The sequence below is a fragment of the Streptomyces sp. NPDC032822 genome (assembly GCF_055578825.1).
Genome location: NZ_JBVIOL010000007.1, coordinates 1 through 225,031, shown reverse-complemented (window position 1 = coordinate 225,031; position 225,031 = coordinate 1). Strand labels below are relative to the sequence as shown.

Genomic DNA, 225,031 nt, shown 5'->3' with positions numbered 1-225,031 from the left:
CGGCCGGTGACCGGGCCGCCGCCAACAACCTGGGAGTCCTCCTCCACCAGCGCGGCTACGCCGACGACGCCGCCGGATGGTGGCGGATCGCCGCCGTCGCCGGGTCCGCCCCGGCCGCGCACGCGCTCGGCCGGTACCACCGGGAGCGGGGTGACGAGCCGGCCGCGGAGTACTGGCTCAGGCAGTCCGCCGAGCAGGGGCACGCGCTGGGCGCGTACGCCCTCGCCGACCTGCTGGAGCACCGCGGTGACGCCGGTGCCGAGCAGTGGATGCGGTCCTCGGCCGAGCGGGGGCACCGGGAGGCGGCGTACCGGCTGGCTCGCGCGCTCGATCGCAAGGCGGTCGGCGACGCAGGTGCGGGGGAGGCCGGGGGTGACAACGGTGTCTCCGTACGGGAAGAGGCCGAACAGTGGTACCGCCAGGCCGCCGCGCGCGGGCACCGGCGGGCCGCGCTGCACCTCGGGGCGATCCTGGAGAAGCGGGGCGCGCTCAAGGAGGCCGGGCGCTGGTACCTGACCTCCGCCAAGGACGGGGAGGCGCGGGCCGCCTGCGCGCTCGGGTTCCTGCTGCGCGACGCCGGGGACACCGAGAGCGCCGCCGTGTGGTGGCTGCGGGCCGCACAGGACGGCGACGGCAACGCGGCCAACGCGCTGGGCGCGCTGCACGCCGAGCGCGGTGAGCCGCAGACCGCCGAGCGCTGGTACCGGGCCGCGATGGACGCCGGGGACGACAACGGGGCGTACAACCTCGGGCTGCTCTGCGCCGAACAGGGGCGGACCGCGCAGGCCGAACAGTGGTACCGGCGGGCCGCGTACGCCGGGCACCGGGAGGCGGCGAACGCGCTGGCGATCCTGCTGCTCCAGGGCGGGGACACGGGCGGCGCGGAGCCGTGGTTCTCCAAGGCCGCGGAGGCCGGGAGCGTCGACGCCGCGTTCAACCTGGGGATCCTGTTCGCCGGGCGGGGCGAGGACGTCGTCGCGCTGCGGTGGTACGAGCGGGCGGCGGGCGCCGGGCACACGGAGGCGGCGCTGCAGGTCGGGATCGCGCGGCTGCGGGACGGGGACGATCGGGAGGCGGAGCGGTATCTGCGGTGTGCGGCGGGGGGTGGCAGCGCGGAGGCCGCGTACCGGCTGGCGACCGTGCTGGACGCCCGGCGGCCGCCTGTGCCGGCGCATGAGCTCGGGGAGACGGTGCACGAGAAGAGCGAGTGCGAGGAGTGGTACGAGCGGTCGGCGTCGCTCGGGCATCGGCGGGCGCAGGTGCGGGTCGGGATGCTGGCCGCCGCGCGGGGCGATGTCGTGGAGGCGGCCCGGTGGTACCGGGAGGCCGCCGAGGCGGGGTCCCGGAACGGTGCCTTCAATCTGGGGCTGTTGCTGGCTCGGGAGGGCAGTGAGCCGGAGGCCGCGGTGTGGTGGACTCGGGCGGCTGACGCCGGGCACGGGCGGGCTGCGTTGCGGCTTGCCCTTGTCTACGCGCGGGCGGGCAAGTTGGCCGAGGGGCAGCGGTGGGCCGACCGGGCGGTGGCCCTCGGGCCGGGAGAGGTTGCCGAGCGGGCGGCTCGGTTGCGGGATGCGTTGCGGCAGGAGCTGTCGGCGTGACGTGACGAGGTGACGTCACAAGGTGGGGCGGGGCGGGGGTGCGCGCCGGGTTTTCCTCGCCCCCGCCGCCCCTTCCCGTCCCGTCCCCAGGGGCTCCGCCCCTTCGACCCCGCCCAGGGGCTCCGCCCCTGGACCCCGGGCGGGGACTGCGTCCCCTACACCCCTTACGGGGCTTCGCCCCTGAACGCCGCGGGGATTCCGGCGCCTGCACGGTGCGGGCTGTGCCCTGGACCCCGTGGGACTGCGTCTCCTGCTACCCCTCGCGGGGCTCCGCCTCTGAACCCCGGGCGGGGACTGCGTCTCCTGCTACCCCTTACGGGGCTTCGCCCCTGAACGCCGCGGGGATTCCGGCGCCTGCACGGTGCGGGCTGTGCCCTGGACCTCGCGGGGACGGCGTTCCCTGCTACCCCTCGCAGGGCTCCGCCCCTGGCCCCCGGGCGGGGAGCCGCCCCCGCACCCCGGCGTTGCGCGCTCCTGAAACTGGGCGGGGATTGCGCGCCCCGGGCCTCCGCAGGGCTCCGTCGTGGTGCCCCGTTGGGACTGTGCGGCCCCAGGGTGGGGGTGTGGGCCTCGGGGTTCCTTGTGAGGGTTCTCTGCGTCCGGCTCCTGTGCTCCTGGGGCTGGGCGCGGGCCTGGTGTGGGCGCCGTTGTCGTGACTGTTCGTAGGGGGTTGAGCTGGGGGGATAGTGATTTGCTTCTGTTGGTGTTCTTGACGTAGTGTTGCATTCATCGACGCGGGGTGGAGCAGCTCGGTAGCTCGCTGGGCTCATAACCCAGAGGTCGCAGGTTCAAATCCTGTCCCCGCTACTGAAGGCCTAGGGTCGGAATCCAGAAATGGGTTCCGGCCCTAGGTTTATTTGGTGTTTGGTGTTTACCGGACGTGGCCTACCGCCTCCTCGTAGAGGGTTCTGGTCACCGTCTTCGACTCCGGTAGGGGCGCGCCCTCCGTGACGCCCTGGGCGCCGTACGCGGACTGGAGGCGGGTCGTGGTGCCGCCGCGGATCTCCCAGTCCATGCGGAGGGACGGGGTGGACCGGAGGGTTGCCTTGTCGGCCTTCAGGAGGGTCGCCAGATAGGTGACGAAGGCCGGGTCCTGCTTGTAGTCGGACGCGAAGTACGTGTTGATCGTGCGGATGTAGGCCCGGAGCAGCGCCACTCCCGCGTCCACGTCGTCGTTCAGCAGGCTGCGGCCGTAGAGCATGCCACCGAGGGGCTCGCCGAGGGGCTGGCCGCCCAGGAAGGCGTAGCCGGGCTCGCTGTCGACCTTGCGCCAGACCGGGTCGAGGAGCCAGGCGGAGTCGACGCCTCCGTTCTGCAGGGCGGTGAGGACGTCGGCGGAGCCCAGCTGGGCGTACTGGATCTTGTCGAGGCCGCCACCGTGTTTCTCCAGGGTCTTCTCCATGGGGTACGCGATCACGGAGCCCTTGCCGATCATCGTGCCCATCCTGCGCCCCGCCATGGCCACCCGGTCGGCGCTCTCGCCCTTCTTCAGCCGCACCCACAGTCCGCTCTTCGACGCCGGGTCGGGCGAGAAGTTGCCCGCGACCCACCTGATGTCGAAGCCGCCGCGGACGCCGTTCATGACGGCTGCCTCCGGGGCGGCCCACTGGGCATCGATGTCCCCCTTGGCCAGGAGGGGCAGCGCGTCCGGGGTGGGCAGCACCTTCAGGGTGACGTCCAGGCCCTCCTTCTTGAACTCGCCCTTGTCGAGCGCCACTTGGAGGGGGGCGACATACTCCGCGCTGAGGGTGCCCGTCGCGATCGTGAGTTTGCGGGTCTTGGTGAGAGGCTGCGGGGCAGGGGCGCCGGGTTGGCAGCGGGCCGGCACCCGGGTCGGCGAGAGGTCGGCGGGGTCGGTCCAGGACGTGTCGCCGCAGCCTTCCACGGCGCGGATCGTGCGGTGGTCCGCCGCCGAGTCCGGGGGCGAGCCCGAGTCCGACTCGTACGGCGACGAACAGGCCGCCGACGTGAGGAGTACGGCCGCCACCAGTGCGGCGGCGTACGGAGGTTGCTTCATGACTGTCCCCGTCCTCGGTCTCTCGGAGCCCACGGGGTGAGCAACCTGCCGACGATCCGTACCAGTTCGGAGAAGAGCACGCCCAGGACGGCGACGCAGACGATGCCGACGAACATCACGTCGTTCTGGAACAGCGCGCGCGAGTCGAAGATCAGGTGGCCCAGGCCGTTCGTCGCCGCGATCTGCTCCGAGGCGACGATCACCAGGACCGCCACGCCCGCCGCTATCCGGGCGCCCACCAGGACGGCGGGGAGGGACGCCGGGAGCAGAACGTGGCGGAACATCTGCCAGGGGGATGCGCCGAAGACCCGGCCCGCGTCGCGGTGGCCGGTGGGGACGGCGATCACCGCCGACATGGTCGAGATCCACACGAAGAAGAAGACGGTCGCCGCGACCAGCGCCACCTGCGGGCCCTCGCCCAGGCCGAACATGTTCAGGAAGATCGGGAGCAGGGCCAGCTTGGGGACCACGTACAGGGCGTCGAGGAGGGGTTCCAGGGCGGCTCGGACCAGGGAGAGGGAGCCCATCAGGAGGCCGAGCGCGTAGCCCGCCGCGGTGCCGATCGCGTAGCCGGCCAGTACGCGTTTGAGGGTGGCCCACACGTCCGGCCACAGGTCGCCGGCCGCCGCGCGGTCCCAGCCGTCGGCGAGGATCGTGGACGGGGCCGGGTAGACGCGGTCGTCGATCCAGGCCTGGGCGGCGGCCAGTTGCCAGAGGAGGACCAGGAGGAGGGGGACGGCGACCGCGAGGGTCAGTTCCAGGGCGCGCCGACGGCGGTGGGTGCGTACGGGATGCAGTTCCCGGGGGCCGGGGCGGCGGACGAGGAGCGAGGTCCTGCTCGGGGTGATCGTCGTCATGTCGGCAGCGCCTCCTTTCTGAGGAGGTCCCACAGGTCGCTCTTGAGGGAGGTGAACTCGGGCGTGGAGCGGATGTCGCCGGTGCGCGGGCGCGGGAACGGCGGACGGTGTTCGGCGATGATCCGGCCCGGGCGGGCGGACATCACCAGGACGCGGTCGCCGAGGACGATCGCCTCCTCCAGGCTGTGGGTGACGAAGAGGGTGGTGGTGCGGGTGGTCTGGGTGAGCTCCAGCAGCTCCTCCTGGAGGATCATGCGGAGTTGGGCGTCCAGGGCGGCGAGCGGCTCATCCATGAGGAGGAGTTCGGGCTCGACGGCGAGCGCGCGGGCAATCGCCACGCGCTGACGCATGCCACCGGAGAGAGCCGCCGGGTAGGCGTGTGCGAAGTCGGCGAGGCCCATGCGGGTCAGCCACTCGTCGGCGCGGGCGTTCGCCTCACGGCGTGGGACGCGCTGGATGTCGAGCCCGAAGCGGACGTTCGCGCGGACCGTCTTCCAGTCGTAGATGCCGTAGTCCTGGAAGATCATGGCCGCGGGGCGGGGGCTGCCGGTGCGGATCTCCAGGCGGCCCGTGCTCGGGCGGAGCAGGCCCGCCGCGATGCGCAGGAGCGTGGACTTGCCGCAGCCCGACGGGCCCACGAGACAGACGAACTCGCCGGGGGCGACGGTGACATCGACGGGGCCGAGGGCGTCGACGGCGTGGGGTGCGCGGCCGAAGACGCGGGTCAGCTCGGTGGCGTGGAGTTTTGGGTGCGGGTCTCCCACGGTTGCTCCTCGCGGAGTTCGGTACGGAGTGGGGTGTGCCGCACGACGATATGACGGTCCGTCAGATACGGGAAGGGTGCGGGGAGGGTGTGGGAGGCCCGCGGCGCGAGGGTGGGGAGGGCGCCGGGAGGCCGTGCGCGGCAGAAGGCCCCGGCATCCGTCGATGCCGGGGCCTTCTGGGGAGACGTGGGGGCTACGCCGCCGCGCAGTTCGGGCACACGCCCCGGTACGTCACCTCGACGTCCGAGACGGTGAAGCCGAAGCGCTCCGAGTCGGGGAGGTCGGCCAGCGGGTTGCCGCCGGGGTGGACGTCCCGGATGGTGCCGCACCCGGCGCAGACCAGGTGGTGGTGCGGCTGGTGCGCGTTCGGGTCGTAGCGCTTGGCGCGCTTGTCCGTGGCGACTTCGAGGACCTCGCCGAGGATGACCAGCTCGCCCAGCGTGTTGTAGACGGTGGCCCGGGAGATCTCGGGCAGCTTGGCGACGGCTCGGGAGTGGACCTCGTCGGCCGTCAGATGGACGTGTTCGCCGTCGAGCACCTCGGCCACGACGCGTCGCTGCGCGGTCATCCGCCATCCGCGTCCGCGCAGCCGTTCCAGAAGGTCACTCATGTGAGCCAGCTTAACAGCAAGGTGACCAGATCCCGAACAGGTGTGAAGTTGGACCAGGTCTCGACTTGGATGATGTCGGGCAGGCGGGCCGGGTCGCCCTGGAGGGGCCCGGCCCGCCCGCGCGCTCAGGCCGGTACGTGCTGCCGGGCCGGTGCCCAGCAGCCGATGATGTCGCGGACCGAGACGATGCCGACGGGCTCGTCGCGGTCCAGGACGATGAGGTGGCGGAAGCCGCCGTGTGCCATGGCCTGGGCCGCCTCCTCCAGGGTCCAGGTCGGGGTGGCGAACACGACGTCGGTCGTGGTGTGGGCGTGGACGGGTTCCGTGTCCGGGCTCTGGCCCAGGCCCACGGAGTTGAGGACGTCCCGTTCGGTGAGGATGCCGATGCCACCGGCGTCGGGGTCGTGGACGACCGCCGCGCCGACTCTGCGGGCGGACATCAGGGCGGCTGCCTGGCGGAGGGTGTGGGCGGGGCCGATGGTGAGGACCACCGTGCTCATGGCGTCGCGGACCAGCATGGGTTCCGAGTCACCTCCTAGGAACCGCCGTTGGTTCAACGGTTCACAAGTTCACAAATGAGGGTGTCCTCAGAGTGGCAGGCAAAGCGGAGGTCAACAAGGGGGCGCGTGCGGCCGATTGAGGGCGTGCGCGCTCATCTGTGCTTGCCGGTGGCGCCCCTTGCCCGTCAGTAGCGTTCGTTGAGGTAGCCCAGGAACTCGTCGTGCAGCAGGCCGTTGGACGCGGCCGCGTTGCCGCTGTGCGGGCCGGGGTGGCCGTCGAGGCCGGTGAAGGTGCCGCCGGACTCCGTCACGACGATCGCGGTGGCGGCCATGTCCCAGAGGGAGAGCTCCGGTTCCGCGCAGATGTCGATCGAGCCCTCGGCGACCATCATGTACGGCCAGAAGTCGCCGTACGCGCGCGTGCGCCACACCTCGCGGGTCAGGTCCAGGAAGCCGCCCAGGCGGCCCTGGTCCTCCCAGCCGGTGAGCGAGGAGTACGCGAAGGAGGCGTCGGAGAGCTTCCCGACACGGGAGACGTGCAGGCGGGTCGCGGAGGAGAGGCTGCGCCCGGAGTAGGCGCCGTGGCCCTTCGCGGCCCACCAGCGGCGGTTGAGCGCGGGGGCGGAGACGACGCCGACGACGGGCTGGAAGCCGCCCTCGCCCGCCTCCATGAGGGAGATCAGGGTGGCCCAGACGGGCACCCCGCGTACGTAGTTCTTGGTGCCGTCGATCGGGTCGACGACCCAGCGGCGGGGGCCGGTGCCCTCCATGCCGTACTCCTCGCCCAGGATCGCGTCCCGGGGGCGGGCGCGTTGGAGCTGACCGCGGATGAGTTCCTCCGCGGCCTTGTCCGCTTCACTGACCGGTGTCATGTCCGGCTTCGTCTCGACCTTGAGGTCGAGGGCCTTGAAGCGGGCCATGGTCGCCGCGTCCGCCGCGTCCGCGAGGACATGGGCAAGACGGAGGTCGTCGAGGTAATCGGGCATGTAGCGAACGCTATCTGCACGTGGTGGCGGGGGCTACAGGGGGCCTGGGTGGGTGCGGCGCCGGGTGTCCGCCGGGCGCCCAGCGGCGAGCGGGGCGGTGCCGGGGACCGGGCGGGGGCGGGTGTGGTGGCAGGGCGCGGGGCGGGTGTGGCGGCGGGGCGCGGGTGCCGCGCGCCCTCGCATGCTCTCGCGAACCCTTGACAGTGACTCCGTGCGCGTCAAATCTGGGCGCAGAGCCGATCCCCCCAGGGAGGCGACGATGCCTGCAGCGCGGGAATCCCTGCTGGACGCCGCTTACACGGCGCTGGCGCGCCGGCCTTGGTCGGCTGTGCGGATGGTGGACGTGGCCGCGGCGGCCGGGGTGTCGCGCCAGACGCTGTACAACGAGTTCGGGAGCAAGGAAGGGCTGGCCCGGGCGCTGGTCCGGCGGGAGGCGGACGGGTACCTCACCGGCGTCGAGCGCGCGCTGGCCGGGCACGGCGACGCGCGGGACCGGCTGACCGCCACCGCCGAGTGGACCGCGTCGACGGCCCGGGAGAACGCGCTCGTACGGGCCATGCTCACCGGCTGCTGGAGCGAGCGGCTGCCCTCACCGACCCTGTCGGCGGTGCCGTCCGTCTCCGCCGTGCCGGCGCAGCGCCGCGCGGACGGACCGCTGCCGTCACCCGGCGACTTCGTGGCCCTGGTGCGGGACCGGGCGGTGACCGTTCTCTCCGGGCCCGGCACCCTCAAGTCGGAGGCCCTCGAACTGACCCGCTCCTGCGAACTCGTCGTCCGTCTCGCCCTGTCCTGTGTGGCGGCCCCGCCCGGCGAGGGCGGCATCGCGGATCTCGTCCGCAGCGCGCTCCAGCGGCAGTTGGCGTACTGACCGCCGGTGCCGGGGCCGGTGGGACGAGCCGCTCGGGTCAGTGCGACGAGCCCGACAGCTGGAGGCCGATCACGCCGATGATCACCAGGCTGATCGAGACGATCTTCAGGGTGGAGACCAGGTCGTCGAGGAAGATCATTCCGTAGATCGCCGTCCCCGCCGCGCCGATGCCCGTCCAGACGGCGTACGCCGGACCGACGTCGAGCTTCTTCAGCGCCAGGGTCAGCAGACCGAAACTGCCGAGCGCGAAGACGCAGAACGCGATGGTCGGCCAGAGTCTGGTGAAGCCGTGCGACAGCTTCAGACAGACGGCGAAACCGGTCTCCAGCAACCCGGCCACGACGACCAGCAGCCACGCCATGTGCTGTCCTCCCGTAGGTCCACGTGTCCCAGCGCTTGGTGACCGCTTCATCAGGCTGTGGTCAGGCCTGGATCCGGCTCGGTGCGATTATGCCCTTACCGGACGGGCACGGGGACAAACAACGCGGAGGTCAGCCGCCACTTCCGCGGCCGTCTTCCTCAGTCGCCCTCCTTGCGCTCCCTCGTGGACAGCAGCCGGCGCAGCGAGTACAGCCGGGCCGGGTCCGCGTGCCCCTCCGCCACCCACGCGTCCAGCGCGCAGTCCGGCTCGTCGTGACCGCACGCGCGCGGGCAGCCTTCGGTTCCCGGGACCAGGTCGGGGAACGCGAGGATCACGCGGGAGGGGTCCACGTGGTGCAGGCCGAACGACCGCAGGCCCGGGGTGTCGATCACCCAGCCCGCGTCCCCCGCCAGGGGAAGCGCCAGGGCCGACGTGGTGGTGTGGCGACCGCGCCCCGTCACCGCGTTCACATGGCCGGTCACCCGGCGGCGGTCCTGCGGTACCAGCGCGTTGACCAGGGTCGTCTTGCCGACGCCCGAGTGGCCGACGAAGGCGGTGATCTTGCCGTCGAGCTGTTCGCGTACGCGGTCCGCCGCGTTGCCGTTCTCCAGTTCCTCGCGGCTGGTGACGACGTGCGGGATGTCCAGGTGGCCGTACAGCTCCAGCAGTTTGTCGGGCTGGGCCAGGTCCGACTTGGTCAGGACCAGGAGAGGGGTCAGGCCGCCGTCGAACGCGGCCACCAGACAGCGGTCGATCAGACGGGGGCGGGGCTCGGGGTCGGCGAGGGCGGTGACGATGGCGAGTTGGTCGGCGTTGGCGACGACCACCCGCTCGAACGGGTCGTCGTCGTCCGCCGTGCGGCGCAGGACCGAGGTGCGCGGCGCGATGCGGACGATGCGGGCCAGGGTGTCCTTCTGGCCGGAGAGGTCGCCGACGATGGCCACCCGGTCGCCGACCACCGCGGCCTTGCGGCCCAGTTCGCGGGCCTTCATCGCCATCACGATCCGGTCGTCGACCAGGCAGGTCAGACGGCCCCGGTCGACGGTGAGGACCATGCCCTCGACCGCTTCCTCGTGCTTGGGGCGGGTGTGCGTACGCGGCCGGTTGCCCTTGCGGTTGGGGCGGGAGCGGATGTCGTCCTCGTCGGTGTGCTTGCCGTAGCGGCGCATGGCGTGAGTCCCCTACGCCCCATCGCTCCCGAGCATCCCGGTCCACAGGTCGGGGAAGTCCGGGAGGGTCTTCGCCGTCGTCGCCACGTTCTCGATCTGCACGCCCGGCACCGCGAGGCCGATGATCGCGCCGGCCGTCGCCATGCGGTGGTCCTCGTAGGTGTGGAAGATCCCGTCGTGCAGCCGGCGCGGACGGATGTGCAGGCCGTCGGCGGTCTCCGTCACGTCACCGCCGAGTTCGTTGATCTCCTTGGTGAGCGCGGCCAGCCGGTCCGTCTCGTGCAGCCGCAGATGGGACACGCCCCGCAGGGTGGAGGGGGAGTCCGCGAGGGCCGCGACCGCCGCGATGCCCGGGGTCAGCTCGCCGACCTCGCTCAGGTCGACATCGATGCCGTGGATCGCACCCGAACCGGTGAACACCAGGCCGTACTCGGTGAGTTCGCAGGAACCACCCATCTCGGTGAAGATCTCGCGCAGCCGGTCACCGGGCTGGGTGGTGCGGGCCGGCCAGTCCGGTACGACGACCTTGCCGCCGGTCACCAGGGCCGCCGCCAGGAACGGCTGGGCGTTCGACAGGTCCGGCTCGATCGTCAGGTCCCGGCCGAGCAGCGCGCCCGGCGTGACCCGCCAGACGTTCGGCTCGCCGCCCGACTCCGGGGTGTCCACCTGCGCGCCGACCGAGCGCAGCATGTCGACGGTCATCCGGATGTGCGGCATGGACGGCAGCGCCGAGCCGGTGTGCCGGACCTCGACACCCTGGTTGAAACGCGGCCCGGACAGCAGCAGGGCCGACACGAACTGGGAGGACGAGGACGCGTCGATCTCGACGGTGCCGCCGTCCAGCGCGCCCCCGCCGTGGACCGTCAGCGGCAGCGCGCCGCGGCCGTCGTCGTCGATGCGGGCGCCGAGGACGCGCAGCGCGTCGATCACGCCGTGCAGGGGGCGCTCGTAGGACCGCGGGTCGCCGTCGAAGCGGATGGCGCCGTCGGCGAGCGCGGCGACCGGCGGCAGGAAGCGCATCACCGTGCCGGCGTTGCCGACGTCGACCGTCGCCGGGCCGTGCAGGCCGGTGGGGAGCACGCGCCAGGCCTCGCCGGAGCCGTCCGGGCCCACGCCCTCCTCGATGGCGACGCCCATCGCGCGCAGCGCCCCGGCCATCAGCAGGGTGTCGCGGGAGCGGAGGGGACGGCGCAGCCAGCCCGGTTCGGAGGCGAGGGCGGCGAGGACGAGGGCGCGGTTGGTGACCGACTTCGAACCCGGCACGTGGACCGTCGCGTCGACGGCTCCGCTTGCGTGCGGGGCGGGCCAGAGGGCGGTGTGCGCGGGGTTCGGGGCCATAGGGCCACTTTATAGGGCCGCCGCACAAGGACACCGTGGTCGGGTGCGGAGCCGTCGGGGCTGGTCGCGGCCCGTGGCGGGGCCGCGGATCGCTACGGCCCCGCGCCCCCGGACGCCCGCCCCCCGGGGGGTGCGTCATCCCTCCAGGAGCCAGCGTCCTCCGCCTATCAGCGAGCACAGCGACACTGCGTGGAACAGGAACAGCCACAGGCCCGCCGGCACGTGTGTCAGCCGTGACAGCTGGTCCGCGTCGGAGTCGCCCGCCCCGCCCCTCGACCGCTTCGCCTGCAACTCGAAAGCGGGACGCACGCCCCCGAGGAGCAGGAACCAGACCACCGCGTACGCGAACGCCGCCTGGACCTGTGGCCCCGCGAGCCAGGACACCACCACGAAGGTGCCGCCGCTGACGAGGACCGTGAGGGCGCCGTACGCGTTGCGGATCATCACCAGCATCGCGACCAGCAGGATCGTCGCCAGCCACAGCAGGGCGGTGATGTGGCCGGCGCCCAGCAGGGCGGCGCCGCCGAGGCCCAGGAGCGGGGGCGCGGTGTAGCCGGACGCGGCGGTGAGGATCATGCCGATGCCGTGCGGCTTGCCGCGGCTGACGGTGAGGCCGCTGGTGTCGGAGTGCAGACGTATGCCGGTGAGGGTGCGGCCGGTGAGCAGCGCGACCAGACCGTGGCCGCCCTCGTGGGCGATGGTGATGGCGTTGCGCGCGACGCGCCACAGGACGTGCGGGACGACCACGGCGACCGCGGCGGCGAGGGTCGCGATCACCACCCACAGATCGGGATCGGGCTGACTGCCGAAGATCTCGTCCCAGAGGGACGCGAGCGAGTCGGATGCGGTGATGTGCATTGTCGGCCGTGGCTCCCGTGGGTGTCGTGGGGAAAAACTGGTGGGGAACGTGTGGGGAAACAGACGCGGTCGGTGCGGAGCGCCGTCGTCGAGGGGTGGTGGTCGGGCGGCGGGTGGGCCTGGCAGTCTGGCACGTATGTGCGGACGGTATGCAGCGAGTCGTAGCCCCGAGGATCTCGCGGGAATCTTTGAGGTCGAGCAGTGGGAGCCCGAGGAGACCTTGGCGCCCGATTTCAACGTGGCCCCCACCAAGGAGGTCTACGCCGTCCTGGACCGCCCTCTCAAGGACGCGGACGAGCCGCGGCCGGTTCGACAGCTGCGCAGGCTCAAGTGGGGGCTGGTCCCGTCCTGGTCGAAGACCCCCGAGGGCGGCGCCCGGATGATCAACGCCCGCGCGGAGACCGTCCACGAGAAGCCGTCGTTCCGCCGGGCCTTCGCCACCCGGCGCTGTGTCATCCCCGCCGACGGCTACTACGAGTGGGTCACCGGCACCCAGGAGCGGGACCTGGAGGTCGAGGGGAAGAAGAAACGGCCGCGCAAGCAGCCGTACTTCGTGCTCCCCGCCGACGCGTCGGTGTTCGCGATGGCCGGGGTGTACGAGTTCTGGCGGGACAGGACCCTGCCCGACGACCACCCGCAGGCCTGGTGGGTGACGTGCTCGGTCATCACCACGGAGGCGGAGACCACCCCGCTGGCCGTCGCCCCGGCGGACGGGCCGCACGCGCTCGCCGACATCCACCCGCGGATGCCCCTGATGCTGACGCCGGACCGCTGGGACAGCTGGCTCGACCCGTCCCGCACGGACCCCGACGACCTGCGGGAGCTGCTGGCCCCGCCGCCGGCCGGGCTGCTGCGCGCGTACCCCGTCTCCACGGCCGTCAGCAATGTCCGCAACAACGGACCGGAGCTGCTGAAGGAGCTGGAGGGACCCGAAGAGGGCACACTCTTCTGATGTGACAGAGATCATCGACACCGATGCCGGTCCCGCCCGCATCACCTGGCACCCGGCGCCGAAGCCCCGGTACGTGCTCGCCCTCGGCCACGGCGCCGGCGGTGGCATCGAGGCACGCGACCTTCGGGAACTCGCCCGGGTCCTCCCGGAGCACGAGGTGACCGTCGCCCTCGTGGAGCAGCCCTGGCGGGTGGCCGGGAAGAGGCTCGCACCCGCGCCGAAGACCCTCGACCTCGGCTGGCGGGGCGTGTGGCCCGCCCTCGCCGAGCCCGGCCTCCCGGTGATCTCCGGCGGTCGCAGCGCCGGCGCCCGGGTCGCCTGCCGTACGGCCGTCGAACTGGGTGCCCACGCCGTCCTCGCGCTCGGTTTTCCGTTGCACCCGCCGGGCCGGCCCGAGAAGTCACGCGCCGACGAGCTGCTCGGCGCCGGGGTGCCCACGCTCGTCGTGCAGGGTGGCAACGACCCGTTCGGCAAGCCGGAGGAGTTTCCCGAGGGGACGTACGGGCTGATCGAGGTGCCCTGCGGCGATCACGGCTTCGCCGTGCCGAAGCGGGCGCCCCTGGACCAGTACCAGGCGCTGGAGATCATCACCGACGGGGTGGCGCGGTGGGCCGGGTCACTCGGGTAAAGGCCCGGGAATGTTGCGGAGCGGACCTCTGTTGTGCGGGACAGAAGTGCTGAGGGAAAAGGCACCGACGCCGTAGTGAGAGGAAGTCCGCCGCATGGGTTCGACCATCTGCCCGCCCGTCTCCCACCGCCACCCTGTGGACGGGCTGCGCCCGGCAGAGTCCGTTTCGAGCCGCGGCGGCCGTGCCGACCTGGACTGGACGGTGCTGCACGCGGCCAAGACCGGCCCTATTCGGGCGGCGGGCGGACCGGATCGTGTTCTATCCTCCGATTCTGGTGGGTCCGGTTTCGGGCCTGCCCGGAATCTTGAGGAGGTGGGTCCGGTTCCCGGTACCGACGCAGGGACCGAACACGGCCAGGCGGAGCAGCCCGAGGGCCAGGGCAGCGCGGGTGCGGAGTCGACCGCGGAGCGCAGCGCGCGCTTCGAGCGGGACGCGCTCGAGTTCCTCGACCAGATGTACTCGGCGGCGCTGCGCATGACCCGCAATCCCGCCGACGCCGAGGATCTGGTGCAGGAGACGTACGCGAAGGCGTACGCGTCCTTCCACCAGTTCCGTGAGGGCACCAACCTCAAGGCGTGGCTGTACCGCATCCTCACCAACACCTTCATCAACTCGTACCGCAAGAAGCAGCGCGAACCCCAGCGCTCGGCGGCCGAGGAGATCGAGGACTGGCAGCTCGCGCGCGCCGAGTCGCACATGTCGACCGGTCTGCGTTCCGCGGAGTCGCAGGCGCTCGACCATCTGCCCGACTCGGACGTGAAAGCGGCGCTGCAGGCGATCCCCGAGGAATTCCGTATCGCGGTCTATCTCGCCGACGTAGAGGGCTTTGCGTACAAGGAGATCGCGGACATCATGGGGACACCCATCGGTACGGTGATGTCCCGGCTGCACCGGGGCCGCCGTCAACTGCGCGGCATGCTGGAGGACTACGCCCGTGAGCGGGGGCTGGTCCCGGCCGGTGCCGCAGAGTCGAACGAAGCGAAAGGCTCGGGCTCATGAGCTGCGGAGAGCCGCACGAGACGGACTGCAGTGAAGTACTCGATCATCTCTACGAGTTCCTCGACCGGGAGATGCCGGACTCGGACTGCACCAAGTTCGAGGTCCACTTCGAGGAGTGCTCGCCGTGCCTGGAGAAGTACGGGCTGGAGCAGGCCGTGAAGAAGCTGGTCAAGCGCTGCTGCGGGCAGGACGACGTGCCGACCGACCTGCGCTCCAAGGTGATGGGGCGGATCGACCTGATCCGCTCCGGGCAGGCCGTGCCCGAGCATGACGTGACGGCGAGCCCGGCCACCCCGCAGGAGTCCTGAACTCCCGCCCGGGAACGGGCAGTCGTCACCCGAACGTGCTAATCCGCGGGTAATCGACCCGCGGGCTCCCTCCCGCCGCCCTAGGCTCCCGGACGCTGGACAGTCATGTCCGAGTCCGGGGGAGGGCGTATGGAGGCGATTCCGGCACGGGCCCGTGTCTATGTGGCCTGTGCGGTTCTCGGCGCCGTCTGCTGTCTGCTCCCGCTGCCCACCGTGCGGACGCCCTGGTGGGCGGTGCTCCTGCTCGCCGCGCTCTACGCGTGCGGTGAGCGGGTCGCCGCCCGGTGGCGTTTCGCCGGGACGTTCTACCCCGTTTTGCTCGCCGGTGCCTTTCTGCTGCCCCCGCCCGCCGCCGCCCTGGTGGCGCTGCCGGGGGCCCTGCTGTCCCGGGTCGAGCAGCGGCCCGGCTGGCCCCGCCGGATCTGGCGGGCCGCCCAGCTCGCCGTCGGCGTCTGGGTGGCCGCGCGTGTGCACTGGGCGCTGGGCGGGCGGGACGCCGTCGTCGCCTCCGACTTCCCGTACGCGCTCGCCCCCGCCGGGGCCGCGGTGCTCGCGTTCTGCCTGGTGCTGACCGCGCTGGACGCCGGGATCCTGGCGCTCGCGGTGGGGGCACCGCCCGCGCCTTCGGGGCAGCGGGGGAGGGTGCCGCTGCCCCGGGCCTGGCGCGGTCTGTTCGTACGGTCGCTCGCTCCCGTCGTCGTGCACGGCCTCGCCGGGCTGATGATGGCCGTCCTCTGGCGCAGCCCGTACGGGCCCGTCGCCGCCCTCCTCGTGCTGCTGCCGATGGGTGTGTCCTGGTGGGTGTTCGCCCAGTACCACCGGGAACGGGCCGCCCACCAGGCGACGATCCGGGCGCTCGTGCAGGCCGTCGACATCAAGGACGGCTACACGCGCGGGCACAGCGAGCGGGTCGGGCAGGCGTCGATGATGATCGCCCGCGAACTGGGCATGCCCGACGAGCGCGTCGAGGTCCTGCGGTTCGCCGGGATCCTGCACGACGTCGGGAAGCTGGGCGTGCCCACGCGCCTGCTGCGCAAGGACGGGCCGCTCACCGCCGAGGAGCGGCGGATCATCGAACTGCATCCGGAGTACGGACACGAGATCGTGCGGGGCATCTCCTTCCTCGGGGAGGCCCGGGGGGCGGTGCTGCACCATCACGAACGGCTGGACGGCAGCGGGTACCCGTACGGCCTGGTCGGCGGGCAGATCCCGGAGCCCGCCCGGGTGGTGGCGGTCGCGGACGCCTTCGACGCGATGACGTCGACCCGTTCCTACCGCCGGGCCCGGCCGGTCGCCGCGGCGCTGGCGGAACTGGAGCGCTGCGCGGGCACCCAGTTCGACCCACGGATGGTCGAAGCCCTGGTCCGGGCGCTGGGCCGAGAGGGGTGCCCCCGATCGGGCGAGGCCGGGAGCGAGGGAGGCTGGCGCCCCGCGGTGACCGCCGACGAGGCCCACCCGCCGCGGCCCCGCTCCGCGGCCCCCAGCAGGCCGGAAGCGCACCGATGAGCCCCCGCCGCCCGCCCGTGCTCCTCGCCCTCGTCCACACCGCCGCCGCCCTCCTCGCCGGCCTCTCCCTCGCCATCACCCTCTGGACCGGTATCGACGGACGGGGCATCGCCCTCGCCTTCGGGGTCCTGGTCACCGTCGGCGAGCTGAGCCGGTGGACCGGGGCCCGGGTCCGGGAGGCCGCGCCGCTCGGAGCCGCCGGGGCGCTGTCGTACGCCCTGCTCGGGGCGGACGCCGGGGAGCCGACGCAGCAGGGGGTGCCCCAGGTCGTCACCGTCGTCCTCGCCGCCTCCCTCCTCGGCAGCGTGCCGCACCTCGCGCGCGGGCGGCGCGGGACGCCCGACCATCTCGCCCGGCGGATCCTCACCGTCGGATTCGCCGCCGTCTGCTTCCAACCCCTCTACCACCAGGGCGTGTTCAGCCGCTGGGGCGGTCCCGCGTACGCCCTGCTGCTGCTCGCGCTGCTGGCCCTCACCGCGCTGTGCGACACCGTGCTCGCCGCCGCGCTGGCGCACTCCCGCACCCGGTGGCCCTTCGGCCCGCTGCTGCGGGACGAGCTGCGGGCGCTGCTGGGCATCGGGTCCGCCGTCTGTGCGACGGGGGCGGTGATGGCGCTCGCGGTCGCCGTGGTGGGCCTGTGGGCACTGCCGGTGTTCTCGCTGCCGCTGCTGCTCACCCAGCTGTCCTTCCGGCGGTACGCGGCCGTCCGGGCCACCTACCGGCAGACCATCGCCTCCCTCGCCCGGGCCACCGAGATCGCCGGGTACACCCCGGCCGGGCACGCCCGCCGGGTCGCCGCGCTCGGCGAGGCCGTCGGCCGGGACCTGGGGCTCAGCGAGCGGGAGCTGACCGTGTTGGAGTACGCCGCCCTGATGCACGACATCGGGCAGCTGAGCCTCGTCGATCCGGTGCCGGCGGGTGCCACGGCCGTCCTGCCCGCCCAGGAACAGCGCCGTATCGCGCTGCTCGGCGGGGCCGTCGTACGGCAGACGGGGGTGGACGCGCAGGTGGCGATGGTGGTGGAGCGGCAGGCCGATCCGTGGCGGGAGCAGCCGGTGGCCGCGCGGGTCGTCCGGGCCGTGAACGCATACGAGGAGAAGACCCGGGAAGCAGGTCCCGGCGGGCCCCTCAAGGCACTGGAGGAGCTGCGGCTGGGGATCGCGGAGGAGTACGCGCCCGAGGTCGTGGAGGCGCTGGCCCGCGTCCTGTCACGGGACTGTCTGACCCTGCCCGTGGCTGGGTAACCCATGGGTAATGAGCGCCCTCCCAGCCGCACGTGGTTGGATGCGAAGAAGAGGGTGTCCGGGGGCACAGCCAGCCCACTGAACGGAACTGGCAGGCGGGAATCGTGAGGATCTTCGGCAAGGGACGGCACCGGCCCTCCGCCTCCTGGCGGCAGGCCACCGACCGTGCGTTCACGCTGATCGGGGACGGTCGGTACGAGGACGCGGGAGCGCTGCTGACCCGCGCCGCCGACCTGGAGCCCTGGCTGTCCGAGTCCTGGTTCAACCTCGCCCTGCTGCACAAGTTCCGGCACGACTGGGAGCAGGCCCGGGCGGCCGGCCTGCGGGCCGTGGCCCTGCTCGACCGGGAGACCGGCGCACCTGACTGGTGGAACGTCGGCATCGCGGCCACCGCCCTCCAGGACTGGCCGCTGGCGCGGCGGTCCTGGCAGGCGTACGGGCTGCGGGTGCCGGGCGGTGCCACCGCCGCCGGTGAGCCGGTCGGCATGGACCTCGGCAGCGCTGCCGTACGGCTCTCCCCGGAGGGGGAGGCCGAGGTGGTGTGGGGGCGCCGGCTGGACCCCGCGCGGATCGAGGTGCTGTCCATTCCGCTGCCGTCGTCCGGGCGGCGCTGGGGCGAGGTCGTCCTGCACGACGGGGTGCCGCACGGCGAGCGGACCACCACCGCCGGGCACTCCTACCCGGTGTTCGACGAGATCGAGCTGTGGGCGCCGTCGCCGGTGCCGACCTGGGTCGTGCTGCTGGAGGCCGCCACGGAGGCCGACCGGGACGCGCTGGAGCAGCTGGCGGCCGATGCCGGGTTCGCCGCGGAGGACTGGTCCTCGTCGGTGCGGTTGCTGTGCCGGATGTGCTCGGAGTCGCGGATGCCCTCGGACGAGGGTGACGGGGAGCATCTCGATCCGCACGATCACAGTGAGCCGGGGCATCCCGGGCCGCTGGGGCACCGGACGGACGGGCAGTTGTGGGTGCCGGAGCGGGAGTGCGGGGTGGCCGCGCCGGCCGCGCTGGTGCGGGGGTTGCTGGACGGGTGGGTGGCGGACAGCCCGGATTCCCGTGACTGGCGGGATCTGGAAGAGGTCTGTTAGGTCGTCCTTCGGCTGCCGGTCCGCTGTGGCTGGTCGCGCCCACGCGGCGGAGCCGCGTCCCGGACACGGCCCCGCGCCCTGCAGGGCGCGCTCCCCTTACCCTGTCTCAAGCATTCACCCCTGTTCTTCTAGGAAGGCGTACGTCGGTCATGGCGCAGCAGGACACCGATCAGCAGCACGTGGGCGTGCTCCCCGTGGATGACGAGGGCTTCGTCGTCGACACCGAGGAGCCGGAGGAGCGCGAGAGCGCCTGGCGTGAGCGCGGCACCTCGCGGCCGATCACGGTGGTCGGGAACCCGGTGCTGCACAAGGAGTGCCGGGACGTCACCGACTTCGGCGCGGAGCTGGGGCAGCTGGTGGCGGACATGTTCGCCTCGCAGCGGACCGCCGAGGGCGTGGGCCTGGCCGCCAACCAGATCGGCGTCGACCTGAAGGTCTTCGTGTACGACTGCATGGACGACGAGGGCAGGCGGCACGTCGGTGTCGTCTGCAACCCGGTCCTCGTCGACCTGCCCGCCGACAGGCGCCGGCTGGACGACAGCAACGAGGGCTGTCTGTCGGTGCCCACCGCGTACGCGCCGCTGGCCCGCCCGGACTACGCCGAGGTGACCGGCCAGGACGAGCAGGGCAACCCCGTCAGGCTGCGCGGCACCGGCTACTTCGCTCGGTGTTTGCAGCACGAGACCGATCACCTGTACGGGTACCTCTACATCGACCGGCTCTCCAAGCGCGAGCGCAAGGACGCCTTGCGGCAGATGGCCGAGAACGAGCCCCGCTACGCCGTGGTCGCCAACGACTGAGTGCTTCCGGGCCCCACAACTCCCGTACGTACGGCGCCTGATCAGGAGAACCTTCCCGATCAGGCGCCGTTCGTCTGTGCGTCGTACATTCGATCGTTTGTGCTCGCCCGGTGATCCAGAACCAGTCACAGAGGGGGAGGATCTCAGCACACTGGGGTAGTGAATGGAGCAAATCCGTTCCCAGAACGGTCAGTTGTAGGGCTGAATGGGAAGTGCGGGGATACGCAACGGCGCACGCCCGGCACAGCGGGAGGGGTGTGTGCGCCAACTGGCGGCTGGAAGGGGTTTGTTCGTGCCTGCTTTCCCACACAGCACCACATCGACACCGGTGGCGATCGCGGTTCCACCATCGCTCTCTCTCCCGGTGGTCGAGGCAGCGTTTCCCAGGCAACTGCATCCGTATTGGCCCAGGCTCCAGGAGAGGACCCGTACCTGGCTCCTGGAAAAAAGGCTCATGCCGGCGGACAAGGTGGCAGAATATGCCGATGGACTTTGCTACACCGACCTCATGGCCGGGTACTACATCGGCGCCCCCGACGAGGTCCTCCAGGCGATAGCGGACTACAGCGCCTGGTTCTTCGTCTGGGACGACCGCCACGACCGGGACATCGTGCACCGCCGTCCGGCGGCCTGGCGCCGGCTCCGGTTCCGCCTGCACGCGGCGCTCGACTCCCCACGGAACCATCTGCACCACAAGGACACGCTGGTCGCCGGGTTCGCGGACAGCGTGCTGCGCCTGTACTCGTTCCTGCCGCAGACCTGGAACGCCCGGTTCGCCCGGCACTTCCACGAAGTGATCGAGGCGTACGACCGGGAATTCCGCAATCGCACCGAAGGAATCGTCCCCACCGTCGAGGAATACCTCGCGCTGCGGCGGCTCACCTTCGCGCACTGGATATGGACCGATCTGCTGGAGCCGACCGCGGGATGTGAACTCCCGGACGGTGTGAGGAAAAACCCGGCCTATCGGCGGGCGGCGTTGCTCAGTCAGGAGTTCGCCGCCTGGTACAACGACCTCTGCTCGCTCCCCAAGGAAATAGCGGGAGACGAGGTCCACAACCTCGGAATCAGCCTCATCACACACGAGGGGCTGACCCTGGAGGAAGCGGTCACCGAAGTCAGGCGACGCGTCGAGGGCTGCGTGGCCGAATTCCTCGACGCCGAGAAGGAAGCGTTACGTTTCGCCGAGAAACTCGACGACGGAACGGTACGTGGAAAAGAACTGAGCACCGCCGTGCGGGCCTGTGTCGGCAATATGCGGAACTGGTTCAGCACCGTCTACTGGTTCCACCACGAGTCCGGCCGTTACATGGTCGACAGCTGGGACGACCGGTCCACGCCCCCGTACGTCAACAACGAAGCGGCAGGTGAGAAATGACCGTCGAATCCGTCAGGCCCGCGGCCCCCCAGGTGCGGGAGCCGCACGAACCGCCTCTGGCCGGCGGGGGTGTCCCGCTCCTCGGCCACGGCTGGAAGCTGGCGCGCGATCCGCTCCGCTTCATGTCCGGACTGCGCGAGCACGGCGACGTCGTACGGCTGAGGCTCGGCCCCAAGACGGTGTACGCCGTCACCACCCCGGCCCTCACCGGAGCGATGGCGCTGAGCACCGACTTCATCATCGCCGGTCCGCTGTGGGAGTCCCTGGAGGGCCTGCTCGGCAAGGAGGGCGTGGCCACCGCCAACGGGCCCCTGCACCGGCGCCAACGGCGCACCATCCAGCCCGCGTTCCGCCTCGACGCCATCCCCGCCTACGGCCCGATCATGGAGGAGGAGGCGCATGCGCTGGCGGAGCGCTGGCAGTCCGGCGAGACCGTCGACTGCACCTCCGAGTCCTTCCGGATCGCGGTGCGCATCGCGGCCCGTTGTCTGCTGCGCGGCGACTTCATGGACGAGCGGGCCGAGCGGCTGTGCGTCGCCCTCGCCACCGTCTTCCGGGGTATGTACCGGCGGATGGTGATACCCGCCGGACCGCTGTACCGGCTGCCGCTCCCGGCCAATCGCCAATTCAACCGCGCGCTGGCCGATTTGCATCTCCTCGTCGACGAGATCGTCGCCGAGCGGAGGGCATCTGGTCAAAAGCCGGACGATTTGCTGACGGCATTGCTGGAGGCGAAGGACGACAATGGCGAGCCCATCGGGGAACAGGAGATCCACGACCAGGTCGTCGCCATCCTCACGCCCGGAAGCGAAACCGTCGCATCCACGATCATGTGGCTGCTCCAGGTCCTCGCGGAACACCCGGAACACGCGGACAGGGTGTGCGCGGAAGTCGAATCCGTCACAGGCGGACGCCCGGTGGCATTCGAGGACGTCCGGTCTCTCGGGCACACGAACAATGTCGTCGTCGAAGCCATGCGTTTGCGGCCCGCCGTGTGGATATTGACGCGGCGGGCGGTGCGGGACACCGAACTCGGTGGCTGCCGCATTCCGGCCGGTGCCGACATCGTGTACAGCCCGTACGCGATCCAGCGCGACGGGCGGTCCTACGCGGACAACCTGGCCTTCGACCCCGACCGCTGGCTGCCGGACCGGGCCAAGGACGTGCCGAAACACGCCATGAGCCCGTTCAGCACGGGCAACCGCAAGTGCCCGAGCGACCACTTCTCGATGGCCCAGCTGACGCTCATCACGGCGGCGCTGTCCACGAAGTACCGCTTCGAGCAGGTGTCCGGATCCGACGACACGACCCGGGTGGGTATCACGCTGCGCCCGCAGCGGCTGCTGCTGAAACCGGTTCCCCGGTGAGCGGCTGAGAGGTCAGGCCGCCTCGGGGCCCCGGAAGGTGCGCCGGTAGGCGTTCGGGGTGGTGCCCACCGCACGGACGAACTGGTGACGCAGCGCTGCCGCGTTGCCGAACCCCGTTCGGCCGGCGATCGCGTCCACCGTCTCGTCGGTCGCCTCCAGCAACCGCTGGGCCTGCAGCACCCGTTGGCGCAGGATCCAGCGGTAGGGAGTCGTCCCCGTCTCCTGCTGGAAGCGGCGGGCGAAGGTGCGCGGTGACATGTGGGCGCGGTCGGCGAGCTGCTCGACGGTGACCTCCTCGTCGAGGTGCTGCTCCATCCAGACCAGCACCTCGCCGACGGTGTCGCACTCCGAGCGGGGCAACGGCCGCTCGATGTACTGGGCCTGTCCGCCGTCCCGGTGCGGCGGTACGACCATCCGCCGGGCGATCCGGTTGGCGACCTCGGGTCCCTGCTCCTTGCGCACGATGTGCAGACAGGCGTCGATGCCGGCCGCGGTGCCGGCCGAGGTGATCACCGGGTCCTCGTCGACGTACAGCACGTCCGGCTCGACGATCGCCCGGGGGTGCTGGCGGGACAGTTCCGCGGCATGCCGCCAGTGCACACTGCAGCGCCGGCCGTCCAGCAGTCCGGCGGCGCCGAGCACGAACGCGCCGGAGCAGACGCTGAGCACCCGGGCACCGCGGTCGACGGCCCCGACCAGGGCGTCGAGCAGCTCGGGAGGGTAGCGGCGGGTCACGTACTCGCTGCCGGCGGGTACGGCGATCAGGTCCGCCTCCGTCAGCCGGTCGAGGCCGTACGGCGTGCCGACGGTGAGTCCGCCGACGTGGGTGTTCAGCGAGGGGCCCTCCGCCGAGACGACCGCGAAGTCATAGGTCGGCAGGCCCTCGTCGCTGCGGTCGATGCCGAAGACCTCGCAGACCACGCCGAGTTCGAAGGGATGCACGCCGTCGAGCAGGACGGCGGCCACGTTGGTGAGCATGCTGCCAGTGTGCCTCGGAAGTGGCAGTAAATCGAGGGCCTACGGCAGTCCTGCCACTGTTGGTAAGGAGTCTCCGGAGCGACAGTAGTGACATGACTTCAGCGCAGACAGAAGGACTGATCGGAATGCTCACCGTCCTCGGAATCCTCGCCCTCCTGGTCCTCCCGTCAGTGATCGGGATCGTCCACGACAGGCGTGTCGACCGTCAGATCAGGGAGGCCCAGAAGGGCAGGGCGGGCCGCGAGGCCCGGGAGGATCACGAGGCTCAGAAGTCCTCGTCCAGGTCCACGGTGCCCTCCACCGCGACCTGGTACGCGGACGGACGCCGCTCGAAGAAGTTGGTCAGCTCCTGAACCCCCTGCAGCTCCATGAAGGAGAAGGGGTTCTCCGAACCGTAGATCGGGGCGAACCCGAGGCGCGTCAGCCGCTGGTCGGCGACGCACTCCAGGTACTGCCGCATGGACTCGGTGTTCATCCCCGGCAGGCCCTCACCGCACAGATCCCGCCCGAACTGCAGCTCCGCCTCGACGGCCTCCTTCAGCATGTCGGTGACCTGCTGCTGAAGAAGGTCGTCGAACAGCTCCGGCTCCTCCTTGCGGACGGTGTCGACCACCTCGAAGGCGAAGCTCATGTGCATGGTCTCGTCACGGAACACCCAGTTGGTGCCGGTGGCGAGGCCGTGCAGCAGACCCCGGCTGCGGAACCAGTAGACGTACGCGAAGGCGCCGTAGAAGAACAGGCCCTCGATGCACGCGGCGAAGCAGATCAGGTTGAGGAGGAAACGGCGGCGGTCGGCCTGCGTCTGCAGACTGTCCAGCTTCTCGACCTCGTTGATCCACTTGAAGCAGAACTCCGCCTTCTCGCGGATGGAGGGGATGTTCTCCACCGCGTCGAAGGCCGCCGACCGGTCCTCCGGGTCGGGGAGATAGGTGTCCAGGAGCGTCAGATAGAACTGGACGTGGACGGCCTCCTCGAACAGCTGGCGCGACAGATACAGGCGCGCCTCCGGGGAGTTGATGTGCTTGTACAGCGTCAGCACGAGGTTGTTCGCCACGATCGAGTCGCCCGTCGCGAAGAACGCGACCAGCCGGCCGATCATGTGCTGCTCGCCCTCGGACAGCTTCGCCAGGTCGGAGACGTCCGAGTGGAGGTCGACCTCCTCGACGGTCCAGGTGTTCTTGATCGCGTCCCGGTAGCGCTCGTAGAAGTCCGGGTAGCGCATCGGGCGGAGGGTCAGCTCGAAGCCCGGGTCGAGAAGGTTCTTGGCTTCGCTGGTCATTACTGGCAGGCCTCGCAGGACTCGGGGTTCTCAAGGGAGCAGGCGACGGCCTCGGGGTCGACGGCCTGCTGTACCGGGAGGGTGTTCTCGGGCTGGGCCTGGGCCTGTGCGGCACGGGCGATCCGGGTCGCCGGGCGCGAGCGCAGGTAGTACGTCGTCTTCAGGCCCGACTTCCAGGCGTACGCGTACATCGAGGAGAGCTTGCCGATGGTCGGCGTCTCCAGGAACAGGTTCAGGGACTGGGACTGGTCGAGGTAGGGGGTCCTGGCCGCCGCCATGTCGATCAGGCCGCGCTGCGGGATCTCCCACGCCGTGCGGTACAACGCCCGTACGTCCTCGGGGATCCAGGCGAAGCCCTGCACCGAACCGCCCGACTCGCGCAGCGCCTCACGGCTGCGGGAGTCCCAGACGCCCAGCGCCTTCAGCTCCTTCACCAGGTACGAGTTGACCTGGAGGAACTCGCCGGACAGCGTCTCCCGCTTGAACAGGTTGGACACCTGCGGCTCGATGCACTCGTACACGCCGGCGATCGACGCGATGGTGGCGGTCGGGGCGATGGCGAGCAGCAGCGAGTTGCGCAGGCCCGTCGAGGCGATCCGGGTCCGCAGTGCCGCCCAGCGCTCGGGCCAGGTCTGCTCGACGCCGTAGTGGTCGGGGTGCAGCACACCCCTGGCGGTACGCGTCTTCTCCCAGGCCGGCAGCGGGCCGTTGCGCTCGGCGAGGTCGGCGGAGGCCTCGTAGGCGGCGAGCATGATGCGCTCGGCGATCCGTGTGGACAGTGCCTTCGCCTCGGGCGAGTCGAAGGGCAGCCGCAGCTGGAAGAAGACGTCCTGGAGGCCCATCGCGCCCAGGCCCACCGGGCGCCACTTGGCGTTGGAACGGCCGGCCTGCTCGGTCGGGTAGAAGTTGATGTCGACGACCCGGTCGAGGAAGGTGACGGCCGTGCGGACCGTCTCGTCCAGGCGCTCCCAGTCGATGTCCCGGCGAATCGGGTCCACGAAGGCGCCGAGGTTCACCGACCCCAGGTTGCAGACCGCGGTCTCCCCGTCGTCCGTGACCTCCAGGATCTCCGTGCAGAGGTTGGAGGAGTGCACGACGTGCCCCGGCTCGGCCGTCTGGTTGGCGGTGCGGTTGGCGGCGTCCTTGAAGGTCATCCAGCCGTTGCCGGTCTGCGCGAGGGTGCGCATCATGCGGCCGTACAGGTCGCGGGCCGGGATCGTCTTCTTCGCGAGCCCCTCGGCCTCCGCCTTGCGGTACGCCGCGTCGAACTCCTCGCCCCACAGGTCGACCAGTTCGGGCACGTCGGCGGGCGAGAACAGCGACCACGGCGCGTCGGCGTTCACCCGGCGCATGAACTCGTCCGGGATCCAGTGCGCGAGGTTCAGGTTGTGCGTACGCCGGGCGTCCTCACCGGTGTTGTCGCGCAGCTCCAGGAACTCCTCGATGTCGGAGTGCCAGGTCTCCAGGTAGACCGCCGCCGCGCCCTTGCGCCGGCCGCCCTGGTTCACGGCGGCGACCGAGGCGTCGAGGGTCTTCAGGAACGGCACGATGCCGTTGGAGTGCCCGTTGGTGCCGCGGATCAGCGAACCGCGGGAGCGGACGCGGGAGTACGCGATGCCGATGCCGCCGGCGTGCTTGGAGAGCCGGGCGACCTGGTGGTAGCGGCCGTAGATGGAGTCCAGCTCGTCCAGCGGGGAGTCGAGGAGGTAGCAGGACGACATCTGGGGGTGCCGGGTGCCGGAGTTGAAGAGGGTGGGGGAGGAGGGGAGGTAGTCGAGGCGGCTCATGAGCCGGTACAGGGCCGCGACCTCGTCCAGGGCGCGGGTGCTGTCGTCCTCGGCCAGACCGCACGCCACCCGCAGCATGAAGTACTGGGGCGTCTCGATCACCCGCCGGGTGATGGGGTGCCGGAGCAGATAGCGGCTGTGCAGCGTGCGCAGACCGAAGTACCCGAAGCGGTCGTCCGCCTGCCGGTCGACCAGCGTGTCCAGGCGTGCGGCGTGGACCCGCGCGAACTCGGCCGTACGGTCCGCGATGAGACCCTCGCCGTGGCCCACCACGACCGACTCCGTGAAGGACGTGACGCCCTGGGAGGCGGCCTCGGCGCGGATGCTGATCGTCAGCAGGCGGGCCGCGAGCCGCGAGTAGGCGGGGTCCTCGGAGATCAGGCCGGCGGCGGCCTCGGTGGCCAGCTCGCGCAGCTCCGACTCGTCCGCCCGCGCGGACCGGCCGCGCAGCGCGGCGGCGGCGACCCGGCCGGGGTCGGCGTCGGGGAGGTCGGCGGTCAGCTCGGTCAGGGTCCGCAGCAACGCGGTTCCGGGACCGTCGGTCCCCGCCTCGATGGCCTGGACGACCTCGGCGACCTCGACGGCGTCGATCGTCTCGACGACTGAAGCCGGGTCTGCTGGCGCGATGGTCACGTGGGGCTCTCCCTCGCTCGGCACGGGGGGCCTCAAGGAGGGCAGGGGGCAGCGCACGACCGCACACGGCGTCGCGTCCACCGGCCCATTCCGCGAGGCCCGGACGTCATGGCACCCGGGCCTGGTGGCCGGGCGCGCTGTCGGCAGGTCCTCGGACTGACTCCCATACACGCATATGCGCGCATGAGTACACCGTTGCGGGACAGTTCCGGATTCGCACCGGATTCCCCTGCGACGACAGCGAGCACGAGCATACATCTTGTGCCGGGTGGGGACAGCACCCCCATATGTTGTGTCGCGCTGGTTTCAGAGCGTCAACTGGCAGATGAGGAGCGTGATGCCGCCGAGACACGGCACCCAATACCGGGACACACGACCACGGGCCGCCGGATCGCTCCGGCGGCCCGTGGTCGTGGCGTACGGCTCAGTGCGTGGTGCCCGCCGTGGCCGGGGGCAGCTCCACCTCGACGCCGGGGTCGCCGGCGTCCGCCGTGTAGTCCTGCGGGGACGTCTCGTCGATGCCGTCCGGGGCCTTGAGGGCCTTCAGGACGAAGGTGAGGACCACCGTCACCACCAGGTTGAGGACGAACGCCGTCAGGCCGATGTAGCCGATCTCACCGATGCCGGGGATCTCCTTCGACGAGCCGCCGAAGTGCTTCTGCGTCGGCGAGGCGACGCCGTACGCGGCGACCGTGCCGTAGACCATGCCGACCGCCCAGCCCGCCAGCAGGGCCCAGCGGTGGAACCAGCGGGTGAACAGACCGCCGACCAGGGCCGGGAAGGTCTGCAGGATCCAGATGCCGCCGAGGAGCTGGAAGTTGATGGCGACCGTCTTGTCCATGGTGAGGACGAAGGCCAGCGCGCCGACCTTCACCAGGAGCGAGACCAGCTTGGAGACCTTCATCTCCTGCTCGGGCGTCGCGTCCGGCTTGATGAAGTCCTTGTAGATGTTGCGGGTGAAGAGGTTCGCGGCGGCGATCGACATGATCGCCGCCGGCACCAGCGCACCGATGCCGATGGCCGCGAAGGCCACGCCCGCGAACCAGTCCGGGAACATCGTCTCGAACAGCTGCGGGATCGCCAACTGCCCGTTGCTGACCTTGATCCCGGCCGCGATGGCCATGAAGCCCAGCAGCGCCAGCAGACCGAGCATCAGCGAGTACAGCGGCAGGATGGTGGTGTTGCGGCGGATCACCTCACGGCTGCGGCTGGACAGCGTCGCCGTGATCGAGTGCGGGTACATGAAGAGCGCGAGGGCCGAGCCCAACGCCAGTGTGGCGTACGTCCACTGCCCCGCCTCGCCCGGTACCAGCGCACCGCGTGGCGCGCCCGTCGCCGGGTTGGTCTGGCTGTACGCCTCGCCCGCCTTGGCGAAGATCTCGTCGAAGCCGCCCAGCTTGATCGGGATGTAGATGATCGCCACCGCGATGACGATGTAGATCAGCGTGTCCTTCACGAACGCGATCAGCGCGGGCGCACGCAGCCCCGAGGAGTACGTGTACGCGGCCAGCACACCGAAGGCGATCAGCAGCGGGAGGTCCTTGACGAACCAGTTGGTGTCCTCGCCGCCGCCGACGCCCATCACGTCCAGGACGGCCTGGATGCCGACCAGTTGGAGCGCGATGTACGGCATGGTCGCGAGGATGCCGGTGACGGCCACGGCCAGCGACAGGCCCTTCGAGCCGAACCGGCCGCGCACGAAGTCCGAGGTCGTCACATACCCGTGCTTGTGCGAGACCGACCACAGGCGGGGCAGGAACGTGAAGATCAGCGGGTACACCAGGATCGTGTAGGGCACCGCGAAGAAGCCGGCCGCGCCCGCCGCGTAGATCGCCGCCGGTACGGCGACGAAGGTGTACGCCGTGTACAGGTCGCCGCCGAGCAGGAACCAGGTGACCCAGGTGCCGAACGACCGGCCGCCCAGGCCCCATTCGTCCAGGCTCTGCTCGTCGGACCTGCGCCAGCGCGCGGCGAGGAAGCCCATGACCGTGACGGCCACGAAGAAGAAGATGAAGACGGCGAGTGCGACGCCGTTCACGCCGTCCTTCACTGGGACGCACCCCCCTTGCGGGCACGCTGGTCGCGCTGCCACAGCTTGTACGCGATCATCGTCAGTGCCGTGGAGATCAGCACCCACGCCATCTGGTACCAGTAGAAGAACGGGATACCGATGAAGGCCGGATCGGTCTTGGCGTAGGAACCGACCCACAGCATCGCCACGAAGGGTGCGAAGAGGCAGAGGGCGATGACCACGCGGACCGGTGTCACCACCGGTGGTCTCACTTCAGGCGCTTGCGACATTCCGCGACTCCGTCCCCTCACTGATCACCTGTGTAACGCGCAGGCAATCTAGGCGACGCTGTCGGGAAAGCGAAAGACCTCGTCCGTATATCGGTATGTGGCGGTTCTGTGTCCGCCCCGTACGACCGCGGACCGGCCTTCAGCAGCAGCGGAACCCCTGCCGGGGGTCCGCCTCCTGCCGGTCCGTGCGCATCCGCTCGAAGTCGCGCCGGGAGGGCACGGCCGCGTCCGGACGGTCCCGGCGCAGGTGCGCGACATAGCGGTCGTACGCCGACTCGTCGGTCAGCTCCCGCATGTACCAGCGCACTCCTCTACACGCCCGGAGAAGTGCCGACCGCACGGCGTTCCTCCTCCTTCTCCTTCCCGGTCGGGAACAGCCCGGCCGGAGCGACGATCTTCGACTCGACGTAGGGCGCCTCGCTGAGCGTGGAGAGCGCGGGCCGCCGGACGTGCCGGACACAGACCCGGGCCGCGTCCGCGATCACGATGACGATCAGCACCGCCAGGACGGCCGCGAGGACGCCGTCCACCGTGGAGTTGGTGACCACGGTGTGCATGTCGTCCATGGTCTTGGCGGGCGGCAGCACCTCGCCCCGGTCGATCGCGTCCTGGAACACGGACCGTTGCTTGAAGAAGCCGACCTTGGGGTCACCGGAGAACACCTTCTGCCAGCTCGCCGTCAGGGTGACCGTGGCGTCCCAGGCGAGCGGAACCCCGGTGATCCAGGCCCACTTCAGGCGTCCGGACTTCACCAGCAGGGTCGTGCAGACGGCCAGCGCGACCGCCGCGAGCAACTGGTTGGAGATGCCGAAGATCGGGAACAACTGGTTGATGCCGCCGAGGGGTTCGTGGACGCCGACCCACAGGAAGTAGCCCCACAGCCCGCACACCACCGCGCTGGTGACGACCAGGCCGGGCTTCCAGCCGATGTTCCGGAAGGGCCGGTAGACGTTGCCCAGCATGTCCTGGAGCATGAACCGGCCGACCCGGGTGCCGGCGTCCAGCGCGGTCAGGATGAACAGCGCCTCGAACATGATCGCGAAGTGATACCAGAAGGCCTTGAGGCCCCCGCCGGTCACCTCGGAGAAGATCTGCGACACCCCGACGGCGAGCGTGGGCGCGCCGCCGGTGCGGGAGAGCAGGGTCGACTCCTCGACGTCCCGCGCCGCCTGGGCGAGTTCGGCGGGCGTGATGGAGTATCCCCAACCGGTCACCACCTGCGAGGCGTTCTCGACGGTGGTGCCGATCACGCCCGCGGGGGCGTTCATCGCGAAGTACAGGCCCGGGTCGATGATGCTCGCCGCGATCAGCGCCATCACCGCGACCGACGACTCCATCAGCATGGAGCCGTAGCCGATCATGCGGACCTGCGTCTCCTTCTGGATCATCTTCGGTGTCGTACCCGAGGAGATCAGCGCGTGGAAGCCGGAGAGCGCGCCGCAGGCGATGGTGATGAAGACGAACGGGAAGAGCGAGCCCGCGAAGACCGGGCCGTCGCCGCGGGAGGCGAAGTCGGTCACCGGGTCCATCCTCAGCGTCGGCAGCGCGATGACGACACCGAGCGCGAGCAGGATGATCGTGCCGATCTTCATGAAGGTGGAGAGGTAGTCGCGGGGCGCGAGCAGCATCCACACCGGCAGGATCGAGGCGACGAAGCCGTACGCCACCAGCCAGATGACGAGGGTGGAGGGCGCGAGCGTGAAGGTGTCCGCCCAGGACGACTCGGCGACCCAGCGGCCCGAGACCAGCGCGAGCAGCAGCAGTCCGACGCCGATCAGTGAGACCTCGGTGACCCGGCCGGGCCGCAGGATCCGCAGGTAGAAGCCCATCAGCAGGGCGATCGGGACGGTCATCGCGATGGAGAAGGTGCCCCAGGGCGAGGCGGCCAGCGCGTTCACGATGACCAGGGCCAGCACCCCGAGCAGGATGATCATGATGGCGAACGCGGCGAGCAGTGCCGCCGCCCCGCCGAACGGGCCGATCTCCTCCCGGGCCATCTGCCCGAGCGACTTGCCGTTGCGCCGGGTGGAGAAGAACAGCACCACCATGTCCTGGACCGCGCCCGCGAAGATCACGCCGACGATGATCCAGATCGTGCCCGGCAGATACCCCATCTGCGCGGCCAGCACGGGCCCGACCAGCGGTCCGGCACCTGCTATCGCCGCGAAGTGGTGGCCCAGCAGGACCCGGCGGTCGGTGGGGTGGAAGTCGATGCCGTTGTTCAGGCGCTCGGCGGGGGTCGCCCGGGTGTGGTCGACCTTGAGCACCTTGCGGGCGATGAACTTCGAGTAGAAGCGATAGGCGAGGGCGTACGAGCCGAGAGCCGCCGCCACCATCCAGACGGCCGAGACCTCCTCGCCCCGGGCGAGCGCGAGGACCGACCAGCCGGCGGCTCCGATCAGTGCGACGAGGGTCCAGATGACGATGGTTCGGGCATTCGCTGTGCGCACCGGGTCGTCCTCCCGTCCATGCGATGACGGGAGGACCGTAGGGCAGGAAGAGCGGTTGCGCTACACCGCGTGCAGTACTCGCACGGACGGGTGCCGGGCCCTGAAGACCCCACCCCCGGCCGACCTGCGCGTGCCACCCGGGCCCGTCACTCGACGGGCCGTTTCAGTCGTGCCACGCGGTGTGGTCCCGGGGCCGACTCCCGGGTTCCCGGTCGGCCTGGGGCGTGGCCGGGCCTGCTGCTCGACGGCCGCTTCGGTCGCGCCGCGCGGTGTGGTCCCGGGGCAACCCCGGACGCCTGGCCGACTGTGGGCGTGGCCCGGCCCGCTACCCGACGGGCCGTCTCGCTCGTGCCACGCGGTGTGGTCCCGGGGGCAACTCCCGGACGCTCGGTCGGCCTTGGGCGTGGCCGGGCCTGCTGCTCGACGGCCGTTTCAGTCGTGCCGCGCGGTGTTGGTCTGGGGGCAACTCCCGTGCCCCCGCCGAGTGTGGGCGTGGCCCGGGCCCGTTATTCGACGGGTCGCTTCAAGCGTGCCACGAACTTGTAGCGGTCGCCGCGGTACACGGACCGTACCCATTCCACCGGTTCGCCCTGGCGGTCCAGGGAGTGGCGGGACAGCATCAGCATCGGCAGGCCCACGTCGGTGCCGAGCAGGCCGGCCTCGCGCGGGGTGGCCAGGGAGGTCTCGATGGTCTCCTCGGCCTCGGCGAGATGGACGTCGTACACCTCGGCGAGCGCGGTGTAGAGGGACGTGTACTTGGCGAGTGACCTGCGCAGTGCCGGGAAGCGCTTGGCGCTGAGGTGGGTGGTCTCGATGGCCATCGGTTCGCCGTTGGCCATGCGCAGGCGCTCGATGCGCAGCACCCGTCCGCCGGCCGTGATGTCGAGGAGCCCGGCGAGGCGGTCGTCGGCGGTGATGTAGCCGATGTCCAGGAGCTGGGAGGTCGGTTCGAGGCCCTGGGCGCGCATGTCCTCGGTGTACGAGGTGAGTTGGAGCGCCTGCGAGACCTTCGGCTTGGCGACGAACGTGCCCTTGCCCTGGATGCGCTCCAGGCGGCCCTCGACGACCAGCTCCTGGAGGGCCTGGCGGACGGTGGTGCGCGAGGTGTCGAACTCGGCGGCCAGCGTCCGCTCGGGCGGCACGGGGGTGCCCGGCGACTGGGTCTCCGTCATGTCGAGGAGGTGCTTCTTCAGGCGGTAGTACTTGGGCACGCGCGCGGTACGGACGGTCGCCCCACCCTCGTTCTCCGCACTGCTGACCTCGGTGCTCATGTTCTGCCTTCCCGGCTCCGGATGCGGCTCACCACGTGATCCCCTCTGTATACCGCCGCGACCTCTTTTGGTCTAGTCCACAGAGGTGGGTGGTCTAGCGGACGAGAGTACTCCGGAGCCGGTGTTTTCGCTGGCTTCTTACTTAAAGGTTCCTGCATATGTAGGTCGCATAACAGCTGGTCGGAGGCGTTTCGACCGCTCTTGACAGGCGTCATGGTCTGGTCCAAGCTCCCGGTACTGGTCTACACCATTGGTCCAGTCCCGGCCCCGTGGAAGGTATCGGGGGGGCATCCCTGAGGAGGGTGGCGTGAAGCGCAAGCTGATAGCGGCGATCGGTATCGCGGGCATGATGGTCTCCATCGCGGCGTGCGGGGACGACGGTGGCAGCGGGGGCTCGGGCAAGAGCGGGGCGGACACCAAGGAGCTGACGGTCTGGCTCACCGTCGACGCCCAGAACAACTGGCCGCAGCTGGTCAAGGCCGCCGACGCGGCGGTCACCAAGGCGCACCCCGGCATCAAGATCACCCACGAGTACTACGGCTGGCCGGACAAGAACACCAAGCTCGACGCGGTCCTCGCCACCGACAAGGCCCCCGACGTGGTCGAGATGGGCAACACCGAGATGCTGGGCTACATGGTCAAGGGCGCCTTCGCTCCCCTCGACGCGGCGAAGTTCGACAACTCCTCCGCCTGGCTGGACGGCCTCAAGGCCTCGGTGACGTACGAGGGCAAGACGTACGGCGTCCCCTACTACGCCGGCGGCCGGGTCGCCAACTGGCGCAAGGACCTCTTCGCCTCGGCCGGCGTCAAGTCCACCCCGAAGACGTACGACGAGCTCACCGCCGCCCTGGACAAGGTCCAGGAGAAGGAGGGCGACAAGTTCAGCGCCTGGTACCAGCCCACGCGTGACTGGTACGCGGCCATGTCCTTCGTCTACGACGCCGGCGGCTCCATCGCCGTCGAGTCGGGTGGCCGGTGGAAGGGCAACCTCTCCTCGCCCGAGTCCGTCGAGGGACTGAAGGCGTTCAAGAACGTCGTCGACACGTACATGCACGGCGACAAGACCAAGGACGAGTCCGACCGGTACATCGTCTACGGCCAGGGCAAGTCCGGCATGATCTTCGCCCCCGCCTGGGAGGGCGCGACCGCCGCCGCGAAGGAGAACGACAAGACCGGCAAGCTGGAAGGCAACGTCGAGAACTTCGTGATGCCCGGCCCGTCCGGCAAGAACCTCCCCGTCTTCCTCGGCGGCAGCGACCTCGCCGTCCCGGTGAAGTCGGACGCGCAGGCCGTGGCCGCCGAGTGGATCAACGCCTTCACCGGCTCCTCCGGCCAGAAGGGCCTGATCGCCAAGGGCAACCTGCCCAACAACAAGACCGACCTCGCCACGCTGAAGAACGACCCGGCGACGGCGGTCCCGGCCACCGCGGCCGAGTCCAACTGGTTCGTCCCGATGGCGCCGGGCTGGGGCCAGGTCGAGAAGGCCCAGGTCCTGCAGACCATGCTGCAGTCCATCGGCACCGGCAAGAAGTCGGTCGAGGACGCCGCGAAGGACGCGGACGCCGCGATCGACAAGGTCATCAACACCAAGTGACCACCGGCGGGGCCCCGTCGACAGCGACGGGGCCCCGCCTCTCGTACGACCCCCGCCCGTGCGGGGCGCGGCCGGCGTACGACCTGCCCCGGCGGGGCGTACGAGGGCTTCGGACGACCTGAGGGACCGCTGAGGAGCGCACGGATGAGTGCCGACACGACCACCCCCGCCAAGGTGCCGCCGCCGCGGCAGGCACCGCCACCGCCGACCCCGGCGAGGAAGCCACCCAGAGCGCGGACCTCCGGCGGAGCGGGCACCCCCTGGCTCCTGCTCGCGCCCTGCCTGCTGGTCCTCGCCCTGGTCATGGGCTATCCGCTGGTCCGCCTGGTCACCCTCTCCTTCCAGAAGTTCGGGCAGTCCCAGCTGTGGGGCTTCCAGCCGGCCGAGTCGGTCGGCTTCGCCAACTTCACGGGGGTGCTCGGCGACAGCGAGTTCTGGGCGGTCGTGGTCCGCACCGTCGTCTTCGCGGCCGGCTGCGTGATCCTCACGATGGTCTCCGGCATGCTGATCGCCCTGCTGCTCCAGCGGGTCTCCGGTTGGGTGAAGACCCTCATCAACATCGCCCTGGTGGCCAGTTGGGGCATGCCGATCATCGTCGCCACCACGGTCTTCAAGTGGCTGTTCGACGCGGACTACGGCATCCTCAACGCGCTCCTCAGCAAGCTCCCCGGCGTGGAGATGATCGGCCACAACTGGTTCGCCAGTGGACCGCAGGGCCTGGCCGTGATCATGCTCCTGGTGGTCTGGGGGGCCGTGCCCTTCGTCGTGATCACGCTGAGCGCCGGTCTCACCCAGGTCCCCAAGGAACTGGAGGAGGCGGCCCGCCTCGACGGCGCCGGCGCCTGGGGCGTCTTCCGGTACGTCACCCTGCCCATCCTCAAGCCGATCATCGTGATGCTCACGACCCTGTCGGTCATCTGGGACATGGGCGTCTTCCCGCAGGTCTTCGTGATGCGCAACGGCCATCCCGAGGCCGAGTTCCAGATCCTGACCACCTACTCGTACGACCGCGCCTTCGTCGTCAACGACTACGCCCAGGGCTCGGCCATCGCCCTGCTCACCGTGCTGTTGCTGCTCGGCGTGGTCGCCGTCTACATGCGGCAGATGCTGAAGATCGGAGAGGTCGAATGAGCGCCATCGCCACGGGCGGCCGGCGTCCGGGGAGGTCCCGGCTCGGCTGGAACCTCCTGGGCCTGCTCGTCTTCGTCACCGCGGGCTTCCCCGTCTACTGGATGCTCAACACCGCGTTCAAGCCGGCCAAGGACGCCATCGACCCGGACCCGAGTCTGCTGCCCACCGGCGTCACCTTCTCCAACTTCGGCCGGGCACTGGACATCGCCGACTTCTGGGGCCCGGTCGGCCGCAGCCTCGTCGTGTCCCTCGCGGTGGTCGTGATCGGCATGGCCGTCGGCATGCTGGCCGCGCTCGCCATCTCCCGGTTCGCCTTCCGCGGCCGCAAGATCGTGATCGTGGGCATCCTCGCCGTGCAGATGGTCCCGCTGGTCGCGATGATCATCCCGGTGTTCCTGCTCCTCAACGACCTGGGCCAGTACGACCGGCTGACCGGCCTGATCATCACCTACCTGACCTTCGTCCTCCCCTTCACGGTGTGGACGCTGCGCGGCTTCATCGTCAACATCCCGAAGGAACTGGAGGAGGCGGCCATGGTCGACGGCTGCTCCCGCACCGGCGCCTTCGTCCGGGTCGTCTTCCCGCTGCTGGCCCCCGGCATGGTCGCCACCTCGGTCTACGCCTTCATCCAGGCCTGGAACGAGTACCTGTACGCCCTCATGCTGCTCAGCCAGAAGAACCAGACCGCGACCGTCTGGCTCGGCAACTTCACCACCAAACACGGCACCGAATACGCCCCGATGATGGCCGGATCCACCATGATGGCCGTGCCGATCGTCGTCCTCTTCCTCCTCGTCCAGCGCAAGATGGCCGCGGGTCTGACCGCGGGCGCCGTGAAGGGATAACGCCCGATGACGACAACCGCCGGTGGAACATCCGTGTCCCCTCCTGAGAAGGCCGACCTGACGCGCGACGCGCTCACCGTCCTCCAGCCCGGTTTCCCGGGCACCTCCGCCCCCGACTGGCTGCTGCGCCGCCTCGGCGAGGGCCTCGCCTCGGTCGGCCTGTTCGGCCGCAACATCGCCTCACCCGAGCAACTCTCGTCCCTGACCGCACAGTTGCGCGCCGAACGCGACGACGTGCTGGTCGCGATCGACGAAGAGGGCGGCGACGTCACCCGCCTGGAGAACCGCACCGGCTCCTCCTTCCCCGGCAACCACGCGCTGGGCGCGGTGGACGATGTCTCGCTCACCCGGGAGGTCGCCGCGGAACTCGGCCGCCGGCTCGCCGCCTGCGGCGTCGACTTCAACTGGGCCCCGTCGGCCGACGTGAACTCCAACCCCTCCAACCCGGTGATCGGCGTACGGTCCTTCGGCGCCGACCCCGGACTGGTCGCCCGGCACACGGCGGCCTATGTCACCGGCCTCCAGTCGGCCGGGGTCGCCGCCTGCACCAAGCACTTCCCGGGCCATGGCGACACCGCGGTCGACTCCCACCACGCGCTGCCCCGCATCGACGTGGACGAAGCGGCACTCCACGAGCGCGAACTCGCCCCGTTCCGCGCGGCGATCGCCGCCGGCTCCCGGGCGATCATGACCGCCCACATCCTGGTCCCGGCCCTGGACCGGGACCACCCCGCCACCCTGTCCCGCCGGATCCTCACCGACCTGCTGCGCGGCGAACTCGGCTACGAGGGCCTGATCGTCACCGACGGCATGGAGATGCGGGCCATCGCCGGCACCTACGGCATCGAACGCGGCAGCGTCCTGGCCCTCGCCGCCGGCGCCGACGCGATCTGCGTGGGCGGCGGCCTGGCCGACGACGACACCGTGTGCCGCCTGCGCGACGCCCTCGTCACCGCGGTACGCGTCGGCGAGCTCCCCGAGGAACGGCTCGCGGAGGCGGCGGAACGGGTGCGCGGGCTGGCGCGCTGGACCGGGGCGGCATCGGGGGCGGCGCCGACCGCGGCTGCCGGGACGGACGATGTCGGCCTGCGCGCGGCCCGGCGCGCCCTGCGGCTCACCGGCGCCGAGGACTTCACCCCGCTCACCGCGCCGCCGTACGTCGCCGCCCTCACCCCCGTCGCCAACATCGCCGTCGGCGACGAGACCCCGTGGGGCCTGGCCGCGGAACTGTCCCGGCTGCTCCCCGGCACGGAGACCGGCAGCTACGAGGGGGAGGGGGCGGGGACCTCGGCCCTGGCGGCGGCCGGCCCGCGCCGCGTCGTGGCCGTCGTCCGCGACGAACACCGTCACCCCTGGATGGCCGCCGCCCTCGACGCCCTGCTCATGGCCCGCCCCGACACGATCGTCGTCGAGATGGGCCTCCCGCAGGCGCCGCCCCGAGGCGCCCTCCACATCGCCACCCACGGAGCGGCCCGCGTCTGCGGACGCGCGGCGGCGGAGATCATCGCGGGAAGGTAGCCGTTACGACAGGACAGGCGCCGGCCCCTTCCAAGGGGCCGGCGCCTGTCCTGTCGTAACGGCGAGGGGAAGTGCGCGACGAGCCACGGACGGACCGCACTCCGCGAGGGACCGGACCCGGCAGCCGGGACCGCCCCTAGATCCCCTGCCAGTCAGGCTTGTTGTCATACGTGTACCGGAAGTAGTCCGCCAACTTGAGCTTCGACGCCGCCCCCTCGTCGACCACGACCGTCGTGTGCAGATGGAGCTGGAGCGCCGAGGCGGGGCACACCGCGGCCACCGCCCCCTCCACGGTCGCGGCGACCGCGTCCGCCTTGCCCTCACCCGTCGCGAGCAGCACCACGTGCCGGGCCTCCAGGATCGTCCCGATGCCCTGCGTGATGACGTGGTGCGGCACCTGCTCGATGTCACCGTCGAAGAAGCGCGCGTTGTCGATCCGGGTCTGCTCGGTCAGGGTCTTGATCCGGGTCCGCGAGGCCAGCGACGAGCACGGCTCGTTGAACCCGATGTGCCCGTCGGTCCCGATGCCCAGCAACTGGAGGTCGACCCCGCCGGCCTCGGCCAGCGCCCTGTCGTACGCCTCGCACGCCCCCGGCACGTCCGCCGCCGTGCCGTCCGGCCCCATGAACGCGTCCATCCCGACCCCGAGCGGCTCCAGCACCTCGCGCCGGAGCACCGAGCGGTACGACTCCGGGTGGTCGGCGGGCAGCCCCACGTACTCGTCGAGCTGCGCGATCCGCGCCCGCGAGGCGTCCACGGCACCGGCCCGCACCTTCGCCGCCAGTGCCTCGTAGACGGGCAGCGGCGTCGAGCCGGTGGCCACGCCGAGCAGGGCGCCGGGCTTGCGCCCGAGCAGTCGGGCCATGGCCTCGGCGATGAGCTCGCCGCCCGACCTGGCGTCCGGAACGATGACAACTTCCACGCTGGGCCTGCCGTTCTGAAGGGAGAAACTCGACTCCGAGGAGGGGGACTCGACCGTGACCCACAGGGGCCTGTGTGGTTTAGACCAATCTAACAGAGGCCGGTCCGACGGCCCAGGCTCGCAGAGCCCGCGCGGGTGCGGGTGACGGGTACCCGGCGATGGAGGAAATTGTCGTGGCCAACTGCCCTCGCACATGAACCCACACCGGTTAGGCTGCGTGATGGTTGCCAGGACGGCCTGGTAGTCCCAACAACAAACAGGCTTCAACGCATGGACACACGTAGTGGTCTAGTCCACAATGTGTCGGGACAAGTGAAAAGCACACACTTCCGCCTTCCCCGCACAGGAGGGCGGACCGAGGATCCGAGGCTCTCTGCCCTGACTGCCCCGGCTCCTCATCCTTCGGCCGACCGGGACCGCACACCCCGCGGCCGATGTTGCTCCGGGCTGCGGTGCCGAGAGGGTTGAGGGTCCCTCTCAGGCGCCGCGGCCCGCGGGTGTTCCCGGGCCCGTTCCGCCCCCTGGTGGCTTTTAGGCCCCGCACATACCCCCAGGTACGCTCGCACCGTGCCCTCCATGAACGAACTCGTACGCCAGCACACGGCCCTCGACGACTCCGACCTCGAGTGGCTCCACCTGCTGGTCTCGGAGTGGCAGCTGCTCTCCGACCTCTCCTTCGCCGACCTCGTGCTGTGGGTCCCCACCCGCGACGGCACCCGCTATGTCTCCGTCGCCCAGATGCGGCCCAACACCGGCCCCACCTCGTACCAGGACGACATGGTCGGCCACCTCGTCCCGCGCGGCCGCCGCCCCCTGCTGGACGCCGCCCTCGACGAGGGCCGGATCGTCCGCGAGGGAGACCCGGAGTGGCGCGAGGAGGTCCCGGTCCGGGTGGAGTCCATTCCGGTACGGCGGGAGGGGCGCGTCCTCGGTGTCATCGCCCGCAACACCAACCTCCTCACCGTGCGCACCCCGAGCCGGCTGGAGCTGACGTACCTCCAGAGCGCCTCGGACCTCGCGCAGATGATCGCGGCCGGATCCTTCCCGTTCGCGAACCAGCAGGTCGACATGGACGCCTCGCCCCGGGTCGGCGACGGTCTGATCCGCGTCGACGCGGACGGTGTCGTCCAGTACGCCTCGCCCAACGCCCTGTCCGCCTACCACCGGATGGGCCTCGCCGCCGACCTCGTCGGCCAGCACCTGGGCATCACCACCGCCGAACTTGCCCCGACCCACGGTCCGGTGGACGAGGCGCTGGCCAAGGTGGCCAGCGGGTGGGCGCCGCGCGAGTTCGAGATCGAGGCGGCCGACGGAGTGATCCAGTTCCGCGCGATCCCGCTCAAACCCAAGGGCACCCGGATCGGTTCGCTGGTCCTGCTCCGTGACGTCACGGAACTGCGCCGCCGCGAGCGCGAGTTGATCACCAAGGACGCGACGATCCGGGAGATCCACCACCGCGTCAAGAACAACCTCCAGACGGTGGCGGCGCTGCTCAGGCTCCAGGCCCGGCGCATCGAGTCCGACCGTGGCCGCGAGGCACTCGAAGAGGCGGTACGGCGGGTCGGGTCGATCGCGATCGTGCACGAGACGCTGTCCCAGAACCTGGACGAGCGCGTGGAGTTCGACGAGATCGCCGACCGTGTCCTCGCGATGGTCGCCGAGATCTCGCCGGGCAAGGTCACCGGCCGGCGCACCGGACGCTTCGGCATCCTGGACGCGGAGGTCGCCACACCGCTGTCCATGGTGCTGACCGAGATCCTCCAGAACGCCCTGGAACACGGCTTCCGCGAGGGCGACACCGGCACGGTCGAGGTCTCCGCGGTCCGCGGCGGCACCAGCAAGGAGGCCCGCCTCCTCGTCACCGTCCAGGACGACGGCGTCGGCCTCCCCGAGGGCTTCGACCCGCACACCGCGGGCAACCTCGGCCTGCAGATCGTACGGACCCTCGTGGAGGGCGAGTTGGGCGGCACGTTCGACATGGTCCCGGCGCCGGAGCGGGGCACCCAGGTGATCCTGGACCTGCCGGTGCGGGCGAACAAGTAACGGCCGTACGCGAGCAGGGCCGTGTGCGAGGCGGTGCGGCCCGGTGCACAGCAAAGAGCCCCGGACCTGTTCCAGGTCCGGGGCTCCGTATGCTCGTTGCCAGCGTTTGCTGCGCATCGTGGGGTACTGCGCGCTGCGGCTCGGGGGCGGGAGATGCGTACTCGCTGTACGCGCCGCCAAGCCAGGCTGTCGCGGGGCGGGTGTGTCAGGCAGAAGCCTGACGGGCCCGGTTGCGGGCGGCGCGGCGCTTCATGGCGCGGCGCTCGTCCTCGCTGAGACCACCCCAGACGCCGGAGTCCTGGCCGGACTCAAGCGCCCACTGCAGGCACTGGTCCATAACGGGACAGCGACGGCAGACGGCCTTGGCTTCCTCGATCTGCAGCAGCGCAGGACCGGTGTTGCCGATGGGGAAGAAGAGCTCGGGGTCTTCCTCGCGGCAAACGGCGTTGTGACGCCAGTCCATGGCTGCTACCTCTCCTTGGTATTACGTGCGGGTTGCTTGTGAATGTGAACGCTTTCACGAATCCCTCAACAAGTGAAGGGCCGACTACCAGGTTTCCCTGACGTGGTCCTGTGGATTGAAGAGGGGTTCCGGTGATCCGTTGCGGCCGGTGTTGCGGGCCGTCTCGATCGCCACGTAGAGACTCGCAAACCTCAGCGGCGGATACAACCCCTACTGGAAAGTTTTTTTTGATTCCTCGGTGTCGACTAGGTCACAGCCGTACTTCCATGGGGTGGACCCTGGCCTAAACGTTCGAGTGAAAGGACTTCAGCCCTTTCTGCTCACACAATCACACGCAGTGCACGGCGAACGCCTGTGAACGTCACGCTCGTACGCAGTCCGAGGTGGTCGCCGTCCATCTGGAGGGGGAGTGGCACCTTCGAATGCAAGGTGAACTGGTCCAGGTCGTGCAGGGAGACCGCGTGCTTTCCGTGCGGTCCGCGTTCGGGGGACGAAGTGAGCAACTGGGTGCCATACCGGGCGACCGCGGGCGTCGTCATTCGACTGAGGCCGAGTACGTCGAGGCCTTTATCGAACGAGGCCTTAGGCGACGCGTACATCGGGTGATTACCCAGGAAGGTCCACGGAGAGGTGTTCGAGACTATGGAAAGCACCAGATCGGTCACCGGTTCCGTGTCCGGCCGTTCCAGTGTGATCGTTCCGTGCCGCCGGTGCGCCTCGCCGAAGAACTGGCGCATCGCCTGGCGCACATAGAGCGCGTGGGTGGACTTCCGGCCGCGTTCGCGCTGTTGCTCGACCCGCCCGACCACCCCGGCGTCGAAGCCGAGACCCGCGTTGAAGGTGAACCAACGTGAGGGCACGGCCTCGTCGTCCGAGCCGGGGGTGCCCGAGGTCAGCCCCAGGCCGACCGTACGCTCACGGCCCTCGCGCAGGGCGTCCAGCAGGGCGCCGGTGGCCTCCACCGCGTCGTTGGGCAGCCCCAGGGCGCGTGCGAAGACGTTGGTCGAGCCGCCGGGGACCACCGCGAGGCCGGGCAGGCGCTCCGGGTCGGGGCCGTTGTGCAGGAGGCCGTTGACCACCTCGTTGACCGTGCCGTCGCCGCCCAGGGCCACGACCAGGTCGACGTCCGAGCTCTCCGCGGCCTGCCGGCCCAGGTCGCGTGCGTGGCCGCGGTACTCGGTGGTGACCGCTTCCAGTTTCATCTCGCTCGCGAGGGCGTGGATCAGGACATCGCGCGTACGTGCGCTTGTGGTGGTTGCCGCCGGATTGACCACGAGAAGTGCACGCATGGGTTGCAGCGTACCTACTGGGTGGTACCGGGCACAGGGGAGATAGGGATCAGGTAAGACTTCCGGGCGTGAACCTCGCCACGGCGGATGCGGGCCGAGGGCTACCCTTCAGGGGTGAGCGCTGAGCAGAACCCCACCCCCGAAGCCGCGGAAGCCGCCCCCGAGGAGGGGCCCCGCCCCGGCCGGCTGACCGCCGCGGCGGCGCTGGCCGCGCTGGAGGGCCTCGCCCTGGCCGCCGGCGGCGTCTGGATGCTGGTGGAGGGGTTCGCGGGCGACCCGGACGACCGTCGGTCGGCCGCCACCGGGGGCATCACCCTGATCGTGCTCGCCCTGCTGCCGCTGCTCGCCGCGCGCGGGCTGCTCGCCCGGCGCAGCTGGAGCCGGGGGCCGGCCGTGATCACACAGATCATGGCGCTGCCGGTGGCCTACAACCTGCTGCGGGCCGACAGTGTGGCGATCCCGGCGGGGATCGCGCTCGCGGTCGTCGCGCTGGCCGCGCTGGTCCTGCTCGTCAACGCGGAGACGACCCGGGCCCTCGGGATCCGGGGGCCCGGCAACGCCCGGGAGTAGGAGCCGAGGCGGAAGCCGCCGGCGTTACTCCTCCACCAACAGCTTCTCGCGCAGTTGCGCGAGTGTCCGGGCCAGCAGCCGGGACACGTGCATCTGCGAGATGCCGACCTCCTGCGCGATCTGCGACTGGGTCATGTTGCCGAAGAACCTCAGCAGCAGGATCCGCTTCTCGCGCGGCGGCAGGTCCTCCAGGAGCGGCTTGAGGGACTCCCGGTACTCGACGCCCTCCAGCGCCTCGTCCTCGGAGCCCAGGGTGTCCGCGACCGCCGGGGACTCGTCGTCGGTGTCGGGGACGTCCAGGGACAGCGTGGAGTACGCGTTGGCGGACTCCAGGCCCTCCAGGACCTCCTCCTCCGAGATGCCCAGCTTCTCGGCCAGCTCGTGGACGGTGGGGGAGCGGCCGTGCAGCTGCGAGAGCTCCGCGGTCGCCGTGGTCAGGGAGAGCCGCAGTTCCTGGAGCCTGCGCGGGACACGGACCGCCCAGCCCTTGTCGCGGAAGTGCCGCTTGATCTCGCCGACGACCGTCGGGGTCGCGTACGTCGAGAACTCGACCCCGCGCTCCGGGTCGAACCGGTCGACCGACTTGATGAGGCCGATCGTGGCGACCTGGGTGAGGTCGTCCAGCGGCTCGCCGCGGTTGCGGAAGCGGCGCGCGAGGTGCTCGACGAGCGGCAGATGCATCCGGACCAGCTGGTTGCGCAGCTCCGCGTACTCCGGGCTGCCGTCCTTCAGGGCGCGCAGCTCCACGAACATGGCACGCGCCCCGCTGCGGTCCTGCGGGTTGTGGTGAGGCGCGCGTGCCGCCTGCACCGCCTGTGCGGCCGGTGCCGCCTGCGCGGGCTGCACCGCCTGTTCCGGCTGCGCGGCCATCTCGTCGTCTCGCTCGTGCTCGCTCATCGTCCCGCCCGTAGCCCTTCCCCGAGCCCTCGCCTGCGCTCGGACAGGGGACACCCCGATCCGCCCGTCCAGAGGCGCGCTCTGTACGGCATCCTCCCGATCACGCCGCCCGTCGTCCGGGAAGCCCGGCTCCGAGGAGTCGTCCTCCGGGTGTGGGCGGGCCTGCTCGGGGATGCCGTCGATGCCGTCCGCCATGCGGCGGGAGGTGCTCGGGCCGCCCATGTCGTCGGCGGCCGGCAGCTCCCGTGTGCCGCGCTCTTCGTCCCGCACCGGCCCGTCCCCGTCCCTCACGCCGGCCCGGGTCCCGCGCCGCGCTGTTTGTAGAGGCTGATCGAAACGGTCTTGTCCTCGTCGACGGCCGACGAGACCTTGCCCGCGAGGGCCGACAGCACGGTCCACGCGAAGGTGTCCCGGGCCGGGGCGTGACCGTCCGTGGTCGGCGCCGAGACGGTGACCTCCAATGAGTCGTCGACCAAGCGGAAGACGCAACTGAGGACGGAGCCGGGCACGGCCTGCTGAAGCAGGATCGCGCAGGCCTCGTCCACCGCGATGCGCAGATCCTCGATCTCGTCGAGGGTGAAGTCCAAACGGGCCGCGAGACCGGCCGTGGCCGTACGCAGCACCGACAGGTAGGCACCCGCAGCCGGCAGCCGGACTTCCACGAAGTCCTGGGTCGCGGGCTCGCCTGCGATCTGGGACACCCTCACCTCCAAGGTGGTACAAGCATGTCGGGGCCGAGGGTCGCCCCCCGGGGTAACGCGATACGTGGTTCAGCGGTGACGCTACCGCGCTCTCAACTTTCCTGTCCCCGGGACCCCAACCCCTTGCTGTCACTCATAGTAAACATGTGACCACGCTCCGTGGCTAGGGGGTTCGCGGGCCCAATTGGGAAGAGCGCGCGCCGGGTTGACGTACCCAGACGTCAGACGGTCGAACCGTCCGGATCAGGGCTCAATCGGGGGTCATACGAGGACGTGGTCGACGAAGCACCAGCGCCAGGTCTCTCCTGGCTCGAAAGTCCGCATGATCGGATGTCCGGAGTCCTTGTGGTGCTCCGTGGCGTGCCGGCCCGGTGAGGAGTCGCAGCAGCCGACATGACCGCAGACGAGGCACAGCCGCAGCTGTACGGGATGCGTGCCGTGCGCCAGACATTCCAAGCACGTCTCGCTCAACGGCTCGGGTTCCGGGTGCGGCAGCGCGTCGGCATGCGTGCACTGTTTCATGATTGCCAGGTTACGACGGGTGTGCGGACGACCGCGCGGAAAACCGAGGGCGGGCCGACGACGATGGACGAGGGTGGGCGAGGACCATGGACGTGATGCCCCTGTTGCTGCTGGTGGCGGGCAGCGCGGTGATCGCCGCGGCCGCCCGGCGGACGCCGGTGCCGGCCCCCCTGCTGCTGGTGGCCGCCGGGCTGGTGATCTCGTACGTCCCCGGTGTCCCGGAGTACACCCTCGACCCGCACGTGGTCCTGCCGCTGATCCTGCCCCCGCTGCTGTACACGGCGGCCACCGACAGCTCGTACCTCGATCTGCGGGCGCAACTGCGGCCCGTGGCGCTCCTGTCGGTCGGCTACGTCCTGTTCGCGACCTTCGCCGTGGGCTGGGCCGCCTATCTGATCGTGCCGGAGCTGCCGCTGACCGCCGCACTGGTGCTGGGCGCGGTCGTGGCGCCGCCGGACGCGGTCGCGGCCACCGCGGTCGCCCGCCGGGTCGGGCTGCCCTCCCGGGTCACCACGATCCTCCAGGGCGAGTCCCTGGTGAACGACGCCACCGCGATCACCGCCTACCGGGTGGCCCTCGCGGCGGCGGTCGGCGAGGGCGCCACCTGGGCCGGCGGGATCGGGGAGTTCCTGCTCGCCGCGGTCGGCGGCGTCGGCTTCGGCCTGGTCCTCATGGTCCCCCTGCACTGGCTGCGCACCCACCTCAAGGAGGCGCTGCTGCAGAACACGCTCTCCCTGCTGATCCCCTTCGTCGCCTACGCGGCGGCCGAGCAGGTGCACGCCTCCGGTGTCCTCGCGGTGGTGACCGTCGCCCTCTACCTCGGACACCGCGCGTGGGAGGTCGACTTCGCGACCCGCCTCCAGGAGGAGGCGGTCTGGAAGATGGTCGCGTTCGTCCTGGAGTCGGCGGTGTTCGCGCTGATCGGGCTGCAACTGCCCCTGATCCTCAAGGGACTCGGGGAGTACGAGGGAGTCAGTGCCGCCTGGTACGCGATCGCCCTCTTCCTCGTGGTCGTCGTCTCCCGGTTCGTGTGGGTGTATCCGGCGACCTACCTGCCCCGATGGCTGTCGGCCCGGATCCGGGAACGCGAGCCCGACCCCACCTGGAAGGGGCCGTTCGTCATCGCCTGGGCCGGCATGAGAGGCGTGGTCTCCCTGGCCATCGCCTTCTCCATCCCGCTGACGATGCACGGCGGCGAACCCTTCCCCGAGCGCAACCTCATCCTCTTCCTGACCTTCACCACGGTCATCGGAACACTGGTCCTCCAGGGCCTCACCCTGCCCCCGCTGATCCGCCTCCTGAAGCTCCCCGGCCGGGACATCCAGGCCGAGACCCTCGCCGAGGCGAACGCCCAGGCGCAGGCCTCCCGGGCCGCGGAGCGCCGCCTGGACGAACTCCTCGCCGATGAGCGCAACGCCCTCCCACCGCCCCTCGCGGACCGTCTCCGCAGCGTCCTGGAGCGCCGCCGCAACGCCGTCTGGGAACGCCTCGGTCAGGTCAACCCCCTCACCGGGGAGACCGTCGACGACGCCTACCGCCGGCTCTCCCGCGAGATGATCAGCGCCGAGCGGGCGGTCTTCGTGAGACTGCGCGACGCCCGCCACATCGACGACGAGATGCTGCGGACGCTGCTGCGCAGGCTGGACCTGGAGGAGGCCGCCGCCTATCGAGAAGCGGCGTGAGCCGTCGCCGGACGGTCAGCCGGCGAAGGGGCTCCCGGTGATCACCGCGATCACGGTGGCCCCCTCCCGGAACGCCCCCTCCTCCACCGACACGACAAGGCCATAGAGCAACTTGGCGACATAGAGACGTTCGACGGCCATCGCGTGCCGTTCCTCGAAGTCCTCGGCGAAGGTGTGGAGTTCCGGGGGTGTACGGCCGTAGCCCCCGAAGTGGAAGCGGTCGTCGAGGGTCCAGTCGCCGCGCCGACCGCCGAAGGCGTCCCTCTGGAGGCCCTCTGTGTCGGCCGTCAGGAAGCCACCCTTCAGGACGGGGATCCCCAGGGCCCGCTGCCCGGGAGCCAGTCCTGCGGCCAGGCCGGCCAGGGTGCCACCGGTGCCGCAGGCCAGGGCGACGACGTCCGCCCGCCCCCGCAGCTCCTCGCCGAGCACCCGGCAGCCGCGCACGGCGGGCGCGTTGCTGCCGCCCTCCGGGACGACGTACGCGCCCTCCGCGCCGGCCGCCCGGAGCAGGCTCGCGAGGGTCTTCGGGTCGTCCTTGCGTCGATACGTCGTCCTGTCGACGAAGTGCAGCCGCATGCCGTCGGCGACGCACCGGGTGAGGGAGGGGTTGAGGGGGCGGTCGGCGAGTTCCTGGCCACGGACCACGCCGGTCGTGGACAGGCCGAGGAGACGGCCGGCCGCGGCCGTGGCGCGCAGGTGGTTGGAGTACGCGCCGCCGAAGGTGACGATCGGCCGGCCGGCCGCGGCGGTGAGATTGGGGGCGAGCTTGCGCCATTTGTTGCCGATGAGTTCCGGGTGGATCAGGTCGTCGCGCTTGAGCAGCAGCCGGACGCCCCGGCGGGCGAAGCGGTCGTCGGTGACCTCTTGCAACGGCGACGGCAGCCGCGGCCCGAGAGCGGCGAGGGCGTCGGGGCCGGGGACGGCGTCGGGGCTGGTCACGGCTCCATTGTCACCGGCCCCGGTACTCCCGCGCCCGCCGTCACTTCAGACGGTCCCGGATCCGCTCCCGCATCGCCGCCATCGTGAAGCCGCGCGGGTCGACCTTGCCCGGCTGCCACTCCAGGTGGCCGATGACCGACCGCTCCGTCCAGCCGTGGTGGCGGCAGATCGCGGCGGCCGCTCTCTCGATCGCGTCGAGCTGGGCCGCGGGCCAGGGGTCGTCGCCGTCGCCGAGGTTCTCGCACTCGAAGCCGTAGAAGTGACGGTTGCCGTCGGTGTTGGCCTCGTTGTCGTGGGGGAGTGCCTTCTCGGCGATCACGGCGCGCAGGACGTCGTCGTCGCCCAGGCCGGCGTGGTTGGCGCGGCCGTAGCCGACGAGATGGATCCTGCCGTCCTTGGTGATGACGCCGTGGCACAGCGGGCCGGGAAGGGCCTCGTAGCCCTTGCGGCAGAGCTCGACCGTGCGCGCGCTGCCCCGGGTGACCGTGTGGTGGATCATCACGCCGTGGACCGGCCCCCAGGGGCCCTTGTGGTTGCGGTTGTGGTGTTCCCAGTCGCCGACCTCGACGACTTTGACTCCCTCGGCTTTCAGTCCGGCCAGAAAAGCGCCCGCGGACATGGGTGAGGCCATGGCCGCCTCCTTCGTACTGCGCGCCGGCCGCCGTGCGCCGCCGACTCGTACCGCTTGCTTGTACCGGAAGCGGAGGATCCGGACTACTCGTTCGCACGACGTGCGAGCCGATTCGGACAACATGCGGAACGGCCGCCCGGGCGCCGCCGACCGCCGCCGCGCACACCCGTCGGAGCGGGTTCTTCGAACAGGATTCCTCGCACTGCCCAGTCGATCGGTGATCCATTCCCGCTCTTTCGTGTAATAGCACCAGCACGGTGTGTGATGGAAGGCTTGCGCGGGAGATCGATGCCCGGCGTAGATCAGCGCCGGGCATAACTGGGAGGGCAATTCCATATGTCGGTAGGCGAAGAGGTCCGCACCGAGCAGGACAGGCCGCAGCAGAGTCTCGGCACAGCGGCAGCGCGGAACCTGGCCACCACGACCAAGTCCGCACCCCAGATGCAGGAGATCAGCTCTCGCTGGCTGTTGCGCACACTGCCCTGGGTGAATGTGCAGGGCGGCACGTACCGCGTGAACCGGAGGCTCAGCTACGCCGTGGGGGACGGCCGGGTGACGTTCGTGAAGACCGGTGACCGCGTCGAGGTGATCCCCGCCGAACTGCGCGAACTGCCCGCACTGCGCGCCTACGAGGACGAGGAGGTGCTCACCGAGCTCTCCCGGCGCTGCGAGCAACGGGAGTTCGCGCCGGGGGACGTGATCGCCGAGTTCGGCAGCCCGACCGGCGAGGTCTACCTGCTGGCACACGGCCGCGTGGAGAAGGTCGGCACCGGCCCGTACGGCGACGACGCCGAGCTCGGAGTCCTCGCCGACGGCGCGTACTTCGGCGACCAGGCGCTCCTCGACCCGGACGCCATCTGGGAGTACACGGCCCGCGCGGTCACCGCCTGCACGGTGCTGGTCCTGCCCCGTCAGCATGTCGAGCAGGTCGCGGAGCGCTCCGAGTCCCTGGGCGGACACCTCCAGGAGCAGCGCGCGATCCCCTCGCAGCGCACCAACAAGTTCGGCGAGCAGGAGATCGACCTTGCGGCGGGACACGACGGCGAGCCGGACATCCCGCACACCTTCGTCGACTACGAGGCCAGGCCCCGCGAGTACGAACTGAGCATCGCCCAGACCGTGCTGCGCATTCACTCCCGTGTGGCCGACCTCTACAACCAGCCGATGAACCAGACCGAGCAGCAGATCCGGCTGACGGTCGAGGCGTTGAAGGAACGCCAGGAGCACGAACTCGTCAACAACCGTGAGTTCGGGCTGCTGCACAACTGCGAGTACGACCAGCGGCTCCAGCCGCACGACGGCGTGCCCAGCCCCGACGACCTGGACGAACTGCTCACCAGGCGGCGCGGCACCAAGCTGCTGCTCGCCCACCCGCGCGCGATCTCCGCGATCGGGCGGGAGTTCAACAAGCGCGGACTGGTCCCGGAGACCATCGACGTGGCCGGCAACCGGATCCCCACCTGGCGCGGGGTGCCGATCTACCCGTGCAACAAGATCCCGATCACCGAGGCCCGTACGACCTCGATCATCGCCATGCGTACCGGCGAGGCCGAGCAGGGCGTCATCGGCCTTCAGCAGGCCGGCATCCCTGACGAGATCGAGCCGAGCCTGTCGGTGCGCTTCATGGGCATCAATGAGCAGGCGATCATCAAGTACCTGGTGACGGCCTACTACTCGGCGGCGGTCCTCGTGCCGGACGCGCTCGGCGTGCTGGAGAACGTCGAGATCGGCCGCTGGCGGTGACGTTTCCGCACCTGAACGCCGTGTCCCCGCCCTTCGGGGCGGGGACACCCCGGTCGTACGCGCCCCGCCGCGGCGGAAGCGCCACCGTCCGCGGACGCTCCGAGGGGGACGCCGTGACCGAGTTCATGACGGGCACCGAACAGTTCAGGACGGACATCGAAGAGGCGGACGCGGACACCGAGGAGGCCGGCGCGGACATCGGGCGGAGCGCGGACACACCTCCTGTCGGGGGGCGTTCCCTCGACGGGCACGAGGCGGGGGTGATCCTGGAGCGGACCCGGGCCTCGGTCGACCCCGCGCTGCGTGCCGCCCTGGAGTCGCTGCCCGGTTCCATGCGCCGGATCGCGCTCTACCACTTCGGCTGGGAACACGCGGACGGCACTCCGGCGGCGGGCAACGCGGGCAAGGCGATACGTCCCGCGCTCGTCCTCACCGCGGCCGCCGCGCTCGGCGGACCGGCGGCGCGGGCGGCGGCCGTGCGGGCCGCCGCGGCGGTGGAGCTGATCCACAACTTCACGTTGCTGCACGACGACGTGATGGACCGGGACACCACCCGGCGGCACCGGCCCACCGCGTGGACCGTGTTCGGTGACGCCGACGCGATCCTCGCCGGGGACACCCTCCAGGCGCTCGCCCTGCGGCTGCTCGCCGAGGACCCGCATCCGGCGTCCGCGCGGGCCGTCGCACGGCTCGCGGACTGTGTGGTCGAGCTGTGCGCCGGACAGCACGCGGACACGGCCATGGAACGGTGCCGCCCGGACGAGGTCACCCTCGACGAGGTGCTCGCCATGGCCGAGGCCAAGACGGGCGCGCTGCTCGGGTGCGCCTGCGCACTGGGGGCGCTGTACGCGGGGGCGTCGGAGGAGGACGTCGAGGCGCTGGACGCGTTCGGCCGGGAGGCCGGACTCGCCTTCCAGCTCATCGACGACGTGATCGGCATATGGGGCGACCCCCGGTCCACCGGCAAGCCGGCCGGCGCGGATCTCGTCGCCCGCAAGAAGTCGCTGCCGGTGGTCGCCGCGCTCACCTCCGGCACGCCGGAGGCCGACGAACTGGCCGAGCTGTACGGCGTTCCGTACGAGGAGGGAGACCTGGAACGGACGGTGCTCGCCGTGGAACGGGCGGGCGGCCGGGACTGGGCGCAGGTCCAGGCGGCCGACCGGATGGCCCGCGCCATGCAGGAGCTGGCCCGTGCGGTGTCCGACCCGGAGGCGGCGGGCGGCCTGCTGGCGCTGGCGGAGTTCGTGACGCGGCGCAGCAGCTGAGGTTCACGGCGCAGCCGAGTTCAACGAGACCCCGGAGCCGCCGGGGCCGTGCGGTCCTGACCCGCGCGGCTCTCCGGCGGCTCCGGTCGGGCGGGTCCCGCACATCCCCACGGTGTGCGGGCCTCGCCGGTCGGCCCCTCCCGGGACAGCGGCCCCACCCCTACCGCTAGGCTCAACGCCCGTACGATCAACGACTGTTGACGCGAGGGGGCGGACCATGGGTGTGGTGATCCGGACGGCGGGGGCGGACGACCGGGAGCTGGTCGTCGGGCTGCTGGACGCGGCTTTCCAGGACGATCCGGTCAGCGGCTGGGTGTTCCCGGGCGACGAGTACCGCCGTGCGACGCACCACCGGCTGATGGCCGCGTTCACCGATGTCGTGCTCGCCGAGGGCCGCGTCGACCTGGCCGCCGACGGTGGGGCCTGCGCGCTGTGGCTGACCGTACCTGCGGCGGACGACCACACTCATGACGGGGACGCGGCCGGGGACACCGGTGAGGACGACGGTCCCGCCCAGTTGCGTGCCGCCGTCGACCCGGAGAACGAGCGCGTCGAGCTGATCGGCCGGCTCACCGCCGACATCCATCCCTCCGGCCGTGCCCACGCCTACCTGTGGATGATCGGCGTGGACCCCGCGCGTCAGGGCGAGGGCCTCGGGACCGCGCTCATCACCACGGTCCTCGACCGCTGCGACCGCGAGGGCCTGCCCGCGTACCTGGAGGCCAGCAACGCCCGCAGCCGCCAGTTGTACGAGCGCCTCGGCTTCGAACTCGTCGACCGCCCCCTCGACCTGCCGGACGGCGGCCCGCGGATGTGGCCGATGTGGCGCGAACCCCGCGCCTGAGCCAGGCCTGCCGGGCCTGACGGACAGACCCGGTCCGTGGGCCACGACCCACGGGCCCACCCCGCCTGAGCCGGACCCGCCGGACCCGCGGGCCCGCCTCACCGCCTACACACCCGGCTCCGGCACCACCGTCGCCACGATCCGCTCCACCAGCCCCTCCGGCACGCTCACCCCGGGCAGGATGCCCTCCAGGACGCCCGGCAAGGTGAGGTGCTCCAGGATCAGGCCGAGCATGGCGAGACAGAGCACGGCGACGGTCTCGTCGCCGCCGGGGGGCCCGGCGTCCCGGTGGAACTCCATGCCGTACTCCAGGTCGCCGCGCATCGACTTGGTGTAGGAGGCGCGCAGTTCGGGGCGGCGGGTCGCTTCGAGGCGCATCTCCAGGAGGGCGAGACAGCCGGTGCGGTCGCCGGTCGCGCGGGCCATCAGGTCGTGCATGAACGCGGTGACCAGCAGGCGGTCCTTCGGTCTCGTCATCAGCTCGGCGAGCTGGTCGGGGTCGGGCGCGAGCCGCTCGTGCAGCCGGGCGTCGATCTGCCGCAGCAGGTCGTCGCGGCCGGTGAAGTAGTTGGAGGCGGTGCCCGTCGGCACCCCCGCCTCGGTGTCCACCGCGCGGAACGTCAGCCCGCGCGCCCCCTCGCGCGCGAGCACCTCCACCCCCGCGTCCACGAGTGCGGCCCGGCGCTCCGGATTGCGGGCCATTCGGAACCCTCTCTCCCGCTTGACTCCGTGCCCCGAAATCCCCTTGCGACCACTACAGAAGGAGTACTACAACTGAAGCACTACGCCAGAAGTTGTTCACATGGCAGACCACGGAAAGAGACCGGCTTGCGAAAGCTCACCTACTTCATCGCCTGCTCGATCGACGGGTTCATCGGTGACCCGGACGGCGACGCGACGACCATGTACCGCTTCGTCGACGAGGAGTTCTTCGACTTCCTCAAAGCCGAGTATCCGGAAACCCTCCCGACCCCCGGCCGTCGGCCCCTCGGCATCGACGACCTGGAGAACAAGAGGTTCGACACGATCGTCCAGGGCCGCGCCAGCTACGACGTGGCCCTGAAGGAGGGCATCACCAGCCCGTACGCCCACCTCCGCGAGTACGTCGCCTCACGCACCCTCGGACCGTCGCCGGACCCGAACGTCGAGATCATCGCCGACGACCTGGTCGGCAGGGTGCGCGAACTCAAGGCGGAGGACGGCGGGTTCGGCATCTACCTGTGCGGCGGCTCGGTGCTCGCGGGCGAACTGCTCGACGAGATCGACGAACTGGTCATCAAGACGTACCCGGTCGTGCTGGGCACCGGCATGCCGATGTTCGGGTCCGCCCACGCGATCGCCGACTTCACGCTCGACTCGGTGCGCACCTTCCGGAACGGGGCGCTGGTGCGGACGTACAGCAGGAAGCGCTGACGCCCTGTTCGCCCTACCCTGAAGGCATGGACAGCGACGCGCATGCCTGTCCCGCCTGCGGACAGTCCGTCGACACAGTCGTCCGGCGCCACAAGACGCTGGGCGCGTGGGTCCCGGTATGGGTGGCCGGCCCGTGCCGCAACCCGACGTGCGAGGTGTACGTCGACCGGGCCGCGGAAGCGGCCGAAGCCGACGGGAAGCAGAAGCACCACCACCCCGCCCACGCCCCGACCACCACCACCCCGAAAAAAATCTGAGCCGGGTTGTCGAGAACCCGCGACCGGCTCCGACGTCCCCTGTGAGAGCCGCCCACCGAGGGCGGGCCGGGGCGAAGACGCCGAAGACGTGAAGGAGCGGACTCATGAAGTACCTGGTCATGGTGCAGGGCAGCCAGTCGGACTACGAGGCGATGCGCGGCAAGGCATCCCCGGACTCGCCGGCCTGGAACGAACAGGAGCTCCAGGCGATGTACGCCTACATGGGAGCGATCAACGACGACCTCGCCGAGACCGGCGAGATCATCGACGGACAGGGCCTGGCCGAGCCCGCGAAGACCCGCACGGTCACGCTCGGCGACGACGGCAAGGCGGTCATCACCGACGGTCCGTACAGCGAGACCAAGGAGCTGATGGCCGGCTACTGGGTCCTGGAGTGCGCGAGCCTGGAGCGGGTCACCGAGATCGCCGACCGCGTCACCCGCTGCCCCCAGCCCGCCGGAGCCCCGAACCACGCCGTGGTGATCCGGCCCATCCTGGACGGCTCCGGGGACATCTGATCCGACCGTGAGCACCGGCCGTGAGATCGAGGACCTGCTGCGCCGCCACGCGCCGCAGGTCCTCGGCGCGCTGGTCAGACGCTACGGCCATTTCGACGCCGCCGAGGACGCCGTACAGGAGGCGTTGCTCGCGGCGGCCGGGCAGTGGTCCTCGGCCGGACTGCCGGACAACCCGCGCGGCTGGCTGATCAAGGTGGCCTCGCGGCGGCTGACCGACGCCCTGCGGGCGGAGGAGGCGCGGCGGGCGCGGGAGGAGAAGGCTGCGGCGCTGACCCCGCGCGACACGTTCACCGCACCGCCACCGGGCGCGGACCGGGCGCCCCGCGAGGACGACACGCTCTCGCTCCTCTTCCTGTGCTGCCATCCGGACCTGCCCGCGCCCGCGCAGATCGCGCTCACGCTGCGCGCGGTCGGCGGTCTGACGACGGCGGAGATCGCCCGCGCGTACCTGGTACCCGAGGCGACCATGGCCCAGCGCATCAGCCGGGCCAAACAGAAGGTGCGGGGTGTGCGCTTCGGGCGGCCGGACCACTGGGCCGACCGGCTGCCCGCGGTCCTCCAGACCCTCTACCTGATCTTCAACGAGGGCCATACGGCGACCTCCGGCCCCGCCCTCCAACGGCGTGACCTGGCCGGCGAGGCGATCCGTCTGACCCGCACCGTCCACCGGCTCCTCCCCGACACCGGCGAGGTGGCCGGACTGCTGGCCCTGATGCTGCTCACCGACGCCCGCCGCGACGCCCGCACCGGACCGCACGGCGAGCTGATCCCGCTCGACGAACAGGACCGCGACCGCTGGGACAAGGCCGCGATCGAGGAGGGCGTCGCCCTGGTCACCCGCGCCCTCGGCAGCGGACCGGCCGGCCCCTACCAGGTACGGGCCGCCATCGCCGCCGTGCACGACGAGGCACCGTCCGCCGAGGCGACCGACTGGCACGAGATCCTCGGCCTGTACGACGTCCTGGTGCGCCTCGTCCCCGGTCCCGTCGAACGCCTGGGCCGTGCCGTCGCCGTCGCCATGGTCCGGGGCCCGCGGGCCGGGCTGGCCGAAGTGGACGCGCTGGAGGGCGAGTTGCGGACCGGCCACCGGCTGGACGCGGTCCGGGCGCATCTCCTGGAACGGGCGGGCTCCCCCGACGCCGCCCGCGCCGCCTACGAGTCGGCCGCCGCCAAGGCCCTGAGCCTGCCGGAACAGCGCTATCTGCAGGCGCGGGCGGCCCGGTCGAGGTCGTAACGTGACCCCATGACCAGCAGCTTCACGCCCCTCCTGCATCTCACCGAACGCTCCCTCTGGGAGGCCGCCCGCGCGCGCGGCACCTACGAGATCTCGACCCGTGGCCGCACCCTCCAGGAGGAGGGCTTCATCCACTTCTCCACCCGCGCCCAACTGCCGGGCACGGCCGCCTTCTACGAGGGGGTCGACGATCTCGTGGTGCTCGTCGTGGACCCCGCCCGCCTCGACGCGCCGGTGAAGTACGAGGCGGCGAAGCCCGGCGGCGAGGAGTTCCCGCACCTCTACGGGCCGCTCCCGGTGGACGCCGTGGTCGACGTGGAGGAGTGGCGACACGACCGGTGACAGAAGGGGGGGGCAGAACCGGTGACCGGACGGTCCTAGGCGGCCGGCAGCCCGCCCGTCTCCGGATCACGCCCCGTCAGGCAGTACGTCCCGCCCGCCGGGTCCCGCATCACCGTCCAGTGGCGGCCGGGGGCGACGAGCTGCGCGCCGAGCCGCTCGTGCGCGGCCCGCGTCGCGCCGATGTCCGCGCAGGCCAGGTCCAGGTGGGCGGAGAGCGGCCGTTCCTCGCCCAGCCGCTGGAGGAGGACACGGACCGGCAGCCCGGGCGGCGGCTTGACCACGTGGAACTCGGGAAGCGAGCCCGGCAGGGACTGCCAGTGGGGCAACAGCCCGCCCCAGAAGGCGACTTCGGCGTCGTACCGGGACGGCGGGACGTCCAGGCACACCTGGTCGAGCCGGCTGCCCCGCACCACCGGTGGCCGTACCGACTCCCCGTGCCAGGGCCCCGCACAGAACAACTGCCCGCCGGGCGACCGCAGTACGGCCCACCCCTCGTGCCCGGCGGCGAGTGAGGCCCCGCTGCGCAGCGCGGCCTCCACGAACTCCGGCACGTCGTCCACGGAGAAGTCGAGATGCGCGCCGCCGGCGCCGTCCATGACGCCCTGGATCTTCACGCAGGCGTCGGCCCCGTCCGCCAAGAGGGTCGCGAACTCGCCCTGCTCACCGCGGGGTTCGGACAGCCGCGTGTCCGTGACGGCCGTCCAGAAGTCCTGGGCCGGACCGAGGAGCCCGGCGGGCCGGTCGATGAAGGCGTACGTCCAGCGGATGTTCATGCGGTGATCGTAGGCGGGGGAGCCCCGGCGCCCACCCGGATTTCAGCGCCACCGGGCCCGCGAGCCCCGCTCGGCCTCCGCGCGCGGCGCCAGGCCTCCGGAAGCCCCCTGCTCGGCCTCCCTACACCGAACTCGGCCCCCGTAGGCCCTGTTCACCGCCGGTGCGTCGCGCTCAGCCCCGCTCCATGAACCGCAGCAGGTTCCCCGCCGGGTCCCGGAACGCGCAGTCCCGCATGCCGTACGGCTGGTCCATCGGTTCCTGGAGGACCTCCGCGCCCGACTCCTCGACCCGGGCGAACAGCGCGTCGCAGTCGGGGGTGGAGAAGATGACCCCGCGCAGCATCCCCTTGGCCAGCAGGCGTGCCATCGCCTCCCGGTCGGCGGGCGAGGCGTCCGGGTCCGCGCCGGGCGGCTCCAGCACGATCTCGACGCCCGGCTGCAGCGGTGAGCCCACCGTCACCCACCGCATCCCCTCGAAGCCGACGTCGTTGCGGACTTCGAGACCCAGCACGTCCCGGTAGAAGGCGATGGCCTTGTCATGGTCGTCGACGGCGATGAAGCACTGCGCGAGTTTCACATCCATGCCCGCACACTAGGACCTTTCCGGCAGGTTCCAGGGCCGCCGGGGCCGGGTGTACTTCCGTGCCACGCACGCCGGGATCACCGCGCCCGGCTCGTGCGAGCGGGCCCGGTAGGCGCTCGGGGTCTCGCCGACCAACTCGGTGAAGCGGGAACTGAAGGAGCCCAGCGAGGTGCAGCCGACCGCCATGCACACCTCTGTGACGCTCAGGTCGCCGCGCCGCAGCAGGGCCTTGGCGCGCTCCACCCGGCGGGTCATGAGATAGCCGTACGGTGTCTCGCCGAAGGCGGCGCGGAAGCTGCGCTGGAAGTGGCCCGGCGACATCAGGGCGGTGCGGGCGAGCGCCGGGACGTCGAGGGGCTCGGCGTACTCGCGGTCCATCCGGTCGCGGGCCTGCCGCAGCCGGACCAGATCCTCAAGGGTCACCCCGCCAGCATGGCACGCCCTCCTTCGGCCGCGCGCGTGGACCTGGGACAGCCTTTGCCTCCAGTTCGCCGGGGATTGGCTTCGGCTTGTTTGCATCGAGGAATGGACCACATCACGTTCCTGGTGGCCGTCGTCATCGTCACGGCGCTCGCCTTCGACTTCACCAACGGGTTCCACGACACGGCCAACGCGATGGCCACCTCCATCGCCACCGGGGCGCTGCGGCCGAGAACCGCCGTACTGATCAGCGGAGTCCTCAACGTGGTCGGCGCCTTCCTGTCCACCGAGGTGGCCAGGACCATTTCCGGCGGCATCGTGGACGACACCCTGGTCACCCCGGGGATGATCTTCGCGGGGCTGGTCGGGGCGATCCTGTGGAATCTGCTGACGTGGCTGGTGGGACTGCCGTCGAGCTCCTCGCACGCGCTGTTCGGCGGGCTGATCGGCGCCGTGTGGGTCGGCGCCGGCTCGCACGGCGTGCACGTCGACAAGGTGGTCGAGAAGATCCTGATCCCGGCGGTGGCCTCGCCGGTGGTGGCCGGGGTCGCGGCGCTCGTCGCCACCTACCTCGCCTACCGGATCACCGCCCGCGCCCGCAAGGACTCGGTGACCAAGGGGTTCCGGCTCGGCCAGATCGCCTCCGCGTCCCTGGTCTCCCTCGCGCACGGCACCAACGACGCGCAGAAGACCATGGGCGTCATCACGCTCACCCTGATCTCGGTGGGGGCGCTCGGGCACGACGCCGGTCCGCCGGTGTGGGTGATCGCCTCGGCGGGGCTGGCCATCGGCCTCGGCACGTATCTCGGGGGCTGGCGGATCATCCGCACCATGGGCAAGGGCCTGACCGAGATCCAGTCACCGCAGGGCTTCGCCGCGGAGACGGCCTCCACGACCGTCATCCTCACCTCCGCACACCTCGGCTTCGCGCTGTCCACCACCCAGGTCGCCTCCGGGAGCATCCTCGGCGCGGGCCTCGGCCGGCGCCTCGCGGAGGTGCGCTGGGGCATCGCGGGCCGGATGGTGCTGGCCTGGCTGGTCACGCTGCCCGCCGCGGCACTGGTCGGCGGCGTCTCCGCGAGCGTGGTCAAGCACGGCGGGAACGTCGGCACGGTCGTCGTCGCCCTCGTCGGGGTGGCCGTCGCCGCGGGCATCGTCGTCCTCTCCCGCCGCAATCCGGTCGGTGCGCACAACGTCAACGACACCCACGAGGTCGCCGTCCGCGCCACCGAGCCGGCCACCGTCGGTACGGCGGCCTGAACCAAGGGAGTTCACCCATGAGCCTCGACTGGACCGCCCTCGGCCAGGTCACCGCCGTGAGCATCGGCGTCACCGTCGCCGTGGTCACCGTCTTCGCCCTCGGCATCCTCGGCCTCGCCCGCTTCGAGGGGGCCCGACAGGACGACGGCACCACCCACGCGGCGGGCCTCGCCCAGGCCGGCCTGTGCTTCGTCGCGTGCGCGGCGGTGGTGGCGTACGGCATCTGGCTGATCGTGCCGCGGTTCCACTGATCCGTCCGATCCACGGAACCCGGCGCACGCCGTCCGGCACGCGGGCCGGGTATCCGGGTGCCCGCCCTGCCCGCCCCGGGCGTACTACGGCGACCGCCGGCCGCTCACGGTGTACGGGTACGACCCCGCGGGGGTGGCGCGGCCTTGCGGGTGCGGCCGGTTCTCAGCCGCGCGTCGGCGGTGATCACGCCGCGGATCCACGCGCACCCGCGGCCGGATGAAGAAGACCGCACCCGCTCCGTCATGGACGCCGTTCTCGGCGACCCGCGGACCGGGTGCGGACAGGTAGGCGATACGACCCACGAAACCGCGGGTCGGACGGCCCGGCTGAAGGTCAGGCCTTCTTGGTCTCCCAGAAGATCTTGTCGATCTGGGCGATGTAGTCCAGGGCCTTCTGGCCCGTGGCCGGGTCGGTCGAACCCTTGGCGGCCGAGAGGGCCTTCAGGGCGTCGTTGACCAGCTGGTGCAGCTCCGGGTACTTCTCGAAGTGCGGGGGCTTGAAGTAGTCGCTCCACAGCACGGAGACATGGTGCTTGGCGAGCTCGGCTCGCTGCTCCTTGATGACCGTGCCGCGGGCCTGGAAGTGCGGGTCGTCGTTGGCGGCCAGCTTTTCCTGTACGGCCTTCACCGACTCCGCCTCGATGCGGGCCTGGGCCGGGTCGTACACACCGCAGGGCAGGTCGCAGTGCGCGCTGACCTTCACCTTGGGGGCAAACAGGCGGGAGAGCATCTGAGCTGTCCTTCCTCGTGATCGTCTTCTCAGGTGCGACATTACTCCGTAGGAGACGCCTTTTCGCGGGTGCCCCCATGGGCTTAGGACAAAAGTCCGGGGTCAGACTGAGACTGGTGGAGGAACGGACCGGGGAGGTGCCGGGGATGCCGGAGCTGTCGCAGGAGACCGAACGCAGGGGGGCCCTGCTGCCGTTCGGGCTGGCCGAGGTGACCGGGCCGTCCATGGTGCCCACGCTCCGTCACGGCGATCAGCTGGTGGTCCAGTGGGGTGCCAGGATCGGGCCGGGTGACGTGGTCGTCCTGCGCCATCCGTTCCAGCAGGACCTGCTCGTCGTCAAACGGGCCGTGGGGCGCCGCGAGGGCGGCTGGTGGGTGCTGGGGGACAACGCGTACGCCGGTGGTGACAGCACCGACTACGGTGCCGTGCCCGACGATCTGGTGCTCGGCAAGGTCCGCTTCCGCTACCGGCCGCGCAGGCCGGATCAGCGCTCGCCGTTCGCCGCGGTGCGCTGGGCGCTGTCGACCGCGAGGCCCGTCTTCTGCGACCGGTCGGCCTCCAGGCGCTTCCGGGCCCGGTAGGCCGCCACGTTGGCCCGGGTCGCGCAGCGGTCGGAGCAGTAGCGCCGGGAGCGGTTCGTGGAGGTGTCCAGGTAGGCGTTGCGGCACGGCGCCGCCTCGCACAGGCCGAGGCGGTCGACGCCGTACTCGGTGAGGTGGAAGGCGAGGCCCATCGCCGCGATCGCCGCGTAGCCGGCCGTCGCGTTCGACGGGTGGTCCGCGAGGTGCATGTGCCACAGCGGGCGGCCGTCGTCGTCCCGGAAGTCGTGCCCGGAGATCTGCGGGCTGACCGGGAACTCCAGCAGCAGCGAGTTCAGCAGGTCCACCGCGAGGGTCTCGTCACCGCCGTCGGCCGCCTCGAAGACCGCGCGCAGCCGGCCCCGGACCGAGCGGAACCGGGTCACGTCCGCCTCGGCGGCGCGGCGGGCCGCCGAGGCATTGGCGCCGAACAGGTCCCGGACCGCCTCGACCGAGGTCAGCGCATCCTTGCCCCGGACCGGCTCCTCGCTGTTGACGAGGCGTACGGCGTAATCCGAGTAATAGGCCAGTTCCACTTGTAGTCCTTACGGAGGCGTTCTATGGTCGTGGTGCGGTCGGGTAACAGCCGGTCGTGCATCCAGGGTATTACGTGACAGCCATGACGTGACATCGCGTGACGGAGGAGCTCGATGACGGACACGGACACCACCACCGCCGGAACCGACTGGCAGGCCTGGCAGGAGAGCTGGGACCGGCAGCAGGAGTGGTACATGCCCGACCGGGAGGAACGCTTCCGGATCATGCTCGACATGGTCGAGTCCCTGGTCGGCACCGCGCCGCGGGTCCTGGACCTCGCCTGCGGCACGGGAAGTATCACGGCCCGGCTGCTCGCGCGGTTCCCGGAGGCCACCAGCACCGGCGTCGACCTCGACCCGGCGCTCCTCGCCATCGCCGAGGGCACCTTCGCGGGCGACGACCGGGTCACCTTCGTCACCGCCGACCTCAAGGACCCGGAGTGGCCGTCGACGCTGCCGTATGACGCGTACGACGCCGTCCTGACCGCCACGGCCCTGCACTGGCTGCACAGCGAACCCCTCGCGGACCTCTACGGCCGGATCGCGGGACTCGTCCGCGACGGCGGTGTCTTCATGAACGCGGACCACATGATCGACGACACCACGCCCCGGATCAACGCGGCCGAGCGGGCGCAGCGGCACGCGGGCATGGAACGGGCGAAGACGAACGGCGCGGTCGACTGGGCCGAGTGGTGGCAGCTCGCCGCCCAGGACCCCGTCCTCGCCGCCCCCACGGCCCGGCGCTTCGAGATCTACGGCGAACACGCCGACGGCGACATGCCGTCCGCCGCGTGGCACGCACGCGTGCTGCGCGACAAGGGCTTCGGGGAGGCCCGGCCGGTGTGGTGCTCGCCCTCCGACACGCTGCTGCTGGCGCTCAAGTAGCCCCAAGGCAGACGAAGGGGAAGACGCAAGGGGCGGTACGGGAGACCCGTACCGCCCCTTGTTCGCGTACGTACCGCTACAGCACCTTGGACAGGAACGCCTGCGTCCGCTCGTGCCGCGGGTTCGTCAGGACCTCCCGCGGGTCGCCGGACTCGACGACCACACCGCCGTCCATGAAGACCAGACTGTCGCCCACCTCGCGGGCGAAGCCCATCTCGTGGGTGACGACGATCATCGTCATGCCGGACTCGGCGAGGTCGCGCATGACGTCGAGGACGTCACCGACCAGCTCCGGGTCCAGGGCCGAGGTCGGCTCGTCGAAGAGCATCAGCTTCGGGTCCATGGCCAGCGCCCGGGCGATCGCCACCCGCTGCTGCTGACCGCCGGAGAGCTGCGAGGGGTAGCTGCCCGCCTTGTCGGCGAGGCCGACGCGGTCCAGCAACTGCTGTGCGCGCTCCCGGGCCTGGGCCCTGCTGATGCCCTTGACCTGGACCGGGGCCTCCATGACGTTCTCCACGGCCGTCATGTGCGGGAACAGGTTGAAGCGCTGGAAGACCATGCCGATGTCCCGGCGCTTGACCGCGACCTCGCTGTCCTTCAGCTCGTACAGCCTGTCGCCCTTCTGGCGGTAGCCGACCAGCTCGCCGTCGACGTACAGCCGGCCCGCGTTGATCTTCTCCAGGTGGTTGATGCACCGCAGGAAGGTCGACTTGCCGGAGCCGGAGGGGCCGATGAGGCAGAAGACCTCGCCGGACTTCACCTCCAGGTCGATGCCCTTGAGGACCTCGACCGGGCCGAAGGACTTGTGGACGCCCTCGGACTTCACCATGGCGGTCATGCGGTGCCTCCCGTCGAGGACGAACGGTTCGACAGGGACAGCAGGTTCGCCCTGATCTTCTGCAGCGGGGTGGCCGGCAGGCTACGGGTCGACCCGCGCGCGTAGTAGCGCTCCAGGTAGTACTGGCCGACGCTGAAGACCGAGGTCAGCACCAGGTACCAGGCCGCCGCGAGGAACAGCATCTCGGCCGGGGCACCGGAGGTCTGCCCGATGTCCTGGGCGACGCGGAGCAGCTCCGAGTACTGGACGACCGACACCAGCGAGGTCGTCTTCAGCATGTTGATGACCTCGTTGCCCGTGGGCGGCACGATCACGCGCATCGCCTGCGGGACGACGATCCGGCGCAGCGTCTTGCCGTGGCTCATGCCCAGCGCGTGCGACGCCTCGGTCTGGCCCTCGTCGACCGAGAGCAGACCGGCCCGGCAGATCTCCGCCATGTACGCCGCCTCGTTCAGGCCGAGGCCCAGCAGCGCGGTCAGGAACGGGGTCATGAAGTCCGACCACTCGTTCTTGTAGAACGGCCCGAGGTTGATGTACTCGAAGACCAGACCCAGGTTGAACCAGACGATGAGCTGGACCAGGACCGGGGTGCCGCGGAAGAACCAGATGTAGAACCACGCGATGGACGACGTCACCGGGTTCTTCGACAGGCGCATCACCGCCAGCAGGATGCCGCCGACGACACCGATCAGCATGCACAGCACGGTGAGCATGAGCGTCTTGCCCACGCCGCCGAGGATGCGGTCGTTGAAGAAGTAGTCCGGGATCGCGCCCCAGTTGATCCTGCCCTGGGAGAACGCGTAGACGATGCCGCCCAGCACGGCGAGGGCGAGTACGGCGGAGACGTACCGCCCGTAGTGCCGGACCGGGATGGCCTTGATGGCCTCCGGGCCGGCCGGCGGGGTGTCCGCCGGCCCGCCCGTCTTGTCGATGTCAACAGTCACGGGTGTTGCCTTTCAGTGTCCGCGGACCGCGCGGTCACTTGCCGCCGTTGATGGTGGCTTCCTTGACGGCGCCGTCGGCGACGCCCCACTTCGCGATGATCTTGTCGTACTCGCCGTTCGCGATGATCGCGTCCAGCGCGGCCTTCAGCGCGTCCCGCAGCTCGGTGCTGTCCTTGGCGACCGCGATGCCGTACGGCGCGGCCTCGACCTGCTCGCCGACCAGCTCGAAGTCCTTGCCGCCACCGGAGGTCTTCACGGCGTACGCGGCGACGGGGAAGTCGGAGGAACCGGCGTCGGCGCCGCCCGCACGCAGGCGGGTCTGGGCCTGCTGGTCGTTGTCGAAGGCCTGGATGGAGATGGTCTTGCCGCCGGCGCACTTCTTGGCCTCGGACTTGGCGAGGTCCTCGGAGACCGTGCCGCGCTGCACGACGATCTTCTTGCCGCACAGGTCGGACCAGGTCTTGATGCCCTGGTCGTCGCCCTTCTTGGTGTAGATCGAGACACCGGCGGTGAAGTAGTCGACGAAGTCGACGCCCTCGCCGACCTTCTTGCCGGTGTCGGAGTCGACACCCTCCTGGCGGTCCTTGGTGTCGGTCATCGCGGACATCGCGATGTCGTACCGGTCCGAGCGCAGACCCGTGATCAGCGTGTCGAACGTGCCGTTCTCGAAGGTGAACGTCACGCCGAGCTGCTTGCCCATGGCGGCCGCGAGGTCCGGGTCGATGCCGATCGTCTTGCCGGCGCTGTCCTTGAACTCGACCGGCGCGTACGCGATGTCGGAACCGACCTTGACGACCCCCGCGTCACGGATCGCCTTCGGCAGCTTGTCGGCCAGCGGGGCCGTGCTCGACGAGGCGGAGTCGGTGCTGTCGGAGCCGCCGCTCTCGGTCTGGTCACCGCAGCCGGTGAGCAGCAGGGCGCCGGCGACCGCGATCGCACCGACCGCTGTTAGCCGGGTGCGCGCGGCGGTCGTACGACGGGTGGAGCTTGCGGTCATGGTGGGTTCCTCCGGCGGATGGGTGGAGTTGCCGATGGGGCGGGCAGCCGCCGACGGGTTCGGCGGGTGCCTGGGGACCTGGCGGGTGCCCGGATCAGGGCTCGGTGCCCGGATCCTGAGTCCTGGGTCGACAAGAGCACACGTCTTCGAGTGTCGCGACCTCGTGTGATGACGGCATCTTGCCATTCGGACCGGGGCATTCTGGGGGGCAGTCATGTCAAAATCGGATAACGGGCCACCCCCGAACCGCACCAGGTCGGTACATCCTGACCGCACCATCTGCGGGAATCCGTCCTTCCGGCCGCAAGATCTTCGGCTCATTCCGGGATGCGGACGCCGCCCCCGCACGGGTCGAGGGCCGGTGGAGCGCTGTTCGTACGGCCGTCAAGCCGATCTTGAGAGCTTGTGCCGGTATGTCCCATGATTCATGTCACCGGTCATGTGGATGTTCGCGTTCCGCCATGTGACCTTGGACGTATGGGACTCGTCCTCGGTACGGGTCGTCCGGTAAGAAGGTTCTTTACACCCCTCATCCGGGGCTCAGGGCGCGTGTGCGGCGCGCCCGTCGCGTAGGGCTCATACGCACCCCCTCGCGGGTGCGTCCCCATCAGGCGCTCTACGCGGTGCCCGCCCACTTCTCAACCAGGAGTGGCCACCCTCAAACCATGAAGACCTAAGGGGTAAGACAAAGTGGCAGCGGAGATCGTCAATCCTCGCAGCGACAGCAGTACGGACCAGGAGGGCGGGGCAGAGCCCCTCGATTCCTTCGATCCGGCGTTCGCGCTGCACCGCGGCGGCAAGATGGCCGTGCAGGCCACCGTGCCGGTCCGCGACAAGGACGACCTGTCCCTGGCGTACACGCCCGGCGTCGCGAAAGTGTGCAGCGCGATCGCCGAGCAGCCGGACCTCGTCCACGACTACACCTGGAAGTCGTCGGTCGTCGCCGTCGTGACGGACGGTACGGCGGTCCTCGGACTCGGTGACATCGGTCCCGAGGCCTCCCTCCCCGTCATGGAGGGCAAGGCGATCCTGTTCAAGCAGTTCGGCGGCGTGGACGCCGTCCCGATCGCGCTCGCGTGCACGGGCGTCGACGAGATCGTCGAGACCGTGGTCCGGCTCGCCCCGTCCTTCGGCGGCGTGAACCTGGAGGACATCTCGGCGCCCCGCTGCTTCGAGATCGAGCGCAAGCTCCAGGAGCGGCTGGACATCCCGGTCTTCCACGACGACCAGCACGGTACGGCGGTCGTCACGCTGGCGGCGCTGCGGAACGCGGCGAAGCTGACCGGGCGGGGCATCGGGGAGCTGCGGGCCGTCATCTCGGGCGCCGGCGCGGCCGGTGTCGCCATCGCGAAGATGCTCGTCGAGGCGGGCATCGGGGACGTGGCGGTGGCGGACCGCAAGGGCATCGTGTCCGCCGACCGGGACGACCTCACCTCCGTCAAGCGGCAGCTGGCCTCCTTCACGAACAAGGCGGGCATCACCGGCCCCCTGGAGGCGGCCCTGGAGGGCGCCGACGTCTTCATCGGGGTCTCCGGCGGTACGGTGCCGGAGCCGGCCGTGGCCTCCATGGCCAAGGGCGCCTTCGTCTTCGCGATGGCCAACCCGAACCCCGAGATCCACCCCGATGTCGCGCACAAGTACGCGGCGGTCGTGGCGACGGGGCGGTCCGACTTCCCGAACCAGATCAACAACGTGCTGGCGTTCCCCGGGATCTTCGCGGGGGCGCTCCAGGTGCGGGCCTCCCGGATCACCGAGGGCATGAAGATCGCGGCGGCGGAGGCGCTGGCCGCGGTGGTCGGCGACGACCTCGCCGCCGACTACGTGATCCCCTCGCCGTTCGACGAGCGGGTGGCCCCTGCGGTGACGTCCGCTGTCGCGGCGGCGGCCCGGGCGGAGGGCGTCGCACGACGCTGAGCGCTCCGCCGAGCCGAGCTGAACCGGACATGGTCCCGCCCGAACGGGCGGGACCATGTCTTTGCCCACCTGCCCACCCGTTCGGGTGTCTTCGGGGATGGGCAGCGCCGGTGGGGGCGGGAGTTCACCGGCGGGTGCGGGTGCGGGTGCGGGTGCGGGCGGGTCCGGGTCCGGGCATGGGTTCGAGTGCGGGCATGGGTTCGGGGGTCTGGGGGCGGAGTCCCCAGGGGTGCTCACCCCGACGCCGGGTGTCCTGGCAAGAGGGCGTGTGTCACAGCGCCCCCTTGTTCCACCCACCCGCACGGCCACCTATCGTCGATTCCATGTTCGCCGTCTACGCCGCCCGAATCGACCGCGACCAGCCGCTCTCCGGCCTGGAGTCGGGGGAGCGCCCGGCTCCCGAACCCCGCCCCGGCTGGAGCGTCGTCGACGTCAGGGCCGCCTCCCTCAACCACCACGACCTCTGGTCCCTGCGCGGCGTGGGCCTCGCGGAGGACAAGCTCCCGATGATCCTCGGCTGCGACGCCGCGGGCGTCGACCAGGACGGCAACGAGGTCGTCCTGCACTCCGTCATCGGCCAGACCGGCCACGGCGTCGGCCCGAAGGAACCCCGCTCCATCCTGACCGAGCGCTACCAGGGCACCTTCGCCGAGCGGGTCGTCGTACCCACCTGGAACCTCCTGCCCAAGCCCAGGGAGCTCTCCTTCGAGGAGGCGGCCTGCCTGCCCACGGCGTGGCTGACGGCGTACCGGATGCTGTTCACGAACGCCGGCGTACGTCCCGGCGACTCCGTCCTCGTGCAGGGCGCCGGTGGCGGTGTCGCCACGGCGGCGATCGTGCTGGGGAAGGCGGCGGGGCTCAGGGTCTTCGCGACCAGCCGCGACGAGGCGAAGCGGAAACGGGCCGTCGAGCTGGGGGCCGTGGAGGCGGTGGAGCCGGGTGCGCGACTGCCCCAGCGGGTCGACGCCGTGATCGAGACCGTCGGCGCGGCCACCTGGTCGCACTCGGTGAAGTCGCTGCGCCCCGGCGGCACGCTGGTCATCTCCGGTGCCACGAGCGGTGACCGCCCCTCGCATGCCGAGCTGACCCGCATCTTCTTCCTCGAACTCAAGGTCGTCGGCTCCACGATGGGCACCAAGGACGAGCTGGAGGACCTGCTCTCCTTCTGCGCCGTCACCGGCGTACGCCCCGTCATCGACGAGACGTTCCCGCTCGACCGGGCCCGGGAGGGCTTCGAACGGCTGGAGTCGGGAGAGCAGTTCGGAAAAATCGTCCTCACGAACGGCCGCTGACTTCTTCGACTTCTACCACTCCTGCCGGTCCTGCAACTCCTGCAACTTCTGTAGATCCTGCGGGGCGTGACTGCCGCCGGTCGTGTCAACTTTGATTGACATGTGGGGCGCGTCAACGTAGGTTGACGTCATGACCGAAGCAACGGATCTCGCCGAGCGCGCGGGCGACCGGGACCCCCGGGTCGGCCTGCGGGCCGTCGCGGCGCTGCGCAGGCTGCTGGAGCAGTTGGAGGCGGTGCAGGTGCGCAACGCGCGCAATCAGGGCTGGTCGTGGCAGGAGATCGCCGCGGAACTCGGTGTCAGCAGGCAGGCCGTGCACAAGAAGTACGGGAGGCATTGATGTTCGAGCGGTTCACGAAGGACGCCCGGGACGTGGTGCGGGGGGCGGTCGAGCACGCCGACGCGGCGGGCGCGCGCTCCGTGGCGGCGGAGCGCATGCTGCTCGCCCTGCTGGAGCGGGGGGCCTCCCGGGCCTCCTTCGCGCTGGCCGCCCTCGGGCTCGACGCACACAAGGAGTCCGTACGGCGCTCCCTGGCCGACGCGCGGCGCCGCGCGGGCCTCTCCCAGGCCGAGTCCGACGCCCTCGCGGGCCTCGGCATCGACGTCTCGGAGATCGTCGCCCGGGTGGAGGAGGTGCACGGAGTCGGGGCGATGTCCGGCGACCGCAAGGACAAGGGCTGGTGGTCGGGGCGCCGCACCTTCGGGCGGGACGCGAAGCAGGTCCTGGAGAGGGCCCTGCGCATCGCCGTGTCCCACCGCGACCGCCACGTCGGCGACGAGCACCTCCTCCTGGCCCTGACCACCCGCCCAGGCGCCCCGGCCGAGATCCTCGCCGACCACGGAGTGACGTACGAGTTGCTGAGCCGGATCCTCTACGGCGGCAGCGGCAGCGGCAGCGGCAGCGGCAGCGGCGAGGCGAAGGCGGGCTGAGGGGAGCCCCGGCCCGGCTCCCCTCCGAGGGGGGTCCGGTCGGTCTCGCCCTCCTCGGTGGGGAGCGTCGGTCAGGCCTTCGGCACCCGCAGCAGCGCGGTGATGTGGGCCGCCGCCGTCGAGAGGTGCCTGCGGGTGTCGCGGAGTTGGTCCTCCGTGACGCCGTGGTCGCGGGCGCTGTCGCGGACGTCGTCCCGGAAGCGGTCGAGGAGCCGGTCCAGGTCGCGGGCGGGGTCTCCGGTGGGCGCCTCATGGGCCCAGGTCGGTTCGTACCCGGCCGGGAAGTCCTCCGGGGTGTCCGCGTACTCGGGGGCGGGTGCCGCCTTCTCGGCGTTGCCGTGTCCGCCCCGGCCGAAGCCGAAGTCCTTCCCGAACTCCTTGCCGAAGTCCTTTCCGAAATCGCCGAACTCCTTGGCCAGTTCGGTCAGCCCCTCGCGCACCCCGGTCGGCCAGTCGCCCCGGGAGAAGTGGTCCTGCACCTGTTCCTGGACCCGTCGGGCGATGCGCTGCACCTCCTCCTGTGCCTGCTCGCGGGCGTGCTCTTGTGCCTCCTTGGCCTGGCGGCGGGCCCGCTGGGCCTCGTCCCGCGCCCGGCGGCTCTCGTCCTTGGCTCGCCGGGCCTGCTCCTTCCACTCCTGCTTGACGCGCCGCATCTCCTCCTTGGCCGCGCGCCACGCCTCCCTGTCGGTGTACTCCCCGAAGTCCCCGAAGGGGCCGGTCTGTTCACCCCCGCCGGTGTCGGCGCCGGTGCCGCCCGCCCCCGCGCCTCGGCGCGCCTCGGAGGCCGCCGCCCGCATCTCGCGTCGCAGCTCGCCCGCCGCGCCGCGCACGTCGGCCCGGATCTCGGCGGCGAGTTCCGCGACCGACTCCCGGATCTCCAGTTCCAGGTCGGCCAGTTCACCGCTGCGGTCGGCCAGCTCGGCGCGGCCCGCGTCCGTGATCGAGTACACCTTGCGGCCACCCTCGGTGGCGTGGGTGACCAGCCCCTCGGCCTCCAGCTTGGCCAGCCGCGGATACACGGTGCCCGCGGACGGCGCGTACAGGCCCTCGAAGCGCTCCTCCAGGAGGCGGATCACCTCGTAGCCGTGGCGCGGGGCCTCGTCCAGCAGCTTCAGCAGATAGAGGCGGAGGCGGCCGTGGGCGAAGACGGGGGGCATGTCAGAGCACCTTCTTGTCGGTCGTACCGTCGGCCGGGGCGCTCGGCGAGCCGCCGTCCTGGCCGGAACCGGAATTGTCCCCCGAGCCGGGCGGAGAACTGTCCGCCGGGTTGTCGTCGAGGGACTCGGCGGCCTTGGCCTGCTGTTCTCCGCCGTCGGAGTCCGTGGTCTTCTCTCGCGGCCCGGCGGTACCGGAGTCCGCGACCGCACCCTCCGGTGCGTCAGCGGTGACGTCCGTGGGCGCTTCCCGCGGCCCGTCGGCCCCCGTGTCCTCGACGGCGTCCCACGGTTCGTCCTCCCGGGGTGGCCGGCGCAGCAGGGCGATCGAGCCGGAGACGGTGGTGGCCCGCAGCTTGCCGTTGCCCTGGCCCAGCCGGCCGGTGATCTTGTGCGCGCCCCACTGGCCGTGCACCCGGAGGCCGTCGAAGGCGTTGGAGATCGTGCCGCTCGCCGTGTTGGCCTCGACCTCCGCGTCCGCCGGCTGGGGCAGCCGGATCGCGATCTCGCCCGAGACACTGGTCAGGCGGATGTCGGTCGGCCCGCCCGGATCGAGGTCGACGATCATCGAGCCGCTGACGGAGTCGGCCCGCACTGAGGAGCCCGAGCCGTCGACGACGGTGAGGTCGCCGGAGACGGAGTTGAACCGGAGGTCGCCGGTGACGGCCTGGGCCTCCAGGTTCCCGGAGACGGTGTCGGCGCGGACCTGGCCGGAGACCCCGACGAGAGTCGTGTCGCCGGTGACCCCCTTCACGACGGACGGCCCCCGCATCCCGGAGACGACGGCCCCGGCGCTGACCACGCCCACCTCGACCTGGGTGTCGGCCGGCACGGCGAGGGAGACGACGGCACTGCGGCGCCACCCCTTCCGGTCGAGCCACTTGAGGAAGCCCTTCCAGGGGAGGTCGTCGTACGCCACGGTGAGGGTTCCGTCCTCCTGGGTGACGGTCAGGGGCGGCCCCTCGATGTGGGAGACCTCCAGGCGGGCGGAACCTTCGTCGGTGCCCACCACGTTCACCGTTCCGTCGACGAGGCGTACGCGGAGGGTGGTGACGGGATCGTCGAACGTGAGCTTCGTGGGCTCGGTGACAGACCACTCGGACATCGGTGCGGACCTCCCCGTAGTAACGCGCCATATCGCGTCTCGTACTCATTCACGATATATCGCGGACCCGGAAAGTCAAGACACTCGTTCTGGGGATCCTCGGGCTGTCGAAAATCCTCGAATGGCTTGAATGGGGCGAATCGCCCTCAGGTGTGAGCAGGTCGACGGACGCTCCCCGCACCGGCCGGGCCGGTCCCGCAGGTCGAGCCCCCGCCGCTCCACCGCCCCGCCGCTCCACCGGGCGCAGCCCGATGCCGTCGCCACCGCGGCCCGCCCGCCGCGCGATCCCGTGCTGCTCACGCGGGCGGGCGAGGACCGGACGACCGTCCTGGCCCCGAGGCCGAGCCCTTGATGCGGGACGGCGACCCCGTCGACCGCGTCCCGACCGGCCGGGCCACCGCCCTCAGCGTCGGCGCCTCCGGCCCCGTACTCGCCCTGTGGCGGGACGCGAACCGCCGCCGACTGCACCCTTGCCCCGGCGACCCCGCGGGCCGCCCTACGAGGCGGCCCGTGCCCTGTCGGACGTCCGCCCCGTCGACACGGGTCCCGGCCCGCTCGACGCCGGTCTCAGGGAGTTCGAGCCCACCACCCACCCGCACCTGGGCCCCTGGCTTCGCTGTGGCGCCGACACCCTCCCGCTCGCCGCCAGCGGGCTGCGGGCCGCAGCGGCGGCCGGATCACGGCAGGAGCACTGCTGCCGGCGCACGGCACGCTGGGACCGGCGTACGCCCTGGCCTCTCCGCGCGACTGACGGACATGACAAACGGGGCGCCTGTCAGACGCCCCGTGCACCGACCGATCGACGGACGGCCTACGCCCGCTCGACCTGTGCGCCCGGCTCGATCCGAGCGCCCGACTCGACCTACTCCTCGTCGTCTTCGTCGTCCAGCCGCGCCAGCCACGTCGCCAGCCGCTCCACCGGTACCTCGAAGTCCGGGTTCAGATCGACGAACGTCCGTAGCTGCTCGGCGAGCCACTCGAAGGTGACTTCCTCCTCGCCTCGCCGCTTCGCCAGCTCTTCGATGCCACGGTCCGTGAAGTACATGTGCTCAAGGATAAGTGGGCGGAAACGGCAGGGCCGCACCCCCTGGAGAGGGGGTGCGGCCCTGCCTGTCGTGTACGGCGTGCGAGACGGTTACGCCTCGAACACCTCACGCACCAACTGCTCCTGCTCCGCCTGGTGCCGCTTCGCGGAACCCACCGCCGGCGAGGAGCCGTGCGGGCGGGAGATGCGGCGCAGGCGCCCCCCGTGGGGGACGTCCGCGCCGACCGCCAGGTCGAGGTGGTCGATCAGGTTGAGGGCGATGAACGGCCAGGCACCCTGGTTCGCCGGCTCCTCCTGGGCCCACAGGTACTTCTCGGCGTTCGGGTACTTGGCGATCTCGGCCTGGAGCTCGGCACCCGGGAGGGGGTACAGGCGCTCAAGGCGGATGATCGCCGTCTCGGCCGCGGCGGCGTCCGTGGCGCCACGCTTCTGACGCTCGGCCTCAAGGTCGTAGTAGACCTTGCCGGCGCAGAAGACGACCTTCTTGACCGCCGCCGGGTCGGCCGACGAGTCGCCGATGACCGGGCGGAACTGGCCGCTCGTGAACTCCTCCGCCTTCGAGGCCGCGGCCTTGAGGCGCAGCATCGACTTCGGGGTGAAGACGACCAGCGGCTTGTGGTGCGGGTTGTGCACCTGCCACCGCAGGAGGTGGAAGTAGTTCGACGGGAGGGTCGGCATCGCGACCGTCATGTTGTTCTGGGCGCAGAGTTGCAGGAAGCGCTCGACGCGGGCCGAGGAGTGGTCCGGGCCCTGGCCCTCGTAGCCGTGGGGGAGGAGGAGCGTGACGCCGCTCGTCTGGCCCCACTTCTGCTCCGCGGCCGAGATGTACTCGTCCACGACCGTCTGCGCGCCGTTGACGAAGTCGCCGAACTGCGCCTCCCACATCACGAGGGCGTCGGGGCGGGCCAGCGAGTAGCCGTACTCGAAGCCCATGACCGCGTACTCGGACAGGAGGGAGTTGTAGACGTTGTAGCGCGCCTGCTCCTCCGAGAGGTAGAGCAGCGGGGTGAACTCGTCGCCCGTCGCGCGGTCGATGAGCACCGCGTGGCGCTGACCGAAGGTGCCGCGCTGCGAGTCCTGGCCGGACAGCCGGACGGGGACGCCCTCCAGGAGGAGGGAGCCGACCGCGAGGGTCTCGCCCATGCCCCAGTCGATGGTGCCGTCCTCGACCATCGACGCCCGGCGCTGCAGCTGCGGCAGCAGACGCGGGTGGACGGTGATGTGGTCGGGGATGTTGACCTGGGACTCGGCGATCCGCTTGACGACCTCCGAGGAGATCGCGGTGTTGACGGCGACCGGGAAGTCCGCCTGCGGGTCCGAGACGGGGGCCGCGGCCGGGTTGGCCGTGGCCTCGCGGACCTCGGTGAAGACCTTCTCCAGCTGGCCCTGGTAGTCCTGGAGAGCCTGCTCGGCCTCTTCCAGGGTGATGTCGCCCCGGCCGATCAGCGACTCGGTGTACAGCTTGCGCACCGAGCGCTTCTTGTCGATCAGGTCGTACATCAGGGGCTGGGTGAAGGCAGGGTTGTCCGACTCGTTGTGACCGCGGCGGCGGTAGCAGATGAGGTCGATCACCACGTCCTTGTTGAACGCCTGGCGGAACTCGAAGGCCAGGCGCGCGACGCGCACGACGGCCTCCGGGTCGTCGCCGTTCACGTGGAAGATCGGGGCCTCGATCATCCTCGCCACGTCCGTCGCGTACATCGACGAGCGGGACGACTCCGGGGCGGCCGTGAAGCCGACCTGGTTGTTGATGACGATGTGGACCGTGCCGCCCGTGCGGTAGCCGCGCAGCTGAGACATGTTCAGGGTCTCGGCCACCACGCCCTGGCCCGCGAAGGCCGCGTCGCCGTGCAGGGCCACCGGCAGGACGGTGAAGTCGGTGCCGCCCTTGTTGATGATGTCCTGCTTGGCGCGGCTGATGCCCTCGATGATCGGGTCGACCGTCTCCAGGTGGGACGGGTTCGCGGCCAGCGAGACCTTGATCTGCTCGCCGTCCAGACCGGTGAAGGTGCCCTCGGCGCCCAGGTGGTACTTCACGTCGCCGGAGCCGTGCATCGACTTCGGGTCGAGGTTGCCCTCGAACTCGCGGAAGATCTGCGCGTACGACTTGCCGACGATGTTCGCCAGGACGTTCAGGCGGCCTCGGTGGGCCATGCCGATGACGACCTCGTCGAGGCGGGATTCGGCCGCGCTGTCGAGGACCGCGTCCAGCAGCGGGATGACGGACTCGCCGCCCTCCAGGGAGAAGCGCTTCTGGCCGACGTACTTCGTCTGCAGGAAGGTCTCGAAGGCCTCCGCCGCGTTCAGGCGGCGCAGGATGCGCAGTTGCTCCTCGCGCTCCGGCTTGCTGTGCGCGCGCTCGATGCGGTCCTGGATCCACCTGCGCTGCTTGGGGTCCTGGATGTGCATGAACTCGACGCCGGTGGTGCGGCAGTAGGAGTCACGCAGCACACCGAGGATGTCCCGCAGCTTCATCAGGGACTTGCCGGCGAAGCCGCCGACCGCGAACTCCCGCTCCAGGTCCCACAGGGTGAGGCCGTGCTCGGTGATGTCCAGGTCGGGGTGCTTGCGCTGGCGGTACTCCAGCGGGTCGGTGTCGGCCATGACGTGGCCCCGGACCCGGTAGGAGTGGATCAGCTCGAAGACGCGGGCGGCCTTGGTGACGTCGTCGTCGTGGCTGGCGTCGATGTCCTTGAGCCAGCGGACCGGCTCGTAGGGGATGCGCAGCGCCTCGAAGATCTCGTCGTAGAAGCCGTTCTCGCCGAGCAGGTAGTTCGCGACGACGCGCAGGAACTCGCCGGACGCGGCGCCCTGGATCACCCGGTGGTCGTAGGTCGACGTGAGCGTCATGACCTTCGCGATACCGAGCTTGTTCAGGGTGTCCTGGGAGGTGCCCTGGAACTCCGCCGGGTAGTCCATCGAGCCGACGCCCATGATGACCGACTGGCCGGGCATCAGACGCGGGACGGAGTGGACGGTGCCGAGGCCGCCGGGGTTGGTCAGGGAGACCGTGACCCCGGTGAAGTCGTCCATCGTCAGCTTGCCGTCGCGGGCGCGGCGGACGATGTCCTCGTAGGCCTGCCAGAACTCGAAGAAGTTCAGCGTCTCGGCCTTCTTGATGCCGGCCACGACGAGCTGGCGGTCGCCGTTCGGCTTGACCAGGTCGATGGCCAGGCCGAAGGTGACGTGCGCGGGCTTGACGAGGGTGGGCTTCCCGTCCTTCTCCGCGAAGTGCCAGTTCATCGACGGCATGGCCTTGATGGCCTGCACCATCGCGAAGCCGATCAGGTGCGTGAAGGAGATCTTCCCGCCCCGGGCGCGCTTGAGGTGGTTGTTGATGACGATGCGGTTGTCGAACAGCAGCTTCACCGGGACCGCGCGCACGGACGTGGCCGTGGGCAGTTCCAGCGAGGCGTTCATGTTCTTGGCGACCGCGGCGGCCGGGCCGCGCAGCGTCACGAACTCCGGACCCTCCGACGACGCGGCGGCCGGCTCGGCAGCAGGCTTGGCGGCGGCGGGCTTCGCGGCCGGAGCCGCGGCCTTGGCCGGCGCGGGGGCCTGGGCCGGCGCCTGAGCGGCGACCACGGGCTTCGGGGCCGCGGGAGCCGGGGCCGCCGCGGCAGGAGCCTGTGCGGGCGCCTGGGCCTGTGCGGGCGGGGCGGCGGGCGCGGGCTGGGACGGTGTGGACGGAGTGGTCCCTGCGGCCCCCGCGGCCGCAGTACCCGCCGGAGCCGAGGCGGCAGCCGCGCCCGGCTTGTAGTCGGCGAAGAAGTCCCACCAGGCTCGGTCTACGGAATTCGGATCCTGGAGGTACTGCTGATAGATCTCGTCGACGAGCCACTCGTTGGGACCGAAGGCCGCTGCGGGGTTCTTGCCCGCTTGGTCTGCGTCGGTCGAGATGCTCGAGTTACTGGGGGACTGTGGCGACACGGCGGCAACCGCCCTCTTCCGCTTCACAAGGTGATGGACAGCGGGAATAAAGGCTACGCCTCCAAGACCGGGTAGGTCAGGCCGGGCCCGTCCATCGTCGTGTAAGTCACATCGAACAGCGTGTTTCAGGGCTGGAAATGGCGGGAAACAAGCGTGGTTCCGCTTCGTCCGGCATGGGTTGAGCGGGCCCAGGCGCGACAACGGCGCGGGCCTCTTCCTGATCACACGTGTCCGTCAGTGCGGACGCCCGTGGATCTTGTGGCTCCGCCTCGAACTTTACGTCAACTTGGCAGAGATGGAAGTCCCGGAAGGGTGACAAGAATCCGGCAGCCCCGCTCGGATTCGGCCACACCGATCCGGCCTCCGTGCAGATCCACCGCCCAGCGGACGATCGCCAGGCCGAGACCCGTGCCGCCGTCACTGCCCGGACCGTGCGGCCGGTTGACACTGCCGCGGTTGAACCGCTCGAAGACCCGGTGCCACTCCGAACGCGGAATGCCGGGGCCCTCGTCGAGGACTTCCAGCTCCAGCGACTCGTGGGTGGTCCCGCGCCGCGCCTTGACGGTGACCCGGCCGTGCGGCGGGCTGTGCTTGACCGCGTTGTCGATGAGATTCGCCACCACCTGGTGGATCCGCTCGGGGTCCGCGTGCGCGGTCAGCTCCGGCGGGGACACGTCGAGGTGCAGATGGACGTCCGTACGCGTGTGGCTGCCGGAGCCGGACGCGATGCCCGCGCGCGCGGAGGCGACCATGTTGGCCTCCTTCAGCACGCCCGAGAGATACGGCCACACCTCGAAGCGCCGCTTGCGCAGCGGGACGACCCCGTTGTCCAGCCGGGACAGGTCGAGGAGCGTCTCCACGAGACGCCCCAGCCGCTCGGTCTGCTTCAGGGCCGTCCGCATCGTCTCGGGGTCGGCCTCGGTGACGCCGTCGACGATGTTCTCCAGGACCGCCCGCAGACCCGCGATCGGCGTGCGCAGCTCGTGCGAGACATTCGCCACGAGCTCCTTGCGCTGCCGTTCCTGCGCCTCCAGGTCGTCCGCCATGTGGTTGATCGTCTGGGCCAGGTCACCCAGCTCGTCCCGGCGGTTCTCCCGCACCCGGCGGGTGTAGTCGCCGTGCGAGATGGAACGGGCCACCGCGTTCATCTCGTCCAGCGGCGCGGTGAGCGAATGCGCCACGAACTGCGTAATCAACAGTGTGGCGATCATCGAGAAGACCGTGATGAACCGCAGCTCCGTCTTGGTGTGCACCGCGATCATCAACAGACCCGTGGTGATCAGCACCGAGATCACGACCAGCGCGCCCAGCTTGGTCTTGATCGAGAACGGGCGTACGCCGCCCCAGGGGTCCCCAGGGCGTCTTGGTGCGGCCGGCCCCTCGCTCATGGCGTCGGCGTCTCCAGGGCGTAGCCCACGCCGTGCACCGTGCGGATCCGCTCGGCGCCGATCTTCCGGCGCAGTGCCTTGATGTGGCTGTCGACGGTCCGGGTGCCGGAGGCGTCCGCCCAGTCCCACACCTCGGCCAGCAGCTGCTCCCGGGAGAGCACCGCGCGCGGGGTGTTGGCCAGGCAGACCAGCAGGTCGAACTCCGTGGGCGTCAGATGGACGTCCTCGGAGCGCACCCGTACCCGGCGCTGCGCGTGGTCGATCTCCAGCTCGCCGAGCCGGAGGATCCCGCTGCGCGGGGTCGAGGCCGCGATGGCGGCCCGCTCCACCCGGCGCAGCAGGACGTGCACGCGGGCGGCCAGCTCCCGCATGGAGAACGGCTTGGTCATGTAGTCGTCGGCGCCGACGCCGAGCCCGACCAGCATGTCGGTCTCGTCGTCCCGTGCGGTGAGCATCATGACCGGCACCGGTCGGGCGGCCTGCACACGCCGGCAGACCTCCAGGCCGTCGAAGCCGGGCAGCATGATGTCGAGGATCAGCAGATCGGGCTGCCAGGCCTCGGCGGTGTCGACCGCGGACGGGCCGTCGCCCGCTGTTTGCACGAGGAATCCCTCGGCGCGCAGGCGGGTCGCGATGGCGTCCACGATCGTCGGATCGTCTTCGACGACGAGCACCCGGCGCTGTGCGCCCGGGGTCGCCGCCGTGCCGTTGTGGGAGGTGTGTGTCTGCTCCATCGCCCGCCCCTGAGGTGTGCAATTCCGGAACCAGTGGGGTGATCCCTTGTCTGCGCATGACTGCGCTTGACGCTTGAATGATCGGCGTCAGGGAAGCAGAGTACGGGGAGTCACCGTGGCTTTGCTATCCAGGTCGGACCGCGAGATGCACGACGTCCGGAACTCCCCGGGCAACCGGGATCTCTTCGGTACGCACCTGTTGGAACCCGGCATTCCATAGGGATCCTTCAAATTCCGGAGAGGGCCGGGCGGACCACACCGCAAGTACCCCACCCGGACGCAACGCCCTTGCGCAGCTTGCCAGTCCGGCCGCGGAGTACAGGTCGCGGTTGCCCTCGGTGACCGTCCAGCCGGGCCCGTTGTCCACGTCCACGCACAGTGCGTCGAACGTGTCGCATCTCTCATTGACGAAAGCGAAAAGGTCCGTTTCCACAATCTCCGTGCGCGGATCCGCGAGAGCGTCCGCCGAGAGCGCGGACAGGGGACCCGCGAGGTGCCAGTCGATGATGGCGCGCTCGCGTTCGACGACGATGATGCGGACCCAGCGGGGATCGGCCGCGGCGTGTGCGAGCGAGAAGCCGACGCCGAGACCGCCGATGAGCACACTCGGCTCGCGGCGACCGCCGAGCGCGTCCAGCGCCGCGTCCACGAGCAGCCGCTCCGAGCGCCCGTCGGAGGTGTCCATCAGGAAGCAGCCGTTGGCGATGATCTGCAGTAACTCGCCATGCCGCCGCAGAACGACCTCGCCGTGCGGACCGTCGCGCCGGTCCAGGACCTGGGGAACGTCGTACGAGGTGGACATCGGCCCATCCTGGCAGGAGGGAGGGGGCGGGCCGGGCGACATCGCGCAGGGTCGGCGCCGCCCGGCGCTCCTTGAGAAGTCCCTGTGAATCGGCGCCTGGGTGGCGCAGGTCACAGACAGGGTCCCGTGGTGCGTCGAGGGTGGGGTGAAAGGGGAAGGAGCGCCTCACCTTGGAACGGACCGAGACGGCCGACCGGCCCGACGTGCACGAGCTGCTGGACGGGATGCCGCGCCAGCGAGGCACGTCGACGGCCGTGCCGGACGCGCCTGACGTGCCCGTCGCGTCCCCCGCGGTCGGGCCTTCCCGGGCATGGCTCCGCCTCCGCCCCTGGCGGCTGCTCCCGACGCCGACCGGGACACCGTTCACCTTCGGCTACGCCACCGTCCTCGCCGTCACCTCACTGGTCACCCGGTACGCCGACCCCGCCCTCGTGCACCAGCTCCACCAGGCGTCCAGCACCGATGTGGCGCACCTCGTGCGGATGCCGATGTTCGTGCTGCCGGCCAGTGCGCTGTGGGTGGCGGGCGGGATCCTCTCGCCGTTCGCGATCGGCCTGCTCCTCGTGCTCACCGCGCTGGAGCGGCGGATCGGCGGTCTGCGCACGGCCGGTGTCTTCCTCCTCGGCCATGTCCTCGCCACCCTCGCGACCGAAGTGCCCATAGGGCTCGCGGTCCTCGCCGGCCGGCTGCCGGAGAGTTCGCTGCACCGCCTCGACTACGGCGTCAGCTTCGGCGTCGCCGCCGGGGTGGGGGCCCTGGCCGGTCTCCTCACCCCGTGGCTGCGCTGGCCGCTGCTCGCCCTGTTCGGCGGGATGCTGGTCCAGGACCTGCTGGCCTTCACCGACCCGATGACCAACTGGGGCCACCTGCTGGCGTTCACCATCGGCATCGGGACATGGCCACTGGTGAGACGCCACGCTCAGCCGAACCGGTCGCGTTCGGATCAGCCGGGTTCGGACCGGTCGCGTTCGGACCAGTCGGGTTCGGACCAGTCGGGTTCGGACCAGTCGGGTTCGGACCGGTCCCGGCCGGACCGGACCATGTCCGACCGGACCACGGCCTCGTAGCCGCCGGCCGAGTCGCGACGGTCTGGGCGAACTCCGACACGCTTCTTCGTCCCGCCGGACAGCATCCGCGGCCGGTCTCCCAGTCGGTCGGGGAGTCCGACGGCCTCCGCCGCGCGCGCCACGGCCGCCGGGGCGAGCCCGCCCGGCAAGTCCCGCGACCAGGCGGTCTACGACCGGAACTCCCGGACCGGACAGCCGGACCGGACAGCCGTGGAACACCCCGAACCTCTACGGGAGACAGCGCCCGGCCGGCGCCGGATCTCCTGTCGCCGGAGCCGGAGCCGGAGCCGGAGCCGGAGCCGGAGCCGGAGCCGGAGCCGGAGCCGGAGCCGGCGGGGCGACCGTGCCCTCGGTGGCGGTGGCGGTGGCGGTGGCGGTGGCCGTGGCCGTGTCGGTGCGCCAGCCGCGCCGTGCGGACGCCGGACGCCGGGCCGGTTCGGGGACGCCGAGACGGCTCTCGTCCTCCGAAGTCGCCCCCACGGGCTGTGAACCGGGGCCGTGAACGGGCTCGCGGTGTGTGGGCTCTCCCTGTGAACGCCGTCGCGGATTCATAGCGGTGGGCCAGCGGTGCTGTGGCGGTCGGTCGGTTCCTCTTCTGGAGGGCTGGTCAGTCGTCGCCCCGCACGCGCGCGTGCGGATGCTGGTCGTGCCACCTGTCCGCGTGCAGGAGGGAGCCGCGCATGGTGCCCTCCAGCGGGAAGCCGGCCTTCTGGGCGACTCGGCAGGACGCCTGGTTGGCCGCCGAGTGGCAGAGGGTGAGCCGGTGCAGGCCGAGGTCGTCCAGGGCCCAGCGGGTCAGGCGGCGCGCGGCCTCGACCGCGACACCGGCGCCGCGGCCCGCGGGCAGCATCCAGTAGGCGATCTCGCCGTGACCGCGCTGGAGGTCGACGCCGATCCAGGCTGCCAGGCCGAGGGCCTCGCCTCCGTCGGGGCGGGCGACGGCCCAGACCGCGCCCGTCTCCGTCGTCCAGCGGTCGTGCATGCGCGCGATACGCGCGCGTGCCCCGTCCTCGGAGACGGCGGGCAGAAGGTTCCAGTGGCCGATGGCGGGATCGTGGCTCGCCGCGACCAGCGCGTCGGCGTCCGCGAGCCGCCACGGCCTGAGTTCGAGACCGGTGCCGGGAAGGTCGAGCACGGGTTGGGTGTTGTCGCACATGCGGCCCGCGGGGACCACCGGGGGTATGGGAGCGATCACCCGCCGCATCATGACAGACCTGGTCAGTGGGCGAACAGTGGCCGGTCAGGGGCTGGTCGGGGCGTGATCGCTCACAGCGAACGCGGCCGGGGGAACAATCAAGGGCTCACATGCATTGAGTCGGCATAGCTCAACTTGAATGCCGAAGGGGAGATCATGGCTACTGAGTCCACAGCGTTCACTCTGCCTGTGTTGCCGCTCGACGACGAGGTCGTGCTGCCCGGAATGGTGGTGCCGTTGGACCTGAACGACGCCGAGGTGCGGGCCGCGGTGGAGGCCGCCGAGGCCGCCGCGCGGTCGGAGCCCGGCAAGCCGAGGGTGCTGCTGGTGCCGCGCATCGACGGCGCGTACCCGAGTACCGGCGTGCTCGGCACCGTGGAGCAGGTCGGCCGGCTGGCCGACGGCGACCCGGGCGCGCTGATCCGTGGACGCGGGCGCGTGCAGATCGGCGCCGGGACCACCGGTCCGGGCGCGGCGCTGTGGGTCGAGGGGACGCGGATCGACGAGAGCGTGCCCGAGCCGCTGCCGGGGCACGTCGGCGAACTGGTCAAGGAGTACAAGGCGCTGGCGACCGCCTGGCTGCGCAAGCGCGGCGCCTGGCAGGTCGTGGACCGTGTGCAGGCCATCGACGGCGTCTCCGCGCTGGCCGACAACTCCGGTTACTCGCCCTTCCTGACCACCGGCCAGAAGGTGGAGCTCCTGGAGACCGCCGACCCGGTCGCCCGTCTCAAGCTCGCCACCCAGCAACTGCGTGACCACCTCGCCGAGCAGGACGTCGCCGAGACCATCGCCAAGGACGTCCAGGAAGGCGTCGACAAGCAGCAGCGCGAGTTCCTGCTCCGCCGCCAGCTGGAAGCCGTACGCAAGGAACTCCGCGACCTCAACGGAGAGGCGGAGGGCGAGGAGTCCGACGACTACCGGGCCCGGGTGGAGGCCGCCGACCTGCCCGAGAAGGTCCGCGAGGCCGCCCTCAAGGAGGTCGACAAGCTGGAGCGGTCCAGTGACCAGTCGCCCGAGGGCTCGTGGATCCGGACCTGGCTCGACACGGTCCTCGAACTGCCGTGGAACGAACGGACCGAGGACGTGTACGACATCCCGGGCGCCCAGGCGGTCCTGGACGCCGAACACGCCGGTCTGGAAGACGTGAAGGAGCGGATCACCGAGTACCTGGCGGTGCGCAAGCGCCGTACCGACCGGGGCCTGGGTGTCGTCGGCGGCCGGCGCGGCGGTGCCGTGCTCGCGCTCGTCGGCCCGCCCGGGGTCGGCAAGACCAGCCTCGGCGAGTCCGTCGCGCACGCCATGGGCCGCAAGTTCGTCCGGGTCGCCCTCGGCGGCGTCCGCGACGAGGCGGAGATCCGCGGCCACCGGCGTACATACGTCGGCGCGCTGCCCGGCCGCATCGTCCGGGCGATCAAGGAGGCCGGGTCGATGAACCCGGTGGTCCTGCTCGACGAGATCGACAAGGTGGGCTCGGACTACCGGGGCGACCCGGCCGCCGCCCTCCTGGAGGTGCTGGACCCGGCGCAGAACCACACCTTCCGGGACCACTACCTGGAGGTGGAGCTGGACCTGTCGGACGTCGTCTTCCTGGCGACGGCGAACGTCCTGGAGGCCATCCCGGAGGCCCTGCTCGACCGGATGGAGCTGGTCCGCCTGGACGGCTACACCGAGGACGAGAAGGTCGTCATCGCCCGCGACCACCTGCTGCCGCGTCAGCTGGAGCGGGCGGGCCTCGAAAAGGACGAGGTCGCTCTCGACGAGAGCGCGCTGCGCAAGCTCGCCGGCGAGTACACGCGCGAGGCGGGCGTCCGCACCCTGGAGCGGTCGATCGCACGGCTGCTGCGCAAGGTCGCGGCCCAGCACGAACTGGGCGAGCGGAAGCTGCCGTTCACCGTCCGGGACGAGGACCTGCGGGCCCTGATCGGACGGCCGCACCACGTGCCCGAGTCCGCGCAGGACCCGGCGGAGCGCCGGACGGCGGTCCCCGGTGTCGCCACCGGCCTCGCGGTCACCGGAGCGGGCGGCGACGTGCTGTTCGTCGAGGCCTCGCTGGCCGACCCGGAGACGGGCGCGGCGGGCCTGACCCTGACCGGCCAACTGGGTGACGTGATGAAGGAGTCGGCGCAGATCGCGCTGAGCTTCCTGCGGTCGCACGGGGCGGAACTGGAACTCCCCGTGGCCGACCTGAAGGACCGGGGCGTGCACATCCACTTCCCGGCGGGCGCGGTCCCCAAGGACGGCCCGAGCGCGGGCGTCACGATGACGACGGCGCTGGCGTCGCTGCTGAGCGGCCGGCTCGTCCGCACGGACGTGGCGATGACCGGTGAGGTCTCGCTGACCGGCCGGGTCCTCCCGATCGGCGGTGTGAAGCAGAAGCTGCTCGCCGCGCACCGGGCGGGCGTCACCACGGTCGTCATCCCCAAGCGCAACGAACCCGACCTGGACGACGTCCCGGCCGAGGTGCTGGACAAGCTCGACGTCCACGCCGTCACGGACGTCCGCCAGGTCCTGGAGCTGGCGTTGTCCCCGGCGGAGAACGGGGCCGCGTCGGAGGTTCCGGTCGCGGCGTGACGGACGCGACCGGAGAGGCAGGGCCCGGGTCCCGTGAGGGAGGCCCGGGCCTTCGTCCTGCCCGCGGCGGGGTTCAGCCGCGGGCGAGCGCGGCGACCCGGTCGAGGGCGCCGTCGAACCGGTCGTGGTCGCCGACGGTCGGGCCGGAGGACGTGTACTGCCACATGGTGTAGTTGCCCCAGCCGGCCGGCAGGGTCCCCACGGCGGACGCGTACCGCGCGATCCACAGAGGGTTGGCGGCGAACCCGGCGTAGTCGCCGGTGCACTGGGTCCACCAGCTGGTGGCGGTGTAGATGACGGCGTTGCGTCCCGTGCGCGCCCGGTACTGGTTCAGGAAGTCGCGGATCCAGGCGACCATCGCGCTCCGCGACTTGCCGAAGCAGGCGTCGCCGTACGGGTTCCACTCGATGTCGAGCGCGCCGGGCAGCGTCCTGCCGTCCTTGGACCAGCCGCCGCCGTGGTCGACGAAGTGGTTCGCCTGGGCGGCGCCGGTGGTGGTGTCCGGGGTGGCGAAGTGGTAGGCGCCACGGACCATGCCGACGTTGTACGAGCCGTTGTACTGCTGGGCGTAGTAGGGGTTCGAGTAGTACGTCCCCTCGGTCGCCTTCGCGTAGGCCCATCTGACCCCGCTGCCCCACAGGGTGGACCAGTCGACGTTGCCCTGATGGCTGGAGACGTCGACGCCCTCGGTCTGGGCGGCGCGGGTGCGGGCGGGCACACCGTCCTGGCCGTCGTGGGCGAGGACGCCCATGCCCATGTGGGCGGTGCCGCGGGCGGGAGCGGGGGCGGTCTCGGCGGAGGCCGGGACGGTGAGGGCGAGGGGAACTATGAGGGCGGTGAGCAGGAGGCCGGCGAGGAAGCGGCGCCGGGCGCGGTGGGGGTGGGGCGAACCGGTTCTGTACACGAACCCAGCGTGCCCGCGACGGCTCGGTGCCGCTCGGTGGAACCCGGGCGGGGGAGAGGGAGGCGGGGCCCGTCGAGTGGAGGGAAAGAAGCCCGGATGCTGCCGTTGGTCCAGCCCTGCGAAATACTGGCCGAGCTGCGGCGATGGGGCCATTTGGCGGAAACTTTCAGGATCGGGAAACCGAGGCAGGGGCTGACGTGCGCGAAGACGGAAACGGCGACGGACGCGGAGTCGCATCCGGCGTGTCCGCGAGCGGTGTGGACCAGCCCGCGTTCCTCGCCCTGGAACGCGAACTGACCGTCCTGCTGCGACGCGCCCGCGCCAACCAGGGCGAGATGGCCCGCGAGGTCCACCCCGACCTGGAGTCCGCGGCCTACGGCCTCCTGATCCGCCTCGACGAGCTCGGCCGCCAGCGGGCCACGGAACTCGCCGGGTACATCGGCGTCGGCAAGGCGACGATGTCCCGCCAACTGCGCGCCCTGGAGGAACTCGGCCTGGTGGCCCGCGAACCCGACCCGGCGGACGGCCGCGCCTGGCTGGTCACCCTGACCGAAGAGGGCCGGCACCGGGTACGCCGGGTCCGTGAGGCCCGCCGGGCCCGGTACGCGGGGCGACTGGCCGACTGGGACGCGCGCGAGGTCGGGGAACTGGCCCGGCTGCTCGGTCAGTTGAACCAGGGGATGGAAAAGTAGGGACTGGCGGAACAGGCCGGAGAAGCAGGTCTCCGGCGTCTTCCTCGACACGGGCCGGACATCCGCCTCACACACGAGTGCCGCGACGGCGTGACGGCCGGCGCGGCACATGGCGTGGTGATGCATCCGGTGACGCATTCACCCCGTGACGCTTCACCCGGTGAAGACGAACGCCGATGATCCGGCCGTGGTCGCCGCCCTGTGCCCGGAGGCCCGGTCCTCCTGCTGTCCGTCACCGCCTGGACGTCGTTCATACGGGGAGCCGTCCGCCAGGTCACAGCTCCACGAACACCACCGTCGCGTCGTCGTGCGTCTTGCTCCGCCCCAGGAACTCCCGAGCCTCCGCGTCCGCCCGCTCCAACTCCCGCACGCGCGCGACCAACGCCCCCGCCCCCTCCTTCCGGACGAAGGTGAGGCAGTCCCCCCAGTCGCCCTCGCGGAACCGCTCCACCCACCGTGTCGCCCCGTCCGTCAGGGCGGCCAGCGCGCGGACGTCCGGGCGCGGCAGGGTGCCCGTCACCGCCCGCTCCGCCACCGTCGGATCCGCCGCGGCCGTGAAGAAGCCGCCCTCCATGTTGCGGACCGTGGAGTCGACCAGGGCGTCCGTCGCCAGGGCGGCCCGGGACAGGCGGGAGAGGCGGTCGTCCAGGATCGCGGTCACCGGGCCCGCCGGGGACTCGACGAGCAGCGCGGAGTCCGACAGGACCAGGTACTCCAGCGTCCGAGGCGACCAGCGGGCCAGAACCACCGTGGCCTGCGGGGTGCGTGGGTGAGAAAGGTCACAAGTGGCTTGATGTGCCTCGGCTGTTCGACGGATCGCCCGGGAGAGGATCTCCTCCAGCGTCAGATCTCTACAGGAAACGGTCAGTTCGGTCAGGGCGCCGCCCAGTCGGGACACGAACCAGGGGACCGAATGCAGACAGCCCGTCGCGGTCCTCGGCGGTGTCACTCCGTCCAGGACGACGAGCACACCGCCCAGTCCGGAGGCCGGTAGCGCGACACCGGCGAAGTCCTCGTCGAGGCGGCCGGGATCACCGGGTTCCGAAACAAGTTCCGTACGCATCCGGCCAGTCTGCACGAGCCCTTCACCGAGATCACAAAAGGCCGACATCGGTTACGGGATGACCGCAGCCGTGCAGGTCAGGCGCCTGGTTTGGGGTGGAATGGTTTGCTCCGGGCGGGCGTGGTGGCGAATAGTGCCACCGGCCGACGCCGACGTCCAACCGGCCCGCGGCGCAGGGGTGTCGCGCGAGCCTCGGGAACTTGCCCGCCAACTCCCGTCCGATGTTCACTCCTTCGGGTGGCGGGTCGAGCGATGCGCGGCCACCGCCCACCGGCACTGGGAGGGTCGGGGACCGTACCAGGTGTACGCAGAGTCGACACCTGGTGACGGAGCGTTATCCGGTCCATGGGTACTCACGAGTCAGGAATGCGAGCACCGGTGCAGAAGACGCGGCCTCGTCGTACAGGCAAGAAGGCGGCCTCCGGGAAAGGCGCGGAGGGCACGCCCGGCACCGCCGTCCCCGGTCCGTCCGGCGCTCCCGGCACGCCGAGCGCCCCTGTCGGCACGGGCCGGCGCACCCATGTACGCACGCGGCTCATCCTCGCCGTCACCGTCGTGGCCGCCGCCATCGCCGGGGCCGGAGCACCCTCCCTGATCACCGCCTCCGGCGAACTCAGCGACTCGCAGGACCTGGTGACGCTCGCCGAGCAGACGCAGGACGCCCTCGCGCTCGCCCACTCGCTCGCCGACGAGCGCGACGAGGTGACGCCGTACATCGCCGCCGGCCGCCCCAAGACCAAGGCCCCCGACGAGCAGCGCAGCGCCCGCGTCGACCGGCAGGTGGAGGAACTGCACGCCGACTCCGACCTGCCCGCCGCCGTACGCGGTGACCTCGACGGCATCGCGGCCGTCCGCCGGGCGGCGCTCACCGGCAAGAGCAGCGCCCTCGAAGCACACCAGGCGTACTCCGCGGCCATCACCGACCTGCACCGGCTCGCCGAGGAGCTGGCCGAGCGACTGCCGCCCCGCGCGGGCTCCGGCGGCTACGCCCTCGCCGAACTCGACTCCGCCGTCCAGCAGGCCGCCGCGACCCGCGGGCTCCTCCTGGCGGCGCTCGCCGTGCCGACGAGCACCCAGACCGTCGTGGACCCGATCACCGGCCTGCCGTCCACCGAGACCAGCTCCTCGAAGGCCGACACCGCGCAGCGCGACGCCCTCAGCGCCGCCGCCCAGCAGGCCCGCCTGCGCTCCGACGCCGCCCTCGCCGACTTCGCGGACACCGCGCCCACGGCGGCCAAGGCGAGCTACGACTCCACGGTCACCGGCCCCGAGGTCAACTCCGCCGACAAGTACCTCGCCGCCCTCACCGACCAGCCGACCCTCTCCGGCGGCGAACTCGGCACCAGCGCCACCAAGGTCGACGCCACCCTCTCCGCCCGGATCGACGCGATGCGCGGCGCGGAAGCCGCCCTCTACGAGCGCCGGGTCAAGGACCTCGCCCAGCTGCGCGACGACGACGTCACCGCGCTGGAGCTGCGGATCGCCGTCCTCGGCGCCCTGATGCTGCTGGCCGTCGGCATCGCCACCGCCATGGCCCGTACGCTCACCCGGCCGCTCTCCGTGCTGCGTCGCGGCTCGGCCCGGCTCGCCGAGGCCGAGGACGCCACCGCCCAGGAACCGGTCACCTTCACCGGCCGCAACGACGAGTTCGCCCAGGTCGTCCGCTCGGTCAACACCCTGCACGCGCACGCCGTCGCGCTCGCCGAGCGGGTCGCCACCCTGGAGTCCGACCGCAAGCACCTGGTCGGCCAGCGGCAGAAGATGGCCGACGCCCGCGAGCAGCTGAAGGGCGAACTCACCGAGTCCGCCGCCCAGCTGGAGCGGCTGCGCACCAGCATCGGCGCCACCTTCGTCAGCCTCGCGCTGCGCACCCTCGGCCTCGTCGAGCGGCAACTCGCCGTCATCGAGGGCCTGGAGGAGCGCGAGCAGGACCCGGAACGGCTCGCCACGCTCTTCAAGCTCGACCACTTCGCCACCGTCATGCGCCGGCACAGCGAGAACCTCCTCGTCCTCGCCGGCACCGAGCACGTCCAGCAGAGCGCGGGCCCCGTCCCGCTCGTCGACGTCGTGCGCGCCGCGGTCAGCGAGATCGAGCGGTACGAGCGGGTCCGCATCGCGGCCCTGCCGCCGCACGCCCACATCGCCGGGTTCGCCGCCGACGACCTCTCCCACCTGCTGGCCGAACTCATGGAGAACGCCACCTCGTTCTCCCCTCCCGACCTGCCCGTCGAGGTCTCCGCCTGGCTCCTGGAGAGCGGCGAGGTCATGCTCTCCGTCCAGGACGAGGGCATCGGCATGACCGTCGACCGGCTGACCAAGCTCAACACCCGCCTCGGCGACTTCGACCCCGAGACGACGTACGACTCCTACGACCAGGACGGCGAGGACGGCCTCGGGCTCGGCCTGTACGTCGTCGCCCGCCTCGCCCACCGGCACGGTGTGCGCGTCCAGTTGCGTGAGCAGAAGCAGGGCGGTGTCGCGGCGGTCGTCGTGCTCCCGAAGACCCTGCTGGCCGCCGCGTCGACGGCCGCCGTCCCGACGGCCTCGACGTCACCCGCCGCGGGCGGCACCCACACCTTCTCCCTTCCGGGCGCCGACGCGGAGGTCAACTCCAACGTCCTGTACGGCCGTTCCGAGGGCGGCGACCCCCTGGTCACGCTCGCCGAGACGGCCGTACGGCAGTCGCAGGCGGACGAGAACGGTGACGCGGACGCCGACGGAGACGGAGGCGAGGGCGAGTCCTCCGCGCCGGAGGCGGCGGCCGAGACCACGATGGAGCTGCTGGTCCCGGAACCCGAGGAGCCCCAGCAGGCCGGAGAGGCCCGGGAGCCGGCCCAGGACCCTTACACCATCGGGCCCGACACCCATGAACGTGTCCCCGACGCAGATGACCGCGTCCCGGACCAGCCGGAGGAACCTGTCACCGACAAGGGCCTCCCCAAGCGCACACCCAAGATCGCCGCCGCCGCACCGCCGCAGCGGCAGAGCAGCGGCTCCGTCGACGCCGAAGCACTCCGCCGCCGCCTCGGCGGCTTCCGCCGGGGGGCGGAGGCGGGGTACCGCGACGTGGAGGCGGAGATCGCCGAACAGACGGGCCGTAACAACGTGCCCGTCAGGGAATCCGCAGGATCCGAAGAAGTCACGGGGGGCACAGCCGAGGAGGCAAGCAGTTGACCGCGCCCAGTACCTTCGGACTGAGTCGTGAGGCACGCAATCTTCACTTTCTGCTGACCAATCTCGTCGAGGAGGTGCCCGGCATCCAGTCGGTCGCCGTCGTCTCCTCCGACGGGCTGCTCCTGCTCTCCTCCGACCCCGAGCGGAACGCGGAGGCACGCGAACCGCGAGACGAGAAGCCGTCCGGCCCGCGCGGCTCCGCCGCCGACCTCGCCACCATCGTCTCCGGCATCGGCAGCCTCACCGTCGGCGCCGCCAAGCTGATGGACTCCGGTCCGGTGAAGCACACGATGGTCGCGATGGACGAGGGCAGTCTGTACGTGATGTCGATCAGCGACGGTTCGCTGCTCGGCGTGCACGGCTCCGCGGACTGCGACATGAGCGTGGTGGCATACCACATGGCGCTCTTCGTGGGCCGCGCCGGCCACGTCCTGACGCCGGAACTCCGCAGCGAGCTACGGCAGTCCCTGGAGGACGAGTCGACGGGGAGCGCCCCATGAGCGGCGGCAACGGCACCCGCAGCGACAGCGGGAACGCCGGCGGTACGCCGCGGAAGCTGCCCGTCCGCGGCGGCGACCGCAAGTCGGCCCGGGTGCGCCCCTACTCGCTCACCGGCGGCCGTACCCGCTTCGGGCACGTCCTCCTCGTGGAGACGTTCGTGGCGAGCACCGCCGCGATCGAGGCCGCCGAGGAGCGCAGGGAACTGACGAACGGCGTCCTCGACAGCCGGGTCATGCCGGAGATGCGGGCCATCGTCGAACTGTGCCGCCGGATGCGCACGGTGGCCGAGATCGCCGCGCTGCTGAAGATGCCGCTCGGCGTGGTCCGGGTGCTCCTCAGCGACCTCGCGGACCAGGGAAAGATCCGGGTGTACGGAACGGGAACCGGTCACGGCACGGGCCGCCCCGACCGCGTTCTGCTGGAAAGGGTGCTGAGTGGACTCCGTCGTCTCTGACGCCGCTCGCGGTGTCTCCCCGCGCCCCGCACCGGGGCGCCGCGAACCGGGGTTCGGCGAGCAGGGCCTCGTCGAACCCGACGAGCCGCTGCGGCCCTGGCAGTCGGACCGCACCCGCGCGCCGATCGCCACGAAGATAGTCGTGGCGGGCGGCTTCGGCGTCGGCAAGACCACCATGGTCACCGCCCTCTCGGAGATCACGCCCCTGGAGACCGAGGCGCTGATGACCGAGGCGAGTGAGGAGCACGACGACCTCACCGCCACGCCCGGCAAGCTGACCACCACCGTGGCCATGGACTTCGGCCGCCTCACGCTCGACGACGACCTGGTGCTCTACGTCTTCGGCACGCCGGGCCAGCAGCGGTTCTGGTTCATGTGGGACGACCTGGTGCGCGGCGCGATCGGGGCGGTCGTGCTGGCCGACACCCGCCGCCTGAAGGACTGCTGGCCCGCGCTGGACTACTTCGAGAGTTGCGGGCTGCCGTACGTCGTGGCGGTGAACCACTTCGACGGCAGTGAGCGGTTCGAGCCGGAGGACGTGCGGGAGGCGCTGACCATCCCCCGGCACATACCTGTCATGATCATGGACGCGCGGCGGAGGATCTCGGTGATCGAGACCCTGCTGTCCCTCGTCGGCCACGCGCTGGACTTCACCCCCGAGTAATCCCGAGCAGTCGCGAACTAGGAGCCACCACCCGCATGCGGAAGATACTCGTCGTCGGAGCCGGTCAGGCCGGTCTCCAGCTCGCCCTCGGCCTCCAGTCGCACGGGTACGAGGTCACCCTGATGTCCAACCGGACCGCGGACGAGATCCGGTCCGGCCGGGTCATGTCGACGCAGTGCATGTTCCACACGGCACTCCAGCACGAGCGCGACCTCCAGTTGAACTTCTGGGAGTCCCAGGCTCCGAGGATCGAGGGACTGGGCGTCTCGGTCGCCGCCCCCGGCTCCTGGGACGAGGGCCCCGCGGCCCGCGCGATCGACTGGGTGGGCAAGCTCGACGGGTACGCGCAGTCGGTCGACCAGCGGGTGAAGATGGCCGGCTGGATGGAGACGTTCGCGCAGCGCGGCGGCCAGTTGGTCATCCACGGCGCGGCGGTCGGCGACCTCGACTACTTCTCCCGTACGTACGACCTGGTGCTGGTGTCGGCCGGCAAGGGCGAACTGGTGTCGATGTTCGGCCGGGACTCCGCGCGTTCCCCGTACGCCGAGCCGCAGCGTGCCCTCGCGGTCGCCTACGTCCACGGACTCGGCCCGCGCCCGGAGCACCCGGACCACGAAGCGGTCCGCTGCAACCTGGTCCCCGGCGTCGGTGAACTCTTCGTCATGCCGACGTTCACGACCTCCGGCCGCGCCGACATCCTCTTCTGGGAGGGCGTCCCCGGCGGCCCGCTCGACGTCTTCAACGGCGTCAAGGACCCGGCGCGGCACCTCTCCCTGACCCTGGAGCTCATGGAGAGGTACACGCCCTGGGAGTACGCGCGGGCCACGAAGGTCGAACTGACCGACGCCGGCGGCACGCTGGCCGGCCGGTACGCCCCCACGGTCCGCAACCCCGTCGGCCGCCTCCCCGGCGGCGGACTCGTCCTCGGCGTGGCCGACGTGGTCGTCGCCAACGACCCGATCACCGGGCAGGGCTCCAACTCGGCGTCCAAGTGCGCGGCGGCCTACCTCGCCTCGATCCTGGAGCACGAGGACCGGGAGTTCGACGAGACCTGGATGCGGGCCACGTTCGACCGCTACTGGGACACCGCCCAGCACGTCACCAAGTGGACGAATGCGATGCTCGGCCCGCCGCCGGAGCACGTGCTGAACCTGATCGGCGCGGCGGGTCAGCTCCCCCCGGTGGCGGACCGTTTCGCCAACGCCTTCGACGACCCGGCCGACTTCGAGAACTTCTTCTACGAGCCGGAGAAGACCGCCGCCTATCTGGGGTCGGTCGCGGGCGCCTGACGCTCGTCCGGGCGTACGACCCCCAGGATCGGGTGGGACGCGACGGGGGAGATCCTGACCTTCTCGCCGGTCCGCGGGGCCTGGACCACCTCGCCCTCGCCCAGATACATCGCCACATGGGTGGCCTCGGGGTAGTAGACCACCAGGTCACCCGGCCGCAGTTCGTCGAGCGGGACCCTCGGCAGCCGGGCCCACTGCTCCTGGCTGGTGCGGGGGATCGGCGTACCGGCATGCCCCCAGGCCTGGGACGTGAGCCCGGAGCAGTCGTACGACTTCGGGCCCTCCGCGCCCCACTCGTACGGCTTCCCGATCTGACGGAGGGCGTACCGCAGCGCGCGGTCGCCCTCCCGGGACGGCTCACGGTCCTCACCGAGGGCGCCGGAGGTCACGAGTTCCCGCTGCGCCCTGTCGACGCCCTCCTCCTCGAACTCGGCCAGCGCGGCCAGCTGTTCGGCGGTGAGCGAGGCGAGCAGCTCCTCGACGTCCTCAAGACGCTTCCGTACGGCGTCCCGCTCCTTCTTCTGCCGGGCGGCCAGGGTGAGCCGGGCGTCGAGGGCCTCGCGGGCGTCGCGGGCCAGGTCGTCGGCCTTCTTCTCGCTGCCGGTCAGCCGGCCCACCGTCTCCGCCCGCTCGCGCGCCAACTGGCCGATCACATGGCCCTGGTCGAGCGCGTGCTGCGGGTCGCGGGCCAGGAGCAGCCGCACGTACGGGGAGATGTCGGTGCTGTTCTGGTACTGCTGCCGGGCCAGCCGGCCGGCCGCTCCCCGGCTGTCGTGCAGCGAGAGCCGGGCGCGGGACAGCGCGGCGTCCAGCCGGGTCGTCTCGCCGCGCTGCTTCCTCAGCCGTTCCTCGGTGGCGTTGTACGTCTCGGTGGCCTCCTCCGCCTCCTGGTATAGCCGCTGAAGGTCCGTCAGCAGCTCGGCCACGGACCGCTCGCCGGGCTCCCCGGGCTCCGGTACGGCCACCGAGGGCAGCGGCGCGAGGACGGTCGCGGCCACCATCGCCGCCGTCGCCGTCGTACAGACGAGACGCAGAAGCCTTCCTGACACGTCATCACCTCCGGTGCGGGGCAGCGCTTCCGCTCCGCATCGTGAGCATCAGACGTGGCGGCCGGGCCCGCGCGCCGGGTGTGCGCGGTTCGGCGCAACGGCGTCACCCTTCGGTGGCGTCCGGTTTGCCGCCCGGCGTGGCGTCCGGCCTGGACCACGGCCACCTGCGTCGGCCCGTCCGTCCGGTGGGGTCGTACGCGTACTTCCAGCCCTGGTGCAGTGCGAGCTTCCCGCTCCGCGCGCGCGGGACCCGGCGGTAGACCAGCACGGTGGGCGGGCCGCCGGCGGCGTCCGGGACCGGGATACGGTACGTCTTGGGCGGGTGCCCGGTGGCGCCCACCAGGACGGGCAGGACACGTCCGTCCATGGGGCCGCCCTCGAAGGGGGTGTCTTCGCTCTTCACGGGACCAGTGTCGGCCATCGGGCGCGGGGGTCAGCCGTCGGTCAGCACGGCCTCGATCAGCTCCGAGGTCTGCGGGTCCCGCCGGGCCGTCACCGACAGGACCGCCACGAACTGCTCGACCAGCCAGTCCCGCAGTTCGTCGGCCGGCGGCTGCTTGTCCTCGTCCAGCCAGATCAGCGAGGCCGCCTCCACGGCCGTGATCCACATCCGTACGGTCATCCGCAGCCGGGGACCGGGCTCGGTGACCTCCAGGTGCCGCATGATGTGCTCCGCGGCGGCCCGGCGCACCCCGTCCACTATGGCCGTCGTACGGGACGTCTCGACGACGCTGCCGCCCTGGAGCAGGGCGCTGAAGCCGGCGTCGTGCTGGTCGACGAAGGCGAGATAGCGGTCCAGGGCGCGGGCGAGGCGGGGGAGGAGCGGGCCCTCGCGGGGCTCGTCGAAACAGGTCCGCAGTTCCTCGGCGGCGGACCGGAGGGCGGCCTCGTACAACTGCTGCTTGCCGCCCGGGAAGTACCGGTACACGAGCGGGCGGGACACCCCGGCCGCCTCCGCCACGTCGTCGAGCGACACGTCCTCGGGCACCCGGTGCGCGAAGAGGCCGAGGGCGGCCTCCAGGAGCTGGCTGCGTCGTTCCTCGACGCTGAGGCGGCGGTAGGCGGGCGCGGCGGGGGTCATGGGTGCAGCGTAGTCGGGCGTCCACAGGAGCGTCGTGGCTGGTCGCGCGGTTCCCCGCGCCCCCGGGTGGGCAGGGTCGGCCGGCGTTCGGTCCCCCCAGGGGCGCGGGGAACCGCGCGACCAGCCCCCGCCGGCCCGCGGTCCGCGGTCCACGTCAGGCCAGCAGCCCCGATGACCTCCACAGACGCCTGCCCACACCCCGCAGCACCCCGATGTCGTCCAGGAAGTCCGTCAGCCGTTTCGCGCCGGTCTGCATGACCTCCCGGCGGTGTCCGCTGGCCTGTACCTGGGCCATGGCCTCGCGCCGGTCGAGTCCCACGTTCGGATAGACGTCGGGGTTCACGAACGCCACCGAGAACACCCGGGCGAACTCACCGGAGGTGACCCGCGTGAACTCCTGCGACCACCTGGGCGCCGTCACCATCTGGCGCCGCAGCTCCTCGCGGGCGTACCGCACATGACGGGCCTCCTCGACCACGTGGATCCGGGTCACCCCGCGGATCAGCGTCTGCACCCGCTCGTCCGGGAAGGTCAGCCGCTGCATCCAGTCGAGGACCTCCTCGCCGAGCAGGGTGGCCGTGAAGGAGCCCGGGGTGGTGGAGATGGTCTTGAACAGCCGGCCGAGGTGCTGATGGGCGCGGCTCACCGGGTAGTAGGGCGTCTCGCCGCGGGAGATCAGCCGGGCGAACATCTTGGAGTGGCGGCACTCGTCCTCGATCTCGGTGAGTGCGTACCGCACGTGGGCGCTCGTCGCCGCCTTGTCGTAGATGTGCCGGACGAGCAGCTGCATCAGGATCAGCTCGAACCAGATGCCGAGCGAGGCGAGCGCGGCGGCCTCGTGCTGCGAGAGCAGGATCCGCTGCTCCTCGCTCATCCGCTTCCACATCGGGGTGTCGTAGAGCGACACCAGTTCCGGCGGCCAGAACCACTTGCCCTCCTCGAAGGGCGCGTCCCAGTCCAGTTCCTTGTCCGGGTCGAAGGAGTGCTTGGCCGACGAGGCGAGCAGCCGCTCGGCCACCTGCTCCCGGTCCTTGAGCAGTCCGAGCGCGTCACGCAGTCCGTCGAGCGCGTCGGTATCGGTCAGGGTCGTCATGACTGATCCACCTCGTCGTCCACCTCATCGTGTGTTACCGGCGGTTCACTCCCGCGCATCTTATGAGACTGCCTGTCAGCAAGCACGTCAATCCCTTCCGCGTGACTTGTTGGCCCGGCGTCCGCCTGTACGACGCATGCAGTAGCGTTCCGGCGTGTCCACGCCCACTCCGCCGCAGAGTCCGTTTCCCCCGCACGGCCCGTACGCCCAGCAGCCGCCCCAGGGGCCGTACGGCACGCCGTACCCCCGGCAGCCCCACGGAACTCCGCACCCTCAGCAGCTCTACGGACCCGCGTACGCCCCGCAGCCGAACGGCTGGGTTCCGCCGGCCCCGAAGAAGACCCGGACCGGGCTGGTGGTCGGTGTCGTGGGCGGGGTCCTCGCCGTGCTCGTGGTGGGACTCGGCGTGCGGGCCACCACCGGCTATCCCGCGGCCGAGTACTCCCTGACCCTGCCCGGGACCCTGCTGGACGGCCGCTACCGGCTGACCGAGGACCTCTCCGACTCCCGTGGCCAGGAGGTCCAGGACGCGGCGGACGGCGCCTCGGGGTCGAAGGTCGTCGACGCCAGGGTCGGCAACTACGGCGTGGACGGCGACGCGACCAAGGGCGCGTTGCTGCTGTCGGGCATGTACGGCCGGTTCAAGCACCCCGACGACGACCGCGACAGCATGCTGAAGGGTGCCACCGAGGTCCAGGGCGCGACCCTCGCCGTGGCGCCCGAGGACTTCCGGCCGAGCGGCGCGGACACCACGGTCACCTGCCAGGTCGTCACCCAGGAACGGCTCGGCACGAGGCTGACCTACCCGGTCTGCGCCTGGGCGGACGGCAACACGGCCGCGGTGATCGCAGAGGTGGGCGCGGAGGCCTCCACCCGAAAGGCCTCCGCGATCGACCTGGAGGCCGCCGCCGGGACCGCGCTCCGGATCCGCTCCGAGACCCGCAAGCCGATCGGCTGACCCGCCTCAGGCCGGGCACCCCAGATCCTCGGGAATCGCCCCGGCGGCCGGCTCCACCGCCTCGACCGGCTCCACCGCCTCCGCCGGAAACGACTTCCGCAGCGTGAAGACGTACGGGCCGAACGGCAGGTCGGCAGGTCGAGGGCGGCCGGACCGCGTCTCATCAGAGGAGCGGGAGCGGTCGGTTGGACAGGGGCGGTCAGTCGTCGGCCGCCGGGCCGAGCACCGCCTGCATCACCGCCCGCGCGATCGGCGCCGCGTCCCCGCCCCCGCTGATCTCCCCCCGGTCCGCCTCCGCGTCCTCCACCACCACCGCCACGGCCACCTTCGCCGTCATGTCCCGCTCGCCCTGCGCCCAGGAGACGAACCAGGCGTACGGCGTCCCGGAGTTGCCGATGCCGTGCTGGGCGGTGCCGGTCTTGCCGCCGACGGTGGCGCCGGGGATCGCCGCGTTGGTGCCGGTGCCCTCGGTGACCACCTCCGTCATCAGCTCCTTGAGACGGACGGCGGTCGACGGGTACATCGCCTGCCGCACGGGGCGCGAGCCGGGCGTCGACACCGTGGCGCCGCCCGCCCGGGTGGTCCGCTCCACCAGGTACGGCTGCCGCACCTGCCCCCCGTTGGCGACCGCCGCCGACACCATCGCCATCTGCAGGGGCGTGGCGCGCGTGTTGTACTGCCCGATCGACGACAGCGCGAGCTGCGCCTTGTCCACCGAGGTGTCGAAGGTGCTCCGCGCCACCGAGAAGGGGATCCGCAGGGCCGTGTCGTTGAAGCCGAAGGCCTGCGCGGTCGCCGTCATGTCGCCGACCCCGACGCCCACCCCGAGCTTCGCGAACACCGTGTTGCACGACCACTTGAACGCCTCCCGCAGGGAGAGGTCCGCGCAGCCGTCCGACGCGTTGGTCAGGCTCGTCGTCGTCCCGGGCAGCGTGTAGGGGGCGGGCGAGTCGGTCGGCGCGTCGATGTCCGTGACGACCCCCGCGTCCAGCGCCGCCGCCGCGGTCACCACCTTGAAGGTCGACCCCGGCGGATACGTCTGCCGTACCGCCCGGTTCAGCATCGGCCTGTCCGCGTCGCCGTTCAGCCGGGCCCAGGACCGGCCCACCGAGGAATCGTTTCCCGACAGCGCCGCCGGGTCGTACGACGGCGTCGACACCAGCGCCAGGATCCGCCCGGTCGACGGCTCGATCGCCGCCACCGCGCCCTTGCGGCCGTCGAGACCGTCGTACGCCGCCTGCTGCGCGGCCCGGTTCAGGGTGGTCTCCACATGGCCGCCCGGGGGCCGGGAACGGGTGAGGTCGTTCCACAGCGGGAGGGGCGACAGCATCGGGTCCGTGCCGGACAGCACACCGTCCTCGGCGTGTTCCAGGAAGGTCGCCCCGTACTCCTGGGAGGCGAAGCCGGTGACGGGGGCGTACAACGGGCCGTCCTGGTAGGTCCGTTCGTAGCGGAGCTGCTCGCCGGTGTCCCGGGAGCCGGTCACCGGCCGCCCGCCGACCAGGATGTCGCCGCGCGGCTGGCCGTAGAGGGCGATGCTGCCGCGCCGGTTGGCCGGGTTGTCGTCGTAGGAGCGGGACTGGAAGGCCTGGAGGCGGGTGGCGTTGACGAGGAGCGCCACGAGGAGCAGGGCGCAGAAGCAGACGGCGCGGCGGATGTACCGGGTCACGGCGCCACCTCCCGGCCGTGCCTGCCCCCATCGCCCGGGTCTGCGTCGTCCTGGCCGCGGGCGGAGTCGCTCACCCGGATCAGCAGCGCCACGATCACCCAGTTGGTGACGACCGAGGAGCCGCCCTGCGCGAGGAACGGCATCGCCATGCCGGTCAGCGGGATCAGGCCGGTCACCCCGCCCGCGATCACGAACACCTGGAGCGCCACGATCGAGGAGAGCCCGACCGCCAGCAGCCGCCCGAAGGGGTCGCGCAGGGCGAGGCCCGCCCGGTAGCCGCGCTCCACCAGCAGGGCGTAGAGCAGGAAGATCGCGGCCAGCCCGGCCAGGCCCAGCTCCTCGCCCGCGGTGGCCAGGATGAAGTCCGACTTGGCGGCGAAGCCGATGAGGACGGAGTGGCCGAGGCCGAGACCCGTGCCGAGGGCGCCTCCGGCGGCGAACGCGAACAGCGACTGCGCCAGCTGGTTGGGGCCCCGGCCCGCCTCGATCGACGCGAACGGATGCAGCCAGTCCTCGACCCTGCTGTGCACGTGCGGCTCCAGCCAGCCCACGGCGACCGCCCCCAGCGAGGCCAGCAGCAGACCGACGGCGATCCAGCCGGTGCGGCCGGTGGCGACGTACAGCAGGACGACGAACAGGCCGAAGAAGAGCAGCGAGGTACCGAGGTCCCGCTCCAGGATCAGCACCCCCACGCTCAGCAGCCACACCGCGAGGATCGGGCCCAGGACCCGGCCGGTGGGGAGCCGGAGCCGCCGCACACGGCGGCCCGCGTACGCCAGCGCGTCGCGGTTGGCCGCCAGGTACGCGGCGAAGAACACCGCGAGCAGCACCTTCGCGAACTCGCCCGGCTGGAGGGAGAACCCGGCGATCCGGACCCAGATCCGGGCGCCGTTCACCGCCGGGAAGAAGATCGGCAGGATGAGCAGGACCATCGCGGCGGCGACACAGGCGTACGCGTAGCGGGTCAGGACCCGGTGGTCGCGCAGCAGCAGGACGACCACGATGAACAGGGCGATCCCGACGGTGGACCACACGAGTTGGGTGGGCGCCGCCCGGTCGCCGGGGGTCTCCAGGTCGAGCCGGTAGATCAGCACCAGCCCCAGGCCGTTGAGCAGCACGCCGATCGGCAGCAGCAGCGGGTCGGCGCAGGGGGCGCGCAGCCGTACCGCGATGTGCGCGAGCAGCGCGAGCACGCCGAGCCCGGCGCCGTAACCGGCGGCGCCGGGCGGGACGGTGCCGTTCTTGGCGAGGCCGACGCCGCAGTAGCCGTACACGGAGAGCAGGACGGCGAGGACGATGAGGGCCAGTTCGATGCCACGGCGACGGGGGAGGCGTACGGCGGGAGCGGGGGCGTCCGCCTGTACGACGGTGGTTCCGGCCTGGGTCATGTCCGGAACCTACCCAAATAGGGCGTCTTGGTTGCGTCCGGCGTCAGCACCAACGCGGCGCGGGCCCGATGTTGTCGATGTACCGGGCCGCACCCCACGCCCAGGTGCCGTCCGCGAGGAGGTACCAGAGGGGGTTGCCCTGGATGGTCTGGCCGCCGGTCTTGCAGTAGATCTTCACGATCTCGCCCTTGTGGGCGTACCGGATGATCTGCGAGCCCCGGTTCGGAGCGCTGCGCAGCGCGAGGGTGCCCGCGGTGACCTTGCCCTTGTAGTAGCGCGGGTGGTCGTGGTGGTTGCCCCAGTCGCCGCGGGAGTCCCAGTCGTCGTTGGCGACGGCGGGGGCGGCGGTGGCGGCGGTGCCGAGGAGGGCGCCGGCGGCGACGGCTATGGCGCAGCGGGAACGCAGGGACATGGGGAGTACCTCCATGAACGGGGGCGGGTGGACGGCGTGAAGCCGATGTGGGTCCAGCCGATGGGGGTGAAGCCGACTTATCGCCACATTAGGAGCGCCGATCGGCCTCCGCCCGTCACGCTGGTCCATAGGAGAACCCGGCCCGGGGAGAGACCGGAGGCCTAAGCCAGCGTCAGTACGGCGACCGCCCCGCCGTCCGCCGCGTTGCCGAAGGCGAGCCGCGCCCCCAGCACCTCCGCCTGCCCGAGCGCGATGGTCAGCCCCAGCCCGTGCCCCCGCGCACCCCCCTCGGTACGGAACCGCTGCGGCCCGTGCTCGACCAGGTACGCCGGATACCCGTCCCCGTGGTCCCGCACGGTCACCACCGGCCCCTCACCCGTTCCGTCGGCCGGCCCGTCCACCGTCAGGACCACCGGCCCCCGCCCGTGCGCGTGCGCGTTCGCCACGAGGTTGCCGAGCACCCGCTCCAGCCGCCGCCGGTCCGTCTCCACCGCCACCTCCCGGACGACGACGATCTCCGTGTCGGTCCCCGACGCCCGCACCACCCGCTCGGCCAGCGCCCCGAGCGGCTCCCGGTCCAGCTCCAGCCGCTCCCGCCCGGCGTCCAGCCGGGAGATCTCCAGCAGGTCCTCGGTGAGGGTGCGCAGCGCCGCCACCCGGTCCCGGACCAGCTCGGTCGGCCGGCCCGCCGGCAGCAGCTCGGCCGCCGCGTGCAGCCCGGTCAGCGGGGTGCGCAGCTCGTGCGCCACGTCCGCGGTGAACCGCTGCTCGGCGAGCAGCTTGCCCTGGAGGGAGGCGGCCATCGAGTCCAGCGCGGCGGACACCGCGGCGACCTCGTCCTCGGGGCGGGTCGGATCCTTCGTGCGGGGGTCGTCGACGCGGGCGTCCAGGTCGCCCGCGGTGATCCGCCGGGCCACCCGCGCGGTGGTGTGCAGCCGCCGGGTCACCCGGGTCACCGCGAAGGCACCCACCAGCAGCGTGGTCCCGATCGCCAGCCCCGACGACCACACGATGGCCCGGTCGAGACCGTCGATCGTGCGCCGGCCCTGCGAGTGGTCGACCTCCACGGCCAGCGCCCGTCCGCCGTCGACCGGCCCGGCCGCCCACATCGTGGGGCGTCCGCGGTGCTCGCCGACCATCGTGCCGCGCTCCCCGGCCGCCGCCAGTTCCCGCAGCGGTGCGGGCAGACCGGGCGGATCGACACCGACACCCCGCGGCAGCGAGTCCCCCGCCTCGAAGGCGGCCGTGGACTCCGTCAGCCGGTCCAGCGCGCGTTCCCGGGCCTGGTCGACGGTCTGGTTCGTCACCGAGACATGCACGAGGACGCCGAGCAGGGCGGCCAGCGCGCAGCACATCACCGTGATGAAGACGGCGGCCTTCACGGCCAGGGCGCCGGCCCACCGGGGGAGCGCGAGCCTCATCGGCCACTCGCGGACGGGGACACGGACGGAGTCACGGACGGGAACGGGGACGGGGATGCGGACGCGCGGGTCGTCGGGCGTTTCGAGGGTTTCCTGCCGCCCGTGCGCAGCATCTCGTCGTGCGTCAGCAGCATCAGACGCTGGTCCGGGTCCCAGGTCCACTGGAAGCGGTACTCGTAGCCCGCGATGTCGGACGGCGAACGGATGATCACGGACCGGCCGGCCAGCTCCACCCCGGCCACCGCGTCGTCGTTGGACATCACCCGCACCAGCCGGCCCGACTCGAAGGTGTAGACGCGCACCGCCGTCTGGTTGCCGGGCAGCAGGGCGAACCCCAGCGTCAGATCGTCGCGGCCGTCGCCGGTGAGATCGCGGTAGTACGGATCCAGCACCGGACACCGGCCCTTGGCGACGCCGTCCGCACAGTCCGCGATCCGGCGGGCCGTCTCGGCGTACGGCGCCTTCGCGGCCGTGTACGCGTCCGGGTGCTGGGCGATCTCCGCGCGCACCACGGCCACCGGGTCCACGGCGTGGATGTCGTCGCCGGGAGCGGTGAGGCCCCGGATCGGTTCGGCCTCACCGTCGTCGTAGTCCCAGGCGGGGCTGGCCGCCGGGGTCAGATCCGGCCACAGCCGGTCCGGGCTCATCGCCGTCGAGGTCGGGCCCGCGCCCTGGAGACCGCCCGCGTCACCGCAGCCCGCGAGGATCGCCGGCAGCAGGGCGACGGCGAGGGCGGCACGGACCGGCGTACGGGTCGGCGTGCGGCGCGGCGGACGGATCGTCGTGCGGGTCGGCGTGAGGGGCACGCCGACACCTTATTCCGCGGGAAGTCCTTTTTGCGCAGTGGTCGGCCGGGGAGAAGCCCCGGCCGGAGGGCCGAGAGGAAACGATTACTCGGCCAGCTCCTCCAGCAGTCGTGCCGTCGGCAGCCCCGTCTGCAGGTACTCGACGAACAGGTCGTTGTGAAGGGCCCAGGGCGAGCGCCGGGACCGGATCAGCCGGATCGCCTCGTCCGTCGAGTGCCCCCGGCGGACCAGGGCGTGCGCGACCACCAGCCCCGAGCGGTTGTAGCCGGAATAGCAGCGCACGAGCACCGAGCGGCCCGCGTCCAGCGCGTCGCACGCGGCCTGCGCCAGCCGGATCACGCCCGCGAGCTGGGTACCGTCCAGCGGCCCGTCGGGAATCGGCCACACATGGTGCTCGACACCCGGGTCCGGGCCGTGCCCCGGCAGCCTCAACAGGGTCTGCACGACGTCGAACTCGTCCCGTACGACGGCGAACTCGACCTGCCCGGACTGGCTCCTGAACTCGTGCCCGCCCATCCAGAGCCCCGGCACGACCTCGTCCCACCGATGGTCCGGAGCGGGTACGTCGGCCTGTTTCCTGCGCGTTCGCAACGGCGCCTCCCCAAGCCCCTGCCAACTCACCCCGAGGACCCGGGCCCACCATTAGTACCCGGGTCAACTCCCCTTCAAAGGTGACCGGCAAAGACAGCAGGCTTCTTGCCCCTGGAGCGCCCCGCCTGTTCCCATGGTCGTGGGGTGATGGTGCATGAGCGGACTACGTGTCGTACCGGCCTGGCGCCACGGCCGGGAACGGTTGTACGTCTGCCTCACGGACGGCAGGAACATCGCCTGGTACGACCGTGAGGCATCCCGGGTCAACCTGCTCAGCGAGGACCGCAGAGAGGATGTCCTCGACGTCCTCGGTCCCTTCCTCACCGGACCGGTGGCGGTCGGCCCGCCCCCGGTGCCGACACCCGCCGAACTGGCCCGGCTCTCCCTCCACCCGGACGACGACCTGGCGCCCAACCGCCCCGGCGAGGCCCTCCAGGTCGCCCTGGACCGGGACCCCGGCCCCACCCACCGGTTCCGCCCCGACCCCCGTCGCCGGGCCCTCGTGGCCGAACAGACGGTCGGGGCGGCCCTCGACCTGCTCGACGGTGCCGGCTGGCACGCCCTGCACTCGGTGCCCCTGCCCGGCGGCGACCGCGTCCACCACCTGGTGATCGGCCCCGGCGGACTCTTCGCGATCCACACGCTGTACGCCCGCAAGCAGCGGGTCACGGTCGCCGACCCCATGGTCGCGCTGGGCCGCCGCGAACCCCTCCCGCTGCTGCGCCGGGTCCGCGCCGACGCCGCCCGCGTCTCCTACGCCCTGACCGCCGAGGTCCACCCGGTCCTCGCCCTGGTGGGACCCGCCGACGTGCGGATCACCGCCCCGCCGCGCGAGGTCAGGATCATGACGGACACGGAGATCGAGGGCCTGGCCCGGCTCGGGGGAGTCCTCAAGCAGGCGGACGTGGAGGCCCTGCACGCGATGGCCCGGGATCGGCAGGCGTGGGTGCGGGTGTGAGTCCGGACATGGGCGGGGTGTGAGTCCGGACATGGGCGCGGGTGCGGGTGTGAGTCCGGACCGGGATCCGAAGCCCGCGTTCAGGACCCGGCCCGGCGGGCCTCGTTCCCGTCCCGGCGGATCTCGTTCCCGCGCCGGCGTTCAGGGCAGCGCTCCCGCCGCGTCCGGGTCGAGAAGCGGGCCCAGCAGGTCGCCGTGGTCCCGCACGCGGGGTGCGATGTCCGGGGCCTGGAACGCCAGGTGTTCGGGCGCCCCGCACTCCTCGACCTCGCCCCAGGTCACCGGCGCCGACACCAGGGGCAGCGCGCGGGCCCGCAGGGTGTAGGGCGTCGCCGTGGTCTTGCGCGCGGCGTTCTGGCTCCAGTCGACGAACACCTTCCCCGGCCGCAGGCTCCGCGTCATGCGGTGGACGACCAGCCGGGGCAGCGCCTTCTCCGCCTCGACGGCGAGCCGCTTGGCGTACTCGGTGACGCTGTCGCAGGAGACCGGCCGCAGCGCGGCCAGCAGATGCAGCCCCTTCGACCCGGCGGTCTTCGCGTACGCCTCGATCCCGTCCGCCGCGAGCCGCTCCCGCAGCCAGAGGGCGACCTCGCAGCACTCGACGACCGTCGCCGGCGCCCCGGGGTCGAGGTCGAGGACCAGCCGGTCGGCCTCGCCGGGCGCGTCCAGGACCCACTGGTGCGTGTGGAACTCGGCGACGAGGTTCGCCGCCCACATCAGGCTCGCCAGGTCCTGCACCAGCACCATCCGGGCCGGCCCCTCCGACCGGGGCACCTCGGCGGTGGTGACCCAGTCGGGCGTACCCGGCGGCACGTTCTTGGTGAAGAACACCTGCCCGTCGGGCCCGTCCGGGTAGCGCAGGAAGGACACGGGGCGATCCCGGAGGTGCGGCAGCAGGACCTCGGCGGTGGTCGCGTAGTAGTGCAGCACCTCGCCCTTGGTGAACCCGGTCGCGGGATACAGCACCTTCTCCAGGTTGCTGAGCGCGAGCCTTCGCCCCTCCACCTCTGTGATCGGCGTCATACGATGAGAATCCCAGAGATTCCGTCGTAAGTAATGACAACTAATGACAAGTGGCGGCAAGCCGATCGAAAGGGTGCTGCACGTGCGATCCATATGGAACGGCGCCATCTCGTTCGGGCTGGTCAGCATCCCGATCAAGCTGGTGAACGCGACCGAGAGCCACTCGATCTCCTTCCGCCAGATCCACCTGGAGGACGGCGGCCGCATCCGCTACCGCAAGGTCTGCGAGCTGGAGGAGCGCGAGGTCAGCGGCTCGGAGATCGGCAAGGGCTACGAGGACGCGGACGGCACGATCATCCCCATCACCGACGACGACCTCTCGCACCTGCCGCTCCCCACGGCCAGGACGATCGAGATCGTGGCGTTCGTGCCGGCCGACCGGATCGACCCGCTCCAGATGGACGCCGCGTACTACCTCGCAGCCGGTGGCGTCCCGGCCGCCAAGCCGTACACACTGCTGCGCGAGGCCCTCAAGCGCAGCAACAAGGTGGCCATCGCCAAGTACGCGCTGCGCGGCCGTGAACGCCTCGGGATGCTCCGGGTCGTCGAGGACGCCATCGCCATGCACGGCCTGCTCTGGCCGGACGAGGTCCGCGCCCCGCAGGGGGTCGCCCCCGACACCGAGGTCACCGTCAACGACAAGGAACTCGACCTCGCGGACGCCCTGATGGACACCCTCGGCGAGATCGACCTCGACGAACTGCACGACGAGTACCGCGAGGCCCTGGAGGAGGTCGTCGCCGCGAAGGCCGCCGGGGAGAGCCCGCCACAGGCCCCCGAACCGGCGAAGGGCGGCAAGGTCCTCGACCTGATGGCCGCGCTGGAGAAGAGCGTGCGGGCGGCGAAGGAGTCGCGGGGCGAGGAGGAGTCCGGGGAACACGCGGAGGTCAGACCGCTGCCGGCCAGGAAGTCGGCGCGGGCCACGCCCAAGCAGACCGGCGGCAAGAAGTCGACGTCCACGGCCGGCACGGCGAAGAAGACCGCGCCGAACAAGGCCACGACGAGCAGGACCGCGACGAAGAAGACCGCCGCGAAGAAGACGACCGGGACGGCGGCCAAGAAGACCGCCGCGAAGAAGACCCTGGCGAAGAGCGCCCCGGCCAAGAAGGCCCCGGCGAAGAAGGCGGCGCCCCGCAAGAGGAGCGCGTGACCTGCGTACCGCGCGGGCCGGGCGGCCCCCGCAGCCGCAGGTCCCGTCGGACGGCAGGCGGCAGAGGCCGGACCGTCCGCGCTCGTCGGACGAGCGTCAGTCGAGAACCTTCGCGCCCTCGATGATCACGGGCTGGGTCGGTACGTCCCCGTGCCCGCGACTGCTGCCCGTGCGGACCTTCCTGATCTGGTCCACGACGTCCTGACCCTCGACGACCTTGCCGAAGACGGTGTAGCCCCAGCCGTTCGGGGTCTTCGCCGTGTAGTTGAGGAAGTCGTTGTCCGACACGTTCACGAAGAACTGCGCGGTCGCGGAGTGCGGGTCGCTGGTGCGCGCCATCGCCACGGTGTAGGCGACGTTCTTCAGCCCGTTGTCGGCCTCGTTCGGGACCGGCGCCAGGGTGGGCTTCTGGACCATGTCCGCGGTGAATCCGCCGCCCTGGGCCATGAAGCCGTCGATCACGCGGTGGAAGATGGTGCCGTCGTAGTGCCCGTTGCGCACGTACGTGAGGAAGTTCTCGACGGTCTTGGGTGCTTCGGCGTCGTGCAGTTCGAGAACGACTCGGCCGAAGTTCGTGGTCAGCTCGACCCTGGACATGGGATTCGTCCCTTTCTGGTGGGGCATGGCCGCAGCATCTTGTCACACAGCCCTCCCGCGGCCCGGTGGCCGGGCCCGCCCACCGGGCGTCAGGCCGCCTCCTCCAGGGCGTCCTCGGCCCTCGCCGCCCGCGCTCCGCCCGGCCACCGGCCGGGGAGCGTGACCAGCGCGATGCCCAGGCCGAGACCCACGGCGGGCCAGACCGGGAACCGCCCGTCGGGGGCGAACCCCCGCACGGCGAACCGGCTCAGCGCGCCGGCACACACCACCAGGCCGAGCCACACCGCCCAGGCCCACCGCGGCCGGGCCGGCGGCCGTATCCGCTCGTACAGCGCGCCCACCCTCCGCTCCCACGGCCGCAACCCGTACACGACCCCCGCCAGCACCCACCCGAGCAGCACCAGCCACGGCACCCGCAGCGCCCACCAGGCCCCGGACCCGAAACCGGGCTCGGGCGCGAGACCGGGCAGATAGAGGACGGCGGCGAGGATCAGCACGGGCACCATGTGCCACAGGTACAGCGTCATGCTGACCCCGCTCACGGCCCGCACCCGCCGCCACACCCGCTCCCGCGCCAACACCCGCCGCAGCACGGGCGCGAGCAGCAGACACAGCCCCGCCTGCGCCACCACCCAGGCGAGCATCGCCGCCGACGGCGGATCGGTGTTGCCCGGGTCCTGCCCGGTCACGAGGATCAGACTGACGGGATACGGGCCGAGGCCGACCAGCAGCGCGAAGGAGAGCGCACCGCCCGCCGCCATCAGCGCCGGGACCGCCGGCCGTCCGCCCAGCAGACCGTCCCGCCAGCAGAACCCCAGCTGGTAGGCGAGGCCCCACACCAGCGCGTAGTTGAGCAGCCCGACGCCGAGGACACCGGCCCCGAGGGCCAGGGCACCCATCGCCACGGGGACGAGCACACCCCACCGCCGGTGCGCCGCGTGCAGCGACGGCGTCAGCGCACCGAGGACGAGATACACGGGCAGGAACCAGAACTGCATGGCCAGGGCCCAGCCCACCAGCTGGAGGGTGGCCGGATCCACACCGACGGCCGCCGACACCCCTACGCCGGCCAGCACCGGCCCGCAGTACACCGCGGTCGGCAGCAGCAACCGCAGCGCCCGGCGCCCCACCCATCCCGCGGCCGTGACCCCCGCACCCCGGTCCCGCTCCCAGGAGCCGCCCGCTCCGTGCCCGCCGGCCAGGAAGAACAACGGCATGACCTGGAAGCCCAGCGTCAGCCACTGGGTCCACGGCACCACCGCCAGCAGCTCCGGCGCCCCGATCTCCCCGCCGTCACCGCGCACCAGCCCGGTGATCAGCCAGTGCCCGCACACCACCGCGCCGATCGCCCAGGCCCGCAGGAAGTCGACGTACCGATCTCTGTCCAGACCCCTCATGCCTCGCGATGCTGCCGCAGGACCCGAACCCTCGCGCCGAAGACCCCGTGCCGCAACCAATCCGTGCCCGGTACGACACCCGGCCGGGCAGGGATGTGCTGCCATCGGGGCATGGACACCGCCCGACACGTGCTGATCGTCGCCTACGACGACGCCCAGATCCTCGACATCGCCTCGCCCGGCGGCGCGTTGGACATCGCGAACCGGCTCGGCGCCCGGCCGCCGTACGTCGTCGAGGTGGGCACGGTCGGGGGCCGCGCCGCGCGGAGTTCGGCGGGCATCCGGATCGGTGCCGGACAGGAGCTGGAGACCGTGACGGGCGGCCTGGACACGCTGCTCGTCGTCGGCGGCATCGGCTGCGAGACCGCCGCGGCCGACGAGCGGTTACTCGCACAGGTCCGGCGCCTGGCCGGCCGTAGCCGCCGGGTGGCCTCCGTGTGCACGGGCGCCTATGTGCTGGCCGCCGCCGGGCTGTTGGACCACCGGCGGGTGACCACGCACTGGCGGTGGGGAGAGCGGCTCGCCGAGCGCCATCCCGAGGTGGCCGTGGACGTGGGCCCGCTGCGCATCCGCGACGGCAACGTCTACACCTCGGCCGGTGTCACCAGCGCCCTGGACCTGACGCTGACCCTGATCGAGGACGACCACGGACCCACTCTGGCCCGGGCGGTGGCCAGAGAGCTGGTCACCTACCTCCACCGCCCCGCCGACCAGGCGCAGATCTCCCTGTACCTGGCCGCCCCACCACCCGAGGACCGTCTCGTCCGGGACCTGACCGGCCACATAGCCGGCCACCTGGCCGAGGACCTCACCCCCGCGGCCCTCGCCGCCCGGGTGGGGGTCAGCCCCCGCCACCTGACCCGCCTGTTCACCGCCCACCTCGGCACGACCCCGGCCCGGGCGGTGCGCGCGGCCCGTACCGAGGCGGCGGCCCATCTGGCCCGGTCCAGCGCGCTGCCGATGGCGGCCATCGCCCGCCGCTGCGGCTTCGGGTCGGCGGAGACCCTGAGGCAGGCGCTGCTGGACCGCTACGGGGTCACGGGGGACAGGCTTCGCAGGATGCCGGACATGCCCGCCGCGCGGGACACCCCGAGCCGCAAGACTGCCCGGCCATGAGACACGCGACGACCACACGCAGAAACGTTCTCCGCGGCACCGTGGCGACCGCCGCACTGGCCACCACGACCGGCACGGCCCAGGCCGCCACCACCGCGCAGACCGCCCCCGGGTCCGGCGGCACCGGCCCGCACATCGGCATCCTGCTCTACGACGGCTTCAGCATGCTCGACCCGACCGGCCCGGCCGAGATCCTCTCCCGCCTGCCCGACGCCACCGTCACGATGATCGCCGAGCGGCGCGGCCCGGTCCGCACGGACACCGGGGACGTCGCCCTGGTCGCCGAGCGCTCCTTCGCCGAGACCGACCGCCTCGACGTCCTGCTCGTCCCCGGCGCGGGCAACCGCGGCACCACCGCGGCCCTCACCGACCAGCCCCTGCTGAACGCCGTCCGCCGACTCCACCGCCACACCCGCTGGACCACATCGGTCTGCACCGGCAGCCTCGTCCTCGCGGCAGCGGGCCTCCTCGACGGCCGACGGGCCACCACCTACTGGGCCAGCGCCGGCTACCTGGAGACCACCTTCGACGTGACCTACGTCCCCGAGCGCTACGTCCGCTCCGGCAAGATCATCACCTCGGCCGGCGTCTCGGCGGGCATCGACATGGCCCTCCACCTCGCCGCGCTCCTCTCCGACGACGACACCGCCCGAGCCCTCCAACTCGCCGTGGAGTACGACCCCCAGCCCCCCTTCGACTCCGGCAACGCGGCCGAGGCAAGCGACGAACTGAAGGCACGGGCCCTGCGGTTGCTGGCGGATTCCGAAGCCCCCGCACCCTGACCCGGCCGGACACGGCATCCGCGTCCCGGCCCGGCGTCCACCGCGCAAACGACGGAGAGCCGGACCCAGCAGCACTGGATCCGGCTCTCGATGTCCGGCACTTCCCCAGACCAACGGAATACTCACGCTGCCCCGAACAAAGTGCCCCCGGCAGGATTCGAACCTGCGCACACGGCTCCGGAGGCCGTTGCTCTATCCCCTGAGCTACGGGGGCGTGTCGGCTGCGGTGTTCGCTGCGACGGGTAGAACCCTACCAGTTCCCTCGGGGTGTTCATGAACGGGTTTTGCGGGGTCAGGGGAGGTCGGGCCGGGTCCCCGTGGAGGGGGCGGGGTGTCCCTGTGAGGGGATGGGTACCCCGCACGGGGTGGAAGTGGGGAAAACCCGGACGCGGTGGCCGGTCCCGACCTACTCTCGGAGTTGTGCCAGGCGCGTCGGGCCGGGTGCTTGTTGTGGACGACAACAAGGTCATCCGGCAGCTGATCAGGGTCAATCTCGAACTGGAGGGTTTCGAGGTCGTGACCGCGGCCGATGGTGCCGAGTGTCTGGATGTCGTTCATCAGGTACGGCCGGATGTGATCACCCTGGACGTGGTGATGCCGAGGCTGGACGGGCTCCGGACCGCCGCGAGGCTGCGTGCCGACGCCCGGACCCGTGATCTTCCCCTCGCGATCGTCAGCGCGTGTACGCAGTACGAGGTCGAGGCCGGGCTCGATGTGGGCGTCGACGCCTTCCTCGCCAAACCCTTCGAGCCCGCCGAACTCGTGCGGCTCGTACGGCAGTTGATCGAGAACAAGCAGGGCGGGGAGCCCGGGGGAGCGGACGGGATGGTGTTCGGGAGCGTCCTCGGGGGCGGCGAGGCCGAGCGGGCCGGCCGAACCGGCGGCTGAGCGACCCCGACAGGCGGCGTGACGCCGTGGCGTGACGCCCGGCTCGGACTCCGTGGCTCCGGGGCTTTGTCCTTCACGGTTCCGCGTCCGCGTCCCCGGCTCCGTCCACATCCCGGACCCCGCCCAAACCGACTCGCCTAGCCACCCCCCTCCTCGCCTACGCTTGTCCCTGTGACCCCCGTCGAGCTCTCCCGTACCGTGCTGCGCGCGGTGCGTCGTGCTGTCGACGCGGGGGAGCTGAGCGTGACCGTTCCGGGGCGGGCCGTCGTGACCGCGCCCGGTCCCGGTGGCTGTGGTGACTACGCCACCAACATCGCCCTCCAGCTCGCCCGCCCGGCCGGACAACCCCCGCTGCGTGTCGCCGAGATCCTCGCCTCGCGCCTCGCGGACGCGGACGGCGTCACCGACGTCGTCGTCACCGGCCCCGGATTCCTCAACATCAGCCTGCGCGGTACGTCGTCCGGCGCCCTCGTCGAGGAGATCCTGCGGCGCGGACGGCGGTACGGGTACGCCGACGGCCCGACCGGGCAGGTGGTCCAGCTCCACGCGCCCCACGAGGTCCGTGCCGTCGTCGTCATGGACGTCGTCGCCCGGCTGCTCCGCTCCCAGGGAGCCCTCGTGCGCACCAGCTGCGAGGCCCGCCCCGAGCCGGCGTGGGAGGACGTCCTCGGAGTGCGGGTCGACGCCTACGGCAGGCCCGGCGCCCCCGCCCCCCTCGACGTCGACGTACGTCCCGTACCGGCCGACCCCGCCGGACCCGGACCCGCCCGCCTCGGCCGTGACGCCGCCCGCTGGGCCCTGCTGCACCCCGCCGCCCACGACCGGCCCCGGATCGACGACGAGCACCTCGCCCAGCGGGAGAGCAACCCCCTCTTCCGGGTCCGGTACGCCCACGCCCGCACCCGGGCCCTGGGCCGCAACGCCGCCGACCTCAGCTTCCACGCCGAACCCGGCGAGGTGCCCGACGGAGTGGCCGACGCTCTGATCCTCCTCGCCGACCACCCCCGCGTCCTGGCCCGAGCCGCGGCGCACCGCACTCCCGATCTCCTCGCCCGGCACCTCGTCTCCGTCGCCGATGCCGTGCTCCCCTTCCTCCCCACCGTCCTTCCGCGCGGCGAGGAGAAACCCTCGGCCGCCCACCGTGCCCGGCTGGCTCTCGCCGAAGCCGCCGGGGCGGTGCTGGCCGGTGGCCTGTTCCTGCTCGGCATCGACGCACCCGATCACCTCTGAGAAAGCCCCGAACACGTCATGAGTCGTTCCGCACACCCCGCCGGGCCCCGCCACGCCGATGTCTTCGCCGAAGGCCACTACTCGGCGCCGCCCGCAGACCTCAACTCCCTTGACCCCAAGGTGTGGGCCCAGACGGTCGGCCGTGACGCCGACGGAGTCGTCACCGTCGGCGGTATCGACGTGAAGGCCCTCGCCGAAGAGCACGGCACCCCCGCCTACGTCGTCGACGAGGCCGACTTCCGGGCCCGGGCCCGGGCGTGGCGTACCGCCTTCGGGGGCGACGCCGACGTCTTCTACGCCGGCAAGGCGTTCCTGTCCCGTGCCGTCGTGCGGTGGCTGCACGAGGAGGGGCTGAACCTCGACGTCTGCTCCGGTGGCGAACTCGCCACCGCGCTCTCCGCCGGGATGCCCGCCGACCGCATCGCCTTCCACGGCAACAACAAGTCCGTCGCCGAGATCACCAGGGCGATCGAGACCGGGGTCGGGCGGATCGTCCTCGACTCCTTCCAGGAGATCGTCCGCGTCGCCCACATCGCTCAGTCGCTGGGCAGGCGGCAGCGCGTGCAGATCCGTATCACCGTCGGGGTGGAAGCCCACACGCACGAGTTCATCGCCACCGCCCACGAGGACCAGAAGTTCGGCATTCCGCTGGCCGGCGGGCAGGCCGCCGAGGCCGTACGGCGTGCGCTCCGGCTCGACGGACTCGAACTGATCGGGATCCACTCCCACATCGGGTCGCAGATCTTCGACATGTCCGGCTTCGAGGTCGCCGCCCACCGGGTGGTCGGCCTGCTCAAGGACGTCCGTGACGAGCACGGCGTGGAACTGCCCGAGATCGACCTCGGTGGCGGCCTCGGCATCGCCTACACCAGCGAGGACGACCCCAGCGAGCCGCACGAGATCGCCAAGGCGCTCACCGAGATCGTCACCCGTGAGTGCGAGTCCGCCAAGCTGCGCACGCCCCGTATCTCCGTCGAGCCCGGCCGCGCCATCGTCGGCCCGACCGCGTTCACGCTCTACGAGGTCGGCACCATCAAGCCCCTCGACGGACTGCGCACCTACGTCTCCGTCGACGGCGGCATGTCCGACAACATCCGCACCGCGCTGTACGACGCCGAGTACACCGTCGCCCTGGTCTCCCGGACGAGTGAGGCCGAGCCCATGCTCGCCCGCGTCGTCGGCAAGCACTGCGAGAGCGGCGACATCGTCGTGAAGGACGCGTTCCTGCCGGCCGACCTGGCACCGGGTGACCTGATCGCCGTACCGGCGACGGGCGCGTACTGCCGGTCCATGGCCAGCAACTACAACCACGTACTGCGTCCGCCGGTCGTCGCGGTGCGCGACGGAGAGTCTCGGGTGATCGTCCGCCGCGAGACGGAGGAGGACCTCCTGCGCCTCGACGTCGGATAGCCCGGCGGTGCCCCCGGACACCGGGGGTGCGCCCCGCCTGCCGGGGGGCGGAAGATCTCCTGTGTTCCGCCCCCGCGCTGATGAAATAGATGTCTCACGATCCGGACATGGGACAGAAAGTCCCGTCCGGTGAGTGAGACTGGTCCCACCGTGACGGTATGAGGAAACGAGGTCGGATGATGCGTACGCGTCCGCTGAAGGTGGCGCTGCTGGGCTGCGGAGTGGTCGGCTCAGAGGTGGCGCGCATCATGACGACGCACGCCGACGACCTCGCCGCCCGGATCGGGGCCCCGGTGGAGCTGGCGGGCGTGGCCGTACGGCGGCCCTCCAAGGTGCGCGAGGGCATCGACCCCGCCCTCGTCACGACCGACGCCACCGCCCTCGTCAAGCGCGGCGACATCGACGTGGTGATCGAGGTCATCGGCGGCATCGAGCCCGCCCGCACCCTGATCACCACCGCCTTCGAGCACGGCGCCTCCGTCGTCTCCGCCAACAAGGCGCTGCTCGCCCAGGACGGCGCCGCCCTGCACGCCGCCGCCCACGACCACGACGCGGACCTCTACTACGAGGCCGCCGTCGCCGGCGCCATCCCGCTGATCCGCCCGCTGCGCGAGTCCCTCGCCGGTGACAAGGTCAACCGCGTGCTCGGGATCGTCAACGGCACCACCAACTTCATCCTCGACAAGATGGACTCGACGGGCGCCGGATATCAGGAGGCCCTCGACGAGGCCACCGCCCTCGGGTACGCCGAGGCCGACCCGACCGCCGACGTCGAGGGCTTCGACGCCGCCGCCAAGGCCGCCATCCTCGCCGGGATCGCCTTCCACACGCGCGTGCGCCTCGACGACGTCTACCGCGAGGGCATGACCGAGGTCACCGCCGCCGACTTCGCCTCCGCACGGCGGATGGGCTGCACCATCAAGCTCCTCGCCATCTGCGAGCGGGCGGAGGACGGCGGCTCGGTCACCGCGCGCGTGCACCCCGCGATGATCCCGCTGACGCACCCGCTCGCCTCCGTACGCGGCGCGTACAACGCCGTGTTCGTCGAGTCCGACGCCTCCGGACAGCTGATGTTCTACGGCCCCGGCGCCGGTGGCGCCCCCACCGCCTCCGCCGTCCTCGGCGACCTGGTGGCGGTCTGCCGCAACCGGCTCAACGGCGGCACCGGGCCGGGCGAGTCCGCGTACGCCGCGCTGCCCGTGTGGGGCATGGGCGAGGTCGTCACGCGCTACCACATCAGCCTCGACGTGGCGGACAAACCGGGTGTTCTCGCCCAGGTGGCCACCGTGTTCGCCGAGCACGGCGTATCCATCGATACGGTTCGCCAGCAGGGGAAGGACGGCGAGGCCTCTCTCGTCGTCGTCACGCACCGCGCGTCCGACGCCGCCCTCACCGGCACCGTCGAGGCGTTGCGGAATCTCGACACCGTGCGTGGTGTCGCCAGCATCATGCGGGTTGAAGGAGAGTAACCAGCAATGACCCACCAGTGGCGCGGAATCATCGAGGAGTACCGGGAGCGGCTGCCGGTGTCCGACACCACGCCGGTCGTGACGCTCCGCGAGGGCGGCACGCCCCTCGTACCCGCGCAGGTGCTCTCCGAGCGCACCGGGTGCGAGGTCCACCTCAAGGTGGAGGGCGCCAACCCCACCGGGTCCTTCAAGGACCGCGGTATGACCATGGCCATCACGCGGGCGAAGGAGGAGGGCGCGAAGGCGGTCATCTGCGCCTCCACCGGCAACACCTCCGCCTCCGCCGCCGCGTACGCGGTGCGCGCCGGCATGGTGTGCGCCGTCCTCGTCCCGCGGGGCAAGATCGCGCTCGGCAAGATGGGCCAGGCGCTGGTGCACGGCGCCAAGATCCTCCAGGTCGACGGAAACTTCGACGACTGCCTCACCCTCGCCCGCGGTCTGAGCGACAACTACCCCGTGGCGCTGGTGAATTCGGTCAACCCGGTGCGCATCGAGGGCCAGAAGACGGCGTCCTTCGAGATCGTCGACATGCTCGGCGACGCGCCCGACATCCACGTCCTGCCGGTGGGCAACGCGGGCAACATCACCGCGTACTGGAAGGGGTACAAGGAGTACGCCGCCGACGGCGTCGCCACCCACGCCCCCCGTATGTGGGGCTTCCAGGCCTCCGGCAGTGCCCCGATCGTGCGCGGCGAGGTCGTCAAGGACCCCTCGACCATCGCGACCGCCATCCGGATCGGCAACCCCGCGTCCTGGCAGTACGCGGTGGCGGCGCGGGACGAGTCCGGTGGCTTCATCGACGAGGTGACGGACCGTGAGATCCTGCGCGCCTACCGGCTGTTGGCCGCTCAGGAGGGTGTTTTCGTCGAGCCCGCCTCCGCCGCCTCGGTGGCCGGTCTGCTGAAGGCGGCCGAGCAGGGCAAGGTCGATCCCGGCCAGAAGATCGTGTGCACGGTCACCGGGAACGGCCTCAAGGACCCCGACTGGGCCGTGGCGGGCGCACCGCAGCCCGTCACCGTCCCGGTCGACGCGGCGACGGCGGCCGAACGCCTGGGCCTCGTCTGACCCGTACACCCGGTCCGACCTGCACGACGACCTCCGGGAACCGCCGGTTCCCGGAGGGGGTGCACAGGGGGCTTACGACACGCATCGTGCGCCTCCTGTGCGCCCTATGTCGCCACAGAACCTTCCTTCGATAGGCTGTACCGAACCCGCCCGCCGCATATGCCCGCGCATACGGCCGGGTGCCGCGCCGTCTCCGCGGCCCGGAAGCGGTTCCCCCCGGTGTTCGTGCCTCGGGGAACCTCACGTACGTATCGAATGTCTTCGACAGTTCCGCAGCTCAAGGAGAGTCATCGAGCGATGGCCGGTCCAGCCTTCCGCGCCGCCGCCGTCCGGGTGCGCGTCCCCGCCACCAGCGCCAACCTCGGTCCGGGCTTCGACGCCCTCGGCCTGTCGTTGGGGCTGTACGACGACGTGGTCGTCCGGGTGGCCGACGCCGGGCTGCACGTCGACATCGCCGGTGAGGGCAGCGAGACCCTCCCGCGCGACGAGAACCACCTGCTCGTACGGTCCCTGCGCACCGCCTTCGACCTGCTCGGCGGACAGCCGCGCGGCCTGGAGATCGTCTGCGCGAACCGCATCCCGCACGGCAGGGGCCTCGGCTCCTCCTCGGCCGCCATCTGCGCCGGCATCGTCGCCGCGCGCGCGGTGACCATAGGCGGCGAGTCCAAGCTGGACGACACGGCCCTGCTGGAGCTGGCGACCGAGATCGAGGGCCACCCCGACAACGTGGCGGCCTGTCTGCTCGGCGGGTTCACGCTCTCCTGGATGGAGTCCGGTGCCGCCCGGGCGATCAGGATGGAACCCGCCGATTCCATCGTTCCGGTGGTCTTCGTGCCCGGCAGGCCGGTCCTGACGGAGACCGCGCGCGGACTGCTCCCGCGCTCCGTGCCGCACGTCGACGCGGCCACCAACGCGGGCCGTGCCGCACTGCTCGTCGAGGCCCTGACCAGGCGTCCCGAACTGCTGCTGCCGGCCACCGAGGACCGTCTCCACCAGGAGTACCGCGCACCGGCGATGCCGGAGAGCGCGGCGCTGGTGGAGCGGCTGCGGGCCGACGGCGTCCCGGCGGTCATCTCCGGCGCGGGCCCCACGGTGCTCGCGCTGGTGGACGGCGAGAGCGCCGACAAGGTCGCCCATCTGGCGGGCGAGGGCTGGGCCGCCAACCGGCTCGACCTCGATGCCAAGGGGGCGAGCGTGCTGCCGCTCGCGCCCTCCGGTGATATCTGACAGTGACAACCGGCAGTGACAGCCGGCAGTGACATCTGAAATCCGGTGGCGGCGCCGCCGCTCGCCGGATTTCGAGAGGGGGAATGTTTGTTGGATCCGGTAGTGTTAACCTCAAGTCTGCACCCGACCCCACCATGGCGAGGTGCATCGCGTCCCCGTCCGGGACAGACATCCTTCCGGGAGCCTCCCAAGCCGCATTGTGTTCCGTACGACGTACGCGGGCAGTACGCCGTATGCGGGCGCTGAGCGACCTGCCGGGCACGCTCCGGAACCGGTGCGACCGAGCCACGTGACACAGACACTCAGTGCCACGGCTTTGGGAAGCGCCGCAGTCACCACATTCCTCCGCCGTTCAGGCGGACCACCGCCCCGGCACGGTCCACACAGCAAGGACCACTGTCGGACAGCACAACCGGTCGCCGAGCCAGACAGGCCGACGTCCGCTCCAGGGAAGGACCCTTCGTGAGCGACACCACCGATCTGATGGGCGCACGTGTCGAGGAGACCGCTGCCGCGCCCGCCACGGACGCCTCCGCGCCTGCCAGCGGTGCCGGCTCCCGGCGGCGCCGCGGTACCGGCCTCGACGGCATGGTGCTGGCCGAGCTGCAGCAGGTCGCATCCGGCCTCGGCATCAGGGGCACCGCGCGCATGCGCAAGAGCCAGCTGATCGAGGTCATCAAGGAGGCGCAGGCGGGTGGGGGCGCCGCTCCGGCCAAGGCCGAAGCCGCCACCGAGACCAAGCCCAAGCGCCGCGCCACCTCCAAGGCCCGTACGGGCGACGAGGCCGCTCCCGCCGCCGCGAAGAAGGCGGCCGCGAAGACCGAGGCCCCCGCCGAGGCGGCCGTGGCCCAGCAGCAGATCGACATTCCCGGCCAGCCCGCCGGCGGCCCCTCCCGTGCGAGCGCGGCCGAGCGTGGGGGGGACGACGCCCCCACCGAGCGCCGTCGCCGCCGCGCCACCGCCGAGGCCGGCAGCCCCGAGACGGTCACCGCCGAGGCGAAGAACGAGCCGAAGGCCGAGACGCCCGCCCCGCAGGCGCAGGGCGAGGCCAAGGGCGACACCGACGGCGGCGAGAACCGTCGTCGCGACCGTCGTGAGCGTGGTCGTGACCGTGACCGCGGCGACCGTCGCAAGGGTGACGAGCAGCAGGGTGGTCAGGGCGGCCAGAGCGCTCAGGGCGGCGGCCAGCAGCAGCGTCAGGACCGCCAGGACCGTCAGCAGCAGGGCGGCGGTGGTCGTCAGGACCGCCAGGACCGTCAGGACCGCCAGCGCGACAACGGCCCGCAGGACGACGACGACTTCGAGGGCGGCCGTCGTGGCCGTCGTGGCCGCTACCGCGACCGTCGTGGCCGTCGTGGACGTGACGAGATGGGCGGCCCCGAGCCGCAACTCGCCGACGACGACGTCCTGATCCCCGTCGCGGGCATCCTCGACATCCTCGACAACTACGCGTTCATCCGCACCTCGGGCTACCTGCCGGGTCCCAACGACGTGTACGTCTCCCTCGCCCAGGTCCGCAAGAACGGCCTGCGCAAGGGTGACCACGTCACCGGTGCCGTGCGTCAGCCCAAGGACGGCGAGCGTCGCGAGAAGTTCAACGCGCTGGTCCGCCTCGACTCGGCGAACGGCATGGCAGCCGAATCCGGGCGCGGGCGGCCGGAGTTCAACAAGCTGACGCCCCTTTACCCGCAGGACCGGCTCCGTCTGGAGACCGACCCGGGCATCCTCACCACCCGCATCATCGACCTCGTCGCGCCGATCGGTAAGGGCCAGCGCGGTCTGATCGTGGCCCCGCCGAAGACCGGCAAGACCATGATCATGCAGGCCATCGCCAACGCGATCACGCACAACAACCCCGAGTGCCACCTGATGGTCGTCCTGGTCGACGAGCGTCCGGAAGAGGTCACCGACATGCAGCGGTCGGTGAAGGGCGAGGTCATCTCCTCGACCTTCGACCGCCCGGCCGAGGACCACACCACGGTCGCCGAGCTCGCCATCGAGCGCGCCAAGCGTCTGGTGGAGCTGGGCCACGACGTCGTCGTCCTGCTCGACTCGATCACGCGTCTGGGCCGTGCGTACAACCTCGCGGCCCCGGCCTCCGGCCGCATCCTGTCCGGTGGTGTCGACTCGACCGCCCTGTACCCGCCGAAGCGCTTCTTCGGTGCGGCCCGCAACATCGAGGACGGCGGCTCGCTGACCATCCTCGCCACCGCGCTGGTGGACACCGGGTCCCGCATGGACGAGGTCATCTTCGAGGAGTTCAAGGGCACCGGCAACGCCGAGCTCAAGCTCGACCGCAAGCTCGCCGACAAGCGCATCTTCCCGGCGGTGGACGTCGACGCGTCCGGTACCCGCAAGGAAGAGATCCTGCTCGGCAGCGACGAGCTCGCCGTCACCTGGAAGCTGCGCCGGGTGCTGCACGCGCTCGACCAGCAGCAGGCGATCGAGCTGCTTCTCGACAAAATGAAGCAGACGAAGTCGAACGGCGAGTTCCTGCTGCAGATCCAGAAGACGACGCCGTCGCCCGGCAACGGCGACTAGGCACTCCGCCGGGAGAGCCGAAGAAACGGCCGGTTGTCTGTCGGCCACGGGTCTTCCGCGGCTGATCGCGCAGTTCCCGCGCCCCTCGGGGTGCGAAGGGCCGCCCCGTACGCGGGGCGGCCCTTTCCGCGTTCCTCGGCCGGGTCAGGATCACGCGTTCGGTCACCTATTCGACCGCGAACTCATGATCCCGAGGGGGGACTTGCGTGGGTACACCCATGTCCGGGGGCAGCCGTCGGCACAGACGTCGGATACGGATCGCCCTGCCCGTCGGCGCGGCCGGTGTGGCCGCCGCCGTGGCCGCCGCGCTGCTGACGTCGTCCGCGGGCGCCGCCACCGCCGTCACACCGACACCGCCGGTCAGGGCCGCCGTGGCGCAGCCCTCGCTCGCCGAACTGCGCCAGCGCATCGCCGCCGCCATGGCCGGTGACGACACCCCGGGCGCCACGACGAGCACCACCTCGTTCGGTGCGAACACCGCCGGCACGAGCACGTCCACCGTCGACCCGAAGGTCATCGGCGGCACGACGACCACCCTCACCAAGGCCCCGTGGATGGCCCAGCTCTGGTACACCGACGACCAGGGCACCGCGGACGAGAGCGACGACACCGGCTTCTTCTGCGGCGGCGCCGTCGTCGCGCCGACGAAGATCCTCACCGCCGCGCACTGCGTGAAGGGCTACGACTGGAACGCGGGCGGCGCCGTGGTGACCGGCACCTCGCAGCTGCCCTCCGAGGGCGACCCGCACGGCGGTACCGTCAGCGGGGTCCTGCGGCAGTGGTACCACCCGTCGTACAACGCGCGGACCATCGACAACGACCTCGCCCTCCTCACCCTGGCGAGCCCCGTCAAGGCCACGCCGATCCGTATGACGACGTCCGGCGACACCGCCTCGTACGCCGCCGGCAAGAGCGCGAAGGTCTACGGCTGGGGCCGTACCAGCTCCACCACAGAGGACATCTCCGAGACGCTGAAGACGGCGACACTGCCGATCCGGTCCGACGCCACCTGCGCCGGCTACTACGGCTCCGAGTTCGTCAAGGGCCACATGGTCTGCGCGGGCCAGCCCGCCACCGGCAGCGACACCGGGACGACGTCCGCCTGCAACGGCGACTCCGGCGGCCCGCTCGTCGTGAACAACCGGATCGTGGGCGTCGTCTCCTGGGGCGTGGCGAACTGCGTGAAGAAGGGCGCGTACAGCGTCTTCACCAAGGTCAGCACGTACGCCGGCGCCGCCTATCCGCGCGTCGACGACACCAACCTGAGCTTCGACCACAAGGCCGACCTGTGGGTGCGCAAGTCCTCCACGAAGACCGGCTACGAGAAGGACTCCAAGGGCACCTCCTTCGGCGCCCGGCAGTCCTGGGGCGACTGGAGCGGCGTCGACGTCGTCCTGCAGAGCGACCTCGACCGCGACGGCTACCAGGACTTCGTGTACCGGGTCGCGTCCACCGGCGACGTCTACTGGTGGCGGTACGTCCCGGCCACCGAGAGCTGGGCCGACCCCCAGCGGATCTACGGCGACTGGAAGTCCCGCACCCGCATCGTCGCCCCCGGTGACGTCACCGGCGACTACCTGCCCGACCTGCTGTCGGTCGACTCCGCGGGCACCCTGTGGATCTACCCCGGCAAGGGCAACGGCACCTTCGGCGCCCGTACGAAGGTCGGCACGGGCTGGAACCGGTACAACTCCCTGCGCGGCCACGGCGACTTCACCGGCGACGGCAGGGCCGACCTGATCGCCCGCGCCAAGGACGGCTCCGTGTACCTCTACAAGGGCACCGGCAAGTCCGGCACCGGAGCCTTCTCCGCCCGCGTCAAGGTGCGCACCTGGAGCAGCTCGACGTACAACGCCTTCGACGCGGTCGGTGACGTCTCCGGCGACGGCAAGGCCGACTTCCTGGCCCGTACGCCCGGCGGGAAGCTCTATCCGTACAAGGGCACCGGCAAGGCGACGAGCGAGATCTTCGCCACAAGGATCTCCGTCGGCACCGATTTCGAGCAGTACGACATCTTCGGCTGAAACCGCTGGTGAGCGGCGTTCGCCCCGAATAGTCCGTCACGCGCTGTGGCCACCGCCGCACAGGGTGGCCACAGCGCGTTGTGCAACCCTTTCCCAGGTTTCGCCGTCTGACCAGGCGGAGCGACGATGGTGCGGTATGGGTTCGCCACGACCGCGCCTGACCCTGAAAGCAGGGGGTAACCGAGACCGGACGAGATTCGAGGAGCACATGTCCGCCGAGAGCACGCCGGAGTCCGGCATACCGGACGAGTCCGGCACCACGGGCCGCCACCGGACCAAGGGCAGCCGCCGCAAGCCCCGAGGCAAGCGCCGCAAGGGCATCCTCATCATGGCCTGGACCGCGGCGGGCATCGTCGTCCTCGGCGGCACCGGAGCCGGCTACCTGTACTTCAAGCTCAACGGCAACATCAAGAGCGTCGACATCGACCAGGTCCTCGGCAGCGCCCGGCCCACGAAGGTCGACAACGGCTCCGAGAACATCCTCGTCCTCGGCTCGGACACCCGCGCCGGCAGCAACAAGAAGCTCGGCGGCGGCGCCGACGACGGCAGTGCCCGCTCCGACACCGCGATGGTCGTGCACGTCTACAAGGGCCACAAGAAGGCCAGCGTGGTCTCCATACCGCGCGACACCATCATCGACCGCCCCGAGTGCACCGACCCCAAGGGTGAGACGCACGACGCCGCGTCCGGCGTGATGTTCAACTCCGCCTACTCGACCGGGGGCGCCGCCTGCGCGGTGAAGACCGTCGAGTCCCTCAGCGGCATCCGCATGGACCACTACCTGGAAGTCGACTTCAGCGGCTTCGAGAAGATCATCGACGAGCTCGGCGGCGTCAAGGTCACCACGACCAAGGACATCAAGGACCCCGAGAGCCACCTGAACCTGAAGGCCGGCACCCACCAGCTCGACGGTGAGCAGGCGCTCGGCCTGGTCCGCACCCGGCACGGCGTCGGCGACGGCTCCGACCTCGGCCGCATCCAGCTCCAGCAGGCCTTCATCAAGGCGCTGCTCAACCAGGTCAAGAGCATCAACCTGTTCGGCGACCCGACCAAGCTCTACGACCTGGCCAACACCGCCACCAAGACCGTGACCACCGACTCCGACCTCGGCTCGGTCAACAAGCTCTCGTCCTTCGCGAGCGGCCTCAAGGGCATCAGCTCCTCCAAGATGCACATGGTCACGATGCCGGTCCAGTACGACCCCGCGAACCCGAACCGCGTGATCGTCCAGGAGGCCAAGGCCAAGAAGGTGTGGACCGCCCTGGAGAACGACCGGACGATCCCGAAGTCGGCCACGGAGGGCAACGCCACCGGCGAGGCCGAGGGCGTCGTCAGCGCCGGTTAGCGGCGTCACCGAGGGGCCGGGACGGCCCCGGGGAATAGATATCCCCGGCCCCCGGTTTTGGGGGATGGCACCAGTGCTGGCAGACTGGTACGTCGGCTCCGGTTCACGCCTCCGCAATCCGCGGCTGCGACCCGGCGCCCTCCCGAAACTAGGAGACACCTTGAAGCGCGACATCCACCCCGAGTACGTCGAGACGCAGGTCAGCTGCACCTGTGGCGCGTCGTTCACCACCCGGAGCACCATCGACTCCGGCACCATCCGTGCCGAGGTCTGCTCCGAGTGCCACCCGTTCTACACGGGCAAGCAGAAGATCCTCGACACCGGTGGCCGCGTGGCCCGCTTCGAGGCCCGCTTCGGCAAGGCTGCCGCCTCCAAGAAGTAGCGAGCCCCCTGGAGCCTGTCCGCCGGACGGGCTCTCTCGCCGGTCCACGGTCGCGCCCCTTCTCCGGGCGCACCGGGACCGGCGTTTTTGGTCGCTCGCCTTCCCCTCATTCCAGCAGTACAGGCAGTACAGGAGCCGAAAGATGTTCGAGGCCGTCGAGGACCTCGTCGGTGAGCACGCCGACCTGGAGAAGAAGCTGGCCGACCCGTCGGTCCACTCCGACCAGGCCAACGCGCGCAAGCTGAACAAGCGGTACGCCGAGCTCACCCCGATCGTCGCCACGTTCCGCTCCTGGAAGCAGACCGGCGACGACATCGAGACCGCGCGCGAGTTCGCCGCCGCCGACCCGGACTTCGCCGCCGAGGCCAAGGAGCTGGAGAAGCAGCGCGAGGAGCTGACGGAGAAGCTGCGCCTTCTCCTCGTTCCGCGCGACCCCAGCGACGACAAGGACGTCATCCTGGAGATCAAGGCGGGCGCGGGCGGCGACGAGTCCGCCCTGTTCGCCGGCGATCTGCTGCGCATGTATCTGCGGTACGCCGAGCGGGTCGGCTGGAAGACCGAGATCATCGACGCCACCGAGTCCGAGCTGGGCGGCTACAAGGACGTCCAGGTCGCGGTGAAGACCAAGGGCGGCCAGGGCGCCACCGAGCCCGGCCAGGGCGTGTGGGCGCGAATGAAGTACGAGGGCGGGGTGCACCGCGTGCAGCGGGTGCCGGCGACCGAGTCGCAGGGCCGTATCCACACCTCCGCGGCCGGTGTCCTGGTGACGCCCGAGGCGGAGGAGGTGGAGGTGGAGATCAACCCCAACGACCTCCGCATCGACGTCTACCGGTCCTCGGGCCCCGGCGGCCAGTCCGTCAACACCACCGACTCCGCCGTGCGCATCACGCACGTGCCGACCGGAGTCGTCGCCTCCTGCCAGAACGAGAAGAGCCAGCTGCAGAACAAGGAGCAGGCGATGCGTATCCTGCGCTCCAGGCTGCTTGCCGCGGCGCAGGAGGAGGCGGAGCGGGAGGCCGCCGACGCCCGCCGCAGCCAGGTCCGCACCGTCGACCGCTCCGAGAAGATCCGCACCTACAACTTCCCGGAGAACCGCATCTCGGACCACCGGGTCGGCTTCAAGTCGTACAACCTGGACCAGGTCCTGGACGGCGACCTTGACGCGGTGATCCAGGCCTGCGTCGACGCGGACTCGGCGGCGAAGCTGGCGGCCGCGTAAGCGGGTAAGGACGTACCCACGCACGAGTACGACACGGAGGACTTGCGTGAACCTGCTGCTCGCAGAGGTGGCCCAGGCCACCCAGCGGCTGGCCGACGCCGGCGTGCCCTCGCCGCGCAACGACGCGGAGGAGCTCGCCGCGTTCGTGCACGGCGTGAAGCGGGGCGAGCTGCACTCCGTGAAGGACTCCGACTTCGACGCCCGCTACTGGGAGGTCATCGCCCGGCGTGAACAGCGCGAGCCGCTGCAGCACATCACCGGGCGGGCCTTCTTCCGGTACCTGGAACTCCAGGTCGGGCCCGGGGTGTTCGTCCCGCGTCCCGAGACGGAGTCGGTGGTCGGCTGGGCCATAGACGCCGTCCGCGCGATGGACGTCGTCGAGCCGCTGATCGTCGACCTGTGCACGGGCTCCGGCGCCATCGCGCTCGCCCTCGCCCAGGAGGTCCCGCGCTCCCGGGTGCACGCCGTGGAGCTGTCCGAGGACGCCCTGCGGTGGACCCGCAAGAACATGGCGGGCTCCAGGGTCGACCTGCGCCAGGGCAACGCCCTGGACGCCTTCCCCGACCTCGACGGCCAGGTCGACCTGGTCATCTCCAACCCGCCCTACATCCCGCTCACCGAATGGGAGTACGTCGCTCCCGAGGCGCGGGACTACGACCCCGAACTCGCCCTGTTCTCGGGGGAGGACGGCCTCGAACTGATCCGCGGCATCGAACGCACCGCGCACCGGCTGCTGCGCCCCGGCGGCGTCGTCGTGATCGAGCACGCCGACACCCAGGGCGGCCAGGTGCCGTGGATCTTCACCGAGGAGCGGGGCTGGGCCGACGCGGCCGACCACCCCGACCTCAACAACCGCCCGCGCTTCGCGACCGCCCGCAGGGCGATGCCGTGAGCACCCCCCAGACCGTTTCCCGGAAGTACGTGTACTTCGTGTACGAGGAGGCCCGCTAGACATGGCACGGCGATACGACACCAATGACGCGACCGACCGTACGACCGGTCTGCGCGAGGCCGCGTCAGCCGTCCGCCGTGGCGAGCTCGTGGTCCTGCCGACCGACACGGTGTACGGCATCGGAGCCGACGCGTTCTCCTCGGAAGCGGTGCACGATCTGCTGGAGGCCAAGGGCCGGGGCCGCGCCATGCCCACCCCTGTCCTCATCGGCTCCCCGAACACCCTGCACGGCCTCGTCACGGACTTCTCCGAGCTGGCCTGGGAGCTGGTCGACGCCTTCTGGCCGGGCGCGCTCACGCTCGTCGCCAAGCACCAGCCGTCCCTCCAGTGGGACCTGGGGGACACCCGGGGCACCGTCGCCGTGCGCATGCCGCTGCACCCCGTCGCCATCGAGCTGCTGACCGAGATCGGCCCGATGGCCGTCTCCTCGGCGAACCTGACGGGACATCCGGCGCCGGAGGACTGCGACGCCGCGCAGGAGATGCTCGGCGACTCGGTCTCCGTGTACCTGGACGGCGGCCCGACGCCGGGCAACGTCCCCTCCTCCATCGTCGACGTCACCCGGGAGGTCCCCCTCCTCCTGCGCGCGGGCGCCATCTCGGCGGACGAGCTGCGCAAGGTCGTCCCCGACCTCGAGGTGGCGAATTGACGGCCCCTGACGCGGGGCGTGGCATAGGCAACGGGGAAGAGACGGGGAACCTGTTCGATCGGGGCCTCCCCATGGACACCTTCCGCATCCTCCACGTCAGCACCGGCAACGTGTGCCGCTCGCCGATCACCGAGCGGCTGACCCGTCATGCCCTGGCGGACCGGCTCGGCGACCCCCTGTGGGGCGGGCTGATCGTGGAGAGCGCGGGAACCTGGGGCCACGAGGGCGCACCTATGGAGGCCAACGCGGAGACCGTGCTGGCCGACTTCGGCGCGGACGCCTCCGGCTTCACCGGCCGCGAACTGCTCGACGAACACGTCATCAGGGCCGACCTGGTCCTGACGGCGACCCGCGACCACCGCGCCCAGGTCATCTCCATGGGCCACTCCGCGGGCCTGCGCACCTTCACGCTGAAGGAGTTCACCCGCCTGGTGAAGGCCATAGACCCCGCGACCCTGCCGCCCCTGGAGGACGGCATGGTGGCCCGCGCCCGTGCCCTGGTCCGCGCCGCGGCGGCGCTGCGCGGCTGGCTGCTGGCCCCCACCGCCGAGGCCGACGAGGTCTTCGACCCGTACGGCGCCCCGCTGCCGTTCTTCCGGTCGATCGGGGACGAGATACACGAGGCGCTCGATCCGGTGGTCACGGCGCTCACCGGTGTCCCCGCGAAAGCGTGAGGACCGAGCACCCCACCCGTACCGGGCCTACATTGGACGTACGTCACCGTCGACGCCCGGAGTCCACCATGTCGGTCACCCATGCCCCCGAGACAGTTGCCGACGTCCTGCGGCGGCAGGACCCCGAGCTGGCGGAGATCCTGCTCGGGGAGGCCGACCGGCAGTCGACGACTTTGCAGCTGGTCGCCGCCGAGAACTTCACCTCGCCGGCCGTGCTGGCCGCCCTCGGCTCGCCGCTGGCCAACAAGTACGCGGAGGGCTATCCGGGGGCCCGGCACCACGGCGGCTGCGAGATCGTCGACGTCGCCGAGCGCATCGCCGTGGAGCGGGCGAAGGCGCTGTTCGGGGCCGAGCACGCCAATGTGCAGGCCCATTCGGGCTCGTCCGCGGTGCTGGCCGCGTACGCCGCCCTGCTGCGCCCCGGCGACACCGTCCTCGCCCTCGGCCTGACCTACGGCGGCCACCTCACGCACGGTTCGCCCGCCAACTTCTCCGGCCGCTGGTTCGACTTCGTCGGGTACGGGGTGGACGCGGAGACCGGCCTCGTCGACCACGAGCAGGTGCGCGCCCTGGCCCGCGCCCACCGCCCCAAGGCGATCGTGTGCGGCTCCATCGCCTACCCCCGGCACATCGACTACGCCTTCTTCCGGGACGTCGCCGACGAGGTGGGCGCCTATCTCATCGCGGACGCCGCCCACCCCATCGGCCTGGTCGCCGGGGGAGCGGCACCCAGTCCGGTGCCGTACGCCGACGTGGTGTGCGCGACCACCCACAAGGTGCTGCGCGGTCCGCGCGGCGGCATGATCCTGTGCGGCGCGGAGCTGGCGGAGCGGGTCGACCGGGCGGTGTTCCCCTTCACGCAGGGCGGCGCGCAGATGCACACCATCGCGGCCAAGGCCGTCGCGTTCGGCGAGGCGGCGACACCGGCCTTCACGGCGTACGCCCATCAGGTGGTCGCCAACGCGCGGGTGCTGGCGGCCGGGCTGGCCGCCGAGGGGCTCGTCGTCACCACCGGCGGCACCGACACCCATCTGGTGACGGCGGATCCGGCGCCGCTCGGGGTGGACGGACGGACCGCGCGGGGCCGGCTGGCGGCGGCCGGGATGGTCCTCGACTGCTGTGCGCTGCCCCGCGGCGGAGCCGCTCGGGTCACGGGCGCGGACGCCCGTGGCCTGAGGCTGGGTACCGCGGCGGTGACCACGCAGGGCATGGGGGAGGCGGAGATGGCGCGGATCGCCGTACTCTTCGCGGGGGTGCTCAGAGGCGAGGTGGAGAGTCAGCGGGCCCGTGAAGATGTGCGGGAGCTGGTCGGTGGATTTCCCCCGTATCCGGCCTGATCGGGGGTAGGCGGATCAGGGTGCACAGCCACTCGTGCAACCATCGTCGCTACCCGGAAGTCCCCAACCATATGCATCCGTCGCTAGGGTGTGGGGCTGAGATGGCCAGCGAGACCTGTGGGGAAGCCTGTGCGTGAATACCTGCTGACGCTCTGCATCACGGCCGCGGTGACGTATCTGCTGACAGGGCCGGTGCGGAAGTTCGCGATCGTGGCCGGAGCGATGCCGGAGATCCGGGCCCGTGACGTGCACCGGGAACCGACTCCGCGGCTCGGCGGGATCGCCATGTTCTTCGGACTGTGCGCGGGTCTGCTGGTCGCCGACCACCTGACCAACCTGAACGAGGTCTTCTCCAAGTCCAACGAGCCGCGCGCCCTGCTCTCCGGGGCGGCCCTGATCTGGCTGATCGGCGTCCTGGACGACAAGTTCGAGATCGACGCCCTGATCAAGCTGGGCGGCCAGATGATCGCCGCCGGCGTCATGGTCATGCAGGGTCTGACGATCCTGTGGCTGCCGATCCCGGGCGTCGGTTCGGTCGCGCTGACCCAGTGGCAGGGCACCCTGCTGACGGTCGCGCTCGTCGTCATCACCATCAACGCGGTGAACTTCGTCGACGGCCTCGACGGCCTCGCGGCCGGCATGGTGTGCATCGCCTCGGCGGCGTTCTTCCTGTACGCCTACCGCGTCTGGGTCTCGTACGGCATCGAGGCCGCCGCCCCCGCCACACTGTTCTCGGCGATCCTGATGGGCATGTGCCTCGGCTTCCTGCCGCACAACATGCACCCCGCGCGGATCTTCATGGGCGACTCCGGCTCGATGCTGATCGGGCTGGTGCTGGCGGCCGGCGCGATCTCCATCACCGGCCAGGTCGACCCGGACGCGTTGAAGGTGTTCGCCAAGTCCGAGCAGGCCGCGGTGCACCAGACGGTGCCCGTCTACATCCCGCTGCTGCTGCCGCTCACGATCATCGCGATCCCGGCCGCCGACCTGGTGCTGGCCATCGTGCGCCGCACCTGGCGCGGTCAGTCGCCGTTCGCCGCGGACCGGGGGCATCTGCACCACCGTCTGCTGGAGGTCGGCCACTCGCACAGCCGCGCGGTGCTGATCATGTACTTCTGGTCCGCGCTGATCGCCTTCGGCACGCTCGCCTACTCGGTGAACTCGGCGTCCATGTGGATCGTGCTCGGTGTCGTGTTCCTCAGCGCGATCGGGCTCATCATGCTGCTGCTGCCCCGCTTCACCCCGCGTGCCCCCCGCTGGGCCGAGCACTTCGTACCGCCGCGCTACCGGCGACGCCGGGCGGCGGAGGAACCGGCTGCCGCCCTGGAGGAGAGCGCCCCGCTCGAAGCGGAGCCGCGTACCCCGGTCGGCGCCGGGGTGGCCGGGGTCAACGGGGCGACCGCGCTCGGTTCCCGTTCGCGCTCAAGGTAAGAATCTGACTAAAGCATTGCCAACGCGTGGTGTGGAGCTGGGGGCGCAAACGCCCCCAATACCAGACAACTCGGCCGTGATTCTGCACAGACGTGCAGGTTCACTCTCATGTGTGACAGCGAGCACACCCCGTAGGTAAAGACCGCATCAAATAGTTTGTGATACGGTTCACGAGAACCCCGGATAGAGCCGAAGGGCCGCAGTGCGACGGTCTCTTGGCGTGAGGTGCACCCTCAGTCCGGGACTACGCTCGTCCATGACGACACCCCTGCCCCCCCCCTGTGAAAGCGGAGCTGCCGCCATGCCGTCCAACGACGTCCGGATCCTGCTTCAGGCCGCTGTGCCCACAGCTGTCGCCGGCGCTGGTGCCGCCGTCGTCAGTGGTGTGGTCGCCGGTGGCGAGGGGGCGATCGGGGCGGTCGTCGCGACGGTGGTCGTGCTGCTCTTCATGGGGCTCGGTTTCTACGTTCTGCAGCGCACTGCCAAATCGCTTCCGCATCTTTTCCAGGCGATGGGCCTCATGTTGTACGCGGCGCAGATCCTGCTGCTGTTCATCTTCATGGCCGCGTTCAAGAACACCACGCTGTTCCACCCCAAAGCTTTCGCGTTCACACTGCTCGTCGGCACTCTTGTCTGGATCGCCGCGCAGACCCGCGCGCACATGAAGTCCAAGATCCTTTATGTCGAGCCCGAGTCCACGACCTCGTCGGGTTTCTCGTCCTCGGGCGACAAGCCCGAGAAGACGGGGCACTCGTCGTGAGGGGTAGGGCCGGGATAAAGGCACGCGAGATCTCCTGCTATCGTCCGGTGCCAACTGCGGCATCGCGGGCGCGGGCATCCGAGCTGACGCCTGCTCAATCGCGAGGCGAGATGCCCCCCAGCCGCCCCCACATCCGTAACACCAGTCCAGTGCCGAACCGCGGCTTCGCGCCGCGCCGACACAACGAGGTTGCCGTACCTATGCGCCACGCTGAAGGAGCCCGCGGTGAGTGCTGACCCGACGCAGGTGCTCGCCTTCGACACCAATTGCCACCTGTTCGACGGGTGCGGCTTCGCCGATGTGTCGCCGGGCCTGCACTCGTTCCTGTTCCAGCCCCTACTGGGTGACGGGGACAGCAACCTGTACTTCAACAAGACGATGCTGCTGGCGCTTCTCGGCTCGATCATCATCGTCGGATTCTTCTGGGCCGCCTTCCGCAAGCCGCAGGTCGTGCCCGGCAAGCTCCAGATGGTCGCCGAAGCCGGTTACGACTTCATCCGGCGTGGTGTCGTCTACGAGACCATCGGCAAGAAGGAAGGCGAGAGGTACGTACCGCTCATCGTCTCGCTGTTCTTCTTCGTCTGGATGCTGAACCTGTGGTCGATCATCCCGATCGCCCAGTTCCCGGTCACCTCGATCATCTCGTACCCGCTGGTCCTGGCGCTGATCGTCTACATCCTGTGGGTGTCCCTGACGTTCAAGCGGCACGGTTTCGTCGGCTTCTGGAAGAACGTCACCGGCTACGACAAGTCGCTCGGTGCGGTGCTGCCGCTGGCCATGCTGATCGAGCTCTTCTCGAACCTGCTGATCCGGCCGTTCACCCACGCCGTGCGACTCTTCGCGAACATGTTCGCCGGTCACACCCTGCTGCTGCTCTTCACGATCGCCAGTTGGTACATGTTGAACGGCGCGGGCGTCGCCTACGCGGGTGTCTCGTTCGTCATGGTCATCGTGATGACCGCTTTCGAGCTGTTCATCCAGGCCCTGCAGGCGTACGTGTTCGTCCTGCTGACCTGCACCTACATCCAGGGCGCCCTCGCCGAGCACCACTGACCAGGCGCATCTCCGACCCTCAAGTCGTCCGGTGGCCAACCCCCACCGGTCCGTAAAGAAAAGGAAGAACTGGCATGTCCCAGACCCTTGCTGCTGTCGAAGGCTCCCTCGGTTCGATCGGTTACGGCCTCGCCGCCATCGGTCCCGGCGTCGGCGTCGGCATCATCTTCGGTAACGGCACCCAGGCTCTCGCCCGCCAGCCCGAGGCGGCCGGCCTGATCCGCGCCAACCAGATCCTCGGCTTCGCCTTCTGTGAGGCGCTGGCGCTGATCGGTCTGGTTATGCCGTTCGTCTACGGCTACTGAGCGACGACACCAGTCCAGCCGACCAGACGAAAGGCACACACATGAGCCACTTGCTCATCGCGGCGAGTGAGGGCGAAAACCCCCTCATTCCGCCGATCCCCGAGCTTGTCATCGGCTTGCTCGCCTTCGTCATCGTCTTCGGCTTCCTCGCCAAGAAGCTCCTCCCGAACATCAACAAGGTTCTGGAAGAGCGTCGCGAGGCCATCGAGGGCGGTATCGAGAAGGCCGAGGCCGCACAGACCGAGGCCCAGAGCGTCCTTGAGCAGTACAAGGCACAGCTCGCCGAGGCCCGCCACGAGGCCGCGCGACTGCGCCAGGAGGCGCAGGAGCAGGGCGCCACGCTCATCGCCGAGATGCGCGCGGAAGGCCAGCGGCAGCGCGAGGAGATCGTCGCCGCCGGTCACGCCCAGATCGAGGCCGACCGCAAGGCCGCCTCGTCCGCGCTGCGCCAGGACGTCGGCAAGCTTGCCACCGACCTGGCCGGCAAGCTCGTCGGCGAGTCCCTTGAGGACCACGCCCGGCAGAGCCGCGTGATCGACCGCTTCCTCGGCGAGCTTGAGGAGAAGGCCGAGGCCGCCCGATGAACGGAGCGAGCCGCGACGCCCTGGCAGCCGCACGCGAGCGTCTCGACGCGCTGACGGACTCCACGTCCGTGGACGCCGGCTCGCTCGCCGACGAGCTGGCCTCCGTCACCGCGCTGCTCGACCGCGAGGTCTCGCTGCGTCGGGTCCTCACCGACCCGGCGCAGTCCGGCGAGGCCAAGGCCGAGCTGGTCCAGCGCCTGCTCGGCGCCCAGGTCAGCGGCCCGGCCGCCGACCTGGTGTCCGGCCTGGTGCGTTCCCGCTGGTCGCGCTCGCGCGACCTGGTGGACTCGCTGGAGGAGCTGGCGGACCTCGCCGACCTCACCGCCGCCCAGCAGGCCGGCACGCTCGACAGCGTCGAGGACGAGCTGTTCCGGTTCGGCCGGATCGTCACCTCGAACACCGGACTGCGCGCCGCGCTGACCGACCGCAAGGCCCCCGCCTCGGCCAAGGGCGAGCTGCTGCGCAGCCTGCTCGGAGGCCGGGCCGCCGCGACCACGGAGCGTCTGGTGACGCGCCTTGTCGCCGCGCCGCGGGGACGTAGCCTGGAAGCGGGACTGGAGTCCCTGACCAAGCTCGCCGCCGAGCGCCGGAACCGCATGGTGGCCGTCGTCACCTCGGCGGTACCGCTGAGCGACCCGCAGAAGCAGCGCCTGGGCGCCGCCCTCGCGAAGCTCTACGGCCGCACGATGCACCTCAACCTCGACGTGGACCCCGAGGTCCTCGGCGGAATCCGGGTGCAGGTCGGCGACGAGGTCATCAACGGCTCCCTCGCGGACCGCATCGAGGACGCCGGCCGCCGCATGGCGGGCTAGCACAAACTTCATAGCAGTACGTACGTGTACATGCGGCCCGGTTGGGCCGTGCAGAGGATTCACCTCTTTCAGGGGGGAGTCCCCATCCCCCCAAAGTGAAACTTCGGGCCCAACAAGGAGAGCAGGGAACCCAGATGGCGGAGCTCACGATCCGGCCGGAGGAGATCCGGGACGCGCTGGAGAACTTCGTCCAGTCGTACAAGCCGGACGCGGCCTCGCGCGAGGAGGTCGGGACGGTCACCGTCGCCGGCGACGGTATCGCCAAGATCGAGGGTCTGCCCTCGGCCATGGCGAACGAACTGCTGAAGTTCGAGGACGGCACCCTCGGTCTCGCACTGAACCTGGAAGAGCGCGAGATCGGTGCGGTCGTCCTCGGCGAGTTCAGCGGTATCGAGGAGGGCCAGCCGGTCACCCGTACCGGCGAGGTCCTGTCGGTGGCCGTCGGCGAGGGCTACCTCGGCCGTGTTGTCGACCCGCTCGGCAACGCGATCGACGGCCTCGGCGAGATCGAGACCAGCGGCCGACGCGCCCTTGAGCTGCAGGCCCCGGGCGTCATGGCCCGTAAGTCGGTGCACGAGCCGATGGAGACCGGCTACAAGGCCGTCGACGCGATGACTCCGATCGGCCGTGGCCAGCGTCAGCTGGTCATCGGTGACCGCCAGACCGGCAAGACCGCCCTGGCCGTCGACACGATCATCAACCAGCGTGACAACTGGCGTTCGGGCGACCCGAAGAAGCAGGTCCGCTGCGTCTACGTCGCCATCGGTCAGAAGGGCTCGACCATCGCCTCCGTGCGTGGCGCCCTCGAAGAGGCCGGCGCGCTGGAGTACACGACCATCGTCGCCGCCCCGGCGTCCGACCCGGCCGGCTTCAAGTACCTGGCGCCGTACACCGGTTCGGCCATCGGCCAGCAGTGGATGTACGAGGGCAAGCACGTCCTGATCATCTTCGACGACCTGTCGAAGCAGGCCGACGCCTACCGCGCCGTGTCGCTGCTGCTGCGCCGCCCGCCGGGCCGTGAGGCCTACCCGGGTGACGTCTTCTACCTGCACTCCCGTCTGCTGGAGCGCTGCGCGAAGCTCTCCGACGAGCTGGGCGCGGGCTCGATGACCGGTCTGCCGATCGTCGAGACGAAGGCCAACGACGTCTCGGCGTTCATCCCGACCAACGTCATCTCCATCACCGACGGCCAGTGCTTCCTGGAGTCGGACCTGTTCAACGCCGGTCAGCGCCCCGCGCTGAACGTCGGTATCTCCGTCTCCCGAGTCGGTGGTTCCGCGCAGCACAAGGCGATGAAGCAGGTCTCCGGCCGACTGCGCCTGGACCTCGCCCAGTACCGCGAGCTGGAGGCGTTCGCCGCCTTCGGTTCCGACCTGGACGCCGCGTCGAAGTCGCAGCTGGAGCGCGGTCAGCGTCTGGTCGAGCTGCTCAAGCAGGCTCAGTACCAGCCGATGGCCACCGAGGACCAGGTCGTCTCCGTCTGGGCCGCCACCACCGGCAAGATGGACGAGGTGCCGGTCGCCGACATCCGTCGCTTCGAGAAGGAGCTCCTGGAGTACCTGCACCGCAAAGAGCAGGGCCTCATGACCTCCATCAAGGAGGGCGGCAAGATGTCGGACGACACCCTCACCGCCATCGCGGACGGTATCGCGGACTTCAAGAAGCAGTTCGAGACCTCGGACGGCAAGCTTCTCGGCGAAGACGCCCCCGCCGCGGCCAAGTGACGACGGAAGGGACCTGACTCATGGGAGCCCAGCTCCGGGTCTACAAGCGTCGCATCCGATCCGTCACCGCGACCAAGAAGATCACCAAGGCGATGGAGATGATCGCCGCCTCGCGCGTCGTCAAGGCGCAGCGCAAGGTGGCGGCCTCCTCGCCGTACGCGACCGAGCTCACCCGCGCGGTCACGGCGGTCGGTACCGGCTCGAACACCAAGCACCCGCTGACCACGGAGACGGAGACGGCGACCCGTTCCGCGGTGCTGCTCCTCACGAGCGACCGTGGACTGGCCGGCGCCTTCAACTCCAACGCCATCAAGGCGGCGGAGCTGCTGACCGCCCGTCTTGAGGCCGAGGGCAAGGAGGTCGACACGTACATCGTCGGCCGCCGTGGTCTGGCCCACTACAACTTCCGCGAGCGCAAGGTCGTGGAGTCGTGGTCGGGCTTCACCGACGAGCCCACCTACGCGGACGCGAAGAAGGTAGCGGGTCCGCTGATCGAGACGATCGAGAAGGACACGGCTGAGGGCGGCGTGGACGAACTCCACATCGTCTACACCGAGTTCGTCTCGATGATGACGCAGAACGCGATCGACAGCAGGCTGCTGCCGCTGCGCCTCGAAGAGGTCGCGGAGACGGATCAATCCGGGGCTGCCGCCGCGGGGCCCCAGGGCGAGATCCTTCCGCTGTACGACTTCGAGCCGTCGGCGGAGGACGTCCTCGACGCCCTGCTGCCGCGCTACGTCGAGAGCCGTATCTACAACGCGCTGCTCCAGTCGGCCGCTTCCAAGCACGCCGCCACGCGACGCGCGATGAAGTCGGCCACCGACAACGCGGGAGAGCTCATCACCACGCTCTCCCGACTTGCAAACGCGGCCCGCCAGGCCGAAATCACCCAGGAAATCAGCGAGATCGTCGGTGGCTCCGCAGCCCTGGCCGACGCGACCGCGGGGAGTGACAGGTAATGACGACGACAGTTGAGACGGCCGTTGCCACGGGCCGCGTCGCCCGGGTCATCGGCCCGGTCGTCGACGTGGAGTTCCCCGTCGACGCGATGCCGGAGATCTACAACGCTCTGCATGTAGAGGTGGCCGACCCGGCCCAGGACGGCGCGAAGAAGACGCTGACCCTGGAGGTCGCCCAGCACCTGGGTGACGGCCTGGTCCGCACCATCTCGATGCAGCCCACCGACGGTCTGGTCCGCCAGGCCGCCGTCACCGACACCGGCAACGGCATCACCGTTCCGGTCGGCGACTTCACCAAGGGCAAGGTGTTCAACACCCTCGGTGAGGTGCTGAACGTCGACGAGCAGTACGAGGGCGAGCGCTGGTCCATCCACCGCAAGGCCCCGCGCTTCGACGAGCTCGAGTCGAAGACCGAGATGTTCGAGACCGGCGTCAAGGTCATCGACCTTCTCACCCCGTACGTCAAGGGTGGAAAGATCGGCCTGTTCGGCGGTGCCGGCGTCGGCAAGACGGTGCTCATCCAGGAGATGATCTACCGCGTCGCCAACAACCACGACGGTGTCTCCGTGTTCGCCGGTGTCGGCGAGCGCACCCGTGAGGGCAACGACCTCATCGAGGAGATGTCCGAGTCCGGCGTCATCGACAAGACGGCGCTTGTCTTCGGTCAGATGGACGAGCCCCCGGGCACCCGTCTCCGTGTGGCGCTGGCCGGTCTGACCATGGCGGAGTACTTCCGCGATGTGCAGAAGCAGGACGTGCTGTTCTTCATCGACAACATCTTCCGCTTCACGCAGGCCGGTTCCGAGGTCTCGACCCTGCTCGGCCGTATGCCCTCCGCGGTGGGCTACCAGCCGAACCTGGCCGACGAGATGGGTCTCCTCCAGGAGCGCATCACCTCGACCCGTGGTCACTCGATCACCTCGATGCAGGCGATCTACGTCCCCGCGGACGACCTGACCGACCCGGCCCCGGCCACCACCTTCGCCCACCTCGACGCGACGACGGTTCTCTCCCGTCCGATCTCCGAGAAGGGCATCTACCCGGCCGTGGACCCGCTGGACTCCACGTCCCGCATCCTGGACCCCCGCTACATCGCGGCGGACCACTACGCGGCCGCGATGCGCGTCAAGTCGGTCCTTCAGAAGTACAAGGACCTTCAGGACATCATCGCGATCCTCGGTATCGACGAGCTGGGCGAGGAGGACAAGCTCACCGTCCACCGCGCCCGTCGCGTGGAGCGCTTCCTGTCCCAGAACACCCACGTCGCCAAGCAGTTCACCGGCGTCGACGGTTCGGACGTTCCGCTGGACGAGTCGATCGCGGCCTTCAACTCGATCATCGACGGGGAGTACGACCACTTCCCGGAGCAGGCGTTCTTCCTGTGCGGTGGCATCGAGGACCTCAAGGCCAACGCCAAGGAGCTGGGCGTCTCCTGAGCCCTGTGCTCTTGAAGAGGGGCGGGCGCGTCCCGCCCCTCTTCGTACGCCCACTAGACTTGTAACCAACACCCGGCACATTCGCCGGGTGGTGACCCGAGGAGCCACCTTGGCTGCTGAGCTGCACGTCGCGCTGGTCGCGGCCGACCGAGAGGTCTGGTCCGGTCAGGCCACCCTGGTCGTCGCGCGCACCACGTCCGGCGACATCGGCGTCATGCCCGGTCACCAGCCGCTGCTCGGTGTGCTGGAGTCGGGCCCGGTGACCATTCGTACGAGTGACGGTGGAACGGTCGTCGCCGCGGTGCACGGCGGTTTCATCTCCTTCGCCGACAACAAGCTGTCGCTGCTGGCCGAGATCGCCGAACTGTCGGACGAGATCGACGTCCAGCGCGCCGAGCGCGAGCTGGAGCGTGCGAAGGCGGAGGGCGACGCCTCCGCCGAGCGCCGCGCGGACGTACGCCTGCGGGCGGCGGCAGGGCGCTGACCCGCCCCGTCACGCGATGACGTCACTCAGCCGCGGCTGGTACCGGAGCGATCCGGTACCAGCCGCGGCTGAGGCAGATGTGGGTGTTTTTTCCATTCCGTTACCGAGAAATCCGTAACCGAGGAGACGAGGAGGTCGGTGTCGATGGTCCTCGCTCTGACTGTGTGCGGATTGGTCGTGGCCCTGGTCGTGGTGGGGCTGTTCGTCTTCGGCCTGCGCCGCAGGCTCATCCAGCGCTCCGGTGGCACCTTCGACTGCAGCCTGCGCTGGGACGTGCCGGAGAAGAGCGACACCAGTGGCAAGGGCTGGAGCTACGGCGTCGCTCGCTACAACGGCGACCGCGTCGAGTGGTACCGCGTCTTCTCCTACGCCTACCGTCCGCGCCGTGTCCTGGAGCGCTCCGCGATCGAGGTGGCCGGCCGCCGGCTGCCCGAGGGCGAGGAGGAGCTGGCACTGCTCTCCGACGCCGTCATCCTGACCTGTGTACACCGGGGCACGCGTCTCGAACTCGCCATGAGCGACGACGCGCTGACCGGCTTCCTCGCGTGGCTGGAGGCGGCCCCGCCCGGACAACGAGTGAACGTGGCGTAGTCACGGTTCACTCGCTGTCCGGGGGAGCGTCGATGGTGCCTGACGGCCTTACTGCAGACCGCTGTTGATGGCGCTCACCAGTTCGCCGTTTCCGGTGTCGCCGCTGAACTCCCAGAAGAACGCGCCGCCCAGGCCCTGGTTCTTGGCCCAGCTCATCTTGCCGGCGATGGTCGCGGGAGTGTCGTAGGACCACCAGTTGTTGCCGCAGTACGCGTAGGCCGTCCCGGCGATGGTGCCGGTGGCGGGGCAGGACGTCTTGAGGACCTTGTAGTCCTCGATGCCCGCCTCGTAGGTGCCGGGTGCGGCGCCGGTCGCCGAGCCGCCGGGGGTGGCCTGGGTGACGCCGGTCCAGCCGCGGCCGTAGAAGCCGATACCGAGGAGCAGCTTGGCGGCGGGGACGCCCTTCGCCTTCAGCTTGGCTATCGCGTCGGCGGAGTTGAAGCCCGCGGCCGGGATGCCGGAGTACGAGGTCAGCGGCGAGTGCGGGGCGGTCGGGCCGTCCGCGTCGAAGGCGCCGAAGTAGTCGTACGTCATCACGTTGTACCAGTCGAGATGGGCCGAGGCGCCACCGTAGTCGGCCGCGTCGATCTTGCCGCCGGAGGAGCCGTCGGCGGTGATGGCCGCGGTGACCAGGTAGGTGGGGCCGAACTCGGTGCGCAGGGCCTGCGAGAGGTTCCTGAAGGCCGCTGCCCCGCTGGTGTCACAGGTCAGGCCGCAGGCGTTCGGGTACTCCCAGTCGATGTCGATGCCGTCGAAGACGTCCGCCCAGCGCGGGTCCTCGACGACCGCCTTGCAGGAGGCGGCGAACGCGGCCGGGTTGGCGGCGGCCTGGGCGAAGCCGCCGGAGTAGGTCCAGCCGCCGAAGGAGTACAGCACCTTGATGTGCGGGTACTTGGCCTTGAGCTGGCGGAGCTGGTTGAAGTTGCCGCGCAGTGGCTGGTCCCAGGTGTCGGCCAGGCCGGACACCGACTGGTCGGCGGTGTACGCCTTGTCGTAGGCGGCATAGGTGTCGTCGACGACGCACTTGCCGTCCTTGACATTGCCGAACGCGTAGTTGATGTGGGTGATCTTGGAGGCGGAGCCCGAGGTCACCAGGTTCTTGACGTGGTAGTTGCGGCCGTAGACGCCCCACTCGGTGAAGTAGCCGAGCTTGACCTTGTCGCCGGTGGGCGGTGGGTCGGTGGTGCCTCCGGTGGTCTTCACGGCGACGGCGCCGCTGACCGGGCCGGTCTGGTCGGCGGTGTCGCGGGCCTGGACCGTGTACGAGTAGCTGGTCCCGGCGGTGAGGCCGGTGTTGGTGTACGACGTGGTGGTCACCGTCGCCACCTTGGCGCCGTCGCGCAGGACGTCGTAGTTCTTGATGCCCTTGTCGTCGGTGGCGGCGCTCCAGGACAGCTTCACCGAGGTGTTGGTGACGTCGGAGGCGGTGGGGGTGCCGGGGGCGGAGGGGGCGGCGTCGCCGGGGACCGAGGTGCCGTCGCAACCGCCGCCGTTGAGCTTGCAGTTGGACGGTGAGCCGGAGCCTGTGCCGTTGAAGCCGAAGGAGACGGAGGCGCCGGCGGCGAGGGTGCCGTTCCAGGGCTTGTTCCTGGCGGTCCAGTGGGTGCCGGAGGAGGTGACGTCGGCGTCCCAGGCGGAGGTGACGGACGTGCCGGAGGGGAAGTCCCACTCGACGGTCCAGGAACTGAGGGACGTGGTGCCGGTGTTCTTCACCGTCCACCTGCCCTCGAAGCCGGTGCCCCAGTCGGAGGCCTTGGTGTAGGTGGCGGTGGCGGACGTCGCGGCCTGGGCGGGGCTCGCGAGGCCGACCAGGCCGGCGAAGGGGAGCAACAGTGTCGCGAACCCTGCCGCGGCTCTGTGTCTGAAGCGCATGCTGCGCCTCCTCGGGGGTTGGGGGCGCGACTGAGCCTTCACGCCCACGGTGCCGCGAGAATAGAAAGGTCTGGACCATAGGTCAAGAGGTCTGGACCACTCATCTCCAGGTGGGTTTCACACCCCCAACTCCTGCGCCAGCACCGCCGCTTGCACCCGGCTGCGCAGCTCCAGCTTCCCCAGCAGCCGGCTGACGTGCGTCTTCACCGTCGCCTCGGCCATGTCGAGCCGGGTCGCGATGTCGGCGTTGGACAGGCCCTCGCCGAGGCAGGAGAGGACCTCGCGTTCGCGACGGGTGAGCTGCTCCAGCACGGTCGGGTCGGCCTTCGGTGCCCGCACCGGCTTGGCCGCGAACTCGGCGATGAGCCTGCGGGTGACGGCCGGTGCCACGATGCCCTCGCCGCGCGCGACCGTCCGTACCGACTCCAGCAGATCGCGGGCGTCGGTGTTCTTCAGCAGAAAACCGGACGCGCCCGCGCGCAGCGCGCCGAAGACGTACTCGTCGAGGTCGAAGGTGGTGAGGACGAGGACGTCGGCCAACTCCTCCGCGACCACCTGCCGGGTCGCCGACACCCCGTCCAGGCGCGGCATCTGAATGTCCATCAGCACCAGGTCGGGCAGCAACTCCCGGGCCAGCGCCACCGCCTGCTCGCCGTCCGCGGCCTCGCCGACCACCTCGATGTCGGGGGCGCTGCGCAGGATGAGGACGAGCCCGGCCCGGACGGCGGACTGGTCCTCGGCGACGAGAACCCTGATGGGCCGGCTCATGCGGTCTCTCCTTCGGTGACGGGGAGTGTGGCGCGGACGGCCCAGATCTTGCCGTCCGCCGAGTCCTCGGGTCCGGCCGCCAGAGTGCCGTCGAGCAGCGTGGCGCGTTCCCGCATGCCGACGAGCCCGGCGCCCGAGCCCGGCGCGCGCGGCGCGTCGCGGTCGCCGAACGGGCTGGTCACGGCGATGGCCAGCGAGCCGTCCCGGTGCCGCAGCACGACCGCGACCGGGCCGGGGCCCGCGTGCTTGAGGGCGTTGGTCAGGGACTCCTGGACGATCCGGTAGGCCGCGAGCTCCACCGGCGCCGGCAGCCCGGCGGCGTGCTCGGCGTCGAGGGTGACGTCGAGGCCGTTGGCGCGGGCGGTGTCGAGAAGGGCGCCGAGACCGTCGAGGGTGGGGGTCGCGGCCGGCTCGGTGTCGCCGCTGCCGTCGCGCAGGATGCCGATCAGACGGCGCATCTCGGCCAGACCCTGCACGCTGTTCTCCCGGATCACCACCAGGGCGTCCTGGGAGGTCGCGGGATCGTCGAGGGAGAGGGCCGCGGTGGAGTGGATGGCGATCGCGGAGAGGTGGTTGGCGACCATGTCGTGCAACTCGCGTGCCATGCGGGCGCGTTCGGCGGTGATGGCCTGGGTGCGGTCCATCTCGGCGAGCAGCGCGGTCTGTTCGGCGCGCAGTCGGGCGGCATCGGCGGCGTCCCGGTGGTTGCGGACGATCAGACCGGTGGCCGCGGGCGCGAACGCCACGATCCCCACGGCCAGACCGATGAGCAGCGACTCCGGCACCTGCCAGAGGGCGAACGGCAGGATGGCGCCCGCCACCGAGAGCAGCCCGGTGATCCGGGGGATACGGCGGGCCGAGGCGGGGGTGCCGTAGAGGACGGCCGCGTACATCACGTCGGTGTACATCAGGATCGTGGCCACATTGCCCTGGGTCATGGTGTCCAGGACGAGCGCGGCCGTGGCCACCAGCAGGGCCGTGCGCGGGGCGGTCCGGCGCAGCATCTCGCAGCCGGCCGTCACCACGAGCGGCACCAGGAGCGGCCATTTCCCCTCGAAGAGCACCATCGGCTCGCCGGCCGGCCGGGTGGCCAGACCGATGCCCCACACCAGCAGCCCGAACAGCAGTCCGGCCGACGCGATGAGCACGTCGAAGCGGGACGGTCGGGCCGGTCCGGGCAGTCGTGGGGACATGACTCCATCCAACACGGGACGGACGCCCGGCGCCTGATGCCGGGGAACGGTCCCGGACTGCATCTTTCGATGTACCGCGAGTTCGTCACCGCCGACGACGAACGACGCCGGTCCCGGCGCGAGCCTGGAAGGGAGAGCGAGAGGAGTACACCGTGATCGTCGCGTTGATCATCGCCTGCGAGGTCGGGTTCTGGGTGCTGCTGGCACTGGGACTGGGCGCCCGCTACCTGCTGAAGTGGCGCCGGACGAGCGTCGTCCTGCTGCTGTGCGAGCCGGTGCTGGAGCTGGTCCTGTTCGTCGCCACGGCGGTCGACCTGAGGAACGGCGCCGAACCCGGCTGGGAGCACGGGGTGGCCGCGCTCTACATCGGCTACACCGTCGCGTTCGGCCACTACACGATCCGCTGGCTCGACGGCCACGCCGCGCACCGCCTGGGCGGCGGCCCGCCCCCGCCGAAGCCGCCGCGGTACGGCATGGCCCGCGCCCGCCACGAGGGCCGGCTGTGGCTCCGGGCGGTGTTCGGGGGAGTGGTCGCCCTGGGCCTGCTCCAGCTCGCCGTCTGGTACGTCGGCGACTCCGGCGACACCAGCTCCCTGCGCACCTTCCAGTGGGTGGCCCTGCGCACGGTCGGCATCTACGGCCTGATCGCCCTCTCCTACACGATCTGGCCGAAGAAGGGACCCACCGGGTCAGTGCTCCCCGCCAGGGACCCAGAGCACGTCCCCCACAGCGACGTTCGCGGTCCGCGCCAGGATGCTGTGTCTCCCGGGGGACAACCCCCGGACCCCCGGCCGGGGGTCGTCTCCTCAGCGCTCCCCGCCAGGGACCCAGAGCACGTCTCCCACAGCGACGTTCGCGGTCCGCGCCAGGATGAAGAGCAGGTCCGATAGCCGGTTCAGGTAGGTCGCGGTGAGGGGGTTCATGTTGCCGTCGGCTTCCTTGGAGCCGTGCACCTCCAGGGCCGCCCAGGTGGAGCGTTCGGCCCGGCGGACGACCGTGCAGGACTGGTGGAGCAGGGCCGCGCCGGGCGTGCCGCCGGGGAGGATGAAGGAGCGGAGCTTCTCCAGCCGTTCGTTGAAGCGGTCGCAGTCCGCCTCCAGCTTGTCGATGTAGAACTGCTCGACCCGCAGGGGCGGGAACTCCGGGTTCTCCACCACCGGCGTCGACAGGTCCGCGCCCACGTCGAACAGGTCGTTCTGCACCCGGGAGAGGACCTGGACGATCTCCTCGTCCAGCCCGCCCAGCGCGATCGCCGTGCCGATCACCGCGTTCGCCTCGTTGGCGTCGGCGTAGGCGGAGATCCGCGGGTCGGTCTTCGGGACCCGGCTCATGTCGCCGAGGGCGGTGGTGCCCTGGTCGCCGGTCCTGGTGTAGATACGCGTCAGATTGACCATGGGGCCAGCGTAGTTTCGCCGCCGCCGCACGGCATCCACGGGCCGTCCGGACAGGGGGAGCGGGCCCCAACTGGGCCGTCCGGGGCGCGTAATGGGCCGTGCCGGTGTGATGTCCGTCAGATGAGACGTGACGCGCATTACTTACCGGCCACACAGCCCCTCACCTTCGCTAGGGTCCGCCGGAGAGGCAGTTGTCAACAGCGTGTGAGCGCTCGTGTGCGGTCATTCGGTGTGTGCAGTCATTCAAAGGGGAGTCGCACAGTGTCACGGAAGCTTGCCGTCATCGGCGCCGGCTTGATGGGTTCCGGGATCGCCCAGGTCTCCGCGCAGGCGGGCTGGGACGTCGTCCTGCGGGACGTCACCGACGAGGCGCTCAAGCGTGGCACCGACGGCATCAAGGCTTCGTACGCCAAGTTCGTGAGCAAGGGGAAGCTGGAGGCGCACGACGCCGACGCCGCCCTCTCCCGGATCACCGCGACCACCGACCTGGACGCCGTCGCCGACGCCGACATCGTCGTCGAGGCCGTCTTCGAGAAGCTCGAAGTCAAGCACGAGATCTTCCGCGCCCTGGACAAGATCGCGAAGTCCGACGCCGTCCTCGCCTCCAACACCTCCGCCATCCCGATCACGAAGATCGCGGCCGTGACGGAGCGTCCGGAGCGCGTGGTCGGGGCGCACTTCTTCTCACCGGTCCCGATGATGCAGCTGTGCGAGCTGGTGCGCGGCTACAAGACGAGCGACGAAACCCTCGCCACCACGCGGGAGTTCGCCGAGTCCGTCGGCAAGACCTGCATCGTCGTCAACCGTGACGTGGCCGGCTTCGTGACGACCCGTCTCATCTCGGCGCTCGTCGTCGAGGCGGCGAAGCTGTACGAGTCGGGCGTGGCCACCGCCGAGGACATCGACCTGGCCTGCAAGCTGGGCTTCGGGCACGCCATGGGCCCGCTCGCCACGGCGGACCTCACCGGCGTCGACATCCTGCTGCACGCCACGAGCAACATCTACACGGAGTCCCAGGACGAGAAGTTCGCCCCGCCCGAGCTGATGCGCCGGATGGTTGACGCCGGTGACATCGGTCGCAAGAGCGGGCAGGGCTTCTACAAGCACTGAACCAAGCACGGCACCAGGCACGGAAACCGCACACGCCCCTGGGGCATCACCCCCCTGGGTGAATTCGGTATCGGTTCGCTTACGGACGGCAACTTCTGACCGCCCAACGCAGTCAGAGGTTGCATCACCGGCCTTTCACTTCCGCGGAGCACGAGACGACGCACGGGGAGCGCATATGTACATCAGGGGCGACCACGTCGAGCTGGTCGTCGGGGGCCGCCTCGACGTCCGCAGCGCGGCGGACGCCCGTACGGTCCTGCACACGGCCGTCGACGACGGAGTCGGCGACCTCGTGCTCGACCTGTCCGAGCTCGACTCCTGGGACGCCACCGGCCTCGGGGTGATCATGGGGGCGCACCGGCGTGCCGGCCGCTGCGGCCGACGCCTCGTGCTGCGCGACGTACCAGCACAGATGCAGCGTCTGCTGGTCGCCACCCGGCTGCACCGGATCCTCGCCATCGAAGGCGGCATCGGGGTGGAGTCACTGCCCCGCGTGTGACCCCCGGCACGGCTGGGGCCAGGCAGCAGGGCGTTCCGGTTGCGAAGCACACGACGGGTGCAATCCTCACGAGACTGTGACGTCTCGGGCGGCGCGGGACCCCGGGCTGTCGTAGATACTGTGCAAAGGTTTAGGGTTCGGTCGCCCGCAGCTGACAACCCTCACGCGGGCCCGGACCGGAGGCGACAGCGCGGTGTGCAACAGGCCGGGAGGGGCCGGAGCCGGCACACGACGCTTTTTGGGGGCTTGAACCTATGGACCCGAACAGTCGGGAGTCCGGGGAGTACGGCCACGACGGTGACGCCCAGGCGCCGAACCGACGGCCGCCCCGGGACGCCCTGACATCGGACTTCGCACAGCAGGCGCCCGTACTCGCCCGCACCGTGCAGCTGGTCGCGGGCGACTACCTGCTCACCGTCAACCCCGTCGACGGCAGCGAGATCGAGGCCTGCCCGCCGGGCGAGCGCCCCGGCAGCCCCGCGAAGCTCGGCGCGGCCGAACGCGCCGAGGTCGCCCGCGCGGCCGGCCCACCGGTCCCACCCGGTCCCGCCCAGCCCGAGCGGCCGCTGCTGGCCCGCCAGGAGGAGCGCGAGCGGCTGGTACGGCTGCTCGCCCGAGGCCGTTCCGTACGCCTCACCGGCCCCGCCGGCTCCGGCCGCACCAGCCTCCTCGACGTGGTCGCCGAGGACTGCGCGGACCTCGCCCCCGACGGCGTGATCCGCCTCAGCGGCTTCCACCGCACGTCGAGCGATCTGCTCTACGACCTGTTCTACGCCGTGTACAGCGCGCCCCTGCACCGCCCGGACCGGGCGGAACTGATCTCCTTCGTCCGTGAGATCGGCGCGGTCGTCGTCCTGGACGACGTCGAGTTCGGCGGCGCCTCCCTCGACGAACTGCTCGACGCCACACCCGAGTGCGCCTTCCTGGTCGCGGCCACGCCCGACGTGCCCGCCCCGAGCGCGGACTCCGCACTCGAAGAGGTCTTCCTCGGCGGACTGGAGCGCGCCGACGGCGTGGAGCTCCTGGAGCATGCCGTCGGCCGGGTCCTCACCGAGGAAGAGGCCAACTGGGCCGGAGACCTCTGGTTCGAGTCCGAGGGCCTGCCGCTGCGGTTCGTCCAGGCCGGGGCCCTGCTGCGGCAGCGCGACCGGCAGCGGGCCGGGGCCGGCGCCGTCGACGCGTTCGGGGTCTTCGCGGGTGCCACCCCGGTGGACGCGCCCTTCGACGCACCGTTCGACGCGCCCTTCGACACCGCTCTCGAACCGGACGAGGACGACAGCCCGCCGCTGCCCGCGCTCGGCGAGGCCGCCGCGCCCGCCCCGCTGCTCGCCGCCCGGCTCGGCGACTCGGCGCGCGCCACCCTGCGGTTCGCCGTCGCGCTCGGCGGCGAGGTGCCCCACCAGGCGCACCTGCCCGCCCTCGTCGGCGACACCCACGCGGACGCCGCCCTCGGTGAGCTGGCCGCCTGCGGTCTGGTCTCCCCGGTCGGCTCCCGCTACCGCCTCGCCGCCGGCGTCCAGACCCAGCTGGAGGCCGCCGGCTACGGCGACGACATCGAGGCCCGCGCCCTCACCGCCGCCCGGCACTACGCCTGGTGGGCCGGACATCCCTCGGTCACCCCGGAACGGGTGTGCGCCGAGGCCGACGCCCTGCTCGCCGCCCTCCGGCTGCTCGTGCCGGGCACCACACCGCCCGCCGAGGACGAGGAGAGCGCCACCGTGGGGCTGGCCCGCACGGCGGCACCGGCGTTCGCCGCGGGCGGGCACTGGGGCGTCTGGGAGGCGGCGCTGCGCTTCGGCTCCGAAGCCTCCCAGCTCGCCGGCGAGGTATCGGAACAGGCCTACTTCCATCACGAGTTGGGCATCCTCGCGCTCTGCGGCGGACAGTTCGACCGGGCCCGTGCCGAACTGGAGGCCTCGATCGGCCTGCGCGGCGCCCTCGCCGACAAGCGCGGCACCGTCGCCGGCCGTCGCGCCCTCGCCCTGGTCGCCGACCGCTCGGGCACCGTGCCCGGCCTCGCTGCGATGGCGGGGGAGGAGCTGCCGGACGCCCGGTCCGAGGAGTCGCAGTCGCCGCCCGGTGGCGTCCCGGCCGCGTTCCCGCAGCTTCAGCGGCCCACCGACAGCTCCACCCTGGTCAGCTACCAGACGGCTTCGCCGTCCCCGGCGCCCAGGTCGTCCCCCGCCTCGCACAACAAGGCCAGGGGCGGCCTCATGGGCCTGGCCCGCCGCAACCTGGTGGCGGCCGGCGCCGGCGCGCTCCTCGTGGCGGTGCTCGGCACGGTGGTGACGCTCGGCGCCACCTCCGACAACGACCCGAACAGCCCCTCCGACCAGGTCGGCGTCAACCCGTCGGCCAGCCAGGGCCTCGACGACGGCAGCCTCGGCGCGGACGTCCCCAAGAACGACGACGGCAAGGGCGACACCGGCTCCCCCGCCACCGGGCCCACCGACCCCGGCCCGGACGGCACGTACGGCACCTCCGACGACCCGACGCCCACGGGCTCGGGCGGGCCGTCGGACGACCCGAGCGGGACGCAGGGGCCGAGCAGCGGCACGTCGACCTCGCCGAAGCCGACGACGACCAAGCCGACCACGCCCAGGCCGTCCCAGTCCTCGCCCACCAAGCCGCCGTCGACCACGCCGACCCCGACCCCGACACCCACGCCCACGGACACCGGGCCGTCGACCACGCCGACGGGCGCCCCGTCGACCGAGCCGTCGACCTCCGACTCGGCCGGCGGCCCGGAGCCCACGCCGGTGGAGACCAGCAGCACCGCCGGCGCCCCGGAGAGCGGTGGGGCCGGGTCGCCGGGCAGCCCGCAGCAGGTGATCTGACGCCCCGTGCGGGCATCACGCGTGAAGGGCCCGGTCCGAGGAGACGGACCGGGCCCTTGGGCGTCGTGGGGGAGTGGGCGTCAGAACAGGCGCAGCTTGTCGTCCTCGATGCCCCGCATCGCGTTGTAGTCGAGGACCGTGCAGCCGATGCCGCGGTCGGTCGCCAGGACACGGGCCTGCGGCTTGATCTCCTGGGCGGCGAACACGCCGCGGACCGGGGCGAGATGGGGATCGCGGTTCAACAGCTCCAGATAGCGGGTGAGTTGCTCGACGCCGTCGATCTCCCCGCGCCGCTTGATCTCCACCGCGACGGTCCCGCCCTCCGCGTCCCGGCAGAGGATGTCGACCGGGCCGATGGCCGTCATGTACTCGCGGCGGATGAGCGTGTAGCCCTCGCCGAGGGTCTCGATGCGGTCCGCGAGGAGCTCCTGGAGGTGTGCTTCCACGCCGTCCTTGATCAGGCCGGGATCCACGCCCAGTTCGTGCGAGGAATCGTGGAGAACTTCCTCCATCGTGATGATGAGCTTCTCGCCCGCCTTGTTGATGACGGTCCAGACGCCTTCCGCGCCGTCGGGAAGGTCCCCGGACTCCTCCTTCAACGTGCAGGGCGGTGACATCCAGTTCAGGGGCTTGTAGGCCCGGTCGTCCGCGTGGATGGAGACGCTGCCGTCCGCCTTCACCAGGATCAGCCGGAGGGCCGAGGGAAGGTGGGCGGTGAGCCGGCCCGCGTAGTCGACGGAGCATCGGGCGATGACGAGACGCATGGTCGGCAACGCTACTCGACGGGCGCAGGTGCACGCGATTCGGCCCGGAACACCCCTGTTCGGTTGTGGCCGGTTGTGGGCCTAATGAGGCCTGGCTATGTACGCATTCTCCTGGTGCCGTCACCGTCCGTTGCTTACCGTAGTAGACGGGAGGTCGCGAACTGTGTACGGAGCGTGTTCGACATCGCGAACTCCCTCTATCTGTCCGGCAACCCCTGCGCCTCGGGGGTGCGAGAGGAGAACCCATGTCGCTCGACGTCTCACCGGCCCTACTTGAACAGGCCGAGCGAGGCGAGGTCGACGAAGCTGCCTTCGTCGACTGCGTCCGGACCTCCCTGCCCTACGCATGGGGGATGATCAGCTCCCTGGTGGCCCAGCTGAAGGTCGACGGCGGACCGTTCGCCGACAACCAGACGCCCCCGCCGGACGAGCAGGCACGCGGCCAGCTGCTGCGTGCGCTTGCGAGTGACGCGATACGCGGCGCGCTGCAGCGGCACTTCGGCGTACGGCTGGCGTTCCAGAACTGCCACCGGGTGGCGGTGTTCCCCCTGGACGCCTCCGTCGACGAGACGCTGGCCCGCTTCACCTCGGCACGCAACCAGCTGCTGAACCAGTCGCCGGAACTTCGGGACTGCTGATGCGGTGAGCCGCTTGCTTGCCGCTCCGTACGCGGGAGGTGCATCAGTACCGGGGCGGCAAGCTCCCTGCCGGACAGGCCCGTTGGCAGTCCGGTGGTCGAGGTGGTGGACGGGTGTCCGGGTCTGTCTCAGCCGAGGTGCGGGATGACGTCGACACCCAGCCGCCGGATGTTCTCCTCGGTGGCGGCAAGGTCCCCGGAGCCCTCCGTGAGCAGGGCGAACCGGGAGACGCCGGTCCGCTCGGCGGTCGCCGCGAGCCGGTCGGCGCACAGCCGCGGAGTACCCACCGGGTGCAGTCCGCAGAGCAGTTCGGTGTACGCCAGCGGGTCGCGCATCCGACGCTCCCGCCCGTCGACCGTGACATGGGCGCCGAGCCCCTGCCTGAGCCAGCCGGGCATCGCCTTCGTCAGCGCCTCCACCGCGTCCTGGCGCCGGTCGGCGATCTGACAGACGCCGGCCGACACATGGGCCGCGCCCAGGACCTCCTCCGGGGAACGGCCCGCCGCGCGCGCGTGCCGCCGCCACAGGGCGACCATCTCGGCCTTCTCCTCGTCCCCCACATGCATCCCGAGCAGCATCGCCAGTCCGCGCTCGGCGGCCATCCGCACACTCGCCGGCGAGGTGCACGCCACGACGACCTCGGGACCCGCGGCGCCCGACAACGACTCCGAGGGCCTCGGGACGACGGGGACCTCGCGGAAGGCGAACCGCTCGCCGTCGGCCCCGACGGACGGTTCGCGCAGCCAGCGCACCAACAGATCGAGTGATTCCGGGAAGCCCGACTCGTAGGCCGCCAGGCCCGAACCGAACACCTCCAGGTCGACCCAGGGCCCGCCGCGCCCCACGCCCAGGGAGAAGCGCCCGCCGCTCGTCAGGTGCAGCAGCGCGGCCTGTTCGCCGAGCGTCACGGGGTGGGTGGTGGGCAGCACGCTGACCGCCGTGCCGACCCGGAGCCGCCGGGTGCGTCCGAGCAGTAACGCCGCCAGCGTGATCGCCGACGGACAGGTGCCGTACGGCACGAAGTGGTGCTCGGCCAGCCAGACGGCGTCCAGACCGGCTTCCTCGGCGACCTCGGCCGAGCGGACCGCCCGGTGCAGCGCCTCCCCCTGGCCCTGCCCCGGGAACTGGGCCGCCAACACGAAACTTCCTACGTGCATAGCTTTTCCTGCTTCCTTGGCTCCGAGCGGAGCTCCCCCACCGGGCATAACCGTCTGACACGTGCCGAGGACACGGCCTGGCGAAGGGATTTGCGGATTGTCTGCAGAATGGGCCGTAATGGTGGGGGACTTGTGGGGGTTGGTTCCCCACGTCTACCCCCGCTCCCGCCGCGTAGGCTGGACAAAGCCCTTGCTTCCTGTATAGCCCCGTGAGGTGTCCCGTGTCCCCGCGTCGCAACCGACCCAAGGGAGCTGGTGCGTCAGGCGCGTCCGGCCGGAGCGCCGAGGAGGACCGTTCGGGCCGCTACGGCGGCTTCCAGTCCGCCGAGAACTGGCAGGGCGAGCAGTGGAGCGTGCGGCACGTGGCCGGGGCGAGCGCCCAGGGCAAGGCGTACCGCTGCCCGGGCTGCGAGCAGCTGATCCCGGACGGCGTCCCGCACGTCGTGGCCTGGCCCGAGCACTCCGGCGTCGACGAGCGCCGGCACTGGCACAAGGCCTGCTGGAACGCGAAGGACCGCCGCACCACACGGGTGCAGCGGTCCAGGAACGCGCCGAGGTTCTAGAGCCCCCGCGAGTCGTCCCGCGGGTTCACACGTCCCGCTTCTCCAGCAGGGCGAAGGCACCGGCGAACGCGACGGCCGTCACACCGAGGGCGATCCACAGCGGGTCCCAGCCGGCCGGGCCGGACTCGGTGAGGGAGTTGGAGTAGAAGACGCTCAGCTGGTTCGGGATGGAGTACTCGAACAGGGCCTGGCGCAGGCCCTCCAGCGACTCCGAGAACATGAACAGCGCGATGACCAGCGGGGCCAGCAGCGCGCCGATCATGATGGTGATCGCGCCCGCCGAGTGCCGGATGATCGAGCCGATCACCAGCGAGATCAGACCGAGCAGCGCCATGTAGAGCGAGATGCCGACCGTGCCCTTCAGCCATTCCTGACCCGAGGGCTCCCGCGCGCCGTCCAGCATCGCGACGTCCGCCAGGGCGACCACCAGCACCGACACCAGCGTCACCACGAAGGCGACCGAGAAGAACACGATCGCCTTCGCCGCGAGGACCCGGCCGCGCGAGGGACAGGCCACCATCGTGGTCCGGATCATGCCGGTGCCGTACTCCGAGGCCGTGGTCAGCACGCCGAGCGTGATGAGGCACATGCTGCCGACCAGCAGCCCGAAGAAGCCGAACGACAGCGGGTTCTCGCCCCTCAGGTCCTCCGGGCCCGCGGTGGCGGCCACCAGCGCGCCGGTCCCGATGCCGATGCCGACGACGAGCAGCACGAACACCCCGAGCGTCCACATCGTGGAGCGCACCGAGCGGATCTTCGTCCACTCGGAGGCGATCGCGTGGCCGAGGTGCGTGCGCACCACCGGGATCGGCGAGGAGTACGTCGGGAACGACGGTCCGGGCGCCGCCTGCCAGGTGGCTGCGGCCTGCGGCATCTGGGGCTGCGGGGTGCTCATCGGGCGTCCTCGGGCTTGTTCGGGTCGGCGGCGACGACGGGGGCGGAGGCCGGGGCTCCCGGGGCCTGGGCGGGCGCGACGGGCTGCGCGGCGGCCGGAGCCTGCCCCTGCGGCGCGTACGGGGCCTGCGGGGCGTACGGGTTGCCGGGGGCCGGGGCCGCGCCCGGAGCGCCGTAGGGGCCCGCCTGAGGCTGCCCCTGCGGGGCGAACGGCTGCCCGCCCTGCTGGGGCGGCGGCGGGGCGTACCAGCCCGGCTGACCCTGCCCCGGCACCGGCATGGGCGGCTGCGCGCCCGGCGGCGGCTGCTGCTGGAGCCCGGCCTTCTCGTCGATGGTCGAGCGGTAGTCGACGGCGCCCTGCGTCATCCGCATGTACGCCTCCTCCAGCGAGGCCTGGTGCGGAGACAGCTCCCACAGGCGTACGTCGCTGTCGTGCGCGATGTCGCTGATGCGCGGCAGCGGCAGCCCCGTCACCCGCAGCCCGCCGTCGTGCTCCGACATGACGTGCCCGCCCGCCTCGGTGAGCGCGGCGGACAGCTTCTCGCGCAGCTGCGGGTCGGTGTCGGGCGTACGGACCCGCGCGAAGTCGGCCGAGTTGGCCGAGATGAAGTCCTTGATGCTCATGTCGGCGAGCAGCTGGCCGCGCCCGATCACGATCAGATGGTCGGCGGTCACCGCCATCTCGCTCATGAGGTGCGAGGAGACGAAGACCGTACGGCCCTCCGCCGCGAGCGCCTTCATCAGGTTGCGCACCCAGAGGATGCCCTCGGGGTCGAGGCCGTTGACGGGCTCGTCGAAGAGCAGCACCTGGGGGTCGCCGAGCAGCGCGGCGGCGATGCCGAGCCGCTGGCCCATGCCCAGGGAGAAGCCCTTGGAGCGCTTTCGCGCCACGTCCTGGAGGCCGACCACCCCGAGCACCTCGTCCACCCGGCGGGCCGGGATGCCGGAGAGCTGGGCCAGACACAGCAGGTGGTTGCGGGCGGCACGACCGCCGTGCACGGCCTTGGCGTCGAGCAGCGCGCCGACCTGGCGGGCGGCGTTCGGCAGCCTGCGGTACGGGTAGCCGCCGATCGTCACCTGGCCCGAGCTGGGGTTGTCCAGGCCGAGGATCATCCGCATCGTCGTCGACTTGCCCGAGCCGTTGGGCCCGAGGAAGCCGGTGACGGCACCGGGCCGCACCTGGAAGGAAAGGTTGTACACAGCGGTCTTGTCGCCGTAGCGCTTGGTCAGGCCGACTGCCTCGATCATGCTCCGCACCCATCGCAAGGTTCAGGACAGCGGGGCACACGCCCCCCGTAAGGGTTAGGAGCTTATCGGGGCGCTGACGGTTCCGCTCAAATGAAAGCAAAGCCCAGGCTTCACGCGTCCCGCTTCTTCAACAGGACATAACCACCGATCAGCGCCACCGCCACCCACAACGCCATGATGCCGAGGCCGCCCCAGGGACCGTACGGGGTGTCGTCGTCGAGCGGCGGGACCACCTGCATGATCTTGCTGCCGGCCTGGTCGGGCAGGAACCGGCCGATGTCCTTGGTCGCCGAGACATTGCCCAGGATGTTGGAGATCAGGAAGAAGAACGGCATCAGGATGCCCAGCGACAGCATCGGCGAGCGCAGCATCACGGCGACGCCCATCGAGAACATCGCGATGAGGGTCATGTAGAGGCCGCCGCCGATCACCGCGCGCAGCACACCCGAGTCGCCGATCTCCGCCTTGTGGGTGCCCAGCATCGCCTGGCCCAGGAAGAAGGTGACGAAGCTGGTGGCCAGGCCGACGACCAGCGAGAGCCCCGTAGCGACCACGATCTTGCTGAACAGGAAGGTGCCGCGCCGCGGTACGGCGGCCAGCGAGGTGCGGATCATGCCGGTGCTGTACTCGTTCGACACGACGAGCACCCCGAACACGATCATCGCGAGCTGGCCGAGGCTCATGCCCGCGAAGCTGATGTATGTCGGGTCGAAGGAGAGCTGGTCGCCGCGGCTCATCTTGTCGAACTCGCTCTTCGACAGCGCCGAGATCAGCATGCCGAGGGCGATGGTGACGACCACGGCCAGGGAGAGCGTCCACACGGTGGAGGCCACCGACCGGATCTTGGTCCATTCGGACCGGACGATCTGGAGCGCCGCCATGGTCAGTTCCCCTTCCAGCCGTCGCCCCACTGCGGCCCAGGCTGTGCCTGCGGCTGCTGCGCGGTGGGGGTGTCGGAATGCGCGTGGTACTCGACCGACTCCGCGGTCAACTGCATGAACGCCTCCTCCAGGGAGGCCCGCTGCGGGCTCAGCTCGTGCAGCACGATCTGGTGCTGCGCCGCGAGCTCGCCGATCTGCTCGGACTTCGCGCCGTCGACCTCCAGCGTGCCGTTGCCGGTCTCCACGACGGTGATCCCGGCCTCGTGCAGGGTGTCGAGCAGCCGCTCACGATGGGGGGAGCGGATCCGGACGTAGGACCGCGAGTTCTGCGCGATGAAGTCGGCCATGGAGGTGTCGGCCAGCAGCCGCCCCTGTCCGATCACGACGAGATGGTCGGCGGTCAGCGCCATCTCGCTCATCAGGTGCGAGGAGACGAACACGGTCCGCCCCTGCGCGGCCAGCGCCTTCATCAGGTTGCGGATCCAGTGGATGCCCTCGGGGTCGAGGCCGTTGACCGGCTCGTCGAACATCAGGATCCGCGGATCGCCGAGCAGCGCGCCCGCGATGCCCAGACGCTGCCCCATCCCGAGCGAGAAGCCCTTGGCCTTCTTCTTCGCGACCGAGGTGAGGCCCACCGTGTCCAGCACCTCGTGCACCCGGCTCCTGGGGATGCCGTTGCTCTGCGCGAGGCACAGCAGGTGGTTGAAGGCGCTGCGCCCGCCGTGCATGGCCTTCGCGTCCAGCAGGGCGCCGATGTACGTCAGCGGGTCCGCGAGCTGGTCGTAGTGCCTGCCGTCGATACGGACGTCCCCGGCCGTGGGCCGGTCGAGCCCCAGCATCATCCGCATGGTCGTCGACTTGCCCGCGCCGTTGGGCCCGAGGAAGCCCGTCACGATGCCCGGTCTGACGGTGAACGTCAGGTTGTTGACCGCCACCTTCTCGCCGTACCGCTTGGTCAGCCCCTCGATCTCGATCATGCGCCCCACGCTAGGACCGGCCCTCGCCCATTGCCACCCGAATGGGCAAACAGAGACCGAAGAGGACGGCAAGAAAGGTGAAAGCCGTCGCCGGAGGCGGGAGCGGCCGGCTCCCGCCCCGGCGCCGTGCACGACGAAGGCCCGCATCCCCTGCGTGGCGGATGCGGGCCTTCGTCGTCCTACGTCACACGCCTACCGGGACTGCTGAGCCGGGACACCCCGGGAGATCGGCTCGTCGTCGACCGGCGTGCTGGCAGCGGCCACCGCGGCGCCCGTGAGCGTGGCGAGCATCTCGCGCACGTTCGTCAGCTGGGCGTTGATGGAGTCGCGGCGGTTGGTGAGAGCCGCCAGCTCGCGCTCGGACTCCGAACGGATGCGGTCCGCCTTGGCGTTGGCGTCGGCCACGATGTCCTCGGCCTGGCGCTGAGCCGTCTCGACGGTCTGACGGGCACGGCGCTCGGCGTCCGTGCGCAGCTTCTCCGCCTCCAGGCGAAGCTGCTCCGCGCGGTGCTCGATCTCCGCGAGACGCTTCTCCGCCTTCTGCTGACGGGACGCCAGGTCGCGCTCCGACTGCTCGCGGCGCTTGGCGAGGTTCGTCTCGAAGTCGGCGGCGGCCTGAGCGGCCTTGGCGCGGGTCTCCTCGAAGAGGGCGTCCGCCTCCTCGCGCTTCTGCTGCGCGTCCTTCTGCGCCTCCTGGCGCAGCTGGGAGGAGTCGCTCTTGGCCTTCTCGACAATCCGGACGCCCTCGTCCTCGGCCTTGGACTTGCGCTCCGCAGCGAACGATTCCGCGTCGTTGCGGACCTGCTGGGCCGACGACTCGGCAAGCTCGCGGTGCTGCTCGGCGGCGCGACGGGCCTCCTCACGCAGATCCTTCGCCTCCTCCTCGGCGAGGCGGAGGATCTTCTCGACGCGCGCGCCGAGACCGGCGTACGACGGCTCGGCGTCGCTTACCTGGGCCTGGGCGTTCTGCGTCTCAAGGTGCAGTTCCTCGATGCGCTTTTCAAGAGCAGTGATACGGGCCAGAGCGCTGTCACGGTCGGAGACGAGCTTCGAAATGCGTTCGTCCACCTGAGCGCGGTCGTACCCACGCCGCACAAGCTCGAAGCCGTAGGGGGAAGTGTCGCTCATGGGGTTCCTGTCGAATGAGACCGGTGAGGTGATAGGTGGAATCCTAGGGGCCGAAGCGGTGTGTCATCGAGCGGATGCGTGTTTGATCTGGAGAATGACACCCCTTTTGGGTGGCTAACCCGCGGACCACTTGCCAAAGACTTGGTCAAAGGCCCCAGAACACACCCGAATCCGCTCGCCGCTCGTACGGCGTTCCCGGACCGGCCTAGCCGTCCGACGGCTTGCCACCCGAACGAGGGGCACCGACCGAGGCGCCCGCCTTGACGCCGTCCTTGCCTCCCACGGGGGCCTCGAAGGACTCCAACGCCTCCAGGACGTCCTGGACACGGGAGATCTCGGCGTTGATGTCCTCGCGCCGGCGCACCAGGATCTCCAGCTCGCGCTTGCCCTCCTCGACGGTGCGTTTCGCCTCGCGGATCGCCTCCGCCTTCAGCTCCTCGGCCTCCCGGACGAGCGCCGCCTTCTTCTGCTCGGCCTCCTTGAGGAGACCCTCGGCCTTCTTGACGGCGGCGATACGCACCTTGCCGGCCTCGGAGTTGGCCTCCGACACCAGCTCCTTCGCCTTCGCCTCGGCCTTGGCGAGCTGCTCCTCGGAGGCCTTGATGAGCGCGTCACAGCGGTCACCGGTCGTCTTCATGGTCTCGGCGGCCTCGCGGCGGGCCCGCTGGTGCAGGCTCTCGATCTCCGCCGTGATGCGGTTGCGCAGCTCCTCGGAGCGCTCCCTTATCGCGGTGGCGTCCCGGCGCGCGCCGACGAGCAACTCGTCCGCGTCCGTACGGGACTTCTCCACCCGCGCGTTGCCCTCGACCGTCGCCTCGGACACCACCCGGTCGGCCTCGGTGCGGGCCGCGCCGACCATGCTGTCGGCCTGCGCCTCCGCTTCCGCGGTGGTCTTCTGCGCCTGCTGCTGTGCCTCGGTGAGCAGCTTGTCGGCCTCGGCGGCGGTCTCCGTGATGAGGGTGTCGACCTGCTCGGCCGCCTCGGAGCGCCGCTTGTTGGCGTCCTTGCGGGCCTCGTCGAGGGTGCGCTCGGCCTCCTCGCGCGCCGCCGTGGTGACCCGCTCGGCCTCCGACCGGGCCTGCGCCTTGACCCGCTCGGACTCGTTGCGGACCCGCTCGGCGTGCTGCTGGGCCGCGCCGACGGTGTCGGCGGCCTCGGCGCGCAGCCGCTCCGCGTCGCCGGTGGCCTCCCCGAGCAGCCGGTCGGCCTTGGCCCTGGCCTCGGACCGGACCCGCTCGGCCTCGGCGACCGTCTCCGACCGCAGCCGCTCCGCCTCGGCGACCGTGTCCTGGCGCAGCCGGTCGGTGTCGTTGATCGTGTCGGTGGTGAGCCGCTCGGCCTCGTTGCGGGCCTCGGTGATGAGGGTGTCGGCCTGGGTCGCCGCGTCCGACCGGAGACGGTTGGCGTCCTCCCGGGCGTCCGCCCGGGTCCGCGCCGCCGCCTGGTCGGCCTCGGCGATGGCGTCCGACGCCTCCGTGCGCACCCGCTGGGCGTGCTCGGACGCGTCCGACCTCAGGCGCTCCGCGTCCGAGATGGCCTCGGACACCGTGCGCTCGGCGAGCGCCTTGGCGGCGTCCGTCTCCTCGGCCGCCTCGCGCCGGACCCGGTTGGCGTCCTCGGTGGCCCGCTCCCGCTCGGAGTAGGCGTCGGCACGGACCCGGTCCGACTCCTCCTCGGCCTCCCGGCGGGTGCGCTCCGCCACGTGCTCCGCGGCCGAGCGCAGTCCGGTGATCTCCTCCTGGGCCTGCTCGTGCAGCCCCGCGACCGCGTCCCGTACCTGCTGGGCGTGCTGGTCGGCCGCCGACACCATCTCGTTGGCGCGCCGGTCGGCCTCCTCGACCAGCCGGACGGCCTCGGTCTGCGCCTCCTCGACGCGCTTGCGCGCCGAGGCCAGCAGTTCCTCGCTCTGCTCGCGGGCCCGCTCGCGCTCCTGGCCGGCCTCCTCGCGGGCCGAACCGAGCAGCTCCTCGGCCTCGCGGCGACGCCGGCTCGCCTCCTCCTGCGCGGCGGCCAGCGTCTCCGTGGCCTCCGTCGCCAGCCGCTCGGCGGCGGCCTGCGCCTCCGCGCGCAGCCGGTCGGCGGTGTCCTGCGCCTCCGACTTCAGCCGCTCGGCCTCCGCGGACGCCTCGGACCGCAGCCGTACGGCGACGGACTCGCCCTCCGCACGGGAGGCGGAGGCGTCGGACGCGGCCTCGGTGCGCAGCCGTTCGGCCTCCGCCTCGGCCTGCTGCTGGAGGGTGCGGATCCGCTCGGCGGCCTCGCCGCGCAGCCGCTCGCTCTCCTCGGCGGCCTCGCGGCGGATCCGCGTGGCCTCGTCCCGGGCGTCGGTGAGCGCCTGTTCGGCGGCGGCGAGGCGCTCCTCGGCCTCGGTGTGCAGCCGGGTCAGTGCCTCGGCGGCCTCCACGCGGCGGGCCTCTATGGCCCGCTCGGTCTCCTCGTGCAGCTCGCGGGCGGCCCGCTCGGCGTCGGCCGTGATGGCCTCGGACTGCTCGACCGCGTCGGCGCGGTGCCGCTCGGCCTCCTTGCGGGTGCGCTCCAGGGTCTCCTCGGCCTGCCGGCGCAGGGTCGTCGCCCGCTCGATGGCCTCCGTACGGACCTTCTCGCTGTCCGTGGTGGCCTTCTGGCGCAGCTCGTCCGCGTCCTGGCGGGCCTTGCCGAGCAGTTCCTCGGCGGTCCGGGCCGCCTCCTCGATCTGCTGGACGGCCTCCTTGCGGGCCTCCGCGCGGATCTTCTCGCCCTCGGCGACCGCCTCGGCACGCAGCTGCTCGGCCTCGCCGCGCAGCCGACGGGCCTCCTCCTGGAGCTCGACCGTCTTGGCGCGGTACTCCTTGGTGTCGTCCTTCGCCGTGCCCTTGAGCTGCTCGGCGATGTCGTGCGCCTCGGCACGCAGCCGGTCCGCCTCGGTCTCCGCCTCGGTGCGGATCCGCTCGGCCTCCTCGGCGGCGGCCTTGGTGGTGTTCTGCGCGTCCTCCTGCGCCCGGTTCAGGACGTCCTCGGCCGTCTTGGCCGCCTTGGACAGCTGGGTCGCGCTCTCCTCGGCGGTGAGGGTGCGGGCCTTCTCGGCCGCCTCGTCGAGCACCTTCTCGGCCTCGGCGCGGGCGTCCGCGACGATCTGCTCGGCGGACTCCTTGGTCGCCTCGGCCTCCTTGGTGGCCTCGGTGACCAGCCGGGCGACCTGCTCCTTGGCCGTGCGGGTGCGCTGCTCGTTGGTCGACTCCGCGCTCGACAGCGCCTTCTCGGCGGCGGCCTTGGCCTCGGCGACCAGCTTCTCCGCCTCGGAGCGCGCCTCACGCAGCGCGGTGTCGGCCTCGGCGAGGCGCTGCTCCGCGGTCCGGCTCAGCTCCTGCGCCTCACGGCGGGCCGAGTCCGACTCGGAGAAGGTGGAGGTACGCAGCTGCTCGGCGTGGTCGGTGGCCTCCTGGGCCTGCGTCGAGGCCGCGTTCAACAGGCGCTCGGCGTCCGTGCGGGCCCGGCGCAGCAACTGCTCGGCCTCGGCGCGGGCCGACTCGGCCTCGCTCTGCAGCCGCTGGCGGGCCTCGGAGGTCACCCGCTCGGCCTCGGTGCGGGCCCCGCTCATGGCCTGCTCGACCTCGGCACGGGACTCGTCCAGGAGCCGGCGGGCCTGCTGCTCGCTGCGGGCGCGGAGCTGCTCGGCCCAGGCCACGTTCTCGTTGACGTGCGACTCGACGGTCTGGCGGCGCTCCGACAGCTCCTGGTCGAGCTGCTGGCGGCGGGTGACCGCCTCCTGGTGCAGCTCCGCCTGGAGCCGGGCGGCCTGTTCGGCGTGCTCCTGGAGGATCCGCTGGGTCTGCGCCCGGGCCTGGCTCAGCTCGCGCTCGGCCTCCTGGCGCAACTGGTCGGCCTGGACCTGAGCGTTCCGCAGCAACTGCTCGGCCTGGTAGCCGATGTCGCCGCCGTCGAACGCGGGCCGGGACATGATGGTGCGCCGCGCCTCGTGCAACTTGGCGCGCAGCACCTCGACCTGGTAGCCGAGGTCCTCGGCATGCTGGATCGCCTTTTCCCGCTCGGTCTTCAGCCGCTTCATCTCGGCTTCGAAACGAGTGAGGTGGTCGACGTCAGCCGCCGGTTCCCGCTCCTGGCTCTCGTAGCCCCGCACTGCGCGGTCCCATCCGTCCCCTGGTCGCAAGTCTCTCCGTACGAGCTCCGTCCGACCGACGGACGGGGCTCCCGGGGAATGGTGTCAGATCAACGGCGGAGCATGGGCTACTGCCCCGACGCTCGTCCCCCGAAACCCGGACCCCGGCCGGGTCCCGCCGTCATGGCAGGACCCTGGTCGCCCTGGCAGGAGCGGCAACCGCCACCAACCCTACCGGCCCATATGTACGAGGGTCAGTGCTCAGGTGACTCAACGGGCGCCGAAGTGACCAGTTCTGTCAGTACGCCGTGGCAATCCTTTGGGTGCAGGAAGGTGATCCGTGACCCCATGGAACCGATTCGCGGCTCTTCGTACAGAACGCGTACGCCCTTCCCGCGGACGTCCGCGGCCTCGGTGTCCACATCCGCCGTACCGAAAGCGATGTGATGCACCCCCTCGCCGTTCTTCGCGAGCCACTTCGCGACGGTGGAGTCCTCCCGGGTCGGCTCCAGAAGCTGCAGGTAGGAGGCCCCGCCGTCGGACGTCTCGTTGATCTTGAGCATGGCCTCGCGCACGCCCTGCTCCTCGTTGACCTCGGAGTGGTACACCTCGAAGCCGTACGTGGCCCGGTAGAACTCGACGGTCTTGTCGAGGTCGAAACAGGCGATCCCGATGTGGTCGATTCGCGTCAGCATGGATTCAGTGCAGCGCGGCCGGGATGGTTACGCAACGTGCGCGCGATCACACCGACGGCCCGGTGACGGCACGGAGTGCCACTCAGTACATTCGAAGTAAACCCTCGTTCACTCCTCGGCCTGTGCAGGCCGGTAAGGGGATCGCACCTCATGACTGGTTCGAACAGCACGACCTCGGTGATCGTCGCGGGCGCCCGGACGCCCATGGGACGCCTGCTGGGCTCGCTGAAGTCCTTCTCCGGAGCCGACCTCGGCGGCTTCGCGATCAAGGCCGCCCTCGACCGTGCGGGAATCGGTGGCGACCAGGTGCAGTACGTGATCATGGGCCAGGTGCTCCAGGCCGGGGCGGGGCAGATCCCGGCACGCCAGGCCGCGGTCAAGGCCGGCATCCCCATGAACGTCCCGGCGCTCACCGTCAACAAGGTGTGCCTGTCCGGCCTCGACGCCATCGCCCTCGCCGACCAGCTCATCCGCGCCGGCGAGTTCGACGTGATCGTCGCCGGCGGTCAGGAATCCATGACCAACGCCCCCCACCTGCTCCCGAAGTCCCGCGAGGGCTTCAAGTACGGGGCGATCGAGATGCTCGACGCCATGGCGTACGACGGTCTCACCGACGCCTTCGAGAACATCGCCATGGGCGAGTCCACGGAGAAGCACAACACCCGCCTCGGCATCCTGCGCCCCGAGCAGGACGAGATCGCCGCCCTGTCCCACCAGCGCGCCGCCGCCGCCCAGAAGAACGGCCTGTTCGAGGCCGAGATCACCCCCGTGGAGATCCCGCAGCGCAAGGGCGACCCGGTCGTCTTCAGCAACGACGAGGGCATCCGCGGGGAGACCACCGCGGAGTCGCTCGGCAAGCTGCGCCCCGCGTTCACCCGGGACGGCACCATCACCGCGGGCTCGGCCTCGCAGATCTCCGACGGCGCCGCCGCGGTCGTGGTGATGAGCAAGACCAAGGCGCAGGAGCTCGGCCTGGAGTGGATCGCCGAGATCGGCGCCCACGGCAATGTGGCGGGACCGGACAACTCGCTCCAGTCGCAGCCGTCCAACGCCATCCTGCACGCCCTGAAGAAGGACGGCCTGGAGGTCTCCGACCTCGACCTGATCGAGATCAACGAGGCCTTCGCCGCCGTCGCCGTCCAGTCAATGAAGGACCTCGGGGTGTCCACGGATCGGGTGAACGTCAACGGCGGTGCCATCGCCCTCGGCCACCCGATCGGCATGTCCGGCGCCCGCCTGGTCCTGCACCTGGCCCTGGAGCTGAAGCGGCGCGGCGGTGGCGTGGGCGCGGCGGCGCTCTGCGGCGGCGGCGGTCAGGGTGACGCGCTGATCGTGCGGGTACCCAAGGTCTGACACCTTCCGTACCCCCGTACCCTCGGCACGCGAATTCTCCGAACGGAGCTGTGATGCAGGACGTCTCCTCGCTGGTCGCCCAGGCCAGGGAAGGCCGGCCGCGGGCCGTGGCCCGGCTGATCTCCCTGGTGGAGGGGGCGTCCCCGCAGCTCAGGGAGATCATGGCGACCCTGGCCCCGCTGACCGGCGGGGCGTACGTGGTGGGGCTGACGGGCTCGCCCGGCGTGGGCAAGTCCACGTCGACCTCCGCGCTCGTCACCGCCTACCGCAAGCAGGGCAGGCGGGTCGGCGTCCTGGCCGTCGACCCGTCGTCCCCGTTCTCCGGCGGCGCCCTGCTCGGCGACCGCGTCCGGATGTCGGACCACGCCTCCGACCCCGGTGTCTACATCCGCTCCATGGCCACCCGAGGCCACCTCGGCGGCCTCGCCTGGGCCGCCCCGCAGGCGATCCGCGTCCTGGACGCGGCCGGCTGCGACGTGATCATCGTCGAGACCGTCGGCGTCGGCCAGTCCGAGGTCGAGATCGCCTCCCAGGCAGACACCTCCGTCGTCCTCCTCGCCCCCGGCATGGGCGACGGCATCCAGGCCGCCAAGGCCGGAATCCTGGAGATCGGCGACGTCTACGTCGTCAACAAGGCCGACCGCGACGGCGCGGACGCCACCGCCCGCGAGCTCAACCACATGCTCGGCCTCGGAGAGTCCCGCGGCCCCGGCGACTGGCGCCCGCCCATCGTCAAGACGGTCGCCGCCCGCTCCGAGGGCATCGACGAGATGGTCGAGGCACTGGAGAAGCACCGCGCCTGGATGGAGGAGCGGGGCGTCCTGGCCGAGCGCCGCCGCGCCCGCGCCGCCCGCGAGGTGGAGACCATCGCCGTCACGGCCCTGCGCGAACGCATCGGCGACCTGCACGGCGACCGCCGGCTCGACGCGCTGGCCGAACGGATCGTGGCCGGCGAGCTCGACCCGTACCGGGCGGCGGACGAACTGGTGGCGGGCCTCACCGAGAGCTGACCGCCCCCGAATCCCCTCGCCGCCCCGCCCGACCCGCTGCTACGTTGAGCCACATGTTCCTCCCCCTGGCTTAGGCACGCCCGAGCCCGCGACCGCACCCGGCACCCGCCGTGGCCGTCGCGGCACTTCGGCGTCCCTTCTCCCGCCTCCCCGTAGAGGAACTCTCCCCGTGTCCACCGTCGTGCCTCCGCGGCCTTCGTATGCCGCCGTACTCCGCACCCCGCACGCCCGCCGCACCTTCGCGTCCGCCCTCGCCGCCCGGCTGGCGTACGGCGTCGCACCCCTCGCCGTGATGCTCTGCGTGACCCGGGCGACCGGGTCGTACGCCGTCGCCGGTGTCGTCATGGCCGTGTTCGGCGCCACGGTCGTGCTCCTGTCGCCGTACCGGGCCGCGCTGGTCGACCGCCACGGTCCGCGCCGGGCTCTGCCGCCCATGGCCCTGCTGTGCGCGGCCCTGCTCGGCGCGCTGGCGGTCACCGGCCGGCATCCGGGCTCGCCCGCGCTGCCGCTCGGCGTCCTGGCCGCCCTCGCCGGTGCCTGCGCGCCGCCGCTCGGACCCACGATGCGCATGGTGTGGGGCCGACTCGTCGAGGACCGGCTCCTGCTGCAACGCGCGTACAGCCTGGACGGGGTCGCGGAGGAACTCCTGTTCGTCACCGGTCCGCTGCTGGTGGGCGTCCTGGTCGGCGTGGCCCCGCCCGCCGTCGCGGTGGCGCTGGGCGCGTGCCTCATGGCGGTGGGCACCCTGGCCTTCGTCAGGTCACCGGCCGTCTCCGCGGTGCCCGGGAGCGGGTCCGTCCGCAAGGACCGACGGGCATCCCTGAGGCCGGGGCGGGCGCTGCTGCAACCGATCGTCGTCGCGGCCGGAGTCGGCCTCTCCCTCAGCGCCGTCGACCTGCTCGTCGTCGCCTTCGCCGGGGAGCGGCACCTCGGGGACGAATCCGTCGCCTGGGTGCTCGCGGCCCTGTCGGCGGGCAGCGCGGTGGGCGGCCTGCTCAACGGGGCGGTGGACTGGCGCACCCCGGCCCGGATCCGGCTCCCCCTGTCGGCCGTGGGCCTCGGCCTCACCCTCGCCGCCGCCGGACTGGCCCCCGGGCTGCCCGCCCTCGTGGCAGCGGCGGCGCTGGCGGGCCTCTTCGTGGCCCCCGCCCTGACCACGGCCTACCTGATCGCCGACGCCGCCGCCCCCGCCGGCTTCCGTACGCAGGCGGGGGCGTGGGTCAACACGGCCGTCAACGCGGGGAGTTCGACAGGGGCGGCGACGATGGGGGTTCTGGTCGAGCGACTCCCGCTCGGGGCGTGCTTCGCGGTGGCGGGCGGCGTGGCGGCAGGAGCGGCGCTGATCGCCGCGGTCACCTCCAGCCCGTCCGGCGTCTGAGGACGAGACCGTTCAGGGCCGAAGCGGAAGTCCGGGACGCCGGCCCTCAGGCACGGGAAAGGCCGGAGGGGGCGGCCCCTTCCCGGGCCCGCCCCCTCCACTCGCCGCACCGTACGTCAGCTGTCGGAGTCGTCGTCGCTGTCGTCAGCGTCGTTGTCGTCGGCGACGTCGGAACGGTCCGCCGTGACCTTGCCGGTCTTCAGGTCGACGTTCCAGTCCTGCTCGGCCTTGCCGGAGGCACGCGTCTCCACGTCCCAGCCCTTCGAGGTGCCGTCCTCGTCCAGGTCCACGGACGTCACGGTGCCCTTGCCGGCCCCGGCCTCGGCAGCCTCGACGGCCGTCACGGACGCGCCCTTCAGCGCGGCCCGCACCTCGGCGGTGTCGTCCTGGTCCCGCTCGGTGTGGGAGCCGAGGACCTTGCCGGTGGCGGGGTCGATCCGCACGCTGGTCCAGTTGTTGCCGCCGCCGAGCACGTCGACGTCCCAGACGAGCGGTCCGGCGTCGTCCTGGTCGTCCAGGTCGACGGAGACGGCGGTACCCGACGTGTGCTTCAGCGCGGCGCGGATGGCCTCGGCCGCCGTCACGTCACCGGACACACGGGCGGCGTCGTCGGTGTCCTTGTCGTTGGCGTCGTCCTTGTCGTCGACGTCATCCGCGTCGTCGACGTCGTTGGCGTCGTCGTCCTGAGCAGCCGTACCGGCCGCCCGGACGTCCGCCTGCCGCGCCGTTCCCTCGCTGTCCCCCGACACCGCGAGGGCCGTGGCCGTACCGCCCCCGACCAGAGCCGCGGCCGTGACGGTGGCGATCACGATGTTGCGCTTCATGAGGTTCCTCCAGAGTCGTACGGCTTCGTCATGCTTGGTTACCGCTTCGAACGCTTCGTTTCGCTTTCGACGTTCACCAACATGGCCGATCGACGCTGAGAGGAACCTGAAGCCCCCTGAAGACATCTTCAGCTTCACTTTGCGAATCTTTACGCATGCGCCTGTTGATCGTGGAGGACGAGAAGCGGCTGGCCCTGTCGCTCGCCAGAGGCCTGACGGCCGAGGGGTACGCCGTGGACGTGGTCCACGACGGCCGGGAGGGACTGCACCGGGCCACCGAGGGCACGTACGACCTGGTCATCCTCGACATCATGCTGCCCGGCCTCAACGGCTACCGCGTCTGCGCGGCCCTGCGCGCCGCGGGCCACGAGGTGCCGATCCTGATGCTCACCGCCAAGGACGGCGAGTACGACGAGGCGGAGGGCCTGGACACGGGCGCCGACGACTACCTGACCAAGCCGTTCTCCTACGTCGTCCTCGTCGCCCGGATCAAGGCCCTGCTGCGGCGCCGCGCCCAGGGCGCCGGGGCCTCGCCCGTGTGGGTGCACGGCGACCTGAAGATCGACACCGCCGCCCGCCGGGTCTTCCTGGCGGAGGAGGAGATCGCGCTGACCGCCAAGGAGTTCTCCGTCCTGGAGCAGCTCGTGGTGCGGGCCGGCGAGGTGGTCTCCAAGTCCGAGATCCTGGAGCACGTCTGGGACTTCGCGTACGAGGGCGATCCGAACATCGTCGAGGTGTACGTCAGCGCCCTGCGCCGCAAGCTGCGCGCCGAGCTCATCCGCACGGTCCGCGGCGTCGGCTACCGGCTGGAGACGGAGCAGCGATGAGCCGTCTCTTCGGCTCCGTACGCTCCCGGGTGACCTGCGCCGCCACCCTCGTCGTCGCGATGGCCCTGGTCGCGGCCGGGGCCGCCGTACTGCTGTCCCTGCGCTCCAACCTGATCGGGCAGGCCGGCACCCAGGCCGAGCGCGCCGCGCGGTCGGTCGCCGGACAGCTGTCCGTGGGGACGACGGCCAGGCGACTGGACCTGGACGAGGACGAGGAACCGGTCCAGGTGCTCGACGAGAGCGGCACGCTCCTGGCGTCCACCAAGGACCTGGAGCGCATCAGCGGCACGGCGACGACCGCGGTGAAGCCCAGAACGAAGACCACGCCCGCACCCTCGACGGCGACGGCGACGGCGACGGCGACGGCGACTGCGACCGAGGCCGACGACGACGACCCGACCGACCCGGACGCCTCGACGGACGCTGCCGACTCCGACTCCGACTCCGACTCCTACGGCGACGCGAGCGACTCCCTCGACATCGGCGAGATCGACGACAAGACCACCTTCACCAACGGCTCGGCGACGATCGACCAGGACAGTGGCGACTACCGCTTCGCCGCAGTCCACGTGGAGACGGAGAAGGAGGGCACGCTCACGGTCTACGCCGGCGCCCCCCTGTCCGCCGAGCAGAGCGCGGTGGGCACCGCGACCACCGTCATGCTGATCGGCTTCCCGCTGCTGCTCGGTGTCGTCGCGGGCGTCACCTGGCTGGGCACCCGGCGCGCGCTGCGCCCGGTGGAGGGCATCCGCGCGGAGATGGCCGCGATCACCGCCTCCGAGGACCTCGCCCTCCGGGTACCGGTGCCGGACACGCGCGACGAGGTGGCGCGCCTGGCCCGCACCACGAACGAGACGCTGGCCGCCCTGGAGGCCTCCGTGGAACGGCAGCGCCGGTTCGTCGCCGACGCCTCGCACGAGCTGCGCAGCCCGATCGCGTCCCTGCGCACCCAGTTGGAGGTGGGTGCCGCGCACCCCGAACTGCTGGACGTGCCGGGGGCGGTCGAGGACACCGTACGGCTTCAGCGGCTGGCCGCCGATCTGCTGCTGCTCGCCCGGCTCGACGCGGGGGAGCGGCCCGTCGCCGACGCCCGTCTCGACCTGGCCGCGCTGGTGCGGGAGGAGACCGAGGGACGGCCGGGCGTGCGAATGGAGACATCCGACAAGACGGAAGCGACGCCCGCGGCGCAGGCGTCGGACGTGCCGGAAGCCGTGGAAATGGTGGAAGTCGCCGGCTCCCGGAGCCAGTTGGAGCGCGTATTCACCAACCTGCTGGACAACGCGCGGCGGCACGCCCGCTCGACGGTCACGGTGAGCGTGCGCCGCGAGGGCCGGTGGGCGGTCGCCGGGGTCGCCGACGACGGGGACGGCGTGCCCGAGGGCGACCGGGAGCGGATCTTCGAGCGGTTCGTACGGCTCGACGACGCCCGGAGCCGCGACGAAGGCGGTGCCGGGCTCGGGCTCGCCATCGCCCGGGACGTCGCCGTACGGCACGGCGGCACGCTCACGGTCCGTGACGCGCCGACAGGCGGAGCCCTGTTCGAACTCCGCCTGCCGCTCCTCTAGAAGCCCTTCAGGCGTGGGACGCCCGGGTCACGGACGGCCGCGGTGCCCCCGCAGGTGCTCCGCGATCGGCTTCAGGGACTTGTCGAGTTCCACCAGGGACTCGGGGGAGATCAGATCGATGAAGTGCCTCCGCACCGACGCCACATGATGCGGCGAGACCTTCTTCATCGTCTCCATGCCGTGCTCGGTGAGCACCGCGAACAGACCGCGGCGGTCCGACTCGCAGTTCTCGCGCCGCACGAGGTCCGCGTTCTCCATCCGGGTGATCTGGTGGGAGAGGCGGCTCTTCGACTGGAGGGTGGCCGCCGCGAGGTCGCTCATCCGCATCCGGACGCCCTCCGACTCGGAGAGATTGACCAGGATCTCGTAGTCGTTCATCGTCAGGCCGAACGGTTGCAGGTCCTTTTCGAGCTGGTACGTCAACAGCCTGTTGACCTCCAGGTGGGTGCGCCAGGCGCACTGCTCCGCATCGGTCAGCCAGTGGGTGGCCGTCTCGGTCTCCATGAATGAAGTCTACCTAAGAAGTTGAAAGGTGAACTAGTGAGGGTGGCGTGACGGCGGCGCGCACACGTTCGACGTCACACTCCGCAGACTACCGCTCACAGCCCGAAGCGACGCTGGAGGTCTCCGAGCTGTCCGGGAAGACGCGGTGCGCCGGCTTGCTGTCCGGGGCCTGTGGGCGCCCCGTGGGCGCCGGGTACTCCCGCCTGCTGCGGGACCGCTCCGGTGGCCTGCTCGGCCATCAACGCCTCCGACGACTGGAGCAGGACCGTGCCCGCCCCCACGAACTCGAACTGGTGCTCCTCGCCGGAGGCCCCGCCGAGGCCCGTCATCGCACGTAGGCCGCCCATCAGGCCGGTCATGTACCCGTGGTCGTAGTGATGGCACGGGGAGGGGCAGTCGGCCCAGCCGACGAGCGCCTGCGGGTCCACCCGGATCGGGGGTTCCATGAACACCACCGGCCCGTTGGATGCCGCCACGAACTTTCCGGTTCCGATGAGCGTCAGGAAACCCGGCACGATTGATTGCTTGAGGGCAAGAGTTGGCTGAAAAGCGAGCAGGTTGCCCGAGCGAATGGTCAGATTGCCGTTCTCCAGGTCGTACGAGTTCACGTCGAAGGCCCGGTCGGCGAGCAGCATCTTGCCCGAGCCCTCCGCCACGACCCAGTCGCTCGCGTGCAGAGGCGAATGGAAGGACGTACGGACAAGACGGTCGAGTCGGCCGTGCCCGATGCCGTTGAACTCCATCGAGCCGTAGTAGGCGATCATCTTCCCCTTCTGCAGGAACCACTGGCTCCCCTTGAGCTCCACGCAGAAGGTGTAGTTGTTGACGTTGTCGTCGACCGGCAGCGTCATCGGGTCGTAGACCGTCGGGCCGCCGCCCGGAGCCCCGTACATGCTCACAGCTTCTCCTCCGAGGCCTGGACGTACACCGCACCGCTGCCGCTTAGCTCCAGCTGGAACGCCTCGCCGGAACCGCGGCCCACCATGTCCCGCCAGCCCAGTGCGGTGGACAGCTTGTTGCGTACGTCGCCGTGGTGGGCGACGTACGCCTGCGGGTCGACGTGGACGGGGCGCTGCGGGGTGATGGGGACCTCGATGACCCCGCCGTGCGCCATCACCGCGACCGAGCCGCGTCCGCGGAGCGTGGTGGTGAACAGCCCCTGACCACTGACCTGGCCGCGGACCATGCCCATCACGCCGCCCTGGGAGCCCATGAACATGGTGCCCTGCTCCAGGGTGCCCTCGAAGGCGAGCAGCCGGTCCGCCTCCACGAACAGGGTGTCGCCGGTGAGGTTGATGACCTGGACGTGGTGGCCGCCGTGCCCGAACAGCACGGTGCCGCTGCCCTCGACGGACATCAGGGGCGCGGCCTCGTTCGCCACCCGGCGGCCGAGCATCGACATGACGCCGCCCTGGCCGCCCTGCATGTTGGGCGTGAAGGACACCTCGCCCTTGTAGGCGAGCATCGCCCCGCGCTGACTGAACAGCCGCTGCCCGGGTTCCACGGTCGCCTCGACCATCTTCGAGTTGATCTCACGGAAGGCCATGTCACACATCCCCCGCGATCGTGTTCCGCTCGCTCGGCTGGACGTAGACCAGGCCGTCGCCCTCGAAGCGGATCTGGAAGGCCTCGCCGCCGCCCTCGCCCATGAACGTACGGAACGTCACCCCGGACTGGTAGGACTGGTTGAGGTTCCCCTGGTGGGCGATGTAGGCGCCCGGGTCGACCGTCAGCGGGTACTGCGCGCTGACCCGCAGCACCACCGCCGGCCCGTCCGACATGATCGCGGCCTGGCCGTGCCCCTCGATCGTCGTCGTGAACAGCCCGTTGCCCTGGGTGGCCCCGCGCAGCCCGGTGAACGAGGTGCCGGTCCTGAGGCCGGAGTCGGTCGCGAGCAGGTTGCTCGACTCCACGTACAGCTTGTCGCCCTGGAGCGCGACGAGGTTGATCTCCGAGGCCCGGTCCGCGAACCAGCACGTGCCGTGCCCCTTCACCTCCATCAATGTCATCTGCTCACCGGTGATCCGCCGGGTGACCATCCCTCGGATGCCCTCGCCGCCGCCGCTGAGCTTCTTGAAGTCCATCTGCCCGTCGTACGCGACCATCGAGCCGTTCTTCGCCTTCACGGCGTCCCCGGTCATCTCGACGGCGAGCACCTTGCTGCCTTGAAGTCGAAACATCGCCACGTTGTGAAGGTAGCCCCAGGCGGGCCCTCACCAACAGGTCCCAGGGGTGGAGACGGACCCTGATCACACCCTTAAGGGGGATGACTCGCCGACCTTCCGGGACTCCTGCCGCCCCGGAAACCCGCACGACGACCTTCCCGCCGCCCCGGCCGCCCCACGAGAACGGCTGACCGACGAAGGACCACCACCCCCGCCAGGCCCATCTAAGGAAGACGAACGCCCCCCGCACTCCTCGCCTGGCCACGACCTGGCCGCCGCCCTCCGCCCCCTGCTTCCGGCCCCCAGCCTCCTGCGGATCCCAGCCCTCCAGCCCTCTGCGGACCCCGGCCCCCAGCCTCCTGCGGACCCCGGCCCCCAGCCTCCTGCGGACCCCCGGCCCCCAGCCTCCTGCGGATCCCAGCCCTCCGCCCCTCCACCCCCCCTGCGGACCCCCGCCAAGGCGGCCGCTCAACCGTTTGCCACAATGGACGAACGTTTGTGCTCGCATTCACAAACCGCATTCACAGCCCGTCCGAGCCTCTCCCACCGAAGGTGACCCGTGGACATCAAGACCGCCACCGCCCTCCGACGCCTCCGCCTGGTCTCGGCCCCCGAGGCGATCTCCTTCCTTCTGCTCCTGGTCTGCTCGGTGCTGAAGCGGACTACGGACTTCAACGCGGTGCCCGTGATGGGAATGATCCACGGCGTCCTCTTCATCCTGTACGTGATCTTCTGGGCCGACGCCTGGAACCGTACGAAGTGGCCCCTGAAGACCGGCGCCCTCTACTTCGTCCTCTCCGTGCTGCCCACCGGCGGCTTCTTCGCCGAGCGCAGGCTCCGGCGCGAGGCCGAGGACGCGGTCATCGCCTCCCGCGCCCGCCAGGAAAAGGTCGTGGAGGCATGATCGTCGCCTTCTCCGTGACACCGCTGGGTGTCGGTGAGGACGTGGGGGAGTACGTCGCCGAGGCCGTCCGGGTCGTCCGGGAGTCGGGTCTGCCGCACAGCACCGACGCGATGTTCACCTCGATCGAGGGCGAGTGGGACGAGGTCATGGACGTCGTCAGGCGGGCCGTCGCGGCGGTGGAACAGCGGGCGCCCAGGGTGTCGCTGGTCCTCAAGGCGGACATCCGCCCCGGAGTGACGGACGGCCTCACCTCCAAGGTGGAGACGGTGGAGCGCTATCTCGCCGAGTAGCCCCGCCCGTCCCGCAGCAAGCGCAGACCCCGGTCCCTCGTGGACCGGGGTTTTCTCGCACCCACTGTTTGAGCGTTCGCTCAAAACCCGGTACCCTCCCCCTCAGAGAATTTGAGCATTCGCTCAAAAGCTGGCTGACCTGGGAGATGCGCATGGGTGGTCTCTATGTGGAGGCACGCATCCGTGCCGACCTCGACGACCTCTGGAACCGCACGCAGGAGCCGTCCCGGCACCAGCGCTGGGACCTCCGCTTCACCGAGATCGCCCACCTCCCGCGCGCGGAGGGCGAACCGCAGCGGTTCCGGTACGCCACACGCGTCCTGCCCGGTCTGACCGTGGCCGGCACCGGGGTCTCCGCGGGCGAACGGGAACGCCCCGACGGCACCCGCACCTCCGCCCTCCGCTTCGCCTCCCCCCACCCCCTCTCCCTGCTCGCCGAGGGCAGCGGCTACTGGCGGTACGTCCCGGACGGCGACGGCGTCCGCTTCCTCACCGGCTACGACTACCGCCCCCGCTGGGGTGCCTTCGGCGCGCTGGCCGACCGCGTCCTCTTCCGCCCCCTCATGGGCTGGGCGACGGCCTGGTCCTTCGACCGCCTCCGCCTGTGGCTGGAGCGCGGCATCACCCCGGAACGCGCGCTGCGGAACTGGCTGGCCGAACTCCTGATCCGCACCCTCGTGATCACCATCGGCTGCACCGGCCTCGGCCTGGAACAGCTCCTGCACCTCTTCGGCCCGCTGGCGGCGTCGATGGCCTACGTCTCGCCCCTCTTCCTGGCCGTCGCGATCTCGCTGGCCGTGTTCAAGGCACCCCTGCCCTGTACGCCCGCCGCCCGCCGCTGCCTGCGACAGCCACCCGTCCACATCCGCGCACCCCGACTCCTGCGCACCCTGGAGAACCCGCGATGACCTCGATCTTCCGCACGGTGATGGGCGCCGACTTCGACCGCCTCCACCCCCAGCTGCAGCGCCGCTTCTCCGTCGGCCTGACGTCCGGCGAGGCCTGCACCGGGCACGGGGTGATGGACCGCATCTGGCACGGCGGGACCTTCGTGAAGCCGTTCCTCGCGCTCGGCGCCACCCGCAACATCCTGGTCCCGCGGACCGGCCGCCATGTCCCCTTCACCATCGAGAACGTGCCGTACAGGGACACCCACGGCCGTGAGACGGTGACCTTCGTGCGCACCTTCCACCTGCCCGGCCGGCCCCGCCGCTTCGACGCCCAGATGGTCCTCGGCCCCCGCGGCGACCGCATCCTCGACTACCTGGGCACCCATCAGCACCTGGCCAGCGACCTCCACCTCGGCGCCGAGCCCGACGGCTCGCTCCTCATCCGCTCCGGTGAACACCGGTTCCGGGAGGGCCCGGTGGACGTACGCGTACCCGAACTGATCGGGGCCACGGCCGAGGTGCGCGAGTCCTACGACGACGAGACCGGCCGCTTCCGTATCCGGGTCCGCGTCGTCAACGACCACTTCGGCCCGCTCTTCGGCTACGAGGGCTCCTTCAAGGCGACGTACACCGACATCACGACCTGCGGGGTACGGCCCGGTCTGCGGCCGGTCCGCGAGGAGCGCCGCGCATGAACCCGAAGCGGCCCCCGGAGACGGCGAAGTCCCTGGAGACCAGGACCAAACTCCTGGACGGTGCGCTGCGGACGCTCACCGAGCAGGGCATCGCGAAGACCTCGGCCCGCACGATCGCGGCGACGGCCGGGGTCAACCAGGCGCTGGTCTTCTACCACTTCGGCTCCGTCGACGAACTCCTCGCGGAGGCCTGCCGCTACGGCGCCGAGCGGACCGTCTCGCGATACCGGGTCCGCTTCGCCGAGGTGACCTCCCTCTCCGAACTCCTCGCCGTCGGCCGCCGGATCCACGAGGAGGAGCGTGCCGGGGGGCACGTCGCCCTCCTCGGCCAGCTCCTCGCCGGCGCCCAGACCCACGAGACGCTCGGCCCCGCCACCGCGGCCGGACTCCAGCTCTGGATCACCGAGATCGAGGACGTCCTCACCAGGGTCCTAGTGGCGACGCCGTACGGGGAGTTCGCGGACCCGGCGGGGTTGGCGAGGGCGGTCGCGGCGTCCTTCGTCGGCATCGAGCTGTACGAGGGGGTGGACGCGGCGGGGGCGACCGCGGCGCTGGACGCCCTGGAGCAACTCGGGCTCCTCGTCGCCGCGTTGGAGGACCTGGGCCCCGTAGCCCAGCGAGCAGTACGCCACCACCTACGCCGCACCACCCGCCGAACCCCCTAGCCCCAGCCCCCGGCACGCTCCCACCCCAAGGACTCCACCCCAGCCCCCGGCCTTCGCCCATCCACTCACCCCACCCGACTCGCTAGGCCAAGAGGTGCCCACCCCTGGGGGCTGCGCCCCCAGACCCCGAACCTTTACCCACCCCCCACCAGACTCGGCGCATCGAGAAGTGACCGCCCTGGGGGCTCCGCCCCCAGACCCCCGGGCCTATGCCCACCCACCGCCCGACTCGGTAGGCCAAGAGGTGGACGTCGCCTCGACCGCCACCGGCACAGCACAGCACAGCACAGCACAGCACGGCACACACACCCGCAGTTCCGTCGTACGGCGGCAAGGGGACGCGGCGGGGGCAACTCGGTCGGCCAAGAAGTAGACGTTGCCTCGGCCGCCACCGGCGCGGCAAGGCACACACGCCGGCAGTCCCGTCGTGCGGCGGCAAGGGGACGTGTCGCGGGGTGTCGGGGGTGTCGACTCGGTCGGTCAAGAGGTGGACGTCGCCCCGACCGCCACCGGCGCAGCACGGCACACACGCCCGCAGTCCCGTCGTACGGCCGCAAGGGGACGTGTCGGGGGGTGTTCGCCCGCAGTGGACTGCGCGGTCAACGCCGGCACCCCATCGAGAAACAGCCTCCGCGCCGTTCCGAGGACGGACACCCCCCGACGCGGCCCCGACCCCCCACCTGGACGCCCCCAGTTCGACACGCCCGGATATCTCCACTTTTGTATGGGTATCGGCCCACTTCGCCGATCACTCCTCACTCACTGGAGGGCGCTGTGCGGCCGGAGGGCTACGACTACGACACCTACAGCCGACTGGCCGGACCGCTCACGGAGCCGTCCGGCTCGGCCTACCAGGTGCAGTACACCTCGCTCCTCTCGCGAGAGCCCCACCGAATACGCGCCATCCTGCTGATGACCCTCGCGCCGCTGCTCACCGGCCTGCTGCTGGTCTACCTCGTATGGCCCACCCACTGGGTGGAGCGCGAGGGCGGGGACACCTGGCTGGTCGGTCTCGACATCACCATGCTCGTGGCCATCGGCCTCATCGAGCTCTTCATGGTGGTGAACGTCGCCTCCGTCGCCCACGCCACGATGGTCGCCCGCGACCCCGTCCCGGTCACCCCCGAACCCGGCACCCGCGTCGCGTTCCTCACGACGTACGTCCCGGGCAAGGAACCCCTCTCCATGGTCCGCGCCACCCTCGAAGGCGCCACGAAACTCACCCGCCCCGCAGGCGCCGGTGTCGTCGACGTCTGGCTCCTCGACGAGGGCGACGACGTACAGGCCAAGGTCCTGTGCGCGGAACTCGGCGTACGCCACTTCACCCGCCACGGCGTCCCGGAGTGGAACAGGACGAAGGGCGTCCACAAGGCCCGCACCAAGCACGGCAACTACAACGCCTGGATCGCGATGCACGGCGACGAGTACGACTTCTTCGCCTCCGTCGACACCGACCACGTCCCGCTCCCCAACTTCCTGGAGCGGATGATGGGTTACTTCCGGGACCCGGATGTCGCCTTCGTCGTGGGCCCGCAGGTGTACGGGAACTACCACAACCCCGTCACCAAGGCCGCCGAGTCGCAGCAGTTCCTCTTCCACGCGCTGATCCAGCGCGCCGGCAACCGTTACCGCTCACCCATGTTCGTCGGTACGAACAACGTCGTACGGATCGCGGCGGTCAAACAGATCGGCGGCCTGTACGACTCGATCACCGAGGACATGGCCACGGGCTTCGAGCTGCACCGGCACCGCAACCCGGTGACCCACCACCACTGGCGGTCCGTCTACACCCCGGACGTGCTCGCCGTGGGCGAGGGCCCCGCCTCCTGGACCGACTTCTTCACCCAGCAGATGCGCTGGTCGAGGGGCACGTACGAGACGCTGTTCAAGCAGTACTGGAAGGCACCCTTCACCATGCCGCCGGGGCGTCTCTTCTCGTACACGATGATGCTCGTGTACTACCCGATGACAGCGGTCAACTGGCTGCTGGGCATCCTGAGTTGCGTCCTGTTCCTCTGGTTCGGCGCTTCCGGCACCCAGGTCGCCGCCTCGGTCTGGCTGATGCTGTACAGCGACGCGGCCGCGCTCCAGATCGGCCTGTACCTCTGGAACCGCCGGCACAACGTGTCGCCGCACGAACCGCAGGGATCGGGCGGTCTGGCGGGCATGGCGATGTCGGCGCTCTCGGCGCCCATCTATCTGAAGTCGTTCGGCGAGGCCCTCATCCGCCGGCCCAGTCGCTTCGTGGTGACTCCCAAGGGCGGTGACACCAGCCCGGACCGGCTGCTCACCTTCCGGATCCACCTCTTCTGGGCGGTCCTCCTCGGGACCTCGCTCGCCGCGTCGGTCGTCCTCGACCACACCCATGTGGCCATGCGCACCTGGGCGGTCCTCGCCATGGCGATCTCCCTGGCCCCGGTCGGGGTGTGGGCCGCCACGACGCTCAAGGAGCGCCGGGAGCGGCAGTCGCTGCACGCGACCGCGCGCCCCGTCGACAGCGGTGAGCCCGCGCTCGCCACCACAGGGGCGTCCTCGTCCGTCTCCGGCACCACGACAGGAGGCAGCTAGGCCATGGCCTACCAGCCGTCGCAGAAGACCAAGAAGACCGTCCTGGGCATCGGGGGCATCGCGATCCTGGCCGGCCTCAACGCCCCGGCCGCACTGGACTTCGCGGGCGAGAAGTACCACGCGTACAAGATCGCCCAGCCCGAGTACCAGGCGAAGTACGGCAGTTGGAGCCGGGTCGACATCCCGGAGGAGTACCGCACCAACGCCATCCACGCGGCGCTGCTGCACACCGGGAAGGTGCTGATCGTCGCCGGGTCGGGCAACGAGCAGAAGAAGTTCGACAAGGGTTCCTTCGACACGGTCCTGTGGGACCCGACGGCCAACACCTTCAAGAAGATCGCCACCCCGGACGACTTCTTCTGCTCAGGGCATGCCCAACTCCCCGACGGCCGCCTCCTCGTGGCGGGCGGCACCGCCCGCTACGAACTGCTCGACGGCGAGGTCGACCGGGCCGGAGGCGGGATGCGGGTGAAGAACGAGAACCCCGACAAGGCGATGGTCCTCAAGAAGGGCACCCGTTTCCGTTCGCCCGCCGGTGTCGAGTACGTCAGCAGGTTCGACGTCACGATCCCCAAGGCCAAGCGCAGCCACAAGGTGACCTACAACCGGGCCGGCGTGATGCAGCCCTGGCGGACGAAGGTCGTCGCGAGTGAGCGGCGGGTCTTCGTCGAGGCGTCGGAGGCGGGCCCGATGTCGGTCACGGACCAGCAGGCCCAGTACGACATCGTGGGTCTGAAGGGCAAGGACGCGAACAACACCTACGGGCTCTCCGAGAAGATCACCCTGGACAAGCAGGACTTCCAGGGTATCCGCGCGGCCTACGAGTTCGACCCGGTCGCGGAGCGGTACATCTCGGTGGACCCGATGGACAAGGCCCGTTGGTACCCGACGCTGGTCGGTCTCGACGACGGCCGTGTCCTGGCGGTGTCCGGCCTGGACGACGTCGGCGTGATCGACCCGGGTGACAACGAGATCTACGACCCGAGGACCAAGACGTGGTCGCCGGGCCCCAAGCGGTACTTCCCGACGTACCCCGCGCTCTTCCTCACCAAGGGCGGCAAGCTCTTCTACCCGGCCTCCAACGCGGGTTACGGTCCGGCCGAGATGGGCCGTGAGGCGGGCCTGTGGGACCTGAAGTCGAACACTTTCCAGAAGGTGCCCGGTCTGCGTGACGCCGACGAGACGGAGACGTCGGCCTCGCTGCTCCTGCCGCCCGCGCAGGACCAGAAGGTGATGATCCTGGGCGGCGGAGGGGTCGGCGAGTCCAGCAGGTCGACGCCGCGCACCGCGGTCGTCGACCTGAAGAAGGACAACCCGGTCTTCGAGGACGGCCCCAACCTCCCGCAGGGCACCCGCTACCTGAACAGCGTGATCATGCCGGACGACACCGTCTTCACGTCGAACGGTGCCGAGGACTACCGGGGCCGCAGTGCCAGCAACATCCTCAAGGCACAGTTCTACGACCCGAAGGCCAACGTCTTCCGGGAGGCCGCCGCACCCATGGTGGGCCGCAACTACCACTCCGAGGCGCTGTTGTTGCCCGATGGCCGGGTCGCCACCTTCGGCTCGGACCCGCTCTTCGACGACCAGCAGAACACCAAGCTGGGCCACTTCGAGCAGCGCATGGAGATCTTCACCCCGCCCGCCCTGCACAAGAACGCCGAGAACCGGCCGGTGCTGCGGGACGGCCCGGAGGTCCTCGACGGACAACACCGTGTGACCTACCGGACCGACCACCCGGAGCGGGTCGTGAAGGCCCGCCTGATGCGGCCCAGCGCGGTCACGCACACCACCGACGTCGAGCAGCGCTCGATCGAGCTGGCGCTGGCCAAGGACGCGGACTCGGTGACGGTCGACGTACCGAGGGACCGGACGTTGGTGCCGCCCGGCTGGTACATGCTGTTCGTGACGGACGAGGACGGCACTCCGTCAGAGGCGAAGTGGATCCACGTCCAGTAAACGATCCCAGCCCGGCCCGAACCACCCGAACCACCCGAATCACCCGACCGAACCACCCACCCGAACCACCGAACCTGAACGCCCGCACTACGCCTTGGAGTTGCGAGCCAGAGCCAGGGCGTACTCCGGCCACCACTGCCCGGCGTCGGGCCCGCCCTCGCAGGTCCCGTCCGACTCCCCGGGCCGCTTGATCCACAGGTAGGCGTCGAGCGCGGGCTCGCCGGTATCGGTCGTGGGCCGGGTGCCCAGCGCCCGGCCGGGCGGGTTGCACCAGGCGCCGGTCAGCGGGCCGTTGCCGTTGCGGCTGCTGTCGACGACGAAGTGCTTGCCGCCGAGGTCGCCGGAGAGCCGGAGTCCGTACGTCTTGGCGACGGCGTCCGTCTGGAAGTTGGAGACGTTCAGGGAGAAGCCGTCGGCCTGTTCGATGCCCGCCCGCTTCAGCGGGTCGACGAGCTTCCCGGGATCCCGGATCCAGGCCGGGTTGCCGGCGTCGAGATACACCTTGGTGTTCGGCTGCTGCTTCAGCCGGACGATCGCCTCGTTCAGCAACTGCTCGCGCTCGGCCTCGTTCTCGGCGGGCGTGCAGCCGTCCACGAGGTGGGCGACCGCGTCGGGTTCGAGCACCACCAGGGACTTGGCCTGGCCGATCGCGTCGGCGAACTTTCCGATCCAGGCCCGGTAGGCGCCCGCGTCGGCGGCGCCGCCCGCCGAGTGCTGGCCGCAGTCGCGGTGCGGGATGTTGTACGCCACGAAGACCGCCGTCCGGCCTTCCTGGGTCGCGGCCGAGGTGGCCGCCCGCACCATCGGCGTCGGGTCGATCTCGCCCGCCGGCCAGAGCGCGACCGGCTGGTCGGCGATGCGCCGGAGCAGGTCGGCGTCCTGGGTACGGCCCTCTCGCCGCCACACCTGGATCTGCTGGGCGGCGGGGCTCGCCGGGTCGACCCAGAAGGGCGAGCCGGACGCGGAGCTCGACTTCATGGAGGCGGCGCCGGCGACGGACGCCTCGTCGACACCGGGCGAGGGTGTGCAGCCCGCGGCGAGTCCGAGCACCGCGAGTGCCGCGAGGGTGTGGATCAGCCGGGACATGCTGCCCCCTTGGGCGAAGGTGACGTTCGGTAACGTGATGTCACCCATCGTGACACGAATCACAGAAGTGCCCCGGGCACGACACCGCCCCCACCCTCGGCACCCAGCCGACCCCGGCCCACCACGCCCACCTCCCACGACCCCGGCGCATCACCCCCACCTCGCACCGCCCCCACCGCCCCCGGCCTCCCACCACCCCGCCTCCCTCCGCCTCAGCCACCCGCCGCCAACGCGATGCCGAGCGGAGTCCGCTCGTAGAGCACCTGATGGCCGTAGCGCCGCGCGGTCAGCAGTCCGGCGTCGCGCAGGACCGTCAGATGTGCCGAGACCGACGAGGGCGCGAGGTCCAGTCGGTGGGCGAGGGCGGTGGTGGTGGCGGGTTCGTCGAGCGCGGTGAGGACGGCGGACCGGCCGCGGCCGAGGAGGCGTGTCAGTGTCTCGGGGGTGCGGTCGCCGGGCTCGGCCCACAGGCCGCCGATGCCGCGGGCCGGGTAGACGAGGGTCGGCTGCCAGGGCGGATCGAAGCTGCTGACGAGGTCCGGCCAGCTGAAGACGCTCGGCATCAGGACCAGGCCCTGCCCGTCCAGGTTCCGTTCGTGCCGGCCGTTCCACTCGACGGTCAGCGTCCCCGCGCTCCAGCCGCAGCGGCGGTTGATCTCCGGCAGCAGTCCGCCGAGGCCGACCTCCGCGAGCCGACGGGAGTGGAACACCACGTCCGCCTCCAGCAGGGCGCGCAGCCGCGGCCAGTCCGGAGCGACGAGGGTGTGCCAGACCTCCTCCAGCGCGTCGGCCAGTTCCCTCACCATCCGCTCCGGATCCGCCAACCAGGCCCGGCCTCGCGGTGATTCGAGCGCGCCGGGCGTGTCCGCGAGCGAGCGGGCGGTGTCCTCGCGGGCGACCCGCGGGTCGATGGCACGGACCGCGGCGATCTCCTCCTCGAAACCGGCCACGGGCCCGGTCGGCGACGGGCACAGCCAGTCGGGGCAGTGGCCGCGCCGGGGCATCAGCAGCCACAGCGGAGTGAGGTCGAGTCCGGCGGCCGTCGTACGGATCCGGCGCAGCCAGCGCGCGTGGTAGCCCTGCCGGTCGGGCCGTTTGAGCGTGCGCACCACTTCCTGGGTCTCCCAGAGCGGCGATATCGCGAACCGGCAGCGGAGGAAGTCGTCCTCACCGAAACGCAGGAGCGACGGCACGGCTGCTCCCCTCCTCTGATCTGCCGAATCTTCCGATCGGCGAGGAAGATTCGGCTGGAGCCGAAACTCTAGAACGCCAGTCCCCGCACAGCCAGGCTGCGTCCATGCCGGAAAACACAGAGACCAACCCGCACCCACCCCACTCACCCAGCCCACCACAGCCGCCCCACTCACCCCAGCCACCCCACCCACCGCACTCATCCCCACCGCACTCACCCCCGCCGACCGGCTACGCCCGCCTCTTCACGGTCCGCGAGTTCCGGGCGGTCTTCGTCGCCCACGCGCTCTCCCTGCTCGGCGTGGTCGTCAGCGAGGTCGCGCTGTCCGTGCTCGTCTACGAGCTGACCGGCTCGCCCCTGATGAGCGCGCTGACGTTCGCGCTGGGATTCCTGCCGTACCTGGCCGGCGGGACCCTGCTCGCGGGGGTCGCCGACCGGTTCCCGGCCCGGCGGGTGCTGGTGGTGTGCGACCTGGTGTGCGCGGGGTGCGTGGCGCTGATGGTGACGCCGGGCGCCCCCATCGCCGTACTGCTGCTGCTCCGCTGTTGCCTGGCCGTCGTCTCGCCGGTGTTCCAGGGGACACGGATGGCCACGCTGGCGGACATCCTGGGCGACGGGGACCTGTTCGTGCTCGGGCGCTCGCTGCTGCGGATCGTCTCGCAGAGCGCGTTGCTCGCCGGGTACGGGCTCGGTGGCCTGCTGCTGGTCGTCGTATCGCCGCGGCACGCCCTGCTGATCACCGTGGGCACCTTTCTCGCCTCGGCCGTGCTGCTGCGCTACGGCACCCGGCGGCGGGCCGCCCGAACCGGTGCCGGTAGCGCGCTGGTCAAGGACTCCCTCAAGGGGGCCCGGCAGGTGCTCGCGGACCGGCGGACGCGGGTGCTGCTCCTGCTGTTCTGGCTGCCGCCGATGTTCTCCGTCGCGCCCGAGGCGCTGGCCGCGCCGTACGCCGACGCGCTGGGCGTCGGCTCCGTGGGCCTGGGCCTGCTGATGTGCGCGTTGCCGGTCGGCACGATCGCCGGGGAGCTGTACGCGGGCTCCCGGCTGCGCCCCGCCACCCGCGAACGGATCGCGCTCCCGCTGGTCTGCTGCACGCTGCTGCCCTACGTCGGCTACGCGCTCCGGCCCGGTCTCGCCGTCTCGCTGCTGCTCCTGGTGGTCTCGGGTGCGGGGGCGGCGTACACGCTGGGGCTGGACCAGTGGTTCGTGCGGGCGGTGCCGGAGCAACTGCGCGGGCGGGCCATGACCCTGCTGACCGCCGGGCTGATGACGATCCAGGGGGTGGGGATGGCGTTGGCGGGCGTGGCCGCGGAGTTCGTCGGGGTGGGCGTGACGGTCACGGGAGCGGGCCTGTTGGGGACGGTGTGCTGTGTGCTGCTGGCCGTGGAGGCCCGGCGGACCGAAAGGCGAGACGGGGCTGACCACGATGTGACCGGCCGGTAAGGTCTTGTGCCGTGCCGAAGCCCCTCAGTCTCCCGTTCGACCCCATCGCCCGCGCCGACGAACTCTGGAAGCAGCGCTGGGGAAACGTCCCGTCGATGGCCGCGATCACCTCCATCATGCGCGCCCACCAGATCCTGCTGGCCGAGGTCGACGCGGTGGTCAAGCCGTACGGACTGACGTTCGCGCGGTACGAGGCGCTCGTCCTGCTCACCTTCTCCAAGGCCGGTGAGCTGACCATGTCCAAGATCGGCGAGCGGCTCATGGTCCACCCCACGTCGGTCACGAACACCGTCGACCGGCTGGTGAAGTCGGGCCTGGTCGACAAGAAGCCCAACCCCAACGACGGCCGCGGCACCCTCGCCGTCATCACCGACAAGGGCCGCGAGGTCGTCGAGGCGGCCACCCGCGACCTGATGGCGATGGACTTCGGACTCGGCGTGTACGACGCCGAGGAATGCGGCGAACTCTTCGCGATGCTGAGACCACTACGGGTGTCGGCACACGACTTCGCCGAGGACTGACAAGGCCTGACGAGGACCGAAGAGGCCTGGCGACGTCAGTCACCTGAGGGCGGATCCCACCTGAAGGTGATTTCGTCCCCGCGCGCTCCGCAGGAACGATCAACCTCACCGTTTCCCCTGCCATCCTGTTGATCTTCCGCAATCCGGATGATCGGAGTCCGGATGCGTCGAGACCAGGGGACACCGTCTTGTTAGTTGTTCGAAATATCGCTCGCCGGATGCCGGCGGCGGGAAGCGCGGCCGTCATGGCCGTCGTCGTGACCGTGGCGGGTGGTGGCGCCGCCCACGCCAGTGCGACGGGAACCACCGCGATCGGAACCTTCAGCTACGACCTGCGCGGGGCCGGTGTGAAGGTTCCGGTGGGCTGCTTCCTCACCCACTCCATCAAAGGGGCGGGCAGGCGCATCGACAGCCAGTTGGCGGGCGTCGACTGCATGGGACTCGCGGTCACGTTCACCAAGTTCTGCAACTGGAGGATCGACTTCACCTACGCCGACACCGGAAACAGGACGTACAAGACCTCACGTGGGAAGACCCATCTGGAGTGCAAGGGGGACCCGCTGCGCCGCAACGCGGCGCAGACGCTGCCGAGGTACGGCAAGGCGTGCGCGAGGTTCTATGTGAACGGCAAGCTGCGTGGTACGCAGTGTCACTTCGTCACGAAGTGAACCGGGCCGGGGTGTGATCAGACCGCGGCGGCCTTGGCCGGGGCGTCGTCCGTGATGAGCGGCTGGACCTCGCGTGTCACCTTGCGCTCCACGAAGAAGGCGGCCGTCGGGACCGTTCCGGCGAGGAGGACCCAGGCGAGGCGGCCCAGCGGCATCTTCGCCTTGGTTCCGAGGTCGAAGGCGAAGATCAGGTAGAGCACATACAGCCAGCCGTGGGCGATACCGACGACCGAGACGAACCCGTCGAACCCGTCCAGCCCCAGTACGCGCTTCCCGATCACGCCGATCGTCAGCAGGACGAGGAGGACGGCGGTGACGTAGGCCATCACCCGGTAGCGGGTCAGGACGCTCTTCTTCATGCCGTCGAGACTAGCGGGTGGTTCACCGTCGACATTTACTAGGACGTCCTAGTAAATTTGAAGCATGGACGCTGACGCCATCGAAGAGGGCCGCCGACGCTGGCAGGCCCGGTACGACGCCGCGCGCACGCGTGAGGCGGACTTCACCACGTTGTCCGGGGATGCCGTGGAGCCGGTGTACGGGCCGCGGCCGGGGGACCGCTATGAGGGCTTCGAGCGGATCGGGTGGCCGGGGGAGTACCCCTACACCCGGGGTCTGTACGCGACCGGCTACCGGGGACGTACCTGGACCATCCGGCAGTTCGCCGGGTTCGGGAACGCCGAGCAGACCAACGAGCGGTACAAGACGATCCTCGCCAACGGCGGGGGCGGACTGTCCGTCGCCTTCGACATGCCCACCTTGATGGGGCGGGACTCCGACGACCCGCGCGCGCTCGGCGAGGTCGGGCACTGCGGGGTCGCCATCGACTCGGCCGCCGACATGGAGGTCCTGTTCCAGGGCATCCCGCTCGGTGACGTGACGACCTCCATGACCATCAGCGGGCCGGCCGTGCCCGTGTTCTGCATGTATCTGGTCGCCGCCGAGCGGCAGGGCGTGGACCCCGGGCTGCTCAACGGCACGCTCCAGACCGACATCTTCAAGGAGTACATCGCCCAGAAGGAGTGGCTCTTCCAGCCCGAGCCCCATCTGCGCCTGATCGGCGACCTGATGGAGCACTGCGCGGCCGGGATCCCCGCGTACAAGCCGCTGTCGGTGTCCGGCTACCACATCCGCGAGGCCGGTTCGACGGCCGCGCAGGAGCTGGCGTACACCCTGGCGGACGGCTTCGGATACGTCGAACTGGGGCTGAGCCGCGGGCTCGACGTGGACGTCTTCGCGCCCGGGCTGTCCTTCTTCTTCGACGCGCACCTCGACTTCTTCGAGGAGATCGCCAAGTTCCGTGCCGCGCGCAGGATCTGGGCCCGCTGGATGCGGGACGTGTACAAGGCCAGGACGGACAAGGCGCAGTGGCTGCGGTTCCACACCCAGACCGCCGGTGTCTCGCTGACCGCCCAACAGCCGTACAACAACGTCGTACGGACGGCCGTCGAAGCGCTGGCCGCGGTGCTCGGCGGCACCAACTCGCTGCACACCAACGCCCTGGACGAGACCCTCGCACTCCCCTCCGAGCAGGCCGCGGAGATCGCGCTGCGCACCCAGCAGGTGCTGATGGAGGAGACCGGGGTCGCCAACGTGGCGGATCCGCTGGGCGGTTCGTGGTACGTCGAGCAGCTCACGGACCGGATCGAGGCGGACGCCGAGAAGATCTTCGAGCAGATCAGGGAGCGGGGGCTGCGGGCGCATCCCGACGGGCGGCACCCGATCGGGCCGATCACCTCCGGCATCCTGCGCGGTATCGAGGACGGCTGGTTCACCGGCGAGATCGCCGAGTCCGCCTTCCAGTACCAGCGCTCCCTGGAGAAGGGCGACAAGCGGGTCGTGGGGGTCAACGTGCACCACGGGTCCGTCACCGGGGACCTGGAGATCCTGCGGGTCAGCCACGAGGTGGAGCGGGACCAGGTGCGGGCGTTGGGATCGCGCCGGGAGGCACGGGACGACACGGCCGTACGGTCCGCGCTGGACGCGATGCTCGCCGCCGCACGGGACGGCTCCAACATGATCGGGCCGATGCTGGACGCGGTCCGCGCCGAGGCGACCCTCGGGGAGATCTGTGACGTGCTGCGGGACGAGTGGGGGGTGTACACCGAGCCCGCCGGATTCTGACGCTAGCCGGTGCCCGTGCCGGCACCGGTGTTCACGTCCGTGTCCCTGCCGGTGCCGGCCAGGCCCAGGAGCAGCACGCGTGTGAAGCTGCGTACCCACTCCTGGTCCGCCGGTTCCGCGCTCACCAGGGTGCGGTGCACCACCGCGCCCGCCACGATGTCGAAGATCAGGTCGACGGTGCGGGCGGCTTCCTCGGGGTTCGGCTCCGGTGGCAGCTCGCCGCGGGTCTCCGCCCGGGTCCGGCCCTCCAGGACCAGCCGCTTCTGGCGCTCCACGATCGAGGCCCGGATGCGTTCGCGCAGCGCGTCGTCCCGGATCGACTCCGCGACCACCGCCATCAGCCCGCTCTTGGCCTCCGGGCGGGCCAGGATCGCCGCGAACTGGAGGACCACGCCCTCGATGTCGGCGGCCAGGGTGCCGCTGTCGGGGAGTTCCAGCTCGTCGAAGAGTTCGGCCACCGCGTCGACGACGAGTTCGTTCTTGCCGGCCCAGCGGCGGTAGAGGGTCGTCTTCGCCACCCCGGCCCGCGTCGCCACGTCCCCCAGGGTGAGTTTCGACCAGCCGAGCTCGACCAGGGCCGCCCGCGTCGCGGCCAGGATCGCGGTGTCCGCGGCGGCGCTGCGCGGACGCCCGGTACGGCTGGCGGGGGTGCGGCTCTGCATTCCCTGACCATAACCGGCGGGTCCTGTGGGGCAGAGGGGTCGCAGTGAGGGAGATCACCGGATCCCGCTGTTCGGCGGGCACTCGGTGCCATTACGCTACGGGTCGTAGCGAAAGCTCGTGACGGACGTACACGAGCGGCGATACGCGAGGCGTGGGGTGGGGACCCCGGCGCCGGGGAACAACAGAGTACGACCGGCTTCCACAGGGCTTTTCACTCACGCGCGGGAACGGGGGAGGATAGACGCATGCAGCCACGGAACATGTCCATGAGCGGAGTCGTCGACCTCGCCGCGGTGAAGGCGGCCCAGGAGGCCAAGTCGAAGGCGGAGCAGGCGCGAGCCGAAGCCGCCCGGCAGGGTGGCGGGGCCGTCGCCGGCGCCGTCTCGCCGGCCGATCTCGTCATCGACGTCGATGAAGCAGGATTCGAGCAGGACGTCCTGCAGCGGTCCGCCGAAGTGCCCGTCGTCATCGACTTCTGGGCCGAGTGGTGCGAGCCCTGCAAGCAGTTGAGCCCCGTCCTGGAGCGGCTGGCCGTCGAGTACAACGGACGCTTCGTTCTCGCCAGGATCGACGTCGACGCCAATCAGATGCTGATGCAGCAGTTCGGGGTCCAGGGGATCCCGGCCGTCTTCGCGGTGGTGGCCGGACAGGCCCTTCCGCTCTTCCAGGGGGCGGCCGGCGAGGCGCAGATCCGCGAGACCCTGGACCAGCTGGTGCAGGTCGCCGAGCAGCGCTTCGGCCTCACCGGCCTGGCCGTCGACCCCGGCGCCGAGGCGGGCGCCGTCCGCGAGGCCGCTCCCGCGACGCCCGAGGGCCCCTACGACGCCCTCCTCGAAGCCGCCGTGCGCGCCCTGGACGCGGGGGACTTCGGCGGTGCCGTACAGGCGTACAAGAACGTACTGAGTGACGACCCGGGCAACAGTGAGGCCAAACTGGGCCTCGCCCAGGCCGAGTTGCTCCAGCGCGTGCAGGGCCTCGACCCGCAGCAGGTGCGTCAGGACGCCGCCGCGGCCCCCGCCGACGTGCGGGCGCAGATCGTGGCCGCCGACCTGGATCTGGTGGGCGGACATGTCGAGGACGCGTTCGGACGGCTCATCGAGACCGTGCAGCGCACCGCCGGCGACGACCGGGATGCCGTACGGCTTCGGCTGCTGGAGCTGTTCGAGGTCGTCGGGGGCGATGACCCGCGGGTGGCGGGGGCGCGCAGGGCGTTGGCGCGCGCCCTGTTCTGACCGGGGCGCGGGGCCGGTTCTGACCAGTCCCTAAACGCGATGGCGTGTGGTGCCTGAGTGAAAAATTGGCCGATGAGGGGCCAGTGCGGCCGCGCTTTACCAAATCTTGGTAATCGCGGCCGCTGTTACTTGTAGTAAGCCCAGGGCGTTGATCTGTCGGAATCTGTCCAGCGATCAACAGGTTTGTCCGCCCCTTCTCTGCCACCCAGCGTTGTCGGCCGAGACCAGCGGGTCGTTGTTCGGTTATCCGCCCGTTACTAGCCAGTAACGAACCCCCTTGTGTCAGCGGCGAGAATGCACCACGATCGGCGACGCTCGGTCCATTCCCGTACCCCGGCAGCCGGTTGGGGCGACGGGATCACATGGGTCCCCACCGAGCAGGGTCGACGGCAGTGGAGTCGGCCCTTGGGCAGGGGGGTCTTCGCCGTCCGGCGGAGCCTGTCCAGCAAGGTTGTGCGTGATGCGTGTCAGGCGCGACCAGTGGTTGTCGCTCGGGGGTGATCGCCGGTGATTCGGGCGCGGTTTCGCGCCTCCGAGTGCGGGCGCTCCCCTACCCGAGGACGTAGCACTTCTCCCATCCCTGCCCGGCTGAGCCGTCGCGTGACTGGGGCAGTCAGGGCCAGGAGATGTACGTCCGAGAAGGAGGAAATATGGAGTCCCAGGTGCGTGGCGGGACCAGATGGAAGCGGTTCGCTGTGGTCATGGTGCCCAGCGTCGCCGCGGCCGCGGCTGTGGGTGTCGGGCTTGCGCAGGGTGCGCTGGCCGCGTCGTTCAGCGTGTCCGGCCAGGAGTTCAAGGTATCGGCCGACCACCTTGAGGGTCAGGGCTTCGCCCAGTACGGCGGTATCGACAGCGGCTACACGTCGACTGACGGCAAGACCAAGACGGTTCGCCCCGTCGCGATCTCGTCCTTCGACACGGCCCAGATCACCAAGATGTGCCAGTCGGTCAAGACGGAGATTCCCCTCATAGGGAAGACGATCTACCTCCGTCTCGACGCCGGACCGGACGCGAACCACAAGGTCGAGGCCAAGAACCTCTACATCGACGTCGCCCAGCTCGACGCCGATGCGACGTTCACCAACATCGACATCGGTGTTGCGCTCAAGGACAAGACCAAGGGACCTGCCGTCAAGGCGGGCGACAACGTCCTGCCCGGCGGCTTCGCCCAGCAGGCCGACTCTGCCGACCTGACGAAGGTCGAGCAGACGGCGTGGGCGACCACGGCCGGCACCTTCAAGCTCAGTGGCCTGAAGATGCGTCTCGGTACCGACTCCAAGATGGAGTGCTTCTGACGGCTTCGGCCGCAGGGGCGTCCTTGGACAGCTGAGCTGCCCATGGGGGCGGGGGAGTTCGTCGCTTCTCCGCCCCGTTCGCCCCGCCCGACGTTCCGCGTCGGGGATGTGCACACACTCAGACTTCCGGCTTCTCCACGCCTTCGGCCGAGCCGGTACGTACATCACCGGACCCAGGGAGCTGTTTTCCATGAGTGCCGAGACACCGGTCCAGAGCGCCGGGACGTTCGCCCGGTTGCGTCTGCGATTCCGTGACTGGCGGGGCACCCGGCCGTTCTGGGCAGGCCTTTTCACCCTGCTCGGCGGGGTGCCGATCGCCTACTTCCCTTACGCCACACTCAAGCTGGGCACCATGTCGATCGCCATGGCGACCACGGCGGGTGCCGGCTCCCTCATCATCGGTGTACTGCTGGTCACGCTGGGCCTGACCATGTGGTTCCAGCAGGCCACACGGGTCTTCGCCGGTGTCGCCGCGATCGTCCTCGCCCTGGTGTCCCTGGTGGTCTCCAACATCGGCGGCTTCATCATCGGCTTCCTGTTCGGGATGCTCGGCGGTGCGCTCGCCATCTCATGGGTGCCGGGCAAGGCGGACACGGCGGGCGCCGGACACGGCGACGCGGCCAAGGGCCCCTCGACCGAGGGCGCCACGCCGGTCGGCAGCGCCGCGGACGAGTCCGGTGAGCCGGTGGAACCGCGCCACGCGCAGGACCCCGTGACCGGCGAGCCGACGGACCGTACGCCCGAGAGTGCCTGGGCCGACAGCGGGAACGGGGGGTACCGTGCTGTCTGACGACATCGACGGCGACAAGCCCACGGCTTCCGCACGGCTCAGAACGGGACCTCGTCACGCGGCCCCCAAGAAGCCGCTGTTCACCAGGTTCCATGTGCCGGCCGGCAAGGCGATAGCCATGGCGGCGATGCCGACGGCGGTCCTCATGGGCATCGGGTTCACGCCCACGCTCGCCCTCGCCGACGAGCAGCCGTCCAGCAAGAGCCTGACCGCCGACGAGTACAAGGACTGCCTCACCGCCCTCAAGGACGACACGTCCGCGTCGGGCACGCCGTCGCCGTCCGCCTCGTCGAGCGACGACGCGTCGAAGGACGACGACAAGGGTGACTCGGCGGAGCCGACCCCCTCCGCTTCGGCGTCCTCGGACTCCGGCTCGGACTCGGACGACTCCTCTTCGCCGGATTCAGGTTCCGACGACACGGCCGACCCCACCCCGACCGCCTCGGCGTCGCCGGGCAAGGAGAGCGACTCCTCCTCCGGCTCCGACGACACCGCCACGGCGAGCCCCTCGCCGTCCGACAGCGGGGGCGGCCTGCTGGAGGACATCGGCGACGCGATCACCGACATCTTCACCGGTGGCGGCGGCGCCGAGGAGAGCGCGAGCCCGACGCCTTCGGCGACGCCCTCCGCGTCCGCGTCGGAGAGCACCGGCACGGGCACCTCCGACGCCGTCAAGGAGACCACCGAGAAGGTCACCGACACGGTCGACGACACCGTGAAGGACACCACCGACTCGGCGTCCAAGACGGCCGAGGACACCAAGAAGACGGTGGAGGAGGCGGCCGAGGACGCCGCCGACGCCACGGCCACGCCCAGCCCCTCCGCGAGCGCCACCACGGATGCCGACGACTGCCCGGTGGCCACCGAGGCCGAGGGCGACGTCGACAACAAGGTGCGGGTGGCGGACGACCCCTGGTACCTGGAGGCCAGTTCGCTGTGGCTGAAGGGCGCGGACTACCAGGGCATCGTCGAGGTGAAGACCGCCAGCGGCACGACCAAGCAGGTCCTGAAGTACGTCGTCTCCGGCGGTACCGACATCGGCGACCTGCACCAGATGGTCAAGGAGAACGACAAGACCTACCACGTGCAGGCGGCCAAGGGCTCGACCTCCACGATCACCGACGGCGACACGGTGATGTACACCGAGAGCATCTCCGGCAACCTGTTCGGGCTGATCCCGGTCACCTTCACCCCGGAGCACCCGCCCCCGCTGAACATCCCGCTGATCTACTTCACCAACGTGAAGATCACCCAGGCCGCCCAGTTCGGCGGGACCCTGCACGTCCCCGGTATGCAGCAGTACTCCACCGAATAGGCCCCTCGCAGAAGCCCGTCCGGGAGCCGCAACACAGCACTGTGGCCCGGTCCTCCACCCAGGTGGGGACCGGGCCACAGTGCTGTGCGGGGCCTCCGACGGTGACCACGGCAACGACTTGTGCTTCCGGTACGGCCAGTAATTCCGGTACGTCAGGTACTTCCGGAAAGGACGCCGCCGTCGGCGCCGCGACCGCGGCAATGGCGGCCGGCCAGGCCGTGGAGGCCACCGAGGCGGTCACCGACGCCCGTGAGGCGGCCTCCAAGGGCCAGAGGGCGGCCAAGTGCGCCCAAGCTGCCCAGGTCGCCGCAGACGCCGCTCAGCGCGATCACCGGGAAGGCCGAGGCGGTGCCGCGGTCCGGGCCGCCGGTGAGGCCGCCGTCGGGCAGGGCGGCAGCCGGTGTCGCGGGGTGGGGCTCGACGGGATCCTGGAGCTCCGGATGATCCGACGGTCGCTCGCCACCGTGAGGCCACTGGCCGCGCTTCTCGCGGATCATCCCCGCTGGGGTGAGGTCGAGGAGTGGGCGCGGGTGGCCGAAGGGCTGCCATAGTCCCCAGCCTCCGGCGACGCCCGAGGGCGCCCCCTGTCACAGGGGGCGCCCTCGGTGCCGTACGGGATCGCGCGGGACGCCTACTGCTGGGCGCCGCCCATGTGGTGGACGCGGAGCATGTTGGTGGTGCCGGCGACGCCGGGGGGCGAGCCGGCGGTGATGATGACGATCTCGCCCGGGTTGAAGCGGTTGATCTTGGCGATCTCCTGGTCGACCATGTCGACCATCTCGTCCGTGGTGTTCACGAACGGCACGACGTGCGACTCCACGCCCCAGCTGAGCGTCAGCTGGTTGCGGGTGGACTCGTCGGTGGTGAACGCGATGATCGGCTGGACCGCGCGGTAGCGGGAGAGGCGGCGGGCGGTGTCACCGGACTGGGTGAAGGCCACCAGGCCCCGGCCGCCGAGGAAGTCGGCGATCTCGCAGGCGGCACGGGCGACCGAACCGCCCTGCGTACGCGGCTTCTTGCCGGGGACCAGCGGCTGCAGGCCCTTCGACATCAGTTCCTGCTCCGCGGCCGTGACGATCTTCGACATCGTCTTCACGGTCTCGATCGGATACGCGCCCACCGAGGACTCCGCCGACAGCATGACGGCGTCCGCGCCGTCCAGGATCGCGTTGGCCACGTCGGAGGCCTCGGCGCGCGTCGGGCGGGAGTTGGTGATCATCGACTCCATCATCTGGGTCGCCACGATCACCGGCTTGGCGTTGCGCCGGCACAGCTCGATCAGGCGCTTCTGCACCATGGGGACCTTTTCGAGCGGGTACTCGACGGCCAGGTCGCCACGGGCCACCATCACCGCGTCGAACGCGGCGACGACGGCCTCCATGTTCTCCACCGCCTGGGGCTTCTCCACCTTGGCGATGACGGGGACGCGGCGGCCCTCCTCGTCCATGACCTTGTGGACGTCGTCGACGTCCTTGGCGTCCCGGACGAAGGACAGCGCGACCATGTCGCAGCCCATGCGCAGCGCGAAGCGCAGGTCCTCGACGTCCTTCTCGGACAGCGCCGGCACGTTCACGGCCGCGCCCGGCAGGTTGATGCCCTTGTGGTCGGAGACGACGCCGCCCTCGATGACGATCGTCTTGACCCGGGGGCCCTCGACCGCGGTGACCTTGAGCTCGACGTTGCCGTCGTTGATCAGGATCTGGTCGCCCTCGGTCACGTCACCGGGCAGGCCCTTGTAGGTCGTCCCGCAGACGGTCTTGTCGCCCGGGACGTCCTCGACGGTGATGACGAACTCGTCACCGCGCTCCAGCTCCACCGGACCCTCGGCGAAGGTCTCCAGGCGGATCTTGGGGCCCTGCAGGTCGGCGAGGACGCCGATGGCGCGGCCGGTCTCCTTGGAGGCGGCGCGGACACGGTCGTACCGCCCCTGGTGCTCGGCGTGCGTGCCGTGGCTGAAGTTGAAGCGGGCCACGTTCATCCCGGCTTCGATCAGGGACACGAGCTGCTCATGGGAGTCGACCGCGGGGCCGAGAGTACAGACGATTTTCGAACGGCGCATGGGGCGATCCTATCGGTTTGTTTCGCTACGGAATATTCCGTCTGGCGGAAGATACAAATGGGCGGGCGGGCGCTCAGTTGCTCTTATCGACCAGTGCATCCGGTGCGACGAGTGCATAAGTCTGAGTGGCGATTTCCAGTTCTTCGTCCGTCGGAACCACGGCGACCGCCACGCGCGCGTGGGCGGGCGAGACCAGCCGCGGTTCGTCACCGCGCAACGCGTTCAGCTCGCCGTCCACCACCGGGCCCAGCTCCTCCAGGCCCGCGACGGCGGCCTCCCGCACCGGCGCCGCGTTCTCGCCGACCCCGGCCGTGAACGCGATCGCGTCCACCCGGCCGAGCACCGCGAAATAGGCGCCGATGTACTTCTTCAAGCGGTGAATGTAGATGTCGAAGGCCAGCTGTGCCTGTTCGTCACCCGCGTCGACCCTGCGGCGGATCTCCCGCATGTCGTTGTCACCGCACAGACCGATCAATCCGCTCTTCTTGTTGAGAAGAGTGTCGATCTCGTCCGTGGACATTCTGCCAACACGCATCAAATGGAAGATGACGGCCGGGTCCACGTCTCCGGAGCGCGTACCCATCACCAGCCCCTCCAAAGGCGTCAGCCCCATGGAGGTGTCGACGCACCGGCCGCCCCTGACGGCCGAGGCGGACGCCCCGTTGCCGAGGTGCAGCACGATCACGTTCACCTCTTCCGGTGACCTGCCCAGCAGTTTCGCCGTCGCCCGGGACACGTACGCGTGCGAGGTGCCGTGGAAGCCGTAGCGCCGGATCCGGTGCTCGTCGGCGGTCTTCACATCGATCGCGTAGCGGGCGGCCGACTCCGGCATCGTGGTGTGGAAGGCGGTGTCGAACACGGCGACCTGGGGGAGGTCGGGCCGCAGGGCCTGCGCGGTGCGGATGCCGGTCAGGTTGGCCGGGTTGTGCAGCGGGGCCACCGGGATCAGCCGCTCGATCTCGGCGAGCACCCTCGCGTCGACGACCGTCGGCTCGGTGAAGGACTGCCCGCCGTGCACCACCCGGTGCCCGATCGCGGCCAGTTCCGGCGAGTCGAGGCCGAGCCCGTCCCTGGACAGTTCCTCCGCCACGGCCTTCAGGGCGGCCTCGTGGTCGGCGATCGGGCCGGTCCACTCGCGCGCGGCGCCCGTGGCGAGCGGCGTGTGCTTCAGCCGAGAGGTCTCCTCGCCGATGCGCTCGACGAGCCCCACGGCCAGCCGGCTGCTGTCACGCATGTCGAGCAGCTGGTACTTGACCGACGAGGAGCCGGAGTTGATGACGAGGACGCGGGTGCCGCGGGTGGCGCTCACTGGGCGGTGGCCTTCTCGGTCGGGGACTGGACGGCGGACTGTGCCTGGATGGCCGTGATGGCGACGGTGTTGACGATGTCCTGGACGAGGGCACCCCGGGACAGGTCGTTGACCGGCTTGCGCAGACCCTGGAGCACGGGGCCGACGGCGATGGCGCCGGCCGAACGCTGCACGGCCTTGTAGGTGTTGTTGCCGGTGTTGAGGTCCGGGAAGATCAACACGCTGGCCTGGCCCGCGACTTCGGACTCCGGCAGCTTGGTCGCCGCGACGCTCGGCTCGACGGCCGCGTCGTACTGGATGGGTCCCTCGATCCTGAGATCGGGACGCCGTGAACGCACCAGCCCGGTCGCCTCGCGCACCTTGTCGACGTCGGCGCCCGAGCCGGACGTACCGGTCGAGTACGACAGCATCGCGATCCGCGGCGCCACGCCGAACTGCTCGGCGGTGGCGGCCGACTGGATGGCGATGTCGGCCAACTGCTCGGCGTTCGGGTCGGGGTTGACCGCGCAGTCGCCGTAGACGAGGACCTTGTCGGTCAGGCACATGAAGAAGACCGAGGAGACGATGTCGGCGTCCGGCTTCGTCTTGATGATCTCGAAGGCGGGGCGGATCGTCGCGGCCGTGGAGTGCACCGAACCCGAGACCATGCCGTCGGCGAGGCCCTCCTGGACCATCAGCGTGCCGAAGTAGTTCACGTCGGAGACGACGTCGTAGGCCAGCTCCACCGTGACGCCCCGGTGGGCGCGCAGGGCCGCGTACTTCTCGGCGAAGGAGTCGCGCAGGTCGCTGGCGGCCGGGTCGATCAGCTGGGCGTCGGCGAGGTCGATGCCCAGGTCGGCGGCCTTCTTGCGGATCTGGTCGACCGGGCCGAGCAGGGTGAGGTCGCAGACCCCGCGGCGCAGCAGGACCTCGGCGGCGTGCAGGACGCGCGGCTCGGTGCCCTCGGGCAGCACGACGCGTCGGCGGTCCACGCGGGCCTGCTCCAGGAGCTTGTGCTCGAACATCATCGGGGTGAGACGGTCGCTGCTCGGTGCGGAGACCCGCCGGTTCAGTTCGGCGGTGTCGGCGTACCGCTCGAAGAGACCGAGCGCGGTCTCCGCCTTGCGTGGCGTCGCCGCGTTCAACTTCCCCTCCAGGGAGAAGAGTTCGGCGGCGGTGGGGAAGCTGTTGCCGGGCACCGAGAGCACCGGGGTGCCGGGTGCGAGACGGGCGGCGAGGGTGAGGACGGCGTCGCTCGGCACCTCGTTCAGGGTGAGGAGGACGCCCGCTATCGGCGGGGTGCCGGCGCTGTGCGCGGCCAGCGAGCCGACGACCAGGTCGGCGCGGTCGCCGGGGGTGACGACCAGGCAGCCGGGGGTCAGGGCGCTCAGGAAGTTCGGCAGCATGGCGCCGCCGAAGACGAAGTCCAGCGCGTCCCGGGCGAGCCCCGAGTCGTCGCCGAGGACGACCCTGGCGCCGAGGACCTGGGCGACCTGGGCGACGGTCGGCGCGGAGAGGGCGGGCTCGTCGGGCAGGACGTAGCAGGGCACCGGCAGACGGGAGCCGAGCTGCTCGGCGATCTTGTCGCGGTCCTCGCGGGCGACCCGGTTGGTGACCATGGCGAGGACGTCGCAGCCGAGACCGTCGTAGGCCCGGTAGGCGTTGCGGGTCTCGGCGAGCACGGACTCGACGGTCTGTCCCCGACCGCCGACCACCGGGATCACGGAGGCGCCGAACTCGTTCGCCAGGCGGGCGTTGAGGGACAGCTCGTCGGGGAACTGGGTGTCGGCGTAGTCGGTGCCGAGGACGAGGACGACGTCGTAGTCCCGGGCCACCCGGTGGAAGCGGTCGACCAGCGTCGACACCAGCTCGTCGGTGCCGCGCTCGGCCTGGAGGGCGGACGCCTCGTGGTAGTCCATGCCGTACGCGGTCGCCGGGTCCTGCGCGAGCCGGTAACGGGCACGCAGGAGATCGAACAGGCGATCGGGGCCGTCGTGGACGAGGGGGCGGAACACTCCCACCCGGTCGACCTGCCGGGTCAGGAGTTCCATCACTCCCAGCTCGACGACCTGACGGCCGTCGCCGCGGTCGATACCGGTCACGTACACGCTGCGCGTCACGCGTGCTCTCCGTTTCGTCTGTCGGGTAGGTCTTCGTCTGTCGGGTGCGTCTGGAGGTCATAAAAATCGCCCACCGAGGTGAGCGGAACCCTCTTGACAATACCTCTGGCGATATATAAGGCGCCCGTCAGTAGTGGAGGCGGCACCCTCCTGTGGGGCATGAAACAATCGGACCTGGCTCACCGGTCTCAACAGCGAGCAGGAGACACAGCACGATGCGTATCGGAGTGCTCACCGCAGGCGGCGACTGCCCCGGCCTGAACGCCGTGATCCGGTCGGTCGTGCACCGAGCGGTCGACAACTACGGCGACGAGGTCATCGGCTTCGAGGACGGATACGCCGGCCTGCTCGACGGCCGCTACCGCTCCCTCGACCTCGAATCCGTCAGCGGCATCCTCGCCCGCGGCGGCACCATCCTCGGCTCCTCCCGGCTGGAGCGCGACCGGCTGCGCGAGGCGTGCGAGAGTGCCGCCGAGGAAGCCCGTGACTTCGGCATCGACGCCCTGATCCCGATCGGCGGCGAGGGCACGCTCACCGCGGCGCGCATGCTGTCCGACGCGGGCCTGCCGGTGGTCGGCGTCCCGAAGACCATCGACAACGACATCTCCTCCACCGACCGCACCTTCGGCTTCGACACCGCGGTCGGCGTCGCCACCGAGGCCATGGACCGCCTCAAGACCACCGCCGAGTCCCACCAGCGGGTGATGGTCGTCGAGGTCATGGGCCGGCACGCGGGCTGGATCGCCCTGGAGTCCGGCATGGCCGCCGGCGCCCACGGCATCTGCCTGCCCGAGCGCCCCTTCGACCCGGGCGACCTGGTCAAGATGGTCGAGGAGCGCTTCTCCCGCGGCAAGAAGTTCGCCGTGATCTGCGTCGCCGAGGGCGCCCACCCCGCCGAGGGCACCATGGACTACGGCAAGGGCGCGATCGACCAGTTCGGCCACGAGCGCTTCCAGGGCATCGGCACGGCCCTGGCGTACGAGCTGGAGCGCCGCCTCGGCAAGGAGTCCAAGCCGGTCATCCTCGGCCACATCCAGCGCGGCGGCACCCCCACCGCGTACGACAGGGTGCTCGCCACCCGCTTCGGCTGGCACGCGGTCGAGGCCGCCCACCAGGGCGCGTTCGGGCGGATGACCGCGCTGCGCGGCACCGACGTCGTGATGGTGCCGCTCGCGGAGGCCGTGACCGAGCTGAAGACGGTGCCGAAGGACCGGATGGACGAGGCGGAGTCGGTCTTCTAGGCCCCGCCCCCGCTAACTCGTGTTGTTCCGGATCGTGGACCAGAACCGGTCCACGATCCGGTCGAGGAACTCCACCCCCGCCTCGTCGGAGAGATCGTCGCCGCCGCCCCAACTGAGCGTGGCGACCATCTGCCCCTGGTACTCGCGGTGCAGCTCCTGAAGGGTGTCCTCCACCAGCCGCCGGTCCAGCGGCACGATCTTCGCGACCGGACGGACGTACCCCTGCCAGCGGCTGGTGACCGCGCTGCGCAGATGCTCGGAGAGCCGCGCCTCGCGGCCCGTGACGGTGACGAAGTCCGGCAGTGACAGGCCGAGCAGTTCGGCGAGCGCGGCGGACTGCCGGTCGGTGCCGCGCCACTCCGCGTGCTCCTCCATGTGGAGATAGACGAGGAGTTCGAGCCCGACGACCCGCGCGACGTCCTCGGGCGCCAGACCGCGGGCGATGCGGTGCTCGCGCAAGGTCCGCGGGCGGTCGATGAGTTCACCGGGGGAACACCACAACACGGCGGCGAGCGCGGTGAGTTCGGGACTGGTCGGGGTGGCGGCCCCGCGTTCCCAGGCGATCACGAGATCCGGGGTGACGTAGCGCAGTCCGTACGAGACGCGCATCCCGTAGGCGACGTGCTCGGGGCCCATGTTGAGGGCGGAGCGGATTCGGCGGGCGGCGGGGGCGTTGAACGGGGGTCCGGGCTGGTTCGGCAGAGCTGGGGGTCGGCGCACGGGGCACAACGTAGGGCCGCCGGTCCACGCTGACTACGGCCTGTTCGGCCAGGAACACGGATTGTAGGAACGTACGGTTCCGGCCGTGTGTTCGGGGTGGCCGGAGATCGTCTGTCGGTCCCGGGCGGTACTGGTGAGGATGGCGGCGGACCGCCCGGACGGGCGGTCCGGGAGGAGCGCGGCTTTCGTGTACGAGGTGAATGGCAAGGTAGAGGGGCATATTCGCGAACGGCTGCTGGCGCCGAACTTCTGGCATCTGGCGACCGTCGGCCCGGACGGCACTCCGCAGATCTCGCCCATGTGGGCGGACCTCGAAGGTGAGTACGTCATGGTCAACACGGCGATCGGCCGTGTGAAGGAGGAGAACCTGCGGCGCAATCCCAACGTTTCGCTCTCCCACCACGACGCGGAGAACCCGTACGACCGGGTCGAGATCCGGGGGCGGGTCGTCCGCTTCGTGGAGGGGGAGGAGGCGGAGCGGTCGATGGACCGGCTCACCCGGAAGTACATCGGGGAGGAGCGGTACCCGTGGCTGCTGCCCGGCGAGCGGCGCGTGATGTTGCTGATCGAGCCGGTGCGGGTGCGGAGGGTGGTGGGGGTGGAGCCGTTCCGGGCGGGGGTGTTGGCGGGGGAGGCGCAGTGAGGTCGGGGCCGGTGGCGTGGGTGCGGCGTCGGCCCCGTCACCCCTTGACCGCCCCACCCAACGCGAACCCCCCTCCCAGCCGCCGTGAGATCAGCACGTACAGCAGGATCACCGGCGTCGAGTAGACGATCGAGAACGCGGCGAGCTGGCCGTAGGCCACCATGCCCCGGTTGCCGAAGAACTCGTTGATGCTGACCGACGCCGGCATCTGGTCCGGGGTGAGCAGCAGCATGAACGGGACGAAGAAGTTGCCCCACATCATGACGAAGGAGAACACCGTCACCACGGCGACCCCCGGGCCCATGAGGGGCAGCACGATCCGGACCAGGGACTGGAACGAGGAGGCGCCGTCGGTCCAGGCCGCCTCCTCCAGTTCCTTCGGCACGCCGTCCATGAAGTTCTTCATCAACCAGATGGCGAAGGGGAGTTGGGACGCGGCGAAGAAGAAGATCGTGCCCTGCATGGTGTCGATCAGGTCGACCTGAACGAACAGCGCGTACACCGGGACCATGATCGCCGTGATGGGCAGGCTGGTCGCGAAGAGGATGGTGAGGAGGAAGGGCCGGTTCAGCCGGGACCGGAAGCGGGACAGGGGGTAGGCCGCGAGCGCCGCGGACGCCACCGTCAGCAGGGTGGCGCCGCCGCACAGGATCAGGCTGTTCAGCAGCGGGGTGAAGGTGATCTCCGGTGTGAGGATCGCGTCGAAGTTGTCCAGGGTGAGGCCGTCGGGGGCCTTCACCCTGAGGTCGGCGCGCGGGTCCAGGGACGACAGGACGACCCAGACCAGTGGCAGCGCGAAGGCGGCGGCGAACGCCAACAGTCCCGCGTCGGCGGCGAGTCGGCGGCTGCGGCGGCGGTCGTGGTGACGGGGGTGGAGGAGGGTGCGGCGGCGGTCGGTGATTCCGGGTGTCATGTCCGTCAGACCTCCGTGCGCAGCAGCCGCAGATACACGAGGGAGAACAGGGAGCCGACCAGCAGCAGGAGGAGCGCGACGGCCGTGCCGTAGCCGATCATGCTGTTCTGGAAGGCCTGTTCGTACATGAAGAGCGGCAGGGTCTGGCTCTTGTCGCCGGGGCCGCCCCGGGTCATCACCCAGATCAGCCCGAAGACGGAGAGGGTCTGGAGGGTGTTCAGCATCAGGTTGGTGCCGATGGACCGCCGGATCATCGGCAGCGTGATGTGCCACATCCGCCGCCAGCCGCCGGCCCCGTCGACCTCGGCGGCCTCCGTGACCTCCTTGGGGATCTCGTTCAGCGCGGCGGAGTACACGAGCATCGAGAAGGCGGTACCGCGCCACACGTTGGCGAACGACACCGCGAGGATCGGCAGCGTGAACAGCCAGTTCTGGGACGGGAGATGGAGCCATTCCAGGAGGGCGTTCAGGGTGCCCTCGCGGCGGAAGAAGGCGTAGAGCAGAAAGCCCGCGACCACCTCCGGCAGCACCCACGCGGTGATCACGATCCCACCGGTCAGCGTGCGCACCGGCTTCGAGGCCCGCTGCATCAGCGAGGCGAGCGCCAGACCGAGGGTGTTCTGCCCGATCAGCGACGACAGCACGGTGAACACCAGTGTCAGCCATACGGCGTTGAGGAACTCCGCGTCCCCGAACGCCGTACGGAAGTTCTCGAAGCCCACGAACGACGACTGCGCCTGCCCGGTGAGCTGGAGGTCGGTGAAGGCGATGTAGGCGCAGTAGGCGATCGGACCGGCGAGGAAGAGGATCAGCAGGACGAGGGCGGGGGCGACGGGGAGGGCGCGGGTGAGGACGCGGTGGAGTCCCGGCTTCGGCGAATCGGTTCCCGGCCGTGAAGTGGGCGGGCCCGAGGGGGACTTCGCCGCCCCCGGGCCCGTCGCGTGCGGTGCGGCGGTGGTCACTTCTGGATCACCTGGTCGTCCGTGGCGCTCTTCAGCTCCTCGTCGTACCCCCGCGCGGCCTCCTGGACGGACGCGTCGCCCGTCGTCACCCCCTCCATCGCCTCCTGGATCGCGGTGGAGACCTTCGGATACGCCGGGTAGGCGGGCCGGTAGTGCGTGCTCGCCACGAGATCGGTGAAGAACCTGATACCGGGCTGGGCCTCGACGTACGCGGGATCCTCGGCGACGTCCTCGCGTACGGCGATCCCCGAGTTGGCGATGTACCACTTCTGCGCGTTGGCCTTGGTCTGCATGGTCTTGACGAAGTCGAAGGCGAGGTCGGGGTTGGCCGCCTTGGCCGGGATCGACCAGGTCCAGCCCCCGGACATGCTGACCTTGCCCGGGGCCTGGCCGTGCTGGGTGGGCATCGCGGCGAGGCCCAACTCGTCCGACCACTCGGGCCATTCGTGGCCGCTGCCCTGCTGCCAGTCCTGCGGGAGCCAGGAGCCGTCGAGGGCGATGCCCAGCTTGCCCTTGGGGAGCCACTCGCCGCGGACATGCGTCATCACGTTGGGGTCGAGCGCGTTCTCGACGTCCGGGCCGAGCTTCTCCTTGTAGACCGTCTCGACGAAGGCGAGGGAGTCCTTGAAACCCTGGCCGCCGGCGATCCACTTCTTCGACGCCGAGTCGTAGAGAGGATCCCCGCCCTTGGCGTCGTCGGTGCCGTAGAGCAGCATCTCGAAGGTCTGCATGGTGGCGGCCTCGCCGACCGCCTTGCCCGTGTAGACGTTCAGCGGGATGACGTCCGGGACCTTCTCCTTGATGGCCCGGGCGGCGGCCAGGACATCCGCCCACGTCTTCGGCTGCCAGTCGGCGGGCAGACCGGCCTTCGCGAAGACGTCCTTGCTGAACCAGAGGCCCCGGGTGTCGGTCCCGTCCGGGACGCCGTACGTCTTCCCGTCCTCGGCCTTCGCCGCCGTCTTCGCCGTGTCGACGAACTGGTTCCAGTCCGGCCACTTCGCGAGATACGGGTCGAGGGGCTTCAAGTACCCGCTCGTGATGTCCGAGTTGATGAGGAAGGTGTCCTCGTAGACCAGGTCGGGGGCGGTCTTCGCGGAGCGGAGCATCTGCTGGAGCTTGGTGTAGTACTCCGAGTCCGGCGCCTTGATCGGGACGATCTCGACCTTCTTGCCGGGGTTCTCCTTCTCGAACTGCTTCTTGATACCGGCGAGGTAGTCGTCCATCACCTGGATCGAGTTGTCCGTGGACTGCTTGAAGGAGATCTTCACGGTGTCGGGATCACCGCCCGAGCCGCCTCCGCAGGCGGTGAGGGCGGTGGCGGCGAGGGCCAGGGTCAGCAGCGGGGGGAGTACGGCGGTGGGGCGCACGGGCATGACCTCCTGCGGGCTCACTTCGTTGTGGCGCCGGGATGACTGCCCGTGGAACCTAGGAGGAGTGGTCTAGTCAGGTCAATGCGTGTGCGGTGGATATTGGGAGGGGACGGTCGCGACGCGACGGGGGCCGCGGCTACAGGAGGTGGTCGGCCTTGCCCGCCTTGATGTCGCGGATGAGGGTGCGGAGCGCTTCGCGGGTGTCGGTGAGGGGGTGGTCCTCCTGGCCGGCGACGGCTATGTAGGCGTTGCCGTGGGGGTCGGTGCCTATGCGGAAGCAGTTGGCGCCCTCGCCGCAGAACGGTTCTTCCCAGCTGATGTCGGCCATGGGGGCGCTCCTAGAGGTCGTCGGCGAGGGTGCGGATGAAGTCGCGCGAGACGTGTGGTGTGAGTGCGACGGCTCGGGCGGCATCCAATTGGGCGCGGTACTTGCCGAGTTGGGCCTCCGCGTCGATGAACTCCGGACCGTGTGTGCTGTCGAGTTCCACGGTGTCGAGGCGCGGTACGGCGCCCTCGGCGTAGACGACGGACTGGCCGGCTCCGGGGAAGCCACCCGCCTTGAACGGGATGACCCGCAGGGTCACGGCCTCACGCTCGGACATGCGCACCAGGTGTTGCAACTGGCGTCGCGCGACCACGGGACCACCGAACTCCATGCGGAGGGCGGCCTCGTGGAGGATCACGTCGAGGTTCGGAGGGGTTGGCCGGTCGAGCACCTGCTGCCGGTCGATCCGATGGGCGACGCGGACGTCGACGTCGTCCGAGGACAGGCGTGGGATCACGGCCTCGAAGACGGCGCGGGCGTGTTCCTCGGTCTGGAGCAGCCCCGGCAGGTGCACGGTGACGGCGATACGCAGCCGGGTCGCATGCCACTCCAGTTCGGCGATGTCCAGGAACCCGTCCCGGAGTTGCCCCCGGTACGCCTCCCACCAGCCCTTCTCGCGCCCGGCGGCCATGGCGGCCAGGGCCTCCACGAAGGCCTGGTCCGTACAGCCGTAGTTGCCCGCGAGGGTGCGCACGCGCTCCGCGCTGATGCCGGAGCGCCCCGACTCCATGTTGGGCACGTTCGTGCGCGGGACGTTCAGCAGCCCGGCTGCGTGCTCCGTGACCATCCCGGCCGCTACGCGCAGCTTGCGCAACTCGGCACCGAGCCGTCGCTGACGCTCTGTCGGAGCGCTCCTCGGTGGCATCCGTCCTCCTGTTCGGCCGTGTGACGGGGCCAGTCTGCCGCCGGTGTGACGGATCGGTCCAACAGGGAGTTCGGCGAAGAGTAGTACACGTACTCCCGATTGCCCTACAGTCGGTCATGAGCTGCTTACGGAACGACGTCATCGGAAGCGCATCGCGCGAGCCTGCCCGCGTACTCCTTCTCCGGGAGGGGCGGGGTCGTGCCGGGGAGACAGGCCACCGGGCGTCGGTCGAGTCGTCGGCTCAGTTCATTCGGCATCACACGTACCTGAACCCGCGAAGGAGTCGTCCATGTCCGCACCGGTCACCGTCTCGGCCTGCCCGCTCTCCACCGACGAACGCCAGACACTGCCACCGTCCCCCGACACGCTCACCTACAGCTTCACCCTGCCCGCCGGGCTGACCAGTCCGCGTGTCGCGAGGGCGGCCACCCGGGTGGCCCTCCAGACGCATGGGTTGGCCGAGGGGGTGGATGCGGTGGTGCAGGTGGTCTCCGAACTGGCCGCCTGCGCTTGCCGGTTCACGCCCGACAGCGAGGTGTACGTGTCCCTGCGGTACCGGGACGGGGAGGTTCGGGTGATCCTCTACGACGGACATGCCCGGCACTCCCATCCCCGGCTCGCCGCGGCCTGCGATGCGCGGAGGCGGGCGGCGTTGCGGGTGCTCGGGTGCGTGGTGCGGGCCTGTGAGGGGGAGTGGGGGTTCGGGGAGGCTCGGGAGCCCGGGGGTGGGACACGGATGTGGGCGGTGGTGCCTTGGCGGGGGGCTCGGGGGTATTTGGGGGTGGGGTGAGGGTGGGTTATTCCGGTAGTTCGGCGGCGCGGGTGCGGGCTTGGGCGGCTTCGGTGGGGGCGTTGGCTTGGGTGTAGGCGTCGGCGGCCTGGAGGTAGTGGGCGCGGGCGTCGGTGGGGCGGTCGGCGGCCTCGTGGGTGAGGGCCAGGTTGTAGAGGGTGTCGCCGGTCCCGTACCAGTCCTCGAACTCCCGGCGAATCTCCAGAGGCTTGGCGTATGCCTCGATCGCTTCCTCCACTCGGCCCACCTTCTCAAGGGAGGTGCCGAGGTTGTTCCACGCCATGCCCTCGCCGTGGCGGTCCCCGGCGGCCTGGATCAGGGCGCGGGCGCGGATGCGGGCGTCGATCGCTTCCTCCACCCGGCCCGCGTCCTCCAAGACGTTGCCGAGGTTGTTCCACGTCGTGCCCTCGCGGTGCTGGTCCCCGGCGGCCTGGTGTAGGTCGCGGGCGCGGGTGTGGGCGTCGATCGCCTCCTCCGTCCGGCCCGCTTTCTTCAGGTCGAGGCCGAGGTTGTTCCACGCCATGGCCTCGCGGTGCTGGTCCCCGGCGGCCTGGTGTAGGTCGCGGGCGCGGGTATGGGCGTCGATCGCCTCCTCCGCCCGGCCAGCCTCCCCCAGGGCGATGCCGAGGTAGGTCCACGCGGCAGCCTCTCCGGTGCGGTCCCCGGTGCGGTGGGCGGCCTCCCGAGCGGTACGGGCAACGGTGACCCCGTCGTCGAAGTACCGCCGCCACCTCAGGTACTCCGCCAGAGATTCGGCCAGTCGCACCGCCCGCTGCGCGTACCGCTCCTCCCCCGCCCACTGCACCGCCGCCACCAGCCCCGACCGCTCCCCGTCCAGCCACGCCAACGCTTGCCCCCGGTCGGAAAACCGCTCCGGCACCGGCCGCCCCGGCAGCCACCGAAGCCGGTCATCGGCCGCACTCGCCCACCGCCAGTAAACTCCAACACCCGCTCCCGCGCCGCCTCCCCCTCCTCCCTCAACCCCGCATCCCCCGCCACCACACCCACCCCGAACGCCCGAACCAAGTCATGCACCCGCCACCGCATGGCGGGAGCCGTCCCGTCGACGCACCGCACCGGCATGACGAGATGGGTGGCGGCCAACTCCTCCAACAGGCACAGCGCGGCCTCTACGCGGAGGTCGACCAGAGCGGCGATCGCCTCCGCGCCGGTCTCCGCGCCCGGTGCAACGCAGAGCAGACGCAGCAACCGGGCCTGTTCGGGCGGCAGTCGACGATAGGAGGTCTCCAGCACAGGGCGTAGGACGAGCGAGCGGCCGTAGAGGTCAGTGCCAGGACTGCCGTGGTCGAGAACGGTGGTCGGGTCACCGGCGTTCCGGATCTCGGTCACCAGAGAGGCGATGTCCCGATGCCGTCGCCGACGCAGCATCCCCGCGGCGATCTGGAGAGCCAGCGGCAAATGGCCACAGAGGTCGGTCAGTTCGCGCAGGGCTTCGGGTTCGCGCCCCGGTCGCTCGTCGCGGTCGTCGGTGTCGTGCAAGGCACGCGTCACCAGGTCGACGGAGTCGTCCGGGGCAAGTGTTTCGAGGTCGATGAGGCGTACCGGGAGCGCGTCGGGACGGTCCCGGGAGGTGATGAGCACCCGATGGTGGTCCGTGCCGGGCAGCAGTGGCACGTACTGCGACGGATCCGACGCGTTGTCCAGGACCAGCAGCATCCGGTCCCGGCGTTCGGCTAGGACCGCACGGTACGCGTCGTACTGGCGCGCGGCGGTCGGCGGCAGATCCCCGTCCCGTACACCGAGCGCGTCCAGCAGAGCCAGTACCGCCTGATCAGCAGTGACAGGGTCGTCGTCGTACCCGCGCAGGTCCACGAAGAGCGTCCCGCCCGGGAACCATCCCTCCGCACGAGCCCGGTGCGCCGCCTCCACGGCCAGCGCGGTCTTGCCGATGCCTCCCATGCCGGTGACCGCGAAGATGAGGAGCGCCAGCGCGGAGGCGTCTTCCTCGTCGGGTGCGAGGTGGGGGAGTAGACGGTCGAGCTCTGCCCGCCGACCTGTGAAGCCCAGTGGGCGCGGCGGCAGGGTGGACGTCGCGCGGGGGGCCGGGCCGTGGGTGGTGCCTCTGCCGATACTCCCGCTACTGCCGTCCGGTCGACTTGCCGGTGACCGGACCGTAGAAGGTGCCACCGCTGAAGTCGACGTGGTCTCCGCCGTACGTCGCCCCGTCGTCCCCGCGTCGATGGGGACGCTCCTCGGAGTCGGAGGAACCCTCACGCGGCCGGTGTTTGCGCAGCACCGCCACCATCACCGAGGCCGCCTGCTCGGCCGCGCGTTTCTGCGAACCCGAGGCGTCGGCCTTGTGTTTGCGTGCGTCGGCGCGGTCGCTGATGCCCCGGATCACCAGGGCGTCCAACCCGCCGCTCAGGTGGGCCGCCTGGAGTGCTCCCGAGCCCTCCATCTCGATCGCGCCGGCGTCGTTGTAGTGGGTGCGGATGAACGTGGCGATCTCGGACTTGGCGTCCGCCAGGACGACATCGCCCGTGGCGATCGGCATGAAGTGCGCCTGTACATCGGGCATGTCCCGCGCGGCCGAGCGAGCTGCCTGTTCCAGCGCATGCGAGCCCGACAGGGCCTTCGGCCGGACGAGGAAACCCTCGGGTGTCTGCTTGCCGCCATGGATCTCGTACACCTGCGTGCCCACGACCACGTCGCCGATCTCGACGTCGGCCTTCAGGCTCCCCGCGACCCCGACGAAGAAGACCGCCTCCGGGCGCAGCCAGTTGATGAGCTGCGTGGTGAGAGCCGCGGCCCGCTCCGCGCCCATGCCCAGCTCGGCGAGGGCAACATGCCAGGATGTGCCGGGCAGTTGACCTTGCTCGACTCGGGTTCCGTCCCGGTGGACGAGCTCCTCGCGCTTCTCGATGTGCGCGCGGACCGCGGCGTATTCGAGGGGGAGCGCGGTCAGGACGAGAACGCTGGGCTGAGTCTCCGGCACACTCACAAGGTACGCCGGGGGAGGGGAATAGAGAGTGCCGGAACGAGATGTCACCGTCGGAGAGTTGCTGCTCGCCGAGTACCAGAGCGTCAAGGACGAGCAGAAGGCGCGCATCGGGTTCCGGGACAACCTGCTCTACGTGACGCTGGCCGTCGTCGCCGCCGTCATTGCCGCCGCCGCCCAGGCCAAGCAGGCGTCGATGCTGCTGGCGCTGCCGCCGGTGTGTGTCGTGCTCGGGTGGACCTACCTGGTGAACGACCAGAAGATCTCGGCGATCGGGGCGTATGTGCGGGGCGAGTTGGGGCCACGGCTTGCCGCGCTGGCCCAACCGGGTGGTGGCTTCGAGGCGTTCGGCTGGGAGAGCGCACATCGCGGGGACGCGCGACGCAAGTCCCGGAAGGCCGTCCAGATCGTCGTGGACCTGACGGCGTTCTGCGCGGTGCCGCTGGCCGCACTCGTGGTGTTCTGGGCGGACGGTGACGGGGGAGGGCTCCTCGTCGCCCTGTCCGTGCTGGAGGCACTTGCCGTGGCCGGGCTTGGCTCACAGGTCGTGTGGTACGCCAAGGCAGGGTGAACTCCCCTCTGACGCCTTACCGTTGACGTACGGTCACGAGTGGTCTGTCGGGGACAGGTGCGGGGTGGGGAACGAGCGGATGAAAACGGCGCTGCTGGTGGCCCTGGGGGAGGGCGCGGGCGGGGACGGCGGACGTCGGGCGTTGGAGAAGCTGGCGCAGGCCGTGGGGCTGGACTCCCGCGCGTCCGCAGCGGAGATCGCCGAGGCCGCGACCGACCCGGCCCGGCGAGATGCCCTCCGGGAGTGGGGCGAGACGGTGGCCGGCCTGCTCGCCGCCGATCCGCAGGGAGCCGGTGCCGTCGCGCGGGCCATGGAGCGGTATGCCCCCGGCAGCGGAGCGTCCTGGTACGACGGTGACCACACCGACTTCCGGGGCGGGGTCTTCCTGCGCGAGGTGGTCGGCGTCCAGGTGGTGATCCAGCAGGGCGGGGCAACCGCCGTACCCGAGGCGATGGCCGGCCTGCCGCCGAGGCCCGGCGGATTCAGCGGCCGGGAGGACGAGACGGCGACGTTGCTGCGGGCGCTGGACCCGGACCGAGTGCGGTCACCCGCATCTCCGGCGGTCCTCGTCGCCGCCGTGTCCGGCCTCGGTGGTATCGGCAAGACCGCGCTCGCTGTCGAGACCGCGTATCTGGCGTGCGAGCGAGGCTGGTTCCCCGGTGGGGTCCTCTTCATCGACCTGCACGGATACGACCAGGAGCCGGGCACCGCCGACCGTGCCCTCCAAGCCCTGCTGCGTGCGCTCGGTACCCGGCCGGAACACATTCCCACCACGGCGGACGAGCGAGCGGCGCTGTATCGCTCCACGCTGGCCCAGCGAGCGCGGGACCGTGGCCCGGTGCTGGTCCTGGCCGACAACGTGTCGTCTCCGGATCAGGTACGGCCCCTTCTGCCGGGCGACACCCGGCACCACGTCCTGGTGACGTCCCGCGACCGGCTGCCTCAACTCGGGGCACGGCTAGTCCCCTTGGACCAGCTCACGCCGAAGGAGGCGTACGAACTCCTCGACCGTGCCTTGAGGATCGCCGACCCGGACGACACCCGGGTCATCCACGCACCCGAAGCGGCTGAACAACTCGCCGGTCTCTGCGGGCACTTGCCGCTGGCCCTGCAGATCGCTGCCGCTCTGCTCGCGGAGGATCCGGGCCAGCCGGTGACCGAACTCGTGGCGGAACTGGCCGAGTCGCACGACCGCCTCGACCATCTCGTCGACGGCGAACGCAGTGTCCGCGCGGCCTTTGAGCTCTCCTACCGCCGTCTGCCGCCCGACCAGGCTCGGTTGCTGCGCCTGATCGCCCTCGCACCGGGGCCCGAGGTGAGTGGCGAGGCCGCCTCCGCGCTGGTCGGTGCCGAGACGCCTCCGGTACGGGGCCTGAAGGCGTTGGCTCGCGCGCACCTGGTTGAGCGGGGTGGCGGGCGCGGGTGGTGGCGGTTGCACGACCTGGTGCGCGTGTTCGGGGCCGGTGTGGTGGCGCAGGACGCGGGGTTGCGGGAAGAGGGAGAGGCGGCTCGGGAGCGGCTGCTGGATTTCTATGGCCGGTGGACTTATGCGGCTGACGATCGGTTGCGGTGGCTGCCAGGTGCACGGGAACCCGAGCGGTTCGCGGACCGGGGCCAGGCGTTGGCCTGGCTGGACGGCGAGCGGGCGGGTCTGGTGGCGGTGGTGGGGTGGGCGCGGGAGGAGCGGTTCGCGGAGGGGGCGATGCAGCTTGCTCTGTGCCTGGCGGTGTATCTGGAATGGCGGCGGTATGTCGACGACTGGGTCGCCGTCACGGAGGTCGCGCGGGATGCCGCCCACCAGTCCGGCTATGGGATGGTCGAGGTCATCGCGTGGAACAACCTCGGCAACGCCCTGGTGAAGGCGGGCCGGGCGGAGGAGGCGATCGATGCTCACAGCCGTGCCCGCGACCTGGCTCAGGCAGCGGGGGACTCGCGCCGCGAGGCCAGCGCGTGGAACAACCTCGGCCTCGCCCTGCTGGGGGAGGGCCGTGCCGAGGAGGCGATCGATGCTCACGTTCGGGCCCGTGACCTGCACAGGGCCGACGGAAATCGCCACCGCGAGGCGATGGCGTGGAACAACCTGGGCAGCGCTCTGAGGGAAGGAGGCCGGGATGAGGAGGCGATCGAGGCCCACATCCGTGCCCGCGACCTGTACCAGGCCACCGCGGACCGCCACCGTGAGGGCACGGCGTGGGGCAACCTGGGCACCTCCCTGAGAGAGGCGGACCGGGCGGAGGAGGCGGTGGAGGCCTACGGCAAGGCCCTTCGGATTTTCCGCGAGTTCGACGACTGGTTCGGCGAGGGGCATATCCTCTACCACCTCGCAGTCACCCACGACGACGCCGATCGCCTCGCAGAGGCCCGCAGCGCCTTCCTCCAGGCCGCCGACGCCTTCACCCGCGCCGATGCCCCCACCGAGGCCGCCGAAGCCCGCAGGTGCGCAGCCGAATTCGACGACATCTCTCCCTAACGCCCCCGCCCCGCCACCCCCCGCACCCACCGATACACCAACTCCGGCCGTCCCACCTGCCCGTACACCGGCGCCCGCTCCGCCCGCCCCGCCTCCACCAGGTGCTCCAGATACCGCCGGGCCGTGATCCGCGAGATGCCCACCACCTCGGCGATCCCCGCAGCGGTCAGCCCTGCCTCGACCTCCCGCAGCGCGCCCGTCACCCGCTCCAACGTCGGTCCGCTCAACCCTTTCGGCAGCGCGGCCGGCCCAGGCGCCCGCAAGGTCGCCAGCGCCCGGTCCACCTCGTCCTGGCCACTCGCCTCACCCGCGGACGCGTGGAACTCGGCGTACCGCACCAGCCGGTCCCGCAAGGTGGCGAAGGTGAACGGCTTCAGCACGTACTGGACGACCCCCAGCGAGACCCCTTCCCGCACCACCGTCAGATCCCGCGCCGACGTCACCGCGATGACATCCGCCTGGTGCCCGGCGGCCCGCAGCGACCGTGCGAGCTGCAGCCCGTGCACGTCAGGCAGGTGCAGATCCAGCAGCAGCAGATCCACCGGCGTCCGCTCCAGCGCGCGCCGCGCCTCCGCCCCGGTGTGGGCCTTGCCGACGGCCGTGAAGCCGGGGACCCGGTTGACGTACATGACGTGCGCGTCGGCGGCGACGGGATCGTCCTCGACGACCAGGACACGGATGGACTGCTCGGTCGTCATACGTCGCCTCCGGAAGCCACTCTGCCCCCAGGACCCGCACCGACCTCGGAACCCGCACCGGCCCCAGAACTCGCACCGACCTCAGAACCCGCACCCCTAATACGGCCGCCACCGCCACCGCCCCCGTCCCCCAACGGCAACCGCACCTCGAACTCCGCCCCGCCCTCCTCGGCGACCGCCACCGTCAGCGCGCCCCCGTGCCGACCCACCGCCTGCCGCACCAGTGCCAACCCCAGCCCCCGCCCGCCCGGCCCCGCCGGCTTCGTCGAGAAGCCTCGTTGGAAGACCGCGTCCGTATGTGCGGGGTCTACGCCCGCCCCCGTGTCCGAGACCCGCAGCACCAGCTCACCGTCCGCCGTGTACGCCGTCACCGTGACCCGCGCCCGCACGCTTCCCTGGGCCGCGTCCACCGCGTTGTCGATGAGGTTGCCGAGGATGGTGACCAGGTCGCGGGCGGGGAGGGAGGCCGGCAGCAGGCCGTCGTCCAGGCTGCTCTCCTCCGACACCACCAGCTCGACGCCCCGCTCGTTCGCCTGGGCGGTCTTGCCGAGCAGGAGCGCGGCCAGGACCGGTTCGCTCACCGCCGCGACCACCTGGTCGGTGAGGGCCTGTGCCAGTTCCAGTTCGGCGGTGGCGAAGTCGACCGCCTCCTCCGCGCGGCCCAGTTCGATCAGTGAGACGACGGTGTGCAGCCGGTTCGCCGCCTCGTGGGCCTGGGAGCGGAGGGCCTGGGTGAAGCCGCGTTCGGAGTCCAACTCACCCATCAGGGACTGGAGTTCGGTGACATCGCGCAAGGTGACGACCGTGCCCCGGTGCTCGCCCCCCGACACCGGGGAGGTGTTGACGACCAGTACGCGGTCCGCCGTCAGATGGACCTCGTCCACCCGTGGTTCGGACGCCAGCAGTGCGCCCGTCAGCGGCGTCGGCAGTCCGAGGTCGGCGACGGACCGGCCCACCACGTCGTCCGTCACGCCCAGCAGCTCCCGTCCACCGTCGTTGATCAGCGCCACACGGTACTGCCCGTCGAGCATGAGCAGCCCCTCGCGTACGGCGTGCAGAGCCGCCTGGTGGTAGTCGTGGACGCGGCTGAGTTCGGCCGCGTTCATCCCGTGGGTGTGGCGGCGCAGGCGGGCGTTGATGACGTACGTGCCCACCGCGCCGAGTGCGAGTGCGCCGGCCGCGACCCCGAGCAGGGCGGTGAGCTGGCCCTGGACCCGTTTGCTGATCTCGTCGACCTTGATGCCGGCGCTGACCAGGCCGACGATCCGCTTGTCGTCGTCCTCGATGGGGGTGACCGCGCGGACGGACGGGCCGAGGGTGCCGGTGTACGTCTCGGTGAAGGAGGCGCCCTTCAGCGCGCGGTCGATGTGGCCGCGGAAGGGCTGGCCGATCTCGTCCTCGTCGGGGTGGGTCCAGCGGATGCCCTGCGGGTTCATGATCGTGATGAAGTCGACCTCGGTGTCCCGCATGACCCGCAGCGCGTACGGCTGGAGCTCGGCCGTGGGGTCGGAGGTGGCGAGCGCCTCCCGTACGGAGGGGGAGTCCGCGACGGAGCGGGCGACCGCCATCGCCTGCCGTCCGGCCGCGTCCTCGGCCTGGCTGCGGTCGCTGACGTAGGTGAACAGCGCGTACCCGGCGACGAGCACCGCTATGAGCACGGCCTGCATGGCGAAGAGCTGGCCGGCCAGGCTGCGGGGTCTCGGGACGGGGATGCGCATGTCGTCAGTGTGCCTCCGAGGTTAAGCATGAACTAAATGAACGGAAGGGTGACCGCGCTCACACGGCGGGGGATAGTCACGACATTCCCCAATAGCCACCCCCGGACGTGAGCCGCACGCCGGTGATGCCGACGACGTCGTCAAGGAGGGCCGCTGTGACCAGCGCAGCCGAGAAGGCACCTGCCGCACCCAAGGCCAAACGGGACCGCACGCACTACCTCTACATCGCGGTGATCGTGGCGGTCGCCCTCGGTGTCACCGTGGGTCTCGTCGCCCCCGACTTCGCCGTCGAGCTGAAGCCCATCGGCACCGGCTTCGTGAACCTGATCAAGATGATGATCTCGCCGATCATCTTCTGCACGATCGTGTTGGGCATCGGCTCGGTACGCAAGGCCGCCAAGGTCGGCGCCGTCGGCGGTATCGCGCTCGTCTACTTCACGATCATGTCGCTGGTCGCGCTGGGCATCGGCCTGGTCGTCGGCAACATCCTGGACCCGGGCACCGGCCTCGCGGTGACCGACGCCGTCAAGGACGTCGGCCACGCACAGGTCGACGCGGAGGCCAAGGACACCACCGAGTTCCTGCTCGGGATCATCCCGACCACGATCGTCTCCGCGTTCACCCAGGGCGAGGTGCTGCAGACCCTGCTCATCGCGCTGCTCGCCGGCTTCGCGCTGCAGGCCATGGGTTCGGCCGGACAGCCGGTCCTGCGCGGTGTCGAGCACATCCAGCGCCTCGTCTTCCGCATCCTCGCCATGGTGATGTGGGCCGCCCCGCTGGGCGCCTTCGGCGCGATGGCGGCCGTGGTCGGCTCCGCCGGCATCGAGGCGCTCAAGAGCCTCGCCGTGCTGATGCTCGGCTTCTACGTCACCTGTTTCCTCTTCGTGATCATCGTGCTCGGCGTGATGCTGCGGGTGGTGGCGGGCCTCAACATCCTCACGCTCTTCAAGTACCTGGGCCGTGAGTTCCTGCTGATCCTGTCGACCTCGTCGTCCGAGTCGGCGCTGCCGCGGCTCATCGCGAAGATGGAGCACCTGGGCGTCAGCAAGCCGGTGGTCGGCATCACCGTCCCGACCGGCTACTCCTTCAACCTCGACGGCACCATGATCTACATGACCATGGCGTCCCTGTTCATCGCCGACGCCATGGGTACGCCGATGTCGATCGGTGAGCAGATCCCGCTGCTGCTGTTCCTGTTCGTCGCCTCCAAGGGCGCGGCCGGTGTCACCGGTGCCGGTCTCGCGACCCTGGCCGGCGGCCTCCAGTCGCACAAGCCCGCCCTGGTGGACGGCATCGGCCTGATCGTCGGCATCGACCGCTTCATGAGCGAGGCGCGCGCCCTGACGAACTTCGCGGGCAACGCCGTCGCCACGGTCCTGATCGGCACCTGGACCAAGGAGATCGACCGCGAGCGCGTCGACCAGGTCCTCGCCGGCCATCTGCCCTTCGACGAGAAGACCCTCCTCGACGACGGTCACGACGGCGCCGCCGAGGACGCCCAGGCGGACGTCCCCGATCAGGGCGGCGACAAGGAACTGGCCAAGGCCTGAGCCCCACCGTGCAGGCTCCGAGCCCCACCGTGCAGGCTTCCGAGCCCTCCGCACAGTCTCTGAGCCCCACCGCACCGGCTCGGCTCGGATTCCCACTCCACGGGTCCTGAGCCCCACCCCACCGGTCCAGAGCCCCACCTCACGGCCCTGAGCCCCACAAGCCGGTCGGGCCCGGCCTGAACCCGGGCCCGGCCGAACGCCTCCGGGCGGCTGAGTACTCCCCGTAGCTCAGCCGCCCGGTCGGTTTTCCGGGAGCGCCCGCGTCGCGCTCCCGGTCGTCACAGTTCCGCCACCAGCCCGGTGGCACGCGAGGCGGGCACGCCCGCCGCGGTCAGTACGGCGACCGCGGCCGCGTGGCCCGCCTCCTCCGTTGCCAGCAGACCGTCGTTCACCGCGTCCATCAGCGCGAACACGGTCTGCTCCGTCACGTACGCGAGCGCCTCCGCCGGCAGCGGCGAGCTGAAGACGCCCTCCGCCAGCCCCTGCCGCAGCTGCTCCACGCTGGCCCGGCGCACGGGCGTGAGCCGCTCGCGGATGCCCTGCATGGTGACGCTGCGCTGGGCGAGCGCGACCAGGATGCGATAGCGGTCGGCGACCTCCCAGACCGCCAGCACCGAGCGCGCCACGGCCCGTGCCGGGTCCTCCACGCCCTGTCGGGCCGCCGTGTGGGCGGCCATCACCGACTCCACGGCGTCGTCGACGAGCGTGCCCACCAGCGCCTCGCGGCTCGGGAAATGGCCGTAGACCGTCCGTCGTACGACACCCGCGGCGCGTGCGATCTGGTCCATGGAGGCGTCGGGGTCGCGCAGCAGCTCGGTGAGGGCGACGTCGAGGATGCGGCGGCGGTTCGCGTCGGCGCGACGGCCGGGACCGGTGTTCATGGCTGCCATTCTGCACATCGCCTGGTTCTCGCCCGGTTCCCCCCGGCCATCCTCCTCGACTTGCACAGTGCTGTGCAACAAGCGTACATTGCACATGGCTGAGCAATTGCTCAGTGCTGTGCAAATCGATCAGGAAGGCGCCCCGAGCCATGCGACTCGTCGTGAACGAACCGGTGGAGAGGACGGACCGCCCCTACGCCCGGCGCTGGTGGGCGCTCCTGGTGCTCTGCCTGAGCCTGCTGATCATCGTGATGGCCAACACGGCCCTCACCGTCGCGGCCCCGGGCATGACCGAGGACCTCGGCCTGACCAGCGCCGACCTGCAGTGGGTCATCGACGGCTACACCGTCCCGTACGCGGCGCTGATGCTGCTGCTCGGCGCGATCGGCGACAAGTACAGCCGTCGCGGCGCCCTCGTCCTCGGACTGGTCGTCTTCGGCTCGGGGGCGGTCGCCGGCTCCCTCGTCGACAGCGCGGGCGGGGTCATCGCGGCCCGCGCGGTCATGGGCGTCGGCGCGGCCATGATCATGCCCGCGACCCTCTCCCTCCTCGCCGCCACCTTCCCGCGCGCCGAACGCGCCAAGGCGATCACCCTCTGGACCGCCACCGCGGGCCTCGCCATCGCGGCGGGACCGCTGCTCGCCGGTGCGCTCCTTGAGGACCACAGCTGGAAGTCCACGTTCCTGATCAACGTGCCCATCGCCGCGCTCGCCCTGATCGGCGCGCTCGTCCTCGTGCCGCCGTCGAAGGCCCACGACAAGGGGCGGATCGACTACGTCGGCGGTCTGCTGTCCGTCGTCTGGATCGCCTCGCTCGTCTACATGATCATCGAGGGCCCGCACTTCGGCTGGGGCGTCAAGGCGATCACCGCCGCCGTGGTCGCGGCCGTCGGGCTGGTGCTGTTCGTGGTGTGGGAGCTGCGCCACCCGCGCCCCGTCGTCGACGTGCGCCGCTTCACCGAACGCCGGTTCGCGGGCTCCAACCTCGCGGTGGCCCTGTTCTTCCTCGCCGTCTTCGGCGCCTTCTACTACCTCACCCAGCAGCTCCAGTTCGTCCTCGGCTACAGCGCCCTGGAGACCGGTCTGCGCATGCTGCCCCTGGCCGGCGCGGTCTTCGTCGGCTCCGCCCTCACCGGCTACCTCACCCCGCGCGTCGGCATGAAGCTCACGGTCACCGCGGGCATGGTCGCCGGCACGGCCGCCCTCGCCCTGCTCACCCAGGTCGACGCGGGTTCGACGTACGGCGACTTCGTCCCGCCGCTGGTCATCCTCGGCCTCGCGATCGGGCTCGCCCTCTCGCCCTGCACGGACGCCATCATGGGCGCCTTCCCGGAGTCCGAACTCGGCGTCGGCGGCGCGGTCAACGACACCTCGCTGGAGCTCGGCGGCTCGCTCGGCATCGCCATCCTCGGCTCCCTGCTCGCCACTTCGTACGGCGACCACCTCGCGGACGCGACATCGGGCAGCAAGCTCCCCGCCGCCTCCCTGTCCACCGCGCAGGACTCGGTCGGCGCCGGATACGCGGTCTCCCAGGCCATCGCCGACCAGGCCGGGACGGTCGCCGCCCAGGCCGCGAAGGCCACCGACGCCCAGCAGGCCGCCCAGTTGAAGGCCCAGGCCGGGCAACTCACCGAGAGCGCCCGCCAGATGGCCGACGCGGTCGGCTCCTCCTTCTCCGACGCGGTCGCCCACACCAGCCTCGTCGGCGCGGTGGTCCTGGGCCTCGGGACCCTCGTGGTCGCGGTGCTGCTGCCGCGGGGCAGGAGCGAGGAGCGGGCCGAACAGGCGGAGGAGCGGCAGGAGGAGAAGGCGCGGGAGCTCAGCGAGGTCGGCTGAGCCGAGCGGGCGGGACCGGTCGTCCCCTTGGCGGGGGGCCGGTCCTGCCCCGTCCCGCGCCGTCCCCACTCCGGTCCCGCGAGGTCGCGCTCAAGGGTCAGTCACCTCGCGCGGCAGCGTCGCCGCGCTCGCACACCTGCTGCATGCGCCGCCCGCCGGGATCCTTCCCGGCCTCCCCCTCCCGCTCGGCCTCGACGGACAGGGGCATCGCACCGACGCCGACGGGGCTCACCCGCAGGTCACCGGGTCCGTGGCACCGCATGCCGGTCGCCGTCCGTTCCGAGGGTCTCGGCGACGGCCCGCGGCAGCCACCGATGTACGTCGCCGAAGGCGAAACCGAGCCGGGTGGCCCGGGAGTTGTCCATGCCGTAGGAGCGGGCGAAGGAGAACGGCGAGACCGCGCCGACGTCGACGGGCCTGAGGACCGTCCGGCCGCCCGGGAGGTGCGCGGCCACCGCCGCGCACAGTTCCTCGGTGCCGAGCAGGCCGTCGGAGGCCGCGTTGACCGGCCCGGTGAAGTCCTCGCCGGCCGCCCAGGCCAGGAAGTCGGCGATCTCCTCGACGTGGACGTAGGTGGCGGGCCGGTTCACGGCCGGCACGGAGATCGGCTCGCCGGCGCCGATCCGGTCGGCGTAGTGCCACAGCCTGCCGGTGAAGTCGTCGGCACCGCCCAGCACATGGGCCACCCGTACCGCCGTGTACGGGAACGGGGGCCCGGCCGCGAAGACCGCCTCGGCCTGCCGCTTGCCCTCGCCGTAATGGCTGTCCCGGAACTCCGGGTCGTCCCAGGGGAGTTCGAGGTCGACGGGCACGGCCGACGCGTCGACGGCCTCCTCCCGTACCGGTGTGGCCGAGTCCTCGTACTCGTACACCTCGACGGTCGACGTCATCACATAGCGACGGGTGCGGCCGGTGAGGACCCGGCGGGCGATGTCCGCCTGGCGCGGGGTGTAGCAGACCTGGTCGACGACGACGTCGAAGGTGCGGGAGGCGAGTGCCGCGGTGAGGGACCGTTCGTCGTCGCGGTCGGCGACGAGATGAATTACTCCGGGCAAAGGGGCCGAAGAGCCGCGGTTGAGAACCGTGACCCGGTCTCCGGCGGCCAGCAGCCGCGCGATCAACCGTTTGCCGAAATAGCGGCTTCCGCCGATGACCAATACCTCTCGCGCCTTTTCCATGGCGATAATTCTCCCGGCACGCATATCCGTACTGAAGGGGGAACCATGGGAGTTCAGGCCGCCGTACCGAAAGAACCACGGCAGTGGCGCGGTGCCGCCGACGAAACGTCGGTGGCCTTCGACGCGCTGGACCGGCAGATCCTGGAACTCCTCCAGACCGACGGCCGGATCAAGTTCAGCGAGCTGGGCCGCAGGGTCCGGCTCAGCCCGGCGGCGGTGACCGAGCGGGTGCGCCGGCTGGAGGCCGCGGGCGTGATCGGCGGCTACGGTGCGCGGGTCGTACCGGCCCGGCTCGGGTACGGCATCCAGGCGTTCGTCCGGGTCGACCCGCACGGCGGCTACACCCTGAAACACCCGAGGACCCTGGAACTGATGGAGCGCCCCGAGATCATCGAGGTGCACCACGTGGTCGGCGAGGACTGCTGGATCCTCAAGGTCGCCGTCCGGGACACCGTCCACCTGGAGGACGTCCTCGAAGCGGTCTCCGCGCTGGGCCGCACCACCACGTCGATCGTGCTGACCTCCCCGGTGGAGCGGAAACCGCTGCTGCCCTGAGGTGTCGCCCGGAGCCGGCGCTTTGAGGTGTTGCCCCGAGCTGTTGCCTTGACGTCGGCGTCAAGGCTTACGTTCGTACGCATGCGAATCGGTGAGCTGGCCACGCGGGCCGGAACGACGACCCGGACGCTGCGCTACTACGAGTCGCGGGGGCTGCTGCCCGCGCGGCGGGGCGGCAACGGATACCGGACGTACGACGAGGACGACCTGAGGCTGCTGCGCCAGATCAGGACGCTCCAGGACTTCGGGTTCGACCTGGAGGAGACGCGGCCGTTCGTGGAGTGTCTGCGGGCCGGGCACCCGGAGGGCGACTCGTGTCCGGCGTCGCTGGAGGTCTACCGGCGCAAGCTGGCGGAACTGGACGAGCTGATCGGCGAGTTGGGTGCCGTGCGGGCCCAGGTCGGGGCGCAGTTGCTGCGTGCCGAGCGGGCCCGGGACGCGCTGGCGGCCGAGGCGGAGGTTCCGGGGGGTCCGGAACCGGTGTGCGAACTGGAGAGGAACATCGAGTGATCAAGGCAGCGGGTGTGGCCGAGGTGACGGACGCGGACTTCGAGGCGGAGGTGGTCGGTTCGGAGCTGCCGGTGCTGGTGGAATTCACCGCCGACTGGTGTCCGCCGTGCCGGCAGATGGGACCGGTGCTCGCGGCTCTCGCCTCCGAAGAGGGCGGGCGGCTCAAGGTGGTTCAGCTGGACGTGGACACCAACCCGGTGACGACCCAGGCTTATCGGGTGCTTTCCATGCCGACTTTCCTGGTGTTCCGAAACGGCGAGCCGGTGAAATCGATGGTGGGCGCCCGCCCCAAGCGACGGCTTCTCGAAGAACTGTCGGATGTGCTCTGACCCACTTATTTGACTACCGCCAGGTAGTTATCTGTTGAATTCACCCATTGCTCGGCCTTGGAGGAGCGGTCTGCGGCGGGTCCGTCGTCGAGGTGGGTCTGCCGTCGCCGAGCGCGACTCCCTCTGCCACAGCTCCAGCACCGCCTCCGCCCCCGCGGCCTCGCACACGGTCGTGCACCTGGCCCGTGGCGGGTTCTCGCAGGGCGCGAGCCGGAGCTCCAGGCCCAGCGGCGGCTGATCCCCTGATTCCCCCCACACGAAGAAATCCCCCGGACGTTTGCGTCCGGGGGATTTCTCGGCGTATATTCAATGGTTCGCGACTTCATTTGAAGTGCGTCACAAGGAAGGCTACTGGGGACAGTATATGCGGCCGGGAGCGGAATTGTCAAACACCGGGTTTCCAGATCGTGAATTGGCGAGCGAGCAGGAATTCATCGACGAACTGTACGAGCGCGTCGACGCCCTGCGCGGCGACACCGAGAGCTCCGTCACGGACGCGCTCGCCCAGGGGAACACCCCCATGCAGGCCCGCCTGGAGCGGGACATCCTGGTCGCCGAGCGCTCGGGGCTGCTGGCCGCGCTGAACGCGGTGGACGGCTCGCTCTGCTTCGGCCGGATCGACCTCACCTCGGGTGTCAGCCATCACATCGGCCGGATCGGCCTGCGCGTCGACGACGCCGAGCGCACGCCGGTCCTGATCGACTGGCGGGCGGACGTCGCCCGCCCCTTCTACCTGGCCACCGGCCACACCCCGATGGGACTGCGCCGACGCCGGCACCTCACCACCGAGGGCCGCCGCGTCACCGCCCTGCACGACGAGATCCTCGACCTCGGCGACGCCACCCGCACCGGACACGAGGACCCGACCGGCGACGCCGTCCTGCTCGCGGCGCTCGACTCGGCGCGCACCGGCCGGATGAGCGACATCGTGCAGACCATCCAGGCCGCGCAGGACGAGATCATCCGCGCACCCCATCGCGGGGTGCTGGTGGTGGAGGGCGGCCCGGGCACCGGCAAGACGGCCGTCGCGCTGCACCGGGCGGCGTTCCTCCTCTACGAACACCGCGAACTGCTCGCCAGGCGGGCCGTCCTGATCGTCGGTCCCAACCCCGCCTTCCTCGGCTACATCGGCGAGGTGCTGCCCTCGCTGGGCGAGACCGGCGTCCTGCTCGCCACGGTCGGCGAGCTGTACCCGGGTGTGAGGGCGCGGGCCACCGACGCGCCCGAGACGGCCGCCGTGAAGGGGCGCGCCGACATGGCCGACGTCCTCGCCGCCGTCGTACGCGACCGGCAGTCGCTGCCCGACCCGGTGATCACGATCGAGCACGACCGTCAGGTCCTGATGCTCGACGACGACCTCGCGAACATGGCCCGCGAACGCACCCGGGCCGCCGAGCTCCCGCACAACGCGGCACGCGAGTACTTCGAGGGCCACATCCTCAACACGCTCACCGACATGGTCGCCGAGCGCATCGGCACGGACCCGTACGACGGATCCAACCTGCTCGACCCGAGCGACATCACCCAGATCCGCGACGACCTCGCCGAGAACCCCGAAGTGTGGGCGGCGATCGACCGGTTGTGGCCGAGGATCACCCCGCAGCGGCTGGTCGCGGACTTCCTCGCGGCCCCCGAGGGATATCTGAGCGACGAGGACGCCGCCGCCGTCCGGCGCCCGGTGACCCGGGAGTGGACCGTGGCGGACGTACCGCTGCTCGACGAGGCGGCCGAACTGCTCGGCGAGGACGACCGGGTGGCGCGGGCCCACGCGGAGCAGGAGCGGGAGACCCAGATCGCCTACGCGCAGGGCGTCCTGGACGTGTCGTACGCGTCCCGCACCTACGAGTTCGAGGACAAGGACGAGGAGGACTCCGAGGTCCTGTCGGCGCACAACATCATCGACGCGGAGCGCTTCGCCGAACGCCATGAGGAGGACGACCACCGCAGCGCCGCCGAGCGCGCGGCGGCCGACCGCACCTGGGCGTTCGGGCACATCATCGTCGACGAGGCACAGGAACTGTCCCCGATGGCCTGGCGGTTGCTGATGCGGCGCAGCCCGACCCGCTCGATGACCCTGGTCGGCGACCCCGCGCAGACCGCGGAGGCGGCGGGCGTCGGCTCCTGGTCACACATCCTGGAGCCGTACGTCGAGGACCGCTGGGAGCACACCCGCCTCGGCGTCAACTACCGCACCCCCGCCGAGATCATGGACGTGGCGGCGGCCGTCGTCCGCGCCGAGCACCCCGGCTTCGAACCGCCCAGCTCGGTCCGGTCCTCGGGCGTACGGCCCTGGGCGCGCGCCACCGACGACCTGCCCGGCGCCGTGGCCAAGGCGGTCGCCGAACTCACCCCGGCCGAGGGCCGGCTCGCCGTCATCGCCCCGCGGGACCTGCACCGCGCACTGGCCGCCCGGCTGGACGGCGTGACGGCGGGCGCCGAGCCCGACCTGACCCGGTCCGTCGTCCTCCTCGACCCCCGCCAGTCCAAGGGCCTGGAGTTCGACTCGGTCCTGGTCGTCGAGCCGGGCCGCTACGGCACGAGCGACCTGTACGTCGCCCTGACCCGGGCGACCCAGCGACTCGGGGTGCTGCACACCGGTGAACTCCCGCAGGCGCTGGCCGAGGCGTTCGGCGGGGAACCGGGGGTTCCGGCGGATTCCGGCACCGGATCCGTGCAGGAGGCGTAGCGGTTCGCGACGCGGTCACCGCGTGTGCACGGCCGGTGCGGTCGACGTGGCGCCATGGAAACCCGGCCCCACGCGATCCCACCGGCCGACGGTCCCCCGGTAGCCGTCCGGAGTGAGGTCAACGCCCGTCGGATCCGCCGCGCACCGCGTTCCGCGCCGCGGTCACCGCAGCCCGCGCAGGAGCAGTTCGACCAGTCGGCGCGGGTCGTAGCGGGGGTCGCTGTCGCGGCCGATGCAGAGGTTGCCGATGCCGCGCATCAGTGCGTAGGGCTGGGTGCCGGGTCTGATCTCGCCGGCGTCGACCGCCGCGTCGAGGAGTTGTCCGCAGACGGGTACCAGGCGGTCGAGGAAGTAGGTGTGCAGGGCGTCGAAGCCGCTGCTGTCCGACTGCAGCGCGTTGGCGAGTCCGTGCTTGGTGACCAGGAAGTCGACGAAGAGGTCGACCCACTCACCGAGTGCGGTGAGCGGCGAGTCGGCACCGGCGAGCAGGGTCGGGCCGGCCTCGGCGCAGGCCTCGACCTGGTGGCGGTAGACGGCGACGACGAGATCCGCCCGCGTCGGGAAGTTGCGGTAGATCGTCCCCATGCCGACGCCCGCCTCGGCCGCGATCTCGCGGATCGGCGCGTCGACGCCGGAGGTGACGAACACCCTGGCGGCGGCTGCCAGCAGGGTCTGCTGGTTGCGCAGCGCGTCGGCCCGTTTGCTTCGGGCCGGCTCCTGCCCGGACCGGTCTGCAGTGGGCACCGCGCTCTCCTTCCGACGGCCTTGGGGATCTCGACGACTGTGCCGACCCCGACGACCTTTGACAAAGCGGAACAGTGCTCCGTATATTAAACGGAACGGCGTTCCGCTTCAGTGTAGCCGCAGCGGACGTGGTCAGCGGACGTGGCCATGGGCCATGGGTCTCAGTGAAGGGACATACGCATGATGAGTGGATCCACTCCCGTTCTCTCCGTCAGCCCGGTGGTGCTGCCGGCCCCCGACCGAGCCGTGGACCTGGAGGTGCGCGTCTCCGCGCCCGTGACCGGGACCGACCTGCCGGTCGTCCTCCTCTCGCACGGCCAGGGCTACTCGAACCACCTCTCCTCGCTGAACGGGTACGCCCCCCTCGCCCACTTCTGGGCGGCGCACGGCTTCGTCGTGATCCAGCCGACCCATCTGAGCTCCACGACCCTGAACCTGCCCGCCGACACCCCCGGCGCGCCCCTGCACTGGCGCTCCCGTGCCGAGGACATGACGCGCGTCCTCGACCGGCTCGACGAGATCGAGGCGGCCGTCCCGCACCTCCTCGGGCGCCTGGACCGGGACAGGGTCGCCGTGGCCGGGCACTCGATGGGCGGCCACACCGCCGGCCTGCTGCTGGGCGCCCGCCTCACCGACCCGGACGACGGAACGGAGGTGGACCTGACCGAGCCCCGCATCAAGGCGGGCGTCCTGCTCGCCGCGCCCGGCCGGGGCGGCGACGCCCTCACCGAGCCCGTGGCCCAGAGCCTTCCCTTCCTGCGGACCACGGACTTCTCCCGGATGGCGACGCCCGCGCTCGTGGTCGTCGGCGACAAGGACACCTCCACCCACCTGACGGTCCGGGGCCCGGACTGGCACGCCGATCCGTACACCCTCGCGCCGGGCCCCAAGTCCCTGCTCACGCTGTTCGACGCGGAGCACGGACTCGGCGGGGTCTCCGGATACGACGTCGGCGAGACCACGGACGAGAACCCCGCGCGGGTGTCCGTGGTCCAGCGGCTCACCTGGGCCTACCTCCGCACCGAACTCCACCCCGGGGACACCGCCTGGCAGGAGGCGTGCGACGAACTGGCGGCCGGACCCGACCCGCTCGGGCGGGTCGAGTCCACGTGACATCCCCCGGCGGCTAGGCGGGGCGCAGCCAGATCGTCGACAGCGGCGGCAACGTCAGGTGGATACTCGCCGGGTGGCCGTGCCAGGCGTGGGGGTCCGGCTTGACGATGTCGGGGTTGGTGACGTCGCTGCCGCCGTACCGGGCCGCGTCCGTGTTGAGGGTCTCGTGCCAGGCCGGGACGGCGTCCGGGACGCCGAGGCGGTAGTCGTGGCGGACCGCCGGCGAGAGGTGGGAGATCGCCAGCAGCGGGGTGCCTTCGGCGTCGTAGCGCAGGAAGGCGAAGACGTTGTCCTCGGCCGCGTCGCCGAGGACCCATCGGAAGCCCGCCGGGTCGGT

At 70.8% G+C, this 225,031-nt stretch carries 208 protein-coding genes, 2 tRNA genes, 2 pseudogenes and 1 riboswitch (1 of these 213 cut by a window edge); of the genes and pseudogenes, 114 read left to right on the top strand and 98 right to left on the bottom strand.

Annotated features, from left to right (window positions below; genetic code table 11):
• On the top strand, positions 1-1,598 hold the 3' portion of the coding sequence (locus tag ACZ5VD_RS21565; RefSeq protein ID WP_468550947.1) for a tetratricopeptide repeat protein. The gene continues 235 nt to the left of window position 1, outside the view; the window shows 1,598 of its 1,833 coding nt (coding positions 236-1,833); its start codon lies beyond the left edge, outside the window; its stop codon occupies positions 1,596-1,598.
• Between the two features lie 733 nt (positions 1,599-2,331).
• Positions 2,332-2,405: transfer RNA gene (locus ACZ5VD_RS21560), tRNA-Met, on the top strand.
• 64 nt (positions 2,406-2,469) lie between these two features.
• Here ACZ5VD_RS21560 and ACZ5VD_RS21555 read toward each other — a convergent pair.
• From ACZ5VD_RS21555 to hisN, 6 genes are all read right to left on the bottom strand, one after another.
• Positions 2,470-3,615, bottom strand: coding sequence for an ABC transporter substrate-binding protein (locus ACZ5VD_RS21555; protein ID WP_468682953.1), 1,146 nt, complete (start codon positions 3,613-3,615; stop codon positions 2,470-2,472).
• A complete protein-coding gene (locus ACZ5VD_RS21550; protein WP_468550949.1) occupies positions 3,612-4,472 on the bottom strand; it encodes an ABC transporter permease in 861 nt (286 codons plus the stop codon). The genes ACZ5VD_RS21555 and ACZ5VD_RS21550 overlap by 4 nt, the downstream gene beginning before the upstream one ends.
• Entirely contained in the window at positions 4,469-5,236 is a 768-nt protein-coding gene (locus tag ACZ5VD_RS21545) for an ABC transporter ATP-binding protein (RefSeq protein ID WP_468682952.1), read from the bottom strand. The genes ACZ5VD_RS21550 and ACZ5VD_RS21545 overlap by 4 nt, the downstream gene beginning before the upstream one ends.
• Before the next feature lie 193 nt (positions 5,237-5,429).
• Complete coding sequence (locus ACZ5VD_RS21540) at positions 5,430-5,846, bottom strand: Fur family transcriptional regulator (RefSeq protein WP_468682951.1); 417 nt, start codon at positions 5,844-5,846, stop codon at positions 5,430-5,432.
• Positions 5,847-5,971: 125 nt separating this feature from the next.
• Positions 5,972-6,364 (bottom strand): CBS domain-containing protein, encoded by a 393-nt coding sequence (locus ACZ5VD_RS21535; protein WP_468550952.1) that lies wholly within the window; start codon positions 6,362-6,364, stop codon positions 5,972-5,974.
• Positions 6,365-6,531: 167 nt separating this feature from the next.
• Positions 6,532-7,332, bottom strand: coding sequence for a histidinol-phosphatase (gene hisN, locus ACZ5VD_RS21530; protein WP_468550953.1), 801 nt, complete (start codon positions 7,330-7,332; stop codon positions 6,532-6,534).
• A gap of 259 nt (positions 7,333-7,591) precedes the next feature.
• Here hisN and ACZ5VD_RS21525 point away from each other — a divergent pair, with 259 nt between their 5' ends.
• Complete coding sequence (locus ACZ5VD_RS21525) at positions 7,592-8,200, top strand: TetR/AcrR family transcriptional regulator (protein WP_468550954.1); 609 nt, start codon at positions 7,592-7,594, stop codon at positions 8,198-8,200.
• 37 nt (positions 8,201-8,237) lie between these two features.
• Here the strand turns inward: ACZ5VD_RS21525 and ACZ5VD_RS21520 are convergent, their stop codons facing one another.
• From ACZ5VD_RS21520 to ACZ5VD_RS21505, 4 genes are all read right to left on the bottom strand, one after another.
• Positions 8,238-8,561 carry a DMT family transporter gene (locus ACZ5VD_RS21520; RefSeq protein ID WP_468550955.1) on the bottom strand — a complete coding sequence of 108 codons (324 nt, stop codon included), beginning with the start codon at positions 8,559-8,561 and terminating at the stop codon, positions 8,238-8,240.
• Positions 8,562-8,719: 158 nt separating this feature from the next.
• Complete coding sequence (gene rsgA, locus ACZ5VD_RS21515) at positions 8,720-9,730, bottom strand: ribosome small subunit-dependent GTPase A (protein WP_468550956.1); 1,011 nt, start codon at positions 9,728-9,730, stop codon at positions 8,720-8,722.
• Positions 9,731-9,742: 12 nt separating this feature from the next.
• The gene (gene aroA / locus ACZ5VD_RS21510; protein WP_468550957.1) at positions 9,743-11,068 is read right to left on the bottom strand and encodes a 3-phosphoshikimate 1-carboxyvinyltransferase; all 1,326 of its coding nucleotides are present in this window, start codon (positions 11,066-11,068) and stop codon (positions 9,743-9,745) included.
• 135 nt (positions 11,069-11,203) lie between these two features.
• Positions 11,204-11,926: a M50 family metallopeptidase gene (locus ACZ5VD_RS21505; RefSeq protein WP_468550958.1), complete on the bottom strand. Its 723-nt coding sequence runs from the start codon at positions 11,924-11,926 to the stop codon at positions 11,204-11,206.
• Positions 11,927-12,062: 136 nt separating this feature from the next.
• Here ACZ5VD_RS21505 and ACZ5VD_RS21500 point away from each other — a divergent pair, with 136 nt between their 5' ends.
• The 10 genes from ACZ5VD_RS21500 (at position 12,063) to ACZ5VD_RS21455 (ending at position 22,194) form a co-directional block, all read left to right on the top strand.
• Entirely contained in the window at positions 12,063-12,878 is an 816-nt protein-coding gene (locus tag ACZ5VD_RS21500) for an SOS response-associated peptidase (RefSeq protein WP_468682950.1), read from the top strand.
• Between the two features lies 1 nt (position 12,879).
• A complete protein-coding gene (locus ACZ5VD_RS21495; protein WP_468682949.1) occupies positions 12,880-13,506 on the top strand; it encodes an alpha/beta hydrolase family protein in 627 nt (208 codons plus the stop codon).
• Positions 13,507-13,819: 313 nt separating this feature from the next.
• The gene (gene sigR, locus ACZ5VD_RS21490; protein ID WP_468682948.1) at positions 13,820-14,506 is read left to right on the top strand and encodes an RNA polymerase sigma factor SigR; all 687 of its coding nucleotides are present in this window, start codon (positions 13,820-13,822) and stop codon (positions 14,504-14,506) included.
• Entirely contained in the window at positions 14,503-14,814 is a 312-nt protein-coding gene (gene rsrA / locus ACZ5VD_RS21485; RefSeq protein WP_468550962.1) for a mycothiol system anti-sigma-R factor, read from the top strand. Before sigR ends, rsrA begins: the two co-directional genes overlap by 4 nt.
• Before the next feature lie 129 nt (positions 14,815-14,943).
• Entirely contained in the window at positions 14,944-16,320 is a 1,377-nt protein-coding gene (locus ACZ5VD_RS21480; protein WP_468550963.1) for an HD-GYP domain-containing protein, read from the top strand.
• Positions 16,317-17,564, top strand: a complete 1,248-nt coding sequence (locus ACZ5VD_RS21475) for an HD-GYP domain-containing protein (RefSeq protein WP_468550964.1) — start codon at positions 16,317-16,319, stop codon at positions 17,562-17,564. Before ACZ5VD_RS21480 ends, ACZ5VD_RS21475 begins: the two co-directional genes overlap by 4 nt.
• Positions 17,565-17,668: 104 nt before the next feature.
• A complete protein-coding gene (locus tag ACZ5VD_RS21470) occupies positions 17,669-18,649 on the top strand; it encodes a tetratricopeptide repeat protein (RefSeq protein ID WP_468550965.1) in 981 nt (326 codons plus the stop codon).
• Between the two features lie 149 nt (positions 18,650-18,798).
• Positions 18,799-19,449, top strand: a complete 651-nt coding sequence (gene def / locus ACZ5VD_RS21465; protein WP_468550966.1) for a peptide deformylase — start codon at positions 18,799-18,801, stop codon at positions 19,447-19,449.
• A gap of 292 nt (positions 19,450-19,741) precedes the next feature.
• Positions 19,742-20,827: an epi-isozizaene synthase gene (gene cyc1, locus ACZ5VD_RS21460; protein ID WP_468683085.1), complete on the top strand. Its 1,086-nt coding sequence runs from the start codon at positions 19,742-19,744 to the stop codon at positions 20,825-20,827.
• Complete coding sequence (locus ACZ5VD_RS21455; RefSeq protein ID WP_468550968.1) at positions 20,824-22,194, top strand: bifunctional albaflavenone monooxygenase/terpene synthase; 1,371 nt, start codon at positions 20,824-20,826, stop codon at positions 22,192-22,194. Before cyc1 ends, ACZ5VD_RS21455 begins: the two co-directional genes overlap by 4 nt.
• A gap of 12 nt (positions 22,195-22,206) precedes the next feature.
• On the opposite strand, the gene ACZ5VD_RS21450 is transcribed toward ACZ5VD_RS21455, so the two are convergent.
• The 8 genes from ACZ5VD_RS21450 to ACZ5VD_RS21415 all read right to left on the bottom strand — a co-directional run bounded on the left by ACZ5VD_RS21450 (position 22,207) and on the right by ACZ5VD_RS21415 (position 32,893).
• A complete protein-coding gene (locus ACZ5VD_RS21450; protein ID WP_468682947.1) occupies positions 22,207-23,172 on the bottom strand; it encodes a GlxA family transcriptional regulator in 966 nt (321 codons plus the stop codon).
• Positions 23,173-23,437: 265 nt separating this feature from the next.
• Positions 23,438-24,451, bottom strand: coding sequence for a ribonucleotide-diphosphate reductase subunit beta (locus tag ACZ5VD_RS21445; protein ID WP_468550970.1), 1,014 nt, complete (start codon positions 24,449-24,451; stop codon positions 23,438-23,440).
• Positions 24,451-26,871 (bottom strand): ribonucleoside-diphosphate reductase subunit alpha, encoded by a 2,421-nt coding sequence (locus ACZ5VD_RS21440; RefSeq protein ID WP_468682946.1) that lies wholly within the window; start codon positions 26,869-26,871, stop codon positions 24,451-24,453. The genes ACZ5VD_RS21445 and ACZ5VD_RS21440 overlap by 1 nt, the downstream gene beginning before the upstream one ends.
• 125 nt (positions 26,872-26,996) lie before the next feature.
• A riboswitch (cobalamin riboswitch) is annotated at positions 26,997-27,125 on the bottom strand.
• A 170-nt stretch (positions 27,126-27,295) separates the two neighbouring features.
• A complete protein-coding gene (mctP, locus tag ACZ5VD_RS21435) occupies positions 27,296-28,921 on the bottom strand; it encodes a monocarboxylate uptake permease MctP (protein ID WP_468550972.1) in 1,626 nt (541 codons plus the stop codon).
• Positions 28,918-29,172 carry a DUF3311 domain-containing protein gene (locus tag ACZ5VD_RS21430; protein WP_468550973.1) on the bottom strand — a complete coding sequence of 85 codons (255 nt, stop codon included), beginning with the start codon at positions 29,170-29,172 and terminating at the stop codon, positions 28,918-28,920. The genes mctP and ACZ5VD_RS21430 overlap by 4 nt, the downstream gene beginning before the upstream one ends.
• Before the next feature lie 139 nt (positions 29,173-29,311).
• A complete protein-coding gene (locus ACZ5VD_RS21425) occupies positions 29,312-29,467 on the bottom strand; it encodes a YbdD/YjiX family protein (RefSeq protein WP_468550974.1) in 156 nt (51 codons plus the stop codon).
• 16 nt (positions 29,468-29,483) lie between these two features.
• On the bottom strand, positions 29,484-31,622 hold the full coding sequence (locus ACZ5VD_RS21420; protein WP_468550975.1) for a carbon starvation CstA family protein: 2,139 nt from the start codon (positions 31,620-31,622) through the stop codon (positions 29,484-29,486).
• A gap of 506 nt (positions 31,623-32,128) precedes the next feature.
• Positions 32,129-32,893, bottom strand: coding sequence for a GntR family transcriptional regulator (locus ACZ5VD_RS21415; protein ID WP_468550976.1), 765 nt, complete (start codon positions 32,891-32,893; stop codon positions 32,129-32,131).
• Between the two features lie 307 nt (positions 32,894-33,200).
• Here ACZ5VD_RS21415 and ACZ5VD_RS21410 point away from each other — a divergent pair, with 307 nt between their 5' ends.
• From ACZ5VD_RS21410 to ACZ5VD_RS21395, 4 genes are all read left to right on the top strand, one after another.
• Entirely contained in the window at positions 33,201-34,487 is a 1,287-nt protein-coding gene (locus ACZ5VD_RS21410) for an extracellular solute-binding protein (RefSeq protein ID WP_468550977.1), read from the top strand.
• 144 nt (positions 34,488-34,631) lie between these two features.
• Complete coding sequence (locus ACZ5VD_RS21405) at positions 34,632-35,618, top strand: carbohydrate ABC transporter permease (protein ID WP_468550978.1); 987 nt, start codon at positions 34,632-34,634, stop codon at positions 35,616-35,618.
• On the top strand, positions 35,615-36,463 hold the full coding sequence (locus tag ACZ5VD_RS21400; RefSeq protein ID WP_468550979.1) for a carbohydrate ABC transporter permease: 849 nt from the start codon (positions 35,615-35,617) through the stop codon (positions 36,461-36,463). The genes ACZ5VD_RS21405 and ACZ5VD_RS21400 overlap by 4 nt, the downstream gene beginning before the upstream one ends.
• Before the next feature lie 6 nt (positions 36,464-36,469).
• The gene (locus ACZ5VD_RS21395) at positions 36,470-37,981 is read left to right on the top strand and encodes a glycoside hydrolase family 3 protein (protein WP_468682945.1); all 1,512 of its coding nucleotides are present in this window, start codon (positions 36,470-36,472) and stop codon (positions 37,979-37,981) included.
• 136 nt (positions 37,982-38,117) lie between these two features.
• On the opposite strand, the gene nagB is transcribed toward ACZ5VD_RS21395, so the two are convergent.
• Positions 38,118-38,903 carry a glucosamine-6-phosphate deaminase gene (gene nagB, locus ACZ5VD_RS21390; RefSeq protein WP_468550981.1) on the bottom strand — a complete coding sequence of 262 codons (786 nt, stop codon included), beginning with the start codon at positions 38,901-38,903 and terminating at the stop codon, positions 38,118-38,120.
• 567 nt (positions 38,904-39,470) lie between these two features.
• Here nagB and ACZ5VD_RS21385 point away from each other — a divergent pair.
• Positions 39,471-40,946, top strand: a complete 1,476-nt coding sequence (locus ACZ5VD_RS21385; RefSeq protein ID WP_468550982.1) for a sensor histidine kinase — start codon at positions 39,471-39,473, stop codon at positions 40,944-40,946.
• Between the two features lie 205 nt (positions 40,947-41,151).
• Here the strand turns inward: ACZ5VD_RS21385 and ACZ5VD_RS21380 are convergent, their stop codons facing one another.
• Complete coding sequence (locus ACZ5VD_RS21380) at positions 41,152-41,409, bottom strand: WhiB family transcriptional regulator (protein WP_006142322.1); 258 nt, start codon at positions 41,407-41,409, stop codon at positions 41,152-41,154.
• Between the two features lie 320 nt (positions 41,410-41,729).
• Positions 41,730-42,698 (bottom strand): diacylglycerol/lipid kinase family protein, encoded by a 969-nt coding sequence (locus ACZ5VD_RS21375; RefSeq protein ID WP_468550983.1) that lies wholly within the window; start codon positions 42,696-42,698, stop codon positions 41,730-41,732.
• Positions 42,699-42,812: 114 nt separating this feature from the next.
• On the opposite strand from ACZ5VD_RS21375, the gene ACZ5VD_RS21370 reads away from it, so the two are divergent.
• Positions 42,813-43,268: a hypothetical protein gene (locus ACZ5VD_RS21370; protein WP_468550984.1), complete on the top strand. Its 456-nt coding sequence runs from the start codon at positions 42,813-42,815 to the stop codon at positions 43,266-43,268.
• 24 nt (positions 43,269-43,292) lie between these two features.
• On the opposite strand, the gene ACZ5VD_RS21365 is transcribed toward ACZ5VD_RS21370, so the two are convergent.
• The 3 genes from ACZ5VD_RS21365 to ACZ5VD_RS21355 form a co-directional block, all read right to left on the bottom strand.
• The gene (locus ACZ5VD_RS21365; RefSeq protein ID WP_468550985.1) at positions 43,293-44,456 is read right to left on the bottom strand and encodes an RNA polymerase sigma factor SigF; all 1,164 of its coding nucleotides are present in this window, start codon (positions 44,454-44,456) and stop codon (positions 43,293-43,295) included.
• Complete coding sequence (locus tag ACZ5VD_RS21360) at positions 44,453-44,866, bottom strand: ATP-binding protein (RefSeq protein ID WP_019058277.1); 414 nt, start codon at positions 44,864-44,866, stop codon at positions 44,453-44,455. Before ACZ5VD_RS21360 ends, ACZ5VD_RS21365 begins: the two co-directional genes overlap by 4 nt.
• A gap of 261 nt (positions 44,867-45,127) precedes the next feature.
• Positions 45,128-45,388, bottom strand: coding sequence for a UBP-type zinc finger domain-containing protein (locus ACZ5VD_RS21355; RefSeq protein WP_468550986.1), 261 nt, complete (start codon positions 45,386-45,388; stop codon positions 45,128-45,130).
• Positions 45,389-45,474: 86 nt separating this feature from the next.
• On the opposite strand from ACZ5VD_RS21355, the gene ACZ5VD_RS21350 reads away from it, so the two are divergent.
• Positions 45,475-47,070 (top strand): Na+/H+ antiporter, encoded by a 1,596-nt coding sequence (locus tag ACZ5VD_RS21350; RefSeq protein WP_468682944.1) that lies wholly within the window; start codon positions 45,475-45,477, stop codon positions 47,068-47,070.
• Between the two features lie 15 nt (positions 47,071-47,085).
• On the opposite strand, the gene ACZ5VD_RS21345 is transcribed toward ACZ5VD_RS21350, so the two are convergent.
• Together ACZ5VD_RS21345 and ACZ5VD_RS21340 are read right to left on the bottom strand one after the other, a co-directional pair.
• Positions 47,086-48,009: a 1-aminocyclopropane-1-carboxylate deaminase/D-cysteine desulfhydrase gene (locus ACZ5VD_RS21345; protein ID WP_468550988.1), complete on the bottom strand. Its 924-nt coding sequence runs from the start codon at positions 48,007-48,009 to the stop codon at positions 47,086-47,088.
• 40 nt (positions 48,010-48,049) lie between these two features.
• Complete coding sequence (locus ACZ5VD_RS21340; RefSeq protein ID WP_468550989.1) at positions 48,050-48,640, bottom strand: N-acetylmuramoyl-L-alanine amidase; 591 nt, start codon at positions 48,638-48,640, stop codon at positions 48,050-48,052.
• Positions 48,641-48,976: 336 nt separating this feature from the next.
• Between ACZ5VD_RS21340 and ACZ5VD_RS21335 the strand changes: the two genes are divergently transcribed.
• The 3 genes from ACZ5VD_RS21335 to ACZ5VD_RS21325 all read left to right on the top strand — a co-directional run bounded on the left by ACZ5VD_RS21335 (position 48,977) and on the right by ACZ5VD_RS21325 (position 52,492).
• A complete protein-coding gene (locus ACZ5VD_RS21335) occupies positions 48,977-50,383 on the top strand; it encodes a family 2B encapsulin nanocompartment shell protein (protein WP_468550990.1) in 1,407 nt (468 codons plus the stop codon).
• Positions 50,384-50,508: 125 nt separating this feature from the next.
• On the top strand, positions 50,509-51,648 hold the full coding sequence (locus tag ACZ5VD_RS21330) for a family 2 encapsulin nanocompartment cargo protein polyprenyl transferase (RefSeq protein WP_468551145.1): 1,140 nt from the start codon (positions 50,509-50,511) through the stop codon (positions 51,646-51,648).
• A 217-nt stretch (positions 51,649-51,865) separates the two neighbouring features.
• Positions 51,866-52,492: a GNAT family N-acetyltransferase gene (locus ACZ5VD_RS21325; protein WP_468550991.1), complete on the top strand. Its 627-nt coding sequence runs from the start codon at positions 51,866-51,868 to the stop codon at positions 52,490-52,492.
• A 105-nt stretch (positions 52,493-52,597) separates the two neighbouring features.
• Here ACZ5VD_RS21325 and ACZ5VD_RS21320 read toward each other — a convergent pair whose 3' ends face one another.
• Positions 52,598-53,194, bottom strand: a complete 597-nt coding sequence (locus ACZ5VD_RS21320) for a TetR/AcrR family transcriptional regulator (protein WP_468682943.1) — start codon at positions 53,192-53,194, stop codon at positions 52,598-52,600.
• Positions 53,195-53,320: 126 nt separating this feature from the next.
• Here ACZ5VD_RS21320 and ACZ5VD_RS21315 point away from each other — a divergent pair, with 126 nt between their 5' ends.
• The 5 genes from ACZ5VD_RS21315 (at position 53,321) to ACZ5VD_RS21295 (ending at position 56,256) form a co-directional block, all read left to right on the top strand.
• The gene (locus tag ACZ5VD_RS21315; protein ID WP_468682942.1) at positions 53,321-53,905 is read left to right on the top strand and encodes a dihydrofolate reductase family protein; all 585 of its coding nucleotides are present in this window, start codon (positions 53,321-53,323) and stop codon (positions 53,903-53,905) included.
• Between the two features lie 26 nt (positions 53,906-53,931).
• Positions 53,932-54,162 carry a hypothetical protein gene (locus tag ACZ5VD_RS21310; RefSeq protein WP_468550993.1) on the top strand — a complete coding sequence of 77 codons (231 nt, stop codon included), beginning with the start codon at positions 53,932-53,934 and terminating at the stop codon, positions 54,160-54,162.
• Positions 54,163-54,266: 104 nt separating this feature from the next.
• Positions 54,267-54,680 carry a YciI family protein gene (locus ACZ5VD_RS21305; RefSeq protein ID WP_468550994.1) on the top strand — a complete coding sequence of 138 codons (414 nt, stop codon included), beginning with the start codon at positions 54,267-54,269 and terminating at the stop codon, positions 54,678-54,680.
• A gap of 7 nt (positions 54,681-54,687) precedes the next feature.
• Positions 54,688-55,914, top strand: a complete 1,227-nt coding sequence (locus ACZ5VD_RS21300; protein ID WP_468682941.1) for an RNA polymerase sigma factor — start codon at positions 54,688-54,690, stop codon at positions 55,912-55,914.
• 9 nt (positions 55,915-55,923) lie between these two features.
• A complete protein-coding gene (locus ACZ5VD_RS21295; RefSeq protein ID WP_468550996.1) occupies positions 55,924-56,256 on the top strand; it encodes a DUF952 domain-containing protein in 333 nt (110 codons plus the stop codon).
• A 35-nt stretch (positions 56,257-56,291) separates the two neighbouring features.
• Here the strand turns inward: ACZ5VD_RS21295 and ACZ5VD_RS21290 are convergent, their stop codons facing one another.
• The 3 genes from ACZ5VD_RS21290 to ACZ5VD_RS21280 all read right to left on the bottom strand — a co-directional run bounded on the left by ACZ5VD_RS21290 (position 56,292) and on the right by ACZ5VD_RS21280 (position 58,035).
• On the bottom strand, positions 56,292-57,029 hold the full coding sequence (locus tag ACZ5VD_RS21290) for a VOC family protein (protein ID WP_468550997.1): 738 nt from the start codon (positions 57,027-57,029) through the stop codon (positions 56,292-56,294).
• A 172-nt stretch (positions 57,030-57,201) separates the two neighbouring features.
• Positions 57,202-57,612 carry a VOC family protein gene (locus ACZ5VD_RS21285; protein WP_468550998.1) on the bottom strand — a complete coding sequence of 137 codons (411 nt, stop codon included), beginning with the start codon at positions 57,610-57,612 and terminating at the stop codon, positions 57,202-57,204.
• 9 nt (positions 57,613-57,621) lie between these two features.
• A complete protein-coding gene (locus ACZ5VD_RS21280; protein ID WP_468550999.1) occupies positions 57,622-58,035 on the bottom strand; it encodes a helix-turn-helix transcriptional regulator in 414 nt (137 codons plus the stop codon).
• A gap of 102 nt (positions 58,036-58,137) precedes the next feature.
• On the opposite strand from ACZ5VD_RS21280, the gene ACZ5VD_RS21275 reads away from it, so the two are divergent.
• Positions 58,138-59,292, top strand: coding sequence for an inorganic phosphate transporter (locus ACZ5VD_RS21275; RefSeq protein ID WP_468551000.1), 1,155 nt, complete (start codon positions 58,138-58,140; stop codon positions 59,290-59,292).
• Between the two features lie 17 nt (positions 59,293-59,309).
• A complete protein-coding gene (locus tag ACZ5VD_RS21270; protein WP_468551001.1) occupies positions 59,310-59,543 on the top strand; it encodes a hypothetical protein in 234 nt (77 codons plus the stop codon).
• 334 nt (positions 59,544-59,877) lie between these two features.
• Here ACZ5VD_RS21270 and sodN read toward each other — a convergent pair whose 3' ends face one another.
• Entirely contained in the window at positions 59,878-60,273 is a 396-nt protein-coding gene (sodN, locus tag ACZ5VD_RS21265) for a superoxide dismutase, Ni (protein WP_468551002.1), read from the bottom strand.
• Positions 60,274-60,419: 146 nt separating this feature from the next.
• Between sodN and sodX the strand changes: the two genes are divergently transcribed.
• Complete coding sequence (gene sodX, locus ACZ5VD_RS21260) at positions 60,420-60,854, top strand: nickel-type superoxide dismutase maturation protease (RefSeq protein WP_468551146.1); 435 nt, start codon at positions 60,420-60,422, stop codon at positions 60,852-60,854.
• Here sodX and ACZ5VD_RS21255 read toward each other — a convergent pair.
• A complete protein-coding gene (locus tag ACZ5VD_RS21255; protein WP_468551003.1) occupies positions 60,758-61,387 on the bottom strand; it encodes a CGNR zinc finger domain-containing protein in 630 nt (209 codons plus the stop codon). The genes sodX and ACZ5VD_RS21255 overlap by 97 nt on opposite strands.
• Positions 61,388-61,501: 114 nt before the next feature.
• On the opposite strand from ACZ5VD_RS21255, the gene ACZ5VD_RS21250 reads away from it, so the two are divergent.
• Positions 61,502-62,272: a class I SAM-dependent methyltransferase gene (locus ACZ5VD_RS21250; RefSeq protein ID WP_468551004.1), complete on the top strand. Its 771-nt coding sequence runs from the start codon at positions 61,502-61,504 to the stop codon at positions 62,270-62,272.
• A gap of 76 nt (positions 62,273-62,348) precedes the next feature.
• On the opposite strand, the gene ACZ5VD_RS21245 is transcribed toward ACZ5VD_RS21250, so the two are convergent.
• Genes ACZ5VD_RS21245 through ACZ5VD_RS21235 form a run of 3 tightly spaced genes read right to left on the bottom strand, consistent with a single transcriptional unit; the run spans position 62,349 to position 65,051 of the window.
• On the bottom strand, positions 62,349-63,110 hold the full coding sequence (locus ACZ5VD_RS21245) for an amino acid ABC transporter ATP-binding protein (RefSeq protein WP_468551005.1): 762 nt from the start codon (positions 63,108-63,110) through the stop codon (positions 62,349-62,351).
• A complete protein-coding gene (locus tag ACZ5VD_RS21240) occupies positions 63,107-64,054 on the bottom strand; it encodes an amino acid ABC transporter permease (protein ID WP_468551006.1) in 948 nt (315 codons plus the stop codon). Before ACZ5VD_RS21240 ends, ACZ5VD_RS21245 begins: the two co-directional genes overlap by 4 nt.
• A 34-nt stretch (positions 64,055-64,088) precedes the next feature.
• Positions 64,089-65,051, bottom strand: a complete 963-nt coding sequence (locus tag ACZ5VD_RS21235) for an ABC transporter substrate-binding protein (protein WP_468551007.1) — start codon at positions 65,049-65,051, stop codon at positions 64,089-64,091.
• Positions 65,052-65,741: 690 nt separating this feature from the next.
• On the opposite strand from ACZ5VD_RS21235, the gene ACZ5VD_RS21230 reads away from it, so the two are divergent.
• The 4 genes from ACZ5VD_RS21230 to ACZ5VD_RS21215 all read left to right on the top strand — a co-directional run bounded on the left by ACZ5VD_RS21230 (position 65,742) and on the right by ACZ5VD_RS21215 (position 69,187).
• Complete coding sequence (locus ACZ5VD_RS21230; protein WP_468551008.1) at positions 65,742-66,965, top strand: NAD(P)-dependent malic enzyme; 1,224 nt, start codon at positions 65,742-65,744, stop codon at positions 66,963-66,965.
• 323 nt (positions 66,966-67,288) lie between these two features.
• The gene (locus tag ACZ5VD_RS21225; RefSeq protein ID WP_468682940.1) at positions 67,289-68,257 is read left to right on the top strand and encodes a zinc-binding dehydrogenase; all 969 of its coding nucleotides are present in this window, start codon (positions 67,289-67,291) and stop codon (positions 68,255-68,257) included.
• A 130-nt stretch (positions 68,258-68,387) separates the two neighbouring features.
• A complete protein-coding gene (locus ACZ5VD_RS21220) occupies positions 68,388-68,597 on the top strand; it encodes an HTH domain-containing protein (protein WP_004925761.1) in 210 nt (69 codons plus the stop codon).
• The gene (locus tag ACZ5VD_RS21215) at positions 68,597-69,187 is read left to right on the top strand and encodes a Clp protease N-terminal domain-containing protein (protein WP_468682939.1); all 591 of its coding nucleotides are present in this window, start codon (positions 68,597-68,599) and stop codon (positions 69,185-69,187) included. The genes ACZ5VD_RS21220 and ACZ5VD_RS21215 overlap by 1 nt, the downstream gene beginning before the upstream one ends.
• 71 nt (positions 69,188-69,258) lie before the next feature.
• Here the strand turns inward: ACZ5VD_RS21215 and ACZ5VD_RS21210 are convergent, their stop codons facing one another.
• The 7 genes from ACZ5VD_RS21210 to ACZ5VD_RS21180 form a co-directional block, all read right to left on the bottom strand.
• Positions 69,259-70,344 carry a PadR family transcriptional regulator gene (locus tag ACZ5VD_RS21210; protein ID WP_468551011.1) on the bottom strand — a complete coding sequence of 362 codons (1,086 nt, stop codon included), beginning with the start codon at positions 70,342-70,344 and terminating at the stop codon, positions 69,259-69,261.
• A 1-nt stretch (position 70,345) separates the two neighbouring features.
• Positions 70,346-71,446, bottom strand: coding sequence for a DUF4097 family beta strand repeat-containing protein (locus tag ACZ5VD_RS21205; RefSeq protein WP_468682938.1), 1,101 nt, complete (start codon positions 71,444-71,446; stop codon positions 70,346-70,348).
• 862 nt (positions 71,447-72,308) lie between these two features.
• Positions 72,309-72,491, bottom strand: coding sequence for a DUF6104 family protein (locus tag ACZ5VD_RS21200; protein WP_351490621.1), 183 nt, complete (start codon positions 72,489-72,491; stop codon positions 72,309-72,311).
• Between the two features lie 90 nt (positions 72,492-72,581).
• Positions 72,582-76,421, bottom strand: coding sequence for a multifunctional oxoglutarate decarboxylase/oxoglutarate dehydrogenase thiamine pyrophosphate-binding subunit/dihydrolipoyllysine-residue succinyltransferase subunit (locus ACZ5VD_RS21195; RefSeq protein WP_468682937.1), 3,840 nt, complete (start codon positions 76,419-76,421; stop codon positions 72,582-72,584).
• 281 nt (positions 76,422-76,702) lie between these two features.
• Positions 76,703-77,809: a HAMP domain-containing sensor histidine kinase gene (locus tag ACZ5VD_RS21190; protein WP_468551015.1), complete on the bottom strand. Its 1,107-nt coding sequence runs from the start codon at positions 77,807-77,809 to the stop codon at positions 76,703-76,705.
• Positions 77,806-78,543 (bottom strand): response regulator transcription factor, encoded by a 738-nt coding sequence (locus ACZ5VD_RS21185; RefSeq protein WP_468551016.1) that lies wholly within the window; start codon positions 78,541-78,543, stop codon positions 77,806-77,808. Before ACZ5VD_RS21185 ends, ACZ5VD_RS21190 begins: the two co-directional genes overlap by 4 nt.
• Before the next feature lie 124 nt (positions 78,544-78,667).
• On the bottom strand, positions 78,668-79,345 hold the full coding sequence (locus ACZ5VD_RS21180) for a spermidine synthase family protein (RefSeq protein WP_468551017.1): 678 nt from the start codon (positions 79,343-79,345) through the stop codon (positions 78,668-78,670).
• A gap of 170 nt (positions 79,346-79,515) precedes the next feature.
• Here ACZ5VD_RS21180 and ACZ5VD_RS21175 point away from each other — a divergent pair, with 170 nt between their 5' ends.
• Entirely contained in the window at positions 79,516-80,412 is an 897-nt protein-coding gene (locus ACZ5VD_RS21175) for a rhomboid-like protein (protein ID WP_468682936.1), read from the top strand.
• A gap of 607 nt (positions 80,413-81,019) precedes the next feature.
• Here the strand turns inward: ACZ5VD_RS21175 and ACZ5VD_RS21170 are convergent.
• Positions 81,020-81,607, bottom strand: a complete 588-nt coding sequence (locus ACZ5VD_RS21170) for a GNAT family N-acetyltransferase (RefSeq protein ID WP_468682935.1) — start codon at positions 81,605-81,607, stop codon at positions 81,020-81,022.
• Between the two features lie 156 nt (positions 81,608-81,763).
• Here ACZ5VD_RS21170 and lon point away from each other — a divergent pair, with 156 nt between their 5' ends.
• A complete protein-coding gene (gene lon, locus ACZ5VD_RS21165) occupies positions 81,764-84,178 on the top strand; it encodes an endopeptidase La (RefSeq protein WP_468682934.1) in 2,415 nt (804 codons plus the stop codon).
• 73 nt (positions 84,179-84,251) lie between these two features.
• Here lon and ACZ5VD_RS21160 read toward each other — a convergent pair whose 3' ends face one another.
• Complete coding sequence (locus ACZ5VD_RS21160) at positions 84,252-85,082, bottom strand: lysozyme (RefSeq protein WP_468551019.1); 831 nt, start codon at positions 85,080-85,082, stop codon at positions 84,252-84,254.
• Positions 85,083-85,279: 197 nt separating this feature from the next.
• On the opposite strand from ACZ5VD_RS21160, the gene ACZ5VD_RS21155 reads away from it, so the two are divergent.
• Positions 85,280-85,774, top strand: coding sequence for a MarR family winged helix-turn-helix transcriptional regulator (locus ACZ5VD_RS21155; protein ID WP_468551020.1), 495 nt, complete (start codon positions 85,280-85,282; stop codon positions 85,772-85,774).
• Between the two features lie 274 nt (positions 85,775-86,048).
• On the opposite strand, the gene ACZ5VD_RS21150 is transcribed toward ACZ5VD_RS21155, so the two are convergent.
• Complete coding sequence (locus ACZ5VD_RS21150; RefSeq protein WP_468551021.1) at positions 86,049-86,837, bottom strand: protein phosphatase 2C domain-containing protein; 789 nt, start codon at positions 86,835-86,837, stop codon at positions 86,049-86,051.
• 378 nt (positions 86,838-87,215) lie between these two features.
• On the opposite strand from ACZ5VD_RS21150, the gene ACZ5VD_RS21145 reads away from it, so the two are divergent.
• Genes ACZ5VD_RS21145 through ACZ5VD_RS21125 form a run of 5 tightly spaced genes read left to right on the top strand, consistent with a single transcriptional unit; the run spans position 87,216 to position 92,919 of the window.
• On the top strand, positions 87,216-90,011 hold the full coding sequence (locus ACZ5VD_RS21145) for a sensor histidine kinase (RefSeq protein WP_468551022.1): 2,796 nt from the start codon (positions 87,216-87,218) through the stop codon (positions 90,009-90,011).
• Positions 90,008-90,511 (top strand): roadblock/LC7 domain-containing protein, encoded by a 504-nt coding sequence (locus tag ACZ5VD_RS21140; protein ID WP_468551023.1) that lies wholly within the window; start codon positions 90,008-90,010, stop codon positions 90,509-90,511. Before ACZ5VD_RS21145 ends, ACZ5VD_RS21140 begins: the two co-directional genes overlap by 4 nt.
• Positions 90,508-90,966, top strand: coding sequence for a DUF742 domain-containing protein (locus ACZ5VD_RS21135; protein WP_468682933.1), 459 nt, complete (start codon positions 90,508-90,510; stop codon positions 90,964-90,966). The genes ACZ5VD_RS21140 and ACZ5VD_RS21135 overlap by 4 nt, the downstream gene beginning before the upstream one ends.
• The gene (locus ACZ5VD_RS21130) at positions 90,947-91,630 is read left to right on the top strand and encodes a GTP-binding protein (RefSeq protein WP_468551025.1); all 684 of its coding nucleotides are present in this window, start codon (positions 90,947-90,949) and stop codon (positions 91,628-91,630) included. Before ACZ5VD_RS21135 ends, ACZ5VD_RS21130 begins: the two co-directional genes overlap by 20 nt.
• A gap of 35 nt (positions 91,631-91,665) precedes the next feature.
• Entirely contained in the window at positions 91,666-92,919 is a 1,254-nt protein-coding gene (locus ACZ5VD_RS21125; RefSeq protein ID WP_468551026.1) for a styrene monooxygenase/indole monooxygenase family protein, read from the top strand.
• Here the strand turns inward: ACZ5VD_RS21125 and ACZ5VD_RS21120 are convergent.
• From ACZ5VD_RS21120 to ACZ5VD_RS21105, 4 genes are all read right to left on the bottom strand, one after another.
• Entirely contained in the window at positions 92,892-93,920 is a 1,029-nt protein-coding gene (locus tag ACZ5VD_RS21120) for a C40 family peptidase (protein ID WP_468683083.1), read from the bottom strand. The two genes, ACZ5VD_RS21125 and ACZ5VD_RS21120, sit on opposite strands and share 28 nt — an antisense overlap.
• Positions 93,921-94,071: 151 nt before the next feature.
• The gene (locus tag ACZ5VD_RS21115; RefSeq protein ID WP_468682932.1) at positions 94,072-94,389 is read right to left on the bottom strand and encodes a hypothetical protein; all 318 of its coding nucleotides are present in this window, start codon (positions 94,387-94,389) and stop codon (positions 94,072-94,074) included.
• A gap of 12 nt (positions 94,390-94,401) precedes the next feature.
• Complete coding sequence (locus ACZ5VD_RS21110) at positions 94,402-95,049, bottom strand: TetR/AcrR family transcriptional regulator (protein WP_468551028.1); 648 nt, start codon at positions 95,047-95,049, stop codon at positions 94,402-94,404.
• Between the two features lie 154 nt (positions 95,050-95,203).
• Positions 95,204-96,142 (bottom strand): AurF N-oxygenase family protein, encoded by a 939-nt coding sequence (locus tag ACZ5VD_RS21105; protein ID WP_468682931.1) that lies wholly within the window; start codon positions 96,140-96,142, stop codon positions 95,204-95,206.
• A 154-nt stretch (positions 96,143-96,296) separates the two neighbouring features.
• Here ACZ5VD_RS21105 and ACZ5VD_RS21100 point away from each other — a divergent pair, with 154 nt between their 5' ends.
• The gene (locus ACZ5VD_RS21100) at positions 96,297-97,100 is read left to right on the top strand and encodes a hypothetical protein (RefSeq protein WP_468682930.1); all 804 of its coding nucleotides are present in this window, start codon (positions 96,297-96,299) and stop codon (positions 97,098-97,100) included.
• Positions 97,101-97,299: 199 nt separating this feature from the next.
• On the opposite strand, the gene ACZ5VD_RS21095 is transcribed toward ACZ5VD_RS21100, so the two are convergent.
• The 6 genes from ACZ5VD_RS21095 to ACZ5VD_RS21070 form a co-directional block, all read right to left on the bottom strand.
• Entirely contained in the window at positions 97,300-98,769 is a 1,470-nt protein-coding gene (locus tag ACZ5VD_RS21095) for a penicillin-binding transpeptidase domain-containing protein (protein WP_468682929.1), read from the bottom strand.
• Positions 98,766-100,157, bottom strand: a complete 1,392-nt coding sequence (locus ACZ5VD_RS21090) for an FtsW/RodA/SpoVE family cell cycle protein (RefSeq protein WP_468551032.1) — start codon at positions 100,155-100,157, stop codon at positions 98,766-98,768. The genes ACZ5VD_RS21095 and ACZ5VD_RS21090 overlap by 4 nt, the downstream gene beginning before the upstream one ends.
• A 43-nt stretch (positions 100,158-100,200) precedes the next feature.
• The gene (locus ACZ5VD_RS21085) at positions 100,201-100,569 is read right to left on the bottom strand and encodes an SH3 domain-containing protein (RefSeq protein WP_468551033.1); all 369 of its coding nucleotides are present in this window, start codon (positions 100,567-100,569) and stop codon (positions 100,201-100,203) included.
• Between the two features lie 161 nt (positions 100,570-100,730).
• Positions 100,731-101,990, bottom strand: a complete 1,260-nt coding sequence (locus ACZ5VD_RS21080) for a histidine kinase dimerization/phospho-acceptor domain-containing protein (RefSeq protein ID WP_468551034.1) — start codon at positions 101,988-101,990, stop codon at positions 100,731-100,733.
• Positions 101,987-102,796: a hypothetical protein gene (locus ACZ5VD_RS21075; RefSeq protein ID WP_468551035.1), complete on the bottom strand. Its 810-nt coding sequence runs from the start codon at positions 102,794-102,796 to the stop codon at positions 101,987-101,989. The genes ACZ5VD_RS21080 and ACZ5VD_RS21075 overlap by 4 nt, the downstream gene beginning before the upstream one ends.
• Before the next feature lie 84 nt (positions 102,797-102,880).
• Positions 102,881-103,387, bottom strand: a complete 507-nt coding sequence (locus tag ACZ5VD_RS21070) for a protein-tyrosine phosphatase family protein (protein ID WP_468551036.1) — start codon at positions 103,385-103,387, stop codon at positions 102,881-102,883.
• Between the two features lie 154 nt (positions 103,388-103,541).
• On the opposite strand from ACZ5VD_RS21070, the gene ACZ5VD_RS21065 reads away from it, so the two are divergent.
• On the top strand, positions 103,542-104,345 hold the full coding sequence (locus ACZ5VD_RS21065) for a nuclease-related domain-containing protein (RefSeq protein WP_468682928.1): 804 nt from the start codon (positions 103,542-103,544) through the stop codon (positions 104,343-104,345).
• A 141-nt stretch (positions 104,346-104,486) separates the two neighbouring features.
• Here the strand turns inward: ACZ5VD_RS21065 and ligD are convergent, their stop codons facing one another.
• Positions 104,487-105,368, bottom strand: a complete 882-nt coding sequence (ligD, locus tag ACZ5VD_RS21060; protein ID WP_468682927.1) for a non-homologous end-joining DNA ligase — start codon at positions 105,366-105,368, stop codon at positions 104,487-104,489.
• A gap of 82 nt (positions 105,369-105,450) precedes the next feature.
• Here ligD and ku point away from each other — a divergent pair, with 82 nt between their 5' ends.
• Positions 105,451-106,518: a non-homologous end joining protein Ku gene (ku, locus tag ACZ5VD_RS21055; RefSeq protein ID WP_468682926.1), complete on the top strand. Its 1,068-nt coding sequence runs from the start codon at positions 105,451-105,453 to the stop codon at positions 106,516-106,518.
• 96 nt (positions 106,519-106,614) lie between these two features.
• Here ku and ACZ5VD_RS21050 read toward each other — a convergent pair whose 3' ends face one another.
• Together ACZ5VD_RS21050 and ACZ5VD_RS21045 are read right to left on the bottom strand one after the other, a co-directional pair.
• Complete coding sequence (locus tag ACZ5VD_RS21050; protein ID WP_468551040.1) at positions 106,615-107,115, bottom strand: peptidylprolyl isomerase; 501 nt, start codon at positions 107,113-107,115, stop codon at positions 106,615-106,617.
• 89 nt (positions 107,116-107,204) lie between these two features.
• Positions 107,205-108,512, bottom strand: coding sequence for an acyltransferase family protein (locus ACZ5VD_RS21045; RefSeq protein WP_468682925.1), 1,308 nt, complete (start codon positions 108,510-108,512; stop codon positions 107,205-107,207).
• A 129-nt stretch (positions 108,513-108,641) separates the two neighbouring features.
• Here ACZ5VD_RS21045 and ACZ5VD_RS21040 point away from each other — a divergent pair, with 129 nt between their 5' ends.
• Positions 108,642-109,628, top strand: coding sequence for a GlxA family transcriptional regulator (locus tag ACZ5VD_RS21040; RefSeq protein ID WP_468683082.1), 987 nt, complete (start codon positions 108,642-108,644; stop codon positions 109,626-109,628).
• On the top strand, positions 109,625-110,410 hold the full coding sequence (locus ACZ5VD_RS21035; RefSeq protein WP_468551042.1) for a DJ-1/PfpI family protein: 786 nt from the start codon (positions 109,625-109,627) through the stop codon (positions 110,408-110,410). Before ACZ5VD_RS21040 ends, ACZ5VD_RS21035 begins: the two co-directional genes overlap by 4 nt.
• A gap of 142 nt (positions 110,411-110,552) precedes the next feature.
• Here ACZ5VD_RS21035 and ACZ5VD_RS21030 read toward each other — a convergent pair.
• Positions 110,553-110,624, bottom strand: a tRNA-Arg gene (locus ACZ5VD_RS21030).
• Positions 110,625-110,860: 236 nt separating this feature from the next.
• Between ACZ5VD_RS21030 and ACZ5VD_RS21025 the strand changes: the two genes are divergently transcribed.
• The 26 genes from ACZ5VD_RS21025 to ACZ5VD_RS20900 all read left to right on the top strand — a co-directional run bounded on the left by ACZ5VD_RS21025 (position 110,861) and on the right by ACZ5VD_RS20900 (position 138,961).
• Positions 110,861-111,298 carry a response regulator gene (locus tag ACZ5VD_RS21025; RefSeq protein WP_468682924.1) on the top strand — a complete coding sequence of 146 codons (438 nt, stop codon included), beginning with the start codon at positions 110,861-110,863 and terminating at the stop codon, positions 111,296-111,298.
• Between the two features lie 171 nt (positions 111,299-111,469).
• The gene (gene nrtL, locus ACZ5VD_RS21020) at positions 111,470-112,528 is read left to right on the top strand and encodes an ArgS-related anticodon-binding protein NrtL (protein ID WP_468682923.1); all 1,059 of its coding nucleotides are present in this window, start codon (positions 111,470-111,472) and stop codon (positions 112,526-112,528) included.
• 18 nt (positions 112,529-112,546) lie between these two features.
• The gene (gene lysA / locus ACZ5VD_RS21015; RefSeq protein WP_468551045.1) at positions 112,547-113,938 is read left to right on the top strand and encodes a diaminopimelate decarboxylase; all 1,392 of its coding nucleotides are present in this window, start codon (positions 112,547-112,549) and stop codon (positions 113,936-113,938) included.
• Positions 113,939-114,114: 176 nt separating this feature from the next.
• Positions 114,115-115,407: a homoserine dehydrogenase gene (locus tag ACZ5VD_RS21010; RefSeq protein WP_468551046.1), complete on the top strand. Its 1,293-nt coding sequence runs from the start codon at positions 114,115-114,117 to the stop codon at positions 115,405-115,407.
• Between the two features lie 6 nt (positions 115,408-115,413).
• A complete protein-coding gene (gene thrC / locus ACZ5VD_RS21005) occupies positions 115,414-116,472 on the top strand; it encodes a threonine synthase (RefSeq protein WP_468682922.1) in 1,059 nt (352 codons plus the stop codon).
• A 297-nt stretch (positions 116,473-116,769) separates the two neighbouring features.
• The gene (gene thrB, locus ACZ5VD_RS21000; protein WP_468551048.1) at positions 116,770-117,699 is read left to right on the top strand and encodes a homoserine kinase; all 930 of its coding nucleotides are present in this window, start codon (positions 116,770-116,772) and stop codon (positions 117,697-117,699) included.
• A gap of 462 nt (positions 117,700-118,161) precedes the next feature.
• A complete protein-coding gene (rho, locus tag ACZ5VD_RS20995) occupies positions 118,162-120,240 on the top strand; it encodes a transcription termination factor Rho (RefSeq protein ID WP_468551049.1) in 2,079 nt (692 codons plus the stop codon).
• A gap of 218 nt (positions 120,241-120,458) precedes the next feature.
• Complete coding sequence (locus ACZ5VD_RS20990; RefSeq protein ID WP_468683080.1) at positions 120,459-122,264, top strand: trypsin-like serine protease; 1,806 nt, start codon at positions 120,459-120,461, stop codon at positions 122,262-122,264.
• A gap of 208 nt (positions 122,265-122,472) precedes the next feature.
• Entirely contained in the window at positions 122,473-123,609 is a 1,137-nt protein-coding gene (locus ACZ5VD_RS20985) for an LCP family protein (protein ID WP_468551050.1), read from the top strand.
• A gap of 160 nt (positions 123,610-123,769) precedes the next feature.
• Entirely contained in the window at positions 123,770-123,991 is a 222-nt protein-coding gene (gene rpmE / locus ACZ5VD_RS20980) for a 50S ribosomal protein L31 (RefSeq protein ID WP_468551051.1), read from the top strand.
• 142 nt (positions 123,992-124,133) lie between these two features.
• On the top strand, positions 124,134-125,210 hold the full coding sequence (gene prfA / locus ACZ5VD_RS20975) for a peptide chain release factor 1 (protein ID WP_468551052.1): 1,077 nt from the start codon (positions 124,134-124,136) through the stop codon (positions 125,208-125,210).
• A 46-nt stretch (positions 125,211-125,256) separates the two neighbouring features.
• Entirely contained in the window at positions 125,257-126,102 is an 846-nt protein-coding gene (prmC, locus tag ACZ5VD_RS20970; RefSeq protein ID WP_468551053.1) for a peptide chain release factor N(5)-glutamine methyltransferase, read from the top strand.
• A 61-nt stretch (positions 126,103-126,163) separates the two neighbouring features.
• Positions 126,164-126,811 (top strand): L-threonylcarbamoyladenylate synthase, encoded by a 648-nt coding sequence (locus ACZ5VD_RS20965; RefSeq protein ID WP_468551054.1) that lies wholly within the window; start codon positions 126,164-126,166, stop codon positions 126,809-126,811.
• Positions 126,808-127,485, top strand: coding sequence for an arsenate reductase/protein-tyrosine-phosphatase family protein (locus ACZ5VD_RS20960; RefSeq protein WP_468551055.1), 678 nt, complete (start codon positions 126,808-126,810; stop codon positions 127,483-127,485). The genes ACZ5VD_RS20965 and ACZ5VD_RS20960 overlap by 4 nt, the downstream gene beginning before the upstream one ends.
• A 68-nt stretch (positions 127,486-127,553) precedes the next feature.
• Entirely contained in the window at positions 127,554-128,822 is a 1,269-nt protein-coding gene (locus ACZ5VD_RS20955) for a serine hydroxymethyltransferase (RefSeq protein WP_468682921.1), read from the top strand.
• A 129-nt stretch (positions 128,823-128,951) separates the two neighbouring features.
• Positions 128,952-130,253 (top strand): MraY family glycosyltransferase, encoded by a 1,302-nt coding sequence (locus tag ACZ5VD_RS20950; protein ID WP_468551057.1) that lies wholly within the window; start codon positions 128,952-128,954, stop codon positions 130,251-130,253.
• Between the two features lie 301 nt (positions 130,254-130,554).
• Positions 130,555-131,013, top strand: coding sequence for a hypothetical protein (locus ACZ5VD_RS20945; RefSeq protein ID WP_468682920.1), 459 nt, complete (start codon positions 130,555-130,557; stop codon positions 131,011-131,013).
• A gap of 225 nt (positions 131,014-131,238) precedes the next feature.
• Positions 131,239-132,066 carry a F0F1 ATP synthase subunit A gene (gene atpB, locus ACZ5VD_RS20940; RefSeq protein WP_468682919.1) on the top strand — a complete coding sequence of 276 codons (828 nt, stop codon included), beginning with the start codon at positions 131,239-131,241 and terminating at the stop codon, positions 132,064-132,066.
• A 74-nt stretch (positions 132,067-132,140) separates the two neighbouring features.
• The gene (atpE, locus tag ACZ5VD_RS20935) at positions 132,141-132,371 is read left to right on the top strand and encodes an ATP synthase F0 subunit C (protein WP_009321656.1); all 231 of its coding nucleotides are present in this window, start codon (positions 132,141-132,143) and stop codon (positions 132,369-132,371) included.
• A gap of 41 nt (positions 132,372-132,412) precedes the next feature.
• Positions 132,413-132,955, top strand: a complete 543-nt coding sequence (locus ACZ5VD_RS20930) for a F0F1 ATP synthase subunit B (protein ID WP_468682918.1) — start codon at positions 132,413-132,415, stop codon at positions 132,953-132,955.
• Positions 132,952-133,767 (top strand): F0F1 ATP synthase subunit delta, encoded by an 816-nt coding sequence (locus ACZ5VD_RS20925; protein ID WP_468551061.1) that lies wholly within the window; start codon positions 132,952-132,954, stop codon positions 133,765-133,767. Before ACZ5VD_RS20930 ends, ACZ5VD_RS20925 begins: the two co-directional genes overlap by 4 nt.
• A gap of 134 nt (positions 133,768-133,901) precedes the next feature.
• The gene (gene atpA / locus ACZ5VD_RS20920; RefSeq protein WP_468551062.1) at positions 133,902-135,491 is read left to right on the top strand and encodes a F0F1 ATP synthase subunit alpha; all 1,590 of its coding nucleotides are present in this window, start codon (positions 133,902-133,904) and stop codon (positions 135,489-135,491) included.
• Positions 135,492-135,511: 20 nt separating this feature from the next.
• Positions 135,512-136,450 carry a F0F1 ATP synthase subunit gamma gene (locus ACZ5VD_RS20915; RefSeq protein ID WP_468551063.1) on the top strand — a complete coding sequence of 313 codons (939 nt, stop codon included), beginning with the start codon at positions 135,512-135,514 and terminating at the stop codon, positions 136,448-136,450.
• Positions 136,450-137,886, top strand: a complete 1,437-nt coding sequence (gene atpD, locus ACZ5VD_RS20910) for a F0F1 ATP synthase subunit beta (RefSeq protein WP_468551064.1) — start codon at positions 136,450-136,452, stop codon at positions 137,884-137,886. The genes ACZ5VD_RS20915 and atpD overlap by 1 nt, the downstream gene beginning before the upstream one ends.
• Positions 137,887-137,995: 109 nt before the next feature.
• Complete coding sequence (locus ACZ5VD_RS20905; RefSeq protein ID WP_468551065.1) at positions 137,996-138,370, top strand: F0F1 ATP synthase subunit epsilon; 375 nt, start codon at positions 137,996-137,998, stop codon at positions 138,368-138,370.
• A 144-nt stretch (positions 138,371-138,514) separates the two neighbouring features.
• The gene (locus ACZ5VD_RS20900; RefSeq protein ID WP_468551066.1) at positions 138,515-138,961 is read left to right on the top strand and encodes a DUF2550 domain-containing protein; all 447 of its coding nucleotides are present in this window, start codon (positions 138,515-138,517) and stop codon (positions 138,959-138,961) included.
• A gap of 48 nt (positions 138,962-139,009) precedes the next feature.
• Here ACZ5VD_RS20900 and ACZ5VD_RS20895 read toward each other — a convergent pair whose 3' ends face one another.
• The 3 genes from ACZ5VD_RS20895 to ACZ5VD_RS20885 all read right to left on the bottom strand — a co-directional run bounded on the left by ACZ5VD_RS20895 (position 139,010) and on the right by ACZ5VD_RS20885 (position 142,794).
• Entirely contained in the window at positions 139,010-140,833 is a 1,824-nt protein-coding gene (locus tag ACZ5VD_RS20895; RefSeq protein ID WP_468682917.1) for a glycosyl hydrolase family 18 protein, read from the bottom strand.
• Positions 140,834-140,950: 117 nt separating this feature from the next.
• Positions 140,951-141,601 (bottom strand): response regulator, encoded by a 651-nt coding sequence (locus ACZ5VD_RS20890; RefSeq protein ID WP_468682916.1) that lies wholly within the window; start codon positions 141,599-141,601, stop codon positions 140,951-140,953.
• Positions 141,598-142,794, bottom strand: coding sequence for a sensor histidine kinase (locus tag ACZ5VD_RS20885; RefSeq protein ID WP_468551069.1), 1,197 nt, complete (start codon positions 142,792-142,794; stop codon positions 141,598-141,600). The genes ACZ5VD_RS20890 and ACZ5VD_RS20885 overlap by 4 nt, the downstream gene beginning before the upstream one ends.
• Positions 142,795-142,946: 152 nt before the next feature.
• On the opposite strand from ACZ5VD_RS20885, the pseudogene ACZ5VD_RS20880 reads away from it, so the two are divergent.
• Positions 142,947-143,486, top strand: a pseudogene (locus tag ACZ5VD_RS20880) (hypothetical protein); the annotation flags it as partial.
• Between the two features lie 114 nt (positions 143,487-143,600).
• On the opposite strand, the gene ACZ5VD_RS20875 reads toward ACZ5VD_RS20880, so the two are convergent.
• Positions 143,601-144,188, bottom strand: coding sequence for a cob(I)yrinic acid a,c-diamide adenosyltransferase (locus ACZ5VD_RS20875; protein ID WP_468682915.1), 588 nt, complete (start codon positions 144,186-144,188; stop codon positions 143,601-143,603).
• Between the two features lie 261 nt (positions 144,189-144,449).
• Between ACZ5VD_RS20875 and ACZ5VD_RS20870 the strand changes: the two genes are divergently transcribed.
• From ACZ5VD_RS20870 to ACZ5VD_RS20860, 3 genes are all read left to right on the top strand, one after another.
• A complete protein-coding gene (locus ACZ5VD_RS20870; protein WP_468551071.1) occupies positions 144,450-145,298 on the top strand; it encodes a 3-hydroxyacyl-CoA dehydrogenase family protein in 849 nt (282 codons plus the stop codon).
• A 175-nt stretch (positions 145,299-145,473) separates the two neighbouring features.
• Positions 145,474-145,797, top strand: coding sequence for an STAS domain-containing protein (locus ACZ5VD_RS20865; protein WP_468551072.1), 324 nt, complete (start codon positions 145,474-145,476; stop codon positions 145,795-145,797).
• Between the two features lie 254 nt (positions 145,798-146,051).
• Positions 146,052-148,634 (top strand): P-loop NTPase family protein, encoded by a 2,583-nt coding sequence (locus tag ACZ5VD_RS20860; protein WP_468682914.1) that lies wholly within the window; start codon positions 146,052-146,054, stop codon positions 148,632-148,634.
• 80 nt (positions 148,635-148,714) lie between these two features.
• Here the strand turns inward: ACZ5VD_RS20860 and nucS are convergent, their stop codons facing one another.
• Positions 148,715-149,398 carry an endonuclease NucS gene (gene nucS, locus ACZ5VD_RS20855; RefSeq protein WP_468682913.1) on the bottom strand — a complete coding sequence of 228 codons (684 nt, stop codon included), beginning with the start codon at positions 149,396-149,398 and terminating at the stop codon, positions 148,715-148,717.
• Between the two features lie 245 nt (positions 149,399-149,643).
• Here nucS and ACZ5VD_RS20850 point away from each other — a divergent pair, with 245 nt between their 5' ends.
• The gene (locus ACZ5VD_RS20850) at positions 149,644-150,036 is read left to right on the top strand and encodes an SCO5389 family protein (RefSeq protein ID WP_468551075.1); all 393 of its coding nucleotides are present in this window, start codon (positions 149,644-149,646) and stop codon (positions 150,034-150,036) included.
• A 128-nt stretch (positions 150,037-150,164) separates the two neighbouring features.
• Here the strand turns inward: ACZ5VD_RS20850 and ACZ5VD_RS20845 are convergent, their stop codons facing one another.
• Positions 150,165-151,193, bottom strand: a complete 1,029-nt coding sequence (locus ACZ5VD_RS20845; RefSeq protein ID WP_468682912.1) for an LLM class flavin-dependent oxidoreductase — start codon at positions 151,191-151,193, stop codon at positions 150,165-150,167.
• Between the two features lie 221 nt (positions 151,194-151,414).
• On the opposite strand from ACZ5VD_RS20845, the gene ACZ5VD_RS20840 reads away from it, so the two are divergent.
• Complete coding sequence (locus ACZ5VD_RS20840; RefSeq protein ID WP_468551077.1) at positions 151,415-151,756, top strand: ATP/GTP-binding protein; 342 nt, start codon at positions 151,415-151,417, stop codon at positions 151,754-151,756.
• A gap of 25 nt (positions 151,757-151,781) precedes the next feature.
• On the opposite strand, the gene ACZ5VD_RS20835 is transcribed toward ACZ5VD_RS20840, so the two are convergent.
• The 7 genes from ACZ5VD_RS20835 to mce all read right to left on the bottom strand — a co-directional run bounded on the left by ACZ5VD_RS20835 (position 151,782) and on the right by mce (position 161,675).
• Positions 151,782-152,651, bottom strand: a complete 870-nt coding sequence (locus ACZ5VD_RS20835) for an ABC-2 transporter permease (protein WP_468551078.1) — start codon at positions 152,649-152,651, stop codon at positions 151,782-151,784.
• Positions 152,648-153,898, bottom strand: a complete 1,251-nt coding sequence (locus tag ACZ5VD_RS20830) for an ABC transporter ATP-binding protein (RefSeq protein ID WP_468682911.1) — start codon at positions 153,896-153,898, stop codon at positions 152,648-152,650. Before ACZ5VD_RS20830 ends, ACZ5VD_RS20835 begins: the two co-directional genes overlap by 4 nt.
• Positions 153,899-154,008: 110 nt before the next feature.
• Entirely contained in the window at positions 154,009-154,779 is a 771-nt protein-coding gene (locus ACZ5VD_RS20825) for an ABC transporter permease (RefSeq protein ID WP_468551080.1), read from the bottom strand.
• A 2-nt stretch (positions 154,780-154,781) separates the two neighbouring features.
• Entirely contained in the window at positions 154,782-155,756 is a 975-nt protein-coding gene (locus ACZ5VD_RS20820; RefSeq protein ID WP_468682910.1) for an ABC transporter ATP-binding protein, read from the bottom strand.
• Between the two features lie 192 nt (positions 155,757-155,948).
• Positions 155,949-156,884 carry a cellulose-binding protein gene (locus ACZ5VD_RS20815; RefSeq protein ID WP_468551082.1) on the bottom strand — a complete coding sequence of 312 codons (936 nt, stop codon included), beginning with the start codon at positions 156,882-156,884 and terminating at the stop codon, positions 155,949-155,951.
• A gap of 205 nt (positions 156,885-157,089) precedes the next feature.
• Positions 157,090-161,001 (bottom strand): polarized growth protein Scy, encoded by a 3,912-nt coding sequence (gene scy / locus ACZ5VD_RS20810; protein WP_468682909.1) that lies wholly within the window; start codon positions 160,999-161,001, stop codon positions 157,090-157,092.
• Between the two features lie 233 nt (positions 161,002-161,234).
• The gene (gene mce, locus ACZ5VD_RS20805) at positions 161,235-161,675 is read right to left on the bottom strand and encodes a methylmalonyl-CoA epimerase (RefSeq protein WP_468551084.1); all 441 of its coding nucleotides are present in this window, start codon (positions 161,673-161,675) and stop codon (positions 161,235-161,237) included.
• 150 nt (positions 161,676-161,825) lie between these two features.
• Between mce and ACZ5VD_RS20800 the strand changes: the two genes are divergently transcribed.
• The 3 genes from ACZ5VD_RS20800 to ACZ5VD_RS20790 all read left to right on the top strand — a co-directional run bounded on the left by ACZ5VD_RS20800 (position 161,826) and on the right by ACZ5VD_RS20790 (position 165,416).
• The gene (locus ACZ5VD_RS20800; RefSeq protein WP_468551085.1) at positions 161,826-163,028 is read left to right on the top strand and encodes an acetyl-CoA C-acetyltransferase; all 1,203 of its coding nucleotides are present in this window, start codon (positions 161,826-161,828) and stop codon (positions 163,026-163,028) included.
• Between the two features lie 53 nt (positions 163,029-163,081).
• On the top strand, positions 163,082-164,038 hold the full coding sequence (meaB, locus tag ACZ5VD_RS20795; RefSeq protein ID WP_468551086.1) for a methylmalonyl Co-A mutase-associated GTPase MeaB: 957 nt from the start codon (positions 163,082-163,084) through the stop codon (positions 164,036-164,038).
• Between the two features lie 169 nt (positions 164,039-164,207).
• On the top strand, positions 164,208-165,416 hold the full coding sequence (locus tag ACZ5VD_RS20790; RefSeq protein WP_468551087.1) for an MFS transporter: 1,209 nt from the start codon (positions 164,208-164,210) through the stop codon (positions 165,414-165,416).
• A 116-nt stretch (positions 165,417-165,532) separates the two neighbouring features.
• On the opposite strand, the gene ACZ5VD_RS20785 is transcribed toward ACZ5VD_RS20790, so the two are convergent.
• Complete coding sequence (locus ACZ5VD_RS20785; RefSeq protein ID WP_468682908.1) at positions 165,533-166,240, bottom strand: PepSY domain-containing protein; 708 nt, start codon at positions 166,238-166,240, stop codon at positions 165,533-165,535.
• Between the two features lie 155 nt (positions 166,241-166,395).
• Between ACZ5VD_RS20785 and ACZ5VD_RS20780 the strand changes: the two genes are divergently transcribed.
• Both ACZ5VD_RS20780 and ACZ5VD_RS20775 read left to right on the top strand, forming a co-directional pair.
• Positions 166,396-167,067 (top strand): response regulator transcription factor, encoded by a 672-nt coding sequence (locus ACZ5VD_RS20780; protein WP_468551089.1) that lies wholly within the window; start codon positions 166,396-166,398, stop codon positions 167,065-167,067.
• The gene (locus ACZ5VD_RS20775; RefSeq protein WP_468682907.1) at positions 167,064-168,632 is read left to right on the top strand and encodes a sensor histidine kinase; all 1,569 of its coding nucleotides are present in this window, start codon (positions 167,064-167,066) and stop codon (positions 168,630-168,632) included. Before ACZ5VD_RS20780 ends, ACZ5VD_RS20775 begins: the two co-directional genes overlap by 4 nt.
• Before the next feature lie 27 nt (positions 168,633-168,659).
• Here ACZ5VD_RS20775 and ACZ5VD_RS20770 read toward each other — a convergent pair whose 3' ends face one another.
• The 4 genes from ACZ5VD_RS20770 to ACZ5VD_RS20755 form a co-directional block, all read right to left on the bottom strand.
• A complete protein-coding gene (locus ACZ5VD_RS20770; RefSeq protein ID WP_468551091.1) occupies positions 168,660-169,136 on the bottom strand; it encodes a MarR family winged helix-turn-helix transcriptional regulator in 477 nt (158 codons plus the stop codon).
• Between the two features lie 95 nt (positions 169,137-169,231).
• Complete coding sequence (locus ACZ5VD_RS20765; RefSeq protein WP_468551151.1) at positions 169,232-170,029, bottom strand: AIM24 family protein; 798 nt, start codon at positions 170,027-170,029, stop codon at positions 169,232-169,234.
• Positions 170,030-170,031: 2 nt separating this feature from the next.
• Positions 170,032-170,682 carry an AIM24 family protein gene (locus tag ACZ5VD_RS20760; protein WP_468551092.1) on the bottom strand — a complete coding sequence of 217 codons (651 nt, stop codon included), beginning with the start codon at positions 170,680-170,682 and terminating at the stop codon, positions 170,032-170,034.
• Position 170,683: 1 nt separating this feature from the next.
• Entirely contained in the window at positions 170,684-171,316 is a 633-nt protein-coding gene (locus tag ACZ5VD_RS20755) for an AIM24 family protein (protein WP_468551152.1), read from the bottom strand.
• A 544-nt stretch (positions 171,317-171,860) separates the two neighbouring features.
• Between ACZ5VD_RS20755 and ACZ5VD_RS20750 the strand changes: the two genes are divergently transcribed.
• The 7 genes from ACZ5VD_RS20750 (at position 171,861) to glxA (ending at position 179,272) form a co-directional block, all read left to right on the top strand.
• Positions 171,861-172,205: a DUF3817 domain-containing protein gene (locus ACZ5VD_RS20750; protein WP_468551093.1), complete on the top strand. Its 345-nt coding sequence runs from the start codon at positions 171,861-171,863 to the stop codon at positions 172,203-172,205.
• Entirely contained in the window at positions 172,202-172,495 is a 294-nt protein-coding gene (locus ACZ5VD_RS20745; RefSeq protein ID WP_468551094.1) for an MTH1187 family thiamine-binding protein, read from the top strand. The genes ACZ5VD_RS20750 and ACZ5VD_RS20745 overlap by 4 nt, the downstream gene beginning before the upstream one ends.
• Positions 172,496-172,647: 152 nt before the next feature.
• On the top strand, positions 172,648-173,403 hold the full coding sequence (locus ACZ5VD_RS20740) for a hypothetical protein (RefSeq protein WP_468551095.1): 756 nt from the start codon (positions 172,648-172,650) through the stop codon (positions 173,401-173,403).
• Complete coding sequence (locus ACZ5VD_RS20735; protein ID WP_468551096.1) at positions 173,400-174,080, top strand: DUF4166 domain-containing protein; 681 nt, start codon at positions 173,400-173,402, stop codon at positions 174,078-174,080. The genes ACZ5VD_RS20740 and ACZ5VD_RS20735 overlap by 4 nt, the downstream gene beginning before the upstream one ends.
• Positions 174,077-174,745 carry a TetR/AcrR family transcriptional regulator gene (locus tag ACZ5VD_RS20730; protein ID WP_468682906.1) on the top strand — a complete coding sequence of 223 codons (669 nt, stop codon included), beginning with the start codon at positions 174,077-174,079 and terminating at the stop codon, positions 174,743-174,745. Before ACZ5VD_RS20735 ends, ACZ5VD_RS20730 begins: the two co-directional genes overlap by 4 nt.
• Positions 174,746-175,519: 774 nt before the next feature.
• Positions 175,520-177,313 carry a glycosyltransferase family 2 protein gene (locus tag ACZ5VD_RS20725; protein ID WP_468551098.1) on the top strand — a complete coding sequence of 598 codons (1,794 nt, stop codon included), beginning with the start codon at positions 175,520-175,522 and terminating at the stop codon, positions 177,311-177,313.
• Positions 177,314-177,316: 3 nt separating this feature from the next.
• Positions 177,317-179,272, top strand: coding sequence for a radical copper oxidase GlxA (glxA, locus tag ACZ5VD_RS20720; RefSeq protein ID WP_468551099.1), 1,956 nt, complete (start codon positions 177,317-177,319; stop codon positions 179,270-179,272).
• Between the two features lie 87 nt (positions 179,273-179,359).
• On the opposite strand, the gene ACZ5VD_RS20715 is transcribed toward glxA, so the two are convergent.
• Positions 179,360-180,358 carry a glycoside hydrolase family 6 protein gene (locus tag ACZ5VD_RS20715; protein ID WP_468682905.1) on the bottom strand — a complete coding sequence of 333 codons (999 nt, stop codon included), beginning with the start codon at positions 180,356-180,358 and terminating at the stop codon, positions 179,360-179,362.
• A 212-nt stretch (positions 180,359-180,570) separates the two neighbouring features.
• On the bottom strand, positions 180,571-181,551 hold the full coding sequence (locus ACZ5VD_RS20710; protein ID WP_468551101.1) for an ArsR/SmtB family transcription factor: 981 nt from the start codon (positions 181,549-181,551) through the stop codon (positions 180,571-180,573).
• A gap of 104 nt (positions 181,552-181,655) precedes the next feature.
• Here ACZ5VD_RS20710 and ACZ5VD_RS20705 point away from each other — a divergent pair, with 104 nt between their 5' ends.
• The 3 genes from ACZ5VD_RS20705 (at position 181,656) to ACZ5VD_RS20695 (ending at position 184,182) form a co-directional block, all read left to right on the top strand.
• The gene (locus ACZ5VD_RS20705; RefSeq protein ID WP_468682904.1) at positions 181,656-182,993 is read left to right on the top strand and encodes an MFS transporter; all 1,338 of its coding nucleotides are present in this window, start codon (positions 181,656-181,658) and stop codon (positions 182,991-182,993) included.
• Between the two features lie 11 nt (positions 182,994-183,004).
• A complete protein-coding gene (locus ACZ5VD_RS20700; protein WP_468682903.1) occupies positions 183,005-183,514 on the top strand; it encodes a MarR family winged helix-turn-helix transcriptional regulator in 510 nt (169 codons plus the stop codon).
• Positions 183,515-183,732: 218 nt separating this feature from the next.
• Positions 183,733-184,182, top strand: a complete 450-nt coding sequence (locus ACZ5VD_RS20695; RefSeq protein WP_468682902.1) for a hypothetical protein — start codon at positions 183,733-183,735, stop codon at positions 184,180-184,182.
• Positions 184,183-184,199: 17 nt separating this feature from the next.
• Here ACZ5VD_RS20695 and ACZ5VD_RS20690 read toward each other — a convergent pair whose 3' ends face one another.
• The gene (locus ACZ5VD_RS20690) at positions 184,200-184,541 is read right to left on the bottom strand and encodes a DUF3817 domain-containing protein (RefSeq protein ID WP_468682901.1); all 342 of its coding nucleotides are present in this window, start codon (positions 184,539-184,541) and stop codon (positions 184,200-184,202) included.
• A gap of 64 nt (positions 184,542-184,605) precedes the next feature.
• Here ACZ5VD_RS20690 and ACZ5VD_RS20685 point away from each other — a divergent pair, with 64 nt between their 5' ends.
• Positions 184,606-186,306 (top strand): acyl-CoA mutase large subunit family protein, encoded by a 1,701-nt coding sequence (locus ACZ5VD_RS20685; protein WP_468551105.1) that lies wholly within the window; start codon positions 184,606-184,608, stop codon positions 186,304-186,306.
• 2 nt (positions 186,307-186,308) lie between these two features.
• On the opposite strand, the gene ACZ5VD_RS20680 is transcribed toward ACZ5VD_RS20685, so the two are convergent.
• Positions 186,309-186,968 carry a TetR/AcrR family transcriptional regulator gene (locus ACZ5VD_RS20680; RefSeq protein WP_468551106.1) on the bottom strand — a complete coding sequence of 220 codons (660 nt, stop codon included), beginning with the start codon at positions 186,966-186,968 and terminating at the stop codon, positions 186,309-186,311.
• A 246-nt stretch (positions 186,969-187,214) separates the two neighbouring features.
• Here ACZ5VD_RS20680 and ACZ5VD_RS20675 point away from each other — a divergent pair, with 246 nt between their 5' ends.
• The 5 genes from ACZ5VD_RS20675 (at position 187,215) to ACZ5VD_RS20655 (ending at position 192,152) form a co-directional block, all read left to right on the top strand.
• Positions 187,215-188,201 (top strand): tetratricopeptide repeat protein, encoded by a 987-nt coding sequence (locus tag ACZ5VD_RS20675; protein ID WP_468551107.1) that lies wholly within the window; start codon positions 187,215-187,217, stop codon positions 188,199-188,201.
• 650 nt (positions 188,202-188,851) lie between these two features.
• Positions 188,852-189,496 carry a DUF6230 family protein gene (locus ACZ5VD_RS20670; protein ID WP_468551108.1) on the top strand — a complete coding sequence of 215 codons (645 nt, stop codon included), beginning with the start codon at positions 188,852-188,854 and terminating at the stop codon, positions 189,494-189,496.
• Between the two features lie 190 nt (positions 189,497-189,686).
• Entirely contained in the window at positions 189,687-190,286 is a 600-nt protein-coding gene (locus ACZ5VD_RS20665; RefSeq protein ID WP_468551109.1) for a DUF6114 domain-containing protein, read from the top strand.
• Positions 190,276-191,601, top strand: coding sequence for a hypothetical protein (locus ACZ5VD_RS20660; protein ID WP_468551110.1), 1,326 nt, complete (start codon positions 190,276-190,278; stop codon positions 191,599-191,601). The genes ACZ5VD_RS20665 and ACZ5VD_RS20660 overlap by 11 nt, the downstream gene beginning before the upstream one ends.
• Positions 191,602-191,801: 200 nt before the next feature.
• The gene (locus ACZ5VD_RS20655; RefSeq protein ID WP_468682900.1) at positions 191,802-192,152 is read left to right on the top strand and encodes a hypothetical protein; all 351 of its coding nucleotides are present in this window, start codon (positions 191,802-191,804) and stop codon (positions 192,150-192,152) included.
• Positions 192,153-192,232: 80 nt separating this feature from the next.
• Here the strand turns inward: ACZ5VD_RS20655 and pyk are convergent, their stop codons facing one another.
• From pyk to pta, 3 genes are all read right to left on the bottom strand, one after another.
• Positions 192,233-193,660, bottom strand: coding sequence for a pyruvate kinase (gene pyk / locus ACZ5VD_RS20650; protein ID WP_468551111.1), 1,428 nt, complete (start codon positions 193,658-193,660; stop codon positions 192,233-192,235).
• A gap of 73 nt (positions 193,661-193,733) precedes the next feature.
• Positions 193,734-194,969 (bottom strand): acetate kinase, encoded by a 1,236-nt coding sequence (locus ACZ5VD_RS20645; protein ID WP_468682899.1) that lies wholly within the window; start codon positions 194,967-194,969, stop codon positions 193,734-193,736.
• Positions 194,966-197,068: a phosphate acetyltransferase gene (gene pta, locus ACZ5VD_RS20640; protein ID WP_468551113.1), complete on the bottom strand. Its 2,103-nt coding sequence runs from the start codon at positions 197,066-197,068 to the stop codon at positions 194,966-194,968. Before pta ends, ACZ5VD_RS20645 begins: the two co-directional genes overlap by 4 nt.
• Positions 197,069-197,283: 215 nt before the next feature.
• On the opposite strand from pta, the gene ACZ5VD_RS20635 reads away from it, so the two are divergent.
• Complete coding sequence (locus ACZ5VD_RS20635) at positions 197,284-198,309, top strand: ATP-dependent 6-phosphofructokinase (RefSeq protein WP_468551114.1); 1,026 nt, start codon at positions 197,284-197,286, stop codon at positions 198,307-198,309.
• A 12-nt stretch (positions 198,310-198,321) separates the two neighbouring features.
• Here ACZ5VD_RS20635 and ACZ5VD_RS20630 read toward each other — a convergent pair whose 3' ends face one another.
• The gene (locus tag ACZ5VD_RS20630; protein WP_468682898.1) at positions 198,322-199,029 is read right to left on the bottom strand and encodes a helix-turn-helix domain-containing protein; all 708 of its coding nucleotides are present in this window, start codon (positions 199,027-199,029) and stop codon (positions 198,322-198,324) included.
• A 139-nt stretch (positions 199,030-199,168) separates the two neighbouring features.
• Between ACZ5VD_RS20630 and ACZ5VD_RS20625 the strand changes: the two genes are divergently transcribed.
• The gene (locus ACZ5VD_RS20625) at positions 199,169-199,672 is read left to right on the top strand and encodes a PPOX class F420-dependent oxidoreductase (protein ID WP_468682897.1); all 504 of its coding nucleotides are present in this window, start codon (positions 199,169-199,171) and stop codon (positions 199,670-199,672) included.
• 37 nt (positions 199,673-199,709) lie between these two features.
• On the opposite strand, the gene ACZ5VD_RS20620 is transcribed toward ACZ5VD_RS20625, so the two are convergent.
• The 5 genes from ACZ5VD_RS20620 to ACZ5VD_RS20600 all read right to left on the bottom strand — a co-directional run bounded on the left by ACZ5VD_RS20620 (position 199,710) and on the right by ACZ5VD_RS20600 (position 204,107).
• Positions 199,710-200,585, bottom strand: a complete 876-nt coding sequence (locus ACZ5VD_RS20620) for a carbohydrate ABC transporter permease (protein ID WP_468682896.1) — start codon at positions 200,583-200,585, stop codon at positions 199,710-199,712.
• 5 nt (positions 200,586-200,590) lie between these two features.
• Complete coding sequence (locus tag ACZ5VD_RS20615) at positions 200,591-201,547, bottom strand: carbohydrate ABC transporter permease (RefSeq protein ID WP_468682895.1); 957 nt, start codon at positions 201,545-201,547, stop codon at positions 200,591-200,593.
• Positions 201,544-202,920, bottom strand: a complete 1,377-nt coding sequence (locus tag ACZ5VD_RS20610) for an extracellular solute-binding protein (RefSeq protein WP_468682894.1) — start codon at positions 202,918-202,920, stop codon at positions 201,544-201,546. Before ACZ5VD_RS20610 ends, ACZ5VD_RS20615 begins: the two co-directional genes overlap by 4 nt.
• Before the next feature lie 133 nt (positions 202,921-203,053).
• Positions 203,054-203,245, bottom strand: coding sequence for a hypothetical protein (locus ACZ5VD_RS20605; RefSeq protein ID WP_468551120.1), 192 nt, complete (start codon positions 203,243-203,245; stop codon positions 203,054-203,056).
• 10 nt (positions 203,246-203,255) lie between these two features.
• Positions 203,256-204,107, bottom strand: a complete 852-nt coding sequence (locus ACZ5VD_RS20600; RefSeq protein WP_468682893.1) for a helix-turn-helix domain-containing protein — start codon at positions 204,105-204,107, stop codon at positions 203,256-203,258.
• 289 nt (positions 204,108-204,396) lie between these two features.
• Here ACZ5VD_RS20600 and ACZ5VD_RS20595 point away from each other — a divergent pair, with 289 nt between their 5' ends.
• Entirely contained in the window at positions 204,397-204,897 is a 501-nt protein-coding gene (locus ACZ5VD_RS20595; protein WP_468682892.1) for an ATP-binding protein, read from the top strand.
• 7 nt (positions 204,898-204,904) lie between these two features.
• Here ACZ5VD_RS20595 and ACZ5VD_RS20590 read toward each other — a convergent pair.
• Positions 204,905-206,847 (bottom strand): annotated as a pseudogene (locus ACZ5VD_RS20590) (ATP-binding protein).
• 148 nt (positions 206,848-206,995) lie between these two features.
• The gene (locus ACZ5VD_RS20585) at positions 206,996-207,859 is read right to left on the bottom strand and encodes a 5'-methylthioadenosine/S-adenosylhomocysteine nucleosidase family protein (RefSeq protein WP_468551123.1); all 864 of its coding nucleotides are present in this window, start codon (positions 207,857-207,859) and stop codon (positions 206,996-206,998) included.
• A gap of 28 nt (positions 207,860-207,887) precedes the next feature.
• Between ACZ5VD_RS20585 and ACZ5VD_RS20580 the strand changes: the two genes are divergently transcribed.
• Together ACZ5VD_RS20580 and ACZ5VD_RS20575 are read left to right on the top strand one after the other, a co-directional pair.
• Positions 207,888-208,427, top strand: coding sequence for a hypothetical protein (locus ACZ5VD_RS20580; protein ID WP_468551124.1), 540 nt, complete (start codon positions 207,888-207,890; stop codon positions 208,425-208,427).
• A gap of 79 nt (positions 208,428-208,506) precedes the next feature.
• Entirely contained in the window at positions 208,507-210,897 is a 2,391-nt protein-coding gene (locus tag ACZ5VD_RS20575) for a tetratricopeptide repeat protein (protein WP_468682891.1), read from the top strand.
• On the opposite strand, the gene ACZ5VD_RS20570 is transcribed toward ACZ5VD_RS20575, so the two are convergent.
• Both ACZ5VD_RS20570 and ACZ5VD_RS20565 read right to left on the bottom strand, forming a co-directional pair.
• Complete coding sequence (locus ACZ5VD_RS20570) at positions 210,894-211,595, bottom strand: response regulator (protein ID WP_468551126.1); 702 nt, start codon at positions 211,593-211,595, stop codon at positions 210,894-210,896. The two genes, ACZ5VD_RS20575 and ACZ5VD_RS20570, sit on opposite strands and share 4 nt — an antisense overlap.
• Complete coding sequence (locus ACZ5VD_RS20565; protein ID WP_468682890.1) at positions 211,592-213,313, bottom strand: ATP-binding protein; 1,722 nt, start codon at positions 213,311-213,313, stop codon at positions 211,592-211,594. The genes ACZ5VD_RS20570 and ACZ5VD_RS20565 overlap by 4 nt, the downstream gene beginning before the upstream one ends.
• Positions 213,314-213,438: 125 nt before the next feature.
• On the opposite strand from ACZ5VD_RS20565, the gene ACZ5VD_RS20560 reads away from it, so the two are divergent.
• Positions 213,439-214,863, top strand: coding sequence for a cation:dicarboxylate symporter family transporter (locus ACZ5VD_RS20560; RefSeq protein WP_468683078.1), 1,425 nt, complete (start codon positions 213,439-213,441; stop codon positions 214,861-214,863).
• A 278-nt stretch (positions 214,864-215,141) separates the two neighbouring features.
• Here ACZ5VD_RS20560 and ACZ5VD_RS20555 read toward each other — a convergent pair whose 3' ends face one another.
• Positions 215,142-215,753, bottom strand: a complete 612-nt coding sequence (locus ACZ5VD_RS20555) for a TetR/AcrR family transcriptional regulator (RefSeq protein ID WP_468682889.1) — start codon at positions 215,751-215,753, stop codon at positions 215,142-215,144.
• A gap of 140 nt (positions 215,754-215,893) precedes the next feature.
• On the opposite strand from ACZ5VD_RS20555, the gene ACZ5VD_RS20550 reads away from it, so the two are divergent.
• Positions 215,894-217,579: an MFS transporter gene (locus tag ACZ5VD_RS20550; protein WP_468551129.1), complete on the top strand. Its 1,686-nt coding sequence runs from the start codon at positions 215,894-215,896 to the stop codon at positions 217,577-217,579.
• Between the two features lie 239 nt (positions 217,580-217,818).
• Here ACZ5VD_RS20550 and ACZ5VD_RS20545 read toward each other — a convergent pair whose 3' ends face one another.
• The gene (locus ACZ5VD_RS20545; protein WP_468682888.1) at positions 217,819-218,757 is read right to left on the bottom strand and encodes an NAD-dependent epimerase/dehydratase family protein; all 939 of its coding nucleotides are present in this window, start codon (positions 218,755-218,757) and stop codon (positions 217,819-217,821) included.
• A 45-nt stretch (positions 218,758-218,802) separates the two neighbouring features.
• Here ACZ5VD_RS20545 and ACZ5VD_RS20540 point away from each other — a divergent pair, with 45 nt between their 5' ends.
• The 4 genes from ACZ5VD_RS20540 (at position 218,803) to ACZ5VD_RS20525 (ending at position 222,837) form a co-directional block, all read left to right on the top strand.
• Positions 218,803-219,312, top strand: coding sequence for an Lrp/AsnC family transcriptional regulator (locus ACZ5VD_RS20540; RefSeq protein WP_468551132.1), 510 nt, complete (start codon positions 218,803-218,805; stop codon positions 219,310-219,312).
• Positions 219,313-219,393: 81 nt separating this feature from the next.
• Entirely contained in the window at positions 219,394-219,822 is a 429-nt protein-coding gene (locus ACZ5VD_RS20535; protein ID WP_468551133.1) for a MerR family transcriptional regulator, read from the top strand.
• On the top strand, positions 219,819-220,151 hold the full coding sequence (locus tag ACZ5VD_RS20530) for a thioredoxin family protein (RefSeq protein WP_468682887.1): 333 nt from the start codon (positions 219,819-219,821) through the stop codon (positions 220,149-220,151). Before ACZ5VD_RS20535 ends, ACZ5VD_RS20530 begins: the two co-directional genes overlap by 4 nt.
• 364 nt (positions 220,152-220,515) lie before the next feature.
• Positions 220,516-222,837 carry a HelD family protein gene (locus tag ACZ5VD_RS20525; RefSeq protein ID WP_468551135.1) on the top strand — a complete coding sequence of 774 codons (2,322 nt, stop codon included), beginning with the start codon at positions 220,516-220,518 and terminating at the stop codon, positions 222,835-222,837.
• 162 nt (positions 222,838-222,999) lie between these two features.
• Here the strand turns inward: ACZ5VD_RS20525 and ACZ5VD_RS20520 are convergent, their stop codons facing one another.
• Entirely contained in the window at positions 223,000-223,581 is a 582-nt protein-coding gene (locus ACZ5VD_RS20520; RefSeq protein ID WP_468551136.1) for a TetR/AcrR family transcriptional regulator, read from the bottom strand.
• 183 nt (positions 223,582-223,764) lie between these two features.
• On the opposite strand from ACZ5VD_RS20520, the gene ACZ5VD_RS20515 reads away from it, so the two are divergent.
• Positions 223,765-224,694 (top strand): alpha/beta hydrolase family protein, encoded by a 930-nt coding sequence (locus ACZ5VD_RS20515; RefSeq protein WP_468683076.1) that lies wholly within the window; start codon positions 223,765-223,767, stop codon positions 224,692-224,694.
• Positions 224,695-224,707: 13 nt separating this feature from the next.
• Here ACZ5VD_RS20515 and ACZ5VD_RS20510 read toward each other — a convergent pair.
• Positions 224,708-225,031 (bottom strand): alpha amylase C-terminal domain-containing protein (locus tag ACZ5VD_RS20510; RefSeq protein WP_468551137.1); only part of this gene is annotated, 324 nt, incomplete at its 5' end.

What these genes read in the sequence shown, in the direction of transcription:
- ACZ5VD_RS21065 (WP_468682928.1), top strand. Translation starts at nt 103,542, where the DNA reads ATGAGCGGACTACGTGTCGTACCGGCCTGGCGCCACGGCCGGGAACGG.
- ACZ5VD_RS20540 (WP_468551132.1), top strand. Translation starts at nt 218,803, where the DNA reads ATGGGAGTTCAGGCCGCCGTACCGAAAGAACCACGGCAGTGGCGCGGT.
- ACZ5VD_RS20605 (WP_468551120.1), bottom strand. Translation starts at nt 203,245, where the DNA reads ATGGCCGACATCAGCTGGGAAGAACCGTTCTGCGGCGAGGGCGCCAAC.
- ligD (WP_468682927.1), bottom strand. Translation starts at nt 105,368, where the DNA reads ATGACGCCGATCACAGAGGTGGAGGGGCGAAGGCTCGCGCTCAGCAAC.
- ACZ5VD_RS21090 (WP_468551032.1), bottom strand. Translation starts at nt 100,157, where the DNA reads ATGACCCAGGCCGGAACCACCGTCGTACAGGCGGACGCCCCCGCTCCC.
- ACZ5VD_RS20875 (WP_468682915.1), bottom strand. Translation starts at nt 144,188, where the DNA reads ATGGTCAATCTGACGCGTATCTACACCAGGACCGGCGACCAGGGCACC.
- ACZ5VD_RS21180 (WP_468551017.1), bottom strand. Translation starts at nt 79,345, where the DNA reads ATGTCCACCTCGTACGACGTTCCCCAGGTCCTGGACCGGCGCGACGGT.
- ACZ5VD_RS20895 (WP_468682917.1), bottom strand. Translation starts at nt 140,833, where the DNA reads ATGCGCTTCAGACACAGAGCCGCGGCAGGGTTCGCGACACTGTTGCTC.
- ACZ5VD_RS20835 (WP_468551078.1), bottom strand. Translation starts at nt 152,651, where the DNA reads ATGAGCACCCCGCAGCCCCAGATGCCGCAGGCCGCAGCCACCTGGCAG.
- ACZ5VD_RS21035 (WP_468551042.1), top strand. Translation starts at nt 109,625, where the DNA reads ATGAGACACGCGACGACCACACGCAGAAACGTTCTCCGCGGCACCGTG.
- ACZ5VD_RS20705 (WP_468682904.1), top strand. Translation starts at nt 181,656, where the DNA reads ATGCCGGAAAACACAGAGACCAACCCGCACCCACCCCACTCACCCAGC.
- ACZ5VD_RS20930 (WP_468682918.1), top strand. Translation starts at nt 132,413, where the DNA reads ATGAGCCACTTGCTCATCGCGGCGAGTGAGGGCGAAAACCCCCTCATT.
- ACZ5VD_RS20850 (WP_468551075.1), top strand. Translation starts at nt 149,644, where the DNA reads ATGTCGCTCGACGTCTCACCGGCCCTACTTGAACAGGCCGAGCGAGGC.
- ACZ5VD_RS21210 (WP_468551011.1), bottom strand. Translation starts at nt 70,344, where the DNA reads ATGCCCCCCGTCTTCGCCCACGGCCGCCTCCGCCTCTATCTGCTGAAG.
- ACZ5VD_RS21220 (WP_004925761.1), top strand. Translation starts at nt 68,388, where the DNA reads ATGACCGAAGCAACGGATCTCGCCGAGCGCGCGGGCGACCGGGACCCC.
- atpA (WP_468551062.1), top strand. Translation starts at nt 133,902, where the DNA reads ATGGCGGAGCTCACGATCCGGCCGGAGGAGATCCGGGACGCGCTGGAG.
- ACZ5VD_RS21235 (WP_468551007.1), bottom strand. Translation starts at nt 65,051, where the DNA reads ATGACCGCAAGCTCCACCCGTCGTACGACCGCCGCGCGCACCCGGCTA.
- ACZ5VD_RS21335 (WP_468550990.1), top strand. Translation starts at nt 48,977, where the DNA reads ATGTCGGTAGGCGAAGAGGTCCGCACCGAGCAGGACAGGCCGCAGCAG.
- ACZ5VD_RS20595 (WP_468682892.1), top strand. Translation starts at nt 204,397, where the DNA reads ATGTCCGCACCGGTCACCGTCTCGGCCTGCCCGCTCTCCACCGACGAA.
- ACZ5VD_RS20690 (WP_468682901.1), bottom strand. Translation starts at nt 184,541, where the DNA reads ATGAAGAAGAGCGTCCTGACCCGCTACCGGGTGATGGCCTACGTCACC.
- ACZ5VD_RS21500 (WP_468682950.1), top strand. Translation starts at nt 12,063, where the DNA reads ATGTGCGGACGGTATGCAGCGAGTCGTAGCCCCGAGGATCTCGCGGGA.
- ACZ5VD_RS21320 (WP_468682943.1), bottom strand. Translation starts at nt 53,194, where the DNA reads ATGGCCCGCAATCCGGAGCGCCGGGCCGCACTCGTGGACGCGGGGGTG.
- aroA (WP_468550957.1), bottom strand. Translation starts at nt 11,068, where the DNA reads ATGGCCCCGAACCCCGCGCACACCGCCCTCTGGCCCGCCCCGCACGCA.
- ACZ5VD_RS20735 (WP_468551096.1), top strand. Translation starts at nt 173,400, where the DNA reads ATGACCTCGATCTTCCGCACGGTGATGGGCGCCGACTTCGACCGCCTC.
- ACZ5VD_RS20525 (WP_468551135.1), top strand. Translation starts at nt 220,516, where the DNA reads ATGCGGCCGGGAGCGGAATTGTCAAACACCGGGTTTCCAGATCGTGAA.
- ACZ5VD_RS20860 (WP_468682914.1), top strand. Translation starts at nt 146,052, where the DNA reads ATGGACCCGAACAGTCGGGAGTCCGGGGAGTACGGCCACGACGGTGAC.
- ACZ5VD_RS21200 (WP_351490621.1), bottom strand. Translation starts at nt 72,491, where the DNA reads ATGTACTTCACGGACCGTGGCATCGAAGAGCTGGCGAAGCGGCGAGGC.
- ACZ5VD_RS21355 (WP_468550986.1), bottom strand. Translation starts at nt 45,388, where the DNA reads ATGAAACAGTGCACGCATGCCGACGCGCTGCCGCACCCGGAACCCGAG.
- ACZ5VD_RS20985 (WP_468551050.1), top strand. Translation starts at nt 122,473, where the DNA reads ATGTCCGCCGAGAGCACGCCGGAGTCCGGCATACCGGACGAGTCCGGC.
- ACZ5VD_RS21205 (WP_468682938.1), bottom strand. Translation starts at nt 71,446, where the DNA reads ATGTCCGAGTGGTCTGTCACCGAGCCCACGAAGCTCACGTTCGACGAT.
- ACZ5VD_RS20570 (WP_468551126.1), bottom strand. Translation starts at nt 211,595, where the DNA reads ATGACGACCGAGCAGTCCATCCGTGTCCTGGTCGTCGAGGACGATCCC.
- ACZ5VD_RS20550 (WP_468551129.1), top strand. Translation starts at nt 215,894, where the DNA reads ATGCGACTCGTCGTGAACGAACCGGTGGAGAGGACGGACCGCCCCTAC.
- ACZ5VD_RS20545 (WP_468682888.1), bottom strand. Translation starts at nt 218,757, where the DNA reads ATGGAAAAGGCGCGAGAGGTATTGGTCATCGGCGGAAGCCGCTATTTC.
- ACZ5VD_RS20680 (WP_468551106.1), bottom strand. Translation starts at nt 186,968, where the DNA reads ATGCAGAGCCGCACCCCCGCCAGCCGTACCGGGCGTCCGCGCAGCGCC.
- ACZ5VD_RS21340 (WP_468550989.1), bottom strand. Translation starts at nt 48,640, where the DNA reads ATGGCCTCACCCATGTCCGCGGGCGCTTTTCTGGCCGGACTGAAAGCC.
- ACZ5VD_RS20555 (WP_468682889.1), bottom strand. Translation starts at nt 215,753, where the DNA reads ATGGCAGCCATGAACACCGGTCCCGGCCGTCGCGCCGACGCGAACCGC.
- ACZ5VD_RS21275 (WP_468551000.1), top strand. Translation starts at nt 58,138, where the DNA reads ATGGACCACATCACGTTCCTGGTGGCCGTCGTCATCGTCACGGCGCTC.
- ACZ5VD_RS21085 (WP_468551033.1), bottom strand. Translation starts at nt 100,569, where the DNA reads ATGTCCCTGCGTTCCCGCTGCGCCATAGCCGTCGCCGCCGGCGCCCTC.
- def (WP_468550966.1), top strand. Translation starts at nt 18,799, where the DNA reads ATGGCGCAGCAGGACACCGATCAGCAGCACGTGGGCGTGCTCCCCGTG.
- ACZ5VD_RS20890 (WP_468682916.1), bottom strand. Translation starts at nt 141,601, where the DNA reads ATGAGCCGGCCCATCAGGGTTCTCGTCGCCGAGGACCAGTCCGCCGTC.
- ACZ5VD_RS21505 (WP_468550958.1), bottom strand. Translation starts at nt 11,926, where the DNA reads ATGCACATCACCGCATCCGACTCGCTCGCGTCCCTCTGGGACGAGATC.
- ACZ5VD_RS21215 (WP_468682939.1), top strand. Translation starts at nt 68,597, where the DNA reads ATGTTCGAGCGGTTCACGAAGGACGCCCGGGACGTGGTGCGGGGGGCG.
- ACZ5VD_RS20865 (WP_468551072.1), top strand. Translation starts at nt 145,474, where the DNA reads ATGTACATCAGGGGCGACCACGTCGAGCTGGTCGTCGGGGGCCGCCTC.
- ACZ5VD_RS20635 (WP_468551114.1), top strand. Translation starts at nt 197,284, where the DNA reads ATGCGTATCGGAGTGCTCACCGCAGGCGGCGACTGCCCCGGCCTGAAC.
- rsrA (WP_468550962.1), top strand. Translation starts at nt 14,503, where the DNA reads ATGAGCTGCGGAGAGCCGCACGAGACGGACTGCAGTGAAGTACTCGAT.
- ACZ5VD_RS21295 (WP_468550996.1), top strand. Translation starts at nt 55,924, where the DNA reads ATGACCAGCAGCTTCACGCCCCTCCTGCATCTCACCGAACGCTCCCTC.
- ACZ5VD_RS21245 (WP_468551005.1), bottom strand. Translation starts at nt 63,110, where the DNA reads ATGACCGCCATGGTGAAGTCCGAGGGCGTCCACAAGTCCTTCGGCCCG.
- ACZ5VD_RS20885 (WP_468551069.1), bottom strand. Translation starts at nt 142,794, where the DNA reads ATGTCCCCACGACTGCCCGGACCGGCCCGACCGTCCCGCTTCGACGTG.
- ACZ5VD_RS20770 (WP_468551091.1), bottom strand. Translation starts at nt 169,136, where the DNA reads ATGGAGACCGAGACGGCCACCCACTGGCTGACCGATGCGGAGCAGTGC.
- ACZ5VD_RS20625 (WP_468682897.1), top strand. Translation starts at nt 199,169, where the DNA reads ATGGCGGCGGACCGCCCGGACGGGCGGTCCGGGAGGAGCGCGGCTTTC.
- hisN (WP_468550953.1), bottom strand. Translation starts at nt 7,332, where the DNA reads ATGCCCGATTACCTCGACGACCTCCGTCTTGCCCATGTCCTCGCGGAC.
- ACZ5VD_RS21270 (WP_468551001.1), top strand. Translation starts at nt 59,310, where the DNA reads ATGAGCCTCGACTGGACCGCCCTCGGCCAGGTCACCGCCGTGAGCATC.
- ACZ5VD_RS21555 (WP_468682953.1), bottom strand. Translation starts at nt 3,615, where the DNA reads ATGAAGCAACCTCCGTACGCCGCCGCACTGGTGGCGGCCGTACTCCTC.
- ACZ5VD_RS21540 (WP_468682951.1), bottom strand. Translation starts at nt 5,846, where the DNA reads ATGAGTGACCTTCTGGAACGGCTGCGCGGACGCGGATGGCGGATGACC.
- ACZ5VD_RS20785 (WP_468682908.1), bottom strand. Translation starts at nt 166,240, where the DNA reads ATGAAGCGCAACATCGTGATCGCCACCGTCACGGCCGCGGCTCTGGTC.
- pyk (WP_468551111.1), bottom strand. Translation starts at nt 193,660, where the DNA reads ATGCGCCGTTCGAAAATCGTCTGTACTCTCGGCCCCGCGGTCGACTCC.
- ACZ5VD_RS21395 (WP_468682945.1), top strand. Translation starts at nt 36,470, where the DNA reads ATGACGACAACCGCCGGTGGAACATCCGTGTCCCCTCCTGAGAAGGCC.
- ACZ5VD_RS21125 (WP_468551026.1), top strand. Translation starts at nt 91,666, where the DNA reads ATGCGGAAGATACTCGTCGTCGGAGCCGGTCAGGCCGGTCTCCAGCTC.
- ACZ5VD_RS20740 (WP_468551095.1), top strand. Translation starts at nt 172,648, where the DNA reads ATGGGTGGTCTCTATGTGGAGGCACGCATCCGTGCCGACCTCGACGAC.
- ACZ5VD_RS20745 (WP_468551094.1), top strand. Translation starts at nt 172,202, where the DNA reads ATGATCGTCGCCTTCTCCGTGACACCGCTGGGTGTCGGTGAGGACGTG.
- ACZ5VD_RS20565 (WP_468682890.1), bottom strand. Translation starts at nt 213,313, where the DNA reads ATGCGCATCCCCGTCCCGAGACCCCGCAGCCTGGCCGGCCAGCTCTTC.
- ACZ5VD_RS20760 (WP_468551092.1), bottom strand. Translation starts at nt 170,682, where the DNA reads ATGGCCTTCCGTGAGATCAACTCGAAGATGGTCGAGGCGACCGTGGAA.
- ACZ5VD_RS21110 (WP_468551028.1), bottom strand. Translation starts at nt 95,049, where the DNA reads ATGACCCCCGCCGCGCCCGCCTACCGCCGCCTCAGCGTCGAGGAACGA.
- ACZ5VD_RS21480 (WP_468550963.1), top strand. Translation starts at nt 14,944, where the DNA reads ATGGAGGCGATTCCGGCACGGGCCCGTGTCTATGTGGCCTGTGCGGTT.
- ACZ5VD_RS21325 (WP_468550991.1), top strand. Translation starts at nt 51,866, where the DNA reads ATGGGTGTGGTGATCCGGACGGCGGGGGCGGACGACCGGGAGCTGGTC.
- ACZ5VD_RS20515 (WP_468683076.1), top strand. Translation starts at nt 223,765, where the DNA reads ATGAGTGGATCCACTCCCGTTCTCTCCGTCAGCCCGGTGGTGCTGCCG.
- ACZ5VD_RS21185 (WP_468551016.1), bottom strand. Translation starts at nt 78,543, where the DNA reads ATGGAGCAGACACACACCTCCCACAACGGCACGGCGGCGACCCCGGGC.
- ACZ5VD_RS20830 (WP_468682911.1), bottom strand. Translation starts at nt 153,898, where the DNA reads ATGATCGAGGCAGTCGGCCTGACCAAGCGCTACGGCGACAAGACCGCT.
- ACZ5VD_RS20955 (WP_468682921.1), top strand. Translation starts at nt 127,554, where the DNA reads ATGTCGGTCACCCATGCCCCCGAGACAGTTGCCGACGTCCTGCGGCGG.
- ACZ5VD_RS20610 (WP_468682894.1), bottom strand. Translation starts at nt 202,920, where the DNA reads ATGCCCGTGCGCCCCACCGCCGTACTCCCCCCGCTGCTGACCCTGGCC.
- ACZ5VD_RS21190 (WP_468551015.1), bottom strand. Translation starts at nt 77,809, where the DNA reads ATGAGCGAGGGGCCGGCCGCACCAAGACGCCCTGGGGACCCCTGGGGC.
- ACZ5VD_RS20915 (WP_468551063.1), top strand. Translation starts at nt 135,512, where the DNA reads ATGGGAGCCCAGCTCCGGGTCTACAAGCGTCGCATCCGATCCGTCACC.
- rsgA (WP_468550956.1), bottom strand. Translation starts at nt 9,730, where the DNA reads ATGCGCCGCTACGGCAAGCACACCGACGAGGACGACATCCGCTCCCGC.
- ACZ5VD_RS21535 (WP_468550952.1), bottom strand. Translation starts at nt 6,364, where the DNA reads ATGCTGGTCCGCGACGCCATGAGCACGGTGGTCCTCACCATCGGCCCC.
- thrC (WP_468682922.1), top strand. Translation starts at nt 115,414, where the DNA reads ATGACCCACCAGTGGCGCGGAATCATCGAGGAGTACCGGGAGCGGCTG.
- atpE (WP_009321656.1), top strand. Translation starts at nt 132,141, where the DNA reads ATGTCCCAGACCCTTGCTGCTGTCGAAGGCTCCCTCGGTTCGATCGGT.
- ACZ5VD_RS21430 (WP_468550973.1), bottom strand. Translation starts at nt 29,172, where the DNA reads ATGTCGCAAGCGCCTGAAGTGAGACCACCGGTGGTGACACCGGTCCGC.
- ACZ5VD_RS21105 (WP_468682931.1), bottom strand. Translation starts at nt 96,142, where the DNA reads ATGACGACCCTGACCGATACCGACGCGCTCGACGGACTGCGTGACGCG.
- ACZ5VD_RS20575 (WP_468682891.1), top strand. Translation starts at nt 208,507, where the DNA reads ATGAAAACGGCGCTGCTGGTGGCCCTGGGGGAGGGCGCGGGCGGGGAC.
- ACZ5VD_RS20755 (WP_468551152.1), bottom strand. Translation starts at nt 171,316, where the DNA reads ATGTTTCGACTTCAAGGCAGCAAGGTGCTCGCCGTCGAGATGACCGGG.
- ACZ5VD_RS21290 (WP_468550997.1), bottom strand. Translation starts at nt 57,029, where the DNA reads ATGAACATCCGCTGGACGTACGCCTTCATCGACCGGCCCGCCGGGCTC.
- ACZ5VD_RS20900 (WP_468551066.1), top strand. Translation starts at nt 138,515, where the DNA reads ATGGTCCTCGCTCTGACTGTGTGCGGATTGGTCGTGGCCCTGGTCGTG.
- ACZ5VD_RS20845 (WP_468682912.1), bottom strand. Translation starts at nt 151,193, where the DNA reads ATGCACGTAGGAAGTTTCGTGTTGGCGGCCCAGTTCCCGGGGCAGGGC.
- ACZ5VD_RS21250 (WP_468551004.1), top strand. Translation starts at nt 61,502, where the DNA reads ATGACGGACACGGACACCACCACCGCCGGAACCGACTGGCAGGCCTGG.
- ACZ5VD_RS21405 (WP_468550978.1), top strand. Translation starts at nt 34,632, where the DNA reads ATGAGTGCCGACACGACCACCCCCGCCAAGGTGCCGCCGCCGCGGCAG.
- ACZ5VD_RS20775 (WP_468682907.1), top strand. Translation starts at nt 167,064, where the DNA reads ATGAGCCGTCTCTTCGGCTCCGTACGCTCCCGGGTGACCTGCGCCGCC.
- ACZ5VD_RS21475 (WP_468550964.1), top strand. Translation starts at nt 16,317, where the DNA reads ATGAGCCCCCGCCGCCCGCCCGTGCTCCTCGCCCTCGTCCACACCGCC.
- ACZ5VD_RS21445 (WP_468550970.1), bottom strand. Translation starts at nt 24,451, where the DNA reads ATGACCAGCGAAGCCAAGAACCTTCTCGACCCGGGCTTCGAGCTGACC.
- sodN (WP_468551002.1), bottom strand. Translation starts at nt 60,273, where the DNA reads ATGCTCTCCCGCCTGTTTGCCCCCAAGGTGAAGGTCAGCGCGCACTGC.
- ACZ5VD_RS20730 (WP_468682906.1), top strand. Translation starts at nt 174,077, where the DNA reads ATGAACCCGAAGCGGCCCCCGGAGACGGCGAAGTCCCTGGAGACCAGG.
- glxA (WP_468551099.1), top strand. Translation starts at nt 177,317, where the DNA reads ATGGCCTACCAGCCGTCGCAGAAGACCAAGAAGACCGTCCTGGGCATC.
- ACZ5VD_RS21415 (WP_468550976.1), bottom strand. Translation starts at nt 32,893, where the DNA reads ATGAGCACCGAGGTCAGCAGTGCGGAGAACGAGGGTGGGGCGACCGTC.
- ACZ5VD_RS20800 (WP_468551085.1), top strand. Translation starts at nt 161,826, where the DNA reads ATGACTGGTTCGAACAGCACGACCTCGGTGATCGTCGCGGGCGCCCGG.
- ACZ5VD_RS21225 (WP_468682940.1), top strand. Translation starts at nt 67,289, where the DNA reads ATGTTCGCCGTCTACGCCGCCCGAATCGACCGCGACCAGCCGCTCTCC.
- ACZ5VD_RS21455 (WP_468550968.1), top strand. Translation starts at nt 20,824, where the DNA reads ATGACCGTCGAATCCGTCAGGCCCGCGGCCCCCCAGGTGCGGGAGCCG.
- ACZ5VD_RS21285 (WP_468550998.1), bottom strand. Translation starts at nt 57,612, where the DNA reads ATGGATGTGAAACTCGCGCAGTGCTTCATCGCCGTCGACGACCATGAC.
- ACZ5VD_RS21350 (WP_468682944.1), top strand. Translation starts at nt 45,475, where the DNA reads ATGGACGTGATGCCCCTGTTGCTGCTGGTGGCGGGCAGCGCGGTGATC.
- ACZ5VD_RS21305 (WP_468550994.1), top strand. Translation starts at nt 54,267, where the DNA reads ATGAAGTACCTGGTCATGGTGCAGGGCAGCCAGTCGGACTACGAGGCG.
- meaB (WP_468551086.1), top strand. Translation starts at nt 163,082, where the DNA reads ATGCAGGACGTCTCCTCGCTGGTCGCCCAGGCCAGGGAAGGCCGGCCG.
- ACZ5VD_RS21080 (WP_468551034.1), bottom strand. Translation starts at nt 101,990, where the DNA reads ATGAGGCTCGCGCTCCCCCGGTGGGCCGGCGCCCTGGCCGTGAAGGCC.
- mce (WP_468551084.1), bottom strand. Translation starts at nt 161,675, where the DNA reads ATGCTGACGCGAATCGACCACATCGGGATCGCCTGTTTCGACCTCGAC.
- ACZ5VD_RS20685 (WP_468551105.1), top strand. Translation starts at nt 184,606, where the DNA reads ATGGACGCTGACGCCATCGAAGAGGGCCGCCGACGCTGGCAGGCCCGG.
- prfA (WP_468551052.1), top strand. Translation starts at nt 124,134, where the DNA reads ATGTTCGAGGCCGTCGAGGACCTCGTCGGTGAGCACGCCGACCTGGAG.
- ACZ5VD_RS20695 (WP_468682902.1), top strand. Translation starts at nt 183,733, where the DNA reads ATGCCGGCGGCGGGAAGCGCGGCCGTCATGGCCGTCGTCGTGACCGTG.
- ACZ5VD_RS20820 (WP_468682910.1), bottom strand. Translation starts at nt 155,756, where the DNA reads ATGATCGAGATCGAGGGGCTGACCAAGCGGTACGGCGAGAAGGTGGCG.
- ACZ5VD_RS20670 (WP_468551108.1), top strand. Translation starts at nt 188,852, where the DNA reads ATGGAGTCCCAGGTGCGTGGCGGGACCAGATGGAAGCGGTTCGCTGTG.
- ACZ5VD_RS20965 (WP_468551054.1), top strand. Translation starts at nt 126,164, where the DNA reads ATGGCACGGCGATACGACACCAATGACGCGACCGACCGTACGACCGGT.
- ACZ5VD_RS21380 (WP_006142322.1), bottom strand. Translation starts at nt 41,409, where the DNA reads ATGGACTGGCGTCACAACGCCGTTTGCCGCGAGGAAGACCCCGAGCTC.
- ACZ5VD_RS20765 (WP_468551151.1), bottom strand. Translation starts at nt 170,029, where the DNA reads ATGTACGGGGCTCCGGGCGGCGGCCCGACGGTCTACGACCCGATGACG.
- ACZ5VD_RS20600 (WP_468682893.1), bottom strand. Translation starts at nt 204,107, where the DNA reads ATGCCACCGAGGAGCGCTCCGACAGAGCGTCAGCGACGGCTCGGTGCC.
- ACZ5VD_RS21150 (WP_468551021.1), bottom strand. Translation starts at nt 86,837, where the DNA reads ATGCGTACGGAACTTGTTTCGGAACCCGGTGATCCCGGCCGCCTCGAC.
- sodX (WP_468551146.1), top strand. Translation starts at nt 60,420, where the DNA reads ATGCCGGAGCTGTCGCAGGAGACCGAACGCAGGGGGGCCCTGCTGCCG.
- ACZ5VD_RS21330 (WP_468551145.1), top strand. Translation starts at nt 50,509, where the DNA reads ATGACGGGCACCGAACAGTTCAGGACGGACATCGAAGAGGCGGACGCG.
- ACZ5VD_RS21550 (WP_468550949.1), bottom strand. Translation starts at nt 4,472, where the DNA reads ATGACGACGATCACCCCGAGCAGGACCTCGCTCCTCGTCCGCCGCCCC.
- ACZ5VD_RS21050 (WP_468551040.1), bottom strand. Translation starts at nt 107,115, where the DNA reads ATGTCCAGGGTCGAGCTGACCACGAACTTCGGCCGAGTCGTTCTCGAA.
- ACZ5VD_RS20780 (WP_468551089.1), top strand. Translation starts at nt 166,396, where the DNA reads ATGCGCCTGTTGATCGTGGAGGACGAGAAGCGGCTGGCCCTGTCGCTC.
- ACZ5VD_RS20655 (WP_468682900.1), top strand. Translation starts at nt 191,802, where the DNA reads ATGGCGGCCGGCCAGGCCGTGGAGGCCACCGAGGCGGTCACCGACGCC.
- ACZ5VD_RS21045 (WP_468682925.1), bottom strand. Translation starts at nt 108,512, where the DNA reads ATGAGGGGTCTGGACAGAGATCGGTACGTCGACTTCCTGCGGGCCTGG.
- ACZ5VD_RS21115 (WP_468682932.1), bottom strand. Translation starts at nt 94,389, where the DNA reads ATGGCCGACACTGGTCCCGTGAAGAGCGAAGACACCCCCTTCGAGGGC.
- ACZ5VD_RS21010 (WP_468551046.1), top strand. Translation starts at nt 114,115, where the DNA reads ATGATGCGTACGCGTCCGCTGAAGGTGGCGCTGCTGGGCTGCGGAGTG.
- ACZ5VD_RS20825 (WP_468551080.1), bottom strand. Translation starts at nt 154,779, where the DNA reads ATGGCGGCGCTCCAGATCGTCCGGTCCGAATGGACCAAGATCCGGTCG.
- ACZ5VD_RS21120 (WP_468683083.1), bottom strand. Translation starts at nt 93,920, where the DNA reads ATGGTGGCCGCGACCGTCCTCGCGCCGCTGCCCTCGGTGGCCGTACCG.
- ACZ5VD_RS20665 (WP_468551109.1), top strand. Translation starts at nt 189,687, where the DNA reads ATGAGTGCCGAGACACCGGTCCAGAGCGCCGGGACGTTCGCCCGGTTG.
- ACZ5VD_RS20675 (WP_468551107.1), top strand. Translation starts at nt 187,215, where the DNA reads ATGCAGCCACGGAACATGTCCATGAGCGGAGTCGTCGACCTCGCCGCG.
- ACZ5VD_RS21135 (WP_468682933.1), top strand. Translation starts at nt 90,508, where the DNA reads ATGAGCGGCGGCAACGGCACCCGCAGCGACAGCGGGAACGCCGGCGGT.
- lon (WP_468682934.1), top strand. Translation starts at nt 81,764, where the DNA reads ATGGCTACTGAGTCCACAGCGTTCACTCTGCCTGTGTTGCCGCTCGAC.
- ACZ5VD_RS20815 (WP_468551082.1), bottom strand. Translation starts at nt 156,884, where the DNA reads ATGAGCGACACTTCCCCCTACGGCTTCGAGCTTGTGCGGCGTGGGTAC.
- ACZ5VD_RS20945 (WP_468682920.1), top strand. Translation starts at nt 130,555, where the DNA reads ATGCCGTCCAACGACGTCCGGATCCTGCTTCAGGCCGCTGTGCCCACA.
- nucS (WP_468682913.1), bottom strand. Translation starts at nt 149,398, where the DNA reads ATGCGTCTCGTCATCGCCCGATGCTCCGTCGACTACGCGGGCCGGCTC.
- ACZ5VD_RS20535 (WP_468551133.1), top strand. Translation starts at nt 219,394, where the DNA reads ATGCGAATCGGTGAGCTGGCCACGCGGGCCGGAACGACGACCCGGACG.
- ACZ5VD_RS20925 (WP_468551061.1), top strand. Translation starts at nt 132,952, where the DNA reads ATGAACGGAGCGAGCCGCGACGCCCTGGCAGCCGCACGCGAGCGTCTC.
- ACZ5VD_RS20990 (WP_468683080.1), top strand. Translation starts at nt 120,459, where the DNA reads ATGTCCGGGGGCAGCCGTCGGCACAGACGTCGGATACGGATCGCCCTG.
- ACZ5VD_RS20560 (WP_468683078.1), top strand. Translation starts at nt 213,439, where the DNA reads ATGCCGACGACGTCGTCAAGGAGGGCCGCTGTGACCAGCGCAGCCGAG.
- atpD (WP_468551064.1), top strand. Translation starts at nt 136,450, where the DNA reads ATGACGACGACAGTTGAGACGGCCGTTGCCACGGGCCGCGTCGCCCGG.
- ACZ5VD_RS21450 (WP_468682947.1), bottom strand. Translation starts at nt 23,172, where the DNA reads ATGCTCACCAACGTGGCCGCCGTCCTGCTCGACGGCGTGCATCCCTTC.
- ACZ5VD_RS20620 (WP_468682896.1), bottom strand. Translation starts at nt 200,585, where the DNA reads ATGACACCCGGAATCACCGACCGCCGCCGCACCCTCCTCCACCCCCGT.
- ACZ5VD_RS21310 (WP_468550993.1), top strand. Translation starts at nt 53,932, where the DNA reads ATGGACAGCGACGCGCATGCCTGTCCCGCCTGCGGACAGTCCGTCGAC.
- ACZ5VD_RS21520 (WP_468550955.1), bottom strand. Translation starts at nt 8,561, where the DNA reads ATGGCGTGGCTGCTGGTCGTCGTGGCCGGGTTGCTGGAGACCGGTTTC.
- lysA (WP_468551045.1), top strand. Translation starts at nt 112,547, where the DNA reads ATGAGTCGTTCCGCACACCCCGCCGGGCCCCGCCACGCCGATGTCTTC.
- ACZ5VD_RS21375 (WP_468550983.1), bottom strand. Translation starts at nt 42,698, where the DNA reads ATGCGTGCACTTCTCGTGGTCAATCCGGCGGCAACCACCACAAGCGCA.
- ACZ5VD_RS21525 (WP_468550954.1), top strand. Translation starts at nt 7,592, where the DNA reads ATGCCTGCAGCGCGGGAATCCCTGCTGGACGCCGCTTACACGGCGCTG.
- thrB (WP_468551048.1), top strand. Translation starts at nt 116,770, where the DNA reads ATGGCCGGTCCAGCCTTCCGCGCCGCCGCCGTCCGGGTGCGCGTCCCC.
- ACZ5VD_RS20715 (WP_468682905.1), bottom strand. Translation starts at nt 180,358, where the DNA reads ATGTCCCGGCTGATCCACACCCTCGCGGCACTCGCGGTGCTCGGACTC.
- ACZ5VD_RS21400 (WP_468550979.1), top strand. Translation starts at nt 35,615, where the DNA reads ATGAGCGCCATCGCCACGGGCGGCCGGCGTCCGGGGAGGTCCCGGCTC.
- ACZ5VD_RS21425 (WP_468550974.1), bottom strand. Translation starts at nt 29,467, where the DNA reads ATGCGGGAGCTGACCGACGAGTCGGCGTACGACCGCTATGTCGCGCAC.